This is a genomic window from Curtobacterium sp. RM9 (genome assembly GCF_054956955.1).
In genome coordinates, this window is the sequence record NZ_CM143271.1 from 2,269,355 (window position 1) to 2,493,116 (window position 223,762).

At 72.3% G+C, this 223,762-nt stretch carries 221 protein-coding genes, 7 tRNA genes, 1 other RNA gene, 3 pseudogenes and 1 riboswitch (1 of these 233 only partly in view); of the genes and pseudogenes, 85 read left to right on the forward strand and 147 right to left on the reverse strand.

Annotated features, from left to right (window positions below; all coding sequences use genetic code 11):
- The 5 genes from ACY3FI_RS10670 to ACY3FI_RS10690 form a co-directional block, all read right to left on the reverse strand.
- Positions 1 to 1,096, reverse strand: the 5' portion of a protein-coding gene (locus ACY3FI_RS10670) for an ABC transporter permease (protein WP_462547510.1). 194 nt of this gene lie to the left of the window's left edge; the window shows 1,096 of its 1,290 coding nt (coding positions 1-1,096); it begins with the start codon at positions 1,094 to 1,096; its stop codon lies beyond the left edge, outside the window.
- On the reverse strand, positions 1,093 to 2,445 hold the full coding sequence (locus ACY3FI_RS10675) for an ABC transporter permease (protein WP_462547511.1): 1,353 nt from the start codon (positions 2,443 to 2,445) through the stop codon (positions 1,093 to 1,095). Before ACY3FI_RS10675 ends, ACY3FI_RS10670 begins: the two co-directional genes overlap by 4 nt.
- A complete protein-coding gene (locus tag ACY3FI_RS10680) occupies positions 2,442 to 3,962 on the reverse strand; it encodes an ABC transporter ATP-binding protein (protein ID WP_462547512.1) in 1,521 nt (506 codons plus the stop codon). The genes ACY3FI_RS10675 and ACY3FI_RS10680 overlap by 4 nt, the downstream gene beginning before the upstream one ends.
- A gap of 76 nt (positions 3,963 to 4,038) precedes the next feature.
- Positions 4,039 to 5,109 carry a BMP family lipoprotein gene (locus ACY3FI_RS10685; protein WP_462547513.1) on the reverse strand — a complete coding sequence of 357 codons (1,071 nt, stop codon included), beginning with the start codon at positions 5,107 to 5,109 and terminating at the stop codon, positions 4,039 to 4,041.
- A gap of 209 nt (positions 5,110 to 5,318) precedes the next feature.
- Positions 5,319 to 6,434 (reverse strand): mannose-1-phosphate guanylyltransferase, encoded by a 1,116-nt coding sequence (locus ACY3FI_RS10690; RefSeq protein ID WP_462547514.1) that lies wholly within the window; start codon positions 6,432 to 6,434, stop codon positions 5,319 to 5,321.
- 209 nt (positions 6,435 to 6,643) lie between these two features.
- Between ACY3FI_RS10690 and ACY3FI_RS10695 the strand changes: the two genes are divergently transcribed.
- The 6 genes from ACY3FI_RS10695 to ACY3FI_RS10720 all read left to right on the forward strand — a co-directional run bounded on the left by ACY3FI_RS10695 (position 6,644) and on the right by ACY3FI_RS10720 (position 12,210).
- Entirely contained in the window at positions 6,644 to 7,888 is a 1,245-nt protein-coding gene (locus ACY3FI_RS10695) for a glycosyltransferase family 4 protein (protein WP_462547516.1), read from the forward strand.
- A gap of 77 nt (positions 7,889 to 7,965) precedes the next feature.
- Positions 7,966 to 8,430, forward strand: coding sequence for a succinate dehydrogenase, cytochrome b556 subunit (gene sdhC / locus ACY3FI_RS10700; RefSeq protein WP_462550345.1), 465 nt, complete (start codon positions 7,966 to 7,968; stop codon positions 8,428 to 8,430).
- A gap of 12 nt (positions 8,431 to 8,442) precedes the next feature.
- Positions 8,443 to 8,889, forward strand: coding sequence for a succinate dehydrogenase, hydrophobic membrane anchor protein (sdhD, locus tag ACY3FI_RS10705; RefSeq protein WP_462547518.1), 447 nt, complete (start codon positions 8,443 to 8,445; stop codon positions 8,887 to 8,889).
- 42 nt (positions 8,890 to 8,931) lie between these two features.
- Positions 8,932 to 10,740, forward strand: coding sequence for a succinate dehydrogenase flavoprotein subunit (gene sdhA, locus ACY3FI_RS10710; RefSeq protein ID WP_462547519.1), 1,809 nt, complete (start codon positions 8,932 to 8,934; stop codon positions 10,738 to 10,740).
- Entirely contained in the window at positions 10,740 to 11,513 is a 774-nt protein-coding gene (locus ACY3FI_RS10715; RefSeq protein ID WP_462547520.1) for a succinate dehydrogenase iron-sulfur subunit, read from the forward strand. The genes sdhA and ACY3FI_RS10715 overlap by 1 nt, the downstream gene beginning before the upstream one ends.
- A gap of 52 nt (positions 11,514 to 11,565) precedes the next feature.
- Positions 11,566 to 12,210, forward strand: coding sequence for a TNT domain-containing protein (locus ACY3FI_RS10720; protein WP_462547522.1), 645 nt, complete (start codon positions 11,566 to 11,568; stop codon positions 12,208 to 12,210).
- A gap of 79 nt (positions 12,211 to 12,289) precedes the next feature.
- On the opposite strand, the gene ACY3FI_RS10725 is transcribed toward ACY3FI_RS10720, so the two are convergent.
- From ACY3FI_RS10725 to ptsP, 8 genes are all read right to left on the reverse strand, one after another.
- Complete coding sequence (locus ACY3FI_RS10725) at positions 12,290 to 12,937, reverse strand: DUF805 domain-containing protein (RefSeq protein ID WP_462547523.1); 648 nt, start codon at positions 12,935 to 12,937, stop codon at positions 12,290 to 12,292.
- Positions 12,934 to 13,458, reverse strand: coding sequence for a DUF805 domain-containing protein (locus tag ACY3FI_RS10730; protein ID WP_462547525.1), 525 nt, complete (start codon positions 13,456 to 13,458; stop codon positions 12,934 to 12,936). Before ACY3FI_RS10730 ends, ACY3FI_RS10725 begins: the two co-directional genes overlap by 4 nt.
- Before the next feature lie 131 nt (positions 13,459 to 13,589).
- Positions 13,590 to 13,865: a DUF4190 domain-containing protein gene (locus ACY3FI_RS10735; protein ID WP_462547527.1), complete on the reverse strand. Its 276-nt coding sequence runs from the start codon at positions 13,863 to 13,865 to the stop codon at positions 13,590 to 13,592.
- A 187-nt stretch (positions 13,866 to 14,052) separates the two neighbouring features.
- Entirely contained in the window at positions 14,053 to 14,985 is a 933-nt protein-coding gene (locus ACY3FI_RS10740; RefSeq protein ID WP_462547529.1) for an NADP-dependent oxidoreductase, read from the reverse strand.
- Between the two features lie 84 nt (positions 14,986 to 15,069).
- Positions 15,070 to 16,227 (reverse strand): mannitol-1-phosphate 5-dehydrogenase, encoded by a 1,158-nt coding sequence (locus tag ACY3FI_RS10745; RefSeq protein ID WP_462547530.1) that lies wholly within the window; start codon positions 16,225 to 16,227, stop codon positions 15,070 to 15,072.
- Positions 16,224 to 16,661 carry a PTS mannitol transporter subunit IIA gene (locus ACY3FI_RS10750; RefSeq protein ID WP_022907882.1) on the reverse strand — a complete coding sequence of 146 codons (438 nt, stop codon included), beginning with the start codon at positions 16,659 to 16,661 and terminating at the stop codon, positions 16,224 to 16,226. Before ACY3FI_RS10750 ends, ACY3FI_RS10745 begins: the two co-directional genes overlap by 4 nt.
- 77 nt (positions 16,662 to 16,738) lie before the next feature.
- Entirely contained in the window at positions 16,739 to 18,295 is a 1,557-nt protein-coding gene (locus ACY3FI_RS10755) for a PTS mannitol transporter subunit IIBC (protein WP_462547531.1), read from the reverse strand.
- Between the two features lie 76 nt (positions 18,296 to 18,371).
- Complete coding sequence (gene ptsP / locus ACY3FI_RS10760) at positions 18,372 to 20,027, reverse strand: phosphoenolpyruvate--protein phosphotransferase (RefSeq protein ID WP_462547532.1); 1,656 nt, start codon at positions 20,025 to 20,027, stop codon at positions 18,372 to 18,374.
- Positions 20,028 to 20,238: 211 nt separating this feature from the next.
- Here ptsP and ACY3FI_RS10765 point away from each other — a divergent pair, with 211 nt between their 5' ends.
- Together ACY3FI_RS10765 and ACY3FI_RS10770 are read left to right on the forward strand one after the other, a co-directional pair.
- Positions 20,239 to 21,009: a DeoR/GlpR family DNA-binding transcription regulator gene (locus tag ACY3FI_RS10765; RefSeq protein ID WP_462547533.1), complete on the forward strand. Its 771-nt coding sequence runs from the start codon at positions 20,239 to 20,241 to the stop codon at positions 21,007 to 21,009.
- A 71-nt stretch (positions 21,010 to 21,080) separates the two neighbouring features.
- Positions 21,081 to 21,353, forward strand: coding sequence for an HPr family phosphocarrier protein (locus tag ACY3FI_RS10770; RefSeq protein ID WP_462547534.1), 273 nt, complete (start codon positions 21,081 to 21,083; stop codon positions 21,351 to 21,353).
- A 95-nt stretch (positions 21,354 to 21,448) separates the two neighbouring features.
- Here the strand turns inward: ACY3FI_RS10770 and ACY3FI_RS10775 are convergent, their stop codons facing one another.
- The gene (locus tag ACY3FI_RS10775) at positions 21,449 to 22,546 is read right to left on the reverse strand and encodes a tetratricopeptide repeat protein (protein WP_462547535.1); all 1,098 of its coding nucleotides are present in this window, start codon (positions 22,544 to 22,546) and stop codon (positions 21,449 to 21,451) included.
- A gap of 81 nt (positions 22,547 to 22,627) precedes the next feature.
- Here ACY3FI_RS10775 and ACY3FI_RS10780 point away from each other — a divergent pair, with 81 nt between their 5' ends.
- The 7 genes and pseudogenes from ACY3FI_RS10780 to ACY3FI_RS10810 all read left to right on the forward strand — a co-directional run bounded on the left by ACY3FI_RS10780 (position 22,628) and on the right by ACY3FI_RS10810 (position 30,532).
- Positions 22,628 to 23,470 (forward strand): exodeoxyribonuclease III, encoded by an 843-nt coding sequence (locus tag ACY3FI_RS10780; RefSeq protein ID WP_462547536.1) that lies wholly within the window; start codon positions 22,628 to 22,630, stop codon positions 23,468 to 23,470.
- 34 nt (positions 23,471 to 23,504) lie between these two features.
- Positions 23,505 to 24,515, forward strand: a complete 1,011-nt coding sequence (gene trpS / locus ACY3FI_RS10785) for a tryptophan--tRNA ligase (RefSeq protein ID WP_462547537.1) — start codon at positions 23,505 to 23,507, stop codon at positions 24,513 to 24,515.
- 2 nt (positions 24,516 to 24,517) lie between these two features.
- Positions 24,518 to 25,129 (forward strand): GNAT family N-acetyltransferase, encoded by a 612-nt coding sequence (locus ACY3FI_RS10790; protein ID WP_462547538.1) that lies wholly within the window; start codon positions 24,518 to 24,520, stop codon positions 25,127 to 25,129.
- Positions 25,130 to 25,186: 57 nt separating this feature from the next.
- Positions 25,187 to 26,233, forward strand: a complete 1,047-nt coding sequence (ribD, locus tag ACY3FI_RS10795) for a bifunctional diaminohydroxyphosphoribosylaminopyrimidine deaminase/5-amino-6-(5-phosphoribosylamino)uracil reductase RibD (RefSeq protein ID WP_462550346.1) — start codon at positions 25,187 to 25,189, stop codon at positions 26,231 to 26,233.
- 29 nt (positions 26,234 to 26,262) lie between these two features.
- A pseudogene (gene ribA, locus ACY3FI_RS10800) lies at positions 26,263 to 26,892 on the forward strand (GTP cyclohydrolase II); the annotation flags it as partial.
- 192 nt (positions 26,893 to 27,084) lie between these two features.
- Positions 27,085 to 28,506, forward strand: a complete 1,422-nt coding sequence (locus ACY3FI_RS10805) for an MFS transporter (RefSeq protein WP_462547539.1) — start codon at positions 27,085 to 27,087, stop codon at positions 28,504 to 28,506.
- A gap of 172 nt (positions 28,507 to 28,678) precedes the next feature.
- Positions 28,679 to 30,532, forward strand: a complete 1,854-nt coding sequence (locus tag ACY3FI_RS10810; protein ID WP_462547540.1) for an ABC transporter ATP-binding protein — start codon at positions 28,679 to 28,681, stop codon at positions 30,530 to 30,532.
- Positions 30,533 to 30,548: 16 nt separating this feature from the next.
- Here ACY3FI_RS10810 and ACY3FI_RS10815 read toward each other — a convergent pair whose 3' ends face one another.
- From ACY3FI_RS10815 to ACY3FI_RS10830, 4 genes are all read right to left on the reverse strand, one after another.
- The gene (locus ACY3FI_RS10815) at positions 30,549 to 31,970 is read right to left on the reverse strand and encodes an NAD-dependent succinate-semialdehyde dehydrogenase (RefSeq protein WP_462550347.1); all 1,422 of its coding nucleotides are present in this window, start codon (positions 31,968 to 31,970) and stop codon (positions 30,549 to 30,551) included.
- Between the two features lie 143 nt (positions 31,971 to 32,113).
- A complete protein-coding gene (locus ACY3FI_RS10820; RefSeq protein WP_462547541.1) occupies positions 32,114 to 32,734 on the reverse strand; it encodes an isochorismatase family protein in 621 nt (206 codons plus the stop codon).
- A 23-nt stretch (positions 32,735 to 32,757) separates the two neighbouring features.
- Positions 32,758 to 34,257, reverse strand: a complete 1,500-nt coding sequence (gene dacB, locus ACY3FI_RS10825) for a D-alanyl-D-alanine carboxypeptidase/D-alanyl-D-alanine endopeptidase (protein WP_462547542.1) — start codon at positions 34,255 to 34,257, stop codon at positions 32,758 to 32,760.
- 11 nt (positions 34,258 to 34,268) lie between these two features.
- The gene (locus ACY3FI_RS10830) at positions 34,269 to 35,282 is read right to left on the reverse strand and encodes a Gfo/Idh/MocA family protein (RefSeq protein ID WP_462547543.1); all 1,014 of its coding nucleotides are present in this window, start codon (positions 35,280 to 35,282) and stop codon (positions 34,269 to 34,271) included.
- A 145-nt stretch (positions 35,283 to 35,427) separates the two neighbouring features.
- On the opposite strand from ACY3FI_RS10830, the gene ACY3FI_RS10835 reads away from it, so the two are divergent.
- Entirely contained in the window at positions 35,428 to 37,128 is a 1,701-nt protein-coding gene (locus ACY3FI_RS10835) for an HAD family acid phosphatase (protein ID WP_462547544.1), read from the forward strand.
- Positions 37,129 to 37,170: 42 nt separating this feature from the next.
- On the opposite strand, the gene ACY3FI_RS10840 is transcribed toward ACY3FI_RS10835, so the two are convergent.
- The 13 genes from ACY3FI_RS10840 to ACY3FI_RS10900 form a co-directional block, all read right to left on the reverse strand.
- The gene (locus ACY3FI_RS10840) at positions 37,171 to 37,638 is read right to left on the reverse strand and encodes a hypothetical protein (RefSeq protein WP_462547545.1); all 468 of its coding nucleotides are present in this window, start codon (positions 37,636 to 37,638) and stop codon (positions 37,171 to 37,173) included.
- Between the two features lie 95 nt (positions 37,639 to 37,733).
- Positions 37,734 to 39,599: an alpha/beta hydrolase gene (locus ACY3FI_RS10845; protein WP_462547546.1), complete on the reverse strand. Its 1,866-nt coding sequence runs from the start codon at positions 39,597 to 39,599 to the stop codon at positions 37,734 to 37,736.
- On the reverse strand, positions 39,596 to 39,874 hold the full coding sequence (locus ACY3FI_RS10850) for a hypothetical protein (protein WP_462547547.1): 279 nt from the start codon (positions 39,872 to 39,874) through the stop codon (positions 39,596 to 39,598). Before ACY3FI_RS10850 ends, ACY3FI_RS10845 begins: the two co-directional genes overlap by 4 nt.
- A gap of 123 nt (positions 39,875 to 39,997) precedes the next feature.
- Positions 39,998 to 40,070: transfer RNA gene (locus ACY3FI_RS10855), tRNA-Thr, on the reverse strand.
- A 46-nt stretch (positions 40,071 to 40,116) separates the two neighbouring features.
- Positions 40,117 to 40,746 carry a TetR/AcrR family transcriptional regulator gene (locus tag ACY3FI_RS10860; RefSeq protein ID WP_462547548.1) on the reverse strand — a complete coding sequence of 210 codons (630 nt, stop codon included), beginning with the start codon at positions 40,744 to 40,746 and terminating at the stop codon, positions 40,117 to 40,119.
- Between the two features lie 187 nt (positions 40,747 to 40,933).
- Positions 40,934 to 42,076 (reverse strand): DNA polymerase III subunit delta', encoded by a 1,143-nt coding sequence (locus tag ACY3FI_RS10865; RefSeq protein WP_462547549.1) that lies wholly within the window; start codon positions 42,074 to 42,076, stop codon positions 40,934 to 40,936.
- Between the two features lie 25 nt (positions 42,077 to 42,101).
- A complete protein-coding gene (gene tmk, locus ACY3FI_RS10870) occupies positions 42,102 to 42,737 on the reverse strand; it encodes a dTMP kinase (protein ID WP_462547550.1) in 636 nt (211 codons plus the stop codon).
- Complete coding sequence (topA, locus tag ACY3FI_RS10875; protein ID WP_462547551.1) at positions 42,734 to 45,544, reverse strand: type I DNA topoisomerase; 2,811 nt, start codon at positions 45,542 to 45,544, stop codon at positions 42,734 to 42,736. The genes tmk and topA overlap by 4 nt, the downstream gene beginning before the upstream one ends.
- The gene (locus ACY3FI_RS10880) at positions 45,520 to 46,020 is read right to left on the reverse strand and encodes an Rv3654c family TadE-like protein (RefSeq protein ID WP_462547552.1); all 501 of its coding nucleotides are present in this window, start codon (positions 46,018 to 46,020) and stop codon (positions 45,520 to 45,522) included. The genes topA and ACY3FI_RS10880 overlap by 25 nt, the downstream gene beginning before the upstream one ends.
- A complete protein-coding gene (locus ACY3FI_RS10885) occupies positions 46,017 to 46,322 on the reverse strand; it encodes a hypothetical protein (protein WP_462547553.1) in 306 nt (101 codons plus the stop codon). Before ACY3FI_RS10885 ends, ACY3FI_RS10880 begins: the two co-directional genes overlap by 4 nt.
- 34 nt (positions 46,323 to 46,356) lie before the next feature.
- Complete coding sequence (locus ACY3FI_RS10890; protein WP_462547554.1) at positions 46,357 to 46,602, reverse strand: DUF4244 domain-containing protein; 246 nt, start codon at positions 46,600 to 46,602, stop codon at positions 46,357 to 46,359.
- Between the two features lie 83 nt (positions 46,603 to 46,685).
- Positions 46,686 to 47,495: a type II secretion system F family protein gene (locus ACY3FI_RS10895; RefSeq protein WP_462547555.1), complete on the reverse strand. Its 810-nt coding sequence runs from the start codon at positions 47,493 to 47,495 to the stop codon at positions 46,686 to 46,688.
- Between the two features lie 248 nt (positions 47,496 to 47,743).
- Positions 47,744 to 48,745 (reverse strand): TadA family conjugal transfer-associated ATPase, encoded by a 1,002-nt coding sequence (locus ACY3FI_RS10900; protein WP_462547556.1) that lies wholly within the window; start codon positions 48,743 to 48,745, stop codon positions 47,744 to 47,746.
- Between the two features lie 723 nt (positions 48,746 to 49,468).
- Between ACY3FI_RS10900 and acs the strand changes: the two genes are divergently transcribed.
- Positions 49,469 to 51,424 carry an acetate--CoA ligase gene (gene acs, locus ACY3FI_RS10905; RefSeq protein ID WP_462547558.1) on the forward strand — a complete coding sequence of 652 codons (1,956 nt, stop codon included), beginning with the start codon at positions 49,469 to 49,471 and terminating at the stop codon, positions 51,422 to 51,424.
- A 79-nt stretch (positions 51,425 to 51,503) separates the two neighbouring features.
- Here the strand turns inward: acs and ACY3FI_RS10910 are convergent, their stop codons facing one another.
- Positions 51,504 to 51,965, reverse strand: a complete 462-nt coding sequence (locus ACY3FI_RS10910; protein WP_462547559.1) for a RidA family protein — start codon at positions 51,963 to 51,965, stop codon at positions 51,504 to 51,506.
- A complete protein-coding gene (gene sp36, locus ACY3FI_RS10915) occupies positions 51,962 to 52,120 on the reverse strand; it encodes a Sp36 family protein (RefSeq protein ID WP_189319560.1) in 159 nt (52 codons plus the stop codon). The genes ACY3FI_RS10910 and sp36 overlap by 4 nt, the downstream gene beginning before the upstream one ends.
- 50 nt (positions 52,121 to 52,170) lie before the next feature.
- Here sp36 and ACY3FI_RS10920 point away from each other — a divergent pair, with 50 nt between their 5' ends.
- From ACY3FI_RS10920 to ACY3FI_RS10945, 6 genes are all read left to right on the forward strand, one after another.
- On the forward strand, positions 52,171 to 54,729 hold the full coding sequence (locus ACY3FI_RS10920) for a transglycosylase domain-containing protein (RefSeq protein ID WP_462547560.1): 2,559 nt from the start codon (positions 52,171 to 52,173) through the stop codon (positions 54,727 to 54,729).
- On the forward strand, positions 54,726 to 55,682 hold the full coding sequence (locus ACY3FI_RS10925) for a metallophosphoesterase (RefSeq protein ID WP_462547561.1): 957 nt from the start codon (positions 54,726 to 54,728) through the stop codon (positions 55,680 to 55,682). Before ACY3FI_RS10920 ends, ACY3FI_RS10925 begins: the two co-directional genes overlap by 4 nt.
- A gap of 102 nt (positions 55,683 to 55,784) precedes the next feature.
- Positions 55,785 to 55,858: transfer RNA gene (locus ACY3FI_RS10930), tRNA-Pro, on the forward strand.
- A gap of 137 nt (positions 55,859 to 55,995) precedes the next feature.
- On the forward strand, positions 55,996 to 56,517 hold the full coding sequence (locus ACY3FI_RS10935) for a hypothetical protein (RefSeq protein WP_462547562.1): 522 nt from the start codon (positions 55,996 to 55,998) through the stop codon (positions 56,515 to 56,517).
- Positions 56,518 to 56,604: 87 nt separating this feature from the next.
- Positions 56,605 to 57,633: a sensor histidine kinase gene (locus ACY3FI_RS10940; protein WP_462547563.1), complete on the forward strand. Its 1,029-nt coding sequence runs from the start codon at positions 56,605 to 56,607 to the stop codon at positions 57,631 to 57,633.
- Positions 57,630 to 58,250 (forward strand): response regulator, encoded by a 621-nt coding sequence (locus ACY3FI_RS10945; RefSeq protein WP_462547564.1) that lies wholly within the window; start codon positions 57,630 to 57,632, stop codon positions 58,248 to 58,250. The genes ACY3FI_RS10940 and ACY3FI_RS10945 overlap by 4 nt, the downstream gene beginning before the upstream one ends.
- A 9-nt stretch (positions 58,251 to 58,259) precedes the next feature.
- Here the strand turns inward: ACY3FI_RS10945 and ACY3FI_RS10950 are convergent, their stop codons facing one another.
- From ACY3FI_RS10950 to ffs, 12 genes are all read right to left on the reverse strand, one after another.
- Entirely contained in the window at positions 58,260 to 59,297 is a 1,038-nt protein-coding gene (locus ACY3FI_RS10950) for an LLM class flavin-dependent oxidoreductase (RefSeq protein WP_462547565.1), read from the reverse strand.
- 120 nt (positions 59,298 to 59,417) lie between these two features.
- The gene (locus tag ACY3FI_RS10955; protein WP_462547566.1) at positions 59,418 to 60,044 is read right to left on the reverse strand and encodes a thymidine kinase; all 627 of its coding nucleotides are present in this window, start codon (positions 60,042 to 60,044) and stop codon (positions 59,418 to 59,420) included.
- Positions 60,044 to 60,745 (reverse strand): response regulator transcription factor, encoded by a 702-nt coding sequence (locus ACY3FI_RS10960; protein ID WP_462547567.1) that lies wholly within the window; start codon positions 60,743 to 60,745, stop codon positions 60,044 to 60,046. Before ACY3FI_RS10960 ends, ACY3FI_RS10955 begins: the two co-directional genes overlap by 1 nt.
- Positions 60,732 to 61,865: a hypothetical protein gene (locus tag ACY3FI_RS10965; protein ID WP_462547568.1), complete on the reverse strand. Its 1,134-nt coding sequence runs from the start codon at positions 61,863 to 61,865 to the stop codon at positions 60,732 to 60,734. The genes ACY3FI_RS10960 and ACY3FI_RS10965 overlap by 14 nt, the downstream gene beginning before the upstream one ends.
- Positions 61,862 to 63,109 (reverse strand): sensor histidine kinase, encoded by a 1,248-nt coding sequence (locus ACY3FI_RS10970; RefSeq protein WP_462547569.1) that lies wholly within the window; start codon positions 63,107 to 63,109, stop codon positions 61,862 to 61,864. The genes ACY3FI_RS10965 and ACY3FI_RS10970 overlap by 4 nt, the downstream gene beginning before the upstream one ends.
- Before the next feature lie 155 nt (positions 63,110 to 63,264).
- On the reverse strand, positions 63,265 to 64,434 hold the full coding sequence (locus tag ACY3FI_RS10975) for an Rv2578c family radical SAM protein (protein WP_462547570.1): 1,170 nt from the start codon (positions 64,432 to 64,434) through the stop codon (positions 63,265 to 63,267).
- Positions 64,435 to 64,480: 46 nt separating this feature from the next.
- Complete coding sequence (locus ACY3FI_RS10980; protein ID WP_462547571.1) at positions 64,481 to 65,968, reverse strand: malate:quinone oxidoreductase; 1,488 nt, start codon at positions 65,966 to 65,968, stop codon at positions 64,481 to 64,483.
- Positions 65,969 to 66,068: 100 nt separating this feature from the next.
- Positions 66,069 to 67,118 carry an aspartate-semialdehyde dehydrogenase gene (locus ACY3FI_RS10985; RefSeq protein WP_462547572.1) on the reverse strand — a complete coding sequence of 350 codons (1,050 nt, stop codon included), beginning with the start codon at positions 67,116 to 67,118 and terminating at the stop codon, positions 66,069 to 66,071.
- A 31-nt stretch (positions 67,119 to 67,149) separates the two neighbouring features.
- A complete protein-coding gene (locus ACY3FI_RS10990; RefSeq protein WP_462547573.1) occupies positions 67,150 to 68,415 on the reverse strand; it encodes an aspartate kinase in 1,266 nt (421 codons plus the stop codon).
- A 118-nt stretch (positions 68,416 to 68,533) separates the two neighbouring features.
- Complete coding sequence (gene recR / locus ACY3FI_RS10995; RefSeq protein ID WP_462547574.1) at positions 68,534 to 69,133, reverse strand: recombination mediator RecR; 600 nt, start codon at positions 69,131 to 69,133, stop codon at positions 68,534 to 68,536.
- Positions 69,133 to 72,156, reverse strand: coding sequence for a DNA polymerase III subunit gamma and tau (locus ACY3FI_RS11000; protein WP_462547575.1), 3,024 nt, complete (start codon positions 72,154 to 72,156; stop codon positions 69,133 to 69,135). Before ACY3FI_RS11000 ends, recR begins: the two co-directional genes overlap by 1 nt.
- A 73-nt stretch (positions 72,157 to 72,229) precedes the next feature.
- An RNA gene (gene ffs, locus ACY3FI_RS11005) (signal recognition particle sRNA small type) lies at positions 72,230 to 72,326 on the reverse strand.
- Positions 72,327 to 72,362: 36 nt separating this feature from the next.
- Between ffs and ACY3FI_RS11010 the strand changes: the two genes are divergently transcribed.
- Positions 72,363 to 73,037: an NAD(P)H-binding protein gene (locus tag ACY3FI_RS11010; RefSeq protein ID WP_462547576.1), complete on the forward strand. Its 675-nt coding sequence runs from the start codon at positions 72,363 to 72,365 to the stop codon at positions 73,035 to 73,037.
- 85 nt (positions 73,038 to 73,122) lie between these two features.
- On the opposite strand, the gene ACY3FI_RS11015 is transcribed toward ACY3FI_RS11010, so the two are convergent.
- Together ACY3FI_RS11015 and pta are read right to left on the reverse strand one after the other, a co-directional pair.
- Complete coding sequence (locus ACY3FI_RS11015) at positions 73,123 to 74,319, reverse strand: acetate/propionate family kinase (RefSeq protein WP_462547577.1); 1,197 nt, start codon at positions 74,317 to 74,319, stop codon at positions 73,123 to 73,125.
- A 52-nt stretch (positions 74,320 to 74,371) separates the two neighbouring features.
- Complete coding sequence (gene pta, locus ACY3FI_RS11020) at positions 74,372 to 76,480, reverse strand: phosphate acetyltransferase (protein WP_462547578.1); 2,109 nt, start codon at positions 76,478 to 76,480, stop codon at positions 74,372 to 74,374.
- Positions 76,481 to 76,601: 121 nt separating this feature from the next.
- On the opposite strand from pta, the gene ACY3FI_RS11025 reads away from it, so the two are divergent.
- Both ACY3FI_RS11025 and ACY3FI_RS11030 read left to right on the forward strand, forming a co-directional pair.
- Positions 76,602 to 76,689 (forward strand) — tRNA-Ser (locus ACY3FI_RS11025).
- Between the two features lie 284 nt (positions 76,690 to 76,973).
- Positions 76,974 to 77,615, forward strand: a complete 642-nt coding sequence (locus ACY3FI_RS11030; RefSeq protein ID WP_462547579.1) for a hypothetical protein — start codon at positions 76,974 to 76,976, stop codon at positions 77,613 to 77,615.
- 37 nt (positions 77,616 to 77,652) lie between these two features.
- Here ACY3FI_RS11030 and ACY3FI_RS11035 read toward each other — a convergent pair whose 3' ends face one another.
- Both ACY3FI_RS11035 and ACY3FI_RS11040 read right to left on the reverse strand, forming a co-directional pair.
- Positions 77,653 to 79,809 (reverse strand): helicase HerA-like domain-containing protein, encoded by a 2,157-nt coding sequence (locus ACY3FI_RS11035; RefSeq protein WP_462547580.1) that lies wholly within the window; start codon positions 79,807 to 79,809, stop codon positions 77,653 to 77,655.
- Between the two features lie 42 nt (positions 79,810 to 79,851).
- Entirely contained in the window at positions 79,852 to 81,108 is a 1,257-nt protein-coding gene (locus ACY3FI_RS11040; RefSeq protein ID WP_462547581.1) for a multidrug effflux MFS transporter, read from the reverse strand.
- Positions 81,109 to 81,335: 227 nt separating this feature from the next.
- Between ACY3FI_RS11040 and ACY3FI_RS11045 the strand changes: the two genes are divergently transcribed.
- Positions 81,336 to 81,917: a TetR/AcrR family transcriptional regulator gene (locus ACY3FI_RS11045; protein WP_462547582.1), complete on the forward strand. Its 582-nt coding sequence runs from the start codon at positions 81,336 to 81,338 to the stop codon at positions 81,915 to 81,917.
- A 9-nt stretch (positions 81,918 to 81,926) separates the two neighbouring features.
- Here ACY3FI_RS11045 and ACY3FI_RS11050 read toward each other — a convergent pair whose 3' ends face one another.
- From ACY3FI_RS11050 to ACY3FI_RS11070, 5 genes are all read right to left on the reverse strand, one after another.
- Positions 81,927 to 82,472 (reverse strand): substrate-binding domain-containing protein, encoded by a 546-nt coding sequence (locus ACY3FI_RS11050; protein ID WP_462547583.1) that lies wholly within the window; start codon positions 82,470 to 82,472, stop codon positions 81,927 to 81,929.
- 10 nt (positions 82,473 to 82,482) lie between these two features.
- Complete coding sequence (locus tag ACY3FI_RS11055; protein WP_462547584.1) at positions 82,483 to 83,919, reverse strand: MFS transporter; 1,437 nt, start codon at positions 83,917 to 83,919, stop codon at positions 82,483 to 82,485.
- Positions 83,920 to 84,057: 138 nt separating this feature from the next.
- Entirely contained in the window at positions 84,058 to 85,203 is a 1,146-nt protein-coding gene (locus ACY3FI_RS11060) for a cystathionine gamma-synthase (RefSeq protein ID WP_462547585.1), read from the reverse strand.
- Between the two features lie 29 nt (positions 85,204 to 85,232).
- Entirely contained in the window at positions 85,233 to 86,597 is a 1,365-nt protein-coding gene (locus ACY3FI_RS11065; protein ID WP_462547586.1) for a cystathionine beta-synthase, read from the reverse strand.
- Between the two features lie 24 nt (positions 86,598 to 86,621).
- Positions 86,622 to 88,505, reverse strand: coding sequence for an ABC transporter ATP-binding protein (locus ACY3FI_RS11070; protein ID WP_462547587.1), 1,884 nt, complete (start codon positions 88,503 to 88,505; stop codon positions 86,622 to 86,624).
- A 162-nt stretch (positions 88,506 to 88,667) separates the two neighbouring features.
- Here ACY3FI_RS11070 and ACY3FI_RS11075 point away from each other — a divergent pair, with 162 nt between their 5' ends.
- Together ACY3FI_RS11075 and ACY3FI_RS11080 are read left to right on the forward strand one after the other, a co-directional pair.
- Positions 88,668 to 90,092, forward strand: a complete 1,425-nt coding sequence (locus ACY3FI_RS11075) for an amino acid permease (protein WP_462547588.1) — start codon at positions 88,668 to 88,670, stop codon at positions 90,090 to 90,092.
- Positions 90,093 to 90,371: 279 nt separating this feature from the next.
- Positions 90,372 to 91,199 carry a hypothetical protein gene (locus tag ACY3FI_RS11080; RefSeq protein ID WP_462547589.1) on the forward strand — a complete coding sequence of 276 codons (828 nt, stop codon included), beginning with the start codon at positions 90,372 to 90,374 and terminating at the stop codon, positions 91,197 to 91,199.
- A 67-nt stretch (positions 91,200 to 91,266) separates the two neighbouring features.
- Here ACY3FI_RS11080 and rplL read toward each other — a convergent pair whose 3' ends face one another.
- The 4 genes from rplL to ACY3FI_RS11100 form a co-directional block, all read right to left on the reverse strand.
- Positions 91,267 to 91,650 carry a 50S ribosomal protein L7/L12 gene (gene rplL, locus ACY3FI_RS11085; RefSeq protein WP_069712149.1) on the reverse strand — a complete coding sequence of 128 codons (384 nt, stop codon included), beginning with the start codon at positions 91,648 to 91,650 and terminating at the stop codon, positions 91,267 to 91,269.
- 51 nt (positions 91,651 to 91,701) lie between these two features.
- A complete protein-coding gene (rplJ, locus tag ACY3FI_RS11090; RefSeq protein WP_058741931.1) occupies positions 91,702 to 92,217 on the reverse strand; it encodes a 50S ribosomal protein L10 in 516 nt (171 codons plus the stop codon).
- Positions 92,218 to 92,488: 271 nt separating this feature from the next.
- Positions 92,489 to 93,937, reverse strand: a complete 1,449-nt coding sequence (locus tag ACY3FI_RS11095) for a sensor histidine kinase (protein ID WP_462547591.1) — start codon at positions 93,935 to 93,937, stop codon at positions 92,489 to 92,491.
- An 11-nt stretch (positions 93,938 to 93,948) separates the two neighbouring features.
- Positions 93,949 to 94,689 (reverse strand): response regulator transcription factor, encoded by a 741-nt coding sequence (locus tag ACY3FI_RS11100; protein WP_462547592.1) that lies wholly within the window; start codon positions 94,687 to 94,689, stop codon positions 93,949 to 93,951.
- 105 nt (positions 94,690 to 94,794) lie between these two features.
- Between ACY3FI_RS11100 and ACY3FI_RS11105 the strand changes: the two genes are divergently transcribed.
- The 3 genes from ACY3FI_RS11105 to ACY3FI_RS11115 are packed head-to-tail and all read left to right on the forward strand — an operon-like array spanning position 94,795 to position 97,906.
- A complete protein-coding gene (locus tag ACY3FI_RS11105) occupies positions 94,795 to 95,835 on the forward strand; it encodes an acyl-CoA dehydrogenase family protein (protein ID WP_462547593.1) in 1,041 nt (346 codons plus the stop codon).
- Positions 95,829 to 97,181: a PIG-L family deacetylase gene (locus ACY3FI_RS11110; protein ID WP_462547594.1), complete on the forward strand. Its 1,353-nt coding sequence runs from the start codon at positions 95,829 to 95,831 to the stop codon at positions 97,179 to 97,181. The genes ACY3FI_RS11105 and ACY3FI_RS11110 overlap by 7 nt, the downstream gene beginning before the upstream one ends.
- Positions 97,178 to 97,906: a glycosyltransferase family 2 protein gene (locus ACY3FI_RS11115; protein WP_462547595.1), complete on the forward strand. Its 729-nt coding sequence runs from the start codon at positions 97,178 to 97,180 to the stop codon at positions 97,904 to 97,906. Before ACY3FI_RS11110 ends, ACY3FI_RS11115 begins: the two co-directional genes overlap by 4 nt.
- A gap of 106 nt (positions 97,907 to 98,012) precedes the next feature.
- Here the strand turns inward: ACY3FI_RS11115 and ACY3FI_RS11120 are convergent, their stop codons facing one another.
- The 6 genes from ACY3FI_RS11120 to ACY3FI_RS11145 form a co-directional block, all read right to left on the reverse strand.
- A complete protein-coding gene (locus tag ACY3FI_RS11120) occupies positions 98,013 to 98,975 on the reverse strand; it encodes a TolB family protein (RefSeq protein ID WP_462547596.1) in 963 nt (320 codons plus the stop codon).
- Positions 98,976 to 99,097: 122 nt separating this feature from the next.
- The gene (locus ACY3FI_RS11125; protein WP_462547597.1) at positions 99,098 to 99,937 is read right to left on the reverse strand and encodes a carbohydrate ABC transporter permease; all 840 of its coding nucleotides are present in this window, start codon (positions 99,935 to 99,937) and stop codon (positions 99,098 to 99,100) included.
- Positions 99,930 to 100,925: a carbohydrate ABC transporter permease gene (locus ACY3FI_RS11130; protein WP_462547598.1), complete on the reverse strand. Its 996-nt coding sequence runs from the start codon at positions 100,923 to 100,925 to the stop codon at positions 99,930 to 99,932. Before ACY3FI_RS11130 ends, ACY3FI_RS11125 begins: the two co-directional genes overlap by 8 nt.
- Before the next feature lie 173 nt (positions 100,926 to 101,098).
- Positions 101,099 to 102,400: an ABC transporter substrate-binding protein gene (locus tag ACY3FI_RS11135; protein WP_462547599.1), complete on the reverse strand. Its 1,302-nt coding sequence runs from the start codon at positions 102,398 to 102,400 to the stop codon at positions 101,099 to 101,101.
- A gap of 117 nt (positions 102,401 to 102,517) precedes the next feature.
- A complete protein-coding gene (locus tag ACY3FI_RS11140; protein ID WP_462547600.1) occupies positions 102,518 to 103,663 on the reverse strand; it encodes a Gfo/Idh/MocA family protein in 1,146 nt (381 codons plus the stop codon).
- Positions 103,660 to 104,406 carry a sugar phosphate isomerase/epimerase family protein gene (locus ACY3FI_RS11145; RefSeq protein WP_462547601.1) on the reverse strand — a complete coding sequence of 249 codons (747 nt, stop codon included), beginning with the start codon at positions 104,404 to 104,406 and terminating at the stop codon, positions 103,660 to 103,662. Before ACY3FI_RS11145 ends, ACY3FI_RS11140 begins: the two co-directional genes overlap by 4 nt.
- A 144-nt stretch (positions 104,407 to 104,550) precedes the next feature.
- Here ACY3FI_RS11145 and ACY3FI_RS11150 point away from each other — a divergent pair, with 144 nt between their 5' ends.
- Both ACY3FI_RS11150 and ACY3FI_RS11155 read left to right on the forward strand, forming a co-directional pair.
- Positions 104,551 to 105,762, forward strand: coding sequence for an ROK family transcriptional regulator (locus ACY3FI_RS11150; protein ID WP_462547602.1), 1,212 nt, complete (start codon positions 104,551 to 104,553; stop codon positions 105,760 to 105,762).
- A gap of 48 nt (positions 105,763 to 105,810) precedes the next feature.
- Positions 105,811 to 106,545: a YqaJ viral recombinase family protein gene (locus ACY3FI_RS11155; RefSeq protein WP_462547603.1), complete on the forward strand. Its 735-nt coding sequence runs from the start codon at positions 105,811 to 105,813 to the stop codon at positions 106,543 to 106,545.
- Here the strand turns inward: ACY3FI_RS11155 and ACY3FI_RS11160 are convergent.
- The 6 genes from ACY3FI_RS11160 to ACY3FI_RS11185 all read right to left on the reverse strand — a co-directional run bounded on the left by ACY3FI_RS11160 (position 106,542) and on the right by ACY3FI_RS11185 (position 110,129).
- A complete protein-coding gene (locus tag ACY3FI_RS11160; protein ID WP_462547604.1) occupies positions 106,542 to 107,150 on the reverse strand; it encodes a Pr6Pr family membrane protein in 609 nt (202 codons plus the stop codon). The genes ACY3FI_RS11155 and ACY3FI_RS11160 overlap by 4 nt on opposite strands.
- Positions 107,151 to 107,235: 85 nt before the next feature.
- Positions 107,236 to 107,925, reverse strand: a complete 690-nt coding sequence (gene rplA, locus ACY3FI_RS11165; RefSeq protein WP_462547605.1) for a 50S ribosomal protein L1 — start codon at positions 107,923 to 107,925, stop codon at positions 107,236 to 107,238.
- A gap of 86 nt (positions 107,926 to 108,011) precedes the next feature.
- Positions 108,012 to 108,443 (reverse strand): 50S ribosomal protein L11, encoded by a 432-nt coding sequence (gene rplK, locus ACY3FI_RS11170; protein WP_017888638.1) that lies wholly within the window; start codon positions 108,441 to 108,443, stop codon positions 108,012 to 108,014.
- 142 nt (positions 108,444 to 108,585) lie between these two features.
- A complete protein-coding gene (gene nusG, locus ACY3FI_RS11175) occupies positions 108,586 to 109,638 on the reverse strand; it encodes a transcription termination/antitermination protein NusG (RefSeq protein ID WP_462547606.1) in 1,053 nt (350 codons plus the stop codon).
- Positions 109,639 to 109,757: 119 nt separating this feature from the next.
- A complete protein-coding gene (gene secE / locus ACY3FI_RS11180; protein ID WP_462550348.1) occupies positions 109,758 to 110,021 on the reverse strand; it encodes a preprotein translocase subunit SecE in 264 nt (87 codons plus the stop codon).
- Positions 110,022 to 110,056: 35 nt separating this feature from the next.
- Positions 110,057 to 110,129, reverse strand: a tRNA-Trp gene (locus tag ACY3FI_RS11185).
- A gap of 152 nt (positions 110,130 to 110,281) precedes the next feature.
- Here ACY3FI_RS11185 and ACY3FI_RS11190 point away from each other — a divergent pair.
- Positions 110,282 to 111,511, forward strand: a complete 1,230-nt coding sequence (locus ACY3FI_RS11190; protein WP_462550349.1) for a pyridoxal phosphate-dependent aminotransferase — start codon at positions 110,282 to 110,284, stop codon at positions 111,509 to 111,511.
- An 81-nt stretch (positions 111,512 to 111,592) separates the two neighbouring features.
- Here ACY3FI_RS11190 and ACY3FI_RS11195 read toward each other — a convergent pair whose 3' ends face one another.
- Genes ACY3FI_RS11195 through ACY3FI_RS11205 form a run of 3 tightly spaced genes read right to left on the reverse strand, consistent with a single transcriptional unit; the run spans position 111,593 to position 113,495 of the window.
- On the reverse strand, positions 111,593 to 112,621 hold the full coding sequence (locus ACY3FI_RS11195) for a UDP-N-acetylmuramate dehydrogenase (RefSeq protein ID WP_462547607.1): 1,029 nt from the start codon (positions 112,619 to 112,621) through the stop codon (positions 111,593 to 111,595).
- Between the two features lie 2 nt (positions 112,622 to 112,623).
- Positions 112,624 to 113,049, reverse strand: a complete 426-nt coding sequence (locus tag ACY3FI_RS11200; RefSeq protein ID WP_462547608.1) for a MaoC/PaaZ C-terminal domain-containing protein — start codon at positions 113,047 to 113,049, stop codon at positions 112,624 to 112,626.
- Entirely contained in the window at positions 113,046 to 113,495 is a 450-nt protein-coding gene (locus ACY3FI_RS11205; protein ID WP_462547609.1) for an FAS1-like dehydratase domain-containing protein, read from the reverse strand. Before ACY3FI_RS11205 ends, ACY3FI_RS11200 begins: the two co-directional genes overlap by 4 nt.
- A gap of 115 nt (positions 113,496 to 113,610) precedes the next feature.
- Here ACY3FI_RS11205 and ACY3FI_RS11210 point away from each other — a divergent pair, with 115 nt between their 5' ends.
- Positions 113,611 to 114,000: a hypothetical protein gene (locus ACY3FI_RS11210; RefSeq protein ID WP_462547610.1), complete on the forward strand. Its 390-nt coding sequence runs from the start codon at positions 113,611 to 113,613 to the stop codon at positions 113,998 to 114,000.
- A gap of 311 nt (positions 114,001 to 114,311) precedes the next feature.
- Here ACY3FI_RS11210 and ACY3FI_RS11215 read toward each other — a convergent pair.
- The 5 genes from ACY3FI_RS11215 to ACY3FI_RS11235 all read right to left on the reverse strand — a co-directional run bounded on the left by ACY3FI_RS11215 (position 114,312) and on the right by ACY3FI_RS11235 (position 116,927).
- Positions 114,312 to 114,388: transfer RNA gene (locus tag ACY3FI_RS11215), tRNA-Met, on the reverse strand.
- Between the two features lie 32 nt (positions 114,389 to 114,420).
- Positions 114,421 to 114,492: transfer RNA gene (locus ACY3FI_RS11220), tRNA-Thr, on the reverse strand.
- Between the two features lie 91 nt (positions 114,493 to 114,583).
- Entirely contained in the window at positions 114,584 to 115,786 is a 1,203-nt protein-coding gene (locus ACY3FI_RS11225) for a M23 family metallopeptidase (RefSeq protein ID WP_462547611.1), read from the reverse strand.
- Positions 115,787 to 115,885: 99 nt separating this feature from the next.
- Positions 115,886 to 116,707 carry an inositol monophosphatase family protein gene (locus ACY3FI_RS11230; RefSeq protein ID WP_462547612.1) on the reverse strand — a complete coding sequence of 274 codons (822 nt, stop codon included), beginning with the start codon at positions 116,705 to 116,707 and terminating at the stop codon, positions 115,886 to 115,888.
- A 135-nt stretch (positions 116,708 to 116,842) separates the two neighbouring features.
- Positions 116,843 to 116,927, reverse strand: a tRNA-Tyr gene (locus tag ACY3FI_RS11235).
- Between the two features lie 145 nt (positions 116,928 to 117,072).
- On the opposite strand from ACY3FI_RS11235, the gene ACY3FI_RS11240 reads away from it, so the two are divergent.
- On the forward strand, positions 117,073 to 117,561 hold the full coding sequence (locus ACY3FI_RS11240; RefSeq protein WP_069712130.1) for a YajQ family cyclic di-GMP-binding protein: 489 nt from the start codon (positions 117,073 to 117,075) through the stop codon (positions 117,559 to 117,561).
- A 10-nt stretch (positions 117,562 to 117,571) separates the two neighbouring features.
- Complete coding sequence (cls, locus tag ACY3FI_RS11245) at positions 117,572 to 119,032, forward strand: cardiolipin synthase (protein ID WP_462547613.1); 1,461 nt, start codon at positions 117,572 to 117,574, stop codon at positions 119,030 to 119,032.
- Positions 119,033 to 119,110: 78 nt separating this feature from the next.
- Here the strand turns inward: cls and ACY3FI_RS11250 are convergent, their stop codons facing one another.
- Genes ACY3FI_RS11250 through ACY3FI_RS11265 form a run of 4 tightly spaced genes read right to left on the reverse strand, consistent with a single transcriptional unit; the run spans position 119,111 to position 123,566 of the window.
- A complete protein-coding gene (locus tag ACY3FI_RS11250; protein WP_462547614.1) occupies positions 119,111 to 120,229 on the reverse strand; it encodes a heparan-alpha-glucosaminide N-acetyltransferase domain-containing protein in 1,119 nt (372 codons plus the stop codon).
- A gap of 16 nt (positions 120,230 to 120,245) precedes the next feature.
- The gene (locus tag ACY3FI_RS11255; RefSeq protein ID WP_462547615.1) at positions 120,246 to 121,616 is read right to left on the reverse strand and encodes an FAD-dependent oxidoreductase; all 1,371 of its coding nucleotides are present in this window, start codon (positions 121,614 to 121,616) and stop codon (positions 120,246 to 120,248) included.
- Positions 121,617 to 121,662: 46 nt separating this feature from the next.
- A complete protein-coding gene (locus ACY3FI_RS11260; protein ID WP_462547616.1) occupies positions 121,663 to 122,739 on the reverse strand; it encodes a polyprenyl synthetase family protein in 1,077 nt (358 codons plus the stop codon).
- Positions 122,740 to 122,774: 35 nt separating this feature from the next.
- On the reverse strand, positions 122,775 to 123,566 hold the full coding sequence (locus tag ACY3FI_RS11265; protein ID WP_462547617.1) for a demethylmenaquinone methyltransferase: 792 nt from the start codon (positions 123,564 to 123,566) through the stop codon (positions 122,775 to 122,777).
- Between the two features lie 85 nt (positions 123,567 to 123,651).
- On the opposite strand from ACY3FI_RS11265, the gene ACY3FI_RS11270 reads away from it, so the two are divergent.
- Positions 123,652 to 124,911, forward strand: a complete 1,260-nt coding sequence (locus ACY3FI_RS11270; RefSeq protein WP_462547618.1) for an isochorismate synthase — start codon at positions 123,652 to 123,654, stop codon at positions 124,909 to 124,911.
- Positions 124,912 to 125,012: 101 nt separating this feature from the next.
- Here ACY3FI_RS11270 and menD read toward each other — a convergent pair whose 3' ends face one another.
- Positions 125,013 to 126,770: a 2-succinyl-5-enolpyruvyl-6-hydroxy-3-cyclohexene-1-carboxylic-acid synthase gene (menD, locus tag ACY3FI_RS11275; protein WP_462550350.1), complete on the reverse strand. Its 1,758-nt coding sequence runs from the start codon at positions 126,768 to 126,770 to the stop codon at positions 125,013 to 125,015.
- On the reverse strand, positions 126,763 to 127,158 hold the full coding sequence (locus tag ACY3FI_RS11280) for a PLDc N-terminal domain-containing protein (RefSeq protein WP_462547619.1): 396 nt from the start codon (positions 127,156 to 127,158) through the stop codon (positions 126,763 to 126,765). Before ACY3FI_RS11280 ends, menD begins: the two co-directional genes overlap by 8 nt.
- 64 nt (positions 127,159 to 127,222) lie before the next feature.
- Here ACY3FI_RS11280 and ACY3FI_RS11285 point away from each other — a divergent pair, with 64 nt between their 5' ends.
- Positions 127,223 to 127,552 carry a DUF4229 domain-containing protein gene (locus ACY3FI_RS11285; protein WP_462547620.1) on the forward strand — a complete coding sequence of 110 codons (330 nt, stop codon included), beginning with the start codon at positions 127,223 to 127,225 and terminating at the stop codon, positions 127,550 to 127,552.
- 27 nt (positions 127,553 to 127,579) lie between these two features.
- Here ACY3FI_RS11285 and ACY3FI_RS11290 read toward each other — a convergent pair whose 3' ends face one another.
- From ACY3FI_RS11290 to ACY3FI_RS11305, 4 genes are all read right to left on the reverse strand, one after another.
- Positions 127,580 to 128,578 carry a 1,4-dihydroxy-2-naphthoate polyprenyltransferase gene (locus tag ACY3FI_RS11290; protein WP_462547621.1) on the reverse strand — a complete coding sequence of 333 codons (999 nt, stop codon included), beginning with the start codon at positions 128,576 to 128,578 and terminating at the stop codon, positions 127,580 to 127,582.
- Between the two features lie 11 nt (positions 128,579 to 128,589).
- Positions 128,590 to 129,735, reverse strand: coding sequence for an AMP-binding protein (locus tag ACY3FI_RS11295; protein WP_462547622.1), 1,146 nt, complete (start codon positions 129,733 to 129,735; stop codon positions 128,590 to 128,592).
- On the reverse strand, positions 129,735 to 130,664 hold the full coding sequence (locus ACY3FI_RS11300) for a 1,4-dihydroxy-2-naphthoyl-CoA synthase (protein WP_462547623.1): 930 nt from the start codon (positions 130,662 to 130,664) through the stop codon (positions 129,735 to 129,737). The genes ACY3FI_RS11295 and ACY3FI_RS11300 overlap by 1 nt, the downstream gene beginning before the upstream one ends.
- 68 nt (positions 130,665 to 130,732) lie before the next feature.
- Positions 130,733 to 131,353, reverse strand: a complete 621-nt coding sequence (locus ACY3FI_RS11305; RefSeq protein ID WP_462547624.1) for a hypothetical protein — start codon at positions 131,351 to 131,353, stop codon at positions 130,733 to 130,735.
- A gap of 233 nt (positions 131,354 to 131,586) precedes the next feature.
- Between ACY3FI_RS11305 and ACY3FI_RS11310 the strand changes: the two genes are divergently transcribed.
- Positions 131,587 to 132,564: an o-succinylbenzoate synthase gene (locus tag ACY3FI_RS11310; protein WP_462547625.1), complete on the forward strand. Its 978-nt coding sequence runs from the start codon at positions 131,587 to 131,589 to the stop codon at positions 132,562 to 132,564.
- Between the two features lie 154 nt (positions 132,565 to 132,718).
- On the opposite strand, the gene ccsB is transcribed toward ACY3FI_RS11310, so the two are convergent.
- The 6 genes from ccsB to ACY3FI_RS11340 form a co-directional block, all read right to left on the reverse strand.
- Positions 132,719 to 133,708 carry a c-type cytochrome biogenesis protein CcsB gene (gene ccsB / locus ACY3FI_RS11315; RefSeq protein ID WP_462550351.1) on the reverse strand — a complete coding sequence of 330 codons (990 nt, stop codon included), beginning with the start codon at positions 133,706 to 133,708 and terminating at the stop codon, positions 132,719 to 132,721.
- 8 nt (positions 133,709 to 133,716) lie between these two features.
- Complete coding sequence (resB, locus tag ACY3FI_RS11320; protein ID WP_462547626.1) at positions 133,717 to 135,486, reverse strand: cytochrome c biogenesis protein ResB; 1,770 nt, start codon at positions 135,484 to 135,486, stop codon at positions 133,717 to 133,719.
- A complete protein-coding gene (locus ACY3FI_RS11325) occupies positions 135,470 to 136,168 on the reverse strand; it encodes a cytochrome c biogenesis CcdA family protein (RefSeq protein ID WP_462550352.1) in 699 nt (232 codons plus the stop codon). The genes resB and ACY3FI_RS11325 overlap by 17 nt, the downstream gene beginning before the upstream one ends.
- A 45-nt stretch (positions 136,169 to 136,213) precedes the next feature.
- Complete coding sequence (locus ACY3FI_RS11330) at positions 136,214 to 136,843, reverse strand: TlpA family protein disulfide reductase (RefSeq protein WP_462547627.1); 630 nt, start codon at positions 136,841 to 136,843, stop codon at positions 136,214 to 136,216.
- Complete coding sequence (locus ACY3FI_RS11335; protein ID WP_462547629.1) at positions 136,840 to 137,496, reverse strand: histidine phosphatase family protein; 657 nt, start codon at positions 137,494 to 137,496, stop codon at positions 136,840 to 136,842. Before ACY3FI_RS11335 ends, ACY3FI_RS11330 begins: the two co-directional genes overlap by 4 nt.
- A 67-nt stretch (positions 137,497 to 137,563) precedes the next feature.
- Positions 137,564 to 139,069 (reverse strand): SulP family inorganic anion transporter, encoded by a 1,506-nt coding sequence (locus ACY3FI_RS11340; protein ID WP_462547630.1) that lies wholly within the window; start codon positions 139,067 to 139,069, stop codon positions 137,564 to 137,566.
- A 41-nt stretch (positions 139,070 to 139,110) separates the two neighbouring features.
- Between ACY3FI_RS11340 and ACY3FI_RS11345 the strand changes: the two genes are divergently transcribed.
- Positions 139,111 to 139,512, forward strand: coding sequence for a helix-turn-helix domain-containing protein (locus ACY3FI_RS11345; RefSeq protein WP_462547631.1), 402 nt, complete (start codon positions 139,111 to 139,113; stop codon positions 139,510 to 139,512).
- Here the strand turns inward: ACY3FI_RS11345 and ACY3FI_RS11350 are convergent.
- A complete protein-coding gene (locus tag ACY3FI_RS11350; protein WP_462547632.1) occupies positions 139,489 to 139,731 on the reverse strand; it encodes a hypothetical protein in 243 nt (80 codons plus the stop codon). The genes ACY3FI_RS11345 and ACY3FI_RS11350 overlap by 24 nt on opposite strands.
- Positions 139,728 to 140,066, reverse strand: a complete 339-nt coding sequence (locus ACY3FI_RS11355) for a hypothetical protein (RefSeq protein ID WP_462547633.1) — start codon at positions 140,064 to 140,066, stop codon at positions 139,728 to 139,730. The genes ACY3FI_RS11350 and ACY3FI_RS11355 overlap by 4 nt, the downstream gene beginning before the upstream one ends.
- Positions 140,067 to 140,216: 150 nt before the next feature.
- Between ACY3FI_RS11355 and aspS the strand changes: the two genes are divergently transcribed.
- Positions 140,217 to 141,557 (forward strand): aspartate--tRNA(Asn) ligase, encoded by a 1,341-nt coding sequence (aspS, locus tag ACY3FI_RS11360; RefSeq protein WP_462547634.1) that lies wholly within the window; start codon positions 140,217 to 140,219, stop codon positions 141,555 to 141,557.
- 73 nt (positions 141,558 to 141,630) lie between these two features.
- Here the strand turns inward: aspS and ACY3FI_RS11365 are convergent, their stop codons facing one another.
- The 5 genes from ACY3FI_RS11365 to ACY3FI_RS11385 all read right to left on the reverse strand — a co-directional run bounded on the left by ACY3FI_RS11365 (position 141,631) and on the right by ACY3FI_RS11385 (position 143,271).
- A complete protein-coding gene (locus ACY3FI_RS11365; protein ID WP_462547635.1) occupies positions 141,631 to 141,924 on the reverse strand; it encodes a Dabb family protein in 294 nt (97 codons plus the stop codon).
- Positions 141,921 to 142,175 carry a glutaredoxin family protein gene (locus ACY3FI_RS11370; protein WP_462547637.1) on the reverse strand — a complete coding sequence of 85 codons (255 nt, stop codon included), beginning with the start codon at positions 142,173 to 142,175 and terminating at the stop codon, positions 141,921 to 141,923. The genes ACY3FI_RS11365 and ACY3FI_RS11370 overlap by 4 nt, the downstream gene beginning before the upstream one ends.
- 72 nt (positions 142,176 to 142,247) lie before the next feature.
- Complete coding sequence (locus ACY3FI_RS11375) at positions 142,248 to 142,346, reverse strand: 30S ribosomal protein bS22 (protein WP_003792170.1); 99 nt, start codon at positions 142,344 to 142,346, stop codon at positions 142,248 to 142,250.
- A 110-nt stretch (positions 142,347 to 142,456) separates the two neighbouring features.
- Entirely contained in the window at positions 142,457 to 142,651 is a 195-nt protein-coding gene (locus ACY3FI_RS11380) for a helix-turn-helix domain-containing protein (protein ID WP_017888579.1), read from the reverse strand.
- 104 nt (positions 142,652 to 142,755) lie between these two features.
- Positions 142,756 to 143,271, reverse strand: a complete 516-nt coding sequence (locus tag ACY3FI_RS11385) for an ArsR/SmtB family transcription factor (RefSeq protein ID WP_462547639.1) — start codon at positions 143,269 to 143,271, stop codon at positions 142,756 to 142,758.
- A gap of 75 nt (positions 143,272 to 143,346) precedes the next feature.
- On the opposite strand from ACY3FI_RS11385, the gene ACY3FI_RS11390 reads away from it, so the two are divergent.
- Entirely contained in the window at positions 143,347 to 144,780 is a 1,434-nt protein-coding gene (locus tag ACY3FI_RS11390; protein WP_462547640.1) for a TrkH family potassium uptake protein, read from the forward strand.
- Positions 144,773 to 145,468: a potassium channel family protein gene (locus ACY3FI_RS11395; protein WP_462547641.1), complete on the forward strand. Its 696-nt coding sequence runs from the start codon at positions 144,773 to 144,775 to the stop codon at positions 145,466 to 145,468. Before ACY3FI_RS11390 ends, ACY3FI_RS11395 begins: the two co-directional genes overlap by 8 nt.
- Before the next feature lie 38 nt (positions 145,469 to 145,506).
- Here the strand turns inward: ACY3FI_RS11395 and proC are convergent, their stop codons facing one another.
- On the reverse strand, positions 145,507 to 146,337 hold the full coding sequence (gene proC / locus ACY3FI_RS11400) for a pyrroline-5-carboxylate reductase (RefSeq protein ID WP_462547642.1): 831 nt from the start codon (positions 146,335 to 146,337) through the stop codon (positions 145,507 to 145,509).
- A gap of 66 nt (positions 146,338 to 146,403) precedes the next feature.
- Between proC and ACY3FI_RS11405 the strand changes: the two genes are divergently transcribed.
- Together ACY3FI_RS11405 and ACY3FI_RS11410 are read left to right on the forward strand one after the other, a co-directional pair.
- Positions 146,404 to 147,360: a cation diffusion facilitator family transporter gene (locus ACY3FI_RS11405; protein WP_462547643.1), complete on the forward strand. Its 957-nt coding sequence runs from the start codon at positions 146,404 to 146,406 to the stop codon at positions 147,358 to 147,360.
- 87 nt (positions 147,361 to 147,447) lie between these two features.
- The gene (locus ACY3FI_RS11410) at positions 147,448 to 147,825 is read left to right on the forward strand and encodes a hypothetical protein (protein WP_462547644.1); all 378 of its coding nucleotides are present in this window, start codon (positions 147,448 to 147,450) and stop codon (positions 147,823 to 147,825) included.
- 77 nt (positions 147,826 to 147,902) lie between these two features.
- Here ACY3FI_RS11410 and ACY3FI_RS11415 read toward each other — a convergent pair whose 3' ends face one another.
- Positions 147,903 to 148,334, reverse strand: coding sequence for a nucleoside deaminase (locus tag ACY3FI_RS11415; protein WP_462550353.1), 432 nt, complete (start codon positions 148,332 to 148,334; stop codon positions 147,903 to 147,905).
- Between the two features lie 75 nt (positions 148,335 to 148,409).
- Here ACY3FI_RS11415 and upp point away from each other — a divergent pair, with 75 nt between their 5' ends.
- From upp to ACY3FI_RS11440, 5 genes are all read left to right on the forward strand, one after another.
- Positions 148,410 to 149,045 (forward strand): uracil phosphoribosyltransferase, encoded by a 636-nt coding sequence (gene upp, locus ACY3FI_RS11420; RefSeq protein WP_462547645.1) that lies wholly within the window; start codon positions 148,410 to 148,412, stop codon positions 149,043 to 149,045.
- Between the two features lie 503 nt (positions 149,046 to 149,548).
- Positions 149,549 to 150,319, forward strand: coding sequence for a winged helix-turn-helix domain-containing protein (locus ACY3FI_RS11425; protein ID WP_462547646.1), 771 nt, complete (start codon positions 149,549 to 149,551; stop codon positions 150,317 to 150,319).
- A 288-nt stretch (positions 150,320 to 150,607) separates the two neighbouring features.
- On the forward strand, positions 150,608 to 151,105 hold the full coding sequence (locus tag ACY3FI_RS11430; RefSeq protein ID WP_462547648.1) for a MarR family winged helix-turn-helix transcriptional regulator: 498 nt from the start codon (positions 150,608 to 150,610) through the stop codon (positions 151,103 to 151,105).
- Positions 151,102 to 152,451, forward strand: a complete 1,350-nt coding sequence (locus tag ACY3FI_RS11435; RefSeq protein WP_462547649.1) for a cryptochrome/photolyase family protein — start codon at positions 151,102 to 151,104, stop codon at positions 152,449 to 152,451. The genes ACY3FI_RS11430 and ACY3FI_RS11435 overlap by 4 nt, the downstream gene beginning before the upstream one ends.
- The gene (locus ACY3FI_RS11440) at positions 152,448 to 153,899 is read left to right on the forward strand and encodes a serine hydrolase domain-containing protein (RefSeq protein ID WP_462547650.1); all 1,452 of its coding nucleotides are present in this window, start codon (positions 152,448 to 152,450) and stop codon (positions 153,897 to 153,899) included. The genes ACY3FI_RS11435 and ACY3FI_RS11440 overlap by 4 nt, the downstream gene beginning before the upstream one ends.
- Positions 153,900 to 153,954: 55 nt before the next feature.
- Here the strand turns inward: ACY3FI_RS11440 and ACY3FI_RS11445 are convergent, their stop codons facing one another.
- On the reverse strand, positions 153,955 to 154,965 hold the full coding sequence (locus tag ACY3FI_RS11445) for a carbohydrate kinase family protein (RefSeq protein ID WP_462547651.1): 1,011 nt from the start codon (positions 154,963 to 154,965) through the stop codon (positions 153,955 to 153,957).
- Between the two features lie 134 nt (positions 154,966 to 155,099).
- Here ACY3FI_RS11445 and ACY3FI_RS11450 point away from each other — a divergent pair, with 134 nt between their 5' ends.
- On the forward strand, positions 155,100 to 155,675 hold the full coding sequence (locus ACY3FI_RS11450; protein WP_462547652.1) for a hypothetical protein: 576 nt from the start codon (positions 155,100 to 155,102) through the stop codon (positions 155,673 to 155,675).
- Between the two features lie 116 nt (positions 155,676 to 155,791).
- On the opposite strand, the gene ACY3FI_RS11455 is transcribed toward ACY3FI_RS11450, so the two are convergent.
- The 5 genes from ACY3FI_RS11455 to ACY3FI_RS11475 form a co-directional block, all read right to left on the reverse strand.
- Positions 155,792 to 156,406 (reverse strand): superoxide dismutase, encoded by a 615-nt coding sequence (locus ACY3FI_RS11455; protein ID WP_462547654.1) that lies wholly within the window; start codon positions 156,404 to 156,406, stop codon positions 155,792 to 155,794.
- A 47-nt stretch (positions 156,407 to 156,453) separates the two neighbouring features.
- A complete protein-coding gene (locus ACY3FI_RS11460; protein ID WP_462550354.1) occupies positions 156,454 to 156,936 on the reverse strand; it encodes a flavin reductase family protein in 483 nt (160 codons plus the stop codon).
- A gap of 268 nt (positions 156,937 to 157,204) precedes the next feature.
- The gene (locus ACY3FI_RS11465; RefSeq protein WP_462547655.1) at positions 157,205 to 158,728 is read right to left on the reverse strand and encodes an MFS transporter; all 1,524 of its coding nucleotides are present in this window, start codon (positions 158,726 to 158,728) and stop codon (positions 157,205 to 157,207) included.
- Positions 158,729 to 158,929: 201 nt separating this feature from the next.
- Positions 158,930 to 159,979 (reverse strand): LacI family DNA-binding transcriptional regulator, encoded by a 1,050-nt coding sequence (locus tag ACY3FI_RS11470; RefSeq protein WP_462547656.1) that lies wholly within the window; start codon positions 159,977 to 159,979, stop codon positions 158,930 to 158,932.
- Positions 159,958 to 161,991 (reverse strand): aldo/keto reductase, encoded by a 2,034-nt coding sequence (locus tag ACY3FI_RS11475; protein WP_462547657.1) that lies wholly within the window; start codon positions 161,989 to 161,991, stop codon positions 159,958 to 159,960. The genes ACY3FI_RS11470 and ACY3FI_RS11475 overlap by 22 nt, the downstream gene beginning before the upstream one ends.
- A gap of 134 nt (positions 161,992 to 162,125) precedes the next feature.
- Here ACY3FI_RS11475 and ACY3FI_RS11480 point away from each other — a divergent pair, with 134 nt between their 5' ends.
- Both ACY3FI_RS11480 and ACY3FI_RS11485 read left to right on the forward strand, forming a co-directional pair.
- Positions 162,126 to 162,680, forward strand: coding sequence for a TetR family transcriptional regulator (locus ACY3FI_RS11480; RefSeq protein WP_462547658.1), 555 nt, complete (start codon positions 162,126 to 162,128; stop codon positions 162,678 to 162,680).
- Between the two features lie 90 nt (positions 162,681 to 162,770).
- Positions 162,771 to 162,941 (forward strand): hypothetical protein, encoded by a 171-nt coding sequence (locus ACY3FI_RS11485; protein ID WP_462547659.1) that lies wholly within the window; start codon positions 162,771 to 162,773, stop codon positions 162,939 to 162,941.
- Positions 162,942 to 163,039: 98 nt separating this feature from the next.
- On the opposite strand, the gene ribH is transcribed toward ACY3FI_RS11485, so the two are convergent.
- From ribH to ACY3FI_RS11520, 7 genes and pseudogenes are all read right to left on the reverse strand, one after another.
- A complete protein-coding gene (ribH, locus tag ACY3FI_RS11490) occupies positions 163,040 to 163,519 on the reverse strand; it encodes a 6,7-dimethyl-8-ribityllumazine synthase (RefSeq protein WP_462547660.1) in 480 nt (159 codons plus the stop codon).
- A gap of 38 nt (positions 163,520 to 163,557) precedes the next feature.
- Positions 163,558 to 164,253 (reverse strand): annotated as a pseudogene (gene ribB / locus ACY3FI_RS11495) (3,4-dihydroxy-2-butanone-4-phosphate synthase); the annotation flags it as partial.
- Positions 164,253 to 164,906 (reverse strand): riboflavin synthase, encoded by a 654-nt coding sequence (locus ACY3FI_RS11500; RefSeq protein ID WP_462547661.1) that lies wholly within the window; start codon positions 164,904 to 164,906, stop codon positions 164,253 to 164,255. The pseudogene ribB and the gene ACY3FI_RS11500, both read right to left, overlap by 1 nt.
- Before the next feature lie 91 nt (positions 164,907 to 164,997).
- Positions 164,998 to 165,131: riboswitch (FMN riboswitch) on the reverse strand.
- Positions 165,132 to 165,433: 302 nt separating this feature from the next.
- Positions 165,434 to 168,028 (reverse strand): bifunctional lysylphosphatidylglycerol flippase/synthetase MprF, encoded by a 2,595-nt coding sequence (locus ACY3FI_RS11505; protein ID WP_462547662.1) that lies wholly within the window; start codon positions 168,026 to 168,028, stop codon positions 165,434 to 165,436.
- The gene (locus tag ACY3FI_RS11510; RefSeq protein ID WP_462547663.1) at positions 168,025 to 169,398 is read right to left on the reverse strand and encodes an alpha/beta hydrolase; all 1,374 of its coding nucleotides are present in this window, start codon (positions 169,396 to 169,398) and stop codon (positions 168,025 to 168,027) included. Before ACY3FI_RS11510 ends, ACY3FI_RS11505 begins: the two co-directional genes overlap by 4 nt.
- A 185-nt stretch (positions 169,399 to 169,583) precedes the next feature.
- On the reverse strand, positions 169,584 to 171,569 hold the full coding sequence (locus tag ACY3FI_RS11515) for an LAVTG motif-containing sortase-dependent surface protein (RefSeq protein WP_462547664.1): 1,986 nt from the start codon (positions 171,567 to 171,569) through the stop codon (positions 169,584 to 169,586).
- Between the two features lie 88 nt (positions 171,570 to 171,657).
- The gene (locus ACY3FI_RS11520) at positions 171,658 to 172,962 is read right to left on the reverse strand and encodes a hypothetical protein (RefSeq protein ID WP_462547665.1); all 1,305 of its coding nucleotides are present in this window, start codon (positions 172,960 to 172,962) and stop codon (positions 171,658 to 171,660) included.
- Between the two features lie 111 nt (positions 172,963 to 173,073).
- Here ACY3FI_RS11520 and ACY3FI_RS11525 point away from each other — a divergent pair, with 111 nt between their 5' ends.
- On the forward strand, positions 173,074 to 173,505 hold the full coding sequence (locus tag ACY3FI_RS11525) for a GNAT family N-acetyltransferase (protein ID WP_462547666.1): 432 nt from the start codon (positions 173,074 to 173,076) through the stop codon (positions 173,503 to 173,505).
- Between the two features lie 22 nt (positions 173,506 to 173,527).
- Here ACY3FI_RS11525 and ACY3FI_RS11530 read toward each other — a convergent pair whose 3' ends face one another.
- From ACY3FI_RS11530 to ACY3FI_RS11540, 3 genes are read right to left on the reverse strand one after another with little or no spacing between them, the layout of a single operon-like run.
- The gene (locus tag ACY3FI_RS11530) at positions 173,528 to 174,058 is read right to left on the reverse strand and encodes an Lrp/AsnC family transcriptional regulator (RefSeq protein WP_462547667.1); all 531 of its coding nucleotides are present in this window, start codon (positions 174,056 to 174,058) and stop codon (positions 173,528 to 173,530) included.
- Between the two features lie 56 nt (positions 174,059 to 174,114).
- A complete protein-coding gene (locus tag ACY3FI_RS11535) occupies positions 174,115 to 174,621 on the reverse strand; it encodes a hypothetical protein (RefSeq protein WP_462547668.1) in 507 nt (168 codons plus the stop codon).
- A gap of 28 nt (positions 174,622 to 174,649) precedes the next feature.
- Entirely contained in the window at positions 174,650 to 175,039 is a 390-nt protein-coding gene (locus ACY3FI_RS11540; RefSeq protein WP_462547669.1) for a DUF5997 family protein, read from the reverse strand.
- A gap of 33 nt (positions 175,040 to 175,072) precedes the next feature.
- Here ACY3FI_RS11540 and ACY3FI_RS11545 point away from each other — a divergent pair, with 33 nt between their 5' ends.
- Together ACY3FI_RS11545 and ACY3FI_RS11550 are read left to right on the forward strand one after the other, a co-directional pair.
- Positions 175,073 to 175,909, forward strand: a complete 837-nt coding sequence (locus ACY3FI_RS11545; protein ID WP_462547670.1) for a LysR family transcriptional regulator substrate-binding protein — start codon at positions 175,073 to 175,075, stop codon at positions 175,907 to 175,909.
- The gene (locus tag ACY3FI_RS11550) at positions 175,906 to 176,376 is read left to right on the forward strand and encodes a GNAT family N-acetyltransferase (RefSeq protein WP_462547671.1); all 471 of its coding nucleotides are present in this window, start codon (positions 175,906 to 175,908) and stop codon (positions 176,374 to 176,376) included. The genes ACY3FI_RS11545 and ACY3FI_RS11550 overlap by 4 nt, the downstream gene beginning before the upstream one ends.
- 18 nt (positions 176,377 to 176,394) lie before the next feature.
- Here ACY3FI_RS11550 and ACY3FI_RS11555 read toward each other — a convergent pair whose 3' ends face one another.
- Genes ACY3FI_RS11555 through ACY3FI_RS11565 form a run of 3 tightly spaced genes read right to left on the reverse strand, consistent with a single transcriptional unit; the run spans position 176,395 to position 178,282 of the window.
- On the reverse strand, positions 176,395 to 177,198 hold the full coding sequence (locus ACY3FI_RS11555) for a DJ-1/PfpI family protein (RefSeq protein WP_462547673.1): 804 nt from the start codon (positions 177,196 to 177,198) through the stop codon (positions 176,395 to 176,397).
- Between the two features lie 47 nt (positions 177,199 to 177,245).
- Positions 177,246 to 177,863 carry a DNA-3-methyladenine glycosylase I gene (locus ACY3FI_RS11560; protein ID WP_462547674.1) on the reverse strand — a complete coding sequence of 206 codons (618 nt, stop codon included), beginning with the start codon at positions 177,861 to 177,863 and terminating at the stop codon, positions 177,246 to 177,248.
- Complete coding sequence (locus ACY3FI_RS11565; protein WP_462547675.1) at positions 177,860 to 178,282, reverse strand: VOC family protein; 423 nt, start codon at positions 178,280 to 178,282, stop codon at positions 177,860 to 177,862. The genes ACY3FI_RS11560 and ACY3FI_RS11565 overlap by 4 nt, the downstream gene beginning before the upstream one ends.
- An 80-nt stretch (positions 178,283 to 178,362) precedes the next feature.
- Here ACY3FI_RS11565 and ACY3FI_RS11570 point away from each other — a divergent pair, with 80 nt between their 5' ends.
- Positions 178,363 to 178,890 carry a DUF3800 domain-containing protein gene (locus ACY3FI_RS11570; RefSeq protein WP_462547676.1) on the forward strand — a complete coding sequence of 176 codons (528 nt, stop codon included), beginning with the start codon at positions 178,363 to 178,365 and terminating at the stop codon, positions 178,888 to 178,890.
- A gap of 274 nt (positions 178,891 to 179,164) precedes the next feature.
- Here the strand turns inward: ACY3FI_RS11570 and ACY3FI_RS11575 are convergent, their stop codons facing one another.
- Together ACY3FI_RS11575 and ACY3FI_RS11580 are read right to left on the reverse strand one after the other, a co-directional pair.
- On the reverse strand, positions 179,165 to 179,491 hold the full coding sequence (locus ACY3FI_RS11575) for a hypothetical protein (RefSeq protein ID WP_462547677.1): 327 nt from the start codon (positions 179,489 to 179,491) through the stop codon (positions 179,165 to 179,167).
- A 19-nt stretch (positions 179,492 to 179,510) separates the two neighbouring features.
- A complete protein-coding gene (locus ACY3FI_RS11580; protein ID WP_462547678.1) occupies positions 179,511 to 181,181 on the reverse strand; it encodes a sodium:solute symporter family protein in 1,671 nt (556 codons plus the stop codon).
- 149 nt (positions 181,182 to 181,330) lie between these two features.
- Between ACY3FI_RS11580 and aroQ the strand changes: the two genes are divergently transcribed.
- Complete coding sequence (gene aroQ, locus ACY3FI_RS11585; RefSeq protein ID WP_462547680.1) at positions 181,331 to 181,774, forward strand: type II 3-dehydroquinate dehydratase; 444 nt, start codon at positions 181,331 to 181,333, stop codon at positions 181,772 to 181,774.
- A gap of 186 nt (positions 181,775 to 181,960) precedes the next feature.
- Here aroQ and ACY3FI_RS11590 read toward each other — a convergent pair whose 3' ends face one another.
- The gene (locus ACY3FI_RS11590; protein ID WP_462547681.1) at positions 181,961 to 182,557 is read right to left on the reverse strand and encodes an NAD(P)H-dependent oxidoreductase; all 597 of its coding nucleotides are present in this window, start codon (positions 182,555 to 182,557) and stop codon (positions 181,961 to 181,963) included.
- Between the two features lie 157 nt (positions 182,558 to 182,714).
- Here ACY3FI_RS11590 and ACY3FI_RS11595 point away from each other — a divergent pair, with 157 nt between their 5' ends.
- Positions 182,715 to 183,182, forward strand: coding sequence for an MSMEG_6728 family protein (locus ACY3FI_RS11595; protein WP_462547682.1), 468 nt, complete (start codon positions 182,715 to 182,717; stop codon positions 183,180 to 183,182).
- Between the two features lie 197 nt (positions 183,183 to 183,379).
- On the opposite strand, the gene ACY3FI_RS11600 is transcribed toward ACY3FI_RS11595, so the two are convergent.
- The 6 genes from ACY3FI_RS11600 to ACY3FI_RS11625 form a co-directional block, all read right to left on the reverse strand.
- Positions 183,380 to 183,646 (reverse strand): hypothetical protein, encoded by a 267-nt coding sequence (locus tag ACY3FI_RS11600; RefSeq protein WP_462547683.1) that lies wholly within the window; start codon positions 183,644 to 183,646, stop codon positions 183,380 to 183,382.
- Between the two features lie 89 nt (positions 183,647 to 183,735).
- Entirely contained in the window at positions 183,736 to 184,875 is a 1,140-nt protein-coding gene (locus ACY3FI_RS11605; protein ID WP_462547685.1) for a cysteine desulfurase family protein, read from the reverse strand.
- 3 nt (positions 184,876 to 184,878) lie between these two features.
- On the reverse strand, positions 184,879 to 185,769 hold the full coding sequence (gene nadC, locus ACY3FI_RS11610) for a carboxylating nicotinate-nucleotide diphosphorylase (protein WP_462547686.1): 891 nt from the start codon (positions 185,767 to 185,769) through the stop codon (positions 184,879 to 184,881).
- Positions 185,766 to 187,451: an L-aspartate oxidase gene (locus tag ACY3FI_RS11615; protein ID WP_462547687.1), complete on the reverse strand. Its 1,686-nt coding sequence runs from the start codon at positions 187,449 to 187,451 to the stop codon at positions 185,766 to 185,768. Before ACY3FI_RS11615 ends, nadC begins: the two co-directional genes overlap by 4 nt.
- Before the next feature lie 12 nt (positions 187,452 to 187,463).
- Positions 187,464 to 188,735 carry a quinolinate synthase NadA gene (nadA, locus tag ACY3FI_RS11620; protein ID WP_462547688.1) on the reverse strand — a complete coding sequence of 424 codons (1,272 nt, stop codon included), beginning with the start codon at positions 188,733 to 188,735 and terminating at the stop codon, positions 187,464 to 187,466.
- Between the two features lie 8 nt (positions 188,736 to 188,743).
- A complete protein-coding gene (locus ACY3FI_RS11625; protein ID WP_462547690.1) occupies positions 188,744 to 189,469 on the reverse strand; it encodes an NUDIX hydrolase in 726 nt (241 codons plus the stop codon).
- A 104-nt stretch (positions 189,470 to 189,573) separates the two neighbouring features.
- Here ACY3FI_RS11625 and ACY3FI_RS11630 point away from each other — a divergent pair, with 104 nt between their 5' ends.
- The 3 genes from ACY3FI_RS11630 (at position 189,574) to ACY3FI_RS11640 (ending at position 192,759) form a co-directional block, all read left to right on the forward strand.
- Positions 189,574 to 189,855, forward strand: coding sequence for an acylphosphatase (locus ACY3FI_RS11630; protein ID WP_462547691.1), 282 nt, complete (start codon positions 189,574 to 189,576; stop codon positions 189,853 to 189,855).
- Between the two features lie 143 nt (positions 189,856 to 189,998).
- On the forward strand, positions 189,999 to 191,477 hold the full coding sequence (locus ACY3FI_RS11635; protein WP_462547692.1) for an MDR family MFS transporter: 1,479 nt from the start codon (positions 189,999 to 190,001) through the stop codon (positions 191,475 to 191,477).
- A 34-nt stretch (positions 191,478 to 191,511) separates the two neighbouring features.
- Positions 191,512 to 192,759, forward strand: coding sequence for an FAD-binding protein (locus ACY3FI_RS11640; RefSeq protein ID WP_462547693.1), 1,248 nt, complete (start codon positions 191,512 to 191,514; stop codon positions 192,757 to 192,759).
- Positions 192,760 to 192,829: 70 nt separating this feature from the next.
- On the opposite strand, the gene ACY3FI_RS11645 is transcribed toward ACY3FI_RS11640, so the two are convergent.
- The gene (locus ACY3FI_RS11645) at positions 192,830 to 193,321 is read right to left on the reverse strand and encodes a 2'-5' RNA ligase family protein (RefSeq protein WP_462547694.1); all 492 of its coding nucleotides are present in this window, start codon (positions 193,319 to 193,321) and stop codon (positions 192,830 to 192,832) included.
- Positions 193,322 to 193,494: 173 nt separating this feature from the next.
- Here ACY3FI_RS11645 and ACY3FI_RS11650 point away from each other — a divergent pair, with 173 nt between their 5' ends.
- From ACY3FI_RS11650 to ACY3FI_RS11665, 4 genes and pseudogenes are all read left to right on the forward strand, one after another.
- Positions 193,495 to 194,448, forward strand: a complete 954-nt coding sequence (locus ACY3FI_RS11650) for a MetQ/NlpA family ABC transporter substrate-binding protein (protein WP_462547695.1) — start codon at positions 193,495 to 193,497, stop codon at positions 194,446 to 194,448.
- Positions 194,449 to 194,516: 68 nt separating this feature from the next.
- A pseudogene (locus ACY3FI_RS11655) lies at positions 194,517 to 194,978 on the forward strand (methionine ABC transporter ATP-binding protein); the annotation flags it as partial.
- Positions 194,979 to 195,101: 123 nt separating this feature from the next.
- The gene (locus ACY3FI_RS11660; protein WP_462550355.1) at positions 195,102 to 195,488 is read left to right on the forward strand and encodes an NIL domain-containing protein; all 387 of its coding nucleotides are present in this window, start codon (positions 195,102 to 195,104) and stop codon (positions 195,486 to 195,488) included.
- Positions 195,485 to 196,156: a methionine ABC transporter permease gene (locus ACY3FI_RS11665; RefSeq protein ID WP_462547696.1), complete on the forward strand. Its 672-nt coding sequence runs from the start codon at positions 195,485 to 195,487 to the stop codon at positions 196,154 to 196,156. Before ACY3FI_RS11660 ends, ACY3FI_RS11665 begins: the two co-directional genes overlap by 4 nt.
- 382 nt (positions 196,157 to 196,538) lie before the next feature.
- Here the strand turns inward: ACY3FI_RS11665 and ACY3FI_RS11670 are convergent, their stop codons facing one another.
- Both ACY3FI_RS11670 and ACY3FI_RS11675 read right to left on the reverse strand, forming a co-directional pair.
- Positions 196,539 to 197,315 (reverse strand): endonuclease/exonuclease/phosphatase family protein, encoded by a 777-nt coding sequence (locus ACY3FI_RS11670; protein WP_462547697.1) that lies wholly within the window; start codon positions 197,313 to 197,315, stop codon positions 196,539 to 196,541.
- Positions 197,316 to 197,449: 134 nt separating this feature from the next.
- Complete coding sequence (locus tag ACY3FI_RS11675) at positions 197,450 to 198,853, reverse strand: MFS transporter (protein WP_462547698.1); 1,404 nt, start codon at positions 198,851 to 198,853, stop codon at positions 197,450 to 197,452.
- Positions 198,854 to 199,030: 177 nt separating this feature from the next.
- Between ACY3FI_RS11675 and ACY3FI_RS11680 the strand changes: the two genes are divergently transcribed.
- Genes ACY3FI_RS11680 through ACY3FI_RS11700 form a run of 5 tightly spaced genes read left to right on the forward strand, consistent with a single transcriptional unit; the run spans position 199,031 to position 204,519 of the window.
- Positions 199,031 to 200,263: an alanine racemase gene (locus ACY3FI_RS11680; RefSeq protein WP_462547699.1), complete on the forward strand. Its 1,233-nt coding sequence runs from the start codon at positions 199,031 to 199,033 to the stop codon at positions 200,261 to 200,263.
- The gene (locus tag ACY3FI_RS11685; RefSeq protein ID WP_462550356.1) at positions 200,263 to 201,105 is read left to right on the forward strand and encodes an IclR family transcriptional regulator; all 843 of its coding nucleotides are present in this window, start codon (positions 200,263 to 200,265) and stop codon (positions 201,103 to 201,105) included. The genes ACY3FI_RS11680 and ACY3FI_RS11685 overlap by 1 nt, the downstream gene beginning before the upstream one ends.
- Positions 201,102 to 202,169, forward strand: a complete 1,068-nt coding sequence (locus tag ACY3FI_RS11690; protein WP_462547700.1) for a sugar kinase — start codon at positions 201,102 to 201,104, stop codon at positions 202,167 to 202,169. Before ACY3FI_RS11685 ends, ACY3FI_RS11690 begins: the two co-directional genes overlap by 4 nt.
- Before the next feature lie 59 nt (positions 202,170 to 202,228).
- Positions 202,229 to 202,915 (forward strand): bifunctional 4-hydroxy-2-oxoglutarate aldolase/2-dehydro-3-deoxy-phosphogluconate aldolase, encoded by a 687-nt coding sequence (locus ACY3FI_RS11695; RefSeq protein ID WP_462547701.1) that lies wholly within the window; start codon positions 202,229 to 202,231, stop codon positions 202,913 to 202,915.
- A complete protein-coding gene (locus tag ACY3FI_RS11700; RefSeq protein ID WP_462547702.1) occupies positions 202,912 to 204,519 on the forward strand; it encodes an N-acyl-D-amino-acid deacylase family protein in 1,608 nt (535 codons plus the stop codon). Before ACY3FI_RS11695 ends, ACY3FI_RS11700 begins: the two co-directional genes overlap by 4 nt.
- A gap of 8 nt (positions 204,520 to 204,527) precedes the next feature.
- Here ACY3FI_RS11700 and ACY3FI_RS11705 read toward each other — a convergent pair whose 3' ends face one another.
- On the reverse strand, positions 204,528 to 204,917 hold the full coding sequence (locus ACY3FI_RS11705) for a RidA family protein (protein WP_462547703.1): 390 nt from the start codon (positions 204,915 to 204,917) through the stop codon (positions 204,528 to 204,530).
- Between the two features lie 216 nt (positions 204,918 to 205,133).
- On the opposite strand from ACY3FI_RS11705, the gene ACY3FI_RS11710 reads away from it, so the two are divergent.
- A complete protein-coding gene (locus ACY3FI_RS11710; protein ID WP_462547704.1) occupies positions 205,134 to 206,384 on the forward strand; it encodes a putative hexosyltransferase in 1,251 nt (416 codons plus the stop codon).
- 28 nt (positions 206,385 to 206,412) lie between these two features.
- Here ACY3FI_RS11710 and ACY3FI_RS11715 read toward each other — a convergent pair whose 3' ends face one another.
- From ACY3FI_RS11715 to ACY3FI_RS11725, 3 genes are all read right to left on the reverse strand, one after another.
- Positions 206,413 to 206,904 (reverse strand): pyridoxamine 5'-phosphate oxidase family protein, encoded by a 492-nt coding sequence (locus ACY3FI_RS11715; protein ID WP_462547706.1) that lies wholly within the window; start codon positions 206,902 to 206,904, stop codon positions 206,413 to 206,415.
- Positions 206,905 to 207,074: 170 nt separating this feature from the next.
- Positions 207,075 to 207,704, reverse strand: coding sequence for a hypothetical protein (locus ACY3FI_RS11720; RefSeq protein WP_462547707.1), 630 nt, complete (start codon positions 207,702 to 207,704; stop codon positions 207,075 to 207,077).
- Positions 207,705 to 207,838: 134 nt separating this feature from the next.
- Positions 207,839 to 208,948: an LLM class flavin-dependent oxidoreductase gene (locus ACY3FI_RS11725; protein ID WP_462547708.1), complete on the reverse strand. Its 1,110-nt coding sequence runs from the start codon at positions 208,946 to 208,948 to the stop codon at positions 207,839 to 207,841.
- A gap of 81 nt (positions 208,949 to 209,029) precedes the next feature.
- On the opposite strand from ACY3FI_RS11725, the gene ACY3FI_RS11730 reads away from it, so the two are divergent.
- Positions 209,030 to 209,938 carry an SDR family oxidoreductase gene (locus tag ACY3FI_RS11730; RefSeq protein WP_462547709.1) on the forward strand — a complete coding sequence of 303 codons (909 nt, stop codon included), beginning with the start codon at positions 209,030 to 209,032 and terminating at the stop codon, positions 209,936 to 209,938.
- Between the two features lie 170 nt (positions 209,939 to 210,108).
- On the opposite strand, the gene ACY3FI_RS11735 is transcribed toward ACY3FI_RS11730, so the two are convergent.
- The gene (locus tag ACY3FI_RS11735; RefSeq protein ID WP_462547710.1) at positions 210,109 to 210,819 is read right to left on the reverse strand and encodes an SGNH/GDSL hydrolase family protein; all 711 of its coding nucleotides are present in this window, start codon (positions 210,817 to 210,819) and stop codon (positions 210,109 to 210,111) included.
- A 93-nt stretch (positions 210,820 to 210,912) separates the two neighbouring features.
- Entirely contained in the window at positions 210,913 to 211,704 is a 792-nt protein-coding gene (locus tag ACY3FI_RS11740; protein ID WP_462547711.1) for an NRDE family protein, read from the reverse strand.
- Between the two features lie 65 nt (positions 211,705 to 211,769).
- On the opposite strand from ACY3FI_RS11740, the gene ACY3FI_RS11745 reads away from it, so the two are divergent.
- From ACY3FI_RS11745 to ACY3FI_RS11780, 8 genes are all read left to right on the forward strand, one after another.
- Positions 211,770 to 213,113, forward strand: a complete 1,344-nt coding sequence (locus tag ACY3FI_RS11745) for a bifunctional phosphopantothenoylcysteine decarboxylase/phosphopantothenate synthase (RefSeq protein WP_462550357.1) — start codon at positions 211,770 to 211,772, stop codon at positions 213,111 to 213,113.
- Positions 213,114 to 213,226: 113 nt separating this feature from the next.
- Positions 213,227 to 213,625 carry a DoxX family protein gene (locus ACY3FI_RS11750; protein ID WP_462547712.1) on the forward strand — a complete coding sequence of 133 codons (399 nt, stop codon included), beginning with the start codon at positions 213,227 to 213,229 and terminating at the stop codon, positions 213,623 to 213,625.
- A complete protein-coding gene (locus ACY3FI_RS11755; RefSeq protein ID WP_462547713.1) occupies positions 213,622 to 214,410 on the forward strand; it encodes a YqjF family protein in 789 nt (262 codons plus the stop codon). Before ACY3FI_RS11750 ends, ACY3FI_RS11755 begins: the two co-directional genes overlap by 4 nt.
- Positions 214,407 to 214,919, forward strand: a complete 513-nt coding sequence (locus ACY3FI_RS11760; protein ID WP_462547714.1) for a DUF1810 domain-containing protein — start codon at positions 214,407 to 214,409, stop codon at positions 214,917 to 214,919. The genes ACY3FI_RS11755 and ACY3FI_RS11760 overlap by 4 nt, the downstream gene beginning before the upstream one ends.
- 106 nt (positions 214,920 to 215,025) lie before the next feature.
- Positions 215,026 to 215,676, forward strand: a complete 651-nt coding sequence (locus ACY3FI_RS11765) for a GntR family transcriptional regulator (protein WP_462547715.1) — start codon at positions 215,026 to 215,028, stop codon at positions 215,674 to 215,676.
- Positions 215,677 to 215,849: 173 nt separating this feature from the next.
- Positions 215,850 to 216,311 (forward strand): MarR family winged helix-turn-helix transcriptional regulator, encoded by a 462-nt coding sequence (locus ACY3FI_RS11770; protein WP_462547717.1) that lies wholly within the window; start codon positions 215,850 to 215,852, stop codon positions 216,309 to 216,311.
- A 266-nt stretch (positions 216,312 to 216,577) separates the two neighbouring features.
- Positions 216,578 to 217,462: an aggregation-promoting factor C-terminal-like domain-containing protein gene (locus ACY3FI_RS11775; protein ID WP_462547718.1), complete on the forward strand. Its 885-nt coding sequence runs from the start codon at positions 216,578 to 216,580 to the stop codon at positions 217,460 to 217,462.
- Between the two features lie 73 nt (positions 217,463 to 217,535).
- Positions 217,536 to 218,687 (forward strand): low temperature requirement protein A, encoded by a 1,152-nt coding sequence (locus tag ACY3FI_RS11780; protein WP_462547719.1) that lies wholly within the window; start codon positions 217,536 to 217,538, stop codon positions 218,685 to 218,687.
- A gap of 64 nt (positions 218,688 to 218,751) precedes the next feature.
- Here ACY3FI_RS11780 and ACY3FI_RS11785 read toward each other — a convergent pair whose 3' ends face one another.
- From ACY3FI_RS11785 to ACY3FI_RS11800, 4 genes are read right to left on the reverse strand one after another with little or no spacing between them, the layout of a single operon-like run.
- Entirely contained in the window at positions 218,752 to 219,060 is a 309-nt protein-coding gene (locus ACY3FI_RS11785) for a hypothetical protein (RefSeq protein WP_462547720.1), read from the reverse strand.
- Positions 219,057 to 219,680 (reverse strand): hypothetical protein, encoded by a 624-nt coding sequence (locus ACY3FI_RS11790; RefSeq protein WP_462547721.1) that lies wholly within the window; start codon positions 219,678 to 219,680, stop codon positions 219,057 to 219,059. Before ACY3FI_RS11790 ends, ACY3FI_RS11785 begins: the two co-directional genes overlap by 4 nt.
- On the reverse strand, positions 219,677 to 220,228 hold the full coding sequence (locus ACY3FI_RS11795; protein ID WP_462547722.1) for an RNA polymerase sigma factor: 552 nt from the start codon (positions 220,226 to 220,228) through the stop codon (positions 219,677 to 219,679). The genes ACY3FI_RS11790 and ACY3FI_RS11795 overlap by 4 nt, the downstream gene beginning before the upstream one ends.
- 9 nt (positions 220,229 to 220,237) lie before the next feature.
- Positions 220,238 to 220,387, reverse strand: coding sequence for a hypothetical protein (locus ACY3FI_RS11800; protein WP_462547723.1), 150 nt, complete (start codon positions 220,385 to 220,387; stop codon positions 220,238 to 220,240).
- Positions 220,388 to 220,577: 190 nt separating this feature from the next.
- On the opposite strand from ACY3FI_RS11800, the gene ACY3FI_RS11805 reads away from it, so the two are divergent.
- Positions 220,578 to 221,219, forward strand: a complete 642-nt coding sequence (locus ACY3FI_RS11805) for an MOSC domain-containing protein (RefSeq protein WP_462547724.1) — start codon at positions 220,578 to 220,580, stop codon at positions 221,217 to 221,219.
- A gap of 35 nt (positions 221,220 to 221,254) precedes the next feature.
- Here ACY3FI_RS11805 and ACY3FI_RS11810 read toward each other — a convergent pair whose 3' ends face one another.
- The gene (locus tag ACY3FI_RS11810; protein WP_462547725.1) at positions 221,255 to 221,632 is read right to left on the reverse strand and encodes an MmcQ/YjbR family DNA-binding protein; all 378 of its coding nucleotides are present in this window, start codon (positions 221,630 to 221,632) and stop codon (positions 221,255 to 221,257) included.
- Between the two features lie 122 nt (positions 221,633 to 221,754).
- Between ACY3FI_RS11810 and ACY3FI_RS11815 the strand changes: the two genes are divergently transcribed.
- Positions 221,755 to 222,057 (forward strand): excalibur calcium-binding domain-containing protein, encoded by a 303-nt coding sequence (locus ACY3FI_RS11815; RefSeq protein WP_462547726.1) that lies wholly within the window; start codon positions 221,755 to 221,757, stop codon positions 222,055 to 222,057.
- Positions 222,058 to 222,200: 143 nt separating this feature from the next.
- Here ACY3FI_RS11815 and epsC read toward each other — a convergent pair whose 3' ends face one another.
- Together epsC and cysK are read right to left on the reverse strand one after the other, a co-directional pair.
- Positions 222,201 to 222,785, reverse strand: coding sequence for a serine O-acetyltransferase EpsC (gene epsC / locus ACY3FI_RS11820; RefSeq protein ID WP_462547727.1), 585 nt, complete (start codon positions 222,783 to 222,785; stop codon positions 222,201 to 222,203).
- Positions 222,782 to 223,720, reverse strand: coding sequence for a cysteine synthase A (gene cysK / locus ACY3FI_RS11825; protein WP_462547728.1), 939 nt, complete (start codon positions 223,718 to 223,720; stop codon positions 222,782 to 222,784). The genes epsC and cysK overlap by 4 nt, the downstream gene beginning before the upstream one ends.
- Positions 223,721 to 223,762 lie beyond the last annotated feature (42 nt).

Genomic DNA, 223,762 nt, shown 5'->3' on the forward strand with positions numbered 1-223,762 from the left:
TCGGGTCCCAGCGGCCGAAGATGACGGCCGCGAGCGCGATGTAGCCCGCGCCGGCGGTCATGTCCTTCGTGAACGGTCCGACGGCGTCGAGCGTGAAGTACGCACCGCCGAGGCCGGCGATCGCACCGGCGAGCGCGACGTTCCAGAAGCGCGTCGTCGTCACGTTGATCCCGACCGTGTCCGCGGCCTGCGGGTGCTCGCCGACCGCGCGGAGGCGCAGGCCCCAGCGGGTCTTGAACAGCCCGAAGGTGACCGCGGCGACCGCGACGTAGGCCAGGTAGACCGTGACGCGCTGCTCGAAGAACACCGGACCGATGACCGGGATCTGGTGGAGCACCGGGATCGGGACGATCGGGAAGCGCACGCCGACGTTCAGCGTCGTCTCGTTCGGTGACAGCACCTGCGAGTACAGGAAGCCGGTGAGGCCCGAGATGAAGGCGTTGATCACGACACCGACGATGACCTGGTCGACGAGGTACTTGATGCTGAACGCCGCGAGGACGAACGACACGAGCATGCCGGCGACCAGGGCCGCGACGAGGCCGACCCACGGCGAACCAGTGATCGACGCGACCATCGCGGAGCTGAACGCGCCGGCGAGGAACTGTCCCTCGATGGCGATGTTCACGACACCGACCCGCTCCGAGATCACGCCGCCGAGGGCGCCGAACACGAGCGGGACGCTCAGGCTCAGCGCGCCGAGCAGCAGGCCGGGGATCGGCAGCGACTTGCCGGCGGCGGCCCAGGTCAGGAAGCCGACGACGAAGACGACCGCGAAGACCGCGGTCACCCAGAGCGGCACCCGGCGGAGCGCGCGCGTCTCGACGGCGGCGTACACGGTCAGGATCGCGAGCAGGACGACCACGACGATGCCCGTCGCGACGGCCGGCAGCGGGACGTCGGGCAGCCGGAAGAAGTCGCCGGCGTTGCTCAGGCGGAACGTCGTGGTGCCGCTGCCCGGGAGCAGCGTGAACAGCACGAGGGCCACGACGGTGAAGACCGCATACCCGATGGCGAGCTTCCAGCTGCGGGTGGTCTCGACCGCACGGTCGGTCAGGGGCGACGCGGACGCCGCGGTGGGGCTGAGGGTGCTCACGCGGCGACCGCCTTCTTGCTGTTCTTCGTGCTCACGCGACGGCGGGCACCCGGCTGCGGGATCCGGAAGATCGCGCGGACGAGCGGCGGCGCCGCGATGAACAGGACGATGAGCGCCTGGATCACGCCCACGATGTCGATCGGGATGCCGTTGGCGGCCTGCATGGCGTAGCCGCCGTTCTTCAGCACGCCGAACAGGATGGCGGCCCAGAACACGCCCCACGGCTTGGAGCGGCCGAGCAGCGCCACGGTGATCGCGTCGAAGCCGATGCCGGCGTCGATGCCCGAGGTGAAGCCCGAGGTGACCGCGCCCTGCACCTGGTACGCGCCGGCGATGCCGACGAGTGCGCCGGAGATGACGAGCACCCAGATGGTGAGCGACGGCACGCTCATGCCGGCGACACGGGCCGCGCGGGGGTTCTCGCCGATGGTGCGGAAACGGAAGCCGAGCGACGACTTGTTCACCAGCCACCAGACGACGACCACCGCGATGATCGCCACGACGAACCCGAGGTCGACCCCGTACCGGGCGCCGAACAGCGGCGGGAGCACCGCGCTGTCCTTCGTCGCGGGCGAGATCGGGTTCGTGCTGCCGGAGGCCTGCAGGAGGCCCGGGGTGCGGAGGAGGTAGCTCACGAGGTAGAGCGCGACGTAGTTCAGCATGATCGTCAGGACGACCTCGTTGGCGCCGGTCCGCGCCTTGAGCACGCCGACGATGCCACCCCACACGGCGCCGCCGACGATGCCGGCGACGATGGTGAGCGGGATGTGGATCGCCGCGGGCATGTCGAACGAGAATCCGACCCACCCGGCCGCAGCGGCGCCCATCAGGATCTGGCCCTGGCCGCCGATGTTGAACAGGCCCGCGCGGAAGGACAGCGCGATGCCGAGGCCCGCGGCGACGAGCGGCACGGCGTAGTCGATCGAGCGGGTGATCGGGACGATCGCCTGCTGCGCGGACTGGGCGCCGAAGTTGAAGACCGAGCCCTCGAACAGCGAGGCGTAGGCGCCGCCGACCGCGGTGCCGATCGCCTGCAGGGTGTCGGTGGGCCGGGCGAAGAAGTAGCCGGCCGCGGCGCGGACGTTCTCGTCGGTGACCGCGATGAGGACGCCGCACGCCACGAGGGCGAGGACGACGGCCAGGACCGTGACGAGCACGGAGCCGTCGACGATGCTCTGCACGGCGGCACGCCAGCGGTCGCCGCCGTCGCGTCGCTCGGTGTCGGTCGCCGAGTCGGTCATCAGGTGCGGGGTCGACTCGACGTCCTGCAGGCGGTCGTCGGTCGGGGCCTCGGTCTGCGGCTGCTGGGTCTGCGGCTGCTGCGTGCTGTCAGGGGTGGGGGTGCTCACGCCGCCAGCTCCGTTCCTTCTGGTAGTTCGCCGGCCATCATGAGGCCGAGGACGTCGCGGGGGGTGTCCGCGGGGACGATGCCGACGATGCCGCCGCGGTACATCACCGCGATCCGGTCGGCGAGCGCCACGACCTCGTCGAGCTCCGTGGAGACGACGATGACCGGGACGCCGGTGTCGCGGGTCGCGACGATGCGCTTGTGCACGAACTCGATCGAGCCGACGTCGATGCCGCGTGTGGGCTGCGCGGCGACGAAGAGCCGCAGCTCGCGGCTGAGCTCGCGGGCGAGGACGATCTTCTGCTGGTTGCCGCCGGACAGCCGACCGGCGGCGGTCGTGCGCGACGGCGTGCGGATGTCGAACTCCGCGATCTTCTCGTCGGCGAACGCGTCGCGCTCGGCGGACCGGATGGTGCCGGCGCGCACGAACTCGGCGTGGTCGGCGCGGTCGAGCATGAGGTTCTCGGCGATCGTGAACTCGCCGACCAGCCCGTCCTCCTTGCGGTCCTCGGGCACGAAGCCGACCCCGGCGTCGAGCACCTGCTTGACGGAACGGCCGGTGAGCTCCTTGCCGTCGAGGGTGACGCGACCGGCGTGCACGGGCTCGAGGCCGATGATCGCCTCGGTGAGCTCGGTCTGGCCGTTGCCCTGCACCCCGGCGATGGCCAGCACCTCGCCACGGCGGACCGTGAACGAGACGTCGTCGACGAGCACGATGCCCGACGGGTCGGTGACGCTGAGGTGCTCGACGACGAGGGCGTCCTCGCCGCCCTGGGCCGGGGTCTTGTCGACGACGAGCGACACCGCACGGCCGACCATGAGCGCCGCGAGCTCGTTGTTCGTCGCCGTCGGGGACGCCTCGCCGACGACCTTGCCGAGCCGGATGACGGTGATGCGGTCGGCGACCTCGCGGACCTCGCGGAGCTTGTGCGTGATGAACACGATCGCGGTGCCCGCCTCGCGGAGCTGCCGCATGATGCCCATCAGCTCGTCGGTCTCCTGCGGCGTGAGCACGGCGGTCGGCTCGTCGAACACGAGGACCTTCGCGTCGCGGGACAGCGCCTTGATGATCTCGACGCGCTGCTGCACGCCGACGGGCAGGTCCTCGACCTTGGCGTCCGGGTCGACGTCGAACCCGAAGCGGTCGGAGATCTCGCGGACCCGGGCACGGGCACCGGCGAGGTCGAGGCGGCCGCCGAACGAGGTCTGCTCCTGACCGAGCATCACGTTCTCGGCCACGGTGAAGACCGGGACGAGCATGAAGTGCTGGTGGACCATGCCGATCCCGGCGCGCATGGCGTCGCCGGGGCCGTCGAAGTCCTGGACGACGTCGTCGAGGAGGATTTCGCCCTCGTCCGCCTGGTACAGGCCGTAGAGGACGTTCATCAGCGTGGACTTGCCGGCACCGTTCTCACCGAGGAGACAGTGGACCTCACCGGGGGCGACGGTGAGCGAGATGTGGTCGTTGGCGACCAGCGGACCGAACCGCTTCGTGATGCCGCGGAGCTCGAGCTTCATGGGTGCAGAGTGTATTTCTGTGATGGGCGCACGGAAACGCGGGCGAGGGACCGATCCCCCGCCCGCGTCGCCCGGACTACTTGTTCGACTGGGTCTCGACCTTGATCGAGCCGTCGACGATGCCCGACTTGATCTTGTCCAGCTCGTCCTTCAGACCGGAGTCGACCTTCGACTCGTAGTCGTGGAACGGCGCGATGCCGACGCCGTCGTTCTCGAGCGTGCCGACGTACGGCTCCTTCGAGAACTTGTCGTCAGCGGCCTGCTCGACGACGTCCTTCACGGCGGGGCGCATGCCCTTCATGACGGACGTGAACGCGATGTCCTTGTAGCGGGGGTCGGCCTCGTACAGGTCGCTGTCCGCGCCGATGAGGACGGAGCCGTTGTTCGCGTCCTTGATCGCCTCGGCAGCCGACTGGTAGATCGGGCCGCCGACGGGGAGGATGACGTCCGCGTCCTGGTCGAGGAGCGTCTGCGCGACCGACTTGGCCTGCGTGCCGGCCTCGAACCCGCCGGTGAAGGAGCCCTTGCCGGAGTCGACGTTCCAGCCGACGACCTTGACGTCCTTCTTCTTCTGCTCGTTGTAGTACTTCACGCCGTCCGCGAAGCCGTCCATGAAGATCGTGACGGTCGGGATCTGCATGCCGCCGAAGGTGCCGACGACGCCGGTCTTCGAGTACGACGCCGCCGCGTAGCCGGCGAGGAACGCCGCCTGGGAGGTGTCGAACGTGATCGGCTTGACGTTCTTGGCGTCGATCGAGTTGTCGTCGATGATCGCGAACTCGGTGTCGGGGTTCGCCTTGGCCTGGCTCTTCGTGGCGTCGGCGAGGTTGAAGCCGACGGTGATCACGAGGTTGCAGTTCTGGCCGATGAGCTGCTCGATGTTCGAGTCGTAGACGGTGGCGTCCTTCGACTCGGCGGACTTGTAGGTCGCGCCGAGGTCGGCGGCGGCGTCCTTCATGCCCTCGAACCCGAGCTGGTTGAACGACTTGTCGTCGAAGCCACCGGCGTCGGAGACCATGCAGGGGCGGAAGTCGGTCTTCTTGGCCGTCGCGGAGTCGGACGGTGCGGCCGAGCAGCCGGTGAGGACGGCGACCAGGCCGGCGAGCGCGAGGCCGCTCAGGACGACCTGACGGGTACGGGATGTCACGGGTTGGTTCCTCCGGGGAGCAGTGCCCGGACCACGTGCGTTCCGGGCGATCGTGGCGACAGTACACGACCGTCGAGCCGGTACAGCACGCTCTCGGCGCTCCTGGCGGAGTGGTTACGCGATCGCGACCGCGACGAAACAGGCCCGTAACGCGCGCGGCACCGCGGACGCCCCGGATCCGGGGTCCGGAGCGATTTCGTGATGGAGCGCTACAGGACGTCGCCGCGGCCGCTGATCTTCAGTGCGTCCACCACACCCTTGACCCGCTGGGCGTTCGCGCTCGTGGTCACGAGCAGGGCGTCCGGGGTGTCCACGACGACGATGTCCTCGACCCCGATGAGCGAGATGAGTCGCTGGCTGTGCGAGACGACGATGCCGCTCGACGAGTCGGCCAGGATGCGTGCACCGTCGCCGAGGACGGCGAGGTTGTTCGCCCGTCCGCCGGACTGCAGCTTCGCGAGCGACGCGAAGTCGCCGACGTCGTCCCAGTCGAAGTCGCCGGGGACGACCGCCATCCGGCCGGCCGCGGCGGCGGGCTCGGCGACGGTGTAGTCGATGGCGATCTTCTCGAGGGTCGGCCAGATGGCGTCGACCACGGCGCCGCGGGACGAGGTGTCCCACGCGGCGGCGAGCTCCTCGATGCCGGCGAGCAGCTCGGGCTTGGTCCGGCCGATCTCGGCGAGGAGCACGTCGGCGCGGGCGATGAACATGCCGGCGTTCCAGAGGTAGTTGCCCTCGTCGAGGTACCCGCGGGCGGTGTCCAGGTCGGGCTTCTCGACGAAGGACTTCACCGCGTGCACCGTCGAGGCGCCCTCGACGTCGAGCGCCTCGCCGTCGGCGTGGATGTAGCCGAAGCCGATCGCCGGCTCGGTGGGCGTGATGCCGATGGTCGTGACGTAGCCCGCGCGGGCGGCGGCGACGGCCTCGCGCACCGAACGGCGGAAGCCACGGGCGTCGCCGATGACGTGGTCGGCGGCGAACGAGCCGATCACCACGTCCGGTTCGCGGCGGTGCAGGATCGCCGCGGCGAGCCCGATGGCCGCGGTCGAGTCCTTCGGCTCGCTCTCGAGCACGACGTTGTGGTCCGCGACGCCGGGGAGCTGCGACTCGACCGCGACGCGGTGTGCCCGCCCGGTGACGACCATGATCCGCTGGTCGCCGGCGAGCGGCGCGAGGCGGTCCCAGGTCTGCCGGAGCAGGGAGGTGCCGGAGCCGGTCAGGTCGTGCAGGAACTTGGGCGCGTCGGCGCGCGAGAGCGGCCAGAGCCGGGAGCCGATGCCGCCGGCCGGGATGATCGCGTAGAAGTCCTCGAGTGCGTCTGCCACCCGCTCACCGTACCGGTGCGGCCGGAGTCGACCTGGACGCTTCCCGCACGTTCCCCGCACGCAGCGTGCGGAAGGCCGCACGAGACGGACGCGAGCCGGCGGACGCGGCGTGCCCCGCGCCTCCCGGTCGGCTGTTCACCACCTGCGTGCCGGGCGTTCACGCGGACCGCCCCGCACGGCCACGCCACCCGCGGAGCATGGGACGCACCATGAGCGCACGCAGCGTGGAGCGCGGCACGGTCCAACGGACCGTCGCCGTCGTGACCGAGAGCTTCCTGCCCACCCTCAACGGCGTGACCACCAGCGTCCTCGCGGTCCTCGACCACCTGGAACGCCGTGGTCACCGCGCGGTCGTCATCGCGCCGGACACCCCGGGGCTCGCGCAGTTCCGCTCCCGCTCCCGCTCGCAGGTCGAGCGCTACCGCTCCTTCCCGGTGCACCGCGTCCCCGCGGTCGCGTACCGGCAGTTCCCGGTCGCGCTCCCCCACCCGGTCCTGGACACGATCCTCGCCGCCTCCGGCGCCGACGTGCTCCACGCCGCGAGCCCGTTCCTGCTGGGCGGACGCGCCATCACGGCGGCCGGGAGGCTCGGCATCCCCTCCGTCGCCGTCTTCCAGACCGACGTGGCCGGGTTCGCCCGCCGCAACGGCCTGACCGCGACCGTCCCGCTGGTGCGTCGCATCCTCGGGCGCATCCACGCCGGGGCGTCGCTGACGCTCGCCCCGTCGAGCGCCACCGCCGCGATGCTCGGCGAGGACGGCGTGCCGCGCGTCGCGCGCTGGGGCCGCGGGGTCGACACCGAGCTGTTCCACCCCGCGCGTCGGACGGGTGCGCGCGTCCGGGCGCTGCGGCGACGGCTCGCGCCGAACGGCGAGGCGATCGTCGGCTACGTCGGGCGGCTCGCGCCGGAGAAGGAGGTCGACCGGCTCGCAGAGCTCGGCGGTGTGCCCGGCATCCGGGTCGTCGTCGCCGGGGGCGGCCCGTCCCGCGCCCTCCTCGAACGACGGCTGCGGCACCTCGACGTGACCTTCACCGGGCCGTTGCGCGGCGAGGACCTCGCGGACGCCTACGCGATGCTCGACCTCTTCGTGCACACGGGCCCCGCCGAGACCTTCGGGCAGACCCTGCAGGAGGCGCACGCCAGCGGCCTGCCGGTCGTCGCGCCGGCGTCCGGCGGACCGCTCGACCTCGTCGCCCCGGGACTCGACGGCGAGCTCTACGACCCGGACGCCCCGCAGGCCCTGCGACGTGCGGTGCTCGGCGTGCTCGCGCAACCGGGCGCCGCCGCCCGGATGGGTTCGGCGGGACGGCTCCGCGTCGAGGGGACGACCTGGGAGGCCGTCGGCGACGAGCTCCTCGCGCACCACGACACGGCCCGCACGATCGGGGCGCCGCCGGCCGCGAACCGGGGCTCGCTGACCGCCCGGCACGAGAACGTCGGCGCCCGCGCATAGGATGGTGCGTGTTCCACACGAACACGAACGGCAAGGGCTCGCCGATCGGCGAGCCCGTCCTATGGGAGGACTTGCTCATGGCCGAGCAGACCGGAGCGGGTACGGCGACCGCCGCACCCGCAGTGTCCATCGACGGCGGGACGATCGAGGCGCCGCGCGCCGCTCGCACCCCGCAGGGGACCTTGTACCGCGGCTCGGTGGGCATGTGGTCGTGGGTGCTGCACCGCATCACCGGTGTCGCGATCTACTTCTTCCTGCTCGTACACATCCTCGACACCGCCCTGGTGCGGCTGTCCCCCGAGGCGTACAACGCCGTGATCGGCACCTACAAGACGCCGATCATGAACCTCGGTGAGACCGCGCTCGTGATGGCCATCGTGTTCCACGCGTTCAACGGGCTGCGGATCATCCTGATCGACTTCTGGTCGAAGGGGCCGAAGTACCAGCGCGCGATGTTCTGGGTCGTGCTCGTCCTCTGGGCGGTCGCGATCGCGGGCTTCCTGCCGCGCCAGCTCATGAACCTCGTCGCGGACTTCAACTAGGAGAGCGGACCGATGACCACGCAGACCGTCGAGCCTCCGCGCTCCGCCACAGCCGCCCGCCGCACCACCAACTGGGAGAAGTGGGGCTGGATCTACATGCGCGCGTCGGGCGTCCTGCTCGTCGTGCTCATCTTCGGGCACCTCTTCGTCAACATGGTGGCCGGCGAGGGCGTCAAGCAGATCGACTTCGCCTTCGTCGCCGGCAAGTGGGCCAGCCCGTTCTGGCAGGTGTGGGACTCCCTCATGCTCGTGCTCGCGATGGTGCACGGCTCGAACGGCATGCGGACGATCGTGAACGACTACGTCGCGAAGCCAGGCATCCGGAAGACCCTGCTCGGTGCGATCGCCGTCGCGTGCGTCGTGCTCGTCGTCCTCGGCCTGCTCGTGTGCTGGACGTTCGACCCGTGCCCCGCCGGCGCCGCCGCCGCGGACCTGCCGTCGTTCTGCCCGGCCCGCTAGCCGCTGCCGTCGCCCGCTCCACCCCCTGACCGAAAGACCCCTGTGCCTCAGAACACCCCGACCGACATCCCGGTCCATCACCACCAGTTCGACATCGTCATCATCGGCGCGGGCGGCGCCGGCATGCGCGCCGCCATCGAGGCCGGCCCGAAGGCGAAGACGGCCGTCATCTCGAAGCTGTACCCGACCCGCTCGCACACCGGCGCGGCGCAGGGCGGCATGGCGGCGGCCCTCGCGAACGTCGAAGAGGACTCGTGGGAGTGGCACACCTTCGACACGATCAAGGGCGGCGACTACCTGGTCGACCAGGACGCCGCCGAGATCCTCGCGAAGGAGGCCATCGACGCGGTCATCGACCTCGAGAACATGGGCCTGCCGTTCAACCGCACGCCCGAGGGCAAGATCGACCAGCGTCGCTTCGGCGGCCACACCCGCGACCACGGCAAGGCCCCGGTGCGCCGCGCCTGCTACGCCGCCGACCGCACCGGGCACATGATCCTGCAGACGCTGTTCCAGAACTGCGTGAAGCTCGGCGTCGAGTTCTACAACGAGTTCTACGCACTCGACCTCATCATGGTGGACGTCACGGGCGACGACGGCGTCACGCGCAAGCAGCCCGCCGGTGTCGTCGCGTACGAGCTGGCGACCGGCGAACTGCACGTCTTCCACGCGAAGGCGATGATCTTCGCGACCGGCGGCTTCGGCAAGATGTACAAGACCACCTCGAACGCGCACACCCTGACCGGCGACGGCGTCGGCATCGTCTGGCGCCAGGGGCTGCCGCTCGAGGACATGGAGTTCTTCCAGTTCCACCCGACCGGCCTCGCCGGCCTCGGCATCCTGCTCACCGAGGGAGCTCGCGGCGAGGGCGCGATCCTCCGCAACGCCTCGGGCGAGCGGTTCATGGAGCGCTACGCCCCGACGATCAAGGACCTCGCACCGCGCGACATCGTCGCCCGCTGCATGGTGCAGGAGGTCGCCGAGGGCCGGGGCGCCGGACCGAACAAGGACTACGTCCTCCTCGACTGCACGCACCTCGGTGCCGAGGTGCTCGAGACGAAGCTGCCGGACATCACCGAGTTCGCGCGCACCTACCTCGGCGTCGACCCCGTCGTCGAGCCGGTGCCCGTGATGCCGACCGCGCACTACGCGATGGGCGGCATCCCGACGAACACGAACGCCGAGGTCCTGTCCGACAACACCACCGTCGTGCCCGGCCTCTACGCCGCCGGCGAGTGCGCGTGCGTGTCGGTGCACGGCTCGAACCGCCTCGGCACGAACTCCCTGCTGGACATCAACGTGTTCGGCAAGCGCTCCGGCAACAACGCCGCCGAGTGGGTCAAGACGGCCGAGTTCCTCCCCCTGCCCGAGCACCCCGAGCAGGGCGTCCGCGACATGCTCGACCAGCTCCGCGCCTCCACCGGCACCGAGCGCATCGCCGTGCTGCGCAAGGAGCTGCAGGACGAGATGGACAAGAACGCGCAGGTGTTCCGCACCGACGAGTCGCTCGGCAAGATGACCGAGACCATCCACGGGCTGCGCGAGCGGTTCCTGCAGGTCTCCGTGCAGGACAAGGGCAAGCGGTTCAACACCGACCTGCTCGAGGCCGTCGAGCTCGGGTTCCTGCTCGACCTGGCCGAGGTCGTCGTCTTCTCCGCGCGGAACCGCAAGGAGTCCCGCGGCGGCCACATGCGCGACGACTACCCGAAGCGGGACGACGAGCACTACATGCAGCACACCATGGCGTACCTGACGGGCGATCCGCACTCGTCACTCGCCGACGACCACATCACGCTCGACTGGAAGCCCGTCGTCGTGACGCGCTACGAGCCGATGGAGAGGAAGTACTGATGACCGACACCCTGGTCTCCGACGCCCCCCGCACCGACACCGTGCAGGACGCCCCTCCCGGATCGTTCCCGGTCACGATCATCGTCCGCCGCTTCGACCCGGACGTCGACGACGAGCCGCGCTGGCAGGACTTCGACGTCATGATGCTGCCGACCGACCGCATCCTCGACGCCCTGCACCAGATCAAGTGGGAGCAGGACGGGTCGCTCACCTTCCGTCGCTCCTGCGCGCACGGTGTGTGCGGCTCGGACGCGATGCGGATCAACGGCCGCAACCGCCTGGCCTGCAAGACCCTGATCAAGGACCTCGACGTGTCGAAGCCGATCTACGTCGAGGCGATCAAGGGCCTGCCACTCGAGAAGGACCTCGTCGTCGACATGGAGCCGTTCTTCGCCTCCTACCGCGAGGTCCAGCCCTTCCTGCAGGCGTCGAGCGCGCCGGAGAAGGGCAAGGAGCGCGTGCAGTCCGTCGCCGACCGCGCCCGCTTCGACGACACCACGAAGTGCATCCTGTGCGCGGCGTGCACCTCGTCGTGCCCGGTGTTCTGGACCGACGGGCAGTACTTCGGCCCCGCCGCGATCGTGAACGCGCACCGCTTCATCTTCGACTCCCGCGACGACGCGGCGGACGTCCGCCTCGACATCCTCAACGACAAGGAGGGCGTCTGGCGCTGCCGCACGACCTTCAACTGCACCGACGCCTGCCCGCGTGGCATCCAGGTGACGAAGGCGATCGCCGAGGTGAAGCAGGCCGTGATGCGGGGGCGCGCCTGACGCTCGGCGTCGTCCGAGGTCCGCTGAAGACACCACCGATAGGCTCCGCTCCATGACGTTCGCGGCCACCCGCCCCATCCTCGACCAGCTCGGCTACACGGTCCGCTACGTGCAGCTCCCCGGAGAGACCCTGCAGGAACCGCCGGTCGAGGGCGCCCTGCGCATCGTGCCGGCCGAGCAGCCCGACGACTTCGCACTCGAGGTCGTCGACTACGGCACGGCCCGTCGCCTCGCCACCGCGCGCGGTGAGGAGGACGCGGTCGAGATGCTCCGTCGGTTCCTGAACCGTCCCTTCCCGGCGCCGCGGGACATCCCCCGGCACGAGCTCGACGGGCTCCGCGACCGTGCGGCCACGACGTACCCGCAGCTGGCTCAGCAGGTCGCGCAGGCCGGCGGACAGGGCCTCACCATCCAGGTCCCCGCCGGGGTGCCCGTCGACCGGATCGGTGGACCGGACGGCTACCTGCTGCACCCGCTCGACACACCGCTGCACACCCGGTCGCTCCCGCCCCACGTCGCGGCGTCGCCGGAGACGCACCGCTACCTGGTGGAGCGGCCGTTCCTGGTGAACGTCCGGTTCGTGCAGCCCTGGTTCGACCAGCCGGGTGGCGCGCTCCGCTTCCAGACCGCCGATCCGTCGGTCACGGTGCGGGACCTCGTCGTGGACGGCTCGCTCACGCGGCTCCGGGTGGTCTGACCGGTCTGCCCCCGGACGACGAAGCGGCCCTCCCCTGTCGGGGAGGGCCGCTTCGTCGTCCGGTGACCGGTGGTCCGGCTCAGCGTTCGTCGGGCTGGTCGTACCGCACACCAGCCGGGTTGGGTGGCAGGCAGGCGAACACGATCGCCGCCGGCCAGGCGACGATCGAGATCAGCCACAGCGCACCGGGCAGGTTGGCGTCGTGCATCCGTCGCCACGCGAGGGCGAGTGCCGGCACGAGCGTGCCGAGCCACCAGACGCCGTACAGCGCGAGGAGCAGGAACGCCCAGGACGGCGGCGCGCCCGTCGTCTGTGCGACGCCGTACTCGTCGACCGTCCGGTGCGACGCGCTCCAGCCGATGACCGTCGCGATGAAGCCGCCGTACAGGACGATCGTCACGATGGCGTTGGCGAGCAGGTAGTACCAGTACTCGCTGCGGCTGGCGCGACCGTCGAACCGGGCGTACTTCGTGAAGACGCGGGTGAAGGCGTCGAGGAAGCCGATGCCGTACCACGGCGCCCAGAGCGGCGGGACGCCGTCGGGACCGACGGGTGCGAGCTGCGCGGGTGTGACGTACGGCTGCTGCCCGTACGGCTGCTGCCCGTACGGCTGCTGCCCGTACGGCTGCTGCCCGTACGGCTGCTGCCCGTAGGGCTGCTGCCCGTACGGCTGCTGCCCGTCGGGCTGCGACCCCGGGCCCCACTGGGGCGTGTCCCCGTTCGTCATCGGGCGCCGACCGGTCGGTCGAAGCGGCTGCCGTCCGGGTTCGAGGGCAGGAACATCATGATGAACACTGCGATCGGTCCGAGGAACGGGATGAGCAGGAGCAGGGCGAACAACCCGCTGAGGTTCGCGTCGTGCAAGCGTCGGACGATGAGTGCCAGCGTCGGGATGATCAGCGCGAGGCCGAGGATCCAGAACGCGGTCCCCGCGAGCGGGTTCGTCGACATGCTCGAGAAACCGACGGACGTCGAGGTGGTGGTCGACGTCGTCGTGCCGGTCGCGGCGACCAGGATGCCCGTGAGGACCGAGGCGACCGCGCTGATGATGACGCTCCACAGGTACCACCACCAGTACTCGCTGCGGCTCGCTCGACCGCTGAAGGTCGCGTACTTCCTGAAGAAGCGCGAGAACGCCTTCCCGAACGAGATGCCGTGGTACGGCGCCCAGAGCGGCGGCTCACCCCCGGCTGTGGCGGGCGTCGGCTGCTTGCCGTACGGGTCCTGCGGCGGGTACTGGTCGGTCACGGTGCTCCCCCTGTGTCGTGTGTCGGATCCCGTTCGGATCCGTGTCGGAGTCAACCAGAACGACCACGCCCCCGTCCGCTCGGGACGGGGGCGTGGTCGGTGCGAGGTCTGCTGTGCTGCGGTCGAGCGGGTCAGTAGCCGCCGGTCGTGCTCATGTTCGCCGCTGCCGCGAAGAAGACGATGATCGAGATGACGCCGATGACGAGCGAGAGCGCCGAGATGATCACACCCGCGAGGGCGAGGCCACGGCCGCGCTCGCCGGTGCGCTTGATCTGCGTCAGCGCGATGATGCTGACGATGAGGCCCGCGATGTTCACGAAGAACGCCAGGACGAACCCGACGATGGCGAGGACGTTGTAGCGCTCGGACGCGGGCGCGGCGGACTGGTAGGGCTGTGCGTTGGTCATTCGGGTCTCCGGTTCGATGATCTGTGCGTGGATGTGCTGCAGGGCACGACCGACACGGCGCACGGTCGGTCGGCCCCGATCGTGGCAGACGCGGCGCTCCTGGGCGCGCAAGGAGTGCAGCGCGTCGCGGGAGCGGCCCGCCGGCAGTCGACACGACGCCCCGTCCGGGTCGGATCCGTCCCGGACCCTACGGCACGAGCGCGAGCTTGCCGCCCGGGTGCTGCGACTCGAGCACCTCCGCCGCAGCCCTGGCCTCGGCGAGCGGGAACGTCCGCGCCACCGGCACCTCCAGCTCCCCCGCCGCCGCGAGGTCGACGAGCCGCTGCCGCACCGAGTCGCGGAACGCCTTGCTCTCCGGCTGCGCACCGCCGACCGCGCGGATGCCCTCGGCACCGGCCCGGCCGAAGGCCGCGATGGTGACGATGCGGTCGCGGTCCGCGACGAGCGCGAGCGAGACGTCCACGGCCTCGTCGGTCCCGACGCAGTCCAGTGCCACGTCGACACCGGACGGTGCGAGGTCACGGACGCGCGCCTCCAGACCGTCGCCGTACGCCACCCACTCGCCACCGAAGCGGCGCACCGTGTCGGCGTTCCGCTCGGACGCGGTGCCGATGACGCGCGTGCCGAGCGGTCGGAGCAGCTGCAGGAGGGCGACGCCGACGGCGCCGGAGGCGCCGTGGACGAGCACGGTGTCGCGCCCCTCGGCGCGGGTCACGCGGATCATGTCGGCGGCCGTCGTGCCGGCGAGCAGGAGGTTCGCCGCCTGCGGGTGGTCGAGCGTGGCGGGCTTGGCGAACACGTCGGCAGCGGACACGGTGAGCCGTTCCGCCCAGCCGCCCTCGACACGGAAGGCGAGGACCTCGTCACCCACCGCTCCCCCGCCCGAGGCGATCTGCGTGTCCGGGCCGATCGCGCTGAGGACGCCGGAGACCTCGTAGCCGACCGGGATCGGCAGGTCGGACGCGTCTCCCTGGCGGGTGTGCTTCGTGTCGGCGGGGTTCATGCCGGCGGCGTGGACGTCGATCGTCACCTCGCCCGGCCCCGGCGCGGGGACGTCGGTCTCGACGTACTCGAGGACCTCGCTGCCGCCGAACCGAGGGGCGACCCAGTGCTTCGTCATGCCGGCGACGCTACGCCGGCCGGCCGGAGACAGACGGGAGGCGCGGTGCCAGCTGGCACCGCGCCTCCCGTCTCGGTCATGCCGCTACGAGCGCGCGGCCCGGACCCGCTCGACGAACGCCGCGTGCAGCGGGTGCTCCGCACCCAGCCCGGTGATCTCCGTCGCGACGTCCGCGTCGGACCGGTCGGAGCGCAGCAGCGACTGCAGTTCGACGCTCTGCTCGTCGTCCGGCACGTCGAAGCGGAGCGCGGCGCCCATCGCCTCGAGGAGCGCGGTCGGCTCGGTGCCGTCCTCGGCGAGGGCGGCGGCCGGCGACACGAAGCGCTCGTCGCGGGACAGCTTCCGGAGCGGCTGGCGACCGACACGCGTGACGGTGTCGGGCAGGTGCGGGTTCTCGAACCGGCCGATGATCGCCTGCACGTAGGCGCGGTGCACCTCGGGGTCGAGCTCGTGGCGACGGACCAACAGGTCGCTGGTCTCGGCGAGCACCGACTCGAGCGCGGACCGCACCGCGGGGATCGCGATCGCGTCGGAGATCTTGTCGGCACCGGCGAGGAAGCCGTGGTACGCGACGGTGGCGTGCCCGGTGTTCACCGTGAAGAGCTTCCGCTCGATCGAGGCGGCGAGCCCGTCGACGTAGTGCGCGCCGGGGATCTCCGGCTCGTTACCGCCGAAGGGCGTGCGGTCGATGGCCCACTCGTAGTAGGTCTCGACCGTGACGTCGAGGCCGGCGCCCTCGGGCTGCGCGGGCACGATGCGGTCGACCGCGGTGTTCGCGAAGACGGCCTTGGCGAGGGCGGCGTCGCGCTCCTCGGCGGGCAGGGCGTCGACGATGAACTCGCGGAGGCGGTCGGTCGCGTTGATCGCGTTCTCGCAGGCCATCACGGCGAGCGGGGCCGCGTCGGCGTCGCGCTGTCGGAGCGCGGCGGCGATGACGGGCGCGATGAACTTCAGGACCGTCGGGCCGACCGCGCAGGTCACGACGTCGGCGGCGGCGACCTCGGCGATGACGCCGGCTTCGTCCTGCGCGCTGTTGACGGCACGGAAGCCGGTGACGACGTGGTCCTGCGCGCCCGAACCGACCTCGTGCACGGTGTACGAGTCTGCGGCGGCCAGCGCGTCGATGAGCGGTGCGGCGACGTCCGCGAAGACGACCTCGTACCCGGCCTCGTGCAGGAGCAGGCCGACGAAGCCGCGGCCGATGTTGCCGGCGCCGAAGTGGACGGCGGTGCGCTCGCTCACTCGTTGACCTCGCCGAGGATCGACAGGATCGCGGCGGTGTCCGGCGCGTCGGTGAGCTTCTGGACCTCGTCCTCGTCCGAGAAGACGATCGCGATCTTGGACAGGATGTCGAGGTGCTCGTTGTTCACGCCGGCGATGCCGACGACGAAGCGTACGGGGTTGCCGTCCCAGTCGATCGGGGTGGCGTAGCGGATGAACGACAGGGCCGAGGACTTGATGGCGTCCTTCGCGTCGTTCGTGCCGTGCGGGATGGCGAGGAAGTTGCCCATGTACGTCGAGACGCTCTTCTCACGCTCGAGCATCGCCGGGTAGTAGTCCGCGGTGACCGCGCCTGCCGCCTCGAGGATCTCGGCCGCCTCCTTCATCGCCTCCGACTTGGTCGGGGCGGTGTCCTCGGTGTGGATGCGGATCTGGCTCTCCTGCAGGACGGGCATCGGGGGTTCTCCTTCTTCTGGCGGAACGTGATGGAGGGGACGGGCTGCACACCCGTCCCCTCCGATACTGCACTGTGTTACTGGTTCTTGAGCTGGTCGACGACCTGGTCGTACTGCGGCGCGTTCATGAAGTTGCCGACCGACACGTGCTGTGCGTTCGGGTTCTTCTGGCGGGCGCGGTCCGTCAGTTCCTCCTGGGTGATGATGAGGTCCTCGGTGCCGTCGAGGTTCGCGATCGCCTTGTTGACGACCGTGACGCCCTCGATGCCCGCCTTCTTCACCTTGTTGCGGAGGACGCTGGCACCCATCGCGCTCGAGCCCATGCCGGCGTCGCAGGCGAACACGACGTGCTCCACGCGGGTCGCCGTGGCGGTGGACGCCGAGCCGACGCCGCCGAGCGAGGCCTCGGCCTCCTCCTCGTTGGCCGGGGAGTTGTTGCCGAGCAGGCCGGCGGTCGCGGCGTTGACGTCGCGGCCCTTGTTGGCCTGGAGCTTCGCCATGGCGGCGCTCATGTCACCGCCGCCGTTCGCCAGGTCGCGCTTGCGGCTGGCGAGCAGGAAGAAGGACGCGACCGCGAAGGACACGGCGGCCGAGAGCACGACCGAGAGGATGACGCCCACGAAGCTGTCCTTCGCGGTCGAGCCGAGCACCGCGATGATCGATCCGGGGGACGCCGGAGCGACGAGGCCGGAGCGGAAGGCGACGTTGGTCGCGACACCGGTCGCACCACCGAGGATGACGGCGATGAACAGGACCGGCTTCTGCAGCACGTACGGGAAGTAGATCTCGTGGATGCCGCCGAGGAACTGGATGATGATCGCGCCGGGAGCGGTCGAGCGGGCGATGCCGACACCGAAGAAGGTGAAGGCGAGCAGGATGCCGAGACCGGGGCCGGGGTTCGCCTCGAGCAGGAACAGGATGCTCTTGCCCGACTCCTTCACCTGCGCGGCGCCGAGCTGGTCGAGCACGCCGTGGTTGATGGCGTTGTTCAGGAAGAAGACCTTCGCCGGCTCGATGATCACGCTGGCGACCGGCAGCAGCGAGTGGTTCACGAGGAACTCCACCGCGGAGCCGAGGCCGTTCGCGATCGCCTTGAAGATCGGGGCGAGCCAGAAGAAGCCGACCATGGCGAGACCGAAGGCCAGGATGCCCGCGGCGTAGTTGTTGACGAGCATCTCGAAGCCCGGGCGGATCTTGCCGTCCCAGATCTTGTCGACCTGCTTGATCAGCCACGCACCGAGCGGGCCGCAGATCATCGCGCCGAGGATCATGACCGTGCCGTTGGCGCCGATGATGACGCCCATCGCCATGACCGAGCCGACGACCGCGCCACGGGTGTCGTAGATCATCCGGCCGCCCTGGAAGGCGATCGCGAGCGGGATGAGGTAGGTCAGGATCGGGCTGACGAGACCGATGTTGGCGACACCGTTCGTCTCGCCCCATCCGCCGAGGATGCCGACGGGCGTCCAACCGGTCTGGATGAAGAAGGCGGTGATGATGCCCCACGCGATGAAGATCGCGATGTTCGGCATCACCATGCCGGAGAGGAACGTGCCGAACTTCTGGACGGCGACGCGTGCGCCGCCCCGCGACTTCGCGGGTGCGTCGGGCGCTGCAACGGACGACGTTGTCATGTGCCTGGCTTTCTGTGAGGGGTGCTGCTGCGGTGTGAAGGGGGTGCTGGGTGGTGCGGGGGTGGAGCTGGTCGGGTCAGACGGCGTGCGCCGCGGCCGCGGCGGACCTGGCGGCCGCCGCCGTGCTCGCGGCGAGCGCTGCCGTCGCCATCTCGCGGGCCTGGTCGAGGGTGTGCTTGCCGAGCTCGGCGCGCACGTCGGCCAGGGCCGCGGGGGTCATGGAGAGGGTCGTGGCGCCGAGGCCGACGAGGACCACGGCGAGCAGCGGGTCGGCCGCCGCCTCGCCGCAGATGCCGACGGCCTTGCCGGCGGTGGCGCCCGCGGTGCCCAGCTGGGCGACGAGGCGCAGGACGGCGGGGTGCCACGGGTCCTGGTAGGACGCGACGGTGCCGAGCATGCGGTCGGCAGCCATCGTGTACTGCGTGAGGTCGTTCGTGCCGATCGACACGAAGTCGGCGGAGGTGAAGACCTGGTCGGCCATCAGGGCGAGGGACGGGACCTCGGCCATCACGCCGGCGGTCCGGATGCCGAGCTCGCGGGCGAGGTCGACGAAGTACTGCGTCTCCTCGGCGTCGGCGACCATCGGGGCCATCACCCAGAGGTCCGCCTCGGTCTCGGCGTCGGCCTGTGCGAGGGCGGTGAGCTGGTCGCGCAGGACCTCCTCGTGGTTCCGGAGGGCACGGAGCCCGCGGCGCCCGAGCGCCGGGTTCTCCTCGTCCTTGTCGGTGAGGAACGGCAGCGGCTTGTCGGCACCGGCGTCGAGCGCGCGGACCACGACCTTCCTGCCCGGGAACGCGGCGAGGAGCTGGCGGTAGGACTCCTGCTGCTGCGCGACGGTCGGCGCCTTCGGCGAGTCGAGGAACAGGAACTCGGTGCGGAAGAGCCCCACGCCCTCCGCACCGAGAGCAACGGCGCCCGCGGCGTCGGCGGGGCTGCCGAGGTTCGCGAGCAGGGGGACGGTGTGGCCGTCGGCGAGGGCACCGGCGGTGAGGGGCGCGGCGGCCGCGGCGAGGCGGTCCGCGATGCGCTGGTCGACGTCGGCGACGAGCTCGGCGGACGGGTCGGTCACGACGGTGCCGGCTGCGGCGTCGACGACGACGTGCGTGCCGTCGGCCAGCCCGTCGGCGCCGGTGACGCCCACGATCGCCGTGATGCCCTTGGCGCGGGCGAGGATCGCGGTGTGCGAGGTCGGTCCGCCGTCACGGGTGACGAGCGCGAGCACCTTGTCGAGGTCGAGGAGTGCGGTGTCGGCGGGTGCGAGGTCGCGGGCGACGAGCACGAAGGGGGTGTCCGACTCGGGGACGCCGGGGGCCGCGACGCCACGGAGCTTGGCGATGATGCGCTGCGCGACGTCGTCGAGGTCGGCCGCGCGCTCCCCCATGTACCCGCCCATGCCGACGAGGAGGTCGCGGAACTGTCCGAACGCCTCGTACACCGCGCGCTCCGCGTTGGTGCCACCGTCGATGCGTGCGTGCACGTCGTCGAGCAGCGTCGGGTCCTGCGCCATGAGCGCCTGTGCCTCGAGCACGGCCTGGGCGTCGCCGCCCGCGAGCTGTCCGCGCTTGTTGAGGTCCTCCGCCACCGCGGCGAGGGCGTCGTGGACGGCCTGCTTCGCGTCGTCCGCCGTGCCCTGCAGCGCGTCCTTCGACGGCTCGCCGAGCGGGTCCGCCATGCGGAGCACGGGGCCGTGGGCGACGCCACGGCCGACGCCGGTGCCGAGCAGTTCGGACATTCGAGACTCCTTCATCTCACGCGCGATGGTGCGGTGGGTGGTGCGGTTGGCAGCACACTACCCCGAACCGCGTTGACAAACAAACACATCCGGGGATAAAAATGCAGAAACAGATGCCCGTTTGCGTCTGGCGGCTGACCGGTTCCGCTCAGCTCCGGCCAGGACGTGCCCGGTCATGTCCGTTCCGTTCCGACCGAGACGACGAGGTCCGATGTACGCACCAGAGCGCCACCAGCGCATCGTCGACCAGGCGCGCGCACAGGGCCGCGTCGACGTGAAGGACCTCGCCGAGCTGCTCGCGGTCACGCCGGAGACGATCCGCCGTGACCTGACGAGCCTCGAGCGCCGTGGCCTCGTGCGACGGGCGCACGGCGGCGCGATCCCGGTCGAGCGGATCACCCTGCACCCGGGTGTCGGCGACCGCGGCGGGATGAACCAGGCCGAGAAGATGGTCATCGCGCAGGCCGCCCTCGACGAGCTGCCCGAGAACGGCTCGATCATGATCGACGCCGGCACCTCCACCATCTGCCTCGCCGAGATGCTGCCGACCGACCGCGGCCTGACCGTCGTCACCCACTCGCTCCCCGTGGCGATGGCCGTCGCGAACCGGGCCGGACTCGACCTGCACCTGCTCGGCGGCAACATCCGCAGCGACTCGCTGGCCGGCGTCGGCACGTGGACGCACCAGCTCATCGGCATGGTGAGCGTCGACGTCGCGTTCATCAGCATCAACGGCATCACGCCCGAGCGCGGCCTGACGACGCACAACATGGCGGAGGCCGCCGTGAAGAGCGCCATGATCAAGTCGGCCCGGCGGAGCATCCTGCTCGCCGACCACACCAAGTTCGGGCGCGAGGAGTTCGGCCGCGTCGCGCCCCTCGCCGCGATCGACACGATCATCACCGACCCCGGCGTGAACGCCGACCTCGTGCGCGAGGTCGAGGCCGCCGGCACCGAGGTCTTCTGGCCCGGTCGTTCCTGACCGCGGCCCGGACCCGTCCCACCCGGCGCTCGCTACCATGAGCGCCACCACCCATCGACAGGAGTACATCGATGTCCGAAGCCACCCGTACCGTCACCGTCGCCAGCGCGTCCGGTCTGCACGCCCGTCCGGCGTCGCTGTTCGTCCAGACCGTGACCGCGTCCGGTCACCAGGTCACGATCGCGAAGGGCGACAAGTCCGGCAACGCGGGCAGCATCCTCGCGCTGCTCGGGCTCGGCATCGAGAACGGCGACGAGGTCACCCTCACCGTCTCGGGCGACGACGCCGAGACCACCGCCGACAGCCTGGTCGCGTTCCTCGAGACCGACCACGACGCGGCCTGACGCGATCCCCTGACGGACTGGAGGCGCGGTGCCGGCTGGCACCGCGCCTCCAGTCCGTCGTGGGTCCCCACCACCCCGTCGGTGACCGGACGGGGCTACGCGTACCAGCGGTCCAGGAAGCCGCCGGCGCCGAGGGCGGCGACCAGGGTCGCACCGCCCACGGCGGCGACCCAGCCGTCCGCAGCGTCCGGGGCACCGCACCCGACGAGCACGAGCAGCAGCCCGGCGGCCACGAGCGTCGCTGCCTGCAGCACCGGCAGGACCACGACGCCGCCGACGTGCCTGCGGACGAGCCGGACGAAGGGCGGCCAGCCCGTGCGCAGCGAACGGCCGAGCCGGCGGAGGACCGCCACCTCGGCCAGCACGATCGCGACCAGCAGGGCGACGCACCAGAGGCCCGCGGCGAGGGGCGCGTGCAGCGCCGTCCCGCCGAGCACCCCGCCGGTCGCGGCGAGCACGAGGCCGACCACGACGAGCGCCGTCCCGAACGACGCCAGGCGGACGGTCGCGCGGCGGAACGCACCGAGCGGACCGGCAGCCTCGGGATGCTCCGCGAGCACGAGCGACGCGTCCGCGAGCACCGCGATCGTGCCGCCCTGCCGCTCCCGAGCGCGGAGCAGCTGCCAGCGCGCCCACGGGTCGGCGGGCGATGCCGCGACGGCGGCGACGAGCGCACGGACCGCCGTGCCCGGGTAGCCCTCGCGATCGGCGAGCCACGCGAGGGCGAGGTGCACCTCGGTGTGCTGCGGGTGCGCCGCTGCCGCCCGGGCCGCCACGGCGTAGGTGGTCGTGTCGACTGCTCCGGACCGGAGGTCGAGGACGAGCTGTGCCGCCGCGAGGTCGCCGTCGTCCGGACGGAGCGCGACGGCCGCCGCCCAGGCCCCACGCGCCTCCGGCACGTCCCCCGCCGCCTCGGCGAGGTGCGCGGCGAGCCGGTACGCCTCGACGTCCTCGGGGTCGGTCGCGATCGCGCGGCGGACGGCGGTCCGGGCCGCGTCGAGGTCATCCGTCCACCAGAACACGACGGCGAGGACGCGCAGGACCTCGGCATCGTCGCCGTGCAGGGCGAGGGCACCCGTGAGCGGTTCGACGGCGTCCTCCGGCCACCCGTACCGGAGGAGCTCGGCCGCCGCGACGAGCGCACGCTCCACCTGCTCGTGCCGCTCGGCGGGCGGGTCGACGGCATCGGTCACGTCGCTCATGGTGGCGGAGTCGCCCGACCCTGTCGAGCCCGCGCACGAGGGGTGTCGGGACGCGCCGATAGGGTGTTGGGCATGACACGCCTGCGCCTCGCATCCGTCAACGTGAACGGCGTCCGCGCCGCGTTCCGGAAGGGCATGGGCGACTGGCTCGCCACGCGCGACGTCGACGTGCTGGCCCTGCAGGAGGTCCGCGCCTCGAGCGACGACCTGGCCGGGCTGCTCGGCGACGAGTGGGACATCGTGCACGACCCGGCGACGGCGAAGGGCCGCGCAGGGGTCGCGATCGCCTCGCGGCACCGGGCGCACATCCACCGCGTCGAGCTCGGGTCGAGCGACTTCGACTCGGCGGGGCGCTGGATCGAGGCCGACTACGAACTCGACGGCACCACCGTCACGGTCGTCTCCTGCTACGTCCACTCCGGCGAGGTCGACACCCCGAAGCAGGACGAGAAGTGGAAGTTCCTCGACGCGATGACCGAGCGGCTCCCCGCGCTCCGGGCGCACAACCCGCTCGCCGTCGTCGTCGGTGACCTCAACGTCGGACACGACCAGCGGGACATCAAGAACTGGAAGGGCAACGTCAAGCGTGCCGGCTTCCTGCCGCGCGAGCGTGCCTACTTCTCGCGGTTCTTCGGTGCCGAGGGCGAGCAGGTCGAGGGTGCCGACGGATCGACCGGACCGGGTCTCGGCTGGGTGGACGTCGGGCGCGAGCAGGCCGGCGACGTCGACGGCCCGTACACGTGGTGGTCATGGCGCGGCCAGGCGTTCGACAACGACTCCGGCTGGCGCATCGACTACCAGATGGCGACGCCGGACCTCGCCGCGAAGGTCGGCAGCTACACGGTCGACCGCGCCGCGGCGTACGACCAGCGATGGTCCGACCACGCCCCCGTGGTCGTCGACTACGAGCTCTGACACCCATCCACTCCCGCACCACCAGGACACACCCATGACCAAGACGCGCATCTTCTCCGGCATCCAGCCCTCGGCAGGGTCCCTCCACCTCGGCAACTACATCGGCGCGCTCATGCAGTGGCGGGACCTGCAGGACGACTTCGACGCGATCTACTGCGTCGTCGACATGCACGCCATCACCTCCCCGCAGGACCCGGCCGGACTCCGGGCGAGCACGCGGGCGACGGCGGCGCAGTACATCGCCTCGGGCATCGACCCGGAGAAGTCGACCCTGTTCGTGCAGTCGCACGTCCCGGCGCACGCCGAGCTTGCCTGGGTCCTCAACACCCTGACCGGTTTCGGCGAGGCCAGCCGGATGACCCAGTTCAAGGACAAGTCCGCTCGCCAGGGTGCCGAGGCCGCCTCGGTCGGCCTGTTCACCTACCCGGTCCTGATGGCGGCCGACATCCTGCTGTACGACACGAAGGTCGTGCCGGTCGGGGACGACCAGCGGCAGCACGTCGAGCTCACCCGCGACCTGGCCGGGCGCTTCAACTCCCGGTTCGGCGACACCTTCGTCGTGCCCGAGGCCCGGATCGGCACCGAGACCGCGCGCATCTACGACCTGCAGGACCCGACGAGCAAGATGAGCAAGTCGGCAGCGTCCGACAACGGTCTCATCCGCCTGCTCGACGACCCGAAGCGCACCGCGAAGAAGATCCGCTCCGCGGTGACCGACACCGAGCGCGAGATCCGGGCCGACCGCCAGGCGAAGCCGGGCGTGACGAACCTCCTCGCGATCCTGTCGGCGTTCAGCCGGACGCCGGTCGCCGCGCTCGAGGAGTCGTTCGCCGGCAAGGGGTACGGCGACCTCAAGGGGGCCGTCGCCGACGCCGTCGTCGCCGAGCTCGAGCCGGTGCGCGCCCGCACGCTCGAGCTCCTCGACGACCCGGCGGAGCTCGACCGCCTGCTCGCGGTCGGCGCCGACCGTGCCGAGGCCATCGCCGAGCAGACGCTCGCCCGGGTCTACGACCGCATCGGCTTCGTGCCGCGACGCCGGGGCTGACCGTGCGTCCCGTCGTCCTCGCCTCCGACCGACTGCGCCTCGACGTGCCGACGCGGTCGGACGCGGCAGCCATCACGTCGGGCTGCCAGGACCCTGACGTCGTCCGGTGGACCACCATCCCCACGCCGTACACCACGAAGGACGCCACCACGTTCGTGGACGCCCTCGTCGGCCCGGGGTGGGCGTCCGACCGCGAGTACACCTGGGCGATCCGGCGTGCCGGATCGACGTGGCTCGACGGTGTGATCAGCTGGCGGACGGCGCACCGCGACCTCGGCTTCTGGCTCGCACCGTCGGCTCGGGGGGCGGGTGTGATGCACGAGGCCGTGGAACTCGTCGTGCGGTGGGCCTTCGAACAGGGCGCACCGGACGTGTACTGGGAGTGCTACGCGGGCAACACCGGTTCGGCGTCCGTGGCCCGCGCCGCGGGTTTCTCCTTCACCGGCGTCGGCACGCCGCTCGTCCCCGGCCGGGACGGCACGACCGTCCAGGCGTGGAAGGGCCTGCGCCGTGCCGACGGCTCGCCCGCGTCCGACCTCCCCTGGCCCGCCGAGACCTTCCCCGGCACCGTCGGGGGACACGGCGATGACGCGTCACCGAACTCGCGCCGGTAGTCTCGCTCCGTGACCATCCCGCCCGTGCCGACCGCCAGCCCGGTCGAGCTCCGCGCGATGCGGCGCGCCCTCGAGCTCGCTGCGCTCGGCCCGGCCGTCGGCGACCACGCCCGCGTCGGTGCCGTCCTGCTCTCCCCCGACGGCGAGGTCCTCGCCGAGGGCTGGCACAAGGGTGCCGGCACGCCGCACGCCGAGGTCGACGCGATCAGCAAGGTCGCGCCCGAGCGGCTGCGCGGCGCGACCGCCGTCGTCACGCTCGAGCCCTGCAACCACTGGGGTCGGACGGGCCCGTGCGCGCTCGCGCTCCTCGAGGCCGGGGTCGCCCGGGTCGTCTACGCCGTGGACGACCCGGGCGAGCACGCCCGCGGCGGCGCAGACCGGCTCCGGGCCGCGGGCGTCGACGTGCAGTCCGGCGTCCTCGCCGACGAGGCGGAGGCGTTCCTCGAACGCTGGCTCCTCTCGGTCCGCCTCGGTCGGCCCTGGGTCACGGTGAAGTGGGCGTCGAGCCTCGACGGTCGTGCCGCCGCCGCCGACGGCACGAGCAAGTGGATCACCGGTGCAGCGGCCCGGCAGCACGTCCACGAGCAGCGCGCGGCCCACGACGCGATCCTCGTCGGGACCGGTACCGTGCTCGCCGACGACCCGTCGCTCACCGCCCGGGGGGACGCCGGTGAACTGCTCGCCGACCAGCCGCTGCCGGTCGTGCTCGGCGACCGTGTCGTCCCCGACGACGCCGCGGTCAGACGGCACCCGCGCGGCGTCGTCGTGCTGCCCGGCCACGACCTCCCCACCTCGCTCGCCGCGCTCCGTCAGCACGGGGTCCACTCGGTCCTCGTGGAGGGCGGACCGACCGTGGCCTCCGCCCTGATCGCCGCCGGGCTCGTCGACGAGTACCTCGTCTACCTCGCCCCCGTGCTGCTCGGCGGCCCGCGGGTCGCCCTCGACGACCTCGGCGTGGGAAGCATCGGCGAGCGCCGCAGGTTGGACGTAACATCGACCACCAGCCTCGGCCCCGACCTGCTGGTCCGGGCCCGACCGCACCGCTCCGGCGGCGCCCTCGGGCACGGGAACGCGGGGCCCCAGGACGACCGGAGCACCTCATGACCGACGCACTCACCTCCCCCACGCCCGGGAGCCCGGTCCAGTTCGAGGTGGCGACGAACGTGCCGACCACGCACGGGACCTTCGAGATGCGCGCCTACCGCGACCTCGTGACGAGTGCCGAGCACGTCGCGATCATCGCCGCCGACCCGTCCGGCGCAGCGCCCCGCGACGGGGCCCTCGTGCGCGTGCACTCGGAGTGCCTGACCGGCGAGGCGTTCGGTTCACTGAAGTGCGAGTGCGGGCCGCAGCTCGACGCCGCGCTCGACACCATCGCGGCCGAGGGCGGTGTCGTCGTCTACCTGCGCGGACAGGAGGGCCGGGGCATCGGCCTCATCAACAAGCTCAAGGCCTACCGGCTGCAGGAGGACGGGCTCGACACCCTCGACGCGAACCTCGCGCTCGGGCTGCCGGCGGACTCCCGCGAGTACGGCGGTGCCGCCGGGATCCTCGCCGACCTCGGCCTCACGCGCGTCCGCCTCCTGTCGAACAACCCGGAGAAGCGCCGGCAGCTCGAGGAGCACGGCATCACGGTCGAGGGGCTCGTCCCGCTCGTCGTCGGCATCTCGGCGCAGAACGCCGGCTACCTGGACACGAAGCGCGACCGGATGGGTCACCAGCTGCCCGCCCACCTGAGCACGGGCAGCACGACGCTCGGCTGATTCGCAGGTTCGCGACATCTGTCGTACGATGTGACCTCCGTCACGAGCGGTCCCACCACACACCAGACGCACCCGATCGAACCGCGCCCACCCGCGCGACCCGCGCCTCATCCTCGCGCGAACCGATCGGCGTCCGCCGTCCGGACCACCGCTGCGCTCGAGCCGAGCGCGCTCCACGGAGACCACCGACACATGTCCGCCGCACCGGCACCCGCACCACGACCGACCGCCACGACCCCCGGCAACCCGCGCTCCCGCGTGGTGATCGCCAGCCTGGTGGGCACGTCGATCGAGTTCTACGACTTCTACGTCTACGCGACGGCCGCCGTCCTCGTCTTCCCGACGCTGTTCTTCCCGAACGAGGACCCGACGGCCTCGCAGCTGTCGTCCTTCGTCACCTTCGCGCTGGCCTTCTTCGCCCGGCCCGTCGGGTCGATCGTCTTCGGGCACTTCGGTGACCGGGTCGGCCGCAAGACCACCCTCGTCGCGAGCCTGCTCGTGATGGGCACGGCGACGTTCCTCATCGGCTGCCTGCCGACCTTTTCCTCCATCGGCATCTGGGCACCCGTGCTCCTCGCGGTGATGCGCTTCGCCCAGGGCGTCGGCCTCGGCGGCGAGTGGTCCGGCGCTGCCCTGCTCGCGACCGAGAACGCCCCCGCCGGCAAGCGCGGCGTCTTCGGCTCGATGCCGCAGCTCGGTGCCCCGATCGGCTTCCTGCTCGCCAACGGCCTCTTCATCGCGATCAACGCCGCGATGCCCGCCGGTGCGGACGGCACCCCGAACGCCGACTTCCAGGCGTGGGGCTGGCGCATCCCCTTCCTGCTCTCCGCCGTGCTCGTGATCATCGGGCTCTACGTGCGCTTCAAGCTCGTCGAGTCCCCGGTGTTCCGCGGCGTGCAGGAGTCCGGCTCCGTCGCCAAGGTCCCGCTCGGCCGGGTGTTCCGCACGTCGTGGCGGGCCGTCATCGTCGGCACGTTCGGCATGGTCGCGACCTACGTGCTCTTCTACTTCATGACGACGTTCACCCTGTCGTACGGCACCACCGGCGCCGAGGCGGGTCCGCTCGTCCCGAAGATCGGCCTCGGCTACTCCCGTGGCGAGTTCCTCACGCTGCTGATGATCGGGGTCGTGTTCTTCGGCATCTTCACCCCGATCGCGGGCTTCCTGGCCGACAAGTACGGCCGGCGACGCACCCTCATCCCGACCACGATCGGCATCGCGCTCTTCGGCCTGACGTTCCAGCTGTGGTTCGCCGCGTCGACCGGTCCGCTCACCGTCGTGACGTTCCTCATCGTCGGCCTGTCGCTGATGGGCCTCACGTTCGGGCCGATGGGTGCGCTCCTGCCGGAGCTCTTCCCGACGAACGTGCGCTACACCGGCTCGGCGATCGCGTACAACGTCGCGTCGATCCTCGGCGCCTCGCTCGCGCCGACGATCGCGCTCGCCCTGTGGAAGCCGGACGGGAACATCTTCCTCGTCGGCCTCTACCTGACGATCGCCGCCGTGGTGACCCTCGTCGCGCTCCTGTTCGTGCGGGAGACCCGGACCGCCGCGCTCGACGCGGCGGACACCGCCGGCGAGCCGGACGCGCGCCCGGTGGACGCGCGCGCGTAGCCGCGACCACCTGCGTGCCCTGGAGGCGCGGTGCCAGCCGGCACCGCGCCTCCGGTCCGTCCGGGCGTCCGTCCACAGCCCGCCCCGGCCGCGCAGCGCGCGACCACCGGACGGTGCGAGACTGGTCCCCGGCCGCCAGCACTCCCCGCACGGGCGGCAGGAACCAGGAACGATGAGCCTCCCCTTCGCGCGCCCCAAGAAGACCGACGGACCCCGTGCCAGCTTCGGTCGGCTGCTGAGCTACCTGTTCGAGAACAAGCCGGCGATGGCCGTCATCATCGTCCTGAGCATCCTCGGGGCCGGGGCGTCGCTCGCGCAGCCGCTCCTCGTCAACCAGGTCGTCACCGCGGTGCAGCACGGCAACACCCTGGACACCCTCGTCTGGGTCCTGGTCGGGCTCGTCATCGTCTCCGGCCTGCTCAACGGCATCCAGCACTTCCTGCTCCAGCGAGCGGGCGAAGGCGTCGTGCTCTCCACCCGCCGCAAGCTCATCGCGCGCATCCTCAACCTCCCCATCTCGGAGTTCGACACCCGCCGCACCGGCGACCTCGTCTCCCGGGTCGGCAGCGACACGACGCTCCTCCGCGCGGTGCTGACGCAGGGCCTCATCGAGTCGATCGGCGGGGCGCTCACCTTCGTCGGGGCGATCGTCGCGATGGCGATCATCGATCCGCTGCTCCTCGGCATCACCGTCGTCATCGTGCTCGTCGCGATCGTCGTCGTCGGCGGCCTCAGTCGCCGCATCCGCATCGCGTCGAAGCGAGCGCAGGAGAAGGTCGGCGACCTCACCGCGGCGGTCGAGCGCGGCATCGGCGCCGTCCGCACCATCCGCGCCGCGGGCGCCACCGAGCGCGAGGTGCGAGAGGTCGACGGCCACGCGACCGAGGCCTACCGCCGCGGCCTCGACATCGCCAAGATGTCGGCGTTCGTCGTGCCGGTCGCGAGCATCGTCATGCAGGTCGCGTTCATCGCCGTCCTCGGCGTCGGCGGGGCACAGGTCGCCGCGGGCACGATCACCATCGCGACCCTCATCACGTTCATCCTGCTGCTCTTCATGATGATCATGCCGCTCGGCCAGGCGATGGGCGCCGCGGTCGCGGTCGCGCAGGCGCTCGGCGCGCTGGGTCGCATCGAGGAGATCCTGCACCTGCCGACCGAGGCGCAGGACGACGCTGCGGTCCGCACCGCCGCCGCGGTCGAGAGCGACGACGCGATCGCCTTCGAGCACGTCTCGTTCCGCTACGCGCGGTCCGCCGACGCGGCCGGCCCCGACGGCGCCGTCGCGTCCGACGCCACGCCGGGGACGGGAGGCGCGGTGCCGGTCGCCGACACCGCCTCCGCCCCCGACGTGGTGCTGCAGGACGTGTCGTTCCGCGTCCCGCGCGGCTCGCGCGTCGCGCTCGTCGGCCCCTCGGGTGCCGGCAAGTCGACGACCCTGGCGCTCATCGAGCGGTTCTACGACCCGACCGACGGCGTGATCCGGCTCGGCGGTGTCGACATCCGCGGCCTCGACCGCGACGCCCTGCGCGCCCAGATCGGGTACGTCGAGCAGGACGCCCCCGTGCTCGCCGGCACGATCCGCGCGAACCTGCTCCTCGGGTCGCCGGACGCCTCCGAGCAGGACTGCGTCCGGGTGCTCGAGGCGGTCAACCTCGGCGAGGTCCTGCACCGCGACCCCCGCGGCCTCGACGCCCAGGTCGGCGAGGACGGCGTGATGCTCTCCGGCGGCGAGCGGCAGCGGCTCGCGATCGCCCGGGCCCTGCTCGCCGCTCCCCCGATCCTCCTGCTCGACGAATCGACCTCGTCGCTGGACGGCGTGAACGAGCAGAAGATGCGACTGGCGATCGACGCCGTCGCCGAGGACCGCACCCTGCTCGTCATCGCACACCGACTGTCCACCGTGGTGGACTCGGACGTCATCGTCGTGCTCGAGCACGGGCGGGTCGTCGGGGTCGGGACCCACTCGGAACTCGTCGAGTCGACGCCGCTCTACCGCGACCTGGCGAAGCACCAGCTCCTGGTCTGACGCCCGCCCCCGCAGGTCAGGCGGCGAACGGGTCCGGCGTCAGGACGTACACGGTCTCCAGGTACTCCTCGATGCCCGCGTGCGACCCCTCGCGGCCCAGCCCGGACGCCTTCACGCCGCCGAACGGGAACGCCGCGTTCGACACCACACCCGTGTTCAGCCCGAGCATGCCCGTCTCGAGTCGCTCCGCGAGCCGCTGCCCGCGACGGAAGTCCGTCGTGAAGGCGTAGGCGACGAGGCCGTACTCGGTGTCGTTCGCGAGCCGGATGCCCTCCTCCTCGGTGGTGAACCGGGTGATCGACACCACGGGCCCGAAGATCTCGGTGGTGAGGATGTCCGACCCGGGCTGCACACCGTCGAGCACGGTCGGCGCGTAGAACGTGCCCGGCCGATCGACCCGCTCGCCACCCGTGACGAGGCGTGCACCGCGCTCGACCGCGTCGTCGACGAGCCGCGCCGCCTTGTCGACCGCTCGGTCGTCGATGAGCGGGCCGAGAGTGGTGCCGTCCTCGCTCCCCCGGCCGACGCGGAGGGCGTCGACCTTCGCGGTGAGCGCCGCCGCGAAGGCGTCGGCGATGCCCTCCTGCACGAAGAACCTGTTCGCGGCGGTGCAGGCCTCGCCGACGTTCCGGAACTTGGCCTGCATCGCGGCGGTCACGGCCGTGTCGAGGTCGGCGTCGTCGAACACCAGCAGCGGGGCGTTGCCGCCGAGCTCCATGCTCGTCTTGAGGACGTTGTCGGCTGCCTGCTTGAGCAGCGCCGAACCCACGGGGGTCGACCCCGTGAAGGTCAGCTTCCGGAGTCGTCGGTCGGCGAGCATCGGCTCGGACAGCCCCTTCGCGTCGCGGGACGGCACGACGTTGAGCACGCCGTCCGGCAGCCCCGCACGACGGAACAGCTCGGCGAGGAAGAGCGTCGTCAGCGGGGTGAGGTCGGCGGGCTTGAGCACGACCGTGCACCCGGCAGCAAGTGCCGGCCCGACCTTGCGGGTGGCCATCGCGAGGGGGAAGTTCCACGGCGTGATCGCGTACACCGGTCCGACCGGACGCTTCAGCACGATCCCGCGACCGGTGCCCTCCGGGTTGGTCCGGTAGTCGCCGGAGATCCGGACGGCCTCCTCCGAGAACCAGCGCAGGAACTCGGCGCCGTACACGACCTCGCCGCGAGCCTCGGCGAGGGGCTTGCCCATCTCGAGCGTCATCAGGGCGGCGAGGTCGTCCGCGTGCTCGTGCGCCAGGTCGAACGCTCGGCGCAGGATGTCCGACCGCTCGCGGGGTGCGGTCGCCGCCCAGTCGTCCTGCGCGGCGACCGCGGCGTCGAGCGCAGCCATGCCGTCCTCGGGTGTGGCGTCGGCGACCTCGGCGAGGACCTCGCCCGTGGACGGGTCGCGGACCGGGAAGGTCGTACCGCCGGAGGCCGCACGCCACGTGCCGCCGATGAAGAGGCCGGTGGGGACGCCCTCGACGCGGACGTGCTCGTCGGCGACCGTCGTCGTGGTGCCGGTCCTCGTGGTGTCGGCCGTCGTGGCCTCCGTGTCGGTCGTCGTTGCGTCCGTGTCGGTCGTCGTGGTGTCCGCGTCGGTCACAGTACTGCTCCTCCGGGGTTCGCGAGCCCCTCGTCCATGTCGCTGCGGTCGACGTGCCCGCCGACCGCCCGGATCTCGTCGAGCGCCTCGGCGCTCCGCTCGTCGTCGACGCCGGCCACCAGGTCCTCGTAGACCGCGACGTCGAAGCCCGCGGCCCGGGCGTCGAGCGCAGAGGCGCGGACACAGTGGTCCGTCGCGAGGCCGACCACGTCGACCGTCACGACCCGTCGCTCGGCCAGCAGCTCGGGCAACGGCGTACCGTCCTCCGTCGCCGCTTGGAACGCCGAGTAGTCCGGCCGTCCCTGGCCCTTGAACACGTCCACGTCGATGACGCTCGTGTCGAGGTCCGGGTGGTACGCCGCACCCGGCGTGTCGGCGACGCAGTGCACCGGCCAGGTGTCGACGAAGTCCGGTCCGCCCGGGCCGGCGAAGTGACCGCCGTTGTCGTCGTCGCCGTGGTGCCAGTCCCGCGAAGCGACGATCAGGTCGTACTCGTCGGCGTGCCGCGAGAGGAACGCGGAGATGCGCTTCGCGATCGCGGCACCGCCGGTCACGGGGAGCGCGCCCCCCTCGGTGAAGTCGTTCTGGACGTCGACGACGAGCAGTGCCCTGGCCATGGGGCCATCCAACACCCGGCGGCTCAGGACCCGGTGAGCTTGCTCCCGCACGAGTAGGTGGCGGCCGTCACGCGGTCGAGCGCGGGCAGGGCCGCCGCGCGGGAGGAACCGATGGCGTAGAACGCGAAGGTCAGCCGGGAGCCGTCCGCGGCGTCGATGTACCCACCGAGGGTGTTCGCGCTGTCGATCCACCCCGTCTTCGCGTGCACCTTGCCACGCGCGACGGCGTTCGCTCCGGTGAAGCGGCTCGCGAGCGTGCCGGACTGCCCGGAGACCGGCAGCGCGTTCGCGAGCGTGCCGAGGCCCTTCGCCCCGGAGGCGACCTGCACCATCAGGTGCGCGACGAAGTTCGGCGAGACGGCGTTCGACGCGCTCTCGCCCGAGCCGTCGCGGATGACGATGCCCGACGGGTCCACTCCGTACGACCGGAGCGCCGACTGGTACACCCCGGTCAGCGACGCGGCGGACCCGTTCGCGCCGGACTCCCGCGACGAGACCCGCGCGAGCATCTCGGCGAGGGTGTTGTCCGAGTTCGGGATCATCTGCCCGATGAGCGTCGAGACCGGCTGCGACGACACCGAGGCGATCGTGTCGGTGCTCGTCGTGGGGCGCTTGACGAGCTGCGCGTTCGCGGCACCCGCCACGCCGGCGTTCGCGAGTGCGGTCCGGAACAGCGAGCCCGCGCGTCCCACCGGGTCGGTGGAGCGCGGGGACGTCGCCGCCCCGGGGTTCGCGCGGTCGCCGTCGACCATGAGGGCGGTCACCCGGGGCTGGTACCCGATCGTCCGCTCGCTCTCCGGCCAGGTCGGGTCCCACGCGTCGGCGTCGCTCCAGTAGCTGTCGTCGGTGACGATCGTCGTGACCGGGGTCGATCCGAGCTTCGCCTTCACCTGCTGCGCGAGCTGCGCCAGGGTCGGTGCACCGGGGTAGACCGTGGCGCCGCCCGCCGAGAGCGTGGCGTCACCGTGCCCGACGAGGGCGATCGTGCCGCCTGCCTCGCGCGTGACCGTCGTCGGGATGCGGTGGTCACCGCCGAGGACCGCGAGCGCCGTGGCCGTCGTCAACGTCTTCATCACGCTGCCGGTCTGCGCGGGCTCGTCGCCGTTGCGCGAGAACAGCACCTCGCCGGTCTTCGCGTTCATCACGTACCCCTCGAAGGCGCCGAGCCCGGCGGCCGAGGCGGCCGACGTGATCGTGCAGGCCCGCAGTGCGGAGGGGCCGGCGACGTCGTCGGGGACGGCGCGTGCCGTGGGGGTCGGGGTCGGCGTGGGGGTGGCCGAACGGGTCGGCGTGGACGTCGACGTGGGAGCAGCGCTCTGCGCGACCGCCGGTTCGGACGACCGCGGGTCGGGCATCGTGGCCGCAGCGACCGCGACGGCGCCGCCGGAGCCGAGGACGAGCACGGCGGCGAGGCCGCCCGCGATCCACGGGACGGGGCGGCGGCTGACGGAGGCACGGGCGGACGCGACCGCGTCGCGGACGCGGGCCGGGACGCCGCGCGGTGCGGGCTGCTGGTCGGACATCGGTGACCAGCCTACGGAACTGCGGGAGGAGCCTCCAGACCGTCTTCCGCATCCGCCGTGTACCGGACGCCGACCTGCCGACGCGCCTCGTCCATCAGCGCCATGATCGCGATGGTCTCCTCGGGGTCCATCGGACCGCCCTCGTGGTTGCCCGACGTGACCATGGCCTCGAAGGCCCGAGCTTCGTGCGCGTAACCGGTCAGTTCCTCGCGACCGTCGAACTCCTCGACCACCGCCCCGTCGCGGTCGCGCAGGCGCCAGGTCGTCGGCGTGTACCAGGTGCCGTCGAGGTCGATCCGGCCGTCCTCGCCGACGATCGACGCCGTGTTCGGACTCCGGACGTCGAGGGCGAAGTGCAGGAGTGACTGCGCGCCGCCCTCGTGCGTCAGCACCAGGCCCATCTGGGTGTCGACGCCCTGGTCGCTCAGCGTGCCGGCCGCGACGACGTCCGTCGGGGCACCGAGCACGTCGACCGCGAACGACACCGGGTAGACGCCGAGGTCGAGGAGCGCGCCGCCACCGAGCGCGGGGTCGTTCAGCCGGTGTCCGGGGTCGGACGGCAGCGCCTGGTGGTGGGTCGCCTCGACGACGCGCGGCCGGCCGATGCGCCCCTCGGCCAGGAGCTCGCGGATCATCGCCATCTGCGGCAGGAAGCGCGTCCACATGGCCTCCATCACCGCGACGTCCGCGCGCCGGGCGGCGTCCACGACCGTCCTGGCCTCGGCAGCCGTGATCGTGAACGCCTTCTCGACGAGCACGTGCTTGCCCGCGTCGATGGCGAGCAGCGCGTCCGCCGCGTGCCGGGAGTGCGGCGTCGCGACGTAGACCGCGTCGACCTGCTCGTCGGACACGAGGTCCTCGTACGAGCCGTGCGCCGTGGGGATCCCGAACTCGTCCGCGAAGGCCCGTGCTGCCTCGGCGGTGCGGCTGCCGACCGCGACGAACTCGATCCCCGCGGCGGCGCAGTCGCCCACGAAGGAGCGTGCGATGCCGCCCGTGCCGATGACTCCCCAGCGAACCGTCATGCTCCCTGTGTACCAGCGCACCGACCCGACGCTCCGGCGCCTCCCCACAGCACTCCGGTGTGGACTTCACGGCTCGTTGCCAGCTAGCGTGCTGCTCGACCCCTGATCGAGGGTCGTCCCCCGAGTCGAAGGTGATCAGGTCTCCATGCGCCGATCCGTCCTCTCCGTCGTCGCCACGAGCGCGGCGATCGTCCTCACGACCACCCTCGTCGGCACCAGCCCGGCGGCCGCCCACGGCTGGGGCTCCCCCGACCACGGCGCACCCGGCCACGGCTGGACGCAGCCGGGCCACGGACACGGCGCCGACGCCGGACTCACACCGCGGACCCGGTTCACGATGGCGGCCGACGGCTCCTCGGGGACGACGCAGGGCGGCGAGGGCATCCCCAACATCGACTCGGTCAAGAAGACCATCGCGACCTACTACGGCGACCCCGGGACCGGCATCGCGAACACGACCGACTCGCCCTACATCCGTGAGATGCGGGGCATCGTCGCCCGCCAGAGCGCCGGCCTGCAGCGCATCCACGACGCCGCCGTCCGACGTGGCGAGAAGCCGGCGATCGTGCTCGACGCCGACGACACCACGCTCTGGACCTACGACATGGAGGTCGCGGACATGCACTTCGTCTTCGACCCCGCCCGCCAGGACGAGTGGGTGCAGGACGAGCGCTTCGCCGCCACCCCCTCGATGGTCGGCTTCGTGGACCGCGCCCAGGCGATGGGCTTCACGATCTTCGGTCTCACCGGCCGCAACGACGACCAGAAGACCGCGACCGTGCAGAACCTGTCGAAGGTCGGCTACACCGCGTTCACCGAAGACCGCTTCTTCACGAAGTGGACCGGCGTCGGCGCCTCGCAGCAGCCGTCGTACATCACCTGCGCCACCGCGAAGTGCACCACCGTCGAGTACAAGGCCCTCACGCGCAAGCACATCGAGCAGGACCTCGGCTACGACATCGCGCTCAACATCGGCGACCAGTGGAGCGACCTGCAGGGCGGGTACGCCGACCGTTCGGTGAAGCTCCCGAACCCCACCTACTACCTCCCCTCCGCCGACCTGCCCGGCGTCGACGAGCCCCGGCTCGCCCCGCGCACGCACTTCACGATGGCGGCCGACGGCTCCTCCGGCGCGACGCAGAGCGGCGAGGGCATCCCGAACATCGACTCCGTCAAGAAGACCATCGCGACCTACTACGGCGACCCCGGCACGGGCATCGCGAACACGACCGACTCGCCCTACATCCGCGAGATGCGCTCGATCGTCGCCCGCCAGGCCCCCGTCGTCGCCGCCCAGTGCGCCGTCGCCAGCCGCCAGCACCGCAACCCCGCGATCGTGCTCGACGCCGACGACACGACGCTCTGGACCTACGACATGGAGGTCGCGGACATGCACTTCGTCTTCGACCCCACGCTGCAGGACGAGTGGGTGCAGGACGAGCGCTTCCCCGCCACCCCGTCGATGACCTCGCTCGTGTCCGTCGCCGAGCGCTCCGGCTGCACGGTCATCGGGCTCACCGGTCGGAACGACGACCAGAAGACCGCGACCATCGCCAACCTCAACGAGGTCGGCTACCCGCAGTTCAGCGCCACGAAGCACGGCACGCAGACCTACTACACGAAGTGGACCGGCGTCGGTGCCTCGCAGCAGCCGTCGTACGTCACCTGCGCAGCCGCCAAGTGCACGACGATCGAGTACAAGTCGCAGACCCGTGCGCACATCGAGTCGCGCGCCGGCGGCCGGTACGACGTGGTCGCCAACTTCGGCGACCAGTACAGCGACCTGATCGGCGGTTCGGCGGACCGGAGCGTCAAGCTGCCGAACCCGACCTACTACCTGCCCTGATCGGGGTCGGATGACTGAGCGGCTGCCGGGGACGGTGGCCGCTCAGCCGTCCGTGGGGCCCGGCGGCCGCTCGACGCCGGGCGAGTGCTCGTAGGCGTACTGCTCGGCGTTGAGCTGATCGACGTCCCCGGGTGCGCAGGGCGTCTGCGCCTGGATCGCAGTACCGTGCCGGGTCGACCCCAACTCGATGAAGAACCCGCGGTCGTCCACCCCGGCCGCGGGGAAGCGGAGTTGCGTGCCCGGAGCGTCACCCCCGATCGCAGTCCGCTCAGGGGTCCAGCCGTTCGTCCTCCACAGCCGCTCGACCTGCTGAACGAGAACGTCTCGTTCGTCGACCGACGTCCCCCGCCCGGCCCGGGTGAGGCCCCATTGCGCTCCGCCGTCTCCGCAGGCACGCGCGCTCGAGTCCACGGGTTGCCATGTACCGCCGATGATCGCCTGCGTCTGCGCGACCAGAGCGCTGAGGTGGTCCCACTCGTCCCGCGCTGAGGCTCCAGCGTGTTCGATCATCGTGCTCTCCTCCTGTCCGTGTCCGTTCGACGCGCAGCCGGTGAGCACGAGTGCGGCAACAGCCACGACACCGGCCGGCCACTTCCGCTGTCGTCTCACGGGATCAGCTTCCCATCCGGCATGTAGCCGAGGCTCGTGTACGCGGTGCTCCGGAGCGACGACGTCCCACGGTCGAGGTACCCGTGCTGTTCGACGGCGCGACCGTTCTCGAGTGCCTCGGTCGCAGGCGTCGCTCCGTGGCCGTCCGACCCGTCGTAGTGCACGCCGTCGACCGTCTGGTCCTCCGAGGAGAACGTCCGCGCGCCCCAGCGCACACTGCCCGGATTGAGCGGGTGCTCACTCGGGAGCGCCGTCACCCACGAGCGGTTCCCCCATCGGAGCTCGGGCTGGGGGCCGCCGCCCGACGGACCCTGCGCCTCGACGACCCCTCGCCCGATGTTCGCGACGAGGTCGTCCTTCGCCTGGCTCGCCCAGGTGTGCCCCGGCGGCACGTGCAGCGCAGAGACGTCCGGCACCGAGCGGTCGACCCCCGCCGACGCGAGCAACGTCAGGTTGTCGACCGGTGTCTTCGCTGCCGCCAGCGTCGCCGTCGTCGTTCCGTACGAGTGCCCGACCAACGACAGGTGGTCCCCCGCCCGCCACCCGCGGGTGGCGGAGACGCCTGCGAGGAACGCCTCGAGCCGCACGGCGCCGGCCTTCGCCTTGGCCGACGACATCACCTCGAGCTGTGGCGGCATCTCCGGTGTGTCGTAGCCCACCCACGCGACCGTCGCCACGTTCCGGTCGACGCCGAGCGTCGTCGCTGCCGCGAACTGAGCCTCGCGGAGGTTCGCACCCGCTCCGGCCCAGCTCCGGAGGCCATCCTCGACCGTCGTGCCCATCCCCGGTACGGCAGTCGTCACTCGCGTCGCCGTGTCCAAGTCCCCCACGGCGATCGCGGCGAGCGGCGGACGTCCGAGTGTCAGCGAGATGATCGTGTACGGCTGATCCGCGGTCGAGTCCGCCATCGTCGCGCGGATCGCTTCGATCGCGCGCTTCCGGTCGGCCAGCGTCTCCAGCTCGGCGCGCTGCGCAGCCGAGAGCGATCCACCGCGATGCACGATCCCGATGAGCTCTGCTGTGCGCCGCTCGATGCGTCGGTACGCTCGATCGACCGTCCGGCAGTTCGCCTTCCCGCGGTCCGTGTACGCGACACCGTCGAGGTTGCCGATCACCGTCGGCAGCGCAGCGATCAGCGCGTCCTTCGACCCTCGCAGCAGGTTCTTCCACCAGGCAGCGACAGCCGTCGCGTCCATGCCTGCGAGACGGATGCCGACGTTCGGGTCGTCGACAGCCGCGGCGACGGTCTCCTCGTCCAACGTGCTGAGCCACGCCAGGAACCGTTCGTCGCTCATCGCCGTGATCGCCGCTGTGGACCGCAGGTTCCCGACCACCGCCGGCTCCTCGAGTGCCGACGCCGCCCGCCGGTCCGCAGCAGCACGCCGGGCGACCAGTTCCTCCCACTGCGCGTCCAGCCGGCCCTGCAGCCCCGCGATCCCGGCCGCGCCGTTCTGCAACTGGTGCAACCGGACCGTGTCGGCCTCGACGCCATCCGCGGACTGCACCGTCTCCGACACCTCGCGGATCGCCCGCTCGTTCGCAGCGGCGTCGTCGTCGGCGGCCTGCTGCGCCCGCCGTAGCCGGTCGGCTTCGTCCTGGATCTGCTGGACCTCACGTGCGTACTCGCGCAGTGCGGTGGCTCCGGCCTCGAGCCGCGATGCGACGCGCTGCGCACACGACGGGACGGTCGCGGCGACGGCGAGGAACTGCCCCTGCGCCTTCCCCGCCCACCCGGTGGACGCGGTCTCCGCAGCACCGACCACGTGTCGTGCTCCGGTGCGGACCGCATCGGCGTGCCGCTCGAGCAGGCGTGCGACGCCGCGGACCCCGGCTGGGTCCCCCACGGTCGGGTCGGTGGTCACTGCACGCTCCGTGCCAGGCCCGCGTCGATCTGGCTGATGGTCGACGCCGCCTCGATCACGTACTCGCTCAACGCGGCCGCGTTCTGCCCGAGCGAGCGGACCATCGCGTCGAGCGCCGCTGCCGCCGCGCGGAACGCCGTCGCGACCACGTCGGCGCCGAACGCCCCACTGTCCGCCGCCGACAGCGCCCGTTCCGAAGCGAACTCGGCTTCGGCGTCCTTCACCTGTGACGACACGGCGTGCATCACCGACAGGTCGATGGTCAGGTCCCCCACGATCGCCCCTCTCCGTTCCGATGCGACCACGATATACCAGAATACGAGTGGATCGGGCTGCAACAGGGAGGGCTGGGGACAACGAAGAACCCCCTTGTTCCCGGGGGAACAAGGGGGTTTCGGAGCCGCCTGTCGGAATCGAACCGACGACCTATTCATTACGAGTGAATCGCTCTACCGACTGAGCTAAGGCGGCGGACGCTCCGGAAGGCCGGAGCGGCACGAGAAACGACTATACAGGTTCACACCAACGAACGCGAAACCAGCACACCGAGCTCGCCGAACGAGCGTTCCAACTCATCCACCAGGTGCCCGTCCGCTCCCGACTCCGACCACTCCCACCACGCGTGCCGGAGGGTCGCCAGAGCCACCATCGATGCCAGTCGCGCGCGTCGGCGACGCACCTCGGCGTCCGCGGGCTCGCCGTGCTCCCCGAGCCGAGCGACCACCGCCCGCTCGATCGACGCCTGGAACTCCTTCATCGACTCCATGCGACGGCTGAACAACTCCGGCGCGGAGCGCAGCACCTGCTGCCGCTCCTCGATCAGAGCGCGCTCCTCGATGAGTTCCCGTGTCGAGTGCACGAGCAGCGCGCCGAGGTCGCCGAGCAGGTCTCCCGAGGGGCCGCCGGCGACGAACGCCGCGAGGTGCTCGTCGTCCGGCAGCGTCGGATCGTCGCCGAGGATCGCCGCTTCCTTGCTCGGGAAGTAGTTGAAGAAGGTGCGCGGCGACACGTCGGCCCGGCGGGAGACCTCGTCGATGGTGACCGCCTGCAGGCCGTCCTCGATCGCGATGCGCAGCGCTGCCTGCTGGATGGCGAGTCGGGTGGCGCGGCGCTTGCGCTCGCGCAGGCCGGGTGCTGCGTCGGACATGCGTGGATTGTCCCACGGCCGTCTGCGGACTGGAGGCGCGGTGCCGGCTGACACCGTTCCTCCCGTCCGACGGACCCACGGTCTGGAGGCGCGGTGCCGGCTGACACCGTTCCTCCCGTCCGACAGACCCACGGTCTGGAGGCGCGGTGCCGACTGGCACCGTTCCTGCCGTCCGGCAGGGACCGGGTCAGCGCGATGCGCGCGCCACCGTGACGAGGAGCGCCTCGAGGGCGAGGAGCGCCGCGACGTTCGCGGCGATCCGCTGCCGCGCGAGCGCCACGGCGTCGAGGACCTCGAGCGCCGCGGCCGGCGGCACCGTCTGCAGGGCACGATCGAGGTGGTCCCGCATCGACAGGTTCACCGGCTCTGCGGGTGCCCCGAGGCCCAGCAGCAGGAGGTCACGGTAGAGCGAGGCGATGTCGACGAGGATGCGGTCGAGACCGTCGCGCAGACTGCGGGTCGCGCGACGCTTCTGGTCGTCCTCGAGCGCGCGGAGCTGAGAGCGGAGCGCCGGCGGGATCGTGCCGCCCGGCTCGATCCCGAGGGAACGGAGGGCAGCATCGCGTTCCTCGGCATCGCGCTGCTGGGTGATGGCCTTGGCGTCCTCGTCGGCGACGGCCAGCAGTTCCGCTGCGGCCATCACCGCGTCGCCGACGGTCTGCACGCCGAGCACGGTCGTGAGGGTCCGGCGTCGGCGGTCGCGGGCGTCCTCGCTCGTGGCGAGCCGCTGTGCCATGCCGATGTGGCTCTGCGCCTGGCGTGCGGCGTCCATCGCGAGCGCCCGGTCGACGCCGGTGCGGGCGACGAGCAGGTCGGCGACCGACTCGATGCCCGGGACGCGGAGGCGCACCGAGCGGACGCGGGACCGGATCGTCGGCAGCAGGTCGGCCTCGCTCGGGGCGCAGAGGATCCACACGGTGCGCTCCGGCGGTTCCTCGAGCGCCTTGAGGAGCAGGTTCGACGTGCGTTCGGTCATCCGGTCGGCGTCCTCGATGATCACGACGCGGTAGCGCCCGACCGAGGGAGAGTAGTGCGACGACGTCACGAGCTGCCGGATCTCGTCGATCGTGATGATGACGCGCTGCGTGGTGAGGACCGAGACGTCCGGGTGGGTCCGTGCGGTGATCTGCCGCAGCGTGTGGTCGTCGTCCGGGCCGGAGCCGACGAGGGCCGCCGCGAACGCCGTGGCGACGTTCGACCGACCGGACCCCGGCGGGCCGGTGATGAGCCACGAATGTGTCATCCCGCCGGTGCCGTCGGGCGCCTCGGCCGCGTTCCGGAGGGACGCGACCGCCTCTTCCTGCCCGGTCAGGCCGTCCCAGACGCTCATGCCGCCATCCTGTCAGCCGCCACCGTCATGCCGACGCGACGCCGACGAGCGGACCGACGGCGGCACGGATCACTCGCTGGACCTCGTCGGTCGAGGCTGCGGCGTCGACGACGAGGAAGCGGTCCGGTTCGGCGGCCGCCATGTCGAGGAACGCCCGGCGGACGGTCTCGTGGAAGGCCTCGGCCTCGGCTTCGAGGCGGTCGAAGGTGTCGCCGCGCGCCGCAGCGACCCGGGCGCGACCGACCGTGACGTCGAGGTCGAGCAGGATCGTGAGGTCGGGGACGAGGCCCCCAGCTGCCCAGTCCGACACCTGGCGCACGTGCTCGGCCCCGAGACCCCGCGCGACGCCCTGGTAGGCGACCGACGAGTCGATGTAGCGGTCCTGCAGGACGACCTCGCCACGGTCGAGCGCCGGACGCACGAGCGTCTCGACGTGGTGCGCGCGATCTGCTGCGTAGAGCAGGGCCTCGGCGCGCGGAGCGACGTGCCCGCGCTCGTGCAACACGATGTCGCGGATCCGCACCCCGAGGTCGGTGCCCCCGGGCTCGCGGGTCCGCACCACGGTGCGGCCGTGCTCGGTCAGCCAGGCCGTCAAGAGCTCGGCCTGCGTGGTCTTGCCCGCTCCGTCGCCGCCCTCGAGCGTGAAGAACCGACCGGTCACTTCTTCTTGGCCGGCGCCTTCCGCGCCGGAGCCTTCTTCTTCACCGGGCCCTTGGCGCGCTTGTCGGCGATGAGCTGCACGGCGCGCGCATGGTCGACGGTCTCGATGTCCTCGCCACGCGGGATCGTCGCGTTCGTCTCACCGTCGGTGACGTACGGACCGAACCGGCCGTCCTTCATCTTGATCGGCTTGCCGGAGACCGGGTCGGCGTCGAACTCCTTGAGCGCGGCGCTCGCGGCTCGACGTCCGCCGTACTTCGGCTGGGCGAACAGCTCGATCGCGCCGGGGAGATCGACGTCGAAGATCGCGTCCTCGCTCGGCAGCGTCCGGGTGTCCGTGCCCTTCTTGATGTACGGGCCGTAGCGACCGTTCTGCGCCGTGATCTCCTCGCCGGACTCCGGGTCGTTCCCGACGACGCGGGGCAGGTCGAGCAGCTTGAGCGCGGTCTCGAGGTCCACGGTCTGCGGATCCATCGACTTGAAGAGCGACGCGGTGCGCTCCTTGGGCGCAGCAGCCTTCTTCGTGGTCTTCTTGGCCGGGGCCTTCTTCGCCGTCGTGCCCTTCGTGGCGCCCGTCACCCCGGCGTCGTCCGCCGCCGTCGCCGTGGTCTCGGCAGCCGGCGTCGCCGCCGCCTCGAGGACCTCGCCGGTGGCCTGGTCGACCTGCGGCTCGGGCTCGGGGGTGCGCTCGGTGACGTAGGGACCGAACCGGCCGTCCTTCGCGAGGACCTCCTTGCCGGTCTCCGGGTTGATGCCGACCACGCGGTCGCCGACGACGGGTGCCTCAACGAGCTCGCGCGCCTTCTCGGCAGTCAGCTCGTCGGGTGCGAGGTCCTCGGGCACGTTGACGCGCCGCGGCTTCTCCGGGTCGTCGCTCGGCACCTCGATGTACGGGCCGTAGCGGCCGATACGGAGGGTCAGACCGGGCGAGAGCTCGACCGAGTTGATGTCACGCGCGTCGATCTCGCCGAGGTTGTCGATGACGGTCCGGAGACCGCGGTGGTCGCCGCCGCCGAAGTAGAAGCCCTTGAGCCAGTCGATGCGGTCGGCCTCGCCGCTCGCGATCCGGTCGAGGTCCTCTTCCATGCCGGCCGTGAAGTCGTACTGCACGAGGTCGGCGAAGTGGTCCTCGAGGAGCCGGACCACGCTGAACGCGATCCAGTTCGGCACGAGGGCACTGCCGCGCTGGGTGACGTACCCGCGGTCCATGATCGTCGAGATGATCGCCGCGTACGTCGACGGCCGGCCGATGCCGAGCTCCTCGAGCGTCTTCACCAGGCTGGCCTCGGTGTACCGCGGCGGAGCAGAGGTGTCGTGGCCCTTGGCCTCGACGTCGCTGACACCGAGGTGGTCACCCTCGGTCATCTGCGGGAGCTTGGCGTCGCCGGAGCCGTCGCCGCCGCCCTCGTGGCGGTCCTCGTCGCGGCCTTCCTCGTACGCGTTGAGGAAGCCGCGGAACGTGATCACCGTGCCGGACGCGGTGAACTCGGCGTCCGTGCCGTTCGCCGTCACCGCGAGTCCCTCGACCGACTCGGTCGAGGTCAGGCCGAGGACGACCGACGCCGTCGAGCCCTTGGCGTCCGCCATCTGCGAGGCGACCGTGCGCTTCCAGATGAGGTCGTAGAGCTTCCAGTCGTTGCCGCGGAGCACACCGTTCATCTCGGACGGGGTGCGGAAGGTGTCGCCGGCGGGACGGATCGCCTCGTGCGCCTCCTGCGCGTTCTTGCTCTTGCCGGCGTAGGAGCGCGGCTTGTCCGGCACCGTCTCGGGACCGTAGAGCGCCGCGGCCTGCTTCCGTGCCGCCGTCAGGGCCTGCTGCGAGAGCGAGGCCGAGTCGGTCCGCATGTACGTGATGTGGCCGTTCTCGTAGAGCGACTGCGCGACGCTCATGGTCTGGCGCGCCGAGAAGCGGAGCTTGCGGGCGGCCTCCTGCTGCAACGTGGAGGTCGTGAACGGTGCCGCGGGCCGGCGCGTGTACGGCTTCGAGTCGACGCTGCGGACGACGGCGTCACCGGCACGTTCGAGCACGCCCGTCAGGGACGCGGCCGAGGCCTCGTCGAGACGGACGGCTTCGCCCTTCAGCGCGCCGCGGTCGTCGAAGTCACGACCGGAGGCGACACGGGTGCCGCCGATCCGTGCGAGACGGGCGCCGAACGCCGAGTCGCCCGCCTTCTCGAACCGGGCGCTGAGGTCCCAGTAGTTGGCGGAGACGAACGCCAGGCGCTCGCGTTCACGGTCGACCACGAGCCGGGTCGCCGCCGACTGCACGCGGCCGGCGGAGAGGCCGGGGCCGACCTTCCGCCAGAGGACCGGGGAGACCTCGTACCCGTAGAGGCGGTCGAGGATGCGCCGGGTCTCCTGGGCGTCGACGAGGGCGGTGTCGAGTTCACGGGTGGCCTCCTGCGCGCGCTGGATGGCCTCCTTCGTGATCTCGTGGAACACCATCCGCTTGACGGGCACCTTCGGCTTGAGGACCTGGAGCAGGTGCCACGCGATGGCCTCGCCCTCGCGGTCCTCATCAGTTGCGAGGTAGAGCTCGTCGGCGTCCTTGAGTGCTCGCTTGAGCTCGGAGACCGTCTTCTTCTTCGCGTCGGACACGACGTAGTAGGGCTCGAAGCCGTTGTCGACGTCCACCGAGAACTTGCCCAGCGAGCCCTTCTTGAGCTCAGCCGGGAGGTTCTTCGGCTCGACGAGGTCACGGATGTGTCCTACCGAGGCCTGGACCTCGTATCCGTCACCGAGGTATTGCGCGATCGTCTTCGCCTTCGCCGGGCTCTCGACGATCACGAGCTTCTTCGTGCCTGGCACGTGTCTCCTTGATCGATGGTGCTCGTCGGCCCGGGACCACTCGTGCGTCCGGATCGACCTGGACATCGATGACCGGGGCCGACGTGCACACCATACACATAGTGTTCGTGCTGGTCGTCCGCGGGACCGGCGACCGCGGCTGCGCCGACGGCGAACGGTGCGCGACCGACCACGACGCGCACCCTGGCGCACGAGGCAGCGGTGGTGCAGGCCGTCAGGGACACGCCGTTCGCCCGTGCGAGACGGTCGGCGACCGCGCAGGCCTCGCCCGGGAGCAGACCGTTGAGTGCGGCCGCCGCAGCCACCGCGGACGCGTCGGCAGCGCCCTGCGCCCGCACGGTGGCGGCCCGCGCTCCGGCCGCGGCGAGCGCGGCGGTCACGAGCAGCACCGCGACCCCGAGCACGGCGGCCATGACGACCGTGGCGCTCCCGCCGTCTCGCGCGTCGCCTCGCTGGGTGCGGTCGTCACCCGTCACCGGCCGTCCTCCCCCGCGCAGGCGGTCGCCCGCCGGGGCACGACCGCGAAGGGACCGGTCCCCACGGCGGACACCTCGGCGCAGACCATGCCGGGACGGTGTCGCACGGCGAGGACCACGTCCGCGCCCGCTCCGGCGACCGCGGCGCGGGCCGCGTCGTGATCGCCGCGCCCGAGTGCGCGTGCGGCCGTGGCCGCCGTGAGCTGCAGCCGTCCGACGCCGTCGACCACGAGGACGGCCGCGACGAGGGCGGTGAGCACGAGGGCGACGACGGGGAGCACGAGGGCGAACTCGACCGTCACGCTGCCGCGTTCCCCGTCGTGGCCGTCCACCCCGTCAGAGCGAGAGCGCACCACGGACGAGCTCCGAGAGCACGGTCTGGACCTCACCCGATCGCATCACCGCGACGAGCACGCCGGCGAACGCGACCGCCGCGAGGATGACGACGGCGTACTCGGCGGTCGCCGATCCGCGGTCGTCGCGCAGTCGTGCGACGACCGCGTTCCGCGTGCGAGCGCAGTCCGTCCGGTGCTGCTCCGTCGTCGGCAGCGTTCCGTCGGTCGTCGTGGTCTGGTCGGTCATGATCGGTTCCTCTCTGTCGGTGTGACTCCAGCGTCGCGATCCCCCTCGCCGCAGGCTGCCCGCCGACGGCATCTGTGGACGGGTCATCCGAGACCGGCGGTGGTGGAGGAGAGGACCCCGACGACCACGGGCACGACCCCGACGAGCACGAAGGCCGGGAGGACGCAGACGCCGAGCGGCAGGACGAGTCGCACCGCGAGCCGTTCCGCCGCCGCGAGCCCGGCAGCCGCCGCCTCGTCGCGCACGTCCTCCGCCGCGGCGCGGAGCAGCGCAGCGGCCGGCACGCCGGCGCGCTGGGCGAGCGAGAGCACCTCGCGGAGGCGCGCACCCTCGTCGGCCGGGTCGGCGTCGGTCGGGGGTCGATCGGCGAAGGCCGCCTCGACCGCCGCGCCCCCGGACGCCCACGAGCCGCCGCCCGTCACGGCGACGGCCCACGCGTCGAGCAGGACCCCGGGCACCCGCCCGTCCGGCGTGGCCGATCGCACGAGCGCCCTGGTCCACCGACGCGCCACGGCGACGAGGAGCGCTGCGGCGAGGGAGCAGCCCCATCCGACCGGCGTGCTGACGAGCACCTCGATCGCGCCGACACCCCATGCACTCCCCAGCGCCAGCCCGAAGAGCGGGAGGGCGAGGACGACCCTGGCGCTCTGCCTCGGGCCGGCGAGCGCGACCCGGACGGCACGGTCGGCGGCGGCGGAGCGGCGCAGGGCCCCGGCGAGCGCCCGGAGCGTGACGGCCGAGGGCGCACCGACGCGCTCGGCGACACGGAGCACGGCAGCGACGTCCCGCCAGGCGCGGTCGGGCGCGTCAGGGTCGCCGACACCGGGGGCTCCGACGTCGGGGAACCCACCGACGAGTTCCCACGCGCGCGGCGGCGGCAGTCCAGCGGACACCAGGGATGCGACCTGGTCGAGCAGCCGCGCCGCTGCGGCACCGTGGAGGCGCGCCGGAGGGCCACCGCCGGCGCACGATCGTGCGCGTCCGGTCCCGGCCACCGCCACGCACGGACCGGGGCTCACGCCCACCGCGCCGGGGCCGGACGCCGCTCCGCCCGCGAACGAGCCGGAGGTGCCGCGCGCTGCGCCTCGCCACCTCGCGAACGCAGCCCGCCCACCGGACGCACGTCGAGCGCCCCGCCACCTCACGGTCGCATCCCGCCCACCGGACGCACCTCGAGCCTCCCGTCCGGCCCGGTCCCCAGCGCACCGACGCCGGCGACCCGCCGCACCCCGTTCCGGCGCTCCAGGTGCACCACGAGGTGGACCGCGCTCTCCGCCTGCCGTGCAAGCGCCTCGGGCCCCAGGCCGGCGAGCACCCCGAGCGCCTCGAGCCGTGCCGGGACCTCGGCGAGGCCGTTGGCGTGCACGGTCCCGGCACCGCCCTCGTGGCCGGTGTTGAGCGCCGCGAGCAGGTCCCGCACCTCGGCGCCGCGGCACTCCCCCACGACGAGCCGGTCGGGCCGCATGCGCAGTGCCTCGCGCACGAGCCGTCCGAGGTCGATCCCCCCGACACCCTCCGCGTTGGGCTGTCGGGCTTCGAGTGCGACGACGTGCGGGTGGTGGATGCGGAGTTCGGCGACGTCCTCGACCGTGACGATCCGTTCGGCGTGCGGGACGGCCCCGAGCACCGCGGCGAGCAGTGTGGTCTTCCCGCTGCCGGTCGCTCCGGTGACGAGCAGGTTGCGCCTCGCGACGACGGCGTCCTCGAGCACGGAACGCGGGACCACCTCGAAGGCCCCGCTGCGCTCGAGGTCTGCCAGCGACGGCGGCGCGGACCGCGGCAGCCGGACGGACAGTGCGGTCCCGCCGACCGACACCGGCGCGAGCACCACGTGGACGCGGATGCCGTCGCCGTGCCGGACGTCGACGCACGGCGTGGTCTCGTCGACGTGCCGCCCGCCGCGGGCCACGAGCGCCGCGGCGAGCTCACGGACACGCTGCTCCGGCAGGTCAGGGCCCCGCCGTTCCAGCCCGCGACCGCGGTCGATCCAGGTCCCGAGGCCACCGACGACGAGCACGTCGGTGACGTCGGCGTCACCGACGAGTCCGGCGAGCTCCTCGAACTCGGCGGCGGCGATGCCGCGGCGTCTGGTGGCCGCGCGGACGCCGGGGAGGAAGGGCGTGTCGGCCCGGTGACGGTGCATGTCGGCGACCGTACGAGCGCCTGCAGCGCGTCAGCGATGGCCCGTGCGCAGCTGTGGACAGTTGATTTCCTCCTGAGCAACGGGAGGTTTTGTCCCCCGTTCCACAAACCCGTACCCCGCTCAGTGTTGCGGGAGGCCTCGGAGCGTGCGCGGTGCCTGGCGCCGAACAGTCGACGACACCCGTCGCGCAAGCCGATCCGAGCCGGAACGGGGACGGGGAGGGGGTCGATGCGCAAGCATGGACAGACCTGTCCACCGTTCCCCGATTCCATGCCGATCTGCGCCACCGACAGGTGTGCGCACGACGGCCTCGACGGGCCACGTGCCCGGAGAACAGAAGAGGCGGCACCGGTTGGGGGGAACTGGTGCCGCCTGGACATCGGTGGATTGGGGGGAATCCGAGCCGTTGCCACCGGAAACGAGTCCGGCAGGATCAACTGTACCCCATCACGGGTGCTCGTTGACAAGTCCCGGACGCGAAGTCGAGCAGCCCGTTCGAGGCCCGCCCGCGGGGTGCGGGTGTGCACCGCGTCACGGGTCCCGCGGGAGGGGTGACCCGGGGGTAGTCTCCGACTGCACGACGACCGCCGAGCGACCGCCCGACGACCGCCGAGCGACCGCCCGACGACCGCCGAGCGACCGCCGACCGCCCACCCGACGACCGGCCGATCGCCCGACGGGCCACCGCCACCGCCTCCGCCGCAACGACGCGAAAGGACACCGATGTCCACCCCGACCCAGACCGACTCCCGGCACGACGGCGCGGAGGAGACCTTCCCGCCCTCGCCCGAGTTCGTGGCCGACGCGATCGCGCACGAGGACCTGCACGACGCCGCGCGTGCCGACCGTGAGGCGTTCTGGGCGGAGCAGTCCCGCACCCTGCTCGACTGGCGGACGCCGTTCACCCAGACCCTCGACTGGTCGGACGCCCCCTTCGCGAAGTGGTTCGCCGACGGCACCCTCAACGTGGCCGAGAACTGCCTCGACCGCCACGTCCGCGCCGGTCTCGGCGACCGGGTGGCGATCCACTTCGAGGGCGCACGCGGGGACACCCGCACCATCACCTACGCCGAGCTGACCGCGGACGTGCAGCGCGCCGCCAACATGCTCGAGTCGCTCGGCGTCGGGCGCGGCGACCGCGTCGTGGTGTACCTCCCCCTGATCCCCGAGGCCGTGGTCACGATGCTCGCCGTCGCCCGGATCGGCGCCGTGCACTCCGTCGTGTTCGGCGGGTTCAGCGCGGAGAGCCTCCGTGCCCGCATCGAGGACGCCGGCGCGAAGCTCGTCGTCACCGCCGACGGCGGCTGGCGCCGCGGCGCGGTCTCACCCCTCAAGCCCGCGGTGGACGAGGCCCTCGAGGGCGAGGGCACGGACAGCGTCGAGCACGTGCTCGTCGTCCGGCGCGGCGAGAACGAGATCGCCTGGAACGACCGCGACCTGTGGTGGCACGACGAGCTCGCGAAGGCATCGGAGCAGCACGAGCCCGAGGCCTTCCCGGCCGAGACGCCGCTCTTCATCCTCTACACCTCGGGCACGACCGGGAAGCCGAAGGGCATCGTGCACACCTCCGGCGGCTACCTGACGCAGGCCGCGTACACGCACAAGAACGTCTTCGACATGCACCCGGAGAAGGACGTCTACTGGTGCACGGCCGACATCGGCTGGATCACCGGGCACACCTACGTCGTCTACGGCCCGCTCGCGAACGGCGTCACGCAGGTGCTCTACGAGGGCACGCCGGACGAGCCGCAGCCCGGCCGCTGGTGGGACCTCGTCGACGCCTACGGCGTCACGGTCCTCTACACCGCGCCGACCGCGGTGCGCGCCGCGATGAAGGCCGGCCGCCAGATCCCGGAGGCCCGCAGCCTCGAGACCCTGCGTCTGCTCGGCAGCGTCGGCGAGCCGATCAACCCCGAGGCCTGGCAGTGGTACCGGCAGGTCATCGGCCACGACCGCACCCCGATCGTGGACACCTGGTGGCAGACCGAGACCGGCGCGATCATGATCTCCGCGCTCCCCGGCGTGACGAAGCTCAAGCCGGGGGCGGCGCAGACCCCCCTCCCGGGCATCACCGCCGAGATCGTCGACGAGGACGGCCACCGCGCCGAACCGGGCGAGAGCGGCTACCTGACGATCACCGACCCGTGGCCGTCGATGGCGCGCGGCATCTGGAACGACCCGGACCGCTTCGTCGAGACGTACTGGAGCCGCTTCCCCGGTCGCTACTTCGCCGGCGACGGCGCGCGACTCGACGGACAGGGCGACATCTGGGTGCAGGGCCGCGTCGACGACGTCATGAACGTGTCCGGCCACCGGCTCTCGACGGCCGAGATCGAGTCCGCCCTGGTCGGGCACGAGGGCGTCGCCGAGGCCGCGGTCGTCGGTGCGGCGGACGAGACCACCGGGCAGGCCGTCGTCGCGTTCGTCATCCTCACCGCCGAGGCGGCAGAGGGCGTCGACCGCGACGCGACGGCCGCGGAGCTCCGGAACTGGGTCGGCCAGCGGATCGGTGCGATCGCGAAGCCGCGCCAGGTGGTGATCGTGCCGGAACTGCCGAAGACCCGCTCCGGCAAGATCATGCGTCGCCTCCTCCGCGACGCGGCCGAAGGCCGCCGCATCGGCGACACGACCACGCTGGCCGACCCGACGATCATGGCGACCATCGCGGAACTCATGTAGCCCGCACGACGCGAGCCGCGCCTCCCGACCGGGTCGGACGGGAGGCGCGGCTCGCGTGACGTGCGTCGGTGACGGTCCGTCAGTCGGTGAGCTCCACCACCAGCTCGACCTCGACGGGCGCGTCCAGCGGCAGCACGGCGACGCCCACCGCGCTGCGCGCGTGGACACCGGCGTCGCCGAAGACCTCGCCGACGAGCGTCGACGCGCCGTTCGCGACCCCGGGCTGCCCGGTGAAGGTCGGGTCGGAGGCGACGAAGACCGTGACCTTGACGACGCGTGCGACCCGGTCGAGCGAGCCGGCGACCGACTCGACGGCCGCGAGCGCGTTGAGCGCGGCGGTCCGCGCCTCGGCGGTCGCGGTGTCCGCGTCGACCGTGGCACCGACCTTGCCCGTCACGGGCAGCGCACCGTCGACGAAGGGCAGCTGCCCGGCCGTGTACACGCACCGACCGCTCAGCACCGCCGGGACGTACGCCGCGACCGGAGCCGCGACCGGGGGCAGGGTCAGCCCGAGCTCGTCGAGGCGGGCGGCGACGGTCACGCGTCGGCCTTGGGGCGCTTCAGGTAGGCCACCAGGCCGCCCTCCGGGCCGGTGACGACCTGCACGAGTTCCCAACCCTCGTCACCGAAGTTGTTGAGGATCGCGGTCGTGTTGTGGATGATCAGCGGCGTCGTGCGGTATTCCCAGCGCATCATGGAGTCCCTTGCCAGCCTTCCCGTCGGCGGTGTCGTTTAGGCTGCATCCTATGTCTGCCCAGAAGTCGTCTGCCTCGCGGACCAAGCCTGCCTCCGCGATCGGCGCCTTCGTCGGGTTCGTCGGCTTCAGCGCGCTGGCCGGTCTCCTCGTCACGATCGGTGTCACGCCGGCGATCGCGGTGGCCGGTGTGACCACGACCTCGACGATCGGCGTGTTCGAGTCGCTCCCGGAGTACATCGAGATCGGTGACCTCCCGCAGCGCAACGAGCTGTACGCCTACAAGGGCGGCAAGTCGGTCCACTTCGCGACGGTCTACGACCAGAACCGTCAGGAGCTGAAGTACGAGCAGATCAGCGACCAGCTGAAGAACGCCGCGATCGACGGCGAGGACAAGCGCTTCTACGACCACGGCGGCGTCGACATGACCTCGCTCGTCCGCGCCGGTGTGGGCAGCATCGCCGGCGGCCTGGGCGACTCCGGTGGCGGTTCGACGCTCACGATGCAGCTCGTCCGCAACATCAAGATGAACCAGGCGCTGGAGCTCCCCACGAAGGAGGAGCAGCAGAAGGCCTACGCCGACGCGACCGAGCAGACCATCCCCCGCAAGCTCGAGGAGATGAAGCTCGCGATCGGGCTCGCGAAGAAGTACTCGCACAAGGAGATCCTCACCGGGTACCTCAACATCGCGTACTTCGGCGACCAGACCTACGGCGTGCAGGCCGCCGCGCAGCACTACTACAACAAGAACGCGACCGACCTGAGCCCGGCCGAGGCGGCCTCGCTCATCGCGATCGTGCAGTACCCCGAGGCCCGCAACCTCTCGAACCCGTCGAAGTACGAGGCGAACGTCGCGCGCCGCAACGTCATCCTCAAGTCGATGTACGCGCAGAAGCACCTGACGAAGGCCGAGTACGACCAGGCCGTCGCGGCGAACCCGAAGGACTACGTCAAGCTGACCGCTCCGTCGCAGGGTTGCCGGGCATCGGTCGGCGACGGCTCCCAGTTCTTCTGCGACTACGCCGTCAAGGTCGTCAAGGAGATGTCGCAGCTCGGCGCGAGCCAGAAGGAACGCGACACCGCCTGGCGCAACGGTGGGTACCAGATCCAGACCACGCTCGACATCGGTCTGAACGCCGCGCAGAAGCAGATCCTCAACACGTACGACAACAAGGCGGAGACGCGCATCGCACTCGGTGCGACGCTCGACTCGGTCGAGGTCGGCACGGGCCGCATCCTGACCATGGCCCAGAACAAGGACTTCGACCAGTCGCTCAAGTCGGCGCCCACCTCGACGTCGCTGAACTACTCCGTGGACGAGAAGTACGGCAGCTCGAAGGGCTTCCAGACCGGGTCGACGTTCAAGGCGTTCACGCTGCTCGACTGGATCAAGTCCGGCCACGGTCTCAACGAGACCGTGAACGGCACCGCCCGCACCGTGTCCCCGTGGACGATCTGCGGCGCGACGGACTACACGCAGTTCAAGGTGTCGAACGACTCCCCCGGTGAGAACGGCAACTACAGCGTCATCGGCGCGACCGCCGGCTCCATCAACGGTGCCTTCGCCTCGATGGCCCAGAAGCTCGACCTCTGCGACATCAAGACGATGGCAGAGAACTTCGGCGTGCACCGCGCCGATGCCACCGAGCTGCGGAAGAACCCGTCGTTCATCCTCGGGACGAACGAGATCGCCCCGCTGACGATGGCCGCCGCTTACGCCGGCATCGCGAACAACGGCATCTTCTGCGCACCGACGGCGATCGACCAGGTGACCGACCCGGAGGGCAAGAAGCTCGGCGGCCAGACGAAGGACTGCAAGCAGGCTGTCGACCCGGCCGTCGCCCAGACCGCTGTCTACGCCATGAAGCGCACGATCACGAGCGGTACCGCCCGAGGCGCCCAGACCTACGACGGCACCCAGATGTTCGCCAAGACGGGAACCACCGACGAGGCCGAGCAGATCTGGCTCGTGGGCGCGAGCACCCGCGTCGCCACCGCGTACTGGCAGGGCAACACGAACGGCAAGAAGCTCAACCTCCGGCACTTCTCGAACGGTGTGAACGGTACCTACGCCGGCGTCCGTGCCGACGTGTGGCGCCAGGCGCAGACGCCGGTGAACGCGGCCTACCCGGGCGGCGTCTTCACCGACCCGGCCCCGACCGCGATCCGCGGCAACAGCCTCCAGGTCCCCGACGTGACCGGCAAGTCTGCCGCGGACGCCCGCTCGACCCTCGCCAACGCCGGCTTCAACTACGTCGACGGCGGGGCGCAGCCGGGTTCCGGGGCCGCCGGAACCGTGTCCTCGACGTCACCGACGCCCGGTTCGTTCCTGTCGCGGGGGGCGAGCGTCACGGTGTACACCTCGGACGGCTCGCAGACGAAGGTGCCGAACCTCCCGGGCAAGAGCCTGCAGGACGCCCGCTCGGAACTCGGCAACGCCGGCTTCACGAACGTCTCCGTGCTCGATGAGTACGCCAAGGGTGCCGACGAGGACCAGTGCAAGGTCGCCGCGGTCGCCCCGGCCCCGGGCACGGCCGCGACGAAGGACACCCCGGTGTCGCTGAAGCTCTACGGCGACAAGAACGGCAAGGCGCCGAAGGACTGCAAGTGAGTCGCGGCCGCGCCACGCTCGGGGTCCTCGCAGCTGGCGCGGCAGCCGGAGCGGCGACGGCGGCGTGGGGCTCCCTCGTCGAGCGTCGCCGCTTCGGTCTGCGCTGGGAGACCGTCCCCGTGCTGCCCGTCGGTTCGCGGGACATCACCGTCCTGCACCTGTCCGACATCCACATGGCACCGTGGCAGGCGGACAAGCAGCAGTGGCTGCGGGACCTCAGCCTCGTCGAGCCGGACTTCGTGGTGAACACCGGGGACAACCTCGGGCACGCCACGGCCAACTCGGCGGTCGAGTACGCCCTCGAGCCGTTCCGCGGCGTCCCCGGTGCGTTCGCCTACGGATCGAACGACTTCTACGGGCCCACCCCGCGCAACCCGCTGAAGTACTTCTCCGGTCCGAGTCGTGGCCACTCGGACCGCCGTCCCGTCGAGCTCGACATCGACCGGCAGACGGCGTTCTTCGAGTCCCTCGGCTGGCTCGACGTCAACGACCGGGCGCACGCGATCGAACTGCGTGGCTCGCGGCTCGAGCTCTTCGGCACGTCCGATGCCCACCGCGGCTGGGACCGCCTCGACCTCCTCCCGACGAACGTCGACGAGATGCGGAGCGACGTCCCCTGGTCGGAGGACGAGGACGGCCCGTCCCCGGTCGCGATCGGCATCACGCACGCGCCGTACCGACGGGTGCTCGATGCCTTCGTCACCCAGGGCGCCGACGTGGTCTTCGCCGGGCACACCCACGGTGGGCAGGTCGCCGTCCCGGGTGTGGGCGCACTGGTCACGAACTGCGACCTCCCGCGTCGGTACGCGAGCGGCCTGCACAAGTGGCAGCACCGTGGGCACTGGACCTGGCTCGAGGTCTCGGCCGGCCTCGGCACGTCGATCTACGCGCCCGTGCGGTTCGCCGTCCGTCCCGAAGCCGTCGTCGTCACGCTCACGGCTCGGACCGGCTGAGCCCCCTCGGGCGACGCGCCCGGGAGTTCGCCGGATGGTCACGAGCACCCCCGAACATCGGATAGACTTCTGGGGTTGCTCCGGTACGGAGTGACCACACCGCGGGGTGTGGCGCAGCTTGGTAGCGCGCCTCGTTCGGGACGAGGAGGTCGCAGGTTCAAATCCTGTCACCCCGACACTGTGTTGAGACAGTGAAGAAGCCCGGGTCCTCGGACCCGGGCTTCTGCTCTTCCCGCGTCGCCGCGCTGTGTCCACCGGCACACCAGCCGCACTCGGCTCGCACTCGCCGCTCGGTCGGCCGTACCGTCGCAGCGTGCCTCGTTCGATCCGCATCGTCCTCCGGGTCCTCGCCTCGGTGGTCGTCCTGGCACTCGTGCCCGCCGTGCTGGTCGCCGCGTACCTCTGGAACGTGCTGCTCCCGCTCAGCGTCGGTCCGTCGGCGGACCCCGGCCGGACCTACGCCGGGGCCGGTCTGCTCCTGCTCCCGCTCATCGTCCTCCCACCCGCCGCGGTCGCCGCACTCCGTCCGGTCCTCCCCCGGTCGGCAGGGCACGCCGCGCTGTGGATCGGGTGGCTCCTGCTCGGTCTCGCCGCTGTCCCGGTCCTGGCCCTGACGCTCCCCCAAGGCACACCATCGGGGCATGATGCCGTCTCGTTCCGGACCGGCGCGGCTCTCTGGGGGACGCACGTCGTCGTCGGCGCGGTGCTCGCGATGACGTCGGTCGTGCTGAGCGGACGATCCGTACGCACACGCTGGTCGTGGTCCGTGCTGATCGGGGCCGTGCCGCTCGGACTCCTGCTCGTGCTCTGGCTGACGGACCCGCGGCCGGCGTGACCGACCCCGTCGAGACTGTGTCCACCGGCACACCGTCCCCCTCGGGCACTCCTCCGGCGCCGCTCCCCCGCTACGCTCACAACCGTCATGACCATCCCCGCGCCGCTCGCCGCCGTCCTGCACGAGATCGGGACCCGCTTCCCGGACCTCGCCGACGACCCGGTGCTCGCACAGAGCCTGGTCGAGAACGTCACGTCGATGGTCGCCGACGCGCACGAGCGGTATGCCTCGGACGCCGGAGCGGACAGCATCGTCAGCGACCGGTACCTCGACCCCGACCACCTCGCGACCGGTGCCCTGCACGCCGAGCACGCCCAGCACCCGGCCGGTGCGATGCTCGCCGCCGAGATGCTCTTCGACGCCTACCTGCCGGTGTTCGTCGACGAGGTCGGTGCGCGCACGACGGAGGAGGTGCTCCGCGCGACCCGCGCCCTGCACGCCGGCGTCTGGAGCCGGTTCCCGGCGGGTGCCATCGCCTACACCGAGGCACTTCGGCAGCGGGTCACGACGACGAACCTCGACTCGCGGGCACAGATCGCCCGCGACCTGCACGACCGCGTCGCCCACGGCGTGCTGGCCGGCCTGCAGCGACTCGACCTCGTGCTGCTCACCGACCCCCCGGCTCCAGACCGGACACACCAGCTGGAGGCCGCCGGACGGCTCCTGCGCGCTGCACTGGCCGACGTGCAGGACCTCGCGGTCGCCCTGCACGCGCGGGTCGGCGACGACCGGCTGGACGACGCGCTGCGCCGCCACGTCGACGACCTCTTCCCCGGGGACGACCGACTCACGATCACGACCACCGGCGTCGCGGGCACGCTGCCGAACTGGAAGGCCGAGGAGGCGTTGACGATCCTGCTCGAGGCGCTCACCAACCGGCGCAAGCACGCACCCGGGTCGACCGCCACAGTCTCCTTCGTGTGGTCCGACACGGCGGTGGTCGTCACGGTGCACGACGACGGTCCGGGCTTCGTCACGGGCACCGACGCCGAGGGACGTCTCGGGCAGCACACCATGCGCGAGCGGGCGGGCGTGCTCGGCGCCCGCCTCGACGTACAGAGCGCTCCCGGCGCAGGCACGACCGTCCGTCTGACCCTTCCGAGGGGGTCCGCGTGACCGGCATCACCCACGTGGCGCTCGTCGACGACCACCGGCTCTTCCGCGAAGGCCTCGCGACGCTGCTCGCCGCCGTCCCGACGATCCGCGTGGTCGCGCACGGCGAGCGCCCGGCCGACGTGCTCGGCTCTCCCGAGGCTGCGGCGATCGACGTCCTGCTGCTCGACGTCGAACTGGACGGACCGCCGGCACGGACCACGATCGCGACCGTGCGCCGCACCCACCCGCACATCCGGGTCGTCGTGCTGACGATGCACCGCGACGCCGTCCTGCGCCGGGCGCTGCTCGACGCCGGCGCGGTCGACTTCGTGACGAAGGACACCCCGAGCCGCGAGCTCGTCGACCGCATCGTCCGGGCGACACGGAAGGACGCCGCGCCCGTGACGTTCCCGGTGGACCTGGTCACCGAGGCGCGGGCGGGCACCCCGCTCAGCGACCGCGAACTCGAGGTCCTGCGGCTCGTCGCGGCGGCCCGGTCGAACGCGCAGATCGCCGCGGACCTGGGGCTGGCCGTCGGCACGGTGAAGCGGCACGTGTACAACGTGTTCCGCAAGCTCGACGTCGGGTCCCGCGTCGGCGCGATCGCCGCCGCGAACCGCCTCGGGCTGCTCGGCTGACGCCCGCGGCTAGACCGCGGCGCCGGCGCGCACGAGCCGCCCCTCGGCGTGCAGCGCCGCGACGACGTCCAGCGCCTGGTGCCGGTAGCGCGCCTGCGCCGCCCCGGGCGACACGATCACGCCGTCCGCACCGGTGGACTCGACGAGGGCGTTGATCTTCGCCGCCACCTCGTCGCGGGACCCGTAGGCCTGCCGCTCGGTGCGCGCGGCGATGAACCGCCGTTCGAGGTCCGAGAACTCGTACGCCCGGGCCTCGTCCATCGACACCGGCTCGGGCTTCGCACCCTGGCGCATGCGGATGAAGGAGATCATGCCCGGCGCGCTCTGCTCCTCGATCACGGCCGGGTCCTCGTCGGTCACGACCTGCACGCCGATCAGCGCGTTCGGCTCGGACCGGAAGCGCGAGGGACGGAACGAGTCGCGGTAGAGCGCGAGCGCCGCCTCGGTGTTGTCCGAGGCGAAGTGGTGCGCGAACGCGAACGAGACGCCGAGTGCCCCGGCGACCTGTGCGCTGTACCCGGAGGACCCGAGCAGCCAGAACTCGGGCACGTCGCCGTACCCGGGTACGGCGCGGATCCGGGCCAGCGGGTCGTCCGCGGCCATGCCGGTGAAGAAGCCGATCAGGTCGGCGAGCTGCTGCGGGAAGTCGTCCACGTCGAGCCGGTCCGTCCGACGCAGCGCCATCGCGGTGGCTCCGTCGGTGCCGGGGGCTCGCCCGATCCCGAGGTCGACGCGGTCGCCGTACAGCGCCCGGAGCGTGCCGAACTGCTCCGCGATCACCAGCGGCGCGTGGTTCGGCAGCATCACGCCGCCCGACCCGATGCGGATCGTCGACGTCGCGGCCCCGACCGCGCTGAGCAGCACCGCCGGCGCGGACGAGGTGATGCCCGGCATGCCGTGGTGCTCGGCGACCCAGAACCGCTCGTACCCGAGCTGCTCGGCGTGCACCGCCATGTCGATGGACCCCTGCAGGGCCTCGGTGTTGGACTGGCCGTACTCACGGGTGGCCAGGTCGAGGACGGACAGGTGCACGGAAGCGTCGCTCATGTGGTCCCCAACCGCGGTCGGCGCACGCGCATTCCGCACCACCGGACGGACTGGAGGCGCGGTGCCAGCGGGCACCGCGCCTCCAGTCCGCCCAGGGTCGCGTCTCGGCGACGCGCGCCGTCAGTCGCCGTCCAGCCGTCCGCCGGACTCGGTGAGGTAGCAGTTCGCGCAGAGCGACTCGTAGGTGACGTCGACCCCGTCGATGGCGACCTGGGAGCCGTCGAAGACGAAGCGACCGTCGACCTTCCGGGCGTTGAACACGGCCTTCCGGCCGCACCGGCAGATGGTCTTGAGCTCCTCGAGCGAGTGCGCGACCTCGAGCAGGCGCGCGCTGCCGGGGAACGCCTCGGTGCGGAAGTCGGTCCGGATGCCGTAGGCGATCACCGGCACCTCGTCGAGGACCGCGATGCGGAGGAGGTCGTCGACCTGCTTCGGCGTGAGGAACTGCGCCTCGTCGACGAGCACGCAGCTCACCCGACGCACCATGCCGTCGAGCCGGTCGGACGCGGGGTCGACTGCGCCTGCTGCCGTGACGGCGTCGCGCACGTCGGCGTCCGGCCCGAAGACCAGGTCGACCGTCCGGGTGACGCCGAGGCGGGAGACGATCTCACGGTCGCCCTTGGTGTCGATCGCGGGCTTCGCGAGCAGGACCCGGTGCCCGCGCTCCTCGTAGTTGTACGCCGCCTGCAGCAGGCCCGTGCTCTTGCCGCTGTTCATCGCGCCGTAGCGGAAGTAGAGCTTCGCCACTACGCGAGGAACCCGTCCTCGGCTGCGCGGCGGATGAGGTCCGACTTCTTCGAGGCGGGGCGACCGACCTTGCTGTACTTCTCGCGGACGCGACGGAGGTAGGTCTTCGCGGTCTCGTACTGCACGTTCATCTGGGCGGCGACCTCGTTCGTCGAGTAGCCGGAGACGTAGAGCCGGAGCGCTTCCTCTTCGCCGTGGCTGAGCTTGGGCCGCTGGTGCGCGTTCGCCCCGGTCGGCAGCGGGCGCCAGTCGCGCTGCGGCGGCGTCTCGCGGGCCACGCCCATGATCTCGCGGGCGACGTCCATCACCTCGCGCATCGGGAGCGACTTCGACAGGAACGCCGCGGCGCCGGCTGCCAGCGCACGGTCGCGGGACTCGCGGCTGTCCACGCTGGACAGGACGATCACCTTCGCGCCCGCGGCACGGCAGGTGCGGACGCGCGCCTCGATCGACACCGGCTCCTTGAGCTGGAAGTCGAGGAAGACGAGGTCGGTCGGGAAGTTCTCGCTGTGCACCATCTCGAGCCACGTGTGCGCGGTCAGGGCGAGGTCGAAGTCGAACGCGTTCACCGCGATCCAGCTGGACAGGCTGTCCAGGAGCACCTCGTGGTCGTCGAGGATCGCCAACCGCACGCGTCGTGTCCCCGGGTTCGGGAGAGCCGGGCCGCCCTCCGTGATCCGGATCGGGTCAGTGCTGGTCATAGGAGAACCTTAGTGCGAGGGCCGACGGTCGGACCGCGACGTCGAGGTCGGGGAACGTCACGCGGAGGACGGCGAGGTACGGGTCGAAGGTGCGGTGGATGCCGACGTCGGAGTCCGCGACGGCGAGGTCGAGGTCGACCGTGACGCGGCGGTCGGCCTCCGGCGACCGGCGGACGACGGCGCGGAACCCCGCCGCGTCGACCGTGGAGGCACGCAGGGCAGCACGGAGGAACGTCCGGACGACGGTCCGCTGGTCGGCGTCCATCGTGGCGATGAGCCCGTCCGGGTCGTCGATCTCGGCGTCGGCGGCGCCCTCGGATGCGATCGCGTGCTCGAACCACGTCCGGTCGGCGTCGGCGACCATCGAGCGGCGGATGTCGTCGGCGATCGCCCGTGCTCGGGCACGGTCGGCGTCGGTCACCACCTCGCGCGTGCGGAGTTCGGCGAGGAACGGGGCGACGTCGCGGGACAGCACGGTCGAGCGGTCCTGCTGCACGCTCGCCGCGATGCCGTCCCGCTCGGCACGTGCCACCGAGTAGGAGCCGGCGCGGATCTGCACCCGCTCCGCGAGGCCGGCGAAGGTCCACGCGAACACCGCGGACGCGGCCGTGAGGACCAGGGTCGGCGCCGTTGCGATGAAGGCCGCGACGACGGCCGGCACCTGGTGCGGGAAGACGGCGGCCGCCGTGCCCCAGGCGACGGCCTGCACGACCGCGAGCACCGCACCGCCGACGGCCAGGTCACCCCAGGGGCGGTACGGAGCCACCATCACGATGCCGGTGGCGGTCAGCAGGGTCATGAAGTCGTTCAGGGCGTCGCGGTCCGGACCCCACTGCGCCGCGATGCTCGTCACCGTGGCGACGACGAGCAGCGCCACGTGGACGACGAACGCCCAGCGCGGGAACGGCGCACGGAACGGGCTCGACGCGACGAGGACCACTGCGCCGGATGCGGCGACGAGCAGCACCGTGAGCGCGCTGAGCGACGGGCTGCCGACGACGTCGCGGTCGAACAACGACACGAGGAGCGCCCAGAGCACCCCGCCGGCACCCAACACGACGGCCAGTGGGCGGGAGCCCATCGCGCCGAGCGGGTCGTACTGCTGCGCGGTGCGGCTCACCGACCCGTCCCCTGCTCGTCGTCCGCGCCGGCCACGACCGGGATCCCCTGGGTCGGGGCGGGGACGTACGGCACCGTCATCATGACGCTCGTGCCGGAGCCGGGCGACGACCAGACCTGCACGTCGCCGCCGACCCGGCCGATGCGCTCGCGCACCGAGCCGCGCAGCCCCATCCGGTCCGGGCTGGTCTCGCGCTCGTCGAACCCGCGGCCGTCGTCGACCACCATCACGGTGCACGAGGCGCCGTCGTCGAACACGCTCACCTCGGCGTGGTCCACCCCGGCGTGCTTGCGGACGTTCGCCAGGCACTGTCCGACCGCCCGGAGGACCGCGGTCATCGCGGACTGGTCGAGACGGTCCAGCGCCGCAGGATCGCCGGTCACCGCGACGTCGAGCCCGTGCGCGCGGTGGTCGTCGACCATCGCTCCGAACGCTCGTACCGCCGCCCCCTGTCCGGCAGCGGCGTCGCGCTCCTCCGCACCACCGGTGGGCGCGAGCCACTCCTTGCCGGTGAGCACGGCGAGATCGGCCTCGACGGTGCGGGCGAGCTCGGCGTCCATCGGGCCGTCAGGGGCGAGCACGATGGCCCCGAGGTGGTTCAGGACGGTGTCGTGCAGGATCGCCGCGGCCTCCGCCTCGACCCCCGCACGGTAGGCGGAGACGTGCTCCTCACGCGCGGAGCGCAGGAGCTCGGGCTGGACCCGCTGTGACCGCGCGGTGTTCCGGCTGGTGACGAGGACGAGGGCCACCACGAACGCGAGGGTGACCCATGCGAGCGCGAGGGGGTGCGGTGGACCGCCCGTCTGCATGACCGCGAGCGACGTGGCTCCGCGGCCGACGAGGAAGCCGGCGATCGACCAGAGCGCCACGCGCCCCGCGACCGCGCCGGCCCCGCCGACGAGGACCAGCGGGATGACGGCGAGCGACAGCAGGTAGGAGGTCACCCATCCGGTGGGCACCTCGCGCTGCACGACTGTCGCGAACCACCACGCGGATGCGCCACCGACGAGCAGGAAGGCCACGGCCGACCGCCACGTGCCGAACTGCACGTGCACGCCGATCATGCCGAGCATCGGCACGAGGGCGAGCACGGCACCGACCACCCGGACGTCGGGGTCCGCGAGGCGCCAGAGCCCGAGCGTGACCGCCGCGGCCACCACGGAGCCGATCGCAGCCGCGTGGAAGGCCCGCACCGTCGACCACGCGTTGACTCGCGGAGCGAGGTGCGTGGGGATGCCGAGCACGATCGGTGTGTCCTTCCGATGACGGGAACGCCGTTCACGATCCAACCACGGAAGGAACGATCGTGTACCCCGAACGGCGGGGCTGACGACGACCTCCCCGATGATACCGCTCCCCCGCCGAGAATCCCTGTCCCCCGAACGCGGACCCACGGGCCTCAGAACAACGTCGGGACCGCCGCGTCGACAGCGCCCGACGACGGTCGGTGGTCGAAATCCGGGGCGGCGCGCTTGAGCGGCGACCGCACCGGACGGGACTGCTCGAGCAGGTCGTCGGTCGGACGGCTCCCCGTCCGCACCACGGTGCCGGTCGACGGACGCTGCTGCGCCGGCCGGTCGGAGAAGCCCATCGACCCGGTCGCCGGATCGACCGTGCCGAGCCCGAGGCCGTGCGACCGCAGGATCGGTCGGATCCGCTCCGCGAGCCACCGCCGGTAGTCGGACGGTGCGTAGGTGTTGTCGAGGTACATCGACCGGTACCGGGCGACGAGGTCGGGACGGGCGCGCTGCAGCCAGGCGAACCACCACGGCTTGACCCCGGGGCGCAGGTGCAGCGCGGAGTACATGACGCTCGTCGCCCCGGCTGCGGCCGCGCGGCCGATCGCGTCGTCGAGGTGCGCGCGCGTGTCCGTGATGTACGGCAGGACCGGCATCAGGAAGACGGCGCAGTCGAGCCCGGCGTCGCGGATCGCCCGCACCGTCGCCAGACGCGCAGTGGTCGACGGCGTGCCCGACTCCACCTGCTGCTGCAGGTCGTCGTCGTAGACCGCGATCGACATCGCGAGGTCGACCGGCACCGACCGTGAAGCCTCGACCAGCAGCGGGAGGTCACGGCGGAGCAACGTGCCCTTCGTGAGGATGCTGAACGGGGTGCCCGACTCGGCCAGCGCCCGGATCACCCCCGGCATCAGTCGGTACCGGCCCTCGGCCCGCTGGTAGGGGTCGGTGTTCGTGCCGAGTGCGACCGGGTGGCGGTCCCAGCTCGGTCGCCCGAGCTCCCGCCGCAGGACGTCGGCGACGTTGGTCTTCACCACGATCTGCTGGTCGAAGTCGGCACCCCCGTCGAACTCGAGGTAGGTGTGGGTCGGACGGGCGAAGCAGTACACGCACGCATGACTGCAGCCGCGGTACGGGTTGATCGTCCACCCGTACGTCCCGCTGCCGTCCGCCGCGGGCACCCGGTTCAGCGCGCTCTTGGCGAGGACCTCGTGGAACGTGACGCCGTCGAACTCCGGCGTCGTGACGCTCCGGACGAGGCCACTGTTCGACTCGAGCCCCGGGAGCGCGTCGCTCCGCTCGGCGCTCAACGCCTGTCCACTCCATCGCATGCCGCCATTCGAACACACGTTCGAACAGCGCGCAAGCGGAGTCGCGTCAGTGGTGCAGACCGAGGACCGCGGCGGTGCGCTCGAGCGTCTCGTCGGCGAGCTGCGGGTCCGACCCGAGGTCCTGCCCGTAGGTCGGCACCATGACGCGGACGGCGGGCTCCCACGTCGCCCAGCGGTCCGGGAAGCACCGCCGCAGCATGGTGAGCATGATCGGCACCGCGGTCGAGGCGCCGGGGCTCGCGCCGAGCAGCCCGGCGATGGAACCGTCGGCCGCCGTGATGACCTCGGTCCCGAACTGCAGCACGCCGCCCTTCTCCGGGTCCGGCTTGATGACCTGCACGCGCTGCCCGGCGGTGATCCGGTGCCAGTGCTCCGGCTCCGCACTCGGCATGAAGTCCCGCAGCGCGTCGAACTTCGTCTGCTTCGACGCGAGGAGCTGCCCGACCAGGTACCGCACGAGGTCGAAGTTCGAGAACGCCACGCTCAGCATCGGGCGGAGGTTGTGCGGTCGGATCGAGGCGAACAGGTCGAGGAACGAGCCCTGCTTGAGGAACTTCGGGCTGAACCCGGCGTACGGCCCGAACATCAGGGACGCGTGACCGTCGACGATGCGGGTGTCGAGGTGCGGCACCGACATCGGCGGGGCGCCGACGCTCGCCTTGCCGTACACCTTCGCGGCGTGCTTCTGCACGACCTCGGGGTCGTCCGTGCGCAGGAACTCGCCGGACACCGGGAAGCCGCCGTAGCCGCGGATCTCCGGGATGCCGGACTTCTGGAGCAGCTGGAGCGCCCCGCCGCCCGCGCCGACGAAGACGAACTTCGCAGCGATGCGCTGTGTGGAACGGCCGATGTCGTTGCGGACGTCGAGGACCCAGCCCTCGGAGACCTTCGAGCGGGTGATCTTCCGGACCTGGTGGGACGGCTCGAACTCGACGCCGTCGATCTCGAGCTGGTCGAAGAGCTGTCGCGTCAGCGATCCGAAGTCGACGTCCGAGCCCGCGGCGGAGTAGGTCGCCGCGATGGGCTGGTCCTTCTTGCGCCCGGGGATGAGCGCGGGCGCCCACTGCCGGATCTGCTTCGGGTCGTCCGAGTACTGGATCCCCGCGAAGAGCGGGTGGTCCTTGAGCGCCTCGTACCGCTTGCGCATGTACTCGACGTTGTCGGCGCCCCAGACGAACGAGATGTGCGGCGTCGGGTTGATGAAGTTCGACGGCTCGGGCAGCGCACCGGTCTCGACGAGGTGTGCCCAGAACTGCCGCGACACCTGGAACTGCTCGTTGACCGTCACGGCCTTCGCGATGTCGACGCGCCCGTCCGGCAGCTCCGGCGTGTAGTTCAGCTCGCAGAGCGCCGAGTGCCCGGTGCCCGCGTTGTTCCACGGGTTCGAGCTCTCCTGCGCGACCGAACCGAGCCGCTCGTAGACGCGGATGCGCCAGGTGGGTTCCAGCCGGTGGATGATCGCGCCGAGGGTGGCGCTCATGATCCCTCCCCCGACCAGGACGACGTCGATGGGGTCCACCTGCTTCACTGCCACCCCGCGATCCTACCGGCGTCCGGTGTGCGTGGGGCCACCGTCCACAGACTGGAGGCGCGGTGCCAGCCGGCCCCGCGCCTCCAGTCCGTGGACTGGTCGACTACACCGCGACGGCGCGACGCGCGAGGATCGTCTCGGCGATCTGCACGGCGTTCAGGGCTGCGCCCTTCCGCAGGTTGTCGTTGCTCACGAAGAGGGCGAGCCCGTGCCCCTCCGGCGCGGACTGGTCGGCGCGGATGCGGCCCACGAACGACGGGTCCTGTCCCGCTGCCTGGAGCGGCGTCGGCACCTCGGCCAGCTCGACGCCGGGGGCGTCCGCCAGCAGCTCGGTGGCGCGCGCGGGCGAGAGCGGGCGGTCGAACTCGGCGTTGACCGAGATCGAGTGGCCGGTGAACACCGGCACCCGTACGCAGGTGCCCGCGACGAGCAGGTCGGGCAGTTCGAGGATCTTCCGGCTCTCGTTGCGGAGCTTCTTCTCCTCGTCGGTCTCACCGAGGCCGTCGTCGACGATGCTGCCGGCGAGTGGGATCACGTCGAAGGCGATCGGGCGGACGTACTTCACCGGTTCGGGGAAGCTGACGGCGGAACCGTCGTGCGTGAGCGCGGCGGCGTCCTGGTCGAGCGCTGCCTTCGCCTGGCCGAGGAGCTCCTCGACGCCCGCGAGCCCGGAACCGGAGACCGCCTGGTAGGTGGTCGCGACGAGGCGGCGCAACCCGGCCTCGGAGTCGAGCACCTTGAGCACGGGCATGATCGCCATCGTCGTGCAGTTCGGGTTCGCGATGATGCCCTTCGGGGCGTCCGCGATCGCATGCGGGTTGACCTCGCTCACGACGAGGGGCACCTCGGGGTCCATCCGCCAGGCGCTGGAGTTGTCCACCACGACCGCGCCCGCAGCCGCGAACTTCGGTGCGAGGTCACGCGAGGCGGTGGCGCCGGCGGAGAACAGTGCGATGTCGATGCCCGACGGGTCGGCGGTCTCGGAGTCCTCGACGACGATCTGCTCGCCGCGGAACGGCAGCGTCGTGCCGGCGGACCGGGCGCTCGCGAAGAAGCGCACGGAGTCGGCCGGGAAGGCGCGCTCCTCGAGGAGACGACGCATCACGGCGCCGACCTGGCCGGTGGCGCCGACGACGGCGACGGTGGTGCTCATGTGGTGCTCCTGCTCGTTCGCGGGACCGCGCTCAGCGGCCCGTGCCGGCGTAGACGACGGCTTCCTGGTCGGCGTCGAGGCCGAAGGCGCTGTGCACGACGCGCATCGCCTCGTTGAGGGTGTCGGCACGGGTGACGACCGAGATGCGGATCTCCGAGGTGGAGATCATCTCGATGTTGATCGAGGCCTCGTGCAGGGCGCGGAAGAGCGCGGCGGAGACACCGGCGTTCGTCCGCATGCCGGCGCCGACGAGCGCGAGCTTGCCGATCTGGTCGTCGTACTGGATGCCCTCGTACCCGATGTCCGCCTTCGCGACCTCGAGCGCGGTGAGCACGCCCTGGCCCTGGTCCTTCGGCAGCGTGAAGGAGATGTCGGTCCGGCCGGTGACGGCCTCGGACACGTTCTGCACGATCATGTCGATGTTCGCGCCGGCACGGGCGACGATCGTGAAGATCTCGGCGGCCTTGCCGGGCTGGTCGGGTACCCCGACGACGGTGATCTTGCCCTCGGAGAGGTCTCCGGCGATCCCGGTGATGATCGGTTCTTCCACGGTTTCCCCCTCTGCAGGGTTGTAGACGATGGTTCCCTCGGCGTTGCTGAAGGAGGAGCGGACGTGCAGGGTGACACCGTGCCGGCGGGCGTACTCGACGGCGCGGATGTAGAGGACCTTCGCACCGGAGGCTGCGAGTTCGAGCATCTCCTCGCTGGTGATGCGGTCGACCTTCTTCGCCTTCGGGACCACGCGGGGGTCGGCGGTGAAGATGCCGTCGACGTCGGTGTAGATCTCGCAGATGTCGGCGTCGAGCGCCGCGGCGAGGGCGACGGCCGTGGTGTCCGAACCGCCACGGCCGAGCGTCGTGATCTCGCCCGTCGTGCGGTTGAAGCCCTGGAACCCGGCCACGATCGCGACGTGGCCGGCGTCCAGCGCCTCGCGCACGCGCTTCGGCGTGACGTCGACGATGCGGGCCTTGCCGTGCTGGGCATCGGTGAGCATGCCGGCCTGGCTGCCCGTGTACGAGGACGCTTCGACCCCCAGGCTCTTGATCGCCATCGCGAGGAGCGCCATCGAGATGCGCTCCCCCGCGGTGAGGAGCATGTCGAGCTCGCGGCCGGCGGGGATCGGCGTGACGGAGTGCGCCAGGTCGACGAGCTCGTCGGTGGTGTCGCCCATCGCCGAGACGGCCACGACGACGTCGTTGCCGGCCTTCTTCGTCTCGACGATCCGCTTCGCCACGCGCTTGATGCTCTCGGCGTCCGCGACGGAGGATCCACCGAACTTCTGCACGATCAGGGCCACTGGCTGGTACTCCCGGGGACGACGGTTCCGCGACTGTGACGCGGCCTGACAATGCTAATCGGTGTTCCACGGATGTTGCGTCCGAGCCGAGCCGGACGCAACGATCCTGCGTGGCGGATCAGCCGCCGACGAGCCGACGGCCCTCGAAGGCCCGGCCGAGGGTCACTTCGTCCGCGTACTCCAGGTCGCCGCCGACCGGCAGACCGGAGGCGAGTCGCGTCGTGCGGATCCCCATCGGCACGAGCAGCCGGCTGAGGTACGTGGCCGTGGCCTCGCCCTCGAGGTTCGGGTCCGTCGCGATGATGACCTCGTCCACGGTGCCGTCGGCGAGCCGGGTCATGAGCTGTTGGATGCGGAGGTCGTCCGGGCCGACGCCGTCGATCGGGCTGATCGCGCCGCCGAGCACGTGGTACAGACCGCGGAACTCTCGGGTGCGTTCGATGGCCGCGACGTCCTTCGCCTCCTCGACGACGCAGATCACCGCCGGCGACCGGCGCGGGTCACGGCAGATGCTGCACTGCACGTTCTCGGTGACGTTCCCGCAGATCTCGCAGAAGCGCACCTTCTCCTTCACCTCGGCGAGCAGCTCGGCGAGGCGCGACGGGTCGAACGACTCCGTCTGCAGGATGTGGAACGCGATCCGCTGCGCGGACTTCGGGCCGATGCCCGGGAGCCGACCGAACTCGTCGATCAGGTCCTGCACGATGCCGTCGTACATCAGGCACCTTCCTCGTGGAGCGCGGTCTCCTCGATGAACTGGGCGTTCAGGATCTCGCGGACGACTGCCTCACCGTAGCGGCCGGCGACCGGGGTCCGGCGGACCTGGGGCGCCTGGCGGGGCGTTGACTGTGCCGGGGCCGACTGCTGCTGTCCCTGCTGCTGCCGGGGCTGCTGCTGTTGCTGTGGCGGCTGCTGCTGTTGCTGCCGGCCCGGGTCCGGGAACGGCGCCCCGTCGTCGTACGGCTCGTCGTCGAGCGGGTAGTCGTCGACCGGCACCTCGGGTCCGGACGTCGCCGGGCTCGGTGCGGGGGCGGACGTCGGCGCCTCGGGTGTCACAGCGGGATCGGGGGTCGTCGCTGCCGGACGGGTCGACCCGCCCGCGAGGCTCGACGCCGGCCGCAGGTGCGCCGCGAGAGCAGCGTCCACCGTCGGGTCGGACACGATCGGCGCGGGGGCGACCGGCTCGCCGGTGTCCGTCGTGCCGAACGGAGCGGACCACGAGGGTTGGACGTCCTCCGCGACCGCGCCGACGGTCGGGTCCGTCGCCGGGATCGTCGCGACGGCCCACTCGGTCACGGGAGCCGCCGGGGTGGTGTCCGCGGCGGCCGTCTGCTGGTCACGAGCCGGTGCGGGCTGCTGGCTCGACTGCTCCGGCTGCGGGCGTCCGGCCTGCGGTGCCGTCTGCCGCTGCCCCTGCGGCGCCTGGTCCGACGACGCTCCGCCAGGGGTCGCCCGATGTTCGGCCGACCGACCCTCCGACGACGAACGCTCCGACGACGAACGCTCCGACGGCCGATCTTGCGCGGACTGACCCTGTGCGGACCGGCCCTGCGCCTGCGTCTGCGGGGCCTCCGGCGCTGCCGCACGCGTCGCCGGTGACTCCGACGCCCGTCCCTGCGGCTCCGACGGCCGCTCCTGCGATCGCTGCGCACGCTCCTGCGGTTCCGGCGTCCGGCTCTGCGGCTGCTGCGCCTGGTCCTGACGCTCCGGCGCCCGCTCCTGCGACTGCTGCGCCTGCCCCTGCGGTTCCGCCCGCCGCTCCTGCGGCTGCTGCGTCTGCGGCTGCTGCGTCTGCTGCGTCTGTTGCGCCCGACCCTGCGCAGCACCAGCACCGGCACCAGCACCGGCACCAGGCCGCTGCCCTGCCGCGCCGGGCCCTCGCGCCACGAACTTCACCCGGAGCCCCAGCACGTCGACGATCGCCGCCCGGAGGAGTTCACTCACACTCGTCGACGGGTCGGACATCTCCTTGAACGACGCCACGTCCTGCTGGCTCGGGAACGTCAGCGTGAGGACGTCTTCCTTCAGGGCCGTGACCTGCGCCGTCACCACGACGGACCACGCGGAGCGTCGGGCACGCTGCACGTGCTCGACGATCTGCGGCCAGGAGTCCTTCAGCTGCTGGAACTCGACGACCCCGACCGGGCGGACGACCGGTTCGGTGCCGACCGCGGTCCCCTGCCCGGTGGACGAGGGGCTGGCCGTCCCCGCCTCGTGCGTGGCGTCGGCAGCGGCGGCCGGAGCGGGGTCGTCGCTCGGGGCGGGCGCACTCGGCACGGCCGCGGCCCATGAGGCGGCGGCGGCACGCGCGGCGGCCCCCGGATCGGCCGGAGCCGGGTCGGCAACGGCGGCCCCGTTCGACGCAGCGCCAGCAGCGGGCGCACCGGGGTCGGACGGAGCGGCTGCCCCGGCGCCCGGCGATGCAGCAGCCGGAGCTGCGGCGGCCGGAGCGGCAGCGGCCGGAGCGGCAGCGGGCGCAGGGGTGACGGGCGCTGCTGCCGAGGCAGGCGCTGCCGTCGCGCCACCCGTGGACACCGCACTGAACGGCACCGGCTCGGCCTGGTGCCCGCCGGCGTCGCCCACCCCGACGCGCCGCTCGAGCCGCTCGACCCGAGCGAGCGCCCCGCGCTGGGTGTCGTCCGACTCGGGGACGAGCATGCGTGCGGTCATGAGCTCGAGGTGCAGTCGTGGCGAGGTCGCGCCGGTCATCTCGGTGAGCGCCCGGTTCGCGATGTCCGCCGCCCGCGACAACCCGACCGCGCCGAAGACGCCGGCCTGCCGGGTCATCGTGTCGAGCTCCTCCGGCGAGATGCCGCGGAGCACGGCGGCCGCGCTCTCGTTCGTCGCCGCGACGACGATGAGGTCGCGGAGTCGTTCGAGCAGGTCCTCGACGAACCGCCGTGGGTCCTGCCCGGTCTGCACGACGCGGTCGATCGCCGCGAAGGCCGACGCCGGGTCGGCCACGGCGAGCGCGTCGACGACGTCGTCGAGCAGCGCAGCGTCGGTGTACCCGAGCAGCGCGACCGCACGGTCGTAGGCGATGCCGCCGTCTTCGCTGCCGGCCATGAGCTGGTCGAGCAGGGAGAGCGTGTCACGGACGGACCCGCCACCGGCGCGGACGACGAGCGGCAGCACGCCCGGGGCGACGGCCACCGACTCCTGCGCACACAGCTGCTCGACGTACTCGAGCATCGTCGCCGGGGGCACGAGGCGGAACGGGTAGTGGTGGGTCCGCGACCGGATGGTGCCGATGACCTTCTCGGGCTCGGTCGTCGCGAAGATGAACTTGACGTGCTCCGGCGGCTCCTCGACGAGCTTGAGCAGCGCGTTGAAGCCCTGCGGCGTCACCATGTGCGCCTCGTCGAGGATGAAGATCTTGAAGCGGTCGCGCGCCGGGGCGAACACGGCGCGGTCGCGGAGGTCACGGGCGTCGTCGACGCCGTTGTGGCTGGCCGCGTCGATCTCGATGACGTCGAGCGAGCCGCTGCCGCCACGGGCGAGCTCGACACAGCTCGGGCAGACGCCGCACGGGGTGTCGGTCGGCCCCTCGGCGCAGTTGAGGCAGCGCGCGAGGATGCGCGCCGACGTCGTCTTGCCGCAGCCACGCGGGCCGCTGAAGAGGTACGCGTGGTTCACGCGGTTGGTCCGCAGGGCGGTGCGCAGCGGGTCGGTGACCTGTGACTGCCCGATCAGCTCGGCGAAGTTCTCGGGCCGGTAACGGCGATACAGAGCGGTGACCACGCCCCAAGGGTAGCCGGGACGACCGACACCGCGAGCCCCTCGGTCGCACCGGTGGACGGATGTCGGAAGACCACGAAAAGACTCCCCACGCACCCGCCAGAGCCCGGTTACCCTTGCTGCGTTTCCGCCCTGGGGGAGTTGGCCTGGATGGCGTCACGTGAGGAGCCTCCGGAAGTCTACCGGACGCGACGGGCAGTATCGGACACATGAAGATCGCCATCGCCGGAGGACACGGCCAGATCGCCCTGCTCCTCGCACGCCTCGTCACCGACGCCGGTCACGACGCCGTCGCCATCGTCCGCAACCCCGCGCACGTCACGGACGTCGAGCAGCAGGGCGCGTCGGCGATCCTGGCGGACCTCGAGCAGCTCGACGACGACGAGCTCGGCCTCCGGCTGCGTGGGGTGGACGCCGTCGTGTTCGCCGCCGGCGCCGGGCCGGGCAGCGGCGCCGAGCGGAAGCTGTCGGTGGACCGCGACGCCGCGATCCTCCTCGCGAACGCCGCCGAGCGGGTGGGGATCGACCGGTACGTGATGGTGTCGGCGATGGCGGCCGACACGTACGACCCGGAGCGCGCCGTCGTGCCGGCCCGGACGGAGCAGGACGTCTTCCAGGTGTACCTGCGTGCGAAGGCCGAGGCGGACGCGAACATCCGGATGCGCAACCTCCGGTGGACCGTCGTGCGCCCCGGTGCGCTCCTCGACACGCCGCCGCAGGGCACCGTGCAGGTCGGCCGGACGGTGCCGCGCGGGTCGATCCCCCGCGCGGACGTCGCCGCCGTGGTGCTGCACGCGCTGCTCGACGACTCCGCGGTCGGCGTGCAGTTCGAGGTCACCAGCGGGAACACCCCGATCTCCGCAGCCCTGCACGCCCTCGGCTGAACGAGGACCGACGACGGGCCCCGTCGCGTGAGCGGCGGGGCCCGTCGGACAGCGGGGCCGGGGGCCGCGCGATCACCCGGCCGCGCTACAGCGCGACCGCAGCCGACTGCCGGGCGATCTCGAGCTCCTCGTTCGTCGGGATGACGAGCACCGCGACACGGGACGTGTCCGTGGAGATGCGTCGCGCCTCCCGGGATGCCAGCTCGTTGCGGTCGGCGTCGACCTCGATGCCGAGGTGCTCGAGCCCGGCGAGCACGCGCCGCCGCAGCAGCGCGTTGTTCTCGCCGACGCCCGCGGTGAAGACGACCGCGTCGAGCCCGCCGAGCTGTGCCGTGTAGGCGCCCACGTACCGACGGATGCGGTGGCGGTACACGGCCAGCGCCGCCTCTGCGGTCTCGTCGCCCCGGGACGCCGCGTCCTGCACGTCACGCATGTCCCCGTTGCCGGTCAGGCCGAGCAGCCCGGACTGCTTGTTGAGCATGGTGTCGAGGTCGTCGAAGGACATCCCCGCCTCGCGATGCAGGTGGATGAGCACGGCCGGGTCGAGGTCGCCGGACCGGGTCCCCATCACGAGGCCCTCGAGCGGGGTCAGGCCCATCGAGGTCTCGATCGACCGCCCGCCGTCGATCGCGGCTGCTGATGCCCCGTTGCCGAGGTGCAGGACGATCGTCTTCAGCTCGGACAACGGGCGGTCGAGGAACAGCGCCGCCTGCTCGGACACGTACTTGTGGCTCGTGCCGTGCATGCCGTAGCGCCGCACCTGGTACTGCTCGGCGAGGTCGGCCGGGATCGCGTACGTGTAGGCGTGCGGCGGCATGGTCTGGTGGAACGCGGTGTCGAACACGGCGACGTGCGGCACGTCCGAGAACACCTGCTTCGCCGCCCGGATGCCCTCGAGGTTCGCCGGGTTGTGCAGCGGCGCGAGGGTGTTCAGGGCCTCGATCTGGCGCTCGACCTCGTCCGTCACGACGGTCGCCCGGTCGAAGGTGGTGCCGCCGTGCACGACACGGTGCCCGACGACCGCGGGCGGGTGCTCGTCGAACGACGGCCCGACCTTGCCGAAGGCGTCAAGCATCGCCTGGAAGCCGGCGGCGTGGTCGGGCACGTCGGCGGCGTCGTTCGAGGACGACTCCCCCGTCAGCGCGTTGGTGTGCTTCCACGCCCCCGACGACTCACCGATGCGCTCCACGAGCCCGGAGGCGAGCGTGCGCTCGTCCTCGAGCTCGATGAGCTGGTACTTGAACGAACTCGAACCGGAGTTCACGACGAGGGCTGCGGTCACTGCTGTGGTCCCTTTCTCGGAACGGTCTGGAGGCGCGGTGCGGGTCGGTCGGTCAGGCCGCGTCGGTCGCGGTGCCGGCCTGGATCGCGGTGATCGCGACGGTGTTCACGATGTCGCCGACGAGGGCGCCGCGCGAGAGGTCGTTGATCGGCTTGCGCAGGCCCTGCAGGACCGGGCCGATGGCGACGGCACCGGCGGAGCGCTGGACGGCCTTGTAGGTGTTGTTGCCCGTGTTGAGGTCCGGGAAGACGAACACCGTCGCGCGTCCGGCGACCGGCGAGTCCGGCATCTTCGTGCTGGCGACGGTCGGGTCGGCGGCCGCGTCGTACTGGATCGGACCCTCGACGAGCAGGTCGGGCCGACGCTCGCGGACGAACGCGGTGCCGGCACGCACCTTGTCGACGTCCGCACCGGTCCCGCTGTCACCGGTCGAGTAGCTGAGCATCGCCACGCGCGGGTCGATGCCGAACTGCGTGGCGGTCTCGGCGGAGGAGATCGCGATGTCGGCGAGCTGCTCGCTCGTCGGGTCGGGGATGACCGCGCAGTCGCCGTAGACGAGCACCCGGTCGGCGAGCGCCATCAGGAAGACGCTCGACACGATGGACGTGTCCGGGCGGGTCTTGATGATCTCGAAGGACGGCCGGATGGTGTGCGCCGTGGTGTGCTTCGCGCCGGACACCATGCCGTCCGCCAGGCCGAGCTGCACCATGAGCGTGCCGAAGTACGACACGTCGGTGACCGTGTCGCGTGCGAGCTCGATCGACATCCCCTTGTGTGCCCGGAGCCGCGCGTACTCGGCGGCGAAGCGCTCCCGCAGCTCGGGGTCGAACGGGCTGACGAGCTGCGCGCCGTCGAGGTCGAGGCCGAGTTCGGTGGCCCGCGCTCGGATCGCAGCCGGGTCGCCGAGGATCGTGAGTTCGCAGACCTGCCGGGCGAGCAGCGTCGAGGCCGCGCGCAGGATGCGGTCGTCGTCGCCCTCGGGCAGGACGATGTGCTTGCCGTACCCGCGGGCCCGGTCGAGCAGCCCGTGCTCGAACATGAGCGGGGTGACGACGCCGGACGGGGTGAGCTGGAGCCGGTCGCGCAGGGCGTCGGCGTCGACGTGCTGTTCGAACAGCGCCAGCGCGAGGTCGGCCTTGCGCGGCGAGTCCGCGGCCAGTCGACCGCGGGTGTGCGTGATGCGCAGGGCGGTGTCGTAGGTGCCGAGGTCGTTCCGTGCGATCGGCAGCGGGCTCGACAGGCCGTCGAGCAGCCGGGTGATCTGCGGCGAGGTCTCGAACCCGCCGTTGAGGATCACGCCCGCGAGGCTCGGGAAGGTCTCGGACTGGTTCGCGAGCACCGTGGCGAGCAGCACGTCTCTGCGGTCCCCCGGCACGACGACGATCCCACCCTCGATGAGCCGCGGCAGCACGTTCTCCATGCTCATGCCGGCGACCACGGTGCCGAGGGCCTCGCGGTCGAGCAGTGCCTCGTCACCGCGGACCAGCGTCGCCCCCGTTGCCTGGAGCAGGGCGCGGACCGTCGGGGCCACGAGCACGCTGTCCTCGGGGATCGCCCACACCGGGGTGTCCGGGTGGTCGTCGCGCACCGCGTGCTCGACGCTCGACACGATCGCGTCGAGCGCGTCCGGGTCGGCGCGGTTGACGACGACGCCGAGCAGCTGCGCGTGTGCCGCCCGCAGCTCGCTCGTCGTCACGTCGGCGACCTGCGCCATCGCCTCGGGCGTCCGGGCGCCGCGTTCGGCGGAGTCGCGGCCGCCGAGCACGAGGAGCACCGGGGCGCCGAGGTTGGCGGCGACCTTGGCGTTGAAGGACAGCTCCGTCGGGCTGCCCACGTCGGTGTAGTCGGACCCGAGCACCACGACGGCGTCACACTGCCGCTCGACCTCGGCGAAGCGACTGAGGATCGTGCCGATGGCGGCGTCCGGATCGGCGTGCACGTCGTCGTAGGTCACGCCGACGGCCTCGTCGTAGGAGAGCCCGACCGCGGTGTGCTGGAGCAGGAGCTCGAGCACGTAGTCCGGCTCGTCCACCGATCGCGCGACGGGCCGGAACACGCCGACGCGGCCGACGGATCGGGCGAGGGTCTCGAGGACACCGAGGGCCACGGTGCTCTTGCCGGTGTGCCCCTCTGCTGACGTGATGTACATGCTGGTCGACACGTGTCCAGGGTAGCCGCGGCCGTCGGCGCCGTCTGGGAACGGACCGGGCTGTGGACGGACGTGGTCATCCACACCCCGGAAGACCTGTACCATGGGGTGTCGTCACCGCGAGGTGACACCGGGAGAATTCGCCTAGTGGCCTATGGCGCACGCTTGGAAAGCGTGTTGGGTGCAAGCCCTCGGGGGTTCGAATCCCCCATTCTCCGCCAGCACGAGGAGCACGACCACGACGGGCCCGCAGCACACGCTGCGGGCCCGTCCTCGTCCGCCCGGTCCTCCGGTCGGCGGACCGGCGTGCACCCCGTTCGGGGCATCCTGACCGGATTGCGTCCCTCCGGGGTGGAACGGGCTGTCCCCGGTCCCCTCCCGTCACCTAGACTGCCCGCACGGACGACCCCGGGACGGGTCGGACACGGTGCACGGAGCGGCAGGGGCGTCGCTCCCCGGGCGGACGTTCAGTGCTGCCCGGGCACCCGGAGGACGAGGAGTCCACGTGGGGGACCTGATCGCGCCGGCCGCGGCCAGCAGACGCACCACCGGGTACGACGTCGTGCTGCGACCGCGTCGTTCCCTGGTGCGCTCGACCATCCTGAGCGTCGCCTTCTCCGCCGTCCCGCTGGTCGTCGCGCTGGTCTGGGTCTCGCTGCCGATGCGCCTCTGGCCGCTCGTGACCGGTGCGGTGATCGCGATGGCGGTCGCCGTCGGCGTCGTGTTCGTCCGGCTCGGCACCGCCTACGTCGGACTCGACCAGCAGGCCGTCACGGTCCGCGGCGTCGTCACCCCGAACCGTCGCATCGACCGCGACCGTGTCCACCGGGTGGTGCTCGCGACGACGCACACCGGCTCGGTCGAGCGCACGTTCCGCGAACTCGTCGCCCTCGACGCCGACGGCATCCACCTCTTCCGGCTCCGCTCCGACGTCTGGGGGGACGCGGGCCTCGAACGGCTGGTGGACCGGCTCGGCGTGCAGGTCGTCGAGGAACCGCGCCCGATGTCGGCGCGGGAGTTCGTCCGGCGCTGGCCGGCCAGTCGCGCCTGGTACGAGCAGCGCGGCACGTTCCTCCTGGTGGGCGGCCTCGCGGTGCTCGTCGTCGGCGGGTTGCTCGTGCTCGAGACGGTCAGCCTCTTCGGCTGACTCCCCCGGGTCAGCGGCCCGGGTCAGCGGACCGGGCTCAGCGTCGGCGCCGCAGCGTCGAGAAGATCCCGCGCACGACCTCGCGTGCGATCGTCCCGCCGACGGCCGACCCGAGCAGGCCACCGAGCGGGTCCTCCTGCCGCCGCGCACTCGACGTCCTGGTGCTGCGCTTGCCGACCCGACGCCGTTCGGCCTCCTGCTCGGCCCGCTCGAACTCGCGCTGCGCGCGCTCGTACTCCGCCTGGGCCGACGCGTGCTCGCGGGCCTCGCGCTTCGCCGCCGACGCAGCCTCCTTCGCCGCGGCGGCCGATGCCCGGGCCCGCTCACGCTCCGCCCTCGCCGCTGCGGCAGCCGCGTCCTCGGCGGCATCGGCAGCCGCTGCCTGCGCGGCCGCTGCCTCCATCCGCCGCGCGAGGATCTCGTGCGCCGAGTCCGGGTCGATCCGGGTCCCGTAGGTCGCGGTCAACGGCGAGTCCGCGACCCGCGCGCCCAGGTCGGCCGCGGGCATCGGCGCCATCGAACCCTGCGGGGCGCGCAGCCGGGTCCATGCGACCGGGGTCGGCGCGCCGCGCTCGTCCATCACGGTGACGATCGCCTCGCCGGTCGCCAACGACGTGAGGACCGTCGCGAGGTCGTAGTCACTCGTGGGGTAGGTGGACACGGTGGCCCGGAGCGCCTTCGCGTCGTCCGGGGTGTGCGCGCGGAGCTGGTGCTGCACGCGCGACCCGAGCTGGGCGAGCACGTCGTCCGGCACGTCCTTCGGGGTCTGCGTGACGAACACGATGCCGACGCCCTTCGACCGGATGAGCCGGACGGTACGGACGATCTGCGCGGTGAAGTCCTTCGAGGCACCGTCGAACAGCAGGTGTGCCTCGTCGAAGAAGAACACGAGCTTCGGCTCGTCCTGGTCGCCGACCTCGGGGAGCTCGTTGAACAGGTCGGCGAGCAGCCACATCAGGAACGTCGAGAACACCTCGGGACGGTCCTGCACGCCGGGCACCTCGAGCAGGCTGACGATCCCCCGTCCGTCCGGCGCGGTCCGGAGGAAGACCTGCGTGTCGATCTCGGGCTCACCGAAGAACGTGTCCGCGCCCGCCTCGGCGAACGTGACGAGCTCGCGGAGGATCACACCGGCGGTCTGCTTCGACAACCCGCCGAGCTCGGCCAGCTCCGCCTTGCCGTCGTCGCTCACGAGGTACGTCAGCACGCTGCGCAGGTCGGTGAGGTCGACGAGCGGGAGCCCGGCACGCTCGGCCCAGTGGAACACCAGCGTCAGGGACGATTCCTGCGTCTCGTTCAGCCCGAGCACCTTCGCGAGCAGCAGCGGCCCGAACCCGGACACGGTCGCACGGACCGGCACGCCGGTGCCCTGCCCGCCGAGGGCGTAGAACTCCGCCTGGCTGGCGACGCCCCGCCAGTCCTGCCCGATGCCGGCGGTGCGGGCGAGGAGCTTGTCGTTCGGCTCCCCCGCGACGGCCAGGCCGGACAGGTCGCCCTTCACGTCGGCCGCGAACACCGGGACTCCGGCCGCGGCGATCTGCTCGGCGAGCACCTGGAGCGTGCGCGTCTTGCCGGTGCCGGTCGCCCCGGCAACGAGCCCGTGCCGGTTGAGCATGGCGAGCGGGATGCGGACCTGCACGTCGGGACGGGCGTCGCCGTTCACGAGGGCGCCGAGTTCGAGCGCCGTCCCCTCGACGGCGTAGCCGTCACGGACCGCCTGGACGGCGTCCTCGTCGAGTGGCCCGGCCGTCGGTGCCGACGTGGACGCCCCTCCGGGAGGCGCGGTGCCGACGGCAGCGTCGGCGACCGTCCCCGACGTGGTCGAGACGGGAGGCGCGGTGCCGACGGCAGCGTCGGCGACCGTCCCCGACGCGACCGCGTCAGCGGACACGGACACGGCCGCGCCGGCCGAGACCGGGCCGGCGCTCGCGGCGGGACCGGCGCCCTGGACCGCACCCGCGGCGGCGGCGGGTTCCGCGTCGGGCGCGAGGGGAGCCTCCAGGCCGGTGGGTGGCGGCGCCCCGACGGCCGCTGGTTCCGCGTTCGGCGTGAGCGGCTCGGCGCCCGCCTGCCGCAGTGCCGCGGCGAGCTCCTCGGCGCGCGCCACCGCCTCGTCGGCGAGGCGTCGCGCCTCGTCCGCCGCCGCCTGCGCCGCCGCTGCGGCCGCCCTCGCCTGCTCGACCGCGTCGCTCATGGCCTCAGCCTACGGACGCCCGCCGGTCGTGGTCCGGATGCGTCAGTGGCTGAGCGCCGGCACGGTCCGAGGCCGGACGACGAACCAGAGCACCAGGATCGCGACGGCCGAGGTCGACGCCATCACGGCGGCCATCGGCGTCGCGGTGGTGATGCCGAGCCAGCCGACGATCGGCGAGATGAGCCCGGCGACGCCGAAGTTCAGCGCACCGAGGAGCGACGCCGCGGTGCCGGCCTCCTTGCCGTGCGCGGCCAGACCGATCACCTGCACGAGCGGGAACGAGAACCCGCACGCTGCGATGAAGAACCAGAGCGGGACGAGCACGCCGACCAGGCCCGCGCCGAGCTGGTCGAGGACCATGATCGCGACCGCTGCCGTGAACAGCGTGGCGGTCGAACACGCCAGGATCCACTGCGGTCCGACGCGCTGCGCGAGTCGCGATGAGATCTGCACGCCGAGCACGACGCCCACCGAGTTCACCGCGAACAGCAGACCGTACTGCTGCGCGTTCAACCCGAAGAGGTCCTGGAACAGGAACGGTGACGCGCTGAGGTACGAGAACAGTCCGCTGAACACCATCGCCCCGATCAGCGCGACGCCGACGAAGATGCGGTCCGAGAACAGGGCCTTGTAGCGCTGCCCGATGGTGGAGTGTCCGGCCTCCTGCCGACGGGCCGGCGGCAGGGTCTCGACGATGAGCAGGATCGACGCGATGACGACCGCGAGGCCGTAGCAGGCGAGGAACACGAAGATGCCGCGCCAGCTCGTGAACCGGAGCATCTGCGAGCCGATGAGCGGGGCGAGGATCGGCGCGAGGCCGTTCACCATCGCCAGCCGGGACAGCATCCGGACGAGCGGCTTCCCGCCGAACAGGTCACGGACCGTGGCCATCGCGACGACACCGCCGGCCGAGGCGCCCATGCCCTGCAGCACGCGGAACAGCGCGAGTACCTCGACGTTCGGTGCGAGCGCGGCACCGATCGAGGCGCCGACGTGCACGCTGGTGGCGATGATGAGCGGGAGCCGCCGGCCCACCTTGTCGCTCCACGGCCCGACCAGCAGCTGTCCGGCGGCGAAGCCGAGCGTCGTCGCCGTGAGGGTGAGCTGGACGGCGCCCTCGGAGATGCCGAGCTCGTGCTCCAGCGACGGGAACGCCGGCAGGTAGAGGTCGATCGTGAACGGGCCGAGCGCGGTGAGCGCGCCGAGCACGAAGACGTAGACGAGGCGCTGGGACCGGGAGAGCGCGTCGCCCGGGTGCAGGACGACACGGAGCGATCCGGTGGTGGCGGGCGCGGTCACGAGAGGGTCCTTCGAGGAGAGGGCGGGAAGGGCGACTGATCGGTGCGGGTCGAATCGAATCGATTCGCCGATGGAACCAGTCTACGGCCGAGTGAGCGCTCCCGCAGCCGCTTCCGCCCCGATTGCTGCGTGTTGCCGCGCTCTCCGGCCCGAGCGGGCGCAGGCCATGCGGTACCGTCGGACTGCTCGGGAGGCCGGGCAGTACCGGACCGGAAGGGGAGCGCGTCATGGTGGACGCCCGCATCCTGCACACGACCGCCGCCCTGCGCGAGGCGATCCTCCGGCTGGCGGCCGCTCGACCGGTGTCCGGCATCACGGTCGCGGACGTCACGCGCGCAGCCGGCATCAACCGCGCCACCTTCTACTCGCACGCCGTCTCCCCCGGCTCGCTGCTCGCCGACGTCCTGACGCCTGAGCTCGACCGCATCCGCGAGGACGACGCCGAGGCCCGCCGCGTGGCCGCCGCGGACGGCGCCGGACCCGAGGAGCTCGCGGCGATCACCCGTCGCGGGATCAACGCCGTCGTCGAACACGTGGTCGCGCACCGGGACATCTACGGCAAGGCCCTCCCGGACCCCGAGGACGGGTCGCTGCACCGGCTCCTCGTCGAGCACTTCACGGTGTCCAGCGAGCAGCACATCGCCTCGCTCGCCCCGGACCAGCGTCCGGAGCTCCTCGACGACGTCGCGGCGGGCTTCGTCGCGCAGGGGTTCGTCGGGGCGATCGAGGCCTGGCTCGGCGGCCCGCGGCGCTCCCGGAAGGCGCTCGTCGACACGATCGTGCTGTCGTTCCCGGCGTGGTGGCGCTGAGCGTCCCGCTCAGTCCGTCGTCGGCTTCTCGCCCCGCTGCAGCGACCGCACGACGTCCACCGCGTCGGCGACCAGCGCGGACCGGTCGTCGTCCGCCGGCACCCGGTAGTCCGCCGAGACACCGTCCCCGCCGGTCCCGCTCGCCGGCAGCGGCCCGTCGAGCGACACCACGACGACCCCGGCGTCGTGCGCGGTCTGCACCGGCCCGCGCAGCGTCGCCCCCTCGACCGCGCGGACGAGGAGCGCCTTCGCGCCGGCACGGACCAGGCCGTCCACGGCCGTGCCCTGCGCTGCCGCCGATCCGCTCGCCGGCGCCACCCGGACGTCCGGCCGGAAGCCCGCGTCGGTCAACGCCGACCGGAGCTCCGTACCGAGGGCGGCCTCCCCCGGACCGAGCACCACGCCGACGACCGCGTGCCGGTCGAACCCGCCGTCCGAACTCGTCAGGTCGGTGCTCTGCACGGGCGTCGGCGCAGCCGACGTCGTGCCCTGGCACCCGGCCAGGGTCAACGCGGTGCCGACGGCGACCGTTGCGGCGACGATGCGGAGGAGCACGGCGGCCACGCTACCCGCCCGTCGAGGCCGCCGACGGACCGGTCGCGGACGGCTCCGGTGCCGCGGGGGCGTCTGCGGACGGCGCCGGGACCTGGCCGAGGCGACGGACCGCCGCGATGGCCAGGAGACCGATGACGGTCATCCCGGTGAACACGAGCGGGAAGCCGAGGGAGCCGTCCGCCCCGCCCGTCCCGACGAACAGCAGCCCGGTGACGGCGAGACCGATCACGCTGCCCGCGGCGTCGGCGATCGTCAGGGCCGAGCTGGCGAAGCCGTCGTCGCCCTCGCCGGAGAACCGGAGCGTCAGCATCGAGGTCCGTGGGTAGATCGCCCCCATGCCCGCGCCGCCGACGAACCACCCGACGACGAGCAGCCACCACGGCAGGGCGAACGCGGCGACGGCGAGCGCGGTCACCAGACTGACGAGCACGAGCGTCAGCCCGACGCCGAACGTGCGGGCCGCGGTGAGACGTTCTTCGCCGAGCCGGCCGTGCACCCAGCTCGCCCCGGCCCAGCTCAGCGCGGCGACGGTCAGCGCGAGCCCGGCGGTCGACGCGGAGAGCCCGTCCTCCGCCTGCAGCAGGAACGGCACGTAGGCCTCGCTGCCGAAGAACGCCGCCGCGACGAGCCCCCGGAGCAGCACCACCGAGGGCAGCCCCGGTCGTGCGCGGAAGGTCCCGGCCGGCAGCAGCGGCCGCAGCGCCGCCCAGGTGCCGACGAGCCCGACGACGACGGCCGCGACCCGGGGCCACGGGCCGAGGTCCGGCGCGACGTTGAGCAACAGGATCGCCACCGCCGCCCCCACCGACCATGCGATCCGGGAGCGCTGCCACGGGGCCCGCAACTCGGGGGCGGGCGGGCGCAGCCGTCGAAGGGTCGGTACGAGCAGGGCGAACGCGACGACGGCGATGACGAGCGCGCCCGCGAACACCCAGTGCCAGTTCCAGACGTCGGTCACGATGCCGGCGAGTGCCGGACCGACGAGCGCCGGCACCACCCACGCCGCCGCGAACCCGGCGAACACCGGTCCGTGCAGCGACGCCGGGAAGATGCGCGCCACCAGGACGTAGAGGACGACGTCGATCGCACCGGCGCCGAAGCCCTCGACGAGGCGTCCCACGAGGAACACCTCCATGGTCGGCGCGAGCATCACCACCGCCGTCCCGATCGCGAACAGGGCCGCCGACACCCAGGCGACGATCCGTCCGCCGGCACGGTCGGACCAGTTGCCGCCGAGCACCATGCCCGGCACCCCGGCGGCGAGCGGGGCGGCGAACGCCAGCGCGTAGAGCGTCTCGCCGTCGAGGTCGCGACTGATCTCCGGCATCACGGTGGTCATGGCGAGGTTCTGGAACGCAGCGAGCGCGACGATCGCGACCATGCCGACGGTGGCGAGCGCGTAGGGGCCGCTGAACAGGCTGGTGCGGCTGGTCGCGACGGTGCTCACCCGCTCCATCGTAGGGGCGGCGGCCGACGCCGCGGCCGGACGGGAGGCGCGGGGCGGGCCGGGTGGGCGGGGTGCAGCCCGCACCGGGGCGGACGCCAGGCGCGGGGCGGGTCCGCACCGTGCCTCCCGTCCGGCGCGTCAGCGCTGCAGTGCCTGCAGGACGTCCCCGACCAGGTCGCCGGCGTCCTCGATGCCCACCGACAGGCGGACGACGTTCTCCGGCACCGCGAGCTCCGTGCCCTTCACCGACGCGTGCGTCATCTCGCTCGGGTACCCGATGAGCGACTCGACACCGCCGAGCGACTCGGCGAGCGTGAACACCTCGGTGGACTCGACGAAGCGCTTCGCGGCCTCGGGACCGCCGGCGAGCGCGACCGACAGCATGCCGCCGAACCCGCGCATCTGCTTCGCGGCGACGTCGTGCCCCGGGTGGTCCGCGAGGCCCGGGTAGAAGACGCGCTCGACGCCGGGCGCCGGGACGAGCGCCTCGGCGACGGCCTGCGCGTTCGACGAGTGCCGCTCCATCCGGATCGGCAGCGTCTTGATGCCTCGGGTGGTGAGGAACGCGTCGAACGGCGAGGCGATCGCCCCCGCGCCGAACTGCAGGAACCCGACCCGCTCGGCGAACTCCTCGTCGCGGAGCACCACCGCGCCGCCGACGACGTCGGAGTGGCCACCGAGGTACTTCGTCGTGGAGTACGACACCGCGTCCGCGCCGAGGGCGAGCGGCTGCTGGAGGTACGGCGACGCGAAGGTGTTGTCGACGACCACGAGGGCGCCGGCAGCGTGCCCGACCTCGGACAGCAGGGCGATGTCGGCGATCTTCATGAGCGGGTTCGTCGGCGTCTCCACCCAGAGGACGGTCTTCGCGGGTGCGCCCTCGAGCGCGGCGCGGACCCGGTCGACATCGCTCATGTCCACGACGACGAGCTCGACGCCCCACGGCACGTGCAGTCGGTTCACCAGGCGGTGCGTGCCGCCGTACACGTCGTTCCCCATCACGACGCGGGCGCCGGGCTCGAGGTACGCGCGGAGCAGTGCGTCCTCGGCGGCGAGGCCGGAGGCGAACGAGAACGCCGCGACACCCCCGTCGAGGTCGGCGAGCAGCGTCTGCAGGGAGTCGCGCGTCGGGTTGCCGCCGCGGGAGTACTCGTAGCCGTTCCGCATGTTGCCGACGCCGTCCTGCACGTAGGTGCTCGTGACGTGGATGGGCGGGATGACGGCGCCGGTCGTGGCGTCGGGCTCCTGGCCGACGTGGACGGCGCGGGTGCTGAACTCGGTCATGCGTGCTTCGGTTCCTCGGGCTTCGGTGGTCACTCGGACAGGGAGGTGAGCAGGTCGTGCCGGGTGAGCACGGTGACGGGCTTGCCGTCGTCGACGACGAGCAGCGCGTCCACCGACTCGAGCGCTCGACGGGCCGCCGACAGCGACTCGCCGATCCCGATCAGCGGCAGCGGGTCGCCGACGGAGGAGCTGAGCGCGTCGGACATCGACGCGGCACCGGTGAACACGCGCTCGAGCAGGTCCTTCTCGGCGATCGCGCCGACGACCTCGCCGATCACGACCGGCGGCTCGGCGCTGAGGACGGGCATCTGCGAGACGCCGTACGTCGACATGATGTCCACGACGTCGCGGACGGTGTCGGACGGGTGCGCGTGCACGAGGTCGGGCAGCCGGCCGTCCTTGCCGGCGACGACGGATCCGACCGTGCGGGCGTCGTCGGTCTCGGCGAAGCCGTACGAGCGCATCCACCGGTCGTTGAAGATCTTGCCGAGGTACCCGCGGCCGCCGTCGGGCAGGAGCACCACCACGACGTCGTCCTCGGTGAGGTCGCGGGCGGCGCGCAGGGCGGCGACGACCGCCATCCCGCTCGACCCGCCGACGAGCAGCCCCTCCTCGCGTGCCAGGCGCCGGGTCATCGCGAACGACTCGGCGTCGGTCACGGCGATGATCTCGTCCGGTACACCGGCGTCGTACGCGCCCGGCCAGAAGTCCTCGCCGACGCCCTCCACCAGGTAGGGGCGTCCGGTGCCGCCGGAGTAGACCGATCCCTCCGGGTCCGCGCCGACGATCCGGACGCGGCCGTCCGAGGCCTCCTTGAGGAAGCGGCCGGTCCCCGAGATCGTGCCACCGGTGCCGACGCCCGCGACGAAGTGCGTGAGCTTCCCCTCGGTGTCGCGCCAGATCTCCGGACCGGTGGTCTCGTAGTGGCTGCGGGGCCCGTTCGGGTTCGCGTACTGGTTCGGCTTGTACGCGCCCGGGATCTCGCGGACGAGCCGGTCGGACACCGAGTAGTACGACTCCGGGTCCTCGGGCGCCACGGCGGTGGGGGTGACGACGATCTCGGCGCCGTAGGCCGTGAGGACGTTCCGCTTGTCCTCGCCCACCTTGTCCGGCAGCACGAACACGCACCGGTACCCGCGCTGCTGCGCGACGAGCGCGAGCCCGACGCCGGTGTTGCCCGAGGTCGGCTCGACGATCGTGCCGCCGGGCCGCAGGTCGCCGGACGCCTCGGCGGCGTCGATGATCCGCGTGGCGATCCGGTCCTTCGAGGAGCCGCCCGGGTTGAGGTACTCGACCTTGACCAGGACGGTCGCCCGGAGGCCCTCGGTGACCCGGTTCAGCCGGACGAGCGGGGTGTTGCCGACGAGGTCGACGACGGAGTTCGCGTAGCGCACGCCGTCGAGTCTAGGTCGCGCGCCTCACCGGACGTCAGCGGGCGCGTTCTGCTGGTGGTGCAGTTCCGCGTAGGTCCCGCCGAGGGCGAGGAGTTCATCGTGCGTGCCCTGCTCGACGATCTGCCCGTGGTCGAGCACGAAAATGACGTCGGCGTCGCGCACCGTGGACAGACGGTGGGCGATCGAGATCGTGGTCCGGCCCGCTGCGGCGGTGTCGAGCGCGGTCTGCACGACGCGTTCGGAGATCGAGTCGAGCGCGCTCGTCGCCTCGTCGAGCACGAGCACCGGCGGGTCCTTGAGCAGCACCCGGGCGATGGCGATGCGCTGCTTCTCCCCGCCGGAGAGCCGGTAGCCCCGCTCCCCCACGACGGTCTCGTACCCGTCCGGGAAGGACGCGATCGTGTCGTGGATGTTCGCCGCGCGGGCCGCCCGTTCGAGTTCCTCGTCGGTGGCGTCCGGCTTGGCGTACCGCAGGTTCGCGCCGATCGTGGCGTGGAAGAGGTAGGTCTCCTGGCTGACGATGCCGACGTGCCGCATGAGGTCCTCGTGCACCAGGTCGCGGACGTCCTCGCCCGCGAACCGCACCGAACCGCTCGTCGCCTCGTACAACCGCGGCACGAGGTACGACACGGTCGTCTTGCCCGCGCCGGACGGCCCGACGAACGCGGCGAACTGGCCGGGCCGGAGCGCGAACGACACCCCGCGGAGGGTCGGCTTGTCCTGCTCGCCGTCCGGGTAGGTGAACGTGACGTCGTCGAACGCGACGTGCCCGACGCGGGACGGGTCGACCGGCCGGGCCGTCGGGGCGTCCGTGATCGCCGGCTCGAGGTCGAGGTACTCGAAGATCCGGGCGAACAGCGCGCCGGAGGTCTGCAGGTCGAGGACGACCCGGAGCAGGCCGACCGTCGGGAAGAGCAGTCGGGACTGCACCGTCGTGAACGCGACGATCGTGCCGGCCGTGATCGGGACGTCCCCGAGGATCAACCACGCGGCGACGAGGTAGATCACCGCAGGGATGATCGACAGGAAGATCTGGACGATCGCGAAGAACCACTGGCCGGACATCTGCTGCCGGACCTGCAGCGTGATCTGGTTCCGGTTCTCCGCGCCGTAGCGCTGCGTCTCGCTGCGCTGCTGGTTGAAGCTCTTGGCGAGCAGGATGCCGGAGACGCTCAGCGCCTCCTGGGTGATCGCCGTCATGTCGGACAGCGACTCCTGCGTCTGGGCGGCGATGCGGGCGCGGACCTGGCCGACCCGGCGCTGGGCGATCACCAGGAGCGGCAGGAGCACGACCGCCACGAGCGTCATCTGCCAGCTCAGCAGGAGCATGGCGACCACCGCGGCGATGACCGTCACGGTGTTGCCGAGCACCGACGAGATCGTGTTGTTCAGCACGCTCGCGACGCCGCCGACGTCGTTCTGCAGGCGCGACTGGATCACGCCGGTCTTGGTCCGCGTGAAGAACGCGAGCTCCATCTGCTGCAGGTGCCCGAACAGCCGCATCCGCAGCGAGCCCATCACCTTGTTGCCGACCGTGGCGGTGAGGTACGTCTGCCAGACGCCGATGCCCGCGGACGCGATCCAGAGCAGGACCATGCCCACGACGAGCTCGACGAGGACGGGGACGTCCGGGCGACCGGCCGGCGGGAAGAGCCCGCGGTCGAACGCCTGCTGGGTGAGCAGCGGCGGCACGACGGACAGCGCGGCGCCGAGGAGCACGAGCGCGACGGTCAGGACGATCGCCGACCGGTGCGGCACGAACAGCCCGGAGATCCGACGGAGCAGGTGCGGGATCGTGGGCGCCTCGGCGTTCGCGGCCTTCTGCGCCGCGGTGTCGCCGCTCGAGATGCGTCCGCCGCCGCGTGGTCCCCCGCCGCCGCCCCCGCGCATCCCGTGGCCCATGCTCATACCGTCAACCTAGCGCCGCGCCCGGACATCGGCCGCCTCGGCGGCCGTGCGGCCGGTGCGCGGTGACGTGCGACGGGTGCGCGGTGACGTGCGACCGGTTTGACCCCGTTCAGGGGGCGTGCGACGATTCCGTGTCCCGTCCCCCGCACCACCTGAGGTCCCATGACGTCCGCGCCGGCCCGCCCCACGTCCCTCCGTACCCAGCTCGCCCGGCGCAAGCCGATCGAGCAGCTGCAGGCCGAGGCCGCGACGGGCGTGAACGGCGAGCCGCTCCGACGCTCGCTCGGGGTCTGGCACCTGACGATGATCAGCGTCGGGGCGACGCTCGGCACCGGCATCCTCGTGGTGCTCGGCACCGCCGTGCCGCTCGCCGGGCCCGCGGTCTGGATCTCGTTCGTGCTCGCCGGGGTCGCCGCGCTGCTGTCGGCGCTGTCCTACGCCGAGATGGCCGGAGCCGTGCCGACGTCCGGGTCGAGCTACTCCTACACGTACGCGACGATGGGTGAGGGCATCGCCTGGGTGTGCGGCTGGTGCCTCGTGCTCGAGTACGCGGTGTCCGTCGCCGCGGTCGCCGTCGGCGCGAGCGAGTACGTCGACGAGACCCTCCGTGTCTTCGGGCTGCACCTGCCCGCGGCGATCTCCGCGCCGCCCGGCGACGGCGGCGTCGTGAACCTGCCGGCCGCCGTGCTCGTCCTGCTGGCGACCGCGATCCTGCTGCCCGGTGCGAAGGAGAGCGCGTGGGTGAACACGCTCATGGTGCTCGTCAAGATCGCCCTGCTCGTGTTCTTCGTCGCCGTGGCGTTCACGGCGTTCCAGGCGCAGAACTTCGCACCGCTCGCCCCGATGGGCGCCGCGGGTGTGACGGCCGCCGCCTCCCGCCTGTTCTTCTCGTACATCGGGTTCGACGCCGCCTCGACCGCGGGGGAAGAGGCGAAGAACCCCCGTCGTGACCTCCCCCGGGCGATCATCGGCTCGATCGCGCTCATCACGGCGCTGTACATCCTCGTGGCGATCGCCGCGATCGGGGCCCGGTCGTGGACGGCGTTCTCGGCCGACGAGGCCTCGCTCGTCCGCATCGTCGTCGACGTCACCGGGCAGCCCGTCGTCGCGCTCGTGTTCTCGATCGGCGCGGTGATCGCCATCGCGAGCGTCGTGCTCACCGTCCTCTACGGCCAGACCCGCATCCTCCTGACGATGGCGCGCGACGGCCTCGTGCCCGCGGTCTTCGGCCGGGTGTCCGCCCGGACCGGTACCCCGGTGGCCAACACGCTCATCATCGGCCTCGTCGTGACGGTCGTCGCGGCGCTCGTGCCTCTCGGCGAACTCGCCGACGCGACGAGCATCGGCACGCTGGTGGCGTTCGCCCTCGTGAACGTGTCCGTGATCATCCTGCGCCGCACGCAGCCGGGGCTCGAGCGGTCGTACCGCGTGCCGCTGTTCCCCGTCGTGCCGGTCCTCGGGACGCTGAGCTGCGTGCTGCTCGCCGTGTTCCTCGGCGCCGGCACCTGGATCGCGTTCGGCGTGTGGATGCTCGTCGGCGCCGCGCTCTACCTGGCCTACGGCCGCCGCCACAGCACCCTGCGCTGACGCGCCCGCGGCGCCCGCCCGCGACTTCACGGGCTCAGCGACACGTCACGCCCCGTCAAGCCCGTGAAGTGTCGCTGAGCCCGTGAGGTCGATCGTCCCCACCTCTCGCAAGAGCGCCGGATCATCCACAGATCGGCGCCGAGCGCCCCGCAGCGCCGACTCCGGCACAACGCTCGGCAGGTGCATGATCACCGGCGACGACCGCCCATCCTCCGAGCGACCCCGACCGACCCTGCCGGTGCGAGGACACTGCAGCGTCGTCACGCCGCAGGGAACCTCGTGCGTCTGCTCCCGGGTGTGTTCATCGCGACCGACGTCTGGGATGCGCTGACGCCGCCAGAACAACACCTCGCCCGGGCCCGAGCGATCGCGCCGCACCTCCGAGACGGCTCGGTCTTCTCGCACGCCACTGCCGCGATGATCCACGGTTGGCCGTGGATCGGCGCCGCCGAGGAGCGGGTGCACGTCCTCGATCCGGCCGTCGCCGTGATCCAGCATCGCTCGGGAGTCGTACGGCACCCGGGCCGCCCGAGGTCACAGCCCGATCCCGTCGCCTTCGACGGAGTCCCGGTTGTTTCGGCCCTCGACACCGCTGTCACCCTGGCGACCACGGTCGACCACCACGTTGCAGTGGTGGCCGTCGACACAGTGGTCCGCAGCGGGACGTTGACGACCGACCAGCTCCGCCGCGCCGTACCCCCGCGCCCGGGCCGCGGGTCGGTCCGCGCAGCCGCGGTGATCGACGCGCTCGATCCGCACCATGAGTCCGTCGGCGAGTCCTTCGCGGCTGCCCGCTTCGTGCAACTCGGGCTCCCCCGGTGGACGAGCCAAGCCAGCGTGCGACACCACGACGGCACGGTCGACCGGGTCGACTTCTGGTTCCCGACGCTCGGGGTCGTCGTCGAGTTCGACGGGCGACAGAAGTACGTCGATCCCTCGATGCTGCAGGGCCGAGACCCAGCTGATGTCCTGTGGTCGGAGAAACGGCGCGAGGACCGCATCCGCGCGGTGCCCGGCGTCCGGACGGTCATCCGGGTGACGTGGTGGCACCTCGTCGAACTCGACCGCCTCCGAGCACTGTTCCGCGCGCACGGCGTGCGGATCTGAGCGCGGCCACACACGACGAAGGCCGCCACCCCGAGGGGCAGCGGCCTTCGTGACCAAGAGGTCGGAACTACGCGAGCTCGACCGTGGCGCCAGCAGCCTCGAGGGACTCCTTGGCCTTGTCGGCCGTCTCCTTGTTGACGCCCTCGAGCACCTTGGCGTCGGGGGTCTCAACGAGCGCCTTGGCCTCGCCGAGGCCGAGCGACGTGAGGCCACGGACCTCCTTGATGACCTGGATCTTCTTGTCACCGGCCGACTTGAGCACGACGTCGAACTCGGTCTTCTCCTCGACCTCCTCGGCGGGGGCAGCAGCGCCACCGGCCGCGGCGACCGCGACGGGGGCAGCAGCGGTGACCTCGAAGACCTCCTCGAACTTCTTCACGAAGTCCGAGAGCTCGATGAGCGTGAGCTCCTTGAAGGCCTCGATGAGCTCGTCCTGCGAAAGCTTCGCCATGATTTTCTCCTACTACTAGCTAGTACGTGTGGTTGATGAACGCGGGCCTGATCAGGCCGCGGACTCCTGCTTCTCGCGGAGGGCGTCCACGGTGCGGACGGCCTGCGAGAGGGGTGCCTGGAACAGGTACGCAGCACCGAACAGCGAGGCCTTGAAGGCGCCGGCGAGCTTGCCGAGCAGGACTTCACGGGACTCGAGGTCGGCGAGCTTGTCCACCTCGGTCGCGGTGAGCGGGTTACCGTCGAAGTAACCGCCCTTCACCACGAGCTGGGGGTTCGCCTTGGCGAATGCACGCAGCGACTTCGCGACGGCGACGGTGTCACCGTGGACGAAGGCGAGAGCGGACGGACCGGCGAGCTCGTCGTCGAACGACGTGATGCCGGCGTTGTTCGCCGCGATCTTGGTCAGCGTGTTCTTCACCACGGCGTACGTGGCGTGCTCACGGATCGAGTTACGGAGCTCCTTGAGCTGCGCGACCGTGAGACCGCGGTACTCGGTGAGCAGGACGGCGTTCGAGCTCTGGAATGCATCCGTGAGCTCGGCGACCGCAGCTTCCTTGTTCGCCATGGTTCTCCTTGGGGTTTCTTGCCGGCTAGCCCCAGGACCCCGTACATGGAAAAAGCTCCGGCGCAGAGGCTCGGAGCTGCTCCCTTCGCGAACGAGAGGAGAGGGTCTGAACACCTGCGCTGGCTGCCCCACGAGTGAGGACCTTCGGTCTGCGCGCAAGCGCACAGACGACCGGCGGTCTTTGGCTTCGAAGAAGGTACCACAGGATGCGGACCGCGACCAACCGCCGGCCTGGAGGAACGGGGCGGGCCCGCCACGTTCCTCCAGACCGTCAGGTGCTCGGCACCACCCCGCCGACCGTGGCCGCCGGTCTCGTGGCCGGCAGGTGCACCGTGAACACCGTGTCGCCCGGCACGCTCGCCACCTCGACGCTCCCGCCGTGCGCCTGCACGACCGCGTCGACGATCGCGAGCCCGAGGCCCGTCGAGCCGGCGGTCCTCGACCGCGAGCTGTCGGCGCGTGCGAACCGCTCGAACAGCTTCGGCAGGAACTCGGGGTCGATCCCCTGCCCCGTGTCGCGCACGGTCAGGTCCACGCCCGCCGGGGTCGGGGTCAGACCCACCGTGATCCGCGTGCCGTCGGGGGTGTGCGTCCGTGCGTTGGTGACGAGGTTGACCACGACCTGGTGGAGCCGGGCGGCGTCGCCGGGGACCTCGACGGGGACGTCGGGCACGTCGACCTCGATGGGGTGGTCCGGCGAGGCCGCGTGGGCGTCGTTCACGGCGTCGAGCACGAGGCCGGTGAGGTCGACGTCGGCGAACTGGATCTCGCGGCCCTCGTCGAGCCGGGCGAGCAGGAGCAGGTCCTCGACCATGCTGGTCATGCGCTTCGACTCCGACTCGATCCGGCCCATCGCGTAGACGACGTCCGGGGGCAGGTCGCCGCCCATCCGGCGGGTGAGCTCGGCGTAGCCGCGGACCGAGGCGAGCGGGGTGCGGAGTTCGTGCGAGGCGTCGGCGACGAACTGCCGGACCTTCTGCTCCGAGCGCTCCCGAGCCTGCATCGCACCGGCGATGTGCCCGAGCATGCGGTTGAACGCGGTGCCGACCCGGCCGACCTCGGTGCGGGGGTCGGCGTCGGGTACCCGCACGCCGTCGAGCGTCTCGCTGCGTTCCAAGGGCATCCGCGCGACGGCGGAGGCGGTCTCGGCGACGCGGTCGAGCGGTCGGAGCGACCGACGGACGGCTGCCGTGGCGACGCCCGACGCGGCGAGCAACGCGAGTGCCGTGACGACGAGGACGACGCCGAAGAGCTTCCAGACGCTCTCGTACACGGGCGCCATCGGGAGTCCGACGACGAGCACGGCGGGCCCGACGGGTGCCGCCGTGACCCGGTAGCGGCCGAGGTCGGTGCCGAGGTCGACGGTGTGCGCCAGTCCGTCGACCGTCACCCCGCCGAGCGGGCGCGTCTCGGTGCCCGAGATCCGTTCGATGTCCCCGTCGTTGTCGAGCACGCTGCCCACCGCGGCGTCCCCGTTGAGGAAGTAGACGGTGAGGGTGCCCGCGGCTTGTCCGGAGGGTCGACCGATCTCGAGGCTCGGGCCGTTCTGGCCCTGGTTCTGCAGGGACTTCTGCGCGCGGCTCGTGGCGTACTGCAGCTGCTGGTCGATCGCCGAGCGCTGGATGGAGAAGAGCGCGATGATGCTGCCGGCGCCGATCACCGCACTCACGGCGACGACGAGGGCGACGGTGCTCAGGACGAGCCGTCGGCGGAGCGTCACGACGGCGCCCCTCAGGACGTCGGCTTGATGACGTACCCGACACCGCGCACGGTGTGGATCATCGGGGTCTCCCCCGCGTCGATCTTCTTGCGCAGGTAGGAGATGTAGATCTCGACGACGCTCGACTTGCCGCCGAAGTCGTACGACCACACCCGGTCGAGGATCTGCGCCTTGCTCAGCACACGGCGGGGGTTGCGCATCAGGAAGCGGAGCAGCTCGAACTCGGTCGCGGTGAGCTCGATGGGTCGTCCGGCACGCGATACCTCGTACGACTCCTCGTCGAGCACGAGGTCCCCCACGACGATGCGCGAGTCCCCGGCCTCGGAGACCGAGATCTGCGATCGGCGGATGAGTCCGCGGAGCCGGGCCACGACCTCTTCGAGCGAGAACGGCTTCGTGACGTAGTCGTCGCCGCCCGCGGTCAGCCCGGTCACCCGGTCCTCGACGGAGTCCTTCGCGGTGAGGAACAGCACCGGGGTGTCGTCGTTGTTCTGCCGGAGCCGGCTGAGCACCTGGAGTCCGTCGAGGTCCGGCATCATCACGTCGAGGACCATGGCGTCCGGCTTCCACTCGCGCGCCGTGGCCAGGGCGTCCTGCCCGCCATTCGCGCTCTTCACGTCCCAGCCCTCGTACCGGAGCGCCATCGAGAGCAGGTCGGTGAGGCTGGCTTCGTCGTCGACGACGAGGATGCGCAACGGGGTTCCGTCGGCACGGGTGAGACGCGGGGCTGCGGCGGGCTGGGAGATGGTCACGTCATCGAGGATCGGTGGGGTTCCTATGAGCCGTCTGTGGGTGGACCCAGTGCGGTCTGAGGATCATCGTGATCCGGATTGCGCGCTTCCCGTAGCGTCGGCTCCATGCTCAGCAGTTCCGCGTGGCCCGCGTCGGCCCGCGACGTCGACACCGCCCGCATCGAAGGGTCGGTCGGGAGGGGCGGCTCGTCCCCGCAGGACCGCCTCGCGACCGCGCGGTGGGTCGCGTCCACCGCCCCGCTGCTGTCCGCCGGGTCGGCCGGCGGGACCTTCGCGGCCCTCGCGGCCGTCGCCGCGGGCGACGTCGCGACGGCCCGGACCGTCGAGCCGCACCTCGACGCGCTCGGCATCCTCGCCCAGGCGGGGCTGACCGCTCCGGCCGACAGCACATGGGGTGTGTTCGCTGCCGAGGGGCCGAGCGTCCGACTCGACGCGACCCCTGCCTCCGACGACGACGGCGGCGTGCGGCTCGACGGGACGAAGCCGTGGTGCTCGCTCGCCTCGACGCTCTCGCACGCCCTGGTGACCGCACACGTCGGAGAGGACCGACAGCTGTTCGCGGTCGACCTGCGCCAGGAGGGCATCACGACGCACGACGATGCCTGGGTCGCCCGCGGGATGCCCGACGTCCCGAGCGGCCCGGTCGACTTCTCGGGTGTCCGGGCGACCCCGGTCGGCGCTCCCGGCTGGTACCTCACCCGTCCGGGCTTCGCGTGGGGCGGCATCGGCGTCGCCGCGTGCTGGTGGGGTGGAGCGGTCGGCCTCGCGAGGATCCTGCGTGCAGCCGCGGCGCGCCGACCGGACTCCGAACTGCTGCTGGCCGCGCTCGGAGCGACCGTGGCCGACCTCGCCGACGCCGAGGACGCCCTCGCGGACGCTGCCGCGCGCATCGATGCCACGCACGGTCCGGACGACCGGACCGACTGGTCGCTCCTGGCGCAGATCGTGCGCTCCCGGGTCCGCCGTGCGGTAGACGCAGTGTCGCAGCGGGTGGTCGCGACGATCGGCCCCACGCCGCTCACCGCCGACCCGGCCGTCGCCGCCCGGGTCGCCGACCTCGCGCTGTACGTGCTCCAGGACCACGGGGAGCGCGACCTCGCCCGTATCGGTCGCAAGGTGCTCGAGCACGGCGGTGTCGCATGGTGAGCTTCGACCACCGCGAGCCCGGCACGGACCCCGCCGCGTGGACGACCCTCCTCGATGCCCTGCAGCCCGAGCGGGTGTCGCTCGACGGTGTCACCGCAGTGCTCGTGGTCGCCCCGCACCCCGACGACGAGACACTGGGGGCCGGCGGGATCATCGCCACCGCGGCCGCGGCCGGGCTGCCCGTCCACGTCCTGGTCGCGACCCTCGGCGAGCGCTCCCACCCCGACTCCCCCACGACGACGCCCGAGCAGCTCGCCGCACGTCGGGACGCCGAGGTGCGTGCCGCGGCGGCGCTCCTGCACCCCGCCGTGACCACCGAGGTGCTCGGCGTGCCCGACGGCGGCCTCCGTGAGCACCCCGACGTGCTCCGTGCCGCGCTGCGGGACGTCCTCACCGCCGCTGGGGGCCGCGTGCTCGTCGTCGCCCCGTGGCGTGGTGACGGGCACCGCGACCACCGCATCGCGGGCGAGGTGACCGAGGCCGTCGTCGCCGAGCACCCGGGGGCCGACCTCCTCGCCTACCCCGTGTGGGCGTGGCACTGGGACGACCCGGGCGCACCCGCCGCACCGTGGGCCCGTGCCGCAGCGCTCCCGCTCGACGCCGCCGTGCTCGACCGGAAGCGCACGGCGCTCGACGCCCACCGGTCACAGGTGCATCCGCTCTCCCCGGCTCCCGGCGACGAGGCCATCGTGGACGAACGGCACGCGGCACACCACCTCCGGTCCGAGGAGTGGTACTTCGTGCCGGAGCACTCCCGCTCGCGGGCGTCCTTCGACGCGCACTACGCCCGGAAGCCCGAGGGCTGGGACTTCGACGGGTCGTGGTACGAACGGCGCAAACGGGCGGTGACCCTGGCGGCGCTTCCCCGTGAGCGGTACCGGTCCGCACTCGAGCTCGGCTGCGCGACCGGCGTGCTGACGGCGGCCCTGACCGACCGGGCGGACGACGTGCTCGGCACCGACATCGCCGCGGCGCCGCTCGAACGTGCCAGGCTCCGGGCGCCGCGGGCCCGCTTCGTGCAGGCCGCGCTGCCGTCCGAGTGGCCCGCCGGACGCTGGGACCTCGTCGTGATGTCCGAGGTCGGCTACTACCTGTCCGCCGCCGACCTCGACGCCACGATCGACCGCGTGCTGGACTCGCTGGACGACGACGGCGTCCTGGTCGCCTGCCACTGGCGGCACCCGGACGACGAGGCGGTGTCGAGCGGCGACGCCGTCGACGCACGGCTCGCCGAGCGGTGGCCACGACCGCCCCTGCTCCGACACGTCGAGGAGGACTTCGTGCTCAGCGTGCTACCGGGCCCCGCCGTGCGGTCGGTGGCGCGCGCCGAGGGGCTCGTCCGGTGACGCTCCCCGAACGGGTCGACGTCGTCGTGCCCGCGCACGACGAGGAGGACGGCATCGCGCGGTGCGTCGAGGCGCTCGCGACCGCCGTCCGCCGGCTCCGCGTCGCGCGCCCGGGCGTCGCCGTCGGCGTCACCGTGGTGCTGGACGGCTGCACCGACCGCACCTCCCAGGAACTCGAGGACGCCGTCGCCGACGACGCCCTGTGGACCGTGGTGCCACTGGACGTCCTGACGACGGCACACGTCGGGGTCGGCCGGGCGCGCGCGGTGGGGACGGAGCACGCGTTCGCCGAGGGCACGGCCCCGGCCGCCCGGTGGACGGCGCACACCGACGCCGACTCACGCGTGCACCCGGACTGGCTCGTGCAGCAGGTCGACGCCTCCGCCGCGGGCGCGCACGTGCTCGTCGGCGCCGTCGTGCCCGACCCGGACGACCTCGACGCCGTGGTCCTCGCCCGGTGGACGCGCGCGCACCCGCCCGGGGCGACGCTCGGGCACGTGCACGGCGCGAACCTCGGGGTCCGCGGGGACGTGTCCCTGGCGCTCGGCGGCTTCGACCCGGTCCCGGAGCACGAGGACGTCCGACTCGTGGAGCGCGCCCGCGCCCTCGGTCTCGCCGTGCACGCGACCACGGAGCTGCCCGTGGTGACGAGCGGCCGCTTCACCGGTCGGACACCGGGCGGGTACGCCGAGCACCTGCGCCGGACCTACGGCGACGCGGGCTAGCCACAGCCGGTCACCGGGCGGACGACGTCGACCGTCAGGCCGTCATCGGGCGCCGGCTGGCGGCCCGCCGGGCCGCCGGACCGCCGGACCGCCGGGCCGCCGGGCGTCAGGCGTGGACCGGGTAGTCGCAGTACGCGAACCACGTCGCATCCGGCGCCCACGGCGGCACGTTCACGGTCCCCTGCCCGCCGTCGAGCGCGACGAGCGTCTCCGGCTGCACGGCGATGCGGGCTCCCCGCACGAGCGCGCCGGGCAGCAGCCGGAGTTCGACGCGCTGGTCCGCCGGGTGTCCCTGCACGCCGGGCTCGTACGACAGGTAGAGCAGGTGCGTGCCGTCCGGCGACAGGTGCGGGAACCAGTTCACCCGGTCGTCCGCGGTGAGCCGCACCGGGGCCGCCGGAGCGTCGGCGCCGCGGTCGTCGAGCCGCATCGCCGCGAGTTGTGCGGTCCCCGGCGTGAACCGCTCGGTGTTCCAGAGCAGCGTCCGGCCGTCCGGGGTCACGACGCAGCCGTCGTCCGGGTGCTCGTCGCGGGTCAGGAACGTCGTCTCCCCCGACGCCGGGTCCACCATGGCGACGTCGGTCGTCCAGACGCCCTCCTCGGACAGCTCCCCGACGATCGCGGTCAGCGCGGAGCCGTCCGGCGTGGTGCCGTGCAGGTAGTACTTGCGGACGACGGACAGGACGGCGGCGGCGTCGGTGATGCGCGTCGCCCGGCCGCCCTCGGGCAGCGGCACCCGGTACAGCTCGCCGTCGCGCGCGCTCACCACGATCGAGTCCCCCGTGGGGTCGAGCACGTGGTCGTTGTTGATCTCGTCGACCCCGGGCATCGGCACCGGCACGAGCGCGGTCTCGTCGAGCACGGTGTCGCTTCCCGGGGCCGGCGGGGTGAGCAGCCAGAGGTCCCCGTCGCCGTTCAGCACGAGGGTGCCGTCGTCGCGCACGTTCGGCGCCTCGACGAGCACCGTGTCCGACTCGAACACGAGCCGGCTCGTCCGGGCGTCCACGTCGTACACGTGCACCCGGCTGGTCTGTCCGGGCATGAGCTGTCGCCCGCGGGTCCCTGTCATGCGTCCATCCTGTCTGATCGGTCTCGTCACGCACGGAACGAGACTCGGGCTACGCGACGTCCCTCGGCCCGATCGCCGCGAGGAGTGTCGCCCAGCCCGAGTCTCGGGTCGGCCGGAACCGCCTACTTCACCGCGCCCGCGGTCAGGCCGGCCACGAACTGACGCTGCACGATGAGGAACGCCAGCACCACCGGGATCGACACCACGAGGGATGCCGCCATCACCTGGTTCCAGTAGACGTTGGTCTGCGTCGAGTACTGCTGCAGACCGACCGCCAGGGTGGACCCGAGGCCGTTCGTCATGACGGAGGCGAAGAGGACCTCACCCCAGGCCGTCATGAACGAGTAGATGCCGACCGCCACGAGACCCGGGCGGGCCGACGGCAGGATGACCCGGAACAGCGCGCCCATCGGGCCCGAGCCGTCCACCATCGCGGCCTCGTCGAGCTCCCGCGGGATGGTCTCGAAGTAACCCGCGAGCATCCAGATCGAGAACGGCAGCGTGAACGTCAGGTACGTGATGATCAGGCCGAGCCAGGACCCGACGAGCTGGACGCCGATCGCGTTCCCGAGGTTCGTGAAGATGAGGAACAGCGGGAGCAGGAACAGCACGCCCGGGAACATCTGGGTCGAGAGCACCGCGGTGGTGAAGGCGCTCTTGCCCTTGAAGTTCCAGCGCGAGACACCGTAGGCGGCGAAGGTCGCGATGATCAGCGAGAACACCGTCGCGACCGTGCAGACCACCAACGAGTTGATGAAGTACCGGCCGAGCGGCACGGTCGACCACATGTCGATGAACGGCTGGAAGGTGATGTTCGTCGGGATCCAGGTGAAGTTGTCCTGCACGTCGCCGAGCGGCTTGATCGCCGTGGTGACCATCACGTAGAGCGGGACGACCGTGAACAGGGTCAGGACGACCAGGGTGACGATCTTGAAGGACTTGGCGCCGACTGTCTCACGCACGGACGGACCTCCGGTTGGTCACGGCGAGGTACATGCCGGTGACGATGAGCAGGAAGATGAGGAGCAGGACGCTCATCGCGGCCCCGGAGCCGAAGTTCCAGGTGATGAACGACGCGTTGTAGATGTGGAAGCTGAGCAGGTCGGCTGCCGGGGGCTGCGCGGTCGAGCCAAAGAGCACGAACGGTGTGTTGAAGTCGTTGAAGGTCCAGAGGAACATCACGAGCACGAGCGTCACGTTCACCGGACGCACCATCGGCAGCGTGATCGAGCGCCACTGCCGGAAGGGCTTCGCACCGTCGACGGACGCTGCCTCGTACACGTCGTTCGGCACGGACTGCAGCCCGGCCATGAGCATGAGGAACGCGAACGGCCAGGTCTTCCAGATCGCCACGACGACGACCGCGACGAACGCGTTGTTGCCGATCAGCCAGAACGGCGCGTTCCCGCCGAACAAGCCGAGCTGGTCGACGAGCAGGTGGTTCAGCGCACCGGTGTCGCGCTGGAACATGAACTTCCAGGTGATCACACCCGCGTACATCGGGAGCGCGTACGGCACGAGGAAGAGCGTGCGGAAGAGACCGCGACCGGCGAACGGCTTCTGCAGCGCCACCGCGGCGGCCATGCCGAGCGTCCACGAGAGCCCGACGACGAGCACCGTGAAGGCGCAGGTGATGAGGAACGAGTTGAGGACGCCCTTGCCGATCGCCTGGTCGAAGTCGACCACGACGGAGTAGTTCCGGAACCCGGCGAAGGGGGCTGCACCCCAGTTCGCGATGAAGTACTTGGTGAGCTGGATGAACGAGATCCAGATGCCGACGAGCATCGGCACGATGTGGATGAGCAGCTCGAAGAGGATGGCCGGCGCGACCAGCGCGTACGGCAGCCAGTGGCGCTTCGGCTTCCGACCCGGCTGCGGCCCCGACAGGGTCGGCGCCTTCGTGTGGGTCAGGTCGATGCGCTCGGAGTCGGGCAGGACCGAGGTGGACATGGGTGGTGGCCTTTCGGCAGGAGGAGGATCGGGGCTTCGCGTCCGGGGACCGTGGCAGCGGTCGGGAGGCGCGGCATGCGTGAGCCGATGCGCTCACCCCCGGCGCGGGGCCGGGTGCGGGAGGTGGAGGCCCGGGCCGCGTCCTGCGGACGCGACCCGGGCCTCCAGGCGGGTCAACCGGCGGCCTGGGAGACCTGGTCCTGCGCGGTCTGCAGCGCCGACTTGATGTCGCTCTCGGACACCTTCGAGCCGGTGGCGATCTTGGCGAACATGTCGTTCATCGCCTTGCCGACCGTCGACTCGAACTGGTCCTCGGCGGGCACCAGCGGGAGCGGCTTCGCCTTGTTGTTGTAGATGTCGAGGAACGTCTTCGTCTGCTCGTCCGTCACGGAGTCAGCAGCCTCGGCGAGCACCGGCAGCGCCGAGTACGGCTTGTCCAGCGTCGTCTGCGTGTCCATGCTCGTCATGTACTTGACGAACTTGAGCGCGCCGTCCTTGTTCTTCGTGTTCTTGAAGATCGACAGGTTGATGCCGGCCGGGAAGCTGGCGATCTGCTCGCCGCCCTTGGGCGCCGGCAGCGCCACGACGCCGTACTCGTCCGACTTCATCCCGAGGGACTCGATCGTCGCGTTGGCGTTGTTCTGGTTGAGGATGAACGCGGCCTTCTTCTTCGCGAAGTCGGTCGTCGACTGCGTCGCGTTGTCGTACTGCGCGTTCGAGGGGTTGGCGACCTTCGCGTCCTGCATGAGGTCGAGGTAGCGCTTGATGCCGTCGACGTTCGCCTTCGACGTGAAGGTCGGCTTGCCGTCCTTGTCGAACCACTCGCCACCGTTCTGCGCCGAGTTGATGAACGCGAAGTGCGAGTTCTCGGTGTAGGAACCACCGGCGAGGCTGAAGCCGTACTTGCCGTCGGCGGTCAGCTTCTTCGCGTCCGCGACCATGTCCTCCCAGGTGGTGGGGGGCGTGAGTCCGGCGTCGGCGAGCATCTGCTTGTTGTAGTAGAGGCCGTACGCGAGGCCGTAGAGCGGGACGCTCGTGACGGTCTTGCCGGGCGCACCACCGGTGGAGAGCGCGACCTTGCCGAACTTGTCGGCACCGCCGATCGACTTCATCTCCGAGTCGCCGAACTCCTGGAAGGCGCCCGTCGCCTGGAGCGAGGTCGCCCAGGTGTTGCCGATGTTGACCACGTCCGGGCCCTGGCCCGAGGTGACGGCGGTCTGGATCTTGTTCTGCAGGTCGTTCCAACCGATGACCTGGAGGTTCACCTTGATCCCGGTCTCCTTGGTGAACTTCTCGAGGACGGGGGTGAGCACCTCCTTGTCGTTCTGCAGGGACGTGCCCTGGTTGGACGCCCAGTAGGTGAGCGTCTTCGAGTCGCCGGAGGAACCGGACGACCCGGAGGAGCAGGCTGCGAGGCCGGTCACGGTGAGTGCCGCGGCCGCGGTGATGGCCAGTGCGCGGATGGCAGTGCGCATGACTCTCTACTTTCTCGTCGTTGAGGTGGTGCAGGAGGTGGTGCGGTGGTGCTGTCGGGTGCTGCTGTGTGCTGCGGTGTCCTGCCCCCGGTCGGTGTCGGCCGGGGGCGCCGGCCGTCAGGCCAGGGTGGACGCCGCGGGGTCCCAGCCCTCCGGGAGGGTCGGGGAGGGTGCGACGGTGCTCTCCACGAGCACGGTCTCACCACGTTCGGCTGCCTCGGCGATGGAGACCATCACGTCGAGGACGTGGAAGGCGAGGGCACCGGGGACCCGGTTGTCCTCACCGGCACGCAGGGAGCGGGCGAGGTCGACCACGCCGGTGCCGCGCGAGTAGGTGGAGCCCACGGCGGGGATCGTCTCGGGCTCCTCGGCGCCGTGCGCGTAGAGCTCGGTGTCGCCGTCGAAGTTGTTCGGGTCCGGGAACACGACGGTGCCCTGCTCCCCCGCGATCTCGACGAAGCCGGTCCGGCCCCGGTCGGACTCGAACGAGAACACGCTCTGCGCGCTCGCGCCACTGGCGAACTGGATGAGCGCGGAGTGGTTCGTCGGCACGTCGACGGGGAACTCGGTGCCCGCCTTCGGGCCGGAGCCGATCGTGCGCGTGGCGCGGGACTTCGACGCGGTGGCCGTGACCTTCTCGACCGGACCGAAGACCTGCACGAGCGTGGTGATGTAGTACGGGCCGATGTCGAACAGCGGACCCGCGCCGTACGCGAACAGGAACTCGGGGCTCGGGTGCCACGACTCCGGGCCGGGGCTCTGGAAGAGCGTCAGGCCGTTGAGCGGGGCGCCGATCCGGCCGTCGCGGATCGTGCGGAGCGCGGTCTGCAGGCCGGCGCCGAGGAAGGTGTCCGGTGCGACGCTGACGGTCTTGCCGGCAGCGGCCGCGGCGTCGCGGAGCTGGGCGGCGCTCTCGCGGTCGAGTGCGTAGGGCTTCTCGCCCCACACGTGCTTGCCGGCGGCGAGGGCCTGCAGGGCGACCTCGACGTGGGCGGCGGGGATCGTCAGGTTGACGACGATCTCGATGTCGTCCTGGGCGAGGAGCTCGTCGACCGTGCCGGAGCCGGCGACGCCCCACTTCTCCGCCTGGGCCGCGGCGCGCTCGAGGTCGATGTCGGCGATGAAGCGGACGACGACGTCGGGGAACACCGTGAGGTTCGAGAGGTACTGGTCGGAGATGACCCCGGCGCCGATGACGCCGACGCCGACCGGGCCGGTCTTCGTCGTCCCGGCGGTCTGCTGGTCCACTGCGGTGTCGGTCATGCGCGGGCCCCCTGGAGGAACGTGTAGGAGTCGGCGACGGCCTGCATGACGTCGCCCTCGTGGTCGTCGAGCTCGACGACGTGCTGTGCGTCGGGCGCTGCCGCGACGATCTCGCGGATCGGCATGACGCCGTTGCCGACGGCGACCTGCTTCTTGTCGTCGTGCGAGCCGTCGCCGTCCTTGACGTGCAGGAACTGCACCTTGTCGCCGAGACGCTGGAGGACGGCCACCGGGTCGTCGCCGCCGACCTTCGCCCAGTAGGTGTCGAGCTCGAGCACGACGTCGTCGGACAGGGCGTCCGCGAAGACCTCGTACGCGGAGACGCCGTCGATGCGGTTCGAGAACTCGAACGCGTGGTTGTGGTAGCCGAGCACGAGTCCGTGGTCGGCGGCGCGCGGTGCGAGGGCGCTCAGTTCGCGAGCGATCGCCTCGACGTCCTCGCGTGTGGTCCACCGGGCCTCGTCGATGTGCGGGTCGATGAGCGTGCCGAGGCCGACCGTGACGCTGGCGTGGAAGATGCGCTCGAGGTCCTGCTCGCCCGCGTCGAGGAGCCGGGCGTGCCCGCTGGGGCTCTGCAGCCCGGCGGCGTCGAGGGCCTCGCGCAGCGCGTCGGCGCGGTCGACGAAGCCGAAGGCCTCGACGTCGGTGTAACCGATGTCGGCGAGACGCTGGAGCGTGCCGGGCAGATCGGCCGTCAGGGCGTCGCGGACCGTGTAGAGCTGGACCGAGAGGGGTTGGGTCACCAGGGGTTCTCCTCGTCGAGATGGTGCGGTCGTCTTCGACCGATCGTCACACTACGAGCACTTCTGTCGGCGGTCAAGCAGAAGTCCGAGGAACTTCGACGGACTTCATTGCGTGGCGTGTTCGATGTGTGCTTCACTCCCGACATGGTCGACTTGACTCGGACGGCAGCGTCGCCTCCGGTCGGGACGAGCGAGCTGTTCCAGATCCTGCGCGACGGTGTGCCGCGGACCCGGGCCGAACTCGCCGCCCTGACAGGACTCGCACGCTCGACGATCGGCGTGCGCCTCGATGCCCTGATCGAGGTCGGACTCGTCGGGCCCGTCGACACCGCCGCGTCCACCGGGGGCCGCCCGCCCGCGCAGGTCGCGCTCATGCCCCGCGCACGACTCGTGGTGGCGGCCGACCTCGGCGCCTCTCACGGCCGCGTCGCGGTCACCGACCTCGTCGCCGCGCCGCTCGCCACCCGCGAGGCGCGCATCGACATCGCCGCCGGCCCCGTCCCCACCCTGACCTGGCTCGTCGAGACCATCGACGCACTGCTCGACGAGGTCGGTCGCTCCCGCGCGGACGTCGTCGCGATCGGCATCGGCGTCCCCGGCCCGGTCGAGTTCTCCACCGGACGCCCCGCCAACCCGCCGATCATGCCCGGGTGGGACGGCTTCGACGTCCCCGGGTGGCTCCGGAACCACGTCGCCGCGCACGTCCTGCTCGACAACGACGTGAACATCGCCGCCCTCGGCGAGCGCGAGCACGGCTGGCCGGACGTCGACCACCTGCTGTTCGTCAAGGTCGCGACCGGCATCGGCTCCGGCATCGTCTCGGACGGCGAGCTCCAGCGCGGTGCACAGGGCACCGCGGGCGACATCGGCCACGTGCGGGTGTCCCGCGCCGGCGACGTCCCCTGCCACTGCGGCAACACCGGCTGCCTCGAGGCCGTCGCCTCCGGACCCGCCATCGCCCGCGCCCTGCGGACGAAGGGGCACGACGTGCACACGAGCGCCGACGTCATCGACCTCGTGAACCGCGCCGACCTCGACGCCATCTACGCCGTGCGCCAGGCCGGCCGCGACATCGGCGAGGTGCTCGCGACCTGCGTCTCGCTGATGAACCCGTCGGTGATCGCCCTCGGCGGCTCGATCACCCAGGCCGGGGAGCACCTGCTCGCCGGCGTCCGCGAGGTCGTCTACTCACGCTCGATGCCGCTCGCCACCGAGCACCTCGTCATCGCCCAGTCCCGTGCCGGGTCGGTCGCCGCACTGCAGGGCGCAGCCGCCCTCGCGATCGGCTACGCCCTCTCCCCCGCGGGCGTCGACGAGCTCGTTGCGTTCGCCGAGGGCCGACAGCTGGTGTCCTGACCGCGTGCCGGTTCGCGCGGTGTCGGCCCGAGGGGTGAGAATCGTCCGGTGACGATCGTGCAGCCCACCCTGTGGGGCGACCTGGACCCGGGCCTCGACGGCTCCGGTCTGGAGGCCCCGGGCGCGTCCGCCTCGTCGGCCCACGGCCGACGCACGGCCGGCTCCACCGCCCCCGGTCGCGCCGCGCACGACGCCTTCACCGCGCTCCGCGGCCACACCGAACGGATCGTGGCCCACTCGTCCGACCGCGTCTCCTGGCTCCGCGCCCGCGCGATGGGGATCACCGCGACCGACGTCGCCCGGCTCGCCTCGCTCCGCGCCGTCGACGCCGTGGTGACCGAGAAGCGGTACGGCTCCCGGTTCTCCGGAAACCCGTTCACCGAGCACGGCAAGGAGCGCGAGCCGGTCATCGCCGCCTGGGTGGCCGCGACGCACGGCATCCAGCCATCGGCGCACCTCTTCCACGCCGCGACCAACCGGGCACACCTCGCCACGCCGGACGGCGTCGGGGTGGACGCCACCGACCGCGTCGTCCTCGCCGAGATCAAGACCACCGGCAAGGCGTGGCGGAGCATCCCCCGGCACTACCTGCGACAGGTCTGGTGGCAGCAGTACGTCCTCGACGCCGATCGCACGCTGTTCGTGTGGGAACGGCACGACGGCTTCGTGCCGGTGGCCGACGAGCCGGAGTGCCGCTGGGTCGACCGCGACGACGACCAGATCCGCGGGCTCATCCAGCTCGCCGACCTCGTGCTCGACCGACTGCGCGACTTCCGGGTCTAGACCCGCACCAGTCGCAGGCGACTGATCCCGACGACGAGCACGCCCATCAACGCGATGAACACCGCGATGCCGAGGCAGTAGAGCGCCACGTCGCCGTACCCGAGGCCCGGGTCCAGGAACGGGTACGGCACCCAGCCGTCGGTGGCGCCGCGGACCAGGATCACGACCAGCCACACGGCGGGGTAGACCAGGAACCACCAGACGTCGCGCATGAGGAGCTTCGCCCGGTCGGAGAACAGCAGCCAGTCGAGCACCACGTACAGCGGGATCCACCGGTGCAGCGTGTCGTTCGACCACTGCACCGAGGTCTGCACGTCCACGTTCACGAGCAGCGTGTTGTACACGAGGCCCGTCGTGGCGATGTACACGGTGGCAGCCCCGCGGAGCAGGCTCACCACCCGGTCGCCCCGCTTCCGACGGGCCGCGGCGACCAGGGTCAGGGCGAGGGCGACGGCCACGAAGACGTTCGACTGGATCGTGAAGTAGCCGAAGAAGTTCCAGAACCGGTACTCCGGTGTCGTCGAGCTGACGAGCCACTGGGCGACGATCGCTGCGACGATCGCGATGACCGCGATCAGCCGGAGGGAGTTGACGAGGGTCCGCACGGTGCCACGCTAGCGGGACCGCGAGCCGACACGCAGGAAGGCCCGCACCAGAACCGGTGCGGGCCTTCCTGGAACGATCAGTGGATCAGATCGAGTTGACGTCGAGCGGGATGCCCGGGCCGAAGGTCGTCGAGACGGCGCCCTTCATGATGTAGCGGCCCTTCGAGGCGCTCGGCTTGAGGCGGTTGATCTCCTCGAGCGCGGTCGAGATGTTCTCGTCGAGCTGCTCCGGCGTGAACGAGGCCTTGCCGACGACGAAGTGCACGTTGGCGTGCTTGTCGACGCGGAACTCGATCTTACCGCCCTTGATGTCGTTGACGGCCTGCGCCACGTTCGGGGTCACGGTGCCGGTCTTCGGGTTCGGCATGAGGCCACGCGGGCCGAGCACCTTGCCGAGACGACCGACCTTGCCCATGAGCTCCGGCGTCGCGACGGCGGAGTCGAAGGCGGTGTAGCCCTCGGCGACCTTCGCGATGAGCTCGTCGCCGCCGACCTCGTCCGCACCGGCGGCGATGGCGGCCTCAGCCGCAGCGCCGACCGCGAAGACGATGACGCGGGCGGTCTTGCCCGTGCCGTGCGGCAGGATGACCGTGCCACGGACCATCTGGTCCGCCTTGCGCGGGTCGACGCCGAGCTTGAGCGCGACCTCGACCGTGGAGTCGGTCTTCGAGGAACCGGTCTCCTTAGCCAGGGCGACGGCCTCGGTCGGGGTGTAGAACTTGTCGGCCTCGATCTTCGCGGCCGCGGCCTGGTAGGCCTTGGACTTCTTCGCCATGGTGTTCTCCTTGGGAGCTACGTGGTTGACGAGCCGGCGAGGCTCTCCCACGGAAGGGTTGGGGTGTGTGCCTGAAGCGGTGAGGCTCAGGCCTCGACCGTGATGCCCATCGAGCGCGCGGTGCCGGCGATGATCTTCGCGGCCTGCTCGATGTCGTTGGCGTTCAGGTCGGCCTGCTTGGTCTCGGCGATCTGACGGACCTGGTCCATCGAGATCTTCGCGACCTTGACCGTGTGCGGGGTCGAGGACCCCTTCTGCACACCCGCTGCCTTCTTGATGAGCTCCGCGGCCGGCGGGGTCTTGAGGACGAACGTGAACGAACGGTCCTCGTAGACGGTGATCTCGACCGGGACGACGTTTCCGCGCTGCGACTCGGTCGCGGCGTTGTACGCCTTGCAGAACTCCATGATGTTCACGCCGTGCTGACCCAGCGCCGGACCGATCGGCGGGGCCGGGTTGGCGGCGCCCGCGTTGATCTGCAGCTTGATCAGGCCCGTGACCTTCTTCTTCGGTGCCATTCTTCGCTTTCCTCCTGGAATCGAACGCACGGGGACCCGTGCACTCTCCCGCTGGCCCGGCCGTTCCGGACCGCGGTGAAGCCCCGCATGCCGCAGCGTGCGGGGCCAAACCTCAGTAGTCTAGCCGATCCTCGGGATCGGTCTAGAGCTTGGTGACCTGGTCGAAGCTGAGCTCGACCGGCGTCTCGCGCTCGAACAGCGAGACGAGGACCGTGAGCTTGCCGCTCTCCGGCTTGATCTCGGAGATCGACCCCGGCAGACCCGCGAACGAGCCCTCCTTGATGGTGATCGTCTCGCCGATCTCGAAGTCGACCTCGGCCTGCGGCTGCGCCTGTGCGGCACCGCCGGACTTGCCCCCGCCCTTGGTCGGAGCGGCCTCGGCGACCTGCACGAGCGACTTCAGCATGCCGAACGCCTCGTCGAAACGGAGCGGCGTCGGGTTGTGGGCGTTGCCGACGAAGCCGGTGACACCCGGCGTGTGACGGACGACCGACCACGAGTCCTCGTCGAGGTCCATGCGGACGAGCACGTACGAGGGGATCCGGACGCGGGTGACCAGCTTGCGCTGCCCGTTCTTGATCTCGACGACGTCCTCCATCGGGACCTCGACCTGGTAGATGTAGTCCTCCATCGACATCGACACCATGCGGTTCTCGATGTTCGACTTCACGCGGCGCTCGAAGCCCGCGTAGGAGTGGATGACGTACCACTTGCCCGGCTTCATCCGCAGCTCGGCCTTGAAGGCCTCGTACGGGTCGACCTCGGCTTCCTCGGCGTCGTCGCCGAGCGCGTCCGCTGCCTCGTCGGCGGCGATCGTGGCGTTCGCCTCGGCGGCGGACTCGGCCTCGAGCTCGAGTTCCTCTTCGTCCTCGACCGCCTCGACGGCGGCCTCGGCCTCGTCGGCGGTGTCGATCTCGAGCGCGTCGTCGACGATCGCGTCGGCCTCGGGGTCGCGGGACTCGGCGAGGGCGGTGAGCGCCTCGTCGATGGAGGTGTCGACCGTGCCGTCGTCCGGCTCGTCGCTCAGCCCGAGGGACTCGTCGTCCTCGTCCTCGATCGAGATCGCACGCTCTTCAGCCGACTCGACCGAACGCCCCTCGGCCGTCTCGACGTCGCCTTCCTGGTTCTCCTCGACCTCGGAGGACTGCTCGGCAGCCGTGGCGAGATCGATGTCGTCGCGGGAGTTGTCAGACACTGTCGGTTCTTTCCGTTCGGTTGTGCGGGTCGGGTTGGCGGGCGGAGTGCTTCACGTCCGTCGCCGTCTCGGGCGACCGTACTCCTGTCCGCACGCGGACAGGACAGCCGAGGTCCGGGTCAGGCCGTGGGCCCGTTGCCGAAGACGTAGCCGACGCCGAGACCGAACACGAAGTCGAGGATCGAGACCAGGATCATCATCACGACGACGAAGACCAGGACGACACCGGTGTAGCTGAAGAGCTCCTTGCGGGTCGGCGTGACGACCTTGCGCAGTTCGCCGATGACCTGGCGGATGAAGAGCACGATGGCAGCGAAGGGACCACGGCGGTCAGCCCGGTCGCGCTTCGCCTTGGCGACGACGTCGTCCGCCGTCGTCTCCATGTCTTTGCTCGCCAACTTCTACCCTTCCAGATTTGCAGGGCGGACAGGACTCGAACCTGCAACCTGCGGTTTTGGAGACCGCTGCTCTACCAATTGAGCCACCGCCCTTCGCAACACGTTCCGTCACCGTTCCGTGTTCCGGTGGTCGAGTGTACGGGAGTCGATCACACGGTGTCCACTTGACGGATGCTCCGGCGTGCCGCGCCGATAGGCTGGGGGCCGTGAGCACCGAAGCCCCCGGCCCCGAGTCCACCGCCCACCTGCCGTCCAGCGCCGCCGCCGCCGCGCCCGCCGACCGGCCGCGGATCGCGTCGCGCATCGCCGCGATCGCCGAGTCTGCCACGCTCAAGGTCGATGCGAAGGCCAAGGCGCTGAAGGCCGCCGGGCGTCCCGTCGTCTCCTTCGCCGCGGGCGAGCCGGACTTCGCCACGCCGCCGCACGTCGTCGACGCCGCGGTGCAGGCCGCGCAGGACCCGGCGAACCACCGGTACACGCCGGCCACCGGCCTGCCCGAACTCAAGCGCGCGATCGCCGACAAGACGGCACGCGAGTCCGGCATCGCCGTCGACCCGTCGCAGGTCATCGTCACGAACGGCGGCAAGCAGGCCGTCTACCAGGCCTTCCAGACCATCGTCGACGCGGGTGACGAGGTCCTCCTCCCCGCCCCGTACTGGACCACGTACCCCGAGGCGATCGCCCTCGCGGGCGGTGTGCCGGTCGAGGTCTTCGCCGGCAGCGACCAGGACTACCTCGTCACGGTCGAGCAGCTCGAGGCCGCACGGACCCCGCGCACGAAGGCCCTGCTGTTCTGCTCCCCCTCGAACCCGACGGGCTCGGTGTACTCCGCCGAGCAGACGAAGGCGATCGGCGAGTGGGCGCTCGAGCACGGCATCTGGGTGATCAGCGACGAGATCTACCAGGACCTCGTCTACGACGGCGTCCGCTTCACGGGCATCCTCGAGGCGGTCCCGGCCCTCGCCGACACGACGATCCTCGTGAACGGCGTCGCGAAGACGTACGCGATGACCGGCTGGCGCGTCGGGTGGTTCATCGGCCCGGCCGACGCAGTGAAGGCAGCGTCCAACCTGCAGTCGCACCTGTCGTCGAACGTCTCGAACGTGTCGCAGCGCGCCGCGATCGCCGCCCTGACGGGCCCCCAAGAGCCCGTCGAGGCGATGCGCGAGGCCTTCGACCGCCGCCGCCGAGCGATCGTCGCCGGCCTCAACGCGATCCCGGGCGTCGTCACGCCCACCCCGCAGGGTGCCTTCTACGTCTACCCCGACGTGACGGCGCTGCTCGGCCGCGAGTGGGCCGGCTCGACCCCGACCACCACGCTCGAGCTCGCCGACCTGATCCTCGAGCACGCCGAGGTCGCGGTGGTGCCGGGCGAGGCCTTCGGCCCGTCGGGCTACCTCCGCCTGTCCTACGCGCTCGGCGACGACGACATCGCCGAGGGCGTCCGCCGCCTGACGGAGTTCTTCTCCGCCTGACCCGGTGACGACGGGCCCGTCTCCTGCAGGAGACGGGCCCGTCGTCGTTCCGGCACGACCGGTCTGGAGGCGCGTGGCGCGTCAGGCGAGCAGGTCGCCCACCACGACGGGTTCCGGCACGAGCGAGACCCCGAAGCGGTTGAGGACGGTCACCTGGACGTAGCGGGCGAGCTCCGCGACCTGCGCCGCGGTCGCGCCGCCTCGGTTCGTGAGCGCGAGCGTGTGCTTGGTCGAGATCCCCGCGCGGGAGCCCGGCACCGCGTAGCCGCGGTGCACCCCGGCGTGCTCGATGAGCCACGCAGCGCTGAGCTTGACGTCCCCGCCGGCGAGCCAGCGCGGCGCGTCAGCGGGCAGCGTGTCCGCGAAGGCGGCCGAGACGATCGGGTTCGTGAAGAACGACCCCGCGCTCCACGTGTCCGGGTCGGCGTCGTCGAGCACCATGCCCTTCGAGGACCGCAGCCGCAACACGGTCTCGCGGATCGTGGCCGGGTCGACCGGGGTGCCGAGCTCGACGCCGAGCGACCCGGCGAGCTGGGCGTACCGGACCGGCACGCCGGCCTCGGGCGCCGTGCCGAGCCGGAACTCCACCGTCAGGACCACGCCCCGGCGTCCGTGCTTCAGTGTCGAGGTGCGGTAGCCGAGCGCCAGCTCGGCCGCGTCCACCCACGCGCGCTCCCCCGTCGACGCGTCGAGGAACTCGACCCGGGTGAGCACGTCGGACAGTTCGACCCCGTAGGCGCCGATGTTCTGCACCGGGGACGCACCGACGGTGCCCGGGATGCCGCTGAGCGCCTCCAGGCCGGTCCATCCGTTGTCGACGGTCGTGGCGACGAACGCGTCCCACGGCTCACCGGCCGCGACGCGGACGGTGACGCCGTCGGCGGTCCCCTCGTGCTCGATGCCGCGCGTGCGGACGAGCACGACGGTGCCGGCGAAGCCGTCGTCTGCGGCGAGGAGGTTGCTGCCGCCGCCGAGGACGAGCCACTCGTCGTCGGACCATGCGTCGTGCGCCGCGGCGACCAGTTCGTCGGTCGTCGTGGCCGTGAGGACGCGGGTGGCCGGACCGCCGACGCGCAGCGTCGTGAGGTCGGCGAGCACGGGGTCCGACACGGTCAGCGGAACGCCACCGTGACCTGCGCCTTGCCGAGCACGGTCTGCCCGGCGGCGGTCACGGTGAGGTCGATGCGCTGCGGACGGCCGTCCTCGTCGACGGTGCCGACCTTCGCGACGACGCTGACGGTCGCGCCCTGCTCCGGGTCGACCACGACGGGCCGGGTGAAGCGCACGCCGTAGCGGACGACCCAGCCGCGGTCGCCGAGCCACTCGGAGACCGGCTGGACGGCGAGGCCCATCGTGAGCATGCCGTGCGCGAGGACACCGGGCAGCCCGACGGAGGCGGCCACGTCGTCGCGGTAGTGGATGGGGTTGAAGTCGCCCGAGGCGCCGGCGTACCGGACGAGCGAGTCACGGGTGAGGTGGACGTCGCGTTCGGCGACGACGGTGCCGACCTCGACGGTGGTGGCGGGTGCGGTGCTCATGCGTCTGCTCCTCGGACGACGAGGGTGGACGTGGCCGTGACGACGTGCTCGCCGTCGGCGTCGACCACGGCGGACTCGGCGGTGACCATGGCGTTGCCGCCGAGGGTCTTGACGCTCGTGACCGTCAGGGTCGCGGTGAGCTCGTCGCCGGCGACGATCGGGCGGTCGTAGGTGAACGCCTGCTCGCCGTGCACGACGCGCGAGAAGTCGATGCCGGCGTCCGGCTCGGCGAGGAGCTGGGCGAGCGTCGCCTCCTGCACCACGACGGCGAAGGTCGGGGGTGCGACGACGTCCGCGTACCCCGCGGCACGCGCGGCCTCGGGGTCGTGGTGGACCGGGTTCGTCGCGAAGACGGCACGGGAGAACTCGCGCACCTTCTCACGACCGACCAGGTAGGGCTGGGCCGGCGGGAACGTCCTGCCGACGAGCTCGGGGTTCACAGACACGTCCGGGAGTCTAACCGCTGGTCTTCCAGGTGTTCATGAGTTTGCATCGGTTATGCTGCGGGGACGCGGCACCGGGGGGCGCCGCGCCGTACCGACTCCGGGGATGGGGAGAGCAATGGAGACGACGACCGAGTTCGCGGTGCACACCGGCGACCGCTGCACGGCCATGGAGGTCGCGGGCGCGACCCTCCGGCAGGCGGGACACCGGGTGGAGTCCACCGGCGGGACGATCACCGCGACCCGGGGCAGCCGGGCGCTGACGATCCTGCTCGGGGCACTCGTCCACCCGACGCGGGAGTTCCGACGGTACGAGCTGTCGACGACCGTCACGGGGACCTCGACCACGATCACGCTGCGGCACTCGGGGCACGGCACCGCGGTGTCCGGCGGGGGCATCGGTGCGGGGCGTCGGCGCACGGCGTGGCACCAGGTCACGACGTCGATCGAGGGGTCGCTGCGCTCGGCCGGCGTGCTCGTCGCGCGGACGGACCGCCGCGCGTCCTGAGCCGCGAGGCGCTGGCGCGGGCGCGGGACGGGGCTGCGCGCGGGGCGTCCGGCGCGGGCGCCTGGCGCTTCCGGGCATGCCCGGCGTTCCCGGGCGTACCCGACGTCCCTGCGCACCAGGTACGCCCGATCACACTTCCCATCGCGCGCGCGACGGGAAACACCGGGCACGCACGAGCAGCACGGCGAACGTGGGCCGGGCTGGACCGGATCGACTCCGACACCGCACCACCGACGCCCGAGCGCGGCAGGCACGACCGGCGCACTCCCCCCGGGAACGACGAAAGCCCGGCGAAGAGATCGCCGGGCCCGTGGTAGCGAGGACGGGACTTGAACCCGTGACCCCACGATTATGAGTCGTGTGCTCTAACCAACTGAGCTACCCCGCCAGAGATCCGGAGCAACTACAGCTCCGGGTCGGAGCCCCGAGTCAGGATTGAACTGACGACCCCTTCCTTACCATGGAAGTGCTCTACCACTGAGCTATCGGGGCGAGTGCCGCTCGGCGGCACCACACGAGGATAGCAGACCCGCGACGGTGGTCAGGAACCGGACGTGACGCCCGGGCGTGCCGCGCGGATCCGCTAGTTCGCGTTGGCCCGGAGCCAGGTCAGCGGGTCCACCGGGACGCCGTCGACGTGGATCTCCAGGTGCAGGTGCGGCCCGGTCGAGTTGCCCGTCGAGCCGACCTCGCCGAGCTCGTCACCGACCTCGACCGTCTGACCCGAGACGACCTTGAAGGTGTCGTCCTTCATGTGGCCGTAGACGCTGACGAACTGCTTGCCGTCGACGTCGTGCTGGACCCAGACGTCGTTGCCGAAGCCGCCGTCGTGCGCCTGCACCTTGATGACGGTGCCCGCGGCGACCGACCGGATCGGGGTGCCCTCGCCGGGCGCGAAGTCGACGCCCATGTGGTTCGTGGAGCAGAACGAGCACCCCTCGACCTGACGGCCGCCGAAGCCGGACGTGATCGGGACGCCGGTGAGGAACGGCCACTGGATCGTGCCGGCGGGGTCGTTCGTGAAGCTCGAGGCGTCGACGTTCTTGTACTGCGTCGCCGCGGTCACCGAGTACTGGTCGCGGCCGGTCTCGGCGTCACCGGCTCCGGCCTCGACGCTGAGCGACTGGGTCGCGCCCGTGGCGCCGGAACGGACCGAGGAGCCGTCGGCACCCGGGGTCCAGAAGGCCTGCGCGGGCACGGACGTGGAGACGACGAGCCCCGCGGCGAAGAGCAGGGCACCGACCGCGGTCACCCGCGAGGCAGCACGGCGGAACGAGGCGCCCGCGGGTCGGGCGGGTGTCGCCGCGGCGCGCGCGGGGGCTGCCGGGATGTGGCGGGTGGCGCGGTCGGCGTGCACCGTGGCGGCGCTCCGGACCGGACGGCGACCCCGCGATGCGGGCACCTGGCCGATCACCCGGCGGGGCGAGGACGCAGCGGGCGCGGCTGCACGCACGCTGTCCACACCCGCCGAGCCGGCCTCGGTCACGGCAGCGGGCGCAGCGGCCACGGCCGACCCGACGACGGGCGACGTCGGCGCCGGCGGCGTGACCACGCCCGAGGTCGGCTCCGGCAGCACCGGCGAGGACGGTGCGAGGTCGATCGGGGAGACCGGGGCGGCCGGGGTCGTCGGCGCCGCGGCCTGGAGCACGTCCTCGAAGGACGCACCCGAGGCGGTCGCCGCCGCTCGTTCCGCTTCGCGCCGAGCCCGTCGGGTCAGGTGGACGACCGGTTCCGGTGCGTCGACGGTGCCGTTCGTGTGGCCGGACGTGAGAGAGGAGTGGGGCATGCGTTCGCGAGTGATCCTGATCGGGGCGTGGTGCGCTCGATGGTAACGAGCAGGTAACGGGACTGGAGCACGCTAGCAAACGTGCCGCCGCCCCGCCAGTCAGTCCCCGAGGACACCCAGCTCCAGGAAGCGCAGCAGGCCCTCGAGCTCGTCCGCCACGGCGGGGCTCGCGAAGAGGAACGAGCGGGTGCCGCCGGCCTCCCAGATCCGCACCGTCGCACCGGCTTCCGCGGCGACCATCGACCCGGCGGCGATGTCCCACGCGTTCACCCCGCGCTCGTAGTACGCGTCCACCGTGCCGACCCCGACCGCGCAGGAGTCGAGTGACGCCGACCCGCCCCGGCGGATGTCACGCACCTCGCCGATGAGCCCGGCGAGCACCGCGACCTGCTCACGGCGGCGGTCGGCGGTGTAGCCGAAGCCGGTGGCGACGAGGGTCTCGGCGAGCGACGCCGGCGTCCGGACGCGGAGCGGCACGCCGTCCCGGGTCGCGCCCTGCCCGGCGACCGCACGGTGGACGACGCCGGTGGCCGGGGCGACGACGACCCCCGCGATCGGCTCCCACGTCATCGGGTCGGCACTCCCCCGGACGACACCGATGCTCACGCCGTACTCGGCGCTGCCGTAGAGGTAGTTGACGGTGCCGTCGATCGGGTCGACCACCCACGTGATGCCCGAGGTCCCCGTGCCGCTGCCGGACTCCTCGCCGTGGAAGGCGTCCTCGGGCCGCGCCTCGGCGATGCGGGCACGGATGAGCGCCTCGACCTCGCGGTCGGCCGCGGTGACGACGTCGACGATGCTCGACTTCCGGTCGGCCACCTCGACCCCCTCGGCACGACGTCGGGCCGCGAGAGCGGCTGCTTCGAGCGCGATCGACTCGGCGAGGTCGGCGAACTGGACGGGGGTTGAGGACTCCGGCATGCCCCCAGCCTGCCGCACCACGACCCTGCCGGACCGCGAACGGCCCACGACGCGAACAGCGGACCGCGGACGACGCAGAACGCGGACGACCCGGAACGCGAACGGCCCCGACCAGTGAGGTCGGGGCCGTGTCCGTGGTGGCGAGTGAGGGATTCGAACCCCCGAAGGCTACGCCGGCTGATTTACAGTCAGATCCCTTTGGCCGCTTGGGTAACTCGCCATGCGCGCACCCGGCTCGTGTGATCACCAACCGAAGGCGCTCCAAGAGCATAGCGGATGGCGGAGGCTGCTCGTGACCACCCGCGGACCGGACCCCCTCCACAGGGGCCGCACCGCGTCCGGCGTGCCCGGATAGGCTGTCCGGCATGGCAGACAGCTCCTTCGACGTGGTCAGCAAGGTCGACAAGATGGAGGCGGAGAACGCCCTCAACCAGGCCGCCAAGGAGATCGAACAGCGGTACGACTTCAAGGGTGCCGACGCCTCGATCGCCTTCAGCGGCGAGGACGTCCTCATCAAGGCGAACTCCGAGGAGCGCGCCAAGGCCGTCCTCGACGTGCTGCAGAGCAAGGCGATCAAGCGGAACATCTCCTTGAAGAGCCTCGACGCCGGCGACCCCTACCCCTCGGGCAAGGAGTACCGCATCGAGGTGAAGTTCAAGAACGGCATCGAGCAGGACGTCGCCAAGAAGATCGGCGCGTTCCTCCGCGCGAACGCCCCGAAGACGGTGAAGAACCAGATCCAGGGCGACGAGCTCCGCGTCTCCTCGAAGAGCCGCGACGACCTGCAGAACACGATCCAGCTGCTCAAGGGCGAAGAGTTCGACGTGCCGCTCCAGTTCATCAACTTCCGCTAGCGCCGCCGTCTTGGAGCACTGGCTCACCGTCGCGGTCATCGTCCTGCTGGTCCTGCTGGACCTCGCGATCCGCGTCTTCTCGATCGTCTACGTCCCCTACAACCGGAAGCCCCAGACCGCGACGGCCTGGCTGCTCGCGATCTTCCTGATCCCCTACATCGGGTTCGTCGTCTTCCTGGTCATCGGCTCGACGAAGCTCCCCAGGGCCCGGCGCGAGAAGCAGACCGAGATCAACGCGTACATCCTCGAGCAGACCGAGGGCATCGAGCGGGTCCGCCGTGACCACCCGTGGCCGCCGTGGCTCGAGAGCATCACGAAGCTGAACCGTGAGCTCGGCGCGATGCCCCTGGTCGGCGGCAACTCCGCCGAGCTCTACCCGGACTCGCAGGAGAGCCTCGACGAGATGACCCGCGCGATCGACCAGTCGCGCCGGTTCGTCCACGTCGAGTTCTACATCGCGACCCTCGACGACACCACGCGCCCGTTCTTCGAGGCACTCGCCCGTGCGCAGGCACGTGGTGTCACGGTCCGGTTCCTGCTCGACCACTGGGCCAGCCGCGGGTACCCGGGCTACAAGGACACGCTGGCGTTCCTCGACCGCGCGAACATCGAGTGGCACCTCATGCTGCCGCTCAAGCCGCTGCAGGGGAAGTTCCAGCGACCGGACCTCCGGAACCACCGCAAGATCATGGTGATCGACGGCTGGGTGGCCTTCAGCGGGTCGCAGAACCTGATCGACCCGTCCTACGACCTGAAGTCGCACATCGAGCGCGGCATGGTCTACAAGGACCTGTTCGCACGCTTCGAGGGTCCGGTCGTCGCCGGTCTCAACGCCCTGTTCGTCACCGACTGGTACAGCGAGACCGACGAGCTCCTGCTCCGCGAGAGCGACCCCGTGCAGCGCGCGGACCGTGGCGACGCCCTCGACTGCCAGGTGGTGCCGAGTGGCCCGGGCTTCGACGGCGAGAACAACCTGCGCCTCTTCAACGCGCTGCTGTACGCGGCGCAGCAGAAGGTGTCGATCACCTCGCCGTACTTCGTGCCGGACGACTCGATGCTCTACGCGATCACGACGACCGCGCAGCGCGGGGTCGAGGTCGAGCTCTTCGTCGGCGAGATGGGCGACCACGCGATGACCTGGCACGCGCAGCGCTCGTACTACGAGGAGCTCATGCGGGCCGGCGTCCGGATCTGGCTGTACCGCGCGCCGACGATCCTGCACGCGAAGCACTTCACGATCGACGACGACGTGTCGGTCATCGGCTCGAGCAACATGGACATGCGCTCCTTCAGCCTCAACCTCGAGGTCTCCGTGATGATCCGCGGTCGCCGCTTCGTCGACGCCCTGCGCGACGTGCAGCAGGCGTACAAGGAGCACAGCTTCGAGCTGACCCTCGACGCGTGGCTGGAGCGGCCGCGCCGCTCGCAGGTCCTCGACAACGTGGCGCGACTCACGGCCGCCCTGCAGTAGCGCACCGGCCGGGAGGCGCGGTGCACGTCCGCCGCGTCGCCCCGGCCCGCCGCGACCCGGCACCACCACCGTGGCCGGTCAGCGGGGGTCCGGCACGACCCGGGTCACCGCCTGGGTGAGCCGTTCCAGGGGCCCTCGTCCGAGGAACCGCCGCCAGAGCACCGCGACGAGCACGGCCCCGATCACGAACCACGCCCACGCAGCGCCCGACTGCGGGTACGTGGGCAGGAACGCGAGCACGACCAGGTGCCCGGCGTAGACGGTCAACGGCATCGAGCCGACCGCAGCGAGCGGGAACGCGATCCGCGCGGCGGTCCGTCCGCGTCCGTCGAACACCAGCGTGCAGAGCGCGATGACCGCGACGGCGATCCCGGCCGTCCCGACGACGTCGACCACCGACGAGGAGTGGTCCCGCGGCGAGAGGAACTCCTGCGCGAGCGCCTGTCCCGGTGTGCTGCCCTCCCCGGCCCACGGGACGCCGGGGAACGCGAACGCCGCGTCCGCCGGGACCGGCGCCAGCACGTTCCCGATGACGTACGCGGTGGCGGCGACCAGTGCGCCGGACGCGAGGAGCGCGACCTGTCGGCCCCGTGCCTCCAGTCCGGCCCTGGCGACCGCGAGACCGACGAGCACGTACGCCAGGAAGGTGACCACGGGGTAGACCAGGCCGAGCTGCACCTCCCACATGCCGGCGTCCGCGTAGAACGGCACGATGCCGAGCGCGACGACGGGCGACGCGACCGCGCACGCCGCGGCGGCCACGAGCAACCAGCGGGCCCGGACCCGCAGCACGGGGACGACGAGCAGGAAGAGCGCGCCGTACGTCGGCAGGATGACGTACACCGGCGTCTGCAGGGCCATGAGCAGCAGGCCGACGGCGACCACGACGAGGGCCCGGACGGCGAGGCGCGCCCGCATCCGGGAGATCACCGGCGGGCCCGGGGGCGTCGTGCGGCCGGTGGTCAGTCCGACGGACACGCCCGCGAGGACCGCGAACAGCGACGACGAGCGGCCGTGCGCCACCGCGGCCCACGTGCCGGGGTCCGACCAGTCCACCGCGTCCGCGATCCCCCCGACGTGGGTGCCGATCATGCCGAGCAGGGCGATCGCACGGGCGACGTCCACCCCCTGCAGGCGTCCGGGCGGCACGACGACGCCCCGCATCGCGGCGGGCGGTGCGGGGCGTGCGGCGGTCATCGCTCGGTGGCCGGGGTCAGCTCGTCGGCGCGCCGGTGCGACCGAGGGACACGTCGACCATCTCGTCGCGCGGCACGACCTTGACCCGCTCGCGGCCCCGGGCCTCGCCGAGCGCGAGCTCGTGGGCGTCGAGGGCGTGCCAGCCGTCGAGGTCCGTGTAGGCGACGCCCCGCTCGCGGAGCAGCGCCGGGACGGCCTCGGCGGACGGGTCCTCCGGCGTCCACCAGCTGCCCTGGTCGTTGACGATGTGCTGGACGGTCTCCATCGCGTCGGACTTGGTGTGCCCGATGAGGCCGACGGGCCCGCGCTTGATCCAGCCCGTCGCGTAGACGCCGGGCACGCGGCTGCCGTCCTCGCCGAGGACCTGCCCCTCGTGGTTCGGGATCACGCCGTAGCGCTCGTCGAACGGCACGCCGGGCAGTGCCGAACCGAAGTAGCCGACCGCACGGTAGACCGCCTGGACGGGGAGCTCGCGGACCTCGCCCGTGCCTTCGACGCCGCCCTGGCCGTCCGGCCGGGTGCGCTCGTAGCGGATCGCGGCGACCTTGCCGTCCTCGCCGACGAGCTCGAGGGGCTTCGCGTAGAAGTGCAGGTGGAGTCGGCGGCTGGCCTGGCCGGTCTCGCGCGTGCGCCACTGCTCGAGCACGCGGTTCATGACCATGACCTGCTTGTTCGTGGCGATCGCGGTCTTCGAGGCCTCGTCGTGGTCGAAGTCCTCGTCGTAGACGATCATGTCGACGTCGCGGAGCTCGCCGAGTTCGCGGAGCTCGAGCGGCGTGAACTTCACCTGGGCCGGCCCCCGGCGGCCGAAGACGTGCACGTCGGTGACCGGCGACGCGGCGAGCCCCTCGTACACGTTGTCCGGGATCTCGGTCGGCAGCAGGTCGTCGGCGTGCTTGGCGAGGATGCGGGAGACGTCGAGCGCGACGTTGCCGTTGCCGATGACCGCGACGCTGGAGGCGTCCAGCGGCCAGGTGCGCGGGACGTCCGGGTGGCCGTCGAACCAGCTCACGAAGTCCGCGGCGCCGTACGAGCCGTCGAGTTCGATGCCGGGCAGGTCGAGGTCGGCGTCCTTGATCGCGCCCGTCGAGAACAGCACCGCGTGGTAGTGCTTCTTGAGGTCGTCGAGGGTGATGTCCTCGCCGAACCGGACGTTGCCGAACAGCCGGACGACCCCGCGGTCGAGCACGTCCCGGAGCGCGTTGACGATCCCCTTGATGCGCGGGTGGTCCGGCGCGACGCCGTAGCGGACGAGGCCGTAGGGCGCGGGGAGCTGCTCGAACAGGTCGATCGACACGTCGTAGCCGTGCGCCTCGCGCAGCAGGATGTCCGCGGCGTAGATGCCGGCGGGGCCGGCGCCGACGATGGCGAGTCGGAGGGTGGGCACGTCAGGTCTCCAGTTCGTTCGGGTGCGGCGGCGCCGGGTGGCGGCGCTACCGGCTGCGTTCGACGACGGACTCGGCGAAGCGCGTCAGTGCGCGCTTCACGGTGCCGTCGGGCAGCGGGGCGAGGGCGTCGACCGCTTCCTCCGCCCAGCGGACCGCGACGGCGCGCGTGGCCGTGGTGGCCTCGTGCTCGCGGAGTGCGGCGACGGCGGACTGGTACGGGCTGCCGTCGACGGCGTCGTCCGGCGCGTCCTTCACGTCGTGCTCGATCCGGGCGAGCAGCGCGGCCGCCTCGGGGTCACGCGCCGCGAGCCGACGGAGCTGCAGCAACGGCAGGGTGTCGACCCCGGCGCGCAGGTCGTTGCCGGCGATCTTGCCGGTCTTGTCCTTCGCGGGGGCGAGGTCGATGACGTCGTCGACGAGCTGGAAGGCCACGCCGACCTTCTCACCGAAGGTACCGACGGCGTCGAGGTAGGCACGGTCGGCGCCGGAGAACATCACGCCGGCGCGAGCGGCCGTCGCGATGAGCGAGCCGGTCTTGTCGCTGAGCACCTGGATGTAGTGCTCGACCGGGTCGTCCTCGGGCTGCGGGCCGGTGGTCTCGTGCAGCTGCCCCATGCACAGGCGCTGGAAGGTCTCGGCCTGCATCCGGATGCCCTCGGTGCCGAGGTCTGCCGTGATGAGGCTGGCCCGGGCGAAGAGCAGGTCGCCGGTGAGGATCGCGACGTTGTTGCCGTAGGTCACGTGCGCTGCGGGCACACCGCGTCGCACCGGTGCCTCGTCCATGACGTCGTCGTGGTACAGCGAGGCGAGGTGCGTGGTCTCGATGCTGACGGCGGCCTTCACGACCGCGTCGGTCACACCGTCGCCGAGCTGCGCGATGAGCAGCGTCAGGGTCGGCCGGATGCGCTTGCCGCCCGCGGCGAGCAGGTAGCGGCTCGTGGTGTCGGCCAGCGTGTCGGTCGACGCCATCGCCTGCTCGAGGCCCTGCTCGACGAGTTCGAGCCCGTCGTCGACGGCGGTGATGAACCGGCGCTCCGACGGCGTGGCGAAGAGTCGCTCGCCGATGCCCAACGACTTGCGGAGACTCGGTGCGCGACGTGCGACCGGGACGCTCGGGTTCAAGTGCTGCTCCGTGTTCGGGGGGGGTGTGCGGCGGGTCAGCCGTCGGTCGGGTCGACGTGCGGCTGCTCGCCGGTGTGCTGGTGCTCCCGGCGGGCCTTCGCCCGACGGGCGACGGACTCGCGGACCGTCCCCGCCACGGGCTTGCGACCGCGGTGCAGTGCGACGATACCGGCCGTGAGGTTCCGGTACGCCACCATCGTGAAGCCCACTCCGCGCAGCCACTGGCTGAGGACCTGCTGCTCGGGCCACGCCTCGATCGACTCGGCGAGGTAGCGGTAGGCCGCCGGGTTGCTCGAGGAGAGCTTGGCGACGCCGGGCAGCACGCGCTTGAGGTAGGCGCCGTAGCCGAAGCGCAGCAGCGCGAGCGGCGGCGTGGAGAACTCGCAGATGACGAGGCGACCGCCGGGCTTGAGCACGCGGAGCATCTCGCCCAGCGCCTGCATGGGGTCGTTCACGTTGCGCAGCCCGAACGAGATCGACACCGCGTCGAAGGTGTCGTCGTCGAACGGCAGGTGCTCGGCGTCGCCCTGCACGAAGGTGATCTCGGGGTGGCGCTCGCGTCCGACGGCGATCATGCCGGCGGACAGGTCGAGCGCGGTGACCTCCGCACCCTTCTTGGCGAAGGCGGCGGCGCTCGTGCCCGTGCCCGCGGCGATGTCGAGCACCTGCTCGCCGGGCTGGGGGTCGACCGCGCGGACCGTCGCGACACGCCACAGCGGGGCGTTGCCCGCGGAGAGGATGTCGTTCGTGAGGTCGTACTTCGCGGCGACGTCGTCGAACATGGCCGCCACCTCGTCCGGCCGCTTGTTCAGGTCCGCTCTGCTCACCCGACCAATCCTAGAGGTCCCACCCGCACGTCGCCCGGGGGTCCGGGCGCCCACCGGCGCGCCGCCCGACGCGTACGATCGGTCCGTGACCCGAACCACCACGGCGGCACCCCCGCTGACGGTCTCGACCCGGATCCTCGACGACCCGGGCGCCGTCCTCCGCCACACCCTCCGGGACAGCCCGCTCGCGTTCGTCCGGAATGGCGACGGGATCGTCGGGATCGGCGAGGCACTGCGGTTCACGTTCTCCGGGCCGGACCGGATGCGGGACGCCTCCGCCGTCTGGCGCACCCTGGTCGCGGGTGCCGAGGTCGACGACCCGGTGCAGCTCCGGGGCACCGGACTCGTCGCGTTCGGGTCCTTCACGTTCGCCGACGACTCCGCCGACACGAGCGTCCTCGTCGTGCCGCGCGTGGTGATCGGCCGCCGCCGCGGCAAGGCGTGGCTCACCGCGGTCGACACCACCCCGGACCCCGAGCCGCTGGCGTTCCGGCGCACCTCGGTGCCGGTCCCCCGGGTCGGCGGCCACGTCTCGGTCGCACTCGGCCCGGGGCGCATCGACGAGCAGGGCTACGCGGACCGCGTCGCCGAGGCCGTCCGACGGATCTCGGCGGGCGAGGCCGAGAAGGTCGTGCTCGCCCGTGACCTCGTCGGCTCCATGCCGCCCGACGCCGACCGGCGTGCCGTCCTGCTCGACCTCGCCGACGCGTACCCGCAGTGCGTCACGTTCGCGGTCGACGGGCTGTTCGGCGCCACCCCGGAGACCCTCGCCCGCACCGACGGCACCAGGCTGTCGGCCCGGGTGCTCGCCGGCAGCGCCGCCCGCGGCACCGACCCGGTGAGTGACCGCGCCGCCGCCGAGGCCCTCGCCACGAGTGCGAAGGACGTCGAGGAGCACCGCTTCGCCATCGAGAGCCTGCTCGCCGCGCTCCGACCGATCGCCTCCGACCTGCGTGCCGACCCCGAGCCGTTCCGACTGCAGCTGCCGAACCTGTGGCACCTCGCCACCGACGTGCAGGCGACGCTGCCGACCGGCACCACCTCGCTCGACGTCGCCGACGCGCTGCACCCGACCGCCGCGGTCGCCGGCACCCCGACCGACGTCGCGGTGCGCCTGGTGGCCGATCTGGAGGGCGTGGACCGTGGTCGCTACGCCGGCCCCGTCGGCTGGCTCGGTGCGAACGGCGACGGCGAGTGGATGCTCGCGCTCCGCAGCGCCACGGTCTCCCCCGAGGGCGAGGTGCGGGCCTGGGCCGGCGCCGGCATCGTCAGCGGCTCCGACCCGGCGCGCGAGGTCGCCGAGACGGCGCTCAAGTTCCGCCCCGTCGCCGACGCGCTCGCCTGACGCCACGGATCCGGCCCGGACACGGGACGGACGGGAGGCGCAGGGCGGCACCGCCACGCGCCTCCCGTCCGGCGGGTGCGTGCGTCACCGACGCGCGCCGCTCAGTCGGCCAGGGGCACCTCGACGACCACGCGCTGCGCGGGGTCGGTGAGGACCTGCTCGAGGTCCCCCCACGTCGTCGCCCGGCGGTACTCCCAGCCGAGACCGGTCACCACGCGCTCGACGTCGACGTCCTGCGGCGTCGTCATCATCCGGCGCATGTCGGCGTCCGGGGTCGTCGCCGCGACCTCGAGCCCGCGGAAGATCGCGCCGCCGTGGTCGTTTCCGACGACGACCTGCACGCGGTGCCGCGGTTCGTCCGACCCGGTGACGAGCGCCCCGAGGTCGTGCAGCAGCGTCAGGTCACCGAGCAGCACGCGCGTCGTGCCGATCGCCCCGGAGGTGCGTTCGAGCGCGGCGGCGATCCCGAGCGCGGTCGAGATCGTCCCGTCGATGCCGGCCAGCCCGCGGTTGGCGTGCACCCGGACGTTCTTCCCCGGGACCGACGCGTCGGCTTCGCGGATGAGCTGTGACGCGCCGAGCACGAGCCGGTCGTGCGGCCAGGTCGCACCCCACACCGCGTCCGCGAGCATCCGGCGGTCGACGGGTCGCCGACGCAGCGACACCTCGTCGCGGAGGAACTGGTTGCGCTCGGCGCGGTCGGCCGACCGCTTGGCGTCGAGGTCCGGCCCGGCGTCGCCGTCGCCGAGCAGCGCGCGGCTCGCCACCACCCAGCGACCCACCCAGGCGCGGTGCTCCGGCCGGGTGCGGCCGGTCACGCGGACGTCGGACACGAAGGTGGTCGCGGCGTCCGCCCGGGAGGCGCGGGCCGGGTCGTACGGGTCGGCTCCCGGTCCGCGGACCACCACCGTCTCGACGTCGGCGCGCTGCAGGAGCGCGGGGACCTCACGGCTGAGGGTCGGGTGCCCGAGGACGACCGCGCGGCGCACCGCGCCGCCGAACGCCGGGTCGCGGAGCAGCTCGCGGTAGGCCACGACGAGGTTGCGCCCGAAGTGCGCGCCGCTCGAGACCTCGGCGATCAGCGGCGCACCGAGCTCCCAGGCGATCCGTTCGGCGTCCGCGCCGGCGTCGTGTCCGGCGATGACGACCGTCGCTGCGTCGTCGTCCGGCGCAAGCTCGGCGACCGGCAGCCCGGAGTGCACCCGACGCGTCGCGAAGGCGGTGTCGACGTCCTCCTCGGCGACGGGGTCGACGTCCTCGGCGCGCAGTCCGGCCGACAGCGGTTCGCGGAAGGCCACGTCGAGCTGCACCGGCCCGGGTTGCCCCTCGTGTCCGGAGGCCGCCGCGACCGCGCGACGGGCGAGGGTCCGGACGGTGTCGACCGTCGTCGCGTCGATGCCGTGCGCGGCGGGCGCCTGCACGTCGAGCACGAGGTCGACCGCCGCACCGAAGATTCCCGGCTGCACGGTCGTCTGGTTGCTGCCGATGCCCCGGAGCTCGGCGGGCCGGTCGGCGCTCAGCACGATCATCGGCACACCGGAGTGGTGCGCCTCGAGCACGGCCGGGTGCAGGTTCGCGACGGCGGTGCCGGAGGTGGTGACCACGGCCGCGGGCCGACCGGTCTCGACCGCGAGGCCGAGCGCGAAGAAGCCGGCCGTGCGCTCGTCGAGCCGGACGTGCACCGTGGGGCCGCCGGCACGCTCGAGGGCGACCGCCGCGAGGGCGAGGGCCTGCGAGCGGGATCCGGGACTGACCACGACGTCGGTCACGCCGGCATGGGCGAGCTCCCGGAGGAGCGCGAGCGCGAAGTCGGTGGCGGGGCTGCCCGAGCCGACGCGGTCGTGCGGGCCGTCAGCGATCGGGGGTGCCGTCGTCGTCGTGTCGGCGGTCGCGGCGCTCGTCGCGTCGGGCTTCGCGGTCGCGGAACTGCTGCTCGAGGTCTCGGAGGGTCTCGTCGTCCTGGTCCTTGTCCGTGCGGGGCCGCTCGGGGCCGTGCGGTCCACCGAGGAAGTCCGGGTCGTCTTCGGGTCCACGGTACCGGGGCTGCGCGCCGCCGTTCGTCGCCGGCGCACGGCCGAGCAGGAACCACAGGACGCCGCCGAGCACGGGCAGGACGATCACGAGGAGGAGCCACACGCCGCGGCTGAGCGAACGCACGCGCTGGCGGGGCATGGTCGCGCAGTCGATGGCCGTGTACACCGTGAACGCCACGGCGGCGACGACGACGATCAACCAGAGCCGGACCATCACCGGAGTCTAGGTCGCGAGTCTGTGGGGTCCCTGCTCGTCGTGGCGTCCGTAGACTCATGGGGTGAAAGCGTGGCTCGTCTACACCCTGGCCCGACTCGGCATCTTCGCCGCGGCCCTCGCCGTCCTGCTCGTCATCGGGCTGAGGTGGTACTGGGCCACGATCCTCGCCGCGGTCGTCGGACTGCTGGTGTCCTACATCGCCCTGCCGAGGCTCCGCGGCCGCGTGACCGAGAGCCTGGCCTCCCGCCGGGGTCGTCCGGAGCGCGACGCGGACAGCGACTTCGAGGACGACTTCGTCGACGCGGCGGACTCGGACGCCCCGGCCACGACGCCTTCGCCGACGTCGGACGCCGACCGGCACGCGGACCTGCGGAAGCGCGACGAGGCCTGACCCGACCGGGCCCGCACGTCGCGCGGGCTACGGCGTGATCGCGAGCGTGATCGCCAACACGACGCCGAACGCGAGCGACGTGAACGAGGACAGCTGCAGCGCCGTGACGAGTTCGCGCGGCTTCCGGGACGTCACGCCGATCACCAGCGCCGGCAGCGCGAGCAGCAGCGAGAAGTACGTGAAGCCGGCGCGGAAGTACAGCACCACGAACCAGAGCAGCACGACGTACGGCAGCATCAGGAACAGCGCGTAGAGCACGCGTGCCACCGGGCGCCCGACCACGACGGCGAGGGTGCGCTTGCCGGCCAGACGGTCCTCGTCGATGTCGCGGATGTTGTTCACCATCAGCACCGCGCAGGCGAAGAAGCCCGCGGCCACGGCAGCCGCCCACCCGCTCGGGGTCACGGTGCCGATCTGCACGAACTGCGTGCCCAGCACGGCGACCAAGCCGAAGAACACGAAGACGAAGACCTCGCCGAGCGCGTTGTAGCCGTAGGGCCGCTTGCCGCCGGTGTAGAACCACGCGGCGACGATCGCGGCGGCACCGACGAGCAGCAGCCACCACGCCTGGGTGAGCACGACGATCACGATGCCGGCGACGGCGGCCAGGCCGAAGAAGGTCAGGGCGACGGTGAGGACCGTCCGCGGCTTCGCGATGCCGGCGCCCGTGAGGCGGGCCGGGCCGACGCGGTACTCGTCCGTGCCGCGGACCCCGTCGGAGTAGTCGTTGCTGTAGTTCACGCCGATCTGCAGGAACAGCGCGACCGCGAGGGCGAGCAGTGCCACCGCGAGGTGTCCGTCCTTGCCCAGGTAGTCACCGAACGATCCGGGCATCCGGCTGTCGACGTACGCGACGGCGGTGCCGAGGACCACCGGGACGACGCCGAGCGTCAGCGTCCGGAGGCGTGCCCCGCCGATCCAGTCGGCCGCGGTCGCCTTCCGGGCGCCACCGCGGACCGCGCCCGCGGCCTTCGCGGGGTTGCCGGAGCGGGTCTTCGAGCGGGTCGTGTTCTTCGAGCGTGCCACGACCCACCATCCTATTCGTGCGCGGGTCCTCCGGCGGCGAGCTCCTGCACCGCACGACGATCGGGCTTGCCGGAGGGCAGCATCGGCACGGCCTCGACGACCACCACCTCGGCGGGACGGGCCGCACGACCGAGGGCGCTGCCGACGTGGTCGCGGAGCACCGTGAGGTCGACCGGCACCGGCGTCACGACCACGGGCACCTCGCCCCACTCCCCCGACGCGCGCCGGGTCACCACGGCCTGGTCCTGGTCGGGCAGCTCGCGGACGAGCCGTTCGACCGCCCCGAGCGCGACCTTCTCGCCGCCGGAGATCACCACGTCGTCGAGCCGACCGGTCACCCGGACGACGCCGTCGACGACCTCGGCCGCGTCGCCCGTGCGGTACCAGCGCAGGCCGTCCCGCTCCACGAAGGTCGCAGCCGTGCGGCGCTCGTCGCCGAGGTACCCCTCGGCGAGCATCGGTCCGTGCAGCCAGAGCTCGCCGTCGACCGTCTCGGCACGGACGGGCCCGAGCGGCACCCCGTCGTACACGCAGCCGCCGCTCGTCTCGCTCGCGCCGTAGGTCGTGACGATCCGCACACCCGCCGACCGTGCCCGTTCACGCAGCGGCAGCGGAGTGGCCTGCCCGCCGACGAGCACCGCGTCGAAGCCGGCGAGGGCCCTCGCCGCGCGGGCGTCGTCGAGCACCCGGGCGAGCTGCACGGGGACGAGCGAGGTGTACCGACGCGGGGCTGCCGGGCCGGGGGCGATCCGGTCGGCGGCGTCCGCGAAGGCCGCCGGGTCGAAGTGGCCCGACGCCACCACCTCGGGCACGGTGCCGGCGGCGATCGACCGCGTCAGGACGTTGAGCCCGGCGATGTAGTGCGTCGGCAGCGCCAGGAGCCACGTGCCCGGGCCGCCGAGTGCCGCGTCGGCGGCGGCCGCGCCGGCCAGGAGCGCCTCCGAGGACAGCGCCACCCGCTTGCCGGTGCCGGTCGAGCCGCTCGTCTCGACCACCAGGGCGACCCGCTGCGGGACGTCGGCCGGCGGCGCGACCGGCAGCGCCGGCGAGCCCTCGGCGACGGGCAGCAGTGCGGGGCCGCCGGCGAGGGCCGCCTCCAGACCGCGCAGCACGGCCATCGGGTCCGACACGCCGAGCGCGACCAGCGGCCGGGGCATCAGTAGTGCCAGGGGAAGGCGGTCCACTCCGGCGCGCGCTTCTCGAGGAAGGAGTCGCGGCCCTCGACGGCCTCGTCGGTGCCGTAGGCGAGGCGCGTGGCCTCGCCCGCGAAGACCTGCTGGCCGACCAGGCCGTCGTCGACCGCGTTGAAGGCGTACTTGAGCATCCGGATCGCCGTCGGCGACTTGCCGAGGATCGTCTCGCCCCAGCGGATCGCCTCGCGCTCGAGGTCGGCGTGCGGCACGACCTTGTTCACCGCGCCCATCTCGTAGGCCCGCTGTGCCGAGTACTCCTCGGCGAGGAAGAACACCTCACGCGCGAGCTTCTGGCCGATCTGCTTCGCGTAGTAGGCGCTGCCGTACCCGCCGTCGAACGACCCGACGTCGGCGTCGGTCTGCTTGAAACGACCGTGCTCGGCGCTCGCGATGGTCAGGTCGCAGATCGCGTGCAGGGAGTGCCCTCCGCCCGCGGCCCAACCCGGGACGACCGCGACCACGACCTTCGGCATCATCCGGATGAGCCGCTGCACCTCGAGGATGTGCAGCCGTCCCATCGACGCCTGGGCCGCTGCGGGGTCGACGCCCTCGGGCGGGGCACCTTCGTCACCGACGTACTGGTAGCCGCTGCGTCCGCGGATGCGCTGGTCGCCGCCGGAGCAGAACGCCCAACCGCCGTCCTTCGGGCTCGGGCCGTTGCCGGTGAGCAGGACCACGCCGACCCTCGGGTCCTGCCGGGCGTCGTCGAGCGCACGGTACAGCTCGTCGACGGTGCGGGGACGGAAGGCGTTGCGCACCTCGGGACGGTCGAAGGCGACCCGGACGATGCCCTTCGACACGTGCTTGTGGTACGTGATGTCGGTGAAGCCCGCGGCGATCGGCGCCTCGGTCCAGACGTCGGGGTCGAACAGGTTGGAGACGGGTGCAGCCATGCTCCCCAACGTACCGTCCGGGTCGGCGGCACCGCGTCGGACCGTGTCTGCTGTGGAGAACGGTGTGGTCAGCTGCCGCTGGCCGCGCCGCCCATGCCCGTGAGCAGTTCGGGCGCGACGATGACGAGCAGGACGATGAGGATCACCGGGTTGGCGAAGAAGGCGATGACCACGCCGACGGCGCCGTACCACCGGCCGAACGACCCGACGGCCGCGACGAACCCGAGCACCGCCGCGATGAGCGTGAGGAACACGACGACGAAGCAGATGCCGAACGCGAAGTCGGTGTCACCGCCCATGAACACCGCGAAGGCGCTGGCGTCGACGGCGGCGGACACCACCGCGAGGCCGAGGGCGATCTTGCCGACGACGGGGTTCCGCTTCTTCCGGCCGCGGGGCTGGTCGCGCACGTCGACGGTGTTGCGCTGCATGAGCCGGGCGAACTCGTCGGTGTCGCGGCCGGGGGCCGGTCGGCCGGCGGTGGCACCGCGAGCGGATGCCTGCGCCGCTCGCGCCGGGGCGGGTCGCGCCTGCGGTGCTCGTGCCGGTGCTGCCGGGGTCTGCGCTGCTCGTGCCTGCGCCGCTCGGGCCTGCGCGGCTCGGGCTTGCGCTGCCGCGGAACCCTGCGTCGTCCGCGCGGGTGCGGCTGCGGCCTGACGCTGCGTGGGTCGCTGCGGTTCCGGCGCCACCGAGCCTCCCTCTCTCGCGGTCTGGTGCTGTCTCCACACGGGCGGTCCCCGGTTCCCGCGGCGGTGCCGACGGACGTGGGGCACGTGTGGATCGTGCGTGGATCGGCCAGTGACGACGGGACCTGGTGCCCCCGCCGGGCGAGGCCGACCGCTGCATGCTAGTGCGCTGCCCTGGCGGTCCGCTCCGAGGAACCGTCGGGTGCGCTGGATGTGCCGTGCGGGAGGATGGGTGCGTGCTCCCCGACCTCGAAGACCTCCTCGCCGACGCCCACGTGGTGGCCCTGCCGATGCGCGTGCGCTTCCGCGGGATCACCTCGCGCGAGGCCGTCGTCCTGCGCGGACCCCACGGCTGGACCGAGTTCTCGCCGTTCGTGGAGTACGACGACGCCGAGGCCACCGCATGGCTCCGAGCGGCGGTCGACTTCGGGTGGCACGCACACGAGCCTGCGGCGGACAGCGTGCCGGTCAACGCCACCGTGCCGGCGATCGCGCCGGACGCCGTCGCCGGGCTGCTCGAGCGCTTCCGAGGCTGCACGACCGCGAAGGTGAAGGTGGCCGAGCCGGGGACCACCCTCGACGACGACGTCGCGCGCGTGGCCGAGGTGCGACGGGTCATGGGCGCCGACGCATCCGTGCGGATCGACGCGAACGGCCTCTGGACCGTCGACCAGGCCGTCGCTGCACTCGAGCGCCTCGCACCGTACGACCTGCAGTACGCCGAGCAGCCCTGCCGGACCGTCGACGAGCTCGCCACGCTGCGGGCGCGGATCGACGGCCTCGGCGTGCCGATCGCCGCTGACGAGAGCGTCCGGAAGGCGGCCGACCCGCTGGCCGTCGCGCGCGCCGGAGCGGCCGACGTGCTCGTCGTGAAGGCGCAGCCGCTCGGAGGGGTCACCGCGGCGCGGGCCGTCGTGGCGGAGGCCGGACTGCCGGTCGTGGTCTCGAGTGCGCTCGACACGTCGGTCGGTCTCGGGATGGGGGCGTTCCTCGCCGCCGGTGCGATGACCCCCGGGTACGCGGCCGGACTCGGGACGGCGGCGATGTTCACGTCCGACGTCGCCGCGGAGCCGCTGCTGCCCGAAGCCGGGTCCGTGCCGGTGCGTCGGGTCGAGGTGTCGCGGGAGCTCCTGGAGCGGAACGCGGCCTCGCCCGAGCACACCGCGTGGTGGCGTGCCCGGGTCGAGCGCGTGCACGGGCTGCTCGCCCGCTGACGGCCGCGCACCGAGCTCGCCGACGGGCCGCGGCCGGACCTCGGCGTTGCGTTCCGGTCGCACGACGCGCCCCCGGCGCGACCGCACCCCGGACGGACCGGAGGCGCGGCGCCGACCGGCACCGCGCCTCCAGACCGGGCGTCGCGTCAGCGACTCACAGGCCCGAGTAGCTGTGCAGCCCCTTGAAGAACACGTTCACGACCGAGAAGTTGAACATGACGGCCGCGAAGCCGATGAGCGCCAGCCACGACGAGCGCGCACCACGCCACCCGCGCGTGGCACGAGCGTGGATGTACCCGGCGTAGACGACCCAGATGATGAAGGTCCAGACCTCCTTGGTGTCCCACCCCCAGTAGCGACCCCAGGCACGCTCGGCCCAGATCGCGCCCGCGATGAGCGTGAAGGTCCAGAGCACGAAGCCGACGAGGATCACGCGGTAGGTGAGGACCTCGAGGCGGTCGGCGTCCGGCAGGGTCTCCATGAAGCGGAGCTTGCTCGATGCGGAACGGCCCTGGCGGTGGGTCTGCACGAGCTGCGAGACCGCGAGGCCCGCACCGAGGGCGAAGAAGCCCGTGCCGGCGATGGCGACGAAGACGTGGATGACGAGCCAGTACGACTGGAGCGCCGGCTGCAGCGGGACGACGGGGACCCAGTAGTTCACGGTCGCGATGCCGAGCAGGATGATCGTCAGCCCGGTGATGAAGACGCCGAGGAACTTCAGGTTCTGCCAGAACTGCACGAGCAGGAAGATCAGGATGATCAGCGCCGTGCCGGTCAACGAGAACTCGAACATGTTGCCCCACGGCACACGATCGGCCGCGATGCCCCGGAGGACGACGGAGCCGACGTGCAGCACGAGCGCCAGGATCGTCATCGCCATGCCGACGCGCTCGAACTTCGTGCCGCGACGCACCGGGTCGACGGGGCCGGCGTCGACGCGCTCGAGCACGACGGTGCCGCCACGGACGGACGCGACGGTCTTCGCCTCGCCGGCCGGAGCAACGGCGGCGGTCTCGCCGGCCGCGGCCGCCACGTTGCCGGACCGCTTCGCGACGTCGAGCGCGAAGGAGATGAACGCGATGACGTAGACCGCCATCGCGGAGTACGTCAGCACGACCGAGTAGGTCGCGAGGTTCGTCGTCATGTCCGGGTTCACTGGGGCATCCTAACTCCGAGGTCCGACAGGTGCCGGCGGGCGATGTCGTCCACGGCCCGCTCCAGGTTGGGGTCCTCGCCACGGGCCAGACCCGCGTACTCGAGGTCGTAGCCGCCGTCCGGGTCGCCCGTGCGCGGCACGGCCTTCACCCACACGCGACGACGCGGGACGAACAGCGAGGTCAGCAGGCCGAGGACGCTCAGCACGGCGAAGCCGCCCACGAAGAGCTGCGACGGGTCGTGGTGCACGTCGAGGGACACGTACCGCTTCACCCCGTCGAAGGTGATCGAGCCGGCGCCGTCCGGCAGGGTCTTCGTCTGCCCCGGCTTCAGCTCGAGGCTGGCGGTCTTCGCGTCCGTGCCGGCGATCTGCTCGAGCCCGCCGGTGTTCAGCGTGTAGACGCTCTGCGGCACACCGCTGTCGAGCCCGAGGTCGCCGGTGTACACCTGCAGCGTCAGCAGGGGGTTCTCGTCGTCCGGGTAGCTGGACGTGAAGGCGCCGAGGCCGTTCTTCACCGCCGTCGGGTAGAAGAACCCGCGGATCCCGAGCTGGTCGGGCATCGCGTCCGGCACCTTGATGACGCCGAGCGAGGTGTAGTTCGCGTCCTGGGGCAGGAACGGCACGGTGTCCTTGTACGCGACGTTCCCCTCGCCGTCGCGGACGGTGACCTGCATCGCGTAGCCGTTGCCGAGCAGGTAGACGTTCGTCCCGCCGACGTGCAGCGGGTCGTTGACGCCGAGCCGGCTGGTCGTCGGCTGCCCGCCCTTCTCCTGGCTCGTCACGGTCGCGGAGTAGTCGAGCGCCTGCCCGAGCGCGTCGAGGTTCTTCTCCTCGTACTTCGTCACGAACTTGTCGAGGGTCAGGTTGTAGCCGTGCAGGTCCGTCTGTCGGAACCAGCGGCCCGGGTTGAACGAGTCGTAGGAGCCGAGCACGTTCGAGAACGTCTGGCCCTCGACGAGCAGGCGCTGCCCGGTGTAGCCGAACCCGCCGCCGACGCCGACCGCCAGGAGCACGCCGACCAGCGCGGCGTGGAAGACGAGGTTGCCGGTCTCGCGCAGGTAGCCCCGCTCCGCGCTGACCGAGTCGCCGAAGCGCTCGACGCGGTACCCGGACCGCTTGAGCAGGGCGGCGGCACGCGTCACGGCGTGGTCGACGGACGGGAGGCGCGTGGCGGCGTCCGCCCCGTCCCCCTCGGCGGCGACGCTGGTCGCGTCCACCGCGCCGGTCGCCTCATCGGCACCCGTCGCCTCGCGCGTGACGGGCACGCTGCGGTAGCCGGCCAGGCGCCCGAGGCGGACCGGGGTCTTCGGCGGACGGGTGCGGAGCGCCTGCCAGTGGTGCTTCGTCCGCGGGACGATGCACCCGATCAAGGACACGAAGAGGAGCAGGTAGATCGCCGAGAACCACACCGACGTGTAGGTGTCGAAGACCTGCAGCTTGTCGAGCACCGGGAAGAGCTGCGGATGGTCGCTCTGGTACTGCACCACGCCGTTCGGGTCCGCGGTGCGCTGCGGCACCAGGGACCCGGGGATCGCCGCGAGGGCGAGCAGCATGAGGAGGAACAGCGCCGTCCGCATGCTCGTGAGCTGTCGCCAGGCGAACCGGAGGGACCCGACGAGGCCGAGCTTCGGCTGCGTCACCCCGTCGCCGCGGTCCGGGCGCTCCTGGGTGCCGTCGACGTGGTCAGCGGGCCGCTGCGGGTCGGAGACGACGTCCGTTCCCTCGGCCTCGGTGGTGGTGTGATCGCTGTCAGACCGCGGGGACAAAGCTCTGGATCACCGCCCCGACGCTCGACATGACGGTCGACCAGATGCCGGTGACCATGAGCAGACCGATGACGATCAGGATCGCTCCTCCGATGATGTTGACGGTGCGCATGTGGCGCTTGACCGCACGGATCGCACCGGTCGCCCAGCCCGCGCCGAGCGCGACGAGGACGAACGGCACGCCGAGGCCGAGGCAGTACGCGACCCCGAGCCACATGCCCTGCCAGGCGCTGCCGGACTGCACGCTGAGCAGGTTGATCGCCGCGAGCGTCGGCCCGAGGCAGGGCGTCCAGCCCAGCCCGAACACGATGCCGAGCAGCGGGGCGCCGACGAGCCCGGTCGCCGGGGTCCAGCTCGGCTTGACGGTGCGCTGCAGGAACGTGAACCGTCCGACGAAGACGAGGCCCATCGCGATCACGACGACGCCGAGGACCTGGGTGATGAGGTCGCGCCAGCGCACGAGCCAGAAGCCGAGTGCCCCGAACACCGTGGTGTACGCGACGAACACGGCCGTGAAGCCGAGGATGAAGAGCACGACGCCGAGGACGACGCGGCCCTTCCGCTGCCCGCCCTCGGCCACCCCGCCCACGTACCCGAGGTAGCCGGGAACGAGCGGGAGGACGCAGGGCGAGAGGAACGAGACGAGCCCGGCGAGCGCCGCGACGGGCAGCGCCACGGCCATCTGACCGCTGAGGATCGCCTCGGCGAAGGGGTTGCCGGACACGGGTCAGGAGGCCTTGCCGCTGGTCGTGTCGGCGCTGAGCTCGTCGGAGACGAGGGTGCTCAGGATGCTCGGGCCGTCGACGGCACCGAGCACGCGGGCTGCGACCCGGCCCCGCTCGTCGAGGACGATCGTCGCGGGAACGGCGTTCGGAGCGATCTGCCCGGACAGTGCGAGCTGCATGGTGCCGGTCTTCGCATCGAGCACGGTCGGGTAGTCCACCTTGAAGTGCCGCTCGAAGGCGGCCGCGGTGTCGCGCTCGTCGCGGACGTTCACGCCGACGAAGGCGACGTCCTTGCCGGCGAACTGGTCGTGCACCTCGTTGAGGTACTTCGCCTCGGCGCGGCACGGGGGGCAGCTGGCGTACCAGTAGTTGAGGACGACGACCTTGCCACGGAGGTCCTCCGCCGACACGGTCTCGCCGTCGCTGTCCTCCGCCGTGAACTCGACCGGGTCGGTGCGCTTGTCCGCCGCCACCTCGGTCACCGCGCCGTCACCGGAGATGTAGTTCTGCGTGGTGCCCTTGCCGTACTGCTGTGCGAGTCCGCCGCTGTCCGACGAGCAGCCGCTCAGCGCCAGGGCGGCCACGACCGCCGTCGCCGCGAGCCCTGCGAGTCGCTTGCCGGTGGTGTTCATACTGCTCCCTCGTCGATCGCGGTCGCGCGCAGTTCCTGCGCGGGGTCCGCGTACCCGACCTCGGTGAAGCGGCCGGTCGGGGTGGCGGGCGCACGCTCGACGGTCGTGATGCTGGACAGGTCGCAGCGCCGCTTGCGCGGGTCGTGCCAGAGCGGCTCCCCCGCGAGCTTGCGGTGCACGGTCCAGATGGGGAGCTGGTGGCTGACGAGGACCACGTCGCCGTCGTCGACGCTGGCCCAGGCGGTCGCCATCGCGGCGAGCATCCGGTTGGCGATCGACTCGTACGCCTCGCCCCAGCTCGGACGGAACGGGTTCGCGATCCACGGCCACTCGGTCGGTCGACCCAGGCTGCGCTTGGTGAACCCGGGCGGCTGCCCCTCGTACCGGTTCGTCGGTTCGACGAGGCGCTCGTCGAGGGACACGTCGAGCCCGTACGCCTCGGCCCAGGGTGCGGCAGACTCCTGCGTGCGCTGCAGCGGCGAGGCGACGATCCGGCGCACGTCGACCCCGGCGTCCTTCCACGCGGTCGCGGAGGCGAGGGCCATCTGCGCGCCGAGTTCGCTCAGGCCGAAGCCCGGCAGTCGTCCGTAGAGCACACGGTCCGGGTTGTGCACTTCGCCGTGTCGGACGAGGTGGATCCGTTTCGCGGGCATGGCTTCCAGTGTAGGTCGCCCGGGCCTTCCCACCGCCCGCTCAGCGGATTCACGGATGTGCGACTGTTCAGCCGAGTTCCCCGGACAACCGCCCGTGCAGGGCCGTTGACGCCGTGTTCAGGTTGACGACCTCGACGGTCGACCCGTGCTTCGCGAACCGCTGCTCCACGCCGTCGAGCGCCGCCACCGTGCTCGCGTCGAAGACGTGCGCGTCGGACAGGTCGACGATCACGTGCTCCGGGTCGGCGGCGTAGGAGAACCGCGTCACGAGGTCGTTCGACGAGGCGAAGAACAGCGCGCCGCGGACCCGGTACCGGACGGTGTGCTCGTCGACCGGCTCCCGGACGACGGACACCACGTGCGCGGCGCGGCGGGCGAAGACGAGTGCGGCGACGACGACCCCGACGAGCACCCCGGTCGCGAGGTTGTCGGTCGCGACGACGACCACCACCGTGACCACCATGACCGCGGTCTCGCCGAACGGCATCCGGCGCAGGGTGCGCGGGCGGATGCTGTGCCAGTCGAACGTCGCCACGCACACCATGAGCATCACCGCGGTCAGCGCCGCCATCGGGATCTGCGCGACGACGTCGTGCAGCACGATCGTCAGCACGAGGACCGAGGCGCCGGCGGCGAAGGTCGACACCCGGGTGCGCGCCCCGGCGGTCTTCACGTTGATGACGGTCTGCCCGATCATGGCGCAGCCGCCCGTGCCGCCGAAGAACGCCGACGTGACGTTGGCGATCCCCTGCCCCCAGGACTCCCGCCACGCACTCGAGCGGGTCTCGGTGATCGCGTCGACGAGCTGCGCGGTCAGGAGGGTCTCGATGAGTCCGACGATCGCGACCCCGACGGCGTAGGGCGCCACGATCCGGAGCGTCTCGAACGAGATCGGGACGGTGATGCCGGAGAACCCGGGCAGCGCCGTCGGCAGGGCACCCTCGTCGCCCACGGTCGGGACGGCGATGCTGAACACGACCGTGATGAGCGTGATGACGACGACGGCGATGAGCGGCGCGGGGACGGCCTTCGTCAGGAACGGGAAGCCGACGATGATCGCGACGCCGAGCGCCGTGAGCGGCCACACCACGACGGGGACGTCCCCGCCGAACAGGTTCGGGAGCTGCGCGGTGAAGATCAGGATCGCGAGGGCGTTCACGAACGCGACGTTCACGCTGCGCGGGATGAAGCGCATCAGGCGCGCGACGCCGAGGAAGCCGAGCACGAGCTGCACCACGCCGCCGAGGACCACTGCCGGCACGAGGTACGCGACGCCGTGGTCGCGCACGAGCGGCGCGATCACGAGGGCGACCGAGCCCGCGGCGGCGGAGATCATCGCCGGACGGCCGCCGACGATCGAGATCACCACGGCGATCACCACGCTGGAGAACAGCCCCACGGCGGGGTCGACCCCCGCGACGACGGAGAAGGAGATCGCCTCGGGGATGAGGGCGAGCGCGGTGACGATGCCCGCCAGCACCTCCCGCGTCAGCAGGCGGGGCGAGCGGAGTGCGTGCAGGACGGTCGGAGCGGCCGGCGCGAGGGGTGCGATGGGCACGGTGGTCGAGGGCATCGGCAGCAACCCTACTCTCACGTGAGGGTAGGGTTGCCCGCGTGAGCACGAACGACGTCCCGGACACCATGCACATCGGCGAGCTCGCGGACCGAGCGGGCATGTCCCTCCGGACGATCCGCCACTACGACGAGGTCGGCCTGCTCGTGCCGAGCGGTCGCACGACCGGCGGGTTCCGGGTGTACACGGCGCAGGACCTCGACCGACTGCTCGTGATCCGACGCATGAAGCCGCTCGGGTACACCCTCGACGAGATGGCGGAGTTGCTCCGGGTGGTCGACGCCCTGCGGAACGGCGACCCCGAGGACTCCCCGGCACTCGCGGCACGGTTGGACGCGTCCCTCGAGGATGCCCGGACCCGGCACGCCAGGCTCGTCGAGCGTGCGGGCATGGCCGAGGAGTTCATCGGGACGCTCGGCTCACTCCGCGCCTCGCTCCCCTGAACCCGGGACGACCCGCTCCGGCAGGAGTCCGGCCTCGATCAGTCGTGCGCGTTCCTGCCGCGCGGCTCGGTTCTCCTCCAGGTGCCTGATCAGCCGGTCGTGGAGTTCGAGCATCCGCCGTGCACGCCAGGGGCGCAGGCGGTACTGCCGTCGGATCTGCTCCCGCAGTTCCTCGCGCCGACGCTGCACGAGCACCGCGACCGGGTCCTCCACCGTCACCTGCGACTTCCTTCCACGATCATGTCGAGCACGATGCTGCCCACGACCGCGTCCTGCTCGCGAAGAATCTGCATGTCGTACATCGCCGCAGCGCTCGCGGCTCCGAGTTCCGCACGCCCGACGTCATCGGCGCACGCCTGCTCGACGGTCCACACGAAGCGGCTCCACGCCCGGTCCCGCTCCTCGCGCGCCACGTCCCGCCGCCACCGCAGCACCGCCCACACGCCACCCACCAGCGCGACCACCATCGTCAGCGCCGCAGCCCCCAGGGCCGCGACCACCGTCGCCACCGCCAGGGGCGGCCAGGCCGCGAGCCCCTCGACCCCTGCCGTCACGCGGGGCCTCCCTCCAGCTCGCGACCCGACCACACCGAGGACGCTACGGACGCGGCGGACGCGGCGGACGCGCCCCGCGCCTCCCGGTCGGCACTGTGGACGACGATCACCGCGACCCGCCCTGTGCAGGAGGCCGTAGACTCGACCACCGTGATCGAACGCACCCGCATCGCCGACCTCGCCGCACTGCCCGACGGCCCCGTCTCCGTCGCCGGATGGGTCGAGACCGTCCGAGACCAGAAGAAGGTGCAGTTCGTCGTGCTCCGCGACGAGTCCGGCGCCGCCCAGCTCGTCAACCCCGCCACGCGCGAGGCCGAGGACGGCGACGACGCCGCACAGACCGCCCTCGGCATCACCAACGAGATCTCCGGTCTGGCGCACGGCACCTTCGTCCACGTGCAGGGCACGCTCAAGCACGACGAGCGCGTCAAGCTCGGCGGGCTCGAGGTCAAGGTCGGCTCGCTCGAGGTCGTCAGCGCGGCCATCCCGGAGACGCCGATCGCCGACGACTCCTCCCTCGACAAGCGCCTCGACTGGCGCTTCCTCGACCTGCGCAACCGCAAGCAGAACCTGATCTTCCGCATCCAGACGACGATGGAGCACGCGTTCCGCACCTACTGGGTGGAGCGCGACTACATCGAGGTGCACACCCCGAAGCTCATGGCGACGCCGTCCGAGTCGCGCGCCGAGCTCTTCCAGCTCGAGTACTTCGAGACGACGGCCTACCTGGCCCAGTCGCCGCAGAACTTCAAGCAGATGGCACAGCCGGCCGGCTTCGGCGCGGTGTTCGAGATCGCGGACGCCTTCCGCGCCGACCCGTCCTTCACGAGCCGCCACGCGACCGAGTTCACGAGCGTGGACGCCGAGTTCTCGTGGATCTCATCGCACGAGGACGTCATGGCCATGCAGGAGGAGCTCCTCGTCGCCGGCTTCACCGCAGTGCAGGAGAAGCACGGCAAGGACATCGAGGAGGTCTTCGGCTTCGAGTTCGTCGTGCCGACCGCCCCGTTCCCCCGCGTCACCCTCGCCGAGGCCCGGAAGATCGTGGCCGACAGCGGCTACGAGGTCGTCCGCGCCGACGGTGACCTCGACCCCGAGGGCGAGCGCCGCGTCGCCGCGTGGGCGAAGGAGACGCACGGCTCCGAGTTCGTCTTCGTGACCGACTACGACGCCTCGATCCGGCCGTACTACCACATGCGCCACGAGGACGACCCGACGCTCACCAAGAGCTACGACCTCATCTTCAACGGGGCCGAGATCTCCACCGGCGCGCAGCGCGAGCACCGCGTCGACACGCTCGAGGCGCAGGCCGTCGAGAAGGGCCTCGACCCGGCCGAGCTCGGCTGGTACCTGGACTTCTTCCGCTACGGCGTGCCGCCGCACGGCGGGTTCGGCATGGGCCTCGCGCGCGTGCTCATGCTCGCGCTGCACGAGCCGTCGATCCGCGAGGTCACCTACCTCTTCCGCGGCCCGACGCGCCTCACTCCGTAGTCACCCCGCGAACGACGGCGGCCACCCTCCAGCAGGAGGGTGGCCGCTTCGCGTCCCGGTCTGGAGGCGCGGATCACCGCTCCCAGTCGATGGCCGCCCGCCCCGTGACGAGTCCGCGGATCTCCGCTGCCGCCGCCTGGTGGTCCGGGTGCACCTGGTACTCGTCGAGTCCCGCCAGGTCGTCGAACGTGGCGACGACGGCGACGTCCTGGTTCTTCCCCGGGTAGGCGACGTTCTCGACGACCTCGAGCGAGCGGATCGACGCGATGGTGCCGACGAGCCCGGTGAGGAGCTCGCGGATGCGGTCGATCGACGCGGTGCGGTCGAGGTCCTCCCGCAGGGTCCAGGAGACGACGTGGTGGATCATGCGCGGGCCTCGGCCTTCTCGAGGGCACGGTGGAGCCGGTCGGCGTCGACGTGCCAGTTGCTGTGGACACGCCCGTCGACCAGGACCACGGGGATGTCCTCCGCGTACTCCTCGCGGAGGGCGTCGTCGTCGAGGATGGACCGCTCGGTGTACGTCGTGCCCGGGTGTTCCGCGACCACGCGCTCGACGACCGGTCGGGCATCGTCGCAGAGGTGGCAACCGGGCTTCGTCAGGAGGGTCACGGCGGGCATGCCCCCACCATAACCGCCCCCGGGAACACGAAAGCCCCGGCTGGACCGGGGCTTCGAGTGCAAGTACTGGACTTACTTCTTGTTGCGACGCTGGTGACGCGTCTTGCGAAGGAGCTTGCGGTGCTTCTTCTTCGCCATGCGCTTGCGACGCTTCTTGATGACAGAACCCATAGTGGACCTCGCTCGGAACGATGCTGTTGTGTGGACACCGGGCCCGAAGAGACCGCGGAAAATCAACCCGGCCGAGTCTAGCGGAGCCGGACGGTCATGTCGAACGGGGCTCAGCCGACGTCGGCCACGCCGCCGCGCAGGACGTCCGCGACGGCGGACTCCGGCACGCGGAACGAGCGTCCGAAACGGATCGCGGGGAGTTCCCCCGCGTGCACCATCCGGTAGACCGTCATCTTCGAGACGCGCATCATCTCGGCGACCTCAGCGACGGTGAGGAAGCGCACGTCGTCGAAACTGCCGGTCATGGTCCGCCTTCGGGGTCGATGTGACCAGTGTGGTCACCGGCAACTGTAGGGGCGCGTGCGACTCCGTGTCCAGATCCGCACTGCGGCGGGGATCCGGGCGGGTCTCAGTCCTCGTCGCCACGGCGCGTGAACCGCTTCCGACCGCGGTCGACGACGCGCTCCCAGCCCTGCTGCGCACCGGTCACGACGGCGGTCGCACGGTACGACGCCTCGGCCATCACGCGGCCGAGCTCGGTGCCGACCTCGACCGTCGCCTTGCCCGCCGTCCCGGAGCGCCGGACGGAGACGGGCTGGCCGTCCATCGTCCACGAGGTGGTGGCCGGGCTGCCGTCGGCGTCGACCGCGCCGGTGAACGGCATCACCCAGTCCTCGAGGGCGACCAGGGGCTCCGGGTCGAGGCGGTAGTAGCGGTGCTGGCCCTCCTCGCGGCTCGACACCAGGCCGATGTCGCGGAGGACGCGGAGGTGCTTCGACACGGTGGGCTGGCTCACGCCGAGCTTCGTGACGAGCTGGCCGACGCTGAGCTCCCCGCCGGTGACGTCCGATCCGTACGCGGCGAGCAGGGCGGCGAGCAGCTCGCGCCGGGTCGGGTCCGCCACGACGCTGAAGATGTCGGCCATGACGGCAAGGCTAGCCGGGGCCCGTGCGGATGTACCATGACGAACCGTCCCCGCCCGCGTCCCCGGAGGCTCACGATGCTCGACCGCACGGAGCCGCTGCCCGCGCACGTCGGGGGTTCCCGTCGGCGCGAGAACCGGCTGCTCACGGTCCTCCGGTCGTCGCCGTCGCGGCTGGCGATCCTGGTGTTCGTGGCCCTCGTGTTCCTCTTCACGCTGGCCTTCATGACCCCGCTGGCGTCGGCCGACGGATCCGTGACGCAATTCTCCGACGCGCTGTTCACGGCCGCCTCGGTGGTGTGCGTCACGGGCCTCGCCACGGTCGACATGGCCACCCACTGGTCCGTGTTCGGCAAGACCCTCGTGGTGATCGGGACCCAGATCGGCGCGGTCGGCGTGCTGACGTTCGCGTCGATCCTCGGGCTCGTCGTCACCAGGCGTCTGGGCCTGCGCGCGAAGCTCATCGCGGCGGGCGACTCGAACCCGTTGCGCACACACCACGGTGCGGTGCCCGAGGGGCAGGCCGTCCGGCTCGGCGAGGTCGGCACGCTGCTGCTCACGGTCGCGGTGAGCACCCTCACCATCGAGGTCGCGCTCGGGCTGCTCCTGCTGCCGTCGGTGCTCATCGCGGGCATCCCGTTCTGGCCGGCCGTGGGCGACTCGTTCTACTACGCGGCGATGGCGTTCACGAACACCGGCTTCGTGCCGAACGACACCGGGCTGACCCCGTTCGCGCACGACTACTGGTTCCTGACCCTCCTGATGATCGGCGTCGTGGCGGGGTCGATCGGCTTCCCGGTCATCCGCACACTCACGAAGCAGCTGCGCAACCCGCACCGCTGGCCGATCCACGTGAAGCTCACCCTGACCACGAGCGCCGTCCTGCTCGTCGGCGGTGCCGTCGTCTACATCGTGCTCGAGGCGTCCAACCCGGCGACCTTCGGTCGTGAGGGGGCCGGACGCACGGCGTTCCAGGCGTTGTTCCTCTCGACGATGACCCGCTCGGGCGGCTTCTCGCTCGTCGACTTCGACCAGCTCAACGGGTCGAGCCTCCTCGTCACCGACATGCTCATGTTCATCGGCGGCGGTTCGGCGTCCACCGCCGGCGGCATCAAGGTGACGACCCTCGCGGTGCTCTTCCTCGCCGCCGTGGCCGAGGCGCGTGGCCGCCGCAGCATGGAGGCGTTCGGCCGGCGCATCCCGAGCGACGTGCTCCGGGTCGCCGTCGCCGTCGTGCTCTGGGGCGCCACCATCGTCGCGGTCGCGACCATCGTCCTGCTGCAGATCACCGGTGACTCGCTCGACCGGGTGCTCTTCGAGGTGATCTCCGCCTTCGCCACGTGCGGACTGTCCTCCGGGGTGTCCGCGGACCTGCCGGAGTCCGGCAAGTACGTGCTCGCCGCCACCATGTTCCTCGGCCGGGTCGGTACAGTGACCATCGCCGCTGCCCTGGCCGCCAGCCAGAGCCGGCAGTTGTTCCGTCGCCCCGAGGAGAGGCCGATCGTTGGCTGACCGCCGCTCATCCCACCCGCTCGACGGGGCCATCAGCCACGACGCCCCCGTGCTCGTCATCGGCCTCGGTCGGTTCGGTGCCGCGACCGCCGGGCAGCTCGAACGGCAGCGGCGCGAGGTCCTGGTGGTCGACACCGACGCCGCCCTCGTGCAGAAGTGGTCCGACCGGGTGACGCACGCGGTGCAGGCGGACGCCACCGACACCGACGCGCTGCGGCAGATCGGCGCGCAGGACTTCGCGATCGCGGTCGTCGCGGTCGGGTCGGACCTCGAGTCGAGCGTCCTCATCACGGCGAACCTCGTCGACCTCGGCATCCCGCAGATCTGGGCGAAGGCCGTCAGCCGGTCGCACGGCACGATCCTCTCCCGCATCGGCGCGAACCACGTGGTCTACCCGGAGCGCGAGGCCGGCGAGCGCACGGCGCACCTGGTGTCCGGCCGGATGCTCGACTTCATCGAGTTCGACGACGACTTCGCCGTGGTGAAGATGTTCCCGCCGGCGGCCGTGCGCGGCAAGGACCTCGCGACGACGGTGATCCGGACCCGCTTCGGCCTGACGGTGCTCGGCATCAAGACGCCGGGCAAGGCGTTCGTCCCGGCGACCCCCGAGAGCGTCATCGGGCAGGACGACGTGATCATCGTCTCGGGGTCGGAGACCGACCTCGAGCGGTTCGCCGCGCTCGAGTAGCGCGCGGCCGGACGGCGAGCGCCGCCGACCGCGCCCCGTCAGGCCTGCGCCAGCTCCTCGGCCCGGGCGGTCGCCGCCCGCGACGCCCGCTCGAAGGTGCCCGCCAGGTCGGCCTCCTGCAGCACGGCGACCGCGCGTTCCGTGGTGCCCTTCGGGCTCGTCACCGCGCGGCGCAGGTCGGCCGGCTCCCGTCCGGACGCCGCGAGCAGCTCGACGGCGCCGCGGACGGTGCCCTGCACCATCACCTCGGCCTGCTCCGCGCTGAAGCCGAGCGACTGCGCGGCGCGCTGCCACTCCTCGACGAGCAGGAAGACGTAGGCGGGTCCCGAACCGGACACCGCCGAGAGCGCGTCGAGCTGCGACTCGGGGACCTCGAGCACGACGCCGGACGCCGCGAACACCGACCCGGCGAGCGCCACGGCCTCGGCGTCGGCGGACGCGCCTGCACTGATCCCGGTGACCCCGCGACCGACCCCGATCGGCGTGTTCGGCAGTGCGCGGACGACCCGGACCCCGGCGGGCACGTGTGCCTCCATCGTGGCGAGCGTCGTGCCCACGGCGACGCTGACGACCACCGTGCCGGGGCTCAGGGCCGCTGCGACCTCGTCCAGCAGCTCGGCCACCGCGTACGGCTTCACCCCGACGACGACGAGCCCCGCGCCCCGGACGGCGGCACGGTTCGCCTCGGGGTCCGTCTCGCTCGCCGCGGCCTCGAGGCCACGTTCCCGCAGCGCCGCGGCGGACGCCTCGGACCGGGTCGTGAGGGTCACGGTCGCCGGGTCGAGACCGGCGGCGAGCAGCCCGTCCAGGACCGCCCCGGACATGGAGCCGGTGCCGAGCAGGGCGGTACGGGGCAGTTCGATCGTCATGTCCCGACCCTACCCAGCGCCGACGTGCCAGGATCGTGGGGCAGACCTGGCAGAAGGGGACACGCAGTGAGCGCTTCCGGCGGTACGAAGGCGATCTTCGCCGCACTCGGTGCGAACGTCGGCATCGCGATCGTGAAGTTCATCGCGGCGGCCATCAGCGGCTCGGCGTCGATGCTCGCGGAGGGCGTGCACTCCCTCGCGGACTCGGCGAACCAGCTCCTCCTCCTGCTCGGTGGTCGGCGTGCCCGGCGCGCCGCCGACGAGGAGCACCCGTTCGGCCACGGCCGCGAGCGCTACGTGTACGCCTTCGTCGTCTCGATCATCCTGTTCTCGGTCGGTGGTGTCTTCTCGCTCTACGAGGGCATCGAGAAGCTCACCCACCCGCACCCGCTCGAGAGCTGGTGGCTCCCCCTCGTCGTGCTCGTCATCGCGATCGGGCTCGAGGGCTTCTCGCTCCGCACCGCCCTGCGCGAGGCACGACCGCACAAGGGCGGGCAGAGCTGGGTGCAGTTCGTCCGCCGGGCGAAGGCTCCGGAGCTCCCGGTGGTCATGCTCGAGGACACCGCGGCACTGCTCGGCCTCGTGTTCGCACTGTTCGGCGTCGGTCTGACCGCGATCACCGGCAACGGCGTGTTCGATGCCATCGGCACGATCCTCATCGCGGTGTTGCTCATCGCGGTCGCGGTGGTGCTCGGCATCGAGACGAAGAGCCTGCTGGTCGGCGAGGGCGCGAACCCCGGCGACGTGCAGCGCATCAAGGACGCCGTGCTCGACGGCCCCGAGGTCGACGCGATCATCCACCTGAAGACCCTGCACCTCGGCCCCGAAGAGCTCATGGTCGGCGTGAAGGTCGCGGTCGACGGCGACCGCCGGCTCGGCGACGTCGCCGCCGGCATCGACGCCGTCGAGCAGCGCGTCCGCGCCGCCGTCCCGGCCGCCCGGGTCATCTACGTCGAGCCGGACGTGCTCCGGACCGGTCCGCGCCCGCCGACCGAGGCGATCGTCCTCCGCGCAGCCGACTAGTCGTCGCCGTCGGAGGGCTGCCGACCGGCGCGGACTGAGGGCTGCCTTGCTGGCGACCGGCCCGGCCGGTCCGCCACGATGGTGGGCATGACGGCCCTCTTCGACATCCTGCTCATCCTGCACTTCCTCGGCCTCGCGGCCGTCATCGGCGCCTTCCTCGTGCAGGTGCGCCGCAAGGGCGGCTTCCAGACCGGCTGGGTGGTCATCGGCCTGGTCACGCAGCTCGTCACCGGCCTCGGCATGATGGGCATCATCGACGCCACCCACGACGGCGGAGCGAACCACGCCAAGCTCGGCGTCAAGCTCGTCATCGCCGCCGTCGCGCTGGTCCTCGCGCTCGTGGCGCGAGCGCGCCAGAAGCGCGCCGACGCCGGGCAGGCGAAGCAGAAGGCAGCCCTGCCGTTCTTCCACTCGGCCGGGGCGCTCGCGATCGTGAACGTGCTCATCGCGGTCCTCTGGAGCTGACGGACCGCACCACCCACCGGTCTGGAGGCACGTGACGGCGCCGCCACGCGCCTCCAGACCGGTGGGTGGTGACCGGGTCAGCGACGCGACGCGAAGAACGCGTCGAGGAGCGCCGCGCAGGCGTCCTCGAGGACGCCGCCGACCACCTCCGAGCGGTGCGGCAGCCGCCGGTCGCGCGCGATGTCGTAGACGCTCCCCGTCGCGCCCGCCTTCGGGTCCCACGCGCCGAACACGATCCGCGGGACCCGCGCGGCGAGGATCGCGCCCGCGCACATCGGGCACGGCTCGAGCGTCACGACGAGGGTGTGCTCGGACAGGTGCCAGTCGCCGGTGACGGCCGCCGCTGCGCGGAGGGCGAGCACCTCGGCGTGCGCGGTGGGGTCCTGCAGCGCCTCGCGCTCGTTCCGGCCCACCGCGACCACCGTGCCGTCCGGCCCGAGCACCACCGCGCCGACGGGGACGTCGCCGGTCGCGAGGCACGCCCGTGCCTCGTCGAGCGCACGCTCCATCGCGGGGACGAACGGGCGGGCGGCGGGGTCGGCCACGGGACCTCCAGGCTCGGTCGGCACGGTAGGCTCGACCCTATGCGAGTCCACGTCGCCGACCACCCGCTCATCACCCACAAGCTCTCGGTGCTCCGCGACCGGACCACACCCTCCCCCACGTTCCGCGCCCTCACCGAGGAGCTCGTCACGCTCCTCGCGTACGAGGCCACGCGCAACGTCCGGGTGACCGCGACGCCGATCGACACCCCGGTGGCACACACGATGGGTGTCGCGATCGCGAAGCCCCGCCCGCTCGTGGTCCCGATCCTCCGTGCCGGGCTCGGCATGCTCGAGGGCATGGTGAAGCTCGTCCCCACGGCCGAGGTCGGCTTCCTCGGCATGGCGCGCAACGAGGAGACCCTCGAGCCGCAGACCTACGCCGAGCGTCTGCCGGACGACCTGTCCGGGCGGCAGTGCTTCGTCCTCGACCCCATGCTCGCCACGGGCGGCACGCTCGCGGCGGCGATCGACTTCCTGTTCGACCGCGGCGCGGAGGAGGTCACCTGCGTGTGCATCCTCGGCGCGCCCGAGGGCCTGGCGATGGTCGAGCGGGCCGTCGGCGACCGCAACGTCTCGATCGTCCTCGGCGCCCTCGACGAGAAGCTCGACGAGAACGGCTACATCGTGCCGGGCCTCGGCGACGCCGGCGACCGTCTCTACGGGCTCGCCGAGTAGCGACACTCCCCACGCGCAGGCAGGAGGCGCGGTGCCGGTCGGCGCCGCGCCTCCCGTCGTCTCCGCGCCGCAGTCCACCAGGCGACGACCGTCCGCGCGGACGGTTGACACCGGGTTGGTATACCGCCGATACTCGACCCATGACTGCACTCGTTCCCACCCGCGTCCTCTCCGAGGCGTGCTCCTCCACAGGAGCAGTGGGGACCGCTGGCGTGATGATGCCGGCGATGGCCGTCATGCGTTGTCGAATGTGTGCCTGACCGGCACCCGTTCCAGCCGGATCCCCCGCGACACCACCCCCGTCGCGCGAGCGTGATCCCCGGGTGACGAGCACGTCGACGACACGCCCCACGTCGAGCGCTTTCGTCCCCGTACCCCCGGGTCTGCCCCGGTCCCGACGAGGACCGCAGGGCACCACGGCGCACCGCCGTACCCGGGCCGACGCATTCGACACGGCCACAGGTCGCCACCGGCACCACGGCCACATCGCCCGGAGAACCACCATGTCGCTCACCATCGCCCAGCCCCGCACCACGCTCCGCACGCCCGTCTCCGCGCCGACCGACCTCGGTACGGTGACGCCGATCCGGGCCCGACGCGAACCGGCCGTCACCCCCGCGCCGAGCACCGTCCCGACCAGCCCCGCCGTCGCCCCGCAGCGGAACCGCGCCCTGCCGGACGGCACCGAGGCGCGTGGTTTCGCCCTGTACGTCGGCATCGACGAGGAGAAGGCAGCCGCAGCGGGGACGACGCTCGCGGCCGTCGTCGAGCAACTCAAGGCCCTCACCGCCCAGCTCGTGCCGACCGCCGAGACCTACGCGGCCGTCGCCGTGGCGGCCGAGGGGTCCGGCGGGCGCGACGTCGACGTGGTCCGGCTCGCGCTGCAGGACCGCTCCGCCGTGGCCGCTCGCAAGCAGGCCGACAAGCCGGAGCCCGAGGAGACCGGGGTCGTCATCGACATCTCCCGCAAGCGTGTGACGCTCGACGGCGAGGCCGCACCCCTGACCTACAAGGAGTTCGAGCTCCTGCAGTTCCTGGTGCTCCGCGAGGGGCAGACGGTGGACCGTGCGGCGATCATCGGCGGGCTCTGGTCCGACGGCGACGACGAGACGCCGAACGAGCGCACGATCGACGTGCACGTGCGTCGGCTCCGGTCGAAGCTCGGCGCCTTCGAGGAGATCGTCCGCACCGTGCGCGGTGTCGGCTACCGGTTCGACCGGCACGCGGACGTCGCCGTGCGCTACGCATCGACGCCGTCGCCCGACCTGTTCTGAGCGGGGCCCGGCGTTCCCTGCGAACTCGCAGCGAACGACCGAGACGCACACTGGCGCGCCGTTACCGCTTCGTTATACAGTCGGTCGTGCAGACGGTGTTTGCTGTGGCACCGGCTGCGGAATGTGATTGCAGGAATCTCTTGGTGCAAGGGAGAGGGCCGGTCGTCCCCGTGACGACCGGCCCTCGTTCCGTCTCCGGAACGCACGCCCATCGGGGTACGCGGCCCGCATCCGTCGTCGGGGCCCGTCGGTAGTGTGGGCCTTCCGTACGACCGGAGGGAGCGGACCGTGGACGACGCACGCCGCAGCGAGAAGGCGACCGCCGTCGCCGCATGGGAAGCGCTCTTCCGCGCGCAGGTGACCGTGATGCGGGCGCTCAACACCGAGTTCCCCGGCGGCGAGATCTCGTTCAACGAGTACGACGTCTGCTTCAACCTCTCCACGCAACCCGGCCGACGCTGCCGGATGCGTGAGCTGACCGGCCACCTCCTGCTGACGCAGCCGAGCGTCAGTCGTCTCGTCGAGCGGCTCGCGTCGCGCGGCATCGTCGAGAAGCAGCCGGACCCGGCGGACGCGCGCGGCGTGATCGTCGCGCTGACCGCGCACGGCTTCGACGTCTACCGCGCAGTCGCCGTCCAGCACGCCCGCACGATCGCCGAGCAGGTCGGGGCGGGCCTCGACGACGCCGAGCTCCGGACCCTGACCGAGCTGTGCACGAAGCTCCGCGTCGCAGCGACGTCGGCACCGCATCGTCGGTCGGCCCGCGCGGACGAGGTGTCGGCGTGACCGGCGCGGTGGTCTGGCTGCGCGAGGACCTGCGCCTCGCCGACAACCCCGCCCTGCGCGCCGGCATCGACCACGGTGGGGACCTCACCGTCGTGGTCGTCCTCGACGACGAGTCGCCCGGCATCCGTCCGGTCGGCGCCGCGAGCCGCTGGTGGCTGCACCACTCCTTCGCCGCGCTCGACCATGCCCTCCGCGACCGCGGCTCCCGGCTCGTGCTCCGACGCGGTCCCGCGGCCGAGGTGGTCCCCGCCCTCGTCGACGAGGCGGGGGCGGACGCGGTCTACTGGAACCGACGGTACGGCAGGGTCGAGCGCGACCTCGACGCGGGCATCAAGCAGGGCCTGACCGACGCCGGCATCGAGGCGCACAGCTTCGCGGCGAACCTGCTCTGGGAACCGTGGACCGTGCTCACCGGGGCCGGCGAGCCGTTCAAGGTCTTCACGCCGTTCTGGCGTGCGGCGCAGGCCATGCCGGAACCACGGCACCCGCTGCCGGAACCCGGGCAGCTCCCCGCGCCGGCGGACGTCCGCTCCGACGACCTCGACGACTGGGGGCTCCTCCCGACGACGCCGGACTGGGCGGGCGGGCTGCGCGACGCCTGGGAGCCGGGCGAAGCCGGGGCGCACCGCGTGCTCGAGGAGTTCGTCCACGAGCGCCTCGAGGACTACGACCAGCGCGACGAACCGGCGATGGCCGCGACGAGCGACCTCTCGCCGCACCTGCGATGGGGTGAGGTCAGCCCGTACCAGGTGTGGCACCGGCTGCACGGCACGCTCGAGGCGCACCAGCGCCAGCAGGCCCCGGCGTTCCTCCGCCAGCTCGCCTGGCGCGAGTTCAACTGGAACGAGTACTTCCACTGCGACGACATCGCCACCGTGAACGTCCGACGCGAGTTCGACGCCTTCCCCTGGCGCGACGTGTCCGAGGACGAGATCGACCGCTGGCGGCACGGCACGACGGGCTTCGACCTGGTGGACGCCGGCATGCGCGAGCTGTGGACCTCCGGTGCGATGCACAACCGCGTCCGCCTGGCCACGGCGAGCTTCCTCGTGAAGAACATGCTCGTGGACTGGCGCATCGGTGAGCAGTGGTTCTGGGACACCCTGGTGGACGCCGACCCCGCGAACAACGCTGGCAACTGGCAGTGGGTCGCGGGCTCGGGCTTCGACGCCGCACCGTACTTCCGGGTGTTCAACCCCGACCGGCAGCTCGAGCGGTTCGACCCGCACCGCGTGTACGTGCGGCGGTGGGTCCCGGCCGACGAGGACCGGCCCGAGCCGATGCTCGACCTCAAGGCGACCCGGCAGCGGGCACTCGAGGCGTACGACCGGATGCGCCGGTCGTGACCGGACCGGACGCCGCCGTCCTCGCCGAGGTCGACGCACTCTTCCGTGACCGCGTCGCCGCCGGCACCGCGCCGAGCAGCGTCTGGGGCGTGTTCGACCGTTCCGGGCTCGTCGGCTCGGGCGGGCACGGCGACCGGGGCGACGGCACCGCGCCGGACGCGACCACCGCGTACCGGATCGCCTCCTGCACGAAGAGCGTCACCGCGGCGACCCTGCTCGCGCTCGTCGCCACCGGACGGGTGTCGCTCGACGCGCCCGTGACCGACTTCGTGCCCGCGTTCGCCGAGGTCGCGCTGCCGTCGCCGGACTCCCCCGTACCCACGCTCCGGATGCTGCTGACGATGTCCGCCGGCTTCCCGACCGACGACCCGTGGGCGGACCGGCAGGAGTCGATCACCGACGACGAGCTCGACGCCGTGCTGCGGGGCGGGCTGCTCTTCGACTCGGTGCCCGGCACCCGGTTCGCCTACTCCAACCTCGGCTACGCCCTGCTCGGACGGGTGGTGTCCGTCGTCGGCGGCGCACCGTACCCCGCGGTCGCGACGGACACCGTGCTCCGGCCCCTGGGGCTCGACGACACGGTCTTCCGCGCCGAGGACGCCCGCGGGTACGTGGTGACCGGCGTCCGCCCGCACGAGGGTGCCTGGGAACCGCTGCCGATGACGGGCCCCGGTGCCTTCTCGGCGATCGGTGGGCTGTTCTCGACCGTCAGCGACCTCGCCCGGTGGGCCGGGCACCTGGCCTCCGCGAACACCGATGCCCCGGAAGCCGGGCCGGTCTCCCCCGCGGACCGCCGGCTCATGCAGCAGGCGATGCGGGTGGTGCCGCCGTCGGTCGTCCCGTCCGCCACCCGGGCCACCGCGTACGGCTTCGGACTGTTCGTCGAACAAGACCTCCGCTTCGGCGAACTCGTGTCGCACTCCGGCGGCTACCCGGGCTTCTCGGCGCACATGCGCTGGTCGACGCGACACGGCCTCGGGGTCGTCGCCTTCGAGAACGCCACGCAGGCGAAGGTGTCCGTCGCTGCCGAGCGTGCGCTCGACCTCGTGCTCGAGCGCGGCGTCGGCTCCGGTACCGGACCGTCCCGCGGACCCGACCCGGTCGCCCCCGGCGTCGCGGCGACCGCCCGCGCGACGGCGGACGCGCGTCGGGCCGTCACGCGCCTCCTGTCCGACTGGAGCGACGAACTGGCGGACGCGACCTGCACGCCGAACGTGGCGATGGACGTACCGTACGAGCGTCGACGACGCGCGATCGCCGCCGCGGTGGCGGCGGTCGGCGCCGATCTCGACGCCGCACCGGTCGACGAGCTGTCGCTCGAGCCGTCGCACCTGCGCTGGTGGCTGCCCGGGACTGCCGGCCGGCTGCGCGTCGAGATCCGGCTGGCGCCGCTCGCGCCCGGCCGTGTGCAGACGCTCGTCGTCCGCGCCGAGCCCGTCGAGGCGTAGCGGCGGCGGCGCGAGCGCGGCTGCGGAAGCGGAGCCGGCGGCGGCGCGAGCGCGGTCAGGCCGGCGGGCGACCGCCGACGAAGCCGAGCGCACGCGCGGCGACCCGCGCGCCCTCGCGTGCGGCCGCACCCACCCGGACGGGGTCGGTCGCCCACGCCCGCAGGAAGCCGGCGGCGAAGGCGTCCCCGGCACCGAGCGTGTCCACGACCGTGGCGGGGGTCGCCGCGAAGGTCTGCGGGGACCTCCCGGGCCGACCGACCAGCACGCCGTCCGGGCCGAGCGTCACGACGACGAGCGGCACGCGGCCGACGAGGATCCGGACGGCGTCGTGGACCGACGCGGTGCCGGCGAGGGCGAGGGCCTCACGGGCGCTCGGGAAGAGGACGTGGACCCCCTCGAGCGCGTCGAGGAAGGCGGACGCGCCGACGGTGTGCACGACGGCTTCCGACGAGGGGTCGAGCGCCACGCGGCCGCCGCCGGACCGGGCGAGTGCCACGAGGTCCGCGATCCGGCCGGCACCGCGAGCGGGATCGACGGGCCCGCCGCTGCCGCCGCTCCCGCCGCCGAGCATCGCCGCGCCGGTCAGGTGCACGATGTCCGCACGGGCGACGAGGTCGACGGGGACGTCCGCCGCGGTCATGGCACCGGCCGCCCCGGGGTCCGTCATCCCGCTGCGACCCCGGCGGTTGCGCACCGAGACGACCGCCCCGGTGTCCGAACAGGCGTCGTACCCGATGTGTGCGCGCACCCCGGCGTCCGCGAGGGCGCGCTCGTGCCGGTACACGTCGTCGACGCCGACCCGCGCGACCAGGTCGACCTCGGCGCCGAGCCAGCCGAGCCAGGTCGCGGTGTTGCCGCCCGCCCCGACCGGGCGGTGCCGGATGACGGCGGCGGGGTCGTGCGTACCGGTCTGGGTCACCGTGGTCTGGACGAGCACGCCGTCGAGGACGTCGCCGACCACCAGGAAGCGCTTGCCCGCCCCGCGACGGCGTCCCGGGGCGCCCCGATCCGCGCGCGCCGGTCCACCGCGTGCGGACGCGGAGGCGGGACCGGAGGGGCTCGACATCGCCGTCAGTCTACGTCGAGCCGAGTATTTCTCCGGTTCACGCACGTCTGAGCACCTGTGAAGCGCGACTGACCCACTGATACACTGGTGGATCACATGTGACCGCCGCGTTGCGCCCGACTCCTGGAGAGACCATGCCCCGGAAGCCCGATCCGACCCTGCGCCCGGCGATCATCGCGAAGGTGGTTCAGCACCTCCGTGACACCAAGCTCGAGGACGTCTCCGTCCGCAGCCTCGGCCGGGTGCTCGGCACGAGCGCGTACCCGATCGTCTACCACTTCGGCTCGCGTGAGGCCCTGATCGAAGCGGTCCTCGAACACCTCGACGGCCCCCTCGCGCACGCCGAACTCGATCGCGACGCCGACGCCGACCGCCTGGCCGAGTGGTTCGTCAGCGTCTTCGGCGGCCTCGACGACCCGGACCGCGCCCTGGCCGCCCGCCTGGCGTTCGAACTCGGCTCGGTCGAGACCCTCGACGGCCGCGACCACGAACGGCGGTGTCAGCGCGACCGCACCGGGACGATCGCCGCGTGGTGCACCCACCACGGCTGGCACCCCGAGGCAGCCGAGCAGGCCGCCAGGGGTGCGGTGCTCGCCGCCCGCGGGGTGCAGGGGGGCGCGATCGTCGACGGCGATCGGACCTCGCCGGACGACGCGCTGCGCGACATCGGCGCGGCTCTCGCGTCCGGCCGGCGGCTCACCTCCGTCTGACGCCGGCCCCACGACCGACGGGAGGCACGGTGCCAGCTGGCACCGTGCCTCCCGTCTGTCGGTGTGGCCGCGGCGTACGCGACGCGCACCGTCGTGCTCAGGCCGTCACGGACGACTCAGAGCGTGACGAACGACTGCGACTTCGCGTTGGCGAAACGAGCTGCGACGTTCTCCCAGTCGACGATGTTCCAGACCGCCTTGACGTAGTCCGCCTTGACGTTGAGGTAGTCGAGGTAGAAGGCGTGCTCCCACATGTCCAGCATGAAGATCGGGACGACGCCGAGCGGGACGTTCGACTGCTGGTCGAAGAGCTGGAACGTGGTCAGCTTCTGGCCGACCTGGTCCCATCCGAGCACCGACCAGCCGGAGCCCTGGATGCCCGTGGCGACGGCGGTGAACTGCGCCTGGAACTTCTCGAACGAGCCGAAGAACTCGTCGATCGCGGCGGCGAGCTCGCCCTCCGGGACCTTCGTGTCCGGGCCGAGGTTGGTCCAGAAGACCGAGTGGTTGACGTGGCCGCCGAGGTTGAAGGCCAGGTCCTTCTCGAGCTTGTTGACGTTCGCCAGGTTGCCCGACTCGCGCGCCTCGGCGAGCTGCTCGAGCGCGGTGTTCGCACCCGTCACGTAGGTCTGGTGGTGCTTGTCGTGGTGCAGCTGCATGATCTTGCCGCTGATGTGCGGCTCGAGCGCGGCGTAGTCGTACGGCAGCTCCGGCAGGGTGTACTCAGCCATGTGAGTTCCTTTCGATCAGTGGTGGGCGGGCGGTGCTCCGCGGCTCGTCAGAGCCGGGAACGATCGGTGAGGGAGTGGAACTCCCGGTTGTGGTAGACCAGCGGCTCGCCGCGTTCCAGGCCGACCACGATGTCGAGCACCTCGGCGACGACCACGGTCGACGAGCCGATCGGCGTCGTCGAGAGCGGTCGGCAGCGCAGGGCCGATGCGGCACCCGGGAGGTAGTGCTCCCCCGAGGGCAGGCGGCTCCAGATCGGGTCGTCGGCGGCCGGGCTGCCGGTCGCGGCGAAGCGCTTCGCGAGGTCGACGCCGAGCGAGTCGACCAGGTGCACGACGAAGAGCGGTGCACCGAGGACGACCCCGGCGGACCCGGAGTTCGTGGACAACGAGAAGACGAGCACGGGCGGGTCGACCGCGACGCTCGCGACGCTCGAGGCCGTGAGGCCGGTCGGGCCGTCGGGGCCCTCGGCGGTGATGACGGCGACGCCGGCGGGGTGCCCGCGGAAGGCTGCCTTGTAGGCGTCCGCGATGGTCGCCGGTGCTTCGTCGGACGTGGGAGACGTGGTCGTGTTCCTTCGCGTGGCGGGGAGGGGTGCCGCTGGGTCGCTGGCACGTCCCAACGTATGACCTCAACCCTGGTTCAGGTCAACGATTCCCAGGTTCGTCCGATCCCGGGCGCGCCGTCCGCCTCCGGCGCCGTCCGATCGAACCACGAAGACGACGTCGAACCATGCGCGCGGCCTGGTTCGACGTCGGGAACGTGGTTCGACACGGGTGAGCGCGCCGGCCCCGGAGGGGTCAGCGCCGGCGCAGCATCACGAGGGCGCCGGCCGCCGCGACGACCATGAGCAGCGCCGCGACGCCCGCGGTCACGGTCACACCGGAGTCGAAGGCCGCACGCGCCGACTCGAGCAGGGCCGCACCGGCGGGTCCGCCGAGATCGCCCGCCGCCGTGACCGCACCGCCGAGGGTCTCCTGCGCCGCGGTGTGCGCCGTCGAGGACAACCCGCTCGGCACCACGACGTGCGCCCGGTAGGCGGTCGCGAGGATCGTGCCGAGCACCGCCGTCCCGAGCACCGCGCCGATCTCGTACGCGGTCTCGGACACGGCCGATGCGGCCCCGGCCTTGTCCGCCGGAGCGGTGGAGATGATGAGGTCGTTCGTGACCGTCTCGGAGGCGCCGATGCCGATGCCGAGCAGCACGAAGGCGAACGCCAGCGCGACGATCGTCGCGTGGTGTCCGAGCACGGCGACCATCGCGTACGCGGCCGCCGAGAAGAGCAGCGCGACGGCGACGACCCAGCGCGGCGCGACCCGGGCGACGACCGGCACGACGGCGAGACCCGCGACGATCGTCAGGACCGAACCGGGCACGAGCACCATGCCGGCGGCGAACGAGTCGAGCCCGGCGACGAGCTGCAGGTGCTGGGCGATGTAGAAGAGGAACCCGGTGAGCGAGAACATCGCCGCCATGTTCATGAGCACGCTGCCGGTGAAGGCCGTGCTGTGGAAGAGCCGCAGGTCGAGCATCGGCGTGCGGGAGCGCAGCTGCCGGCGGACGAACGCGATGCCGCAGAGCACACCGACGGCGAGCATCGCGATCGCGAGACCGCGCTCCTCGGGGTGCACGACGGACTTGATCGCCCAGGCCGTCGGTGCGAGGGCGCCGAGGGACAGGAACATGCTCGGCACGTCGACCGGCCCGGGCATCGGGTCGCGGGACTCCGGCACGCAGAACGGCACGCCAACGAGCATGAGCACGAGGATCGGGACGGCGACGAGGAACACCGCACCCCAGTGGAAGTGCGCCAGGAGCACGCCGCCGACGAGCGGACCGAGGGCGTTCCCCGCCGCGAACATCGTCGACCACACGGCGAGCGCCATCCGCCGCTCCCCCGCGTCGACGAAGACGTTGCGGATGATCGACAGGGTGGCCGGCATGAGCATCGCGCCGAACACGCCCATCGCGATGCGGGCCGCGACGAGCATCCACGCGTCGGTCGCGAACGCCGCGGCGACGGAGAACAGCGCGAACCCGCTGGCCCCGACGACGAGGATGCGACGGCGTCCGATGCGGTCGCCGATGCTGCCCATCACGACGAGCAGGCCGGCGAGGACGAGCGGGTACGCGTCGACGATCCAGAGCTGCGTGGTCGCGTCCGGCTGCAGGGCGCGCGCGATCGACGGCAGCGCGAAGCTCAGCACGGTGTTGTCGACCGAGATGAGCAGCACGGGCAGCATCAGGACGGCGAGCGCGGCGAACCGTCGGGGGCGGCTGGTGCGGACGGCGGTGGCGACGGGGCTGGTGAGCAGCGTGGACACGGTGACTCCCTGGGGACTTCGGGCCGGACCAGGTCGACGGCGGAGCAGACGAGACGGGACGCGGGATGGACACGCGCCCCGTCAGGACTCCGTTAGTGTACCGTCTGGACGGTCATGGTTGCAAATGCAACCAAAGCGGTCGGGAGGCGCGGTGCGGCGCCGCCCCGCGCCCCGCGCCGGATCGTCGTCCGGTCACACCCGCTACGCCGACTCGCGGAGCAGCAGTCGGTGTCGGACCGTGCGCTGCACGGCCGCGCCGGAGCGCGGCAGCGCACCGGCGAGCATGCCGAGGGCGAGCCCGACCGCCTCCCGTGCCACCTCCCCGAGGTCCACCGCGAGCGTCGTCAACGTCGGGGCGACGAGCGTCCCCGCGGCGAGCCCGTCCACCCCGACGACGCGGACGTCGCCGGGCACGTCGACCCCGGCACGACGGCAGCCGGCCAGCACGCCGAGGGCCATCACGTCGTTGAACGCCAGCACCGCGTCCACCGCCTCGTACCGTTCCAGGGCCCGCGCCACCATCGCAGCACCGTGCTCGGCGGTCGCGGCGTCGGCCACGGCGATGCCCGGCGACCACCCCCGTCGGCGGAGCGCGTCGACCATGAGGCGACCGCGGTGACTCGGCCGGCCGTCCCCGGATGCGTCGACGATCACCGGGTGCCGGACACCGGTCGCGAGGAGGTGGTCGGCGAGGTCCTCGACGGCGGCGGTCGGGTCGAGCCGGACCGCGGCGCGCAGGACCTCGCCCGCGGGGTCGAGCTCGACGACCGGCAACGTGCCGAGCCGCTCGATCCAGTCCGGCGCCCGCTCGCCGAGGTACCCGATCACCACGTCGGTCTGCACACCGAGGGCCTGTACCGCGCGGTCCGAGTCACCGGCGAGCCCGACGTCGGCGAGCATCACGTTCCACCCCTCGCCAGCGGCCAGCCGGAGCACGGCCGCGGCGAGCTCGGGCGAGTACGGGTTCCGCAGGTCGCTGACCACGAGCCCGAGCTGGTGCTCACCGCCGGTGACGAGCCCGCGACCGAAGCGCGACGGCCGGTAGTCGAGCGCGGCCGCTGCGGCGAGGACGCGTTCCTTCGTGGCGGGGCTGATGCCGTACAGGCCGTTCATCGCACGGGTGACGGTCTGGCGCGAGACGCCCGCCGCCGCCGCGACGTCGTGGATCGTGGCGCGCGACGACGCGGACCCGACCGTGGCGGCCGGGTCCGTGTCGGTCCGGACGGTGCTCAGGCGCGGAGGTCCAGCCACGCGACCTGCTCCGGGCTGAGCTCGACCGACAGCCCCGTCATCGAGGAGCGCGCCTCGGCGATCGTGCGCGGCCCGAACAGCGGGAAGGTCGGGAACGGCTGGTGCAGCACGTACGCCAGGGCGATCGCCGTCGCGGGCACGCCGTACCGCTCCCCCAGCTCGCGGGCTCGGCGCAACCGCTCGAAGTTGGCGTCGGAGTAGTAGCAGCGCACGAGTTCGGCGTCGCTCGTGTCGTCGGGCGCCGCACGTCCAGTGAAGAAGCCGCGGGCCTGCGACGACCACGGCAGCAGGGGAACCTGCCGTTCCTCCAGCCAGGCCTTCGACGCCGCGTCGGTGACGTGCTCGCAGCCGTCCCACGGCACGTCGTACGCCTCGGCGAGCCCGAAGTGGTTGCTCAGGACCTCGAAGCCGTGCCTGCCGTTCGCCGCTGCCCAGGCGTTGGCCTCGTCGAAGCGCGCCGGGGTCCAGTTCGAGCCGCCGAACACGCGGATGCGTCCGGCACGGCGGTGTTCGTCGAGGACGTCGACGAACTCCCCGACCGGGATGTCCGGGTTGTCGCGGTGCATCATGTAGACGTCCGCGTAGTCGGTGCCCTGGCGCTCGAGGCTCTCGAGGAGCTGGCGGCTGAGCGACTCCGGGTCGCAGTACGGCGTGTGGGCGCCCTTCGTGATGACGACCACGTCCTCGCGGACGCCGCGGTTCTGGATCCACCGGCCGAGCCGCCCCTCGAGCACCCCGCCGCCGTAGATGTAGCCGGTGTCGAAGACGTTGCCGCCCTGCTCGACGAACAGGTCGAAGAGCGCACTGGCGTGCGCGAGGTCGGGCTGGTTGTCGACGCCCATCACCAGGCGGGACATGCGCTTGCCGACGCCCGCGACCTCGCCGTAGGTCATCGGGGCGTCCGGCTGGACGGCGAGCGGACGGCCACTCACCGTGGGGATGTCGGCCGTCTCGGCCTCGAACGGGTAGCGGAGCCCGATGGCGGCGCGCCACCGGTCGAGGGTCCTCGCCGTGGCGAGGGACTCGTCGAGGGTCATCTGTGCCGCCTCGACCGACCCCGACGCGAGGGCGGCGGTGGTGGCGTCGGCCTCGCGGGCGTACGGGTGCTCGCCCGCGAAGGACAGCGTCCGTGGGTCCTCGTCGACCGTGCGGACCTGGATCGTCGGGTCGTCCGACAGGGTCCACGGGTCGGCCAGGACGATCCGGCCGCGGGAGCCGTACACGGTGACGGCGTTCTCGTCCTGCACGCGGACACCGGTGCGGACGCTCGCGGTGATGCCGGTGCGGTAGGTCAGGTGCGCGACGGTCCACTCGTCGACGCCCGTCGGACCGAGCGTCCCGGTGGCGGTCAGCTCGGTCGGCTCGGCGACGGCGACCCCGGTCGCGGCCTGCACGATCGCGGCCGTCATCGTCACCGGGTACCCGCCGACGTCGAGGATCCCGCCGCCGGCGGTCGCGACGTCGAACAGCCGGCCGGTGCGCTCGCCCGACCGGAACGCGAACGACGCGTCCACGTGGGTGACGGCGCCGATCGCGCCCTCGCGGACGAGGTCGAGCAGCGCCGCGGTCTGCGGGTGGAAGCGGTACATGAACGCCTCGACGAGCGGGAGCCCGGCCTGCCGCGCGGCGTCGACGAGGGCCATCGCCGTGCCGTGGTTCGGGGCGAGCGGCTTCTCGCAGAGCACGGCCTTGCCCGCGTCGAGCGCCGCCGTGACGAGGGCGGCGTGGCCGGTGTGCACCGTGGAGACGTACACGGCGTCGACCGCCGGGTCGGCGAGCACCGTGGCGTAGTCCGCCGCCGCGACGTCGTCGTAGCCGTGCTCGACCGCGTCGTCCGCGAAGGCCTGGGCCCGCTCGACCGACGAGCTCCCCGCGGCGACGAGGCGCCCCGTGCTCGAGGGCAGCTGGGAGAGGAAGCGGCGGGCGATGCCACCGGGGCCGAGGACGGCCCACCCGGGGCGGTCGGTGCCGTCGGACGGCGTGGTCGAGGGGGTCGCGGTCTGCGCTGACATGCGGATCCTGTTCGTCTCGTGGACCGTGGCGGTCACGGCGACGCTATCCGCGCGGCAGTGCCCCGGCAAGCGGTTCGTGAACGTTCACGAACTCGCTGCACGCGCCCGTCCGGACGGTTCCCTAGACTCTCCCCATGGCCAGTGCCCGCGACCGCGTCCTCGACAGCTTCGTCGCCATCGTGTGCGAGGAGGGCGAGCGCCCGGCCACGCTGGACGCCGTCGCCGCCCGTGCCGGCGTCTCGAAGGGCGGACTCCTCTACCACTTCGGCTCCAAGGCGGCCCTCGTCGAGGGCCTGTGCGAGCGGCTCTCCGACCTCTCCGCGATCGACGTCGACCGGATGCGGGACGCCGAGGACGGCGCCGCGCGCTACTTCGTGCGGAACTGCCTCTTCGTCGGCAGCGAGCTCGACCTCGCGCTCCTCGCCGCCAGCCGCCTGCAGCAAGCCGGCTACGAGGAGGCCGGTCGGACCCTCGACGAGACCGAGAACGCCTGGCTGAACACGCTCGTCGACGCCCTCGACGACGAGCCGACCGCGCAGGCCGTGAAGCTCCTCGGCGACGGCCTCTACCACCAGGCGTCCCTCGGGGCGGCGATCGCGACGGACGTCCGCCCGCACCGCAGCACCGTCGACATGGACGCGCTGCTCGCCGTCGTGGACCGGCTCATCGCCACCCGTCCCGCAGCCTGAGCGCCGGACCGTCCCGCGTCGGTGGACGGACTCCCCCGCTCCTGGGGATAGACTGCTCTCGATCCACCCGCTGAATCCCGGAGGTACCCCGTGGGCCGCGCCATCGCCGCTGTTTTCTCGATCCTGCTGCTGCTGGTGTCGATGTACCTGTTCGGGTTCGCGTTCCAGGTGCAGTCCGGCCAGGCCTTCGTCTTCATGGCCGGCCTGCTGCTGATGAGCATCTCGTTCTTCCTGCCGATCCACGTGTTCGGCAAGCGGTAGTCACTCCGCACACACGACGGGCCCCGCACCTCCTCGGTGCGGGGCCCGTCGTCGTCGTGCCCGTCGTCGTTGCGCCCGAGTTCGGGACGCGGATGCGGCTACTGCGTGACGCGGAGCTTCCGCAGCGTCACCGCGGTCGAGATCGCGGCGTGCGCGGCCTCGGCACCCTTGTCCTCCTTCGAGCCCTCGAGCCCGGCACGGTCGAGGCCCTGCTGCTCGTCGTCGAGGGTGAGCACGCCGAAGCCGACCGGGCGTCCGGTCTCGATCGCCACCTGCGTGAGGCCGCTCGTCGCCGCGGACGAGACGTACTCGAAGTGCGGCGTGCCACCGCGGATGATCACCCCGAGGGCGACGACCGCGTCGAACCCGGACAGCAGCGCCGTCTTCGCGACGACCGGCAGCTCGAAGCTCCCCGGCACCGGGACGACCTCGGCCGTCGCACCGAGTCGCTCGACCTCGCGCTGCGCCCCGGCCAGGAGGCCGCCGGCGATGGTGTCGTGCCACTGCCCGGCGACGATCGCCACCCGGATCCCCGTGCCGTCGACGTGGTCGCGTTCGGCCGCGCCAGCTCCGCTCATCGTGTCGTTCCTTCCGTGGGCGGGGTGTCCCCTGCCCGGTCGGCCGCGTCCAGCCACTCGGCGAGCGCGGCGATGGTGATGACGGGCACGCCCTCGCGGCGCCCCAGTTCGACGAGGCCCGGCAGGCGCATCATGCTGCCGTCCTCGCCGACGATCTCGCAGATCGCCGCCGCCGGGCGCAGACCCGCGGCGGTGACGAGGTCGATCGATGCCTCGGTGTGGCCCGCACGTTCGCGGACCCCGCCCGGTCGTGCGCGCAGGGGCACGACGTGGCCGGGGCGGTGCAGGTCGTCACGGCGGGACGCCGGGTCGGCGAGGACCCGGAGCGTGCGCGCGCGGTCGTGCGCGCTGATGCCGGTCGTCACACCCACGGCGGCGTCGACGGTGACCGTGTACGCAGTGCCGCGGACGTCCTCGTTGTGCGCCACCATCGGCGGGAGGTCGAGCGCGTCGGCGATCGCGGCGCTGACGGGGGCGCAGATGAACCCGGACGAGTGCGCGACGGTCCAGGCGATCCACTCCGGCGAGGCGAGCTCGGCGGCGAGGACGACGTCGCCCTCGTTCTCGCGGTGCTCGTCGTCGGCGACGATGACCGGGCGGCCGGCGGCGATCGCGGCGACGGCCTCGTCGACGGTGGAGAGTCCGGCGACGGTCTCCGGGGCGACGGGCGCGGCAGACCCGACCACCGGCTCTGGAGCCGTGGCGTCGGTCGCGTGGGGTGCTCCGGCGACCATCACCGTGCCTCCAGGACGGAGGCGGGGACCGCGGCGACCGCCGCGTCCAGCCGCAGCATCCGCCGGACGTGGCGTGCGAGCACGTCGGTCTCGACGTTCACCCGGTCGCCCGGGACACGCGCGCCGAGCGTCGTCGCCTCGAGCGTCTCCGGGATGAGACTGACCTCGAACCAGGCCTCGGTCGCGGGGACGTCCTCGGCGGAGACCGCGCTGACCGTCAGCGAGACGCCGTCGAGCGCGATCGAGCCCTTGTCGACGACGAGCGGGCTGAGCTCGGGCGCGAGTGAGAACCGCACGCGCCGCCAACCGTCGCCGTCTGCGGTCTCGAGGACGGTCGCGGTGCCGTCGACGTGCCCCTGCACGATGTGGCCACCGAGGCGGTCGCCCACCGAGGCGGCACGCTCGAGGTTCAGCCGGTCACCGACGCGGAGCGTGCCGTGCGCGCTCATGTCGAGCGTCTGCTTCATGACGAAGGCGGTGAAGGTCTCGGGGGTCTGCTCGACGACGGTCAGGCAGACGCCGCTCGTCGCGATCGAGTCGCCGTGTCGGGCGTCCGCGACCACCAGGGGGCCGTGGACGGTGAGCGCGACGGAGTCGCCGTGCTGCTCGACGGCGGTGACGGTGCCGAGTTCCTCGATGATGCCGGTGAACACTGGTGTCCTCTCAACGGGACTCCGGGGGTGCTCGACGATCGTCGGCATGCACGGACGGGGCGCGTCCGGGGTACGGACGTGTCCTGTCCGCCAGCGCTTCCTCCCGTCCGGACTCTCACCGTCGGTCCCGGAGTTCCGCCGGGTCAACATCGGCGGGGTCTGCACCCTGCGTCAGCTCGTGGACTGTCACCACCGGTTCGGAATTACACCGACCCCGGAGCGCTTGCGTACCCGGAACGATACTCCACCCGGGTGTCCGGCACGGTGTGCGGGTTGCGTCGCGTGACGCGGTGGTCGGGACCGACGTCGGACGGGAGGCACGGGGCGGGACGGGCGCCCGCCTCCCGCCCCGGTCCTTCCCATGACGCCCGTTCCTTCCCGTCACGCCCGCGGTGGGAACCAGGAACGGGCGTACCGAGTCCGAAGTCCCGACCGGGTACGCCCGTTCCGACCGAGCACGCCCGGTTCGACCAGCCCTGCCCGATCACGCCGGGCACGCTCGGCCACACCGAGCACGTCCGCTGCCGTCAGCCGCGACCGCGGGCGAGGGCGACGGCCTGCCGGAGCGAGAGGTCGGGCAGGTACGCCCGCACCACCGCGATCCCGATCGCCGGCAACGCGACCGGGTCCGGGTACGCGAGCACGAGCGGGTGCAGCTCCGGCCCGAACTTGAGCTTGAAGCGCAGCAGCGACCGGAAGCCGTACACCGGCTCGAGGACACCTCCCACGAGTTCCAGGAGATCCTGCGTCCCGCCGGCGACCGGCTCGGCGTCCGGCGACTGCGCGAGCGGCGCGGCGGAGAGGCTGAGCCGTTCCACCCCGTCCTCGCGCATCCGGTCGGCGGCACTCGCGACGAGGAACTCCATCACGCCGTTCGGAGCCGCGTCGGTGCGCCGCATCACATCGAGGGTCCACGCGACGACCCGGCCCTCGCGGTACCCGGGCAGCCAACTCGTCACCGCGAGCACCCGGCCCTCGACGTCCTGCGCGACCAGGATCCGGACGGCAGGGTCGCGCATCTCGTCGACGCCACCGAGGGTGAAGCCCATCTCCGGGAGCTCGCGCTCGGCGACCCACTCCTCCGAGATCGCCTCGATCTGCCCGCGGACCGAGGGCGGCAGCTCCTGCCAGCTCGCCCAGGTCGCGGTGGTCCCCTCGCGCTTGGCCTTGTTGACCGACGTGCGGACGTCCTGCTTCCGCTTGCCGCTCGTCGTCCAGGTGCGCGGGTCGAAGTCGGCGTCCTCCGCGACCGGCAGCGTGCCCCAGCCCTGCGCGGTGAGTGCCGCGGCGGCGTCGGCACCGATGCCGTAGAACGCCGCCGTCCACCCGTTGTCGTCGCAGTACCGGGCGAACGCGGTCATCGCGGCCTCGCGGGCGTCCGGCCAGCCGAAGGGTCCGCCGACCGTCACCGCGACGCGTCCGGTCCGCCGGTAGGCGACGCCGGAGCGACCGTCCCCGGCGAACCAGTACGAGTTGCCGCGCCAGGTGGTCATCCAGCCGAAACCGTCACCGCCGCCGGCCTCGAGCAGTGCGCGGGCCCGCTCGCGGTCACGCGCGGAGCGATCGGCGTCGGCGTCCGGCTCGACCGCACCGGTGGGCCGGATCGCGGCGATCGCGACGACCGCCCAGAGCAACGGCCCGGCGAGACCGAGGACCGTCCGCAGCGCGGGGTCGAGCGACGGCAGCCGGTCCCACAGCGTCACGGGGGCGAGCGGACCGAGGGCTGCGACGACGACGCGGAGCGGGTCCTCGACCGGCCTCGGGGACGATGCCGCCGTGACGAGCACGACCGTGAGGACGACGAGCAGGGCGATGCCGACCGTGGCCAGGAAGCCGAGCGACCGGCGGCGGGAAGGCAGCACGGTGAAGGACCCTCGGAGCAGCACGAGGACCGCCGCCGTCGCGAGCGGCACCAGGATCGACGCGGCGATCGAGACCCCCACGACGAAGCGGTCCTCGGCGCCGTGGAGCTGCTCGACCCGACCGGGGACCACGCCGTACGTCACCGCGGCGGCGATCGCCGTCACGAGGTCGACCGCGACGACGAGCCACACCGCGAAGCGGCTGCCACGGAACAGGCCGACGCCCCCGACCACCAGCACGAGGAGGGGTGCGACCGCGAGCACGAGCGTCCACGGGTCCGGCGCCCGGTAGGTGAGCAGCGCGTGCAGGCATTCCCCGGCAGCGACGTCCGTCCGACAGCCGCGCACGGGGGTCACCGGTCCGGCGCCGACCACCGCGGCGAGCGGTGCCAGGATGCCGACCCGGGCACGGGAGACCAGGGCGATCACCGGACCGACGGCCGACACGAGCACCACGGTGCCGAGCAGCACGCGGGTCTCGCGGTGCGAGCTCCTGGTCCAGCCCAGCCGCTTCGGCGTCCTGCGGAGGAGCTCTCCGAGGACGAGTCCGGCGGCCGCCGCGAGCACGGCGTACAGGTCGGAGACGTGTCCGGCGTAGAGGAGGAGTGCCGCGACGACCGCGAGCGCGTTCACGCGGATGCGGCGACGCCAGAGCGGACCGGCGAAGGCGCTCGCGGTGACGACCGTGCCGACCATCGCCGTCCACGGGTCGAACGCGGTGGCGCGCCCGAGCAGGAGGTGTCCGACGGCGTGACCGTCCGGGTCGGCGAAGGCGGTGAGGGCGCCGAGCCCGGTGCCCACGACGGTCGTCGTGACGAAGGCGACGACCGTGCGCCAGGAACCCATCAGCCGTTCGGAGGCGCCGACGAGGACGATCACGCCCGCCACGGTGAGCAGGACCGCGAGGATCCCGGTCGAGGCGGCGAACACCCGGAACGGACCCCACGGCACCTGGCCCCCGTCGTGCGTGACGCGGAGGACGATGCCGACCACGCTCGTGACGAGCACCAGGGCGGCGATGACGGTCGTGACCGGTCGGCGGCGGGCGGCGGTCAGCACGGCACCGACGGGGACCTTCCTGAGGGTGTCCAGGAGCCGCGCGGCACGGCCGGGCTGCGCGGAACGGCCGGGCTGCTCCGTCCGGCCGGGCTGCGCGGACGGCGGCTGGTGCGCGGACGATGCCGGCCGCGCGGACGGCGCCTGTTCCGCGGTCGTTCCTTCGTCTGCCGCGGCCTGCGCCGGGCGCTCGGGCTCGGTCACAGCGGACCCTCGGTCGTCGGCAGGCCCATGTGCGCCAGGGTGGCCGGGAGGCCGTGCGCCAGGACGTACCGCACCGTGTTCCAGTCGTGCGCCGACCCCGGCGAGACGAGGAGCTCGGTCTGCATGCCGACCTTCACGGCCTCCGCCCGGAGTGCGTCGGTCGAGGCCCGGTAAGGGGCGTCGTCCTGCCCGAACCCGAACACCGTGAGGTGGTTCCGGTAGCGACCGTGCGCCTGCATGATGCTGATCGGCGCCGCTGCCCGGTAGGCCGCCGCCGAGCCGCCGAACCCGAGGTCGATGCTCTGCTGGTAGCTGCCGGTGCGGGGCTGCAGCTCGCTCGAGATCGACAGCGCCGTGCCGAACACGTCGGGGTGCGCCGTGGAGAACTGCATCGCACAGGTCGCGCCCTCGGAGAACCCGACCACGCCCCAGCCGTTCGGCGCCGCGGCGACCGCGAAGTGTTGCTTGATCCAACGCACCGTGTCGGTCATCACGTAGGTGGCACTCCGGCCGAGTGCGCGTGAGTCGACGCACATCGGGTTCCGCTGCGGAGCACCGAGCTGGTCCGGTGCCACGACGATCGGCCCCAGCCCGTGGTGCGTGGCCGCGTAGTGGTCGAGGTAGACCCCGAGGTCACCGGTCTGGAACAGGTCGGCCGGCTCACCCGGCTGTCCGGAGAGGGAGACGAGGACGGGCAGCACCGGCGGGTGCGCGGTCTGCGCGGCCGGCGGCAGCCAGACGACGGCCTTCCGCGCGCGGAAGTGCGACACGGTGCCGGGGATCCGGACGCTGAGCGTCTCCCCCTCGGCGGGCATGTCCGCGGGCGGCTTCCAGTTCGCGGCGTCGACGACCGACGCCGTGTGGTGCGACGGCGTCCGTACCGCGAGCGACCTCGTCGGGTACGGGTTCGGCTTGATCGCCTGCTCGATGTTCTTGTAGAAGCCGAAGTCCACGTTCACGCCGAGGCCCGCCGCGAGGACCACCGACGCCGCGGCGGCGAGTGCGACGACGCGCAGCGCCCACCCGCCCTGCACCGCGACCACGAGGAGCAGCGCGATCGCGGCGAAGGCGAACGCGATCCACATGCGCGTGACCGGGGTGAACGCGACGCCGAACAGGTCGAGCTGGTCCCCCGTCCACCACACGGCGACGAGGCCGATGCCAGCGCCGACGACGAGTGCCGCGAGCCGGACCAGCACCCGCTGCACGGGACGCACCCGGCGCCCCGACGACGATCCGGGCGACCCGGGACCCCTGCGGTGGAGGAGCGGCGCGAAGACCGTCCAGGCGATCAGCACGGCGGCGGCGACGTCGACCGGGACGAGGACGTCGCGCGCCGTGACGGGGATGCGCAGGAGTTCGTGGAACACGCTCTCATCGTGGCGGCACCGCGCTGCTGGCGAGCCTCGGGACCGCTTCTGTAGCGCACAGGTTGAGCAACGTTCGCGTCCAGGAACGGTTCGGCTCGCTCACAGGAAGCAAGCCTCCGCGCACATGGGTCGGAGGGGCACCCCGATCCGGTGCCCCTCCGACCCTCGGTCATGCCGTCAGATGGTCAGTGCCGACGGCGCACCACCATGGTGCCGAGCCCCGCCAGCAGCAGGAGCAGTGCCGCCGCGGCAGGCAGGACCGGCGAGGTCGCACCCGTGTAGGCGAGCTGCGGCTGGCCGCTCGTCGTGGTCGCGGTACCGGCAGCGGCCGGCATCACCGATGCGGTGCCGGTGGTCGCGGCGGACGCCGCGGCCGGACGGGAGGCGCGGATCACGTCGACCGCGACGGTCGCGGCACCCGGGGTGGTCGCCGTGCCGGCGTCGGTGCCGTCCCCGGGGACCGTCCCGTCGCCGGAGCCGGTACCGGGAGTGGTGCCCTCACCGGGCGTCGTGCCGTCACCGGGGGTCGTGCCGTCACCAGGGGTCGTGCCGTCACCAGGGGTCGTGCCGTCACCCGAGGGGGTGCCGGTGGTGCTGGTGCTGGTGCCGTCACCGACGATGCCGATGCCGTTCCCGCCGACCGTGACCGGCAGGCTGATCACCGGGGTGACCTGCGTCCCCGAACCGATGCCGTCCTCACCCGAGGTCGATCCACCCGCGGCCGGGGTCGTGCCCGTCGTCGGGGTCGTGCCGGTGCCGGTGCCGGTGGTGCTGGTGCTGGTGCCGTCACCGACGATGCCGATGCCGTTCCCACCGACTGTCACCGGCAGGCTGATCACCGGGGTCACCTGCGTACCCGAACCGATGCCGTCCTCACCCGAGGTCGAGCCACCCGCGGCCGGGGTCGTACCCGTCGTCGGGGTCGTGCCGGTGCCGGTGCCGGTGGTGCTGGTGCCGTCACCGAGCAGCCCGATGCCGTTCCCACCGATCGTCACCGGAACCGACACCACCGGAGTCACCTGCGTACCCGAGGCCGTGCCGTCCGAACCGGACGTCGTGCCACCGGCGGCCGGGGTCGTACCCGTCGTCGGGGTCGTGCCCGTACCGGTGCTGGTGCCGTCACCGAGCAGCCCGATGCCGTTCCCACCGATGGTCACCGGAACCGAGACCACCGGAGTCACCTGCGTACCCGAACCGATGCCGTCCTCACCGGACGTCGTGCCACCGGCGGTCGGGGTCGCGCCCGTCGTCGGGGTCGTGCCCGTCGAACCGGTACCGGTGCTGGTGCCGTCACCGAGCAGCCCGATGCCGTTCCCCGACACCGTGACCGGAACCGACACCACCGGAGTCACCTGCGTACCCGAGGCCGTGCCGTCCGAACCGGACGTCGTGCCACCGGCGGAAGGGGTCGCGCCCGTCGTCGGGGTCGTGCCCGTCGAACCGGCACCGGTACCGGTGCTGGTGCTGGTGCCGTCACCGAGCAGCCCGATGCCGTTCCCCGACACCGTGACCGGAACCGACACCACCGGGGCGACCTGCGAGCCGGAGAGCAGCCCGTCGGAGCCCGACGTGGCCGGCGCCGACGACGTGGCCGGAGCAGAGGACGAGGGCGTCGCGGCAGCCGACGTCGAGGCCGACGTCGCGTCGCCCGCGACCCCGACGGCGTTCCCGCCGACGGTCACCGGTGCGGCGATGTCCCCGACGACCTGCGTGCCGGACACGGTTCCGTCAGCACCGGACGTGGTCGGCGCAGCAGCCGGGGCCGGAGCCGGAGCTGCCGGGGCGGGAGCGGCGGACGACGTCGAGACGGCGTCGCCACCGACCGCGATCGCGTTGCCGGTCGCGGTGACCGGGGCGGTGACGTCGGGCACGACCTGCGTGCCGGACACGATGCCGTCAGCGCCGGACGTGGTCGGCGCAGCAGCCGGAGCCGCGGAAGCGGAAGCCGGGGCGGCAGCGGGAGCGGGAGCGGACGACACCGCGTCGCCGAGCACCCCGAGGGCGTTGCCCGCCACCTGGACGGGAGCGCTGACGGACGGGGCCACCTGGGTCCCGGAGACGATGCCGTCCGCTCCGGAGGTCGTCGCCGCGTTCGCCGCGCACGTTCCTCCGAGGGTCAGCCCGCCGACGAAGAGGGTGAACCACAGCCCTCTCGAGACGTACTTGTTCATGGTCGTTTCCTCACTGATCGAGATCTGTCGGCGACCGCACGAAGCGGTCGAGGGTGCGTGCCTGCCGTGGTGGGCAGGTGCACCGATCTCAGTCAGGAGCGACGTCGTGCTCGCCGACGACCGACGCGGGAACGGCGTCGTCGGTGAGCGTGCCGCGGTACCCGGCGGCGAGGGAGAACTGGTCGTCGGCGGAACCGACGATGCCGACGGCGGGCGCCGATCCGGCGGAACCGGAGGCGCTGCCGCCGAGGACGCCGGCCACGGGGCCGTCGAGCGGCGCCTGCGGCAGGCCGCCCTGTCCGGCGGGGACGAGGAGCGCGTGCCCACCGACGGTCGCGTCCGCGGGGTCGGTGGCCACCGGCCCGGCGAGCACCGTGACCAGCGAACGGGTCACGGCCTCGGGGACAGCGACGGTCGACCGCGCTGTGGTCGTCGCGGACTGCGCGGCGGGCACGGCAGCGGTGCGGACCGCGCCGGACGCGACCGGCGCGCCGGAGTCGACGGGGGCCGTGGAGCCGGGGACCACCGGGAGTGCGGGGACGTCGATGCCGGGCACCGCGCCTCCAGGCAGGACGCCGCCGAGCACGGGCGGCAGACCGCCCACGGTGCCGGGGAGCGTGCCGACGGTGGTCCCGACACCGTCGAGCACGTCGTCGACGACACCGCTCACCGGACGCGTCACCGAGCCGAGCGTGTCGTCGCCGACGATCGTGCCGACGACCGGCAGGCAGCCGACGACGCCGTCGAGCGCGTCGACGACCGCCGTGACGGGGCGGGCGTCGGTGATCGACTGCACCGCCCCGGCGACCGGGCGGAGGACGGTGACGAGCGTGTCGGTGACCGGCCGGGAGGCGCTGGTCGCCTCGACCGGGTCGGCCGTCGGTGCGGCGGTGGTCGGGGTGGTGCCCGTGGCCGGCATAGCGGGCCGGGTGCCGTGGGCGACCGGCGCTGCCGGGACAGCGGCGACGGGCGACGTGACCGGGGCAGCGGGTGCGTGGGACGGCGCGGCGGGCGCAGCGGGGGTCGACGCGACCGGGGCGGCGGGGGCCGGACGCACCGGGGCGGGAGCCGCCGGTGCCGGGCGCGGAGCTGCGGGTGCCGGCGCTGCCGGAGCGGGCGCAGCCGGCGCCGGTGCGGGCGCGACGGCCTTCCGGACGGGGGCGACGACCTGGTCCACGGTCGATCCGACACCGCCGGCGACGCCCTGGACGAGGTTCCCGACGAGCCCGCGCTGGGCGGACGTCGCCGGTGCCGGGGAGGAGCCCGAGGTCGCGGCGGAAGCCGGACGGGCCCCGAGCAGCAGCGTGAGCAGCACGAGTGCCGCGGCGACCCCGACGCCCAACAGGGCGTACCGGAGGGTCGCGCGCCAGGGTGCACGCATCGACGCGTCCATGCGCTCACCTCCTGATCTCGGCTGCGCACGTAGAGTGGTTGACCGGCAATGTACGCCGCTCTGCACCGGAACGCATCCTGTTTCGGAAGAAAATGTCAGGAAAGGCCGGACGTGGTCCCGATCTTCAACGCCCCGACTCGCAACGTGGACATCGTGACGCTGCACGAGATCCTCCGACTGCGACAGGACGTCTTCGTCGTCGAGCAGGAGTGCGCGTACCCCGACATCGACGGACGCGACCTCGAACCGGGCACGATCCAGTTCTGGGCCGGGCAGGGGTCGGTCGACGCGACCGTCCGGCTGCTCCGTGAACCCGACGGCAGCGAGCGCATCGGTCGGGTCGCGACCGCCACCGCCTCCCGCGGTCAGGGGCTCGCCGGACGGCTCATCGAGGCCGCGATCGCCGAGGCCCGCTCCCCCGTCATCCACCTCGGGGCGCAGTCGCACCTCGAGGAGTGGTACGGCCGCTTCGGGTTCGTGCGGTCGGGCGAGGACTACTCCGAGGACCGCATCCCGCACGTCCCGATGACCCGCACCCGCTGAGGCCCAGCCGAGGAAGCCCTGTTCAGGCCCGCCAACGTCGGAGTTCGTCGAACGACCGGCCCTGGTGTTGTCGGTCCGCGACGAGCCGCTCGAACACGATGTTCGTCTGCGTCGTCGCGACCGACGGGTCCCCGCTGAGCTCGTCGGCGACGAAGTCGCGGAGCTGCTCCGTGGACGTGCACGCGATGTGCACGAGGAAGTCCTTGTCGCCCGCCAGGAACGACACGTCCTGCACGACGGGGACCGCGAGCAGGCGCTTGGCGAACTCCCGGAGCTCGTGGCGGGCGGCGGCGTGCACGCGGACGGACACCATCGCCTCGATCGCGAACCCGAGCCGGGCGACGTCGACCTCGGCGCGGTAGCCGCGGATCACGCCGGCGTCCTCGAGGGCACGGACGCGCGCGAGACACGTCGACGGTGCGATCCCGACCGCTGCGGCGAGCCGGTTGTTCGGCATCCGGGCATCGGCCGCCAGGGTCCAGAGGATCCGCTCGTCGACCTCGTCGAGGCGTGGGACGGCCGGGTCGGGGCGGCGAGGGGCACGATCGGACACAGCCCGACGCTACCGACTCGGCACGACTCGACGCCACCGGGTCGGCGGGCGGACGCCTACATCGCGAGGGTCATGCCGACGACCGCGACGGTCATCGCGAAGACCTCACCGCTGCGGATCGCTCGACGGTCCTCACCACCCCACTCGTACCGGAGCAGCCAACCGCTGAACGCGCAGTAGCCGATCACCCCGGCACCGAGCACGGCCATCAGGACGAGACCGTGCCCCGCGTGCGCGTCGGTGACCCCGGAAGCGTGCCCGGTCAGGAGCATCCCCGCCATCACGACCGCGGAGAGCGCTCGGTGCACGTCCATCGGCTCCGCGCGGCGACCGTCCGCACGGCGGCGGCGCATCACGGGCAGCGGTGCGAGCAGCAGCAGCACCGTCGAGGCGAGCAGCGTCCACACCGCGCCGACCTGCACGACCGGCAGGACCATCGCGACGAGCATCACCGCGGCCGGCACCACGACGCCCGGACGGGGCCGGTACCGATCGCCGACGATGCAGCACACCGACGCGAACTGCGGCACGACGAGCATGGCGTCGGCGACGGTCTCGTGCACGGTGCGGTCCCGGAGCGGTGGTGCGGGGTCAGTCCTCGGCGCGAGCAGCGGCCTTGGCGGCGCGCTCCTGCTTCACCCGGGCGTTCTCGGCGTGCACCGCGGCCTGCGTCTCCCGCTCACGGACCAGCCACTCGGGCTTCTCCTGCAGCAGCGTCTTGATCTCGGCGGTCGTCAGCGCTTCGTCGATGCCGGCGCGGGTGAGGCCGGAGATCGACACGCCGAGCTTCTGGGCCACGACCGGGCGTGGGTGCGGGCCGTCGCGTCGGAGGTCCTCGAGCCACGACGGGGGCTCGGTACGGAGCTCGTCGAAGGCCGTGCGGCTGATCGGCGTCTCCCGGAAGGACTCCGGGGCCGCCGCCAGCAGGATGCCGAGCTTCTTCGCGGCCGTCTCGGGCTTCATGGTCTGTTCCTGCGCCATGGTGACAAGGGTACGGCCCCTATGCTCGGTTGCATGACCGCGGCTCTCACCATCGCCTTCGTGCCCGGGGTCTCCCCCGCCAAGTGGGCGCGCGTCTGGCGGGAGCGCTTCCCCTCGATCGAGCTCCTCCTCCGCCCGATCGGGTCGGACGAGGTGGCCTCGGCGCTGGCCGGGGACGTGGACATGGCCTTCGTGCGGATGCCCGTCCCCGACGACCTCAACGCCATCCCGCTCTGGACCGAGACGGCCGTCGTCGCGACGCCGAAGGACTCCGCACTCGCCGACCGCACGACCGTGACCGCGGACGACCTCGCCGACCTGCACGTCGTCGACGCCGGGCCGGTCCCAGCCGACGTCGACGGCGCGCTCGACCTCGTCGAGGCGAACGTCGGTGTCGTCGTCCTGCCGCAGTCGCTGTTCCGCAAGGCGAGCCGGAAGGGCCTCGTCGCCCGCGAACTCGCCGACTCCCCGGGCACCCGCGTCGCGCTCGTCTGGCGGGACGAGGACGCGTCGGACGCGACGGCCGAGTTCATCGGCGTGGTGCGCGGGCGGACCGCCAACAGTTCACGGTCCGAGGCGGACCAGCCGGGAGGCGCAGATCGCTCCGATGCGGACGGGTCACGTCCGGCGGGCGGTGCGGGTTCCGGTGGCGGTGCCGGCTCCGGGAGTGGTGCCGGTTCCGGTGGCGGCTCCGGCTCCGGCTCCGCCGGTGGCAAGGCGAAGGCCGGGACGTCGTCGTCCGCAGCGAAGCGCGGTGCGACGAAGGGCACCGGCGGCAAGGGCGGCGGCGGCAAGAACTCCTCCGGCCGGGGTCGGGCGCAGCGCGGCATGAAGGGCAAGCCCCGCCGCGGCTCGAAGGGCAACCGATGACGACGACCCGGCTCGTGGACATGCCCGCCGACCGGCTGCCCGCCTGGCTCGACACCACGATGGCGGAGTACGTCGAGTCCCGGATGCAGGCCGGCGAGACGCGCGAGCAGGCCGAGGCGAACAAGCAGCGTTCCCTCGACCAGTGGTTCCCCGACGGTGCACCGCTGCCGGACCACCACGTGTGGGACGTCGTCGACGACGCCGGAGCCGTGGTCGGCTACCTGTGGATCGGAGCCTTCGCGGCCGGCAGCCCGGAGTGGTGGGTGTTCAACGTCGAGATCGACGAGGTGCACCGGCGCCGCGGCCACGCCCGCCGTGCGCTCGAGGCCGGGCACCGCGTCGCCCGCGCGGAGGGCGCGACGAGCATCGGTCTCAACGTCTTCGGCTACAACGACGGCGCGCGCGACCTGTACGAGCGACTCGGGTACGGGGTCACGGCCGTGCAGATGAAGCTGCCGCTCGACTGAAGGGCTTCCTGCCGCACGTCAGCGGATGACGGCTGCTGCCGCCCGCTGGACCCGGTCACCGCGGTCCCGCTCCGCCGCGGCACGGGCCTCGGCCACCACCCGGGCGTCCGCCCGTTCGGCCGACCCGGCGTCGAACGGCGGCTGCGGGTCGTACTCGATCTGCAGCTGGATGCGCTCCGCGACGGGCCGACCCGCGAGCTCGGCGCCGAGCCAGAGCGCCATGTCGATCCCCGCGCTCACGCCGGCCGCGGTGACCACGGCGCCGTCGTCCACCACGCGCGCGGCGACGGGCTGCGCACCGAACGCCTCGAGCATGGGCGCCGAGGCCCAGTGCGTCGTCGCCCGCTTCCCCGCCAGCAACCCGGCCGCCCCGAGGACGAACGCCCCCGTGCAGACCGACGTCACCCACGTGGCGCGCTCGGCCTCGCGGCGCACGAACGCCACGACGTCCGGGTCGAGCATCGCGTCGAAGGCACCCTCACCACCGGGGACGACGAGGACGTCCGCCGCGGTGACCTCGGCGAGCGTCGTCGTCGGCACCACGGGCAGACCGCAGTCCGTGCCGACGGGGGCGAGCGTCGACGCGGCGTACGCCACGCGGGCGCCGGGGACACGGGACAGCACCTGCGCCGGCCCGACGAGGTCGAGCAGCGTCAGACCGGGGAACACCAGGAACACGATCCGCACCGCAGCGGGGTCGTGCTCGGGTCGGACCGGGTCGTCCGTCGGTTCCGGATCCGGCACCGGCGCGTCCGCGGGGACCTCGACGACGCGGGCCTCGACGGGGTGCACGGGCCGGACGTGCGGGTTCGCGGAACTCATGTCGCGACCCTAGCCCTGCGCCGGGCGCCCGGACCGGGTGGCGGTGGTCAGCTCCAGACGCCGGAGCTCCCGCGCCGGTGACTGCCGACCAGGTGCGTGTCGACGATGCCGAGCGCCTCCATCAGGGCATGCATCGTCGTCGGGCCGACGAACGCGAACCCGCGCTTCCGCAGCGCCTTCGAGAGCGCGACCGACTCGTCGGAGGTCGTCGGGACCTCGGCCGCCGTCCGCGGCGCAGGCGTCGACGCCGGGCGGAACGACCAGACGAGGGCCGCGAGACCCCCGTCCCGCCGGAGGGTGACCGTCGCCGCCGCGTTCGTGATCGTCGCCGTGATCTTCGCCCGGTTCCGGACGATGCCCGCGTCGCCCATGAGCCGCTCGACGTCCTCCTCGCCGAACGCCGCGACGGTGTCCGGGTCGAAGTCCGCGAACGCGGCTCGGAACGCCGGGCGCTTCGCGAGGATCGTGCGCCACGACAGCCCGGACTGGAAGGCCTCGAGCGAGAGGCGCTCGAACACGCCGCGCTCGTCGCGCACCGGCATGCCCCACTCGGTGTCGTAGTACTCGCGGAGCATCGCGTCCTGCGCGGCCCACACCGGTCTGGCGAGCCCGTCCTCCCCCACGACGAGGTCGGAGACGGGCACGGCGGCGGGCTCGGAGGTCATCCCTCCATCTTGTCGGTCTCCCCGGACATCGCCTGCTGGTCCATCCACACGTACTCCCAGCGGTGCCCGTCCGGGTCTGTGAAGCTGCGCTGGAACATGAAGCCGAGGTCCATCTCCGGCCGGTCCTCGGTGCCGCCCGCGGCCACGGCGGCGTCGACGATCCGGTGGACGTCGTCCTTCGACGCGGCGCTCAGGGAGTTGATCACCTCGATGGTGTCCGGCGCCGCGATCGCCTTGTCCGTGAACTCGAGGAACTTCGCGTGCGTGAGGAGCATGACGTACACGGTGTCGCTCACCACGACGCACGCGGCGGTCTCGTCGGTGAAGTCCGGGTTGATCGAGTACCCGAGGGCCTCGTGGAAGCCCTTCGCGCGGTCGAGGTCGGCGACGGGGAGGTTGATGAAGACCATGGTGTCCATGGACGTCCAAGCTGCCCCTGCGCCGCTCGTCGCGCAACTGTTGCACGTCGGTACGATCTGATGTCCAATACACTACGGCGATGCGGGCGTACGTCGACGAGTCGGAGCCGGGCGGTGGGCTCGACCACACCGCCTACGTCCTCGCCGCCGTCGTGGTGGCCGTCACTGACGAGGACCGGATACGGGCCGAGATCCGGTCACGTACGCCGTCGCGGATGCGGAAGCTGCACTGGTACGAAGCGCTCACGACGCAGCGGTTCTCTTGGCTCGACCTGCTCGCTCGCGCCGTAGCGATCGTCGTCGTCCGGTACGAAGGCGCACCCGCTCGCGTCGAGCGTCGCCGACGCTCCTGCCTCGAGCGCCTCGTCTGGGAACTGGAACAGCGAGGTGTACCGGCCCTGGTCCTGGAGTCGCGCGGCAGAGCGGCGGATGATGCCGATCGCTCGATGTTCGACGCGCTCCGCCGACGCGGTGTCGGGCGCTCCGTCCGCCACGACCACGTCCGTGGGGCGGAGGAGCCGCTCGTCGCGCTCGCCGACCTCGCGTGCGGTGCACATCGCGCAGGCGTTGACGACCAGATCGGCAGCGACGTCGTCCTGGTGCACTGACGACCTGCGACGCGCGACCCCCGGACAGCGCGAAACCCCGGGCCCGCGCTGGCTGCAGGCGTATCCGGGGCTCACTTCCGACCGAGCAACACACGGTCGACATGTCAATACTACGGACGGGAGTTCCGTGCCGTCAACCCGCACCGCGGCGGGCAGGAGGCACGAGGCGGGGCAGCACCGCGCCTCCAGACCGGGACGGCCGCGGAGCGGGCGGAGACGACGAGGTCGCTGTCTCCGACAGAGACAGCGACCTCGTCGTTGCGACACGTGGGCGTCAGGCCAGCTCGCGCCCCTCGCCCGCGGCCTTCTGGTGCTCCTCCGCCTGAGCCTGGCCGAGGATGTCCTCCGCGGGGACCGGCGCGAGCCGGTCCCACAGGAAGAACAACAGTCCGCCGGCGAGCATCGACAACCCGACCCAGAGGTTGATGTGGATGCCGCCGGTCTTCTCGGGGTCGGTGTCCCAGTGCACGATGCCGACGATCGTGGTGATGACGCCGTAGACCACGAACAGGCCGCCGAGGATGCGGCGCAGGTCGAGCCGACGGGTGGAACGGACGAGGGCCTGCTGCTCCTCGGTCATCGCGGTGTTGTTGTCACGCATGAGCGATCTCCTTCGCGGATCAGAGGAACGGGAGGTAGAGGACGACGCACAGGACGAGCGCGACCGTGCCGAGCAGCGCGGGCGAGCGGTACCAGGCGGTGTCCGTCGCGACCGAGTCGCCGTGCAGGTCGATCTTGCCGATGCCGTAGACGAGCCCGCCGAGTTCCCGCTCGGGCTTCGGCTTCGTGAGCATCGACACGACGAACCCGACGACGAGGACGGTGACGAACGAGATGATCGCGCCGTAGAGGGTCTCGGCGGTGGCGGTCGCGAACAGGTCGGGGTTCACGAGGTACGCGACCCACGTGATGGTCGGCGTCACGATGCCGAGCACGTACCCCCAGAGCGCACCCTGCGTCGTCATCCGCTTCCAGAGCAGGCCGAGGATGAACACGGCGAACAGCGGCGCGTTGAAGAACGAGAACAGCGTCTGCATGTAGGTCATGATGTTCGACGCCTGCGCGGCGATGAACGCGGTGGCGATGCCGATCAGGACACCGGCGACCGTGACCCAGCGCCCGGTCTTCAGGTAGTGCAGGTCGGGCATGTTCGGCTTGATGTAGCGCTGCCAGATGTCGTAGGTGAAGACCGTGTTGAACGACGACACGTTCGCGGCCATGCCGGCCATGAACGAGGCGAGGAGACCGGTCACCGCGACGCCGAGCACACCGGTCGGCAGGTACATCTGGATGAGCTTCGGGATCGCGTCGTTGTAGTCGAGCGCGCCGGAGGCGAACTGGTTGCCGACGACCGCCGCAGCGATGAGGCCGGGGATCACCACGATCGCGGGGATGAAGAGCTTCGGGATCGCGGCGATGAGCGGGGTGCGGCGGGCGGCCGACATGTTCTTCGCCGAGAACGCGCGCTGGACCTCGGTGAAGTTCGTGGTCCAGTAGCCGAAGCCGAGCACGAAGCCCAGGCCGAGCACGATCGCGAGCCAGTTCGCACCGATCGGGTTCGTGACGTCACCGAAACCGGTGCCGGCCCAGGCCTGCAGGTGCTGCACGCCCTGGGTCTTCACGATGGCGGACGACAGCCCGTCCCAGCCGCCGACGCGGTGCAGGCCGACGATCGTCAGCGGGATGAGCCCGGCGATGATCACGAAGAACTGCATGACCTCGTTGTAGATTGCGCTGCTCAGGCCACCGAGGGTGATGTAGACGAGCACGAAGCCCGCGGAGACGATGATCGCGAGCCACTCCGGCCAGCCGAGCATGGCCTCGATGACGATCGCCATCGCGTAGAGGTTGATGCCGGCGATGAGCACGTTCGAGACCGCGAACGCGATGGCGTTCACGAGGTGCGGGGCCTTGCCGAAGCGGCGGAGCATGAACTCCGGCACCGAGCGGACCTTCGACCCGTAGTAGAACGGCATCATCACGAGGCCGAGGAACACCATCGCGGGCACGGCGCCCACGAGGTAGTAGTGCAGGGTCGCCATGCCGATCTGCGCACCGTTGGCGGCCATGCCGAGGATCTCGGTCGCACCGAGGTTCGCGGACACGAACGCCAGGCCCGTGATCCAGGCGGGCATCGAGCGGCCCGACAGGAAGAAGTCCATGCTCGTCCGGACCTGCCGGCGGGCGGTGAACCCGATGCCGATGACGACCGCGAAGTACACGATGATCATCAAGTAGTCGACCCAGCCCAAGTCGAGCCGGATCCCGTTGTTCGCTGCAGCGAGAACCATTCACACTCCACATCAATGTGTTGCAGTCAGCAACCGTGCCGACCCGGACGGGAACGCTACACCCGGATGTGACCGTTCACATAGCCGGGGTATGGGTACCGGCGGGTTCCGACCGTCTCGCGTGTGTCCGGGCTCGGTAGGCTCGGCGCATGACCGGCCCCGCGCGCATCCTCGTCCTCAACGGCCCGAACCTGGACATCCTCGGACGCCGCGACCCGACCCAGTACGGCACGGTGACGCTCGCCGAGATCGAGGCGATCGTGCACACCGAGGCGGCCGTGCACGAGCTCGAGGCGGACTTCCGCCAGACCAACCGTGAGGGCGAACTCGTCGAGTGGCTGCACGAGGCGCTCGACGACTTCGTCGGCGTGGTGATCAACCCCGCCGCCTACGCGCACACCTCGGTCGCGCTGCACGACGCGGTCGAGGCGCTGTCCGTCCCCGTGGTCGAGGTGCACCTGTCGAACACGTGGAAGCGCGAGCCGTTCCGGCACGTCGACCACGTGGCCACCGCGGCCACGGCGGTCATCGCCGGCGCGGGCGCCGACGGGTACCGCCTGGCGGTCGCGCACGTCGCGTCCCTGCTCGGCTGAGTCCCCCGGCCTGGAGGCGCGGGGCGCGCTCGCCCCCGAGCGGGCGAGATCCGTCGCGCTCGCGCCCGAGCGTGACGGATGTTGCCCGGGCGGCGACTCGCGCGCGGCGTGTCCTGCACGTTCGAGCGAGCACGGACAGCCGGGCCGGGCCGCGCCGAGTCACGGGCGTCGGGGGCGCGCGGCGGATCAGAAGTCGGCGGGGCGCCGGACGTCGTGCAGGCCCGCCGTCGCGAAGCCCCCGCGGATGATCGGCAGCGCCCGGGTGACGGCCTGGTCGATCCGCAGCTCGAGGTCGACACTCCCGATGTCGTACCCGCCCGCGCGCTTGACGAAGTCCCGCTCGTTGCCGAACACCCCGATCGGCAGCGTCGTCGACTGGAAGAACCCGAACAGCGGGCGCATCTGGTGCTCCACGAGCAGGGCGTGCCGATCGCTGCCGCCCGTCGCGGTGAGGAGCACGGGGGTGTCCACGAGGTCGTACTGCCCGACCCAGTCGAAGAAGAGCTTGAACGCGCCGGAGTACGCGGCGCGGAAGGCCGGGCTGCCGACGACGAGCACGTCGGCGGCCTCGACGGTCTCGAGCGCGCGGCGGGTGCGGTCGGACATCCCCTCTCGGGAGCCCGCGGCGCCGAGGTCGGCGAGCAGCGGGGCGATCTCGACCATCTCGGTCCGGGCGTCCTCGATCTCCTGCCCGAGCCGCGCCACGGTGGCCGCGACCAGGGTCGAGGTCCGGGACGGGTCGGACGGGCTGCCGCTGACGCCGACGACGAGTTCTCCGCTCATGGGTCCGATGCTCACACGCCCGGCGAGGACGCGTCCGGCGTGTGACGACATGTGTCGCATGCCCGCGCTCGGCGCCCGGCGCCCGGCGCCCGGCGCCCGGCGCCCGGCGCCCGGCGCCATGAGGAGCGTGCCAGCGGCGCGGCGTACCGTCCGCGGCATGCAGACGTTCCTGCCGTACCCGGACTTCCGCGCCTCGGCCGAGGTGCTCGACGACCGGCGACTCGGCAAGCAGCGGGTCGAGACGCTCCAGGTGATGCGCGCGCTGACCCTGCCGGACTACGGCTGGCAGCACCACCCGGTCGTCGCGATGTGGCGCGGGTTCCGTCCGGCACTGATGGCGTACCAGGACGCGACGTGCCGGGTCTGGCTGGAGCGCGGGCACGCCGACACCTGCCTGGAGAAGACCCTGGTCGACCTCGCGCGGGTCCCGGAGGACCTGGCGGCGTACGAGCGCGGCGACTACCCGGTGCCGGCGTGGAACAACGACCCCGCGGTGCACCGCTCCCACCGGTCGAAGCTCGTGCAGAAGGCACCGGAGCACTACCGACCGCTGTTCCCGGACGTGCCGGACGACCTCGACTACGTCTGGCCGGGCACGCAGGCACCGGTCGTCGACCGCGCCTGAGCCGTGACCCGCCGGGGGCGGAGGGGGGACGACCGCCGCTCAGGGGTACGGCGGCCACGCCCCCGACGGGTCACGGGGTCCGGCAGGGCGCGACGGATCAGGGGTGTCGCGCCCCGCGCCGGACGCCGATCAGGGACGGCGTCCGGCTCGTCGCACCACCGGGTCCGCAGGGGGTCGGTCCGCGGTGGTGCTGGTCCTCAAGGGTGTTCGGTGTCCTCTCGGTACCGGTCCGTCTCGGTCGGCGCGGGCATCGACCGACGGACCGCCGCGGGACGGACCATCGGGAGCAGGGCACTCCCGACGGTCGCGAGGGCTCCGACGACGGCGATCATCCCGAGGGGGACGCTGCCGAGGTCGTGCTGCGCGGCCAGGACCAACGCGGCCACCGTCGCGGGTGCGGGGAGGAGCTGGACCGCTCGGAAGTGGTCCTCCTGCCGGACCCGAGTCGTGATCGCGTTTGCCATGACTCCACTCTGGCGCACTTCGACTGTCCGCAGAAGGGGGGACACGACCCCAGTCATGGAGTAGAACGTCTAGTACACCTTCGGGGCGGTCATGCGAGGGCTCGGACGGCGTCGACGGCTGCGGAGACCGCGTCCACCACGACCGACACGTCGGCCTCGGTCAGGGATGCGTCGAAGGTCAGCCGCACGGCGGTCCGCGCCACTTCCTCCGGCAGGCCGAGTGCCGTGAGCACGTGCGACACCTCGGTGCTCCCCGCGGCGCAGGCGCTGCCCGACGACGACACGACGTCCCGTTGTTCCAGCTCGAGCAGGACGGTCTCGCCGTTCACCCCGGGGAAGCAGAACGACGCGTGCCCGGGGAGCCGGGCCGTCCGAGACCCGGTGACGAACGACCCCGGGACGGCGGCGAGCACGCCGTCGAGGACGGCGTCACGCGTGACGGTCGCGTGCGACGCCGCCGCAGCGCGTCCGGCGGCGACGAGCTCGAACGCGGTCGCCACGGCCACGGCACCGGCGACGTCCTCGGTGCCGGAGCGCCTCCCCCGCTCCTGCCCCCCGCCGTGCAGCAGCGGCTCCATCGGGACCCCGGCGCGGACCGCGAGCACGCCCGTGCCCTTCGGTGCGCCGAGCTTGTGCCCGGAGAGGGACACGGCGTCGACCCCGAGCACCGCGGGGCCGACGGCCAGCCACGGTGCCGACTGCACGGCGTCGGTGTGGAAGCGCGCGCCGACCTCGTGCGCGACCGCGGCGAGCGCCGGGACGTCCTGCACCGTGCCGATCTCGTTGTCCGCGTGGGCGACGGAGACGAGCGTGGTGTCCGGGCGCAGCGCCTCGCGCAGCCGCTGCGGGTCGAGGCGCCCGTCGGACTCGACTGGGAGCACCGTCACCGTGAAGCCGTGGAACCGCTCCAGGTAGGCGCAGCTCGCGAGCACCGCCTCGTGCTCGATCGCGCTCGTGACGACGTGTCGGCCGCGCGGCGTGGCGAGGGCGATGCCCTTGACCGCGGTGTTCGCACCCTCGGTGCCGCCGGTGGTGAAGACGACCTCGCCCGGTCGGCACCCGAGCACCGCGGCGACCCGCGCCCGGGCGTCTGCGAGGGCGCGTGCGGCGGCGTCCCCGAGGCCGTGCGTCGACGACGGGTTGCCGAAGGTCCCCGTGAGGTAGGGCCACATCGCCTCGAGGACCTCACGCCGCACGGGCGTGGTGGCCGCTCGGTCCAGGTAGAACACGGCTCAGGCGCCTGCCGCTGCCGTCACGTCGACGTCGATGTCGAGTCCGAGGTCCAGCGCGCGCGCCGAGTGCGTCAGCGCCCCGACCGAGATCACGTCCACCCCGGTCGCCGCGATCGCCGCGACCGTGGCCAGCGAGACCCCGCCCGACGCCTCGACGAGCGCCCGCCCGGCGACGAGCCGGACGCCCTCGACGAGCTGCTCCGGCGTGAAGTTGTCGAGCATGATCGTGTCGACGCCGGCCGCCACGACGGTCTCGACCTGGTCGAGCCGGTCGACCTCCACCTCGAGGTGCACGGTGTGCCCGAGCCGTTCCCGGGCGCCGCGGATCGCGTCGCCGAGGTCGGTCCCGCTGGCGAGGAGCACCGCGAGGTGGTTGTCCTTCGCGAGCACCGCGTCGGACAGTGACGTGCGGTGGTTGTGCCCGCCGCCGCACCGCACGGCGTAGCGCTCCAGTGCCCGCAGGCCCGGGGTCGTCTTCCGCGTGTCGACGATGCGCGCGCCGGTGTCGGCGACGGCTGCGACGTACGTCGCGGTCGCGGTCGCGACGCCGGACATCCGCTGCACCAGGTTGAGCGCGACCCGCTCGGCACGGAGCACCGCCCGGGCGTCGCCGCGCAGGGTCGCCAGGACGTCGCCGGGCGTGAACCGCTCGCCGTCGGCGCGGTGCAGCTCGACGTCGACGGTCGGGTCCACGGCGTGCACGACAGCCGTGACGACCGGGCCGCCGCTGAGGACGCCGGACTCGCGGGCCCCGAGCGTCGCCGTCGCGGTCGCCCCGGCGGGGACGAGGGTCTCGCTCGTGAGGTCGCCCCACGGCGCGTCCTCCTCGAGGGCGGTCTCGATGACGCGCCGGAGGGCGTGCGGCGGGATCGTGCCGGGTTCGATGGTCATGCGGGTACCTCCTGCGGGGCGAGGGCGTGCGTCGACGTGGGGACTGCGACCCAGGCGAGGGACGCGGGTGCCGACGGGTCGGTGTCGGGGTGGTCGGTCCGGGCGTGGGCCCCGCGGGACTCGGTGCGCGCCTCGGCGGCGCGGGTGACGAGGCGCGCGAGGTCGAGGAGGGCGCGGTCCTCGTGGTCGCGGACGGTCGTGGGCGCCCCGACCGCGAGGCGGTCGAGTCCGCGCCGGGCGGTGGCGAGCCCCGCGGCGTCGCGGAGCAGGCCGACGTGGTCGGTCATCAGACGCTGCACGACGCCGCGCACCTCCGGCTCGTGGCCGGTCCGGTCCGGACGGGAGGCGCGCCCCGCGTCGTCCAGGCGGCCGACGGTGTCGAGACCGGCGTCTCCGGCTCCGTGACCGGCGTCGTCGAGGTGGGGCGCGCCTCCCGGCCGACGCACGGTGCGGACGGCCAGCCCGGCGTCCCCGCGCAGCCGCAGCCGGTCCGGCCGGGGCGCGTCGAGCGCGTCGGCGGCGCGCACCGCGAAGACGAGTCCCTCGAGCAGCGAGTTCGACGCGAGCCGGTTCGCGCCGTGCACACCCGTGCACGCGACCTCGCCGACCGCGAGCAGCCCGGGCAGGCTCGTCCGGCCCTCGGCGTCGGTCGCAACCCCACCCATCCAGTAGTGGGCGGCCGGTGCGACCGGGACACCCTCACGGGTCCAGTCGAACCCGGCCGCCCGCGTCGCCCTGGTGAGCCCGGGGAACCGGCGGACGAGGAACGCCGGGTCGAGACCGGTGGCGTCGAGGAGCACGGGCTCCCCGCCCTGGTCGCGCATCGCGGCGGCGATCCCGCGGGCGACGACGTCCCGCGGGGCGAGCTCGGCGTCCGGGTGCACCGCCGGCATGAACCGCCGGCCGCGGGCGTCACGGAGGACGGCACCCTCGCCGCGGACGGCCTCGGAGACGAGGCCACCGTCGGGCACCGCGAGCCGGGTCGGGTGGAACTGGACGAACTCGACGTCGGCGAGGACGGCGCCGGCGCGCCAGGCGGCCGCGGCACCGTCGCCCGTCGCGACGAGCGGGTTCGTGGTCTCGCGGAACAGGTGTCCCGCTCCCCCGGACGCGAGCACCACGGCGTCGGCGTCGATGCGACGCGGCTCGCCGAGCAGGTCGAGCACGTCGACGCCGACGACGGCGCCGTCGCGGACCACGAGGTCGGTGAGGCAGGTGCGCTCGAGGATCGTCACGTGTCGGCGGTGCAGGGCGTCGACGAGCGTCCGTTCGATCGCGGCTCCCGTGGCGTCGCCGTCGGCGTGCACGACGCGCCAGCGACCGTGGGCCGCCTCGCGACCGCGGGCGAGGTCGTCGCCGTGGCGGTCGATGCTGTCCGGCGCCGTCGTGCGGTCGAACGGCACGCCGAGTGCGAGGAGGTCACGGACGCGCGCGGGGCCGTCGGTGCAGAGGACGTCGACGGCGCGACGGTCCGCGGTGCCGGCGGCCGCGACGTGGGTGTCCGCGGCGTGCAGCCCGGCGGAGTCGTCGGCACCGAGGGCGACGGCGACGCCGCCCTGCGCGTACCGGGTCGCTCCGTCGGTGAGGACGCCCTTGGTCACGAGGGTGACGTCGTGCCGGGCGCTGGACCGGATCGCAGCGGTGAGCCCGGCGATCCCGGAGCCGACGATGACGACGTGCACGGTGCCTCCTCGTCAGCCCCGGGGCTTCGCCGCGAGCATGCGCTCGAGCGCGACCCGGGCGTCCGCCTGCACGTCGGCCGGCACGACGATCTCGTTGAGGACCTCGCCGTCAACGAGCGCCTCGAGCACCCAGGCGAGGTAGCCGGGGTGGATCCGGTACATCGTCGAGCAGGGGCAGACCACGGGGTCGAGACAGGTGATCGTGTGCTGCGGGTACTCCGCCGCGAGCCGGTTCACCATGTTGATCTCGGTGCCGATCGCGAAGGCCGTCGGCTCGGTGGCGGCTGCGACAACCTTCCGGATGAAGTCGGTGCTGCCCGCGGCGTCCGCAGCGTCGACCACGGCCATCGGGCACTCCGGGTGCACGATGACCTGCACCCCCGGCTGCTCGCGGCGGGCCTGCTCGATCTGGTCGACGGTGAAGCGGCGGTGCACCGAGCAGAAGCCGTGCCAGAGGATGACCTGCGCGTCGAGCAGCTCGGCAGCCTCGTTCCCGCCGCCCGCCAGCCGCGGGTTCCACATCGGCATCCGGTCGGTGCTGATCCCCATCGCCTTCGCGGTGTTCCGGCCGAGGTGCTGGTCGGGGAAGAACAGCACGCGCTGTCCCCGCTCGAACGCCCACTCGAGGACGGTGGCGGCGTTCGACGAGGTGCAGACGATGCCGCCGTTCCGGCCGCAGAACGCCTTGAGGTCGGCGGCGGAGTTCATGTACGTGACGGGCACCACCGGCACACGGCCGTCGGCGTCCGGCTCGGTGCCGTACAGGGCGGTCAGCTCGGCCCAAGCGGCCTCGACGCTGTCGATGTCGGCCATGTCCGCCATGGAGCAGCCCGCCGCGAGGTTCGGCAGGATCACACGCTGGTCGTCACGGGCGAGGATGTCCGCGGTCTCCGCCATGAAGTGCACGCCGCAGAAGACGATCGCCTCGGCGTCCGGCTTGGTCAGGGCGGCGTTGGCGAGCTGGAACGAGTCGCCGAGGAAGTCGGCGTGCCGCACCACCTCGTCACGCTGGTAGAAGTGCCCGAGCACGACGACCCGGTCCCCCAGGGTGGCCTTCGCCCGTTCGATGCGCTCGTGCAGCTCGTCGACCGGCGCGGTCTTGTACTCGTCCGGGAGCACGCCCTGGCGCGGGGCGCTCGTCGGGATGACGTCCGACATCGACGAGCCGGGGCCGTACCCGGGCACCGCGTCGAAGTCCCACGTCGGCATCGCGAGGTCGGGCGTGCAGGTGCTGCCCGCGGCCTTGCCGTTGGAGATGAGGTCGATGGTGGTGGCGATGGACACTGCGGTTCCTACCGTTTCGTGCTGGCTCGGTGCTGGTGCTCGTGGGCCCCCGAGCCGAGCGGGCCGTTGTCCGCGTAGGCGAGGTCGGGGTTCGAGCGGTACAGCCGGGCCGGACGGTGCCGACCCCCGCTCGTGGTCTCGTCGGTCGGCAGCACGGCGTCGGACTGCGCCACCTGCCTCCGGAAGTTCGCGGGGTCGAGGGTGCGTCCGAGCACGGCCTCGTACACGCCGCGGAGCTCGGCGAGGGTGAAGCGGTCGCCGAGGAACGCCTGCGCGATCCGCGAGTACGACATCTTGTTCCGCAGACGCCAGAGGGCGTACTCGACGATGCGGTCGTGGTCGAAGGCGAGCGGCGGGTGCTCGTCCGCGAGGAACCACCGCACGTTCCAGTCCTCGGGGACCGTGCCGGCGTCGTCGGGGTGCACGAGCGCCCAGTACACGATCGACACCACGCGGGTCGGGGACCGGTCGACGTCGCCGAAGGCGTAGAGCTGCTCGAGGTAGCGCGGCTGCACGTTCGTCGTCTCGCGGAGGCGCGCCGCGGCCGAGTCCTCGAGCCCTTCGTCGGCCCGGACCCAACCGCCGGGCAGTGCCCACGAACCCTCGTACGGCTCGGTGACGCGCCGCACGAGCGGGGTCCACAGCGCAGGCGCGCCGGTGTCGGGGTGCGGGCGCAGCGCGACGATCACGGTGGAGACCGCGACGCGGACGGGAGGCTCAGGAGTAAGTGTCATGGTGACTCGATGTGTTCGGGTAGCGGTGACTCTAGCAGCGGGTTTCACGAACCGGAAACAGCGCCGAAAACTCCCGGTCCGACCGCGCGCCTAGGTTGGCCGGTATGACGACGGTGACGAGGATGCACGCCGTGGTGTCGGGGACGGTCCAAGGGGTCGGCTTCCGGTACTGGACCGCACGGAAGGCCGACGGGCTCGAGCTCGCCGGGTACGCCCGGAACCGCTTCGACGGTACCGTCGAGGTGGAGGCCGAGGGCCCCTCCCCGGCGGTGGACGCGCTGATGGAGTTCCTGCGGAAGGGGCCGCCGTCGGCGACGGTGACGGACGTCTCCCTGCGCACGGTCGTCCCCCACGGTGACAGCGAGGGCTTCGCGATCCTGCACTGAGCGACCGCGCTCCGTGGCCGGGCCGAGCCCGCGACGCGCCGATGTCGGCAGGAAGCGGAATGCTCGCATCCACTCAGGGAGTTGACCCGTCAGCGCCCGTCGCGCCCCCTCGTCCCACGATCGTGAGCCACCAGGAGCCCCGCATGACCCAGGCCGTCGAGTCCGCCCCCCGCACCGGGAGCGTCGCACAGCCCTCCCCCGGCGAGACCCGCCTCGTGATCGGGCTGCTGCTCGTCTCCGCGTTCGTGGTGATCCTCAACGAGACGATCATGGGCGTGGCGCTGCCGCGGCTCATGGACGACCTCGGCATCAGCGCCGCCACCGGGCAGTGGCTCACCACCGGCTTCCTGCTCACGATGGCCGTGGTGATCCCGGTCACCGGCTTCCTCCTGCAGCGCTTCGACACCCGACCGGTGTTCGTCTGGGCGATGAGCCTGTTCTCCGCCGGCACGCTGATCGCTCTGCTCGCGCCCGGGTTCGCGATGCTGCTCGTCGGCCGCATCGTGCAGGCCAGCGGCACCGCGATCATGATGCCGCTGCTGATGACCACCGTGCTGACCCTCATCGAGCCCGCCCACCGCGGGCGCATCATGGGCAACATCTCGATCGTCATCTCCGTCGCACCCGCGATCGGCCCGACGATCTCCGGCCTCATCCTCAACGCCTTCTCGTGGCGCTGGCTGTTCGGGTTCGTGCTGCCGATCGCGCTCGCCGCGCTCGTGCTCGGCATGGTCAAGGTGCGCAACGTCTCGACGCCGCGCAAGGCCCCGCTCGACGTGGTGTCCGTGGTGCTCTCCGCCTTCGCCTTCGGCGGCATCGTGTACGGCCTGTCGAGCATCGGTGAGGCCGGGTCCACCGGGCCGCTCGTGCCCGTCGCGTCGCTCGTCGTCGGTGCCGTGGCGCTCGCGCTGTTCATCGTCCGACAGGGCCGACTGCAGCGCTCCGACTCGGCACTGCTCGACCTCCGCACCTTCCGCACGAAGGGCTTCACGATCCCGATCGTCGCGATGGGGCTGAGCTTCATGGCGATGTTCGGCACGCTCATCCTGCTGCCGATCTACCTCGAGCGGGTGCTCGGGCTCGAGGTCCTGCAGGTCGGTCTGCTGCTCCTGCCCGGCGGCCTGATCATGGGCCTCCTCTCCCCCGTCGTCGGCCGGATCTACGACCGCCGGGGTCCGCGGGTGCTGCTCGTCCCGGGGTCGATCATCGTCAGTGCGGTGCTGTGGGCCCTCGCGACCGTCGGCACGGACACGAGCGTGTGGTTCGTCCTCGGTGCCCACGTCGTGCTGAGCATCGGGCTCGCACTGACCTTCACACCCCTGTTCACCGCGGCGCTCGGCGGGCTGCCGCCGAGGCTCTACTCGCACGGCAGCGCGGTCCTCGGCACCGCCCAGCAGCTGGCGGGCGCGGCCGGCACGGCGCTGTTCGTCACGCTGCTCACGATCGGGGCCGCCTCGGCCGCGACGGGTGCCGGTGCCGACGCGGTGGCGGCCGCGACCGCCTCGGGCGTCCGCACCGCGTTCCTGGTGGGCGCGTTCATCTCGCTCGCCGGCATCGTCACGTGCGCGCTCGTCCGCCGACCGGAGAACGCCGAGGGCACGCCCGCCCCGATGGCGCACTGAGCCGCCGCCGGGCGCAGCTGGCATCGTGGGCGACATGCGGTCGACGACGAGCGAGCTGAACTGGTCCGGCACGGTCACCTACACGGCCGAACGGGTCCTCCGCCCGGCGTCCGTCGCCGAGGCCGCCGAGATCGTCGCCCGCGAACGCCGCGTGCACGGCCTCGGCACACGGCACTCGTTCAACGACGTCGCGGACGGCGCCGGCGTGCTCCTCGACCTGACCGGCATCCCGACCGACCTCGTCGTGGACCCGGAGGCCCGGACCGCGACCATGGGCGCCGGCACCCGGTACGGCATCGTCGCGCCGGCGATCGACGCCGCAGGCTTCGCCCTGCACAACGAGGGCTCGCTGCCGCACATCTCGCTCGGTGGCGCGATCGCGACCGGCACGCACGGGTCCGGGACGACGCTCGGGTCCCTCGCGACCGCGGTCCGCTCGTTCGAGGTCATCGGTGCGGACGGCACGATCCGGACGATCGCACGCGACGACCCCGGCTTCGACGGCACCGTCCTGCACCTCGGACTGTTCGGCATCGTGTCGCGGGTCACCCTCGACGTCCAGCCGGCCTACCGGATGCGCCAGGACACCTACGGCCCGATCCCGTGGGACGTCTTCACCGCACACGTGGCCGAGGTGCACGCGAGCGCGTACTCCGTCTGCTCGTACACGGTCTTCGGCGACACGATCAGCGAGGTCCTGCTGAAGTCCCGCGTGCCGGACGGGGCCGACGACGTCGCGGTACCGGACGAGCTGCTCGGCGCCCCGCGGCTCCCCGGCGGCCCGGCGGACGGCCACCACACGGCGCGGGACGGTTCGGTCGGCCCGTGGTGGGACCGGCTGCCGCACTTCCCGATCGAGAGCGTCCCGAGCCACGGGTCCGAGGTGCAGAGCGAGCACTTCGTCCCGCTCCGGCACGCGGCCGCCGCGCTCGACGCGCTGCGCACCATCGCGGACCGGATCCAGCCGCACCTGCACGTGTGCGAGTTGCGCACGATGGCAGCCGACGGGTCCTGGCTCGGTGCGACCCAAGGCGAGGACGCGCTCTGCATCGCCTTCACCTGGCAGAAGCACCCGGAGCAGGTGGCCGCGCTGCTGCCCGACCTCGAGGCCCTGCTCGCCCCGTTCGCCGGCCGCCCGCACTGGGGCAAGATGAGCTCGCTCGACGCCGACGCCGTCGAGGACCTGTACCCGCGGCTGCCGGAGGTGCGCCGCCTCGTGGCGGCGGCCGACCCCGAGCGGACGTTCGCGTCCGCGTTCGGCGAGCGGGTCCTGCGGGTCTGAGCCGCGCCTCCCGAACGGCGTTCCGCACCACGGTGCGGTCCGGAGGCACGTGGCTCGTCCGCCCCGCGCGTCACGCGACCGGCGTGACCGTCTTCGTGACCCCGTCCCAGTGGCGGACGCCGCCGACGGTCAGCGTCTCGGGCAGGGGCGCGGTGCGGAGTGCCTGCACGGCGGCCGGCAGGTCCGCGTCCCGGACCCGCCGCGCGAAGGTGAGGTGTGGCGACCACGCGCCCGGCTGTGCGGTGTCGACGCCGCCCGGCGCCGCCAGGTGCACCGCACCGTGGAACGCCGCGAGCACCGGGTCGACCACCACGGCACGGACGAGCACCGACCGTCCCGGGCCGGCGGGGAAGAGCAGCACGCCGCCGAGCCGCACCACGGTCGGTACGGGCGCGTCGAGACCGCTCGGGACGGGCAGGTCGTCACCGGCCGTCAGGGTGACGTGCGGACTGTTCGTCCCCGAGCGGCCGAGGCTCGGCAGGTCGGCCGCGGTGAGGGCGTCCCACGCCGCCCGGACGGCCGCGTCCGACGCGGGGTCGAGGACGAGTTCGATGCTGCGCACCGGACCAGTCAACCAACGGCGGCACGTGACGGGCGGTGTAACACGACGGAACGCAACTCGCTCGGGCCACGGGTGCCGGGCACACTCGGACGCACGCCGCGCTCGTCCGCGGTCCCCACAGCACAGCACCGCCCGGTCCCACCGCGGACCGGAACGTCCCACGAGGAGCACGCATGTCCGCAGCACCCGCCCTGCCCGAGAAGCCGAAGGGCAAGCGCCCGATCGGCTGGATCGTCGCCGCCGCGGTCGTCGTCGTGGCGATCGTCGTGGCCGTCATCGTCGGAGCCGTCCGTTCGGGTGGCTCCGACACGACCGGTGCCGCCGCCGACAAGCCCGCGAAGACCGTCACCATCGGCGTCGCCGACAAGTCCCTCGGCTACTGGAGCACCTACACGGACCTCGCGAAGAAGCAGCTCAACGTCACCGTCAAGCTGACGAACTTCTCGGACTACTCGCTGCCGAACCCCGCCCTCAAGGACGGGCAGATCGACATCAACCAGTTCCAGCACATCCAGTACCTCGCGGACTACAACGTCACCTCGAACGACGACCTGCAGCCGATCGGCTCGACGGCCGTCTACCCGCTGCCGCTCTACGCGACGAAGTACGACGAGCCGTCCGCACTGCCGGAGAACGCCAAGGTCGCGATCCCGAACGACGCCATCAACCAGGCGCGCGCGCTCCTCATCCTGCAGGCCGCGAAGCTCGTCGAGCTCAAGGACGGCGGGTCCGCGTTCTCGACCACGACGGACATCGAGTCGTCGAAGGTCGACGTGCAGCCCCTCGACGCCTCGCAGACCGCGAACGCGCTGCAGCAGGGCTCCGTCGCCGCCGCCGTCGTGAACAACAACTTCGCCACCGCGGCGAACCTGCCGACGGGCGACATCATCTACCAGGACGACCCGTCCAGCGCGAGCGCCGCCCCCTACGTGAACGTCTTCGCCGTGCGCAAGGCCGACGAGGACGACAAGACGTACCTCGCCCTCGCGAAGCTGTTCCAGGACGACGCCGTGCAGAAGGCCTTCAAGAAGGACCTGCCCGAGGCCGTGGCCCGCGACGAGAGCGCGTCGAAGCTGCAGAGCGAGCTCGCGAAGGTGGAGCAGGACGCGAAGGCGGCCAAGCAGTAGTGCCCGCTCTCGTCGAACTCCGCGGCGTCTCGAAGCACTACCGCCGCGCCGACACCGGCGAGACCGTGGTGGCCGTCGAGGACGTCTCCCTGGACGTGCACCAGGGAGAGGTCCTCGGCGTCATCGGGTACTCCGGCGCCGGCAAGTCCACCCTGGTCCGTCTCGTCAACGCCCTCGAGCTGCCCTCCTCGGGCTCGGTGACCGTCGGCGGGCGGGAACTGACGGCGATCCCCGAGCGGGACCGCCGTCTCGCGCGTCGGAAGATCGGCATGATCTTCCAGCAGTTCAACCTGTTCCGCTCCCGCACCATCGCCGGCAACGTCGCGTACCCGCTCAAGGTCGCAGGCGTCGGCAAGGAGGAGCGCGACCGTCGCGTCGCCGAGCTCCTCGACTTCGTCGGGCTGCTCGACCGGGCGTACGCCTACCCCGAGCAGCTGTCCGGCGGGCAGAAGCAGCGCGTCGGCATCGCCCGGGCGCTCGCGGGCAACCCCGAGCTGCTGCTCGCCGACGAGGCCACCAGCGCGCTCGACCCGGAGACCACCGCGGAGGTGCTCGCCCTGCTCCGCCGGGTGAACCGGGAACTCGGCGTCACGATCATCGTCATCACGCACGAGATGGACGCCGTCCGGCAGATCGCGGACCGGGTCGCCGTGATGGAGAACGGCCGCGTCGTCGAGGTCGGCGACGTGTACGACGTCTTCGCGACCCCGCAGACCGGCGCGACGCAGCGGTTCGTCCGCACCGCGCTGCACGACCGGCCCTCCGCCGAGACCCTCGTGCGGTTGCGCGAACGGCACCCGGGGCGACTCGTCACGGTGCAGATCACCGACGAGGCCGGGCTGCAGAACCGGATCGACCAGGCCTTCCGGGCCGCCGGGGTCACCGCCGAGCTGGTCTACGGCGGCGTCGGCGAGATCCGGGAGCGCCGCATCGGATCGCTCACCTACGAGCTGTCCGCTGCCGATCCGGCCGCCGTCGACGCCGCGATCCGTTCGCTGCGCGCCGACGGGGTCACCACCGACGAGGAGGCCGCCGCGTGAACAACTCGTTCCAGAGCGTCATCGACACGTTCGACATCCTGGTCGGCGCGGTCCGCGACACCCTCGTCATGTCGATCATCTCGCTCGTCATCGCGGGCGTCATCGGCCTGGCGCTCGGCCTCGCGCTGTACGCCACCCGGCCGGGCAACCTGCTCGGCAGCCGGACCGCGTACACGATCCTGAACGTGGTCGTGAACCTCGTCCGGCCGATCCCGTTCGTGATCTTCCTCGCCGCGATCGCCCCGCTGTCCCGCGTCGTCGTGCAGACCACCATCGGGGTGCCCGCCGTGACGTTCGCGATCTCGCTCGCGGCGTCGTTCGCGGTCTCCCGGATCGTCGAGCAGAACCTGCTGGCGGTCGACCCCGGGGTCGTCGAGGCTGCTCGGGCATCCGGGGCGCACCCGGTGTCGATCCTGCTGACGGTGCTCATCCCCGAGGGCCTCGGCCCGCTCATCCTCGGCTACACGTTCATCTACATCGGCATCGTTGACATGACGGCGCAGGGGGCGCTCGTCGGCGGCGGCGGGCTCGGCGAGTACGCGATCCAGTACGGGTCGCAGCGCTACGACTGGTGGATCGTGTACGTCTCGGTGGCGCTCATCGTGGTGATCGTGCAGCTCGGGCAGTTCCTCGGCAACCGCCTGGCCCGGGCGACCCTGCGCCGCTGACCCGGCGGCCGGGCGACCGGGCGGCCGGCGGCGGCCGGGCGGGCGGCGCCGAGCGTGCAACATCTGTCACGCTCGGCGTCGCGCGCCGACGGATCCTGCCCGCCCGGCGTCACGCACGCGGCGTGTCCTGCACGCTCGGTACGCGCGTCTGCTGCGGTCCCACGCCCCGGAGGTGACCGCCTGGAGGCCCGGTGGCGGTCCACGAGACCGGCACCGGGCCTCCAGTGCGCGCGTCGAGCGCGGGGCGCCGCTCCACCGAGCGGGCAACATCCGTCACGCTCGGCGCGGCCCGCCGACGGATCCTGCCCAGGCGACGACACGCGCGCGGCGCGTCCTGCACACTCGGTTCGGACACTGACGCCGTCGCGCCGCGACGCGCGCGTCAGGCGGCGGGGGCCTCGACGGTCGTGACGGCGCCCGTCGCACCAGGGTGCTCGTAGTGCGCCCGGACGAGGATCGGCCGGTGGTCGGAGATGCCCGCGGGCAGGGTCTCCACGCCCGCGATGTGCAACCCAACGCTCGTGGCGAAGTCGAAGTGACCGGTGAACTTCCGGTAGCGCAGGTACGTCGGCTGGTCGGACAGCGACAGCGCGAAGCCGTGCTCCTCGATCTTCCGGCGCAGGTTCGTCTGGAACCACGGGTAGTTGAAGTCGCCGACCATGATCGCCGGGGCCTCGTTCGACAGGTCGCGGACGAACTGGTGCGCGGCCTCGATCTGCTTGCGACGGAGCGAGTTCGTGGCGGTCAGGGGCGAGGCGTGGAAGGACGCCACGATGACCTCGGCGTCGGCCTCGGTGTCGCGGAGGTGCATCGCGATGAGCCGCTCGTGCGCGGGCGCGAGGACCCGGTCGTGCAGCGACTTCTGCAGCGAGTGGATGCTGAAGTCCTGCACCTCGAAGCGTTCGGCACGCACGTAGATCGCGAGGCCGAGGCGGTTCGTCTTGGTGGACGCCGCGAGCTGCAGGCCCGCGATGCTCGGCGCGAGGTCGTTGCTGTCGCACTCCTGCACACAGAGGACGTCGGCCTGGGACGACTCGGCGAGGGCGGCGAGTTCACCGTTCGCGGTGTGCTCGCGGAGGTTGTAGCTGACGACGCGCAGGGCGGTCGGCTCCGCCGCCGTGCCGGCGGTGATCGTGCCCTGCTGTTCTGGCGCGGCCATGCTGCCTTCCTGTTCCGGGTGTTCCAGGTCCCCTGCCGCGGCAACGGTACTCGGCCACCGCAAGCGGTAGCTGAGACTGTAGCGCGGCGCGAGTTGCGTGCGTGTGACCGGGTCGGGAACGGATGACGGCCGGGTCAGACCCGGACGCGGCGCACCGGTCGCACGGTCTCGCCGGCGGTCCGGCTCATCAGCACGCCCTCGACGCACGCGACGACGAGCAGCACGGCGATCACCCAGAACGCGACGTCGTAGGGGCCCGTTCCGCCCAGCCCGGCGGCAGCCCGGATGGCCACGGCGGCGACCGCGACCCCGAAGCCCGCGGCGGTCTGCTGCAGCGTCGACGACAAGGTGTTCGCGGGAGTCATGTCCGCCTGCTCGACGTCGGCGAACGCGATGGTGTTGTAGGCCGTGAACCCGACCGACCGGGCGGCCCCGCTCACGACGAGCAGCGCGGCGAGGAGCCAGAACGGGGTGTCCTCGGTCATGAACACCATCGCGACGACGCTCAGCGCGGCGACGGCGCTCGACACGACGATCACCGGCCGGTACCCGAACCAGCGGAGGAACGGCGTCGTCATCGGCTTGATCCCGAGGTTGCCGACGAAGACCCAGAGCACGGCGGACCCGGCGAGTACGGCGCTCCAGCCCCAGGCGTCCTGGAAGAGCAGCGGCAGCACGAAGGGCACGGCGGAGACGGCGAGCCGGAAGAGGGAGCCGCCGGCGTGCGAGACACGGAAGGTCTCGAGGCGGAAGGCGTCGAGCCCCATGATCGGGTGCGGCGCGCGGCGGAAGTGCCACACCGCCGCCCAGCAGCACGCGGCTCCCACGATCCCGGCGACCACGACGGCGACCACGGGGATCGTGTCGAGTGCGAGCAGGGAGGCCATCACGACGAGGGCGCCGAGGCCGAAGCAGGCGAGCAACGAGCCGAACCAGTCGAACGGCACCCGCTCGGCCGCGCGCTCCTGCGGCACGAGGACCAGGGCGGCGACGAACGCGATGACGCCGAGCGGCAGGTTGACGAGGAAGATCCAGTGCCAGGTCAGGGTGTCGACGAGCACGCCACCGACGAACGGCGCGATGATCGGCGCCGCGAGCGCCGGCCAGGTCAGGATGGCGATCGCGGTGACGAGTTGGTCGCGCCCGGCGCCGCGGAGCACGACGAGCCGGCCGACGGGCACCATCAGCGCGCCGCCGAGCCCCTGCAGGATGCGCCAGACCGTGAGGTCGACGAGCCCGGTCGACAGGGCACACAGCCCGGACGCGACGGTGAACAGCGCGATCGCCCCCGCGAACACCGTCCGGGACCCGACCCGGTCCGTGAGCCAGCCGCTGACCGGGATGAAGACCGCGAGCGTGACGAGGTAGGCGGTGATCGCGACGCCGACGGCCGCGGAGTCCACCCCGAGGTCGCGTCCCATCGCCGGCGCCGCGGTCGCCAGGATCGTGCCGTCCAGGAGCTCCATGAAGAAGGTGCCCGCGACGAGCACGGCCACCGCCGTGCTGCCCCGCCGTCGTGTCGTCGCCGTCGTCGTCATCTCCCCCGAATGCTATGCCCGCTCGGTTTCCCCGGCGGCGGACCGGCACGACGAGCGACCCGCGGTCTGCGCTGCGCGGCTGAGGTTCTGCACCGCAGAATGGGCGTGACGAGGGCGTTGCCTCGCCCGACCACCCCGCGCGACCGTGGTGGCACCGCACGGAGCACAGGAGGCGCGATGACGACCACGACCGATCCGGGGACGGTCACCACGAAGGGCGCACCCCTGCCGGGCGCTCCCGCGGGCCGACACGTCCTCGAGCACGCGCTGCTCCCGGTGATGACCCTCCGGGAGTCCGCTCTTGCGCACAACACCGCGGTCATGCAGGACTGGATCGACCGGCACGGCTTCCTCCTCGCGCCGCACATGAAGACCCACATGGCCCCCGCACTCGCCGACCGCCAGGTCGCCGCCGGTGCCTGGGGCGTCACGGTCGCCTCCGTCCAGCAGGCGATGGTCGCGTGGGAGCACGGCATCCACCGGATCGTCGTCGCGAACGAGGTGCTCGACCCGGCCGGGCTCGCCTGGCTCGCCTCCCGCGGTGCAGCCGCTGCCGACGCGGACGTGGTCTGCTGGGTCGACTCCCCCGCCGGCGTCGCAGCCGCCCGTGCGGCGCAGGACGCCGTCGGGGGCCTGGTGCACGTGCTCGTCGAGGTCGGGTTCCCCGGCGGTCGCACCGGCGTCCGGTCGGCCGACGACGCCGTCGCGCTCGCCGGCACCGTCCACGACGCCGGACTCGTCCTCCGCGGGGTGGCCGGGTACGAGGGCGGTCTCCCTGGCGTCGACGCCGCGCGTGCCTACGTCGAGGGCGTGCTCGCCGTCGCGGTCGCCGTCCGGAGCCTCGTCGACACGCCACGGGTGCTCCTCAGCATGGGTGGCAGCGCCTGGTTCGACGCCGTCGCCGAGGCGGTCGCCGACCGCCCCGCCGATCTGGACGTCCTGGTCCGCTCGGGTGCGTACCTCACGCACGACGACGGCTTCTACGCGGCACGCACGCCGTTCGGGCGCCACCCCGACGAGGGCTCGCTCCGCCCCGCGATCGAGGTGTGGGGCCGCGTCACCTCGTGCCCCGAGCCCGGCCTGGCCCTCGCCGCGGTCGGCAAGCGGGACATCTCCTTCGACGAGGGACTCCCCGTGGTCCGGTCGGTCAGGTCTGCCTCCGCGACCGACCGGTCTGGAGGCGCGGCGCCGGTCACCGACGTCGTCCCACCACCCGGGGCGGTCACCGTCACCCGCCTCGACGACCAGCACGCGTACCTCGCGGTGATCGCCGACGGCCCCGTCCTGACGCCGGGCGACGTCGTGGTGTTCGGCGCCTCGCATCCGTGCACGGTGTTCGACAAGTGGCGCGAGGTCCTCGTCCTCGCCGACGACGACACCGTCCTCGACACGATCGGGACGTGGTTCTGATGCGCGCGACGACGCCGGTCACGCCCGCGGAACCCGATGCTCCCGTCCGGAACGCCGCCCTCTCGCTGCGCCGGGGTCTGCGGCTGCTCGACTGCATCGCCGACCGCACCCGGAACGGGGAACCCTCGGTGTCCCTCACCGCACTCGCCGCCGAACTCGGCACGGCGAAGTCCACGGTGCTCCGGCTCACCGCCCCGATGGTCGAGAACGACCTGCTGCGCCGGACCGCGGACGCCGGCTTCACGCTCGGGCTCGGAGCGCTGCTGCTCGGGCAGAGCTACCTCGAGGGGATCGACCTGCGCGCCGCCGCGGCCCCGTTCCTCCGACGCACGGCCGAGCAGACCGGCCTGACCTGCCACCTCGTCGTCCCCGACGGCACCGACATCGTCTACGTCGACAAGGTCGAGACCCGCGGCACCGTCCGGATGGGGTCGCGGATCGGCAACCGACTGCCGATGCGGAACACGGCCTCCGGCAAGGCGATCGTCGCGTTCGGCGAACCCGAGTTGCTCGACCGCGTCCTGGCCGAGCCGGCGGTGTCGATGACGGACCACACGATCGTCGACGACGACCGGTGGCGTGCCGAGGTCGAGCGCACCCACGGCCGTGGGTACGGCATCGACGACCGCGAGAACGAGCCCGACATCCGCTGCGTCGCCGCCCCGGTGTTCGACCACGCCAACCAGGTCGTCGGGGCGATGAGCATCTCCGGCCTCGCGTCCCGCTTCCCGGCGGCGGCCGTCCGCGAGCTCGGGGACGGCGTGGTCCGCACCGCGCGCGAGATCTCCGTCGCCCTGGGGTCGTCGTCCGCCCGGCTCGCACTCACACGGGGGAACCGATGACCGGGTCCGTGCTCACCCTCGGTGAGACGATGCTCCTCCTCACCGGAGGTGGCGTCGGCGCCCTCCCCGACCTCGAGCACCTGCGGATCGACAGCGGCGGTGCGGAGAGCAACGTCGCGGCGGGCCTGGTGCGTGCCGGCGTCCCGACCACCTGGGTCGGCCGTGTCGGCGCCGACCCCGCCGGTGACCGGGTGCTGCGTGACGTCGCGGGGGCCGGCGTCGACACCGTCGCGGTCCGTGACCCGGAGCGCTCGACCGGCCTGATGATGAAGGAACGACTGCCGGACGGTCGCACGCGCGTCACCTACCACCGCCGCGGTTCGGCCGGCTCGGCGCTCACCGCCGCCGACGTCCCGGTGGGTGCCGTGGAGCGGGCGGCCCTCGTGCACTGCTCGGGCATCACCCTCGCGCTCTCCGACACCGCACGGGCCGCCGTGCATGCCGTGCTCGATCGTGCCGACGCCGCCGGGGTGCCCGTGTCCTTCGACGTCAACCACCGCCCCAAGCTCCTCGCTGCCGAACGTGCCCGGGAGCGCTACCGCGAGGTCGCTGCCCGGGCAGCGATCCTGTTCGCCGGGGACGACGAAGCACGACTGGTCCTCGGGCGGGACGAGCCCGCTCCCGGTGACGACGGCGAGGAGGAGCGCCTGGCCCACGACCTCGCTGCGCTCGCCCAGGGGCGTGCGGTGGTGAAGCTCGGGTCGCGCGGAGCCGTCGCGTCGATCGACGGGGTCCTGCTGCGCCGACCGGCGACCCCGGTGCGCGTGGTCGACCCGGTCGGTGCCGGCGATGCCTTCGTCGCGGCCTGGCTGGCGGCGGTGCTGCACGGCGCGGACGCCCGGGCGGCGCTCGACCGCGCAGCCGACGCCGGAGCACTGGCCTGCACGGTCGAGGGCGACTGGCGATCGCCGGGCAGCGGGGGCCGACCCGCAGTGGCCGGCCCGACCGGGTCCGTCGGTGCGCCCGGTCGCGATGCCGCATCCGACCCCGATGCCCAGCCAGGGCGCGGTCGTGGTCCTGATGCCGATCCTGACCCCACCGTGCACGACCGGGTCGACCGATGACCCCGCACGGCGACCACCACGACGACGACCTCGATCTCGATCTCCGGAGGACGGACACCATGCCGGACACCACCACCAGCACGAGCGGCACGAGCAGCACGCCCTCCCGGGTCGCCGCCGGTACGGTCCGCCACCGGCACGCCGCGGGCCCCACGGTCGCGGTGCTCCGCGGCGGCACCGGTGAACACGTCGAGGGCGTCGTGGCCACCCTCGTCGAAGCCGGGGTCACCGCGATCGAGCTGACCACGAACACCCCGCGCTGGCGGGAGGGCATCGCCTGGGCTGCCGAGCGGTACGGCGCGCGTGCCGCGGTCGGCGTCGGCACGGTGCTCGACGTGCGACAGGTCGACGAGGCCGCCGCCGCGGGTGCCACCTTCGCGGTCAGCCCGCACCTCGACCCGGTGGTCGGGCAACGCGTGCACGAACGGGGACTCGGGTGGTACCCCGGCGCGGCGACGCCGACCGAGATCGTCACCGCCTGGCGGCTCGGGGCCCGCGCGGTGAAGGTGTTCCCCGTGGCCCAGCTCGGCGGCCCCGCCTACCTGCGCCAGGTGCTCGCGCCGCTCGACTTCGTGGACGTCGTGCCGACCGGGGGCATCGGGGTCGACGACGCCGCGGAGTACCTCGCAGCGGGAGCGATCGCGGTCGGGCTCGGCTCCCCGCTCGTCGGTGACGCGCTGACCTCCGGCGACCTCGACGGTCTGCGTACCCGGGCCGAACGACTCGTGGCGGGCCTCGCCCGATGACCCCGCCCGGGCTGGCAACCGGTCCGGTGCTGCTCCGTGGTGGCTCGGTCGTCACCGGGAGCGCTCCGGACCCCGAGCGCGCCGACGTGCTCGTCGTGGACGGCACGATCCGGGCCGTCGGCACCGGGCTCGACGTCCCGATCGGCACGAGGACCGTCGACTGCGGCGAGCGCCTCGTCCTGCCGGGCTTCGTCGACGCGCACTCGCACGCGGGCTCGCGCCTGTTCGACGAGGACGTGCAGACCGCCCTGCTCCGGCAGGGCGTCACGACCGTCGTCACCGGACAGGACGGGGTCGGACCGGCCCCGGGCGACGGCTCGTACGCCGACCGGTACTTCGCCGCGATCGACGGCGCCCACCCGAGGTGGACCGGAGGCGGTACCCGCGAGCTCCTGGGCACGTACGACGGCACGACCCCGCTCAACGTCGCGACGCTGGTACCCGCCGGTACCGTCCGCCACGAGGTGCTCGGCGACGACCCACGCCCCGCCTCCGCCGAGGAGCTCGCCGCGATGCGGTCGCTCGTCCGCCGGGGGCTCGCCGAGGGCGCCGCCGGGCTCGCCTCGGGCCTCGACTACGTGCCCGGGCTGTACGCCGACGCATCAGAGCTCGCGGAGCTGTGCCGGGAGGTCGCCGCGGTCGACGGGGTGTACGTCACCCACATGCGCGGCGGGTACGAGGGCAACGCCCGCGCCGGCCTCGACGAGGTCGCCGGCATCGTCCGCGCATCCGGCGTCCGCGCGCACGTCTCGCACCTGCACGGCCCGGTCGAGCTGCTCCTCGACGCGCTCGACGACCTGGCGAGCACGGGCGTCCCGCTCACCTTCGACGCCTACCCGTACTCGCGCGGGTGCACGATCCTGTCGATGCTGCTCCTGCCCGCCGAGCTCGCGCGTCCGGGGACGTCGGACCTCGAGCGGACGCTCGCCGACCCGGACGGCCGCGAGCGCGTCCGGGCCGCGGTGCTCGACCGGGTGCTCGGGCGCGCGGACCTCGGCACCGGATGGGCCGACCAGGTGACGCTGTCGCACGTGCCGGCCGCGGCCTTCCACGCGCTGCAGGGCCGGACCCTCGCCGAGGCCGCCCGTGCCGTCGGGACCGACCCGGTCGACCTCGCGCTCGACGTGCTCGTCGACTCGGCACTGCAGGTCACCGTGGTGATGCGGGTGCCCCGCCCCCGGACCGCGGACGACCTCGCGCCGCTGTTCCGCGCACCGGGACACACCGCCGGGTCGGACGGCATCTTCGTCGGCTCACACCCGCACCCGCGGGCGTACGGCACCTTCGCGCGGTACCTCGAGGAGTACGTCGTGCCCGGTCGCCTCGGTTGGGGGGAGGCCGCGCGGCACCTCTCCGGCACCGCGGTCGACGTGCTCCGGCTCGGCGATCGTGGTGTCGTCCGGCCCGGCGCCGTGGCCGACCTCGTGGTCGTGGACCCCGCGCGGGTCGCGGCGCGCTCGACCTACGCCGCACCGATGCAGCTCGCCGAGGGCATCGACGACGTCCTCGTCGCCGGGGCACCGGTGCTCGCAGACGGTGCACGAACGCACGCGACCCCCGGCACCGGTGTCCGTCGGGACGGTGCCGGCGCCGGGGGTCGGTGAGGTTCCGCTCAGGCTCCGGTGGTGGGGAGCACGGCGACGACGTCGATCTCGACGAGGATGCCCGCGAGGTGCGACTGCACGGTGGTGCGGACCGGGTACGGCTGCGTGAAGTGCTCGGCGTACTCCTCGTTGAAGGCCGGGAAGTCGCGGTCCGAGTGCTCGAGGTGCACGGTCGACTTGACGACGTCGTCCAGCGTCGCGCCGTGCTCGGCGAGCACCGCGCGGATGTTCGCGAGCACCTGGGCGGTCTGTCCCGCGACGTCGTCGGCCATCGCGCCCGTGGCCGGGTCCTGCGGGCCGAAGCCCGCGGTGTAGAGGAAGCCGTTCGCGACGATCCCCTGGCTGTAGGGGCCGGCGGGCTTCGGGGCGTTGTCGGTCACGATGGCGGTCTTCGGCACGGTGGGCTCCTCGAGGTCGGTGCTGGGCGCGTCCAGGCTAGGCGGGCCGACTGCCGTGGAACCGGCCACACGTCCTTCCGGTTCCGTCATGCACAACGTGCGGCGCGCCTCCCGGCCGGTCGGAGCGGGCCACGTCCGCGCCGCGCACTGCCCAGGCTGGCGCGGTTAGGGTCGTACCGTGCCCATCCCCCTGCCCGGACGTCGCGGAGCGCGCTGGTGAGCCGCCTGGACGGCACGGTCACCCGGCCGGTCGCCAGCAGCCGGCGGCGCATCGTCGACCTCGCCACGAGCCTGCCGGCCTGGGCCGCGGTGCTGCTCGTGTGGGCGGGCGGTCGTGTCCTCTCGTCGTTCTGGCTCGCGCTCGCGTTCCCCCTCATCGGACGCGCGCTGCCGGAGAACGCGATCTGGGGGAACGGCCACGGCTTCCTCAACTTCCTGACCGCGTGGGACGGCCAGTACTACGAGCAGATCTCAGTGCACGGCTACCCGACCACGCTGCCGCTCGACGCCGCGGGCAACGTGACGCAGAACGCCTGGGCGTTCCTGCCCGCCTTCCCGTTCGCGATCCGGGCGCTGACCGCCTCCACCGGGGTGCCGTTCGACGTCGGTGGACCGGCGATCGCGCTCGTCGCCGGCCTCGTCGCCGCGTTCCTGCTGCACCGGCTCGTCCGCGACCACGCCGGCCACGGTGCCGCGATGTGGGCCGTCTTCTTCTTCACCTGCGGGCCGCTGTCGTTCCTGCTGCAGGTCGGCTACGCCGAGAGCATGTTCCTCGCCCTGACCTTCGGTGCGCTGCTCGCGCTGGAGCACCGGCGCTACGGGCTCCTGACGCTCCTCGGGGTCGTCGCCGCGTTCACCCGACCGGGGGCGCTCGCCATCCCGCTCGTCCTCGGCTTCGTCGCGCTCGTGCGCTGGGTGCGCGCTCGTCGCGCGGTCGGGGACGGCACCCGGACCATCGACCCCTTCCCCGTGCTCGAGCGGGTGCAGGTCGTCGCCGCGGGGCTCGTCATGGTCGCGGCGGGGGTCGCGTGGCCCGTCATCGCGGCACACGTCACCGGGACGCCGGACGCCTACCTGCAGACCGAGATGTCCTGGTGGGTGAACTTCATCGGGCGGGTGGACTTCATGCCGCTCACGCCGTGGTTCCTCATCGCCGCGCGCTGGGTCGGCGTGGGCGGGGTGCTCATCGTCGTGTTCCTGCTCGTGGCCTACCCGGTGTGGCTGCTGCGCCGATCGACCCGGCAGCTCGGGTCGACCACGGTGCTGTTCTCGGCCGCGTACGCGCTGTACATCTTCGCGGTGTCCCTGCCGATGGCCTCGACCCCGCGGCTCCTCATGCCGCTCGCGCCGCTGTTCGGGTCGCCCGAGCTCGTCGCGAAGCCGTGGATGCGCTGGACCCTGGTCACCTGCGCGCTGCTCGGGCAGCCCGTGCTCGTCGCAGTGCTGTGGTTGCTCGGCCCGCCGTGAGCCGGGCCGAGCACCCAGGGGTCGCCCGCTAGAGCTCGACCGTGCCGTGGTGGCCGGTGTCGGGCTGCGACTGCTTGCCGAGCGCCGCCTTGAGCGTCTGCACGAGGCTGCCGACCGGGCCGGTGTCCTGCGTCCAGTACTCGACCGAGTCACCCTCGACCGTGAGCAGCCGGATCGAGGGGTCGTTCCGGCCTTCGGGGAACCAGGCCTCGGCGAACGGGGACCACAGCTCGTCGATGACGCCCTCGTCGCGGGTCACCGTCGCGGTGCCGGCGATGGACAGGTAGCCGCCCTGCGACTCGATCGCGACGTTCACGTGCGGGTTCCGGGCGATGTCGTCGACCTTCTCGCTGCCGTCCTGCACCAGGAAGCGCAGCGTCCCGTTGAACGCCTTGTCCTGGACCGCCAGCGGTCGGGCGTGCAGCTGCCCGTCCTCGCTGACCGTGGTGAGCAGGGCCGTTCGTGCCCCGTGGACGATGTCCGAGATGGCGGCGCGCTGGTCTGCGTCTGTGTCGGTCATGGTGCTCCTCTCGCGTCGTGCGCTCCGTTGTGCCCGACGTGCGGCCGGGTCTCCCCCGGGCGCGTTCCGTTCCCGCCAGTGTGCCCCTCGACGCTGGGCACGTCCAGGCGCGCCGCGCGGGGTGGGGCGCGGCGGCGGGACGTCGAGGCGGCACGGCGCGGCGCCGAGGCTCAGGCGGGCTCGTGGATCGTGGTCTCGACGTCGACGACCTGCGGGATGCGCGGCATCGACGCGAAGCCGAACTGCACGGGCGGGTCGAGCGGCGCCAGGGATCCGAGCGGCTCCCCCGCCCACGTCCCGCGCACGCCCGTGACGTCGTGCGCCCCGGTGACGCCGTAGTACTCGCGGCGGCCGTTGCCCGCTGAGCCGGCGGTGCCCGATCCCGGGGCGACCAACCGCGCGATCGGGTCGATCACGGCGAGCCACCGGGGGTCGCGGGCGATCGGCTTCGGGACGATGCGGAGCACCCGCCCGAGCGGCGAGATCGTCCCGACGTCGATCGATGCCTCGAGCGGGCCCGCGGAGAGTTCGAGTCCGCGCGCGGTCCGCCGTGCCGAGACGTCCACGACCGAGACGGTGTCGAAGCGGTAGGTGCCGGACACGTACGCGGCCACGATCTCGTCGGGGGCGAGGAGCACGCTCGTGCCGTCGGCGAGCTCGAGGAAGACGTCCGTGAACGCGCCGAAGGGCGAGTGCTCCCACATGCCGACGACGATCCGCACGCCGGAGGTCGTGCCCACGCCCATGATCCGGCCGCGGAAGCGACGTTCGAGGTGCGGGGGGACGGAGCGGCTCGCCATGCTGTGGACGGTACCCGGCGCTGCCGTGAGCCGTCGTCGGGAGGCGAGCCGCGCCTCCAGTCGGCGCCGCGCCGAGCCGAGCCGCACCCCTGCGACAGCACCGCGCACGCGGAGCGCGCAGCGCGCAACCGCCCCTACGGCACCGGCACCGGCTCCGCCAGGAGCTCCCGCACCCGCGGGGCCACCTGCGTGCCGTACAGCTCGATCGACCGCATCATGTCTGCGTGCGGCAGGCGGCCGGTCGCGTAGCGCATGTCGAACCGGGAGACGCCGAGGATCCGCATGTTCCGGGCGATCTTCCGCGCGACGGTCTCCGGCGACCCGACGTACAGCGAGCCCCCGGCGGACAGCGAGGCGCGGTAGCCGGCGACGTCGAGCGGGGGCCAGCCGCGCTCCCGGCCGAGCTGGTCGGTGACGGCCTTGTGGTACGGCCAGTAGCGCTCGGCGGCCTCCTCGTCGGTGGCGGCGACGAAGCCCGGCGAGTGCATCGCGATGGGCTGCTGCGGGAGCTCGAGCTGCGTCAGGGCCTGCCGGTAGAGGCGGGAGAACGGCGCGAACTGCGCGGGCTGCCCACCGATGATGGCGAGGAACAGCGGGAGCCCGTACGACGCCGCCCGGATGACGGACTGGGGCGAGCCGCCCACGCCGATCCAGGTCGGGATCGCACCGTGTTCGAGCTTCGGGAAGACGTCCTGCTCGGTGAGGGCCGCGCGCTTCGTGCCGGACCAGGTGACGCGGTCGCCGCTGCGCAGGGCGTTCCAGAGCTGCAGCTTCTCCTCGAAGAGGACCTCGTAGTCGGCGAGGTCGTACCCGAACAGCGGGAACGACTCGGTGAAGGACCCGCGGCCGAGGATGACCTCGGCACGACCGTTCGAGATCGCGTCGACGGTGGCGAAGCGCTCGTACACGCGGACCGGGTCGTCCGACGACAGCACCGTCACGGCGCTCCCGACGCGGATGCGCGAGGTCCGGGCGGCGACGGCGGCGAGGACGACCTCGGGCGCGCTGACGACGAAGTCGGCGCGGTGGTGCTCGCCGACGCCGATGAAGTCGATGCCCACCTGGTCGGCGAGGACGGCCTGGTCGACGACGTCGCGGATGCTCTGCGCGTCGGACTGCAGGGAGCCGTCGGCGAGCTCGGTGACGTCGCCGAAGGTGTCGAGGCCGAGCTGGACCGGGCCGACGCGGTCGGGCGCGGGCGGCGGGACGTCCGAGGGACGGTCGGTGCCGAATGCGTTGCTCATGCGAGGCTCCCTTTCAATGCGTTTGCATGAACAATAGCACCGGAGCAGCATCGACGCAGCCCCCGGGAGTACGGTCGCGCCATGCCGCAGATCCCCGACCAGACCGGCCGCCGCATCGTCGTCACCGGAGCCAACAGCGGCACCGGCAAGGAGGCCGCGACCCGACTCGCCGCCGCCGGCGCCAGCGTCGTGCTCGCCGTCCGCACCCCGTCGAAGGGCGAGCAGGCGGCCGCTGACATCCGTGCCGCGCACCCGTCCGCCGACGTCGAGGTGCGCGAGCTCGACCTCGCCGACCTCGCCAGCGTCCGCCGGTTCGCCGCGGGCATCGCCGCCGACGACCGGTCGCTCGACGTCCTCGTGAACAACGCGGGCGTGATGGCTCCCCCGACGCGCTTCGAGACCGTGGACGGCTTCGAGCTGCAGTTCGGCACGAACTTCCTCGGCCCGTTCGCGCTGACGAACCTGCTCCTGCCGACCCTCCTCCGCACGCCCGGCGCCCGCGTCGCGACGATGTCCAGCCTCGCCGCGGTCCCCGGCCGCATCCGGTTCGACGACCTGCAGTGGGAGCGCGGCTACAACGGCTGGCGCGCGTACGCGCAGTCGAAGCTCGCCGACCTGCTGCTCGCCCTGCAACTGCACCGTCTCACGGTCGAGCAGGACTGGGACCTCACGAGCACCGCGGCACACCCCGGCTACACCCGCACGAACCTGCAGTCGGCGGGCCGGTCGCTCGGTCGCTCGACCCCGGTCCGCTCGAACGATCGCGCCCTGCCCTTCACGCAGGCGGTCGAGCAGGGCACCGAGCCGCTGCTCTACGCCGCCGTCGGCCGGAACGCGACGGGCGGCGCGTACTACGGACCGGCCGGCTTCCTGGGGCTCACCGGCCCGACGACGAACGCGTCCGTCCCGCGGTCCGCGCGGAGCGCCGACCTCGCGCGGTCGCTCTGGGCGGTCGCCGAGGACCTCACCGACACGCGCCCGCCCGCCTGACGGGTCACCTCCGGTCTGGAGGCGCGCAGCACCCTGCACGGCCGGCCGCCGGTCCGCCACGCGCCGGCTCCACCGCGCGCGCCGGGTCCGTCGGACCCGCCGGGTCCGGTCCGTCGGACCCGGCGGGTCCAGGACACCCTCGTCCGTGACGGACCCGGCCGGAGCCCCGGTCAGAGGCGCACGTGGTCCTTCGCGAACGCCGACCGGACGGACGCCTCGATCGCCTGCTGCCCGCGCTCCGTCGGGTGCACGTCGTCGGACTGCATCCAGTCCGGGTGTCCGCGCAACGGGTCGCCGATGTCGACGTACGTGCCGCCGTCGTCGCGGATCGCCGTCCGCAGTGCCGCCGAGATCGTGCCCAGCTCGGCGGGCGGAGCGTCCTCGTTCCAGATCGCGCTCAGCCCGATGACGTGCGCCTCGGGGACGAGCCGGTGCACGAGCGCCACGGTCTGGTCGGTGGCGCTGGTCACCGCGGCGGCGTCCTGCCCGAGGTCGTTCGAGCTCGCCTGCACGATCACGACCTGCGGCCGCAGGTCCACGGCGCGCCGGACGAGTCCCGGGTACGCACTGGCGCACTGGTCCGGGTCACCCTGTGCGACGACCCCCGCACCGTCGCAGGACAGGTTCGTGAGCTGCCAGTGCTCGGCCCGGGCGAGGAGGGACGGCCACGCCTGCTCGGGCGTGAGCCCGTGCCCGCCGCTGATCGAGTCGCCGACGACCACGACGCGTTCCCCGCGCGCGTGGTCCCAGGCGCGCCCGGTGGCGGTGGGGGTCGGGTCCGGTTGCGAGGCCGCGGACGGGTCCTCGGCGCAGGCGACGAGTGCGAGCGCGGCGACGGCGGCGAGGCCGGTGGCGAGCAGGGAGCGTGTGGTGGGGGTCACGTGGCGTGACCGTACCCGCGGAGTCTCGGTCTGCGCCGCCATCGGTGCTGCCGCTGCTCTCAGGAAGCCCCGGGGCTCCGGACGGCGTCGCGGTCAGGCCCGGTGCAGCTCGACCGAGCCGTCCAGGCGGCCCGGCTCGACCAGGCGCGCGTGCTGCAGCACCGTGCGACCCGGTCCGACGGCCGCGGCGACGATGGACAGCGTCGCGACGTGCCCCTCGGCCTCGTGTGCGTCGCGGAGGATCGCGTCGGGGTCGTCGGTCGGCAGCGCGGCCGACGCGGCGAGCACCCCGAACCAGCCTCCCCAGCCGTCCCCGGGCTCCTCGCCGGCGTCCGCGGCCCGGAGTTCGTCGAACGGGGCGAGTGCGGGCGGTCCGGTCGGCGCCGGGGCGTCGCGGAAGTCGCCGAGCCAGCGGGCGATGCGCGGGGCCTCCGGATCGTCGGGTTCGCCGTGCGTCACCATGTGCACACCGGGGCCGAGCGGGGTCGTCCGGACCTCGGCGCCGTCCCAGGTCAGGACCTCGGCGCCGTCGGCGGTCGCCCGGACGAGGTTGAACGCCCGCGTGGTCGGCAGCTCGCCGCCGTCGCCGGGCAGGTGCCCGTCCGCCACGGCGTCGAGCGGCAGCACGCCCCGGGTCGTCCAGGTGCCGTCCACGGTCGCGACCGGTTCGGAGCGGTTCAGCACCACCGCGAGCCCGGCGTCGTCGGAGGCTGCGAGCCACGCGCCGCCGGCGGAGCGGTCCCGCACGCCGCGCACCCCCGGGTCGCGGTCGGGCCACCACGCCGCCGGTGGGTCCCACGGCCGCTCGGGCGACTCGTCGCGGAGGGCGAGGACCGTGACCGGCCAGGCCGTACCGGGTTCGACGCGGACGACGACGGTGCACATGGGCTCGATCCTCCCACGGCGCCCCGGGTAGCGTGACCGGCGTGAACGCAGCACCAGAGCGCCGTCTGACCGTCGTCGTCGGGATCACCGGGGGCATCGCCGCCTACAAGGCCGTCGGGGTCGTCCGCGACCTCGTCAAGCGTGGCCACGACGTGCACGTCGTCCCGACCGAGGGCGCACTGCGCTTCGTCGGGCTGCCGACGCTCGAGGCCCTGAGCCGGAACCCCGTCACGACGAGCGTCTGGGACGACGTCGCCGAGGTGCGCCACGTCGCGCTCGGGCGTCGCGCCGACCTCGTGGTGATCGCGCCCGCGACCGCGGACTCGCTCGCCCGGATGGCCGCCGGCCTCGCGGGCGACCTGCTCGGAACCACGCTGCTCGCGACCGAGGCACCCGTCGTCGTGGCGCCCGCGATGCACCCGCAGATGTGGGAGCACCCGGCCACCCGGGCGAACGTCGCGCTGCTCCGCGAGCGCGGGGTCCGGTTCGTGGGCCCCGTGGTCGGGGCGCTGACCGGGGACGACGCCGGGATCGGCCGGATGGCGGAACCCGAGGACATCGTGACGGCCGCGCTGTCGGTGCCGGTGCGGACGACCGGGGCGGGCCGACCCGCGCAGGGCGAGCCGCGCCTCCAGGACGGGACGACCGACGCGAGCGACGCGACCGGCGCGTCCGGCGCGACCGGCACGCCCGTCGGCCGCACCGACGCCGCGGGCACCGGTGCCCGCGGCGAGCAGGGCGACCTCGCCGGGGTCCGCGTCCTCGTCAGCGCCGGCGGCACCCGGGAGCCCTTCGACCCGGTCCGCTTCGTCGGCAACCGGTCCAGCGGCCGCCAGGGCGTCGCGATCGCCACCGACGCCGCACGCCGCGGGGCGGAGGTGACCCTCGTGGCCGCCAACCTGGACGGCTCGCTGACCGCCGGGCTGGACGCGCGGATCGTGCCCGTCGGCTCCGCGCTCGAGCTCGCCGAGGCGGTGCACGCCGCCGCCGCCGAGTCGGACGTCGTCGTGATGACCGCCGCGGTCGCCGACTACCGCCCGGCCGAGGTGCTCGCCGAGAAGCTCAAGAAGGACGCGCAGGGCGACCGGATGACGCTCGAGCTCGTGCGCAACCCCGACGTGCTCGCGGACCTCGTGGCCGCGCGGCGGACGGGGCAGATCGTGGTGGGGTTCGCGGCCGAGACCGAGCCGGACCGCGACGCGCGGATCGAACTCGGCCGGCAGAAGATCACCAGGAAGCCCGCCGACCTGCTCGTCGTGAACCACGTCGGGTGGTCGCAGGGGTTCGAGCGCGAGGAGAACGCGATCGAGGTGCTCGTGCCGGGCGGCGAGGTCGTGCGGGAGACGTCGGGCAGCAAGGCCGAGGTCGCCGCGGCCGTGCTCGACCTCGTGGCGACCGCGCTGACCTGAGCGAGGTGCGCCACGGCCGCGCTGACCCGAGCGACGTGCCGTCGGCCGCACGCGGGGCCCGGCACCTGGACGGCCGCCGAGCGCGCCGGGGCCACCGCGGGCACGATGGGTCCATGCGACGACGCGAGCGCGCCCGCCGCGCCACCCGCACCGCCGGCTTGCTGGCCGTGCTGCTGGGCGGCGCCGGGGTGACCCACTTCCTCCGCCCACGCGGCTACGACCGCATCGTCCCCGACGGTCTGCCACCGCGCCTGACGACGGTCGTCTCGGGTGTCGCCGAGCTGGGCATCGCCGTGGGCCTCGCCCTCCCGGCCACCCGCCGGACCGCCGGCTGGGCCGCCGCGGCGCTCTTCCTCGCGGTGTTCCCCGCGAACGTGAAGATGGCGCAGGACGTGCTCGACAGCCCGCGGACCGGGCGCGCGATGCGCCTCGTGTCCGTGCTGCGGTTGCCGCTGCAGGCACCGCTCGTCGCCTGGGCCGTGCGCGTCGGCCGGCACGCGCCGAAGCCGTGACCGACCCCGAACGGACGCGGGCCACGGTGCCGCTGGTGCACCGGCCCGTCACCGTGCACGCGTGGGAGGACATCGTGTTCGCGCACTGGCGCCGCGAGCCCGCTGCGCTCGCCGGCCTCGTCCCGCCCGGCACCCGACCCGACGTGGTCGACGGCAGCGCGTGGATCGGCCTGAGCGCGTACGTCTTCCGCGAGACGCGCGTCCCGCCCTTCCCGCCGTCGCGTCGACTCGGCTCGATGACCGAGGTCACCATCGAGGTCCTGACGGTGGACGACGCCGGTCGGCGTGGTGTCGCCTACCGCACGGTCGACACCGCGAACGTGCCCGCGATCGTCGCCGCGCATGCGCTGCTGGGTGTGCCGTACACGTTCGCGCACGCTCGCGCTCGACGGCGCGGCGACACGATCGAGCACCGGTCCGTCCGGCATCCGGCCCGGAAGGCGCTCGCCCTGGCCCGCACGGGTGCCGGCTTGGGCCGGTCGGGAGGCGCGGTGCGGCCCCGGCACGACGCCACCGTGCGCGTCGTGGCCGGAGCGGTCGTCGAGTCCCCGCTGGCGGCGGACCTCACCACCCGACAGGGCATCCACGCCCGCCTGCTCGCGCAGACGCTGTTCTGGCAACGCCAGCACCCGCCGCTCACCGTCCGGTCGGCGACGCTCGAGCGGCTCGGAGGCGACCTGCCCTCGGCGGTCGGGGTGCCCGGGCTGTTCGACCGTGTGCCGGACTCGCTCCTCGTGGTGGACGGCACGACGGTCCGGTACGGCTTCGGGGACGTGGTCCGGTGAGCGGGCGCGGCGGCCTGCCGGACGGTGACGGCACGGACCGCGACGGCTCAGGCGACCACTCGGGCCGCGGCCGCGGGGGACGCGACCGGTTCGACCTCGACCGCTTCGTCCGTGCCCAGGAGGGGGTGCTCGACACCGCGCTCGACGAACTGCGCCGTGGCCGGAAGTCCTCGCACTGGATGTGGTTCGTGTTCCCCCAGCTCGCCGGCCTCGGGCGCAGCAGCACCGCCCAGCACTACGGCGTGCAGGGACTCGCCGAGGCCCGGGCGTACCTCGCCCACCCGGTCCTCGGACCCCGGCTCGTGACGGCGGCCGAGGTGGCCGCCGCCGCTCCCGCGCCCTCCGCCGACGCCCTGCTCGGCGGGATCGACGCCATGAAGCTGCGCTCCTCGATGACGCTGTTCGCCCGTGCCGCCGACGACCCGGGCCCGTTCCGCGCCGTGCTCGACCGGTGGTTCGACGGCACCGAGGACCCGGTCACCGTGCGACTCCTGGACGACCTCGAGTGACGAGTACACGACCGGTGGTACATCAGGTACGGTGAGCGGTGCGTCCGCGCGCGGGTCGGCGGGCGCCCACCCGACCGTCCCCGGTCCCGACGCAGGAAGCAGCAGCATGCCGGTCCCCACCAGTGCACCGACGGAGCACCAGCTCCTCCGCGACACCGTCCGCCACAAGATCCACGCGGCGATCATGGACGGCACGCTCGAACCAGGGGAACGGCTCAACGACGACGAGCTCATCGCCTGGCTCGGCGTCTCGCGCACCCCGATCCGCGAGGCCCTGAGCCAGCTCGCCCGGGCGGGACTCATCGAGATGGCGCCGAACCGGTACACCCGGGTCACGACGCCCGACCCCGACGACGTCGTCGAGGCGCTGCAGACCCTCGGCGTGCTCTTCGGCGGGGTCGTCCGGCTCGCGGTGCCCCGGCTCGGCGAGCGCGCGAAGCAGGAGATCCTCGACCAGCTCGACGTCACGATCGCCGAGCTCGAGGCGCACGACGTCGCCGCGGTGAACCGCGACGCACTCGCCGTGTTCGGCCGGTACGTCGCCGAGTGCGGCAACGAGAACCTGCAGCGCGTGTGCCGTGACACCACCGACGGCCTGGCGTTCCGCCTCCGGTTGCCGAACCTCGACCAACTCGTCGACTGGGACCGGATGACCGCCGACTTCCGCCGCCTGCGCGAGGCCACGGCCGCCGGAGACAACGTCGCGGCGGAGCTCGCGACCGAGTCCATCCACCTGCTCCCCGGCGAGAAGCACTGAGCCGCCTGTCACTCCGTACAGGAACCGCCCGTCCCGCGCTGTCGGGGCGGGCGGTGGTCGTCCACGGAGGCTCCCCGCCGGGCTCGTGACCACGCCGCGCTCGGCGCGTTCGACGCTCGGCGTGACCCGGTAGCATCGGCCGGACCCGACCCGAGAGACGACCCGGAGCAACCATGACCGACCGCCAGCCGGACCGGCCCGAGATCGCCGCACGACTGGCTGCGGCCGTCGGCAGGATCAACCGACGAGCGCGCTCCGACTCGGCCTCGCTCGGGTACGGCATCGTGTCCGCACTCGCGACGATCCAACGCGAGGGCCCCCTGCGCCCGGGCGACCTGTCGCGGATCGAGGTCGTCACGAAGCCGACCATGACGCGCATCCTCACGGAGCTCGAGCAGCGCGGGTTCATCGAACGCGAGGCTGATCCGCGCGACGGTCGTGCCTTCATGGTGAGCGCGACTCCTGCGGGCATCGCGGCGGTCGAGCAGGCCCGCTCGAACCGGACCGGCATCGTCGCTGCCCTGATCGCCGACCTGTCCGCGGCGGACGTCGCCGCCATCGCCGCCGCGCTCGACGCACTCGAGCGGGTCGCCCAGGTCGAGCCCTCCCAGGGAACGCACACCTCGGGGTCCTGATCCGGGCGTTACCGAACCGTTACCGAGGGGTGGACGGACGGTTCTGCCAGCGACCCCGGACGCGGTGCCCAGGCTGACGCGTCATCGTGTCGGCTTCGCCCCGCGACGACCACCCCACGGTCGTCACCGGCGGACGGACGGGCCCCACACCACCGTCCGGTCCTCCCCCGGTTCGCAGGCTCGAGGTCCCTCCACCCGCACGCTCCCCCACACCCGCGTGCCGACGGACCGAGCCCGCACCACGAACCGGCCGACCACCGGAACCGATGACAGGACGCAACACCGACCTCCCCACCACCACCGCATCGACCCGCCGCGAGGCGCTCGACTCCCCCGCACGCCGGGTCCGTCGAGCCCTGCGGCACCGCACGGCCCTCCTCGTCGGCGGCGCGACCGTCGTCGCCCTGGCCGGCGGCATCGCGACCGTCGGCACCCAGCCCGCGATCGGCGAGGCGATCGGCCTGCCCTCCGCGAGCGCCACGAGCGGCCCGGCCCTCGACGGCGTCGCCCTCGACCGGGCCCAGGCCGCTGCGACGATCGCCACGGCGAAGGACGTCATGTCGACCGCGAACGACAAGACCGACACCCGCGTGCTCGAGCGTCGCGTCGACGCCCTCGCCGACTACGGGCAGCTGTCCGGCGGTGCCATCTCGGCGCGGATCTCCTCCACCGTCGACGCCACCGCTGCCGTCGCGGACGCCAGTGCCACGCAGGACAAGCGGGACGCCGACGCGGAGGCCGCCGCGGCAGCCGCCGCCCAGCGTGCCGCCGCCGCAGCGAAGCGCGCCGCCGCCGAGCGCGCCGCCGCCGCCGAGGCAGCCCGTGCGCTGGCCGCCGGCAACACCGTCGCCGGGGCGAAGGCCACCGCGTCGCGGCTCGCCGCCTCGCAGTACGGCTGGGGCGCCGACCAGTTCGGGTGCCTGAGCAGCCTGTGGACCAAGGAGTCGGGCTGGGACTACCGGGCCGTGAACGCGAACGGCGGCGCGACCGGCATCCCGCAGGCGCTGCCCGGGTCGAAGATGTCCACGATGGGTTCGGACTGGCAGTCGAACGCCACGACGCAGATCCGCTGGGGCCTGCAGTACATCAGCGACGCGTACGGCACCCCGTGCGCGGCATGGGCGCACTCGCAGGCGTCGAACTTCTACTGATCGACGTGGACCACGCACGACGACGGCCCCGAGCGACTCGCTCGGGGCCGTCGTCGTGCGGTAGGCATACCGGGTGACCACCATCGGACTGCGCCGCATGGCCCCGCGGGACCCCGCCGAGGGGCACCGTGCCGCGAGCCCCCTCGAACTGCTCTTCGACCTGGTGTTCGTCGTCGCGGTGGGCTTCGCGGCGTCGAACCTGCACGAGATCGAGGCGGAGGGGCACATCGCCTCCGCCGTCGTCGCCTACGCGTTCGTGTTCTTCGCGATCTGGTGGGCGTGGATCAACTTCACCTGGTTCGCCACGTCGTTCGACACCGACGACTGGTTGTACCGGGTGATGACCCTCGTCCAGATGGCGGGCGTGCTCGTGCTCGCCGCGGGCGTCCACGCGCTCATGGTCGACGGCGACCCGGGCGTCGTCGTGTTCGGCTACGTGGTGATGCGCCTCGCCCTCGTCGGCCAGTGGCTGCGCGTCGCGGCCTCATCGCCGCAGTTCCGCCGCACCGCGCTCCGGTACGCCGTCGGGATCGTCGTCGTCCAGGCGCTCTGGTGTGCCGCGCTGCTGCTGCCGCACGGCCTCCTGCAGACCGCGATCCCGGTGCTCATCCTGCTCGAGGTCCTCGTCCCGCCCATCGCCGAGAGCGGCAGGGCGCGCACGACGCCGTGGCACACCCGGCACATCGCCGAGCGCTACTCCCTGTTCACGCTCATCGTCCTCGGCGAGGGCCTCGTGGCGTCGGCGAACGCGGTCATCGACGGCATCGCGCACGCGGAGCACCTCGGCTCGCTGCTCGTCCTCGCGGCGGGCGGGCTCGTGGTCGTCGCCGGCCTGTGGTGGATCTACTTCTCCCGCGAGCAGCACGCGCACATCCACTCGCTCCCCACCGCGCTCGTCTTCGGCTACGGCCACTACCTCGTGTTCGCCGCCGCCGGAGCGCTGCCGGCCGGCATCGAGGTGGCGGTGAGTGCAGACGCGGGCGAAGCCGAGCTCGGCCACGCGACCGTCGCGGCGACGATCGCGGTACCGGTCGCCCTGTTCGTGCTGTCGATCTGGGCGCTCGCGCTGCGACCGTCACTGTCGCTCGGACAGAACGTCGCCGTCGTGGCGCTCGCCCTCGCGGTGCTCGGCACGATCGCGCTGCCGGAGGCGTCGCTCGTGCTCACGGCGCTGCTCGTCGCGGCGATCGTGGTGCTCCTGGAGGTCGCCGACCGCAGGCGGTGACCACCCGTCGGGCTGAAGGCACGGGGCGGGCCCGCCCCGCGCCTCCAGCCCGACAGGAGGTCCGTCAGCCGATCCGCGCGACGCGCACGTCGACACGGGACAGCACCAGACCGCGCGACCCGGCGACGGCGAGCGCGGCGACGTGCGCCGCGCGCGCGGTCTCCGGGGCCGGCCGCGACCCGTCCGTCCCGATCACGACCCGGAGCACGTCGTCGTCGAGGACGACCCGCGGCACGGCCGCGTGGCCCACGAGGCTGCGCGCGGCGGCGACCGCGCTGCCGAGCGTCGGCCTGGCGCGGTACAGCTCCGCGACCCCGGGCACCGCGAGCACGGCGTCCTCCACGGCGGTCAGGGTCTCGTCGTCGGGGGTCATGCGCCCTCCTCACCCTCGGTCGTCGGCTCGTGCATCGGCAGCAGGTCCTTCACGACCACGTCCACACGCTCCACGACGAGGTGGGTCTGCGTGGCCAGCTCCTCGGCGACCGCCTGTCGCAACGCGTCGGCGACCGCGTGGACCGTCGACCCGGCACGCACCGCGATCTCCACCACGACGCGGACCGGGGCGCCGAGCACGGTGACGTCGCCCTCCAGTCGGCAGCGGGCGACCAGCGCGTCCGGGACGGCGTCACCGGCGCTGCGGACGAGCGAACGGATCGCCCCCTCGGTGAGCACCGGGCGCTCGGTCGGCGCCTCCGGGCGGAGCGGGACGTCGCGGCCGGCGCGGGCCTCGAGCGAGATGTTCGCGAGCACGCCGCCGATCCAGGACTCGTCCGCGGGCGGCTCCGCGGCCGCTGCGACGTCGAGGGAACCGAGGGTGGACTGCCGGAGCCGGACGATCGCCGCGAGGGCGTTCTGACACGCTGCGGAGTCGTCGATGCTCGGGTCCGGCGGGGTCATTCCGGCGTCGAGGTAGTCCGCGAGCTCGTCGATCGTGTGCCCGTCCAGGTCCTCGGGCTCGAGGGCGTCCAGCCGGACGTCGTCGGGTTCGGTCATCGCCAGGCCTCCATGAGACGGATCATGTTCTTCCTCGCCCGCGACAGCAGGCCCCGCACGGTCGACACCGGGAGGTCCAACTCCTCCGCGATGTCCTCGTAGCGGTACTCGAGCACTTCCTTCATCAGCCAGCAGCGCCGCTGCGCCTCGGGCAGTTCCGCGAGGGCCGTCTCGACCGCCTCCTCGCGCGAGCGGGCCTCCGCCACGCGCTCCGGAGCGTCGTCCGACGGCGCCGCCACCTCGAGCTCGGTGACGTCGTCGTGGTCGCGGCGCGCCCGGATCCGGTCGATGCACTTCCGGCTGAGGATCCGCATGAGCCACGACTTCACGCGGGCACGGTCCTCGAGCCCGTCGAGGCGGCTCCACGCGGTGATGAAGGTCTCCTGGACGACGTCGTCGAGCTCGTCCGTCGATCCCAGCGTCCGGCGCGCGTACGCCCGGAGCAGCGGTGTGTACCGCCGGATGAGGACCTCGAACGCACGGACGTCACCGTCAGACGAGCGGTCCGCGAGGACGGCGTCGTCGAGGTCGGCGAGGGGCTGGTGCACGCGTTCCTTCTACCGGTGACGGGTGAGCGGTGCCTGGGACGGGTGCACGCGGAACGGTCCGACCGGGCGGGTGGTGAGGGCGAGGATGCGGGCCCGCGCGAGCAGGAGGTGCTCGTTCGCGCGGTGGGGTGCACGGGTGGTGCTCGTCGTGTCGGTCATGGTGGCCGTCGTCCTCTCGGTCGTCACGTCTGTGACGGGTCCGAGCGGCCGATCGTCACGCGCGTCGTCGGACGTGGGGCTCAGCACGCCGCCGTCGGACGTCGTGCTCCGCACGTCGCCGTCGGACGTCGTGCTCAGCACGTCGCCGTCGGACGTCGTGCTCCGCGGTCGGGTACGACAGAGTGGACCCATGCCGCTCGTGACCGCCGTCTGCCGCGTCGACCGTCTGCTGCCCGACTCCGGCATCATCGGCGTCACCGCGATCGACAAGCGCCCCGTCGACGGCCCCGTCCGTGTCCGCCCCCTCGGCCTGTACGCCGACGTGCAGGCGGACCGGAAGCACCACGGCGGGCAGGACCAGGCCGTGTACGCCTACGCCGACGAGGACGCCGAGTACTTCGCGGCAGTGCTCGGCCGCGAGGTCACGCCGGGGCTCTTCGGCGAGAACCTCCGCACGAGCGGGATCGACGTCACCGGCGCCGTCACGGGTGAGCGTTGGCGTGTCGGCACCACGCTCGAACTCGAGGTGACGATCCCCCGGATCCCGTGCGGGACCTTCGCCCGACGCCTGGGGATCCCGGGATGGGTGAAGCGGTTCGCGGCCGAGGGGCGACCCGGTGCGTACCTGCGCGTCCGGCGGTCGGGCCCGGTCGCCGCGGGCGACGCGGTCGAGGTGCTGTACCGGCCCACGCACGGCGTGACCATCGGGCAGCTGTTCACCGGACCCTCGCCCGACCAGGCGCGCGCCGTGCTCGACTCCGGGGAGCGGCTGGCGCCGACGGTCGTCCGAGACCTCTCGAAGGTGCTCGGGCGGGGGTCCACGGCGCGCTGACCGCCACCGCGCGGCCCGGGCGGGGCGGGGGCCGCTCAGTCCCGGCAGCGGGTCGGGTCGTACGGCCGCTTCGCCCGCGGCAGGGCGGCGACGACCAGGTCGTAAGCGTTGGCCACCAGGTCCTCGACGAGGGCTTCGTCGAGACCGTCGCCCGGCGCGAGGGTGATCCAGTGGCGCTTGTTCATGTGCCACCCCGGCGTGATCTCGTCGTGGTCCCGGACGAGGGCGGCAGCGTGCGGCGGGGCGCACTTCGTGTTGACGATCGGGACGCCGCGGAGCTCGGTCACCATCACGAACATCTTCCCGACGACCTTGTAGACGAGGGCGCCCTCGCCGAACGGCTGGGTCTCCTCGACGGCGGGCAGGGCGAGGGCCGTCCGCACCGCGACCTCGTGCAGCACCCGACCGTCCATGCCCCCAGTGTGCCGCACCGATCGCGCACCTCGTTCTGGGGGCGAGGACTCCTCACCGTTCTCGTCGTACGATCACACCGTCACGTACCCGACGTGACCACGATCACCCTCCAGGAGCACCCGTGCGCATCATCCGCACCGTCGGCATCGCCGCCGCGTCGACCGTCCTCGCCGCCTCCGTCGTCCTCGGCGGCACCGCCACCGCGCAGGCGGCACCGACCGTCTACAAGAACTGCACCGCCGTGCAGAAGGTGTACTCCGGCGGCATCGCGAAGAAGGCCGTCACGAAGAACCGTGTCAAGACGAAGACCGGCAAGGTCGAGTACCGCGCGCTCAAGGGCGTCGTCAAGAAGGACGACGCGCTCTACACCGCGAACCGCGGGCTCGACGCGGACGGCGACGGGATCGCCTGCGAGAAGAGCTGACGCGACCGCGTCCGTCCGCCACGCGACCGCGTCCGTCCGCCACGCGACCGCGTCCGTCCGCCACGCGACCGGATGACGGACCGGAGGCACGGTGCCAGCTGGCACCGTGCCTCCGGTCGGTCGTCGGGACGGCGCGCGCCGCGTCAGAGCGGCGGCACGCCCTCGTGCCCGGACCGCGGCCGTGCGGTGCCGGCCACGCCGGTGACGACCGACCCCGCCGGCACGTCCTTGGTGACGACCGTGTTGGCCCCGACGACGGAGTCCGGCCCGACGGTGATGGCGCCGATGAGCGACGACCCCGCACCGAGCACGACACGGTCCCCCACCGCCGGGTGCCGGCGGACCCCGGGGCCGTGCTCGCCCCCACGCCCGCCGAGGGTCACGCCGTGGAAGAGCACGACGTCGTCGCCGATCACGGCGGTCTCCCCGATGACCACACCCATGCCGTGGTCGATGAAGAACCGGCGACCGATGCGCGCTCCCGGGTGGATCTCGATGCCCGTGAGCGACCGCGCGACCTGTGCGACGACGCGCGCCGCGGCACGCGAACCGGGCAGCCCGCGCGCGAGCCAGAGCCGGTGGGTCAGCCGGTAGGTCCAGATGGCGTGCAACCCCGAGTAGACGATCGCGTTCTCGAGGTCGCCCCGAGCCGCGGGGTCACCGCGGCGTGCTGCGGCGAGGTCCTCGCGGACCGTCCGCAGCACGCCGCGTCGGACGGCTCGCGTCACGCAGTGAGCCCCTCGAAGAGGACCGTGGACAGGTAGCGCTCACCGGTGTCGCACACGATCGCGACGACGCGCTTGCCCGCGTTCTCCGGACGCGCCGCGATCTCCACTGCGGCGTGGATGATCGCTCCCGAGGAGATGCCGGCGAGGATGCCCTCCTGCGTGCCGAGATCGCGCGCGACCCGGAGGGCGTCGTCGAGCTCGACGTCGAACACCTCGTCGATCACGTCGCGGTCGAGGACCTCGGGCACGAAGTTCGCGCCGATCCCCTGGATCTTGTGCGGGCCGGCCTTGCCCTCGGTGAGCAGGGGCGAGTCCTTCGGCTCCACCGCGACGATGTGCACGCCGGGCACCCGCTCCTTGAGCACCTGGCCGACGCCCGTGATGGTGCCGCCGGTCCCGACGCCCGCGACGAACACGTCGACGTGGCCCTCGGTGTCGCGCAGGATCTCCTCCGCGGTCGTCTTCCGGTGGATCGCGGCGTTCGCCGGGGTCTCGAACTGGTGTGCGAGGACGGCGCCGGGCGTCTCCTCGACGATCTGGGCGGCCTTCGCGACCGCGCCCTTCATGCCCTCGGAGCCCGGCGTCAGGACGATCTCGGCGCCGAACGCGCGGATCAGGGCCCGACGCTCGACGCTCATCGTCTCCGGCATCGTGATGACGACCCGGTAGCCGCGGGCCGCACCGACCAGCGCGAGCGCGATGCCGGTGTTGCCGGAGGACCCCTCGACGATCGTGCCGCCGGGGCGCAGCTCGCCGGACTGTTCGGCCGCGTCGACGATCGCGACGCCGAGCCGGTCCTTCACGCTGGAGCCCGGGTTGTAGAACTCGAGCTTCGCGAGGACCTCGGCGCCGTCCGCCTTCGGCAGGCGGTTGAGGCGGACCAGGGGCGTGTTGCCGAACGCCTGCGAGATGTTGTCGTAGATGGTGCCGCTCATCCGTTCCGTCCTCTTCGGGTCAGGGTCCGCGCCCCCGCCGTC

Excerpts from the sequence above, each read along its gene's own strand:
- ACY3FI_RS10680 (WP_462547512.1), bottom strand. The coding sequence starts at position 3,962 with ATGAAGCTCGAGCTCCGCGGCATCACGAAGCGGTTCGGTCCGCTGGTC.
- ACY3FI_RS10695 (WP_462547516.1), top strand. The coding sequence starts at position 6,644 with ATGAGCGCACGCAGCGTGGAGCGCGGCACGGTCCAACGGACCGTCGCC.
- sdhC (WP_462550345.1), top strand. The coding sequence starts at position 7,966 with ATGGCCGAGCAGACCGGAGCGGGTACGGCGACCGCCGCACCCGCAGTG.
- sdhD (WP_462547518.1), top strand. The coding sequence starts at position 8,443 with ATGACCACGCAGACCGTCGAGCCTCCGCGCTCCGCCACAGCCGCCCGC.
- ACY3FI_RS10715 (WP_462547520.1), top strand. The coding sequence starts at position 10,740 with ATGACCGACACCCTGGTCTCCGACGCCCCCCGCACCGACACCGTGCAG.
- ACY3FI_RS10720 (WP_462547522.1), top strand. The coding sequence starts at position 11,566 with ATGACGTTCGCGGCCACCCGCCCCATCCTCGACCAGCTCGGCTACACG.
- ACY3FI_RS10725 (WP_462547523.1), bottom strand. The coding sequence starts at position 12,937 with ATGACGAACGGGGACACGCCCCAGTGGGGCCCGGGGTCGCAGCCCGAC.
- ACY3FI_RS10735 (WP_462547527.1), bottom strand. The coding sequence starts at position 13,865 with ATGACCAACGCACAGCCCTACCAGTCCGCCGCGCCCGCGTCCGAGCGC.
- ACY3FI_RS10740 (WP_462547529.1), bottom strand. The coding sequence starts at position 14,985 with ATGACGAAGCACTGGGTCGCCCCTCGGTTCGGCGGCAGCGAGGTCCTC.
- ACY3FI_RS10750 (WP_022907882.1), bottom strand. The coding sequence starts at position 16,661 with ATGCCCGTCCTGCAGGAGAGCCAGATCCGCATCCACACCGAGGACACC.
- ACY3FI_RS10755 (WP_462547531.1), bottom strand. The coding sequence starts at position 18,295 with ATGACAACGTCGTCCGTTGCAGCGCCCGACGCACCCGCGAAGTCGCGG.
- ptsP (WP_462547532.1), bottom strand. The coding sequence starts at position 20,027 with ATGTCCGAACTGCTCGGCACCGGCGTCGGCCGTGGCGTCGCCCACGGC.
- ACY3FI_RS10765 (WP_462547533.1), top strand. The coding sequence starts at position 20,239 with ATGTACGCACCAGAGCGCCACCAGCGCATCGTCGACCAGGCGCGCGCA.
- ACY3FI_RS10770 (WP_462547534.1), top strand. The coding sequence starts at position 21,081 with ATGTCCGAAGCCACCCGTACCGTCACCGTCGCCAGCGCGTCCGGTCTG.
- ACY3FI_RS10780 (WP_462547536.1), top strand. The coding sequence starts at position 22,628 with ATGACACGCCTGCGCCTCGCATCCGTCAACGTGAACGGCGTCCGCGCC.
- trpS (WP_462547537.1), top strand. The coding sequence starts at position 23,505 with ATGACCAAGACGCGCATCTTCTCCGGCATCCAGCCCTCGGCAGGGTCC.
- ribD (WP_462550346.1), top strand. The coding sequence starts at position 25,187 with ATGCGGCGCGCCCTCGAGCTCGCTGCGCTCGGCCCGGCCGTCGGCGAC.
- ACY3FI_RS10805 (WP_462547539.1), top strand. The coding sequence starts at position 27,085 with ATGTCCGCCGCACCGGCACCCGCACCACGACCGACCGCCACGACCCCC.
- ACY3FI_RS10810 (WP_462547540.1), top strand. The coding sequence starts at position 28,679 with ATGAGCCTCCCCTTCGCGCGCCCCAAGAAGACCGACGGACCCCGTGCC.
- ACY3FI_RS10820 (WP_462547541.1), bottom strand. The coding sequence starts at position 32,734 with ATGGCCAGGGCACTGCTCGTCGTCGACGTCCAGAACGACTTCACCGAG.
- dacB (WP_462547542.1), bottom strand. The coding sequence starts at position 34,257 with ATGTCCGACCAGCAGCCCGCACCGCGCGGCGTCCCGGCCCGCGTCCGC.
- ACY3FI_RS10830 (WP_462547543.1), bottom strand. The coding sequence starts at position 35,282 with ATGACGGTTCGCTGGGGAGTCATCGGCACGGGCGGCATCGCACGCTCC.
- ACY3FI_RS10835 (WP_462547544.1), top strand. The coding sequence starts at position 35,428 with ATGCGCCGATCCGTCCTCTCCGTCGTCGCCACGAGCGCGGCGATCGTC.
- ACY3FI_RS10840 (WP_462547545.1), bottom strand. The coding sequence starts at position 37,638 with ATGATCGAACACGCTGGAGCCTCAGCGCGGGACGAGTGGGACCACCTC.
- ACY3FI_RS10860 (WP_462547548.1), bottom strand. The coding sequence starts at position 40,746 with ATGTCCGACGCAGCACCCGGCCTGCGCGAGCGCAAGCGCCGCGCCACC.
- ACY3FI_RS10865 (WP_462547549.1), bottom strand. The coding sequence starts at position 42,076 with ATGAGCGTCTGGGACGGCCTGACCGGGCAGGAAGAGGCGGTCGCGTCC.
- ACY3FI_RS10890 (WP_462547554.1), bottom strand. The coding sequence starts at position 46,602 with ATGACCGACCAGACCACGACGACCGACGGAACGCTGCCGACGACGGAG.
- ACY3FI_RS10900 (WP_462547556.1), bottom strand. The coding sequence starts at position 48,745 with ATGCACCGTCACCGGGCCGACACGCCCTTCCTCCCCGGCGTCCGCGCG.
- acs (WP_462547558.1), top strand. The coding sequence starts at position 49,469 with ATGTCCACCCCGACCCAGACCGACTCCCGGCACGACGGCGCGGAGGAG.
- sp36 (WP_189319560.1), bottom strand. The coding sequence starts at position 52,120 with ATGATGCGCTGGGAATACCGCACGACGCCGCTGATCATCCACAACACG.
- ACY3FI_RS10920 (WP_462547560.1), top strand. The coding sequence starts at position 52,171 with ATGTCTGCCCAGAAGTCGTCTGCCTCGCGGACCAAGCCTGCCTCCGCG.
- ACY3FI_RS10940 (WP_462547563.1), top strand. The coding sequence starts at position 56,605 with ATGACCATCCCCGCGCCGCTCGCCGCCGTCCTGCACGAGATCGGGACC.
- ACY3FI_RS10950 (WP_462547565.1), bottom strand. The coding sequence starts at position 59,297 with ATGAGCGACGCTTCCGTGCACCTGTCCGTCCTCGACCTGGCCACCCGT.
- ACY3FI_RS10960 (WP_462547567.1), bottom strand. The coding sequence starts at position 60,745 with ATGACCAGCACTGACCCGATCCGGATCACGGAGGGCGGCCCGGCTCTC.
- ACY3FI_RS10975 (WP_462547570.1), bottom strand. The coding sequence starts at position 64,434 with ATGCGATGGAGTGGACAGGCGTTGAGCGCCGAGCGGAGCGACGCGCTC.
- ACY3FI_RS10985 (WP_462547572.1), bottom strand. The coding sequence starts at position 67,118 with ATGAGCACCACCGTCGCCGTCGTCGGCGCCACCGGCCAGGTCGGCGCC.
- recR (WP_462547574.1), bottom strand. The coding sequence starts at position 69,133 with ATGTACGACGGCATCGTGCAGGACCTGATCGACGAGTTCGGTCGGCTC.
- ACY3FI_RS11010 (WP_462547576.1), top strand. The coding sequence starts at position 72,363 with ATGAAGATCGCCATCGCCGGAGGACACGGCCAGATCGCCCTGCTCCTC.
- ACY3FI_RS11035 (WP_462547580.1), bottom strand. The coding sequence starts at position 79,809 with ATGAGCGACGCGGTCGAGCAGGCGAGGGCGGCCGCAGCGGCGGCGCAG.
- ACY3FI_RS11045 (WP_462547582.1), top strand. The coding sequence starts at position 81,336 with ATGGTGGACGCCCGCATCCTGCACACGACCGCCGCCCTGCGCGAGGCG.
- ACY3FI_RS11060 (WP_462547585.1), bottom strand. The coding sequence starts at position 85,203 with ATGACCGAGTTCAGCACCCGCGCCGTCCACGTCGGCCAGGAGCCCGAC.
- ACY3FI_RS11070 (WP_462547587.1), bottom strand. The coding sequence starts at position 88,505 with ATGAGCATGGGCCACGGGATGCGCGGGGGCGGCGGCGGGGGACCACGC.
- ACY3FI_RS11075 (WP_462547588.1), top strand. The coding sequence starts at position 88,668 with ATGACGTCCGCGCCGGCCCGCCCCACGTCCCTCCGTACCCAGCTCGCC.
- rplL (WP_069712149.1), bottom strand. The coding sequence starts at position 91,650 with ATGGCGAAGCTTTCGCAGGACGAGCTCATCGAGGCCTTCAAGGAGCTC.
- rplJ (WP_058741931.1), bottom strand. The coding sequence starts at position 92,217 with ATGGCGAACAAGGAAGCTGCGGTCGCCGAGCTCACGGATGCATTCCAG.
- ACY3FI_RS11105 (WP_462547593.1), top strand. The coding sequence starts at position 94,795 with ATGCTCAGCAGTTCCGCGTGGCCCGCGTCGGCCCGCGACGTCGACACC.
- ACY3FI_RS11110 (WP_462547594.1), top strand. The coding sequence starts at position 95,829 with ATGGTGAGCTTCGACCACCGCGAGCCCGGCACGGACCCCGCCGCGTGG.
- ACY3FI_RS11120 (WP_462547596.1), bottom strand. The coding sequence starts at position 98,975 with ATGACAGGGACCCGCGGGCGACAGCTCATGCCCGGACAGACCAGCCGG.
- ACY3FI_RS11130 (WP_462547598.1), bottom strand. The coding sequence starts at position 100,925 with ATGTCCACCTCGGTCCTGCCCGACTCCGAGCGCATCGACCTGACCCAC.
- ACY3FI_RS11135 (WP_462547599.1), bottom strand. The coding sequence starts at position 102,400 with ATGCGCACTGCCATCCGCGCACTGGCCATCACCGCGGCCGCGGCACTC.
- ACY3FI_RS11140 (WP_462547600.1), bottom strand. The coding sequence starts at position 103,663 with ATGACCGACACCGCAGTGGACCAGCAGACCGCCGGGACGACGAAGACC.
- ACY3FI_RS11150 (WP_462547602.1), top strand. The coding sequence starts at position 104,551 with ATGGTCGACTTGACTCGGACGGCAGCGTCGCCTCCGGTCGGGACGAGC.
- rplA (WP_462547605.1), bottom strand. The coding sequence starts at position 107,925 with ATGGCGAAGAAGTCCAAGGCCTACCAGGCCGCGGCCGCGAAGATCGAG.
- rplK (WP_017888638.1), bottom strand. The coding sequence starts at position 108,443 with ATGGCACCGAAGAAGAAGGTCACGGGCCTGATCAAGCTGCAGATCAAC.
- secE (WP_462550348.1), bottom strand. The coding sequence starts at position 110,021 with ATGGAGACGACGGCGGACGACGTCGTCGCCAAGGCGAAGCGCGACCGG.
- ACY3FI_RS11200 (WP_462547608.1), bottom strand. The coding sequence starts at position 113,049 with ATGAGCACCGCACCCGCCACCACCGTCGAGGTCGGCACCGTCGTCGCC.
- ACY3FI_RS11210 (WP_462547610.1), top strand. The coding sequence starts at position 113,611 with ATGGAGACGACGACCGAGTTCGCGGTGCACACCGGCGACCGCTGCACG.
- ACY3FI_RS11225 (WP_462547611.1), bottom strand. The coding sequence starts at position 115,786 with ATGCCCCACTCCTCTCTCACGTCCGGCCACACGAACGGCACCGTCGAC.
- ACY3FI_RS11230 (WP_462547612.1), bottom strand. The coding sequence starts at position 116,707 with ATGCCGGAGTCCTCAACCCCCGTCCAGTTCGCCGACCTCGCCGAGTCG.
- ACY3FI_RS11240 (WP_069712130.1), top strand. The coding sequence starts at position 117,073 with ATGGCAGACAGCTCCTTCGACGTGGTCAGCAAGGTCGACAAGATGGAG.
- ACY3FI_RS11250 (WP_462547614.1), bottom strand. The coding sequence starts at position 120,229 with ATGACCGCCGCACGCCCCGCACCGCCCGCCGCGATGCGGGGCGTCGTC.
- ACY3FI_RS11280 (WP_462547619.1), bottom strand. The coding sequence starts at position 127,158 with ATGGTCCGGCTCTGGTTGATCGTCGTCGTCGCCGCCGTGGCGTTCACG.
- ACY3FI_RS11295 (WP_462547622.1), bottom strand. The coding sequence starts at position 129,735 with ATGCCCCGGCCGCTGGTCGCGCTCGGCGTGTCGGACCCGATGGCCGTG.
- ACY3FI_RS11300 (WP_462547623.1), bottom strand. The coding sequence starts at position 130,664 with ATGGCTGCACCCGTCTCCAACCTGTTCGACCCCGACGTCTGGACCGAG.
- ccsB (WP_462550351.1), bottom strand. The coding sequence starts at position 133,708 with ATGACGACGAACCTCGCGACCTACTCGGTCGTGCTGACGTACTCCGCG.
- ACY3FI_RS11325 (WP_462550352.1), bottom strand. The coding sequence starts at position 136,168 with ATGGCCGTGGCGCTGCCCGTCGCGGCGCTCGCCGGGCTCGTCTCGTTC.
- ACY3FI_RS11330 (WP_462547627.1), bottom strand. The coding sequence starts at position 136,843 with ATGAACACCACCGGCAAGCGACTCGCAGGGCTCGCGGCGACGGCGGTC.
- ACY3FI_RS11335 (WP_462547629.1), bottom strand. The coding sequence starts at position 137,496 with ATGCCCGCGAAACGGATCCACCTCGTCCGACACGGCGAAGTGCACAAC.
- ACY3FI_RS11340 (WP_462547630.1), bottom strand. The coding sequence starts at position 139,069 with ATGCCCTCGACCACCGTGCCCATCGCACCCCTCGCGCCGGCCGCTCCG.
- ACY3FI_RS11365 (WP_462547635.1), bottom strand. The coding sequence starts at position 141,924 with ATGATCCACCACGTCGTCTCCTGGACCCTGCGGGAGGACCTCGACCGC.
- ACY3FI_RS11370 (WP_462547637.1), bottom strand. The coding sequence starts at position 142,175 with ATGCCCGCCGTGACCCTCCTGACGAAGCCCGGTTGCCACCTCTGCGAC.
- ACY3FI_RS11375 (WP_003792170.1), bottom strand. The coding sequence starts at position 142,346 with ATGGGTTCTGTCATCAAGAAGCGTCGCAAGCGCATGGCGAAGAAGAAG.
- ACY3FI_RS11380 (WP_017888579.1), bottom strand. The coding sequence starts at position 142,651 with ATGACCGGCAGTTTCGACGACGTGCGCTTCCTCACCGTCGCTGAGGTC.
- ACY3FI_RS11385 (WP_462547639.1), bottom strand. The coding sequence starts at position 143,271 with ATGGCCGACATCTTCAGCGTCGTGGCGGACCCGACCCGGCGCGAGCTG.
- ACY3FI_RS11390 (WP_462547640.1), top strand. The coding sequence starts at position 143,347 with ATGCTCGACCGCACGGAGCCGCTGCCCGCGCACGTCGGGGGTTCCCGT.
- proC (WP_462547642.1), bottom strand. The coding sequence starts at position 146,337 with ATGACGATCGAACTGCCCCGTACCGCCCTGCTCGGCACCGGCTCCATG.
- ACY3FI_RS11410 (WP_462547644.1), top strand. The coding sequence starts at position 147,448 with ATGACGGCCCTCTTCGACATCCTGCTCATCCTGCACTTCCTCGGCCTC.
- ACY3FI_RS11415 (WP_462550353.1), bottom strand. The coding sequence starts at position 148,334 with ATGGAGCGTGCGCTCGACGAGGCACGGGCGTGCCTCGCGACCGGCGAC.
- upp (WP_462547645.1), top strand. The coding sequence starts at position 148,410 with ATGCGAGTCCACGTCGCCGACCACCCGCTCATCACCCACAAGCTCTCG.
- ACY3FI_RS11425 (WP_462547646.1), top strand. The coding sequence starts at position 149,549 with ATGTCGCTCACCATCGCCCAGCCCCGCACCACGCTCCGCACGCCCGTC.
- ACY3FI_RS11445 (WP_462547651.1), bottom strand. The coding sequence starts at position 154,965 with ATGTCGAGCCCCTCCGGTCCCGCCTCCGCGTCCGCACGCGGTGGACCG.
- ACY3FI_RS11450 (WP_462547652.1), top strand. The coding sequence starts at position 155,100 with ATGCCCCGGAAGCCCGATCCGACCCTGCGCCCGGCGATCATCGCGAAG.
- ACY3FI_RS11455 (WP_462547654.1), bottom strand. The coding sequence starts at position 156,406 with ATGGCTGAGTACACCCTGCCGGAGCTGCCGTACGACTACGCCGCGCTC.
- ACY3FI_RS11475 (WP_462547657.1), bottom strand. The coding sequence starts at position 161,991 with ATGTCAGCGCAGACCGCGACCCCCTCGACCACGCCGTCCGACGGCACC.
- ACY3FI_RS11480 (WP_462547658.1), top strand. The coding sequence starts at position 162,126 with ATGGCCAGTGCCCGCGACCGCGTCCTCGACAGCTTCGTCGCCATCGTG.
- ribH (WP_462547660.1), bottom strand. The coding sequence starts at position 163,519 with ATGAGCGGAGCTGGCGCGGCCGAACGCGACCACGTCGACGGCACGGGG.
- ACY3FI_RS11515 (WP_462547664.1), bottom strand. The coding sequence starts at position 171,569 with ATGAACAAGTACGTCTCGAGAGGGCTGTGGTTCACCCTCTTCGTCGGC.
- ACY3FI_RS11520 (WP_462547665.1), bottom strand. The coding sequence starts at position 172,962 with ATGGACGCGTCGATGCGTGCACCCTGGCGCGCGACCCTCCGGTACGCC.
- ACY3FI_RS11540 (WP_462547669.1), bottom strand. The coding sequence starts at position 175,039 with ATGGCGCAGGAACAGACCATGAAGCCCGAGACGGCCGCGAAGAAGCTC.
- ACY3FI_RS11545 (WP_462547670.1), top strand. The coding sequence starts at position 175,073 with ATGACCGCGGCTCTCACCATCGCCTTCGTGCCCGGGGTCTCCCCCGCC.
- ACY3FI_RS11550 (WP_462547671.1), top strand. The coding sequence starts at position 175,906 with ATGACGACGACCCGGCTCGTGGACATGCCCGCCGACCGGCTGCCCGCC.
- ACY3FI_RS11555 (WP_462547673.1), bottom strand. The coding sequence starts at position 177,198 with ATGAGTTCCGCGAACCCGCACGTCCGGCCCGTGCACCCCGTCGAGGCC.
- ACY3FI_RS11560 (WP_462547674.1), bottom strand. The coding sequence starts at position 177,863 with ATGACCTCCGAGCCCGCCGCCGTGCCCGTCTCCGACCTCGTCGTGGGG.
- ACY3FI_RS11565 (WP_462547675.1), bottom strand. The coding sequence starts at position 178,282 with ATGGACACCATGGTCTTCATCAACCTCCCCGTCGCCGACCTCGACCGC.
- ACY3FI_RS11570 (WP_462547676.1), top strand. The coding sequence starts at position 178,363 with ATGCGGGCGTACGTCGACGAGTCGGAGCCGGGCGGTGGGCTCGACCAC.
- ACY3FI_RS11575 (WP_462547677.1), bottom strand. The coding sequence starts at position 179,491 with ATGCGTGACAACAACACCGCGATGACCGAGGAGCAGCAGGCCCTCGTC.
- ACY3FI_RS11580 (WP_462547678.1), bottom strand. The coding sequence starts at position 181,181 with ATGGTTCTCGCTGCAGCGAACAACGGGATCCGGCTCGACTTGGGCTGG.
- aroQ (WP_462547680.1), top strand. The coding sequence starts at position 181,331 with ATGACCGGCCCCGCGCGCATCCTCGTCCTCAACGGCCCGAACCTGGAC.
- ACY3FI_RS11590 (WP_462547681.1), bottom strand. The coding sequence starts at position 182,557 with ATGAGCGGAGAACTCGTCGTCGGCGTCAGCGGCAGCCCGTCCGACCCG.
- ACY3FI_RS11595 (WP_462547682.1), top strand. The coding sequence starts at position 182,715 with ATGCAGACGTTCCTGCCGTACCCGGACTTCCGCGCCTCGGCCGAGGTG.
- ACY3FI_RS11600 (WP_462547683.1), bottom strand. The coding sequence starts at position 183,646 with ATGGCAAACGCGATCACGACTCGGGTCCGGCAGGAGGACCACTTCCGA.
- nadC (WP_462547686.1), bottom strand. The coding sequence starts at position 185,769 with ATGACCATCGAACCCGGCACGATCCCGCCGCACGCCCTCCGGCGCGTC.
- ACY3FI_RS11625 (WP_462547690.1), bottom strand. The coding sequence starts at position 189,469 with ATGACACTTACTCCTGAGCCTCCCGTCCGCGTCGCGGTCTCCACCGTG.
- ACY3FI_RS11630 (WP_462547691.1), top strand. The coding sequence starts at position 189,574 with ATGACGACGGTGACGAGGATGCACGCCGTGGTGTCGGGGACGGTCCAA.
- ACY3FI_RS11635 (WP_462547692.1), top strand. The coding sequence starts at position 189,999 with ATGACCCAGGCCGTCGAGTCCGCCCCCCGCACCGGGAGCGTCGCACAG.
- ACY3FI_RS11640 (WP_462547693.1), top strand. The coding sequence starts at position 191,512 with ATGCGGTCGACGACGAGCGAGCTGAACTGGTCCGGCACGGTCACCTAC.
- ACY3FI_RS11650 (WP_462547695.1), top strand. The coding sequence starts at position 193,495 with ATGTCCGCAGCACCCGCCCTGCCCGAGAAGCCGAAGGGCAAGCGCCCG.
- ACY3FI_RS11660 (WP_462550355.1), top strand. The coding sequence starts at position 195,102 with ATGGAGAACGGCCGCGTCGTCGAGGTCGGCGACGTGTACGACGTCTTC.
- ACY3FI_RS11670 (WP_462547697.1), bottom strand. The coding sequence starts at position 197,315 with ATGGCCGCGCCAGAACAGCAGGGCACGATCACCGCCGGCACGGCGGCG.
- ACY3FI_RS11675 (WP_462547698.1), bottom strand. The coding sequence starts at position 198,853 with ATGACGACGACGGCGACGACACGACGGCGGGGCAGCACGGCGGTGGCC.
- ACY3FI_RS11680 (WP_462547699.1), top strand. The coding sequence starts at position 199,031 with ATGACGACCACGACCGATCCGGGGACGGTCACCACGAAGGGCGCACCC.
- ACY3FI_RS11685 (WP_462550356.1), top strand. The coding sequence starts at position 200,263 with ATGCGCGCGACGACGCCGGTCACGCCCGCGGAACCCGATGCTCCCGTC.
- ACY3FI_RS11690 (WP_462547700.1), top strand. The coding sequence starts at position 201,102 with ATGACCGGGTCCGTGCTCACCCTCGGTGAGACGATGCTCCTCCTCACC.
- ACY3FI_RS11695 (WP_462547701.1), top strand. The coding sequence starts at position 202,229 with ATGCCGGACACCACCACCAGCACGAGCGGCACGAGCAGCACGCCCTCC.
- ACY3FI_RS11700 (WP_462547702.1), top strand. The coding sequence starts at position 202,912 with ATGACCCCGCCCGGGCTGGCAACCGGTCCGGTGCTGCTCCGTGGTGGC.
- ACY3FI_RS11715 (WP_462547706.1), bottom strand. The coding sequence starts at position 206,904 with ATGACCGACACAGACGCAGACCAGCGCGCCGCCATCTCGGACATCGTC.
- ACY3FI_RS11720 (WP_462547707.1), bottom strand. The coding sequence starts at position 207,704 with ATGGCGAGCCGCTCCGTCCCCCCGCACCTCGAACGTCGCTTCCGCGGC.
- ACY3FI_RS11725 (WP_462547708.1), bottom strand. The coding sequence starts at position 208,948 with ATGAGCAACGCATTCGGCACCGACCGTCCCTCGGACGTCCCGCCGCCC.
- ACY3FI_RS11730 (WP_462547709.1), top strand. The coding sequence starts at position 209,030 with ATGCCGCAGATCCCCGACCAGACCGGCCGCCGCATCGTCGTCACCGGA.
- ACY3FI_RS11740 (WP_462547711.1), bottom strand. The coding sequence starts at position 211,704 with ATGTGCACCGTCGTCGTCCGCGTCGAACCCGGTACGGCCTGGCCGGTC.
- ACY3FI_RS11750 (WP_462547712.1), top strand. The coding sequence starts at position 213,227 with ATGCGACGACGCGAGCGCGCCCGCCGCGCCACCCGCACCGCCGGCTTG.
- ACY3FI_RS11765 (WP_462547715.1), top strand. The coding sequence starts at position 215,026 with ATGCCGGTCCCCACCAGTGCACCGACGGAGCACCAGCTCCTCCGCGAC.
- ACY3FI_RS11770 (WP_462547717.1), top strand. The coding sequence starts at position 215,850 with ATGACCGACCGCCAGCCGGACCGGCCCGAGATCGCCGCACGACTGGCT.
- ACY3FI_RS11775 (WP_462547718.1), top strand. The coding sequence starts at position 216,578 with ATGACAGGACGCAACACCGACCTCCCCACCACCACCGCATCGACCCGC.
- ACY3FI_RS11785 (WP_462547720.1), bottom strand. The coding sequence starts at position 219,060 with ATGACCCCCGACGACGAGACCCTGACCGCCGTGGAGGACGCCGTGCTC.
- ACY3FI_RS11790 (WP_462547721.1), bottom strand. The coding sequence starts at position 219,680 with ATGACCGAACCCGACGACGTCCGGCTGGACGCCCTCGAGCCCGAGGAC.
- ACY3FI_RS11800 (WP_462547723.1), bottom strand. The coding sequence starts at position 220,387 with ATGACCGACACGACGAGCACCACCCGTGCACCCCACCGCGCGAACGAG.
- ACY3FI_RS11805 (WP_462547724.1), top strand. The coding sequence starts at position 220,578 with ATGCCGCTCGTGACCGCCGTCTGCCGCGTCGACCGTCTGCTGCCCGAC.
- ACY3FI_RS11810 (WP_462547725.1), bottom strand. The coding sequence starts at position 221,632 with ATGGACGGTCGGGTGCTGCACGAGGTCGCGGTGCGGACGGCCCTCGCC.
- cysK (WP_462547728.1), bottom strand. The coding sequence starts at position 223,720 with ATGAGCGGCACCATCTACGACAACATCTCGCAGGCGTTCGGCAACACG.